A 178,912-nucleotide genomic window follows, 5' to 3' on the forward strand; every position below is an offset into this window, starting at 1 on the left:
TAATGCAGCAAAAGAAATTAAAACAGCTACTGCAATAGCAGATAAACCAACTACTAAATCCATGAAAAAATCCTCAAATGTTAGGTTAAATCAAAACTAAGAATCATCTAACCATTAGGTAATAATTAGACAATAAATACAATTAATGCTTTTCACTTGCCATACTTAAGTAAACGATGGTCAACATCATGAATACGAAGGCTTGAAGTGTAATTACAAGAATATGGAAAATTGCCCAAGGCACAGACAATGCCCATTGGATCCAGAACGGTAATAATGCGATTAAGATGAAGATTAACTCACCTGCATACATGTTACCAAACAGTCGTAGAGCCAATGAAACTGGACGTGCTAGGAAAGTAGCCAGCTCTAAAACTAAATTTACTGGAATTAGTAAAACTTTAAGAAACATATTACTTGGATTGAACGGGTTGAGTGCAAATTCACTCACAAAGCCGCCCACACCTTTTTCACGTACGCCGTAGAATAAGATCAAAGCAAATACAGATAACGACATACCTAAAGTAACGTTGATATCAGTAGATGGAACAACCTTAAAGTAAACGTGGTGAGGATCCATGCCAAATACGTTCGCACCAATCAATTGAGCTGTATATGGAATAAAGTCAACTGGGATTAAGTCCATCGCGTTCATGAGGAAAATCCACACGAAAATGGTCAATGCAAGTGGCGCAATTAAGCGTGATTTGCCATGGAAGGTGTCACGGACACTTGAGTCAACAAACTCGATAACCATTTCAATTACTGACTGGAATTTAGTTGGAACGCCAGCATTTGCCGCTTTCGCTACCATCCAGAACAAGAAACAGAAAAGAATACCAAGGCCAATTGACCAACCCATTGAATCCAAGTGAATAGCAGTGAACCCCATCTGTTGAGCTTCAGCACCGTTCTCAGCCAACTTCCATGTACCGTCCGGCATTTTGCCATAGGTCATATTGGTCAAGTGATGCTTGATGTACTCGGTCGAAGTAAGGGCATGTTCTTCAGCAGCCATAAATCACACCTGGTCAATGTCAAATACAAATATAGAGAAAGCGAACATCGCGTGCTGCTTGATATCTCGCTCAACTCCAAAAAACTTTTCAATTTTTGTTGTGATTAAACTCATTTTGATAGGCGTGACGACCAAAAAGGTGCGACCCACGACATGGTCTGAACGAGTATAAAACCACAAAACAATGCGACCGCTGACAACGGTTTAACATTGGTTAAAATCAAAATGAATCCAACAATCACAATTGCAAACTTACCGAGCATACCTCGATACATGTTCGACAGAACCTGTTTCGATGCTCTTGCACCTGCAGCTCGGAACGACTGCCATGAAAAATAACAACTGGCCAGCCAAGAAACGAGCGCACCAAGTGCGGCGCTTAAAGCTGCAGTCGAGTCTTTCAAGACCCACGCTATCAAGGCTGAAACAGGTATCATACATGCTTGCAAGATGACTAAAGCTTTCGCTAATCGTCGGTCAATCAAGCGACTAGTTCGGCTCATTTTTACTCACTTAAAGCATTCATGCTTGACAAGTTTGGCTGATGATTATTTTTAATCGCAGGCATTATAGAGTTACACCCCTGAACATGCAATCATTTCCCGACCTAAGTCGGGTATTTTTAAAACTTATAATGCCGTACATATATACAATTATCGCTTGTTTTTAAATCATTTACGGTCATTTTTGAGACAATTCTGGGTCTTTTGTGCCAAATTGCTCCATGCTGTTAAGAAATCAGTATGTTGTGCAAAACTTTCATCCACTGCCTCAAAGCTCACATTTCCGAGCTTTTTATACTGATTTGCACTGGCATTCGACTCTGCAAGCAGGCACATTTTGGCTTGTGGACGGTGATCATTGAGATATTTGATCTGCGCAATGGTCGGTGCCATATGTGGGTCATCAGTCAATGCACCGGCAAATTTCAAATGCAATGCGCCTTCCAAATACTGATAGGCATCATGGAAAGACCAGTACGGTTGTGCGACCGCATGACGGCGAAATTGATTTGAAGTGCTTAACATCTGTTGGGCAAAATGTTGGGCATTTTTAAAATACGCGGCTTTATGTTCAGGATGTTGTTGTGAACGAAGCGCTGCAATAAAAAAGCCAATGCGTACTGCATTGTTCGGATCAAGCCAAACATGGGTGTCGATGGTATTTTTCAGCGCCACGCCACGTGGATTACGCAATGGCAAAGTGTTTAACACGCCTGCATTTAATAAAGGCACAGCATAGGGATTTTGCTTTAACACATTGGTCAGTGGCGCTTCATGTGCTTGCCCTAACCAAATCACAAGAGATGACTCTTGAATCATTTTGCGGTGTGCTGGGGTCAGTTGGACATCATGCCCAGTTTGATGATCCAAAAGCAGTTTTGGCTCCTCTACCCCTCGTGTAATTTCTTTCGCAATCAAATAAATAGGATGTGTCGAAATGACCATAGGTGCTTGAGCCCAACTACTCAATGCAAATAGGGACAATAGACTGAAAGCGATCAGACGCAACATGGGAGAAAATACCACTGTGAATTTCATGTTATAATATAACAAAAGTTGAAAAATGCCTATGCCGTTCGTAAGTTGTTATGGCTTCATGCTATGATTTACGGCTATTTTCTTTGCGATAAAAACTCTTGAGGTCAGCAATGAGCGTCTGTTCACATGAACATCATGACACCTTACATGGCGTACATGATCACCCAAATGTAGAGATTCGTTTGGCTGAAGCTGAATCGATTTGTACCGCCGCAGGTGCACGTCTGACCCCACTGCGTAAAGAAGTTTTAGAACTGATTTTAAATGCCTCAGGGCCTGTCGGAGCCTATGACCTTTTGGCCAAGCTCAAGGGTAATGCTGACCGCCCTGCTGCCCCACCCACCGTGTATCGCACACTGGATTTTTTATTAGAAAAAGGCTTTATTCATCGTTTAACCTCGATTAATGCCTATATCCCCTGCTGTCATCCACGTGCCGGACACCAAGCGGCGTTCTTGATTTGCTCTGAATGTCATGCAGTAAAAGAAGCTTCAGCGTCAGGCTTGATCCATGAATTGGATGCTTTGGCGCATTCTGACCAATTTAAAGCCCATCACAGCATTATTGAAATTTCAGGAATCTGTCAGCAGTGTTCGAAGTAGTCCCTGCACCTGCGCTGATTGAACTTGCGCAAATCAATGTTCGCATCGATGAGCGAGACATTCTGAAAAATATTGATTTCGCTATTGGCGAGAAAGAGATTGTCACGCTGATTGGCCCCAATGGTGCAGGTAAATCGACCCTGATCAAGATTATTTTGGGCATTGTCAAACCCAATTCGGGTAAAATTCACAGTCAAAAACAATTAAAACTGGCTTACGTGCCACAGAAGTTTAATCCTTCGCATAGCTTACCGCTGCGTGTCAAAGATTTATTGGATCTAGAGCCCTGCCCTACTGCAATACGTGCTGAAATTATTCGTGATACCGGCATTGCCAAACTGCAACATTCTAAAGTACAGCAGTTGTCAGGTGGCGAGCGCCAACGCGTACTTCTAGCTCGTGCCTTATTACGTCAGCCAAATCTGTTAGTCCTTGATGAACCGATGCAAGGGTTGGACATTCAGTCTGAAGCTGAACTGTATGACTATGTGCGAAGCCTACCTGAACGTTATGGTTGTTCCATTTTGATCGTATCGCATGATTTGCAATGGGTCATGCAAGGCACACAACGTGTGGTGTGTTTAAACAAACATATCTGTTGTAGTGGTCTGCCAGATTCGATTCAACAGCACCCTGAGTATCAGGCCATCTTTGGTACCAACCGTGTGTTCTACCATCATCATCATGATCATTGTGGTCACGGTGATACCGCAACGCCTTGTCAGCATGATCCTCGCCCACACATTCACCCTGAACCGGAAGCTTAAGCCATGATGGAATGGTTACAAATTCTATTGCCTGCATGGACCATGGGAACGCTATTGGTATTTCTAACAGCTCCACTCGGCTGTTTGATGTTATGGCGCAGAATGTCATTTTTTGCTGATACCATGGCACACGGTACCTTACTTGGGGTTGCGATTGCAGGTGTTCTTGCCCTCCCCCTCTGGGTCGGTGTCACCTTTACAGCATTACTCTTGGTGGGTGTGCTTTGGGTCTTGCATGATCCTCGCTTACCCAATGATGCACTCCTTGCACTCTGTTCTGCGACCTTGCTTTGCTCAGGTCTATTGTTGATTCAGCATTTGCCTGCACTCCGTCCTGAACTTCTTAGCTATTTATTTGGCGATCTACTCACGATTTCATGGTCAGATTTGCCGATGTTTGTGTTGGTGATCATCGGTGCATTGGCGGTGCTATGGAAAAATTGGAAAGCACAGATTCATATTGCGATTGACCCTGATATTGCCGTGAGTGAGGGCATCAATGCCAAGTGGCAACGTTTGATCTTTATGATTTTGTTGGCACTGTTTACCGTACTTGCACTCAGAGCAGTCGGTTCATTATTGATGGGTGCCTTATTAGTCATTCCAGCCTTGACTGCACGCTTACTGGCACATTCTCCAAAACAGATGGTGATGTGGGCGTTCATCGTGGCGCAAGTGGGGGTTACAGTAGGCTTATGGTCGAGTGCAGGACTGAATATCGCAACCGGTTTAAGTATCGTGCTCACCATGTCGATACTGTTTGCACTGATTTTTATTGTGCAAAAAATCAAAAAAATAGCGTGATGCTGATAAAAAAAGAGCGACTCGATTGGGTCGCTTTTTTTACATCTATAACCATTGAGATAAAGAGCTATAAAGTCCATATATTGCAATGATCATCAGGATCAAACCACATAATCCCAAAACTTTGGAATAATGCTGGCTTTGCGAGAGTCGATTAAACATCAGATACACCACCGACAAGGTCATAAAATCGAGAATAATCCATGCCACCACTAAGATGGTTAAGCTGACATTAATATCTTGATGAATTCCAATAAACTGTGGGAAGAAAGAGGAGAAGAAAATAATATCTTTGGGATTCGATATACCGACCAAAAAGCCTTTCTTGAGTCCACCATCTACTGGCTTTAGGGTTTGAATGGCTTGATCTTGAGATTGAATAACTTCTTTTAAAATGTCATAGCCCAGATAGGCGATATACACACATCCCAATACTTTAATACCAATGAGTAAGCTTTCATTAACATTCAGCATGCCCTTTAAAATACAGATCGAGATTGCAATCAGAACTAGTGAGGCTAAATTGGTGCCTAAAATCGTTTCAAGCGCTTTTCGATAACCGCCTTTTAAGCCCGCACTCGCCACCAAAATCATTACAGGACCGGGGGTGGCGATCATAATCATCACGCTGATCACATACAGATAAAATTCAAAATAGTTCATGTATTATCACGATTTCTTAAACTCAAACCGCCCTTCCCTCGTATGTATTTTTATTTTGAACATTTAAAAGTTATTGGTGTACCAAACTCAGCAGACTTGCGGCACAAGCAAATAAAATCGCAAACATTCGATTCATATACTTTTGCTGTTTCGGTGATTTCAACAAGCGTAAAACTTTTGCTGCAAGTCCGGTATAACCTGCCATCACAATCAGATCAATGGTCATCATCGTCAATGCCATAATGATGTATTGAATCGGTTGCGGTTTAGATAAATCTAAGAACTGCGGTAAAACCGCCAACAAAAATACAATCGCTTTAGGATTGCTCATATTGACCAAAAAGCCATGAAAGACCAATTTGCCAATCGATTTCTGTTTCTGTTCTACTTGAATGTCAATCGACTGGCTTGGTGCAGTCCACTGTAAATAAGCTAAATACAAAAGGTAAAGTACCCCAAACCATTTCACAGCCAGAAAAGCCCAAGGTGATGTCGCAAATAAAACCCCGACCCCTGCGGCAACAATCGCAATTTGCACCAATAACGCCAGTTGCAAACCGAGCGCATTCCAATAGCCACGTTTAAAACCATAGTTGAGTCCACTCGACATGGAAGAAATCGCACCCGCACCCGGTGAAATACTAATGACCCAACATGCCAACATATAGGCAAACCACATTTGGTACGACATAACGATTTAAAAGCAATTTTGGAAAACGTATCGCATTATAAATGTTATAAAGATTGTGATTTAAACAATTTTGCGCTGAGCTAAGATCTAGATTACCCTAGATGTGATTTAGCTTAATCCGATATACATTCGAAACGAAGATAATAAATTGAGGAGCCATCTTTCACATGACAGCCCAATCCGTAATTTTACCGTTACCGTCTAATCATGCCCGTTTCATTGTGCTTCGTTTAAAAGATCTTTCGATTGATGGCTTAAAAGAACAATTAGCTGCGATGTTTACCACCCGTGATCGTTTGATTACCCAGCATCCTCAGTCTGAAATTAAAACAGCCGTCGCATTTGGCCCTGAACTTTGGGCAAAACTTTATGATCAAAGTCCTGAAGGCTTTAAACAGTTAGAGCCGATTCATGGTTCGTTTGAGATGCCTGTGGTTTCTGCAGATGTGCTCATTCATATTGCCTCTGCACGTACAGATATTTGCTTTGCCTTAAGCCAATCTTTCTTTGAAGGTATTCAAGATCAAGTTGAGGTTTTGGATGAGCGTGTCTGTTTCCGCAACTTTGATGGACGTGATTTGACAGGTTTTATTGATGGGACAGAAAACCCACAATTTCCAGATGACCGTGGCGAAACTGCATTGTTACCTGAGGAAACGGGTATTTTTGCCGATGGTTCTTTTGTATTTGCACAGCGTTATGCACATGACTTGGACAAATGGAAAAAACTGAAAGTCGATGCGCAAGAGCATGTCATGGGTCGCACCAAATTAGAAAGTATTGAACTTGATGATGATGTCAAACCTAACAATGCACATATTGCACGTACTGTCGTTGAAGATGATGAAGGTGAAGAGCTTGAAATCTTACGTCATTCACTGCCTTACGGTGATGGTCGCGGTGATCAAGGTTTATTCTTTATTGCCTACACCAAAGATTTAACACGTATAGATCAGATGTTAGTGCGTATGTTTGGTACAAGTGGTGATGGCATTCATGACCGTTTACTGCACTTTGTAACAGCGCTTGATGGTGCGTATTACTTTGCACCGAGTGAAGAGTTGTTGGAAGAAGTTTTGGAGGCATGAGTGGAGAAAGCCGACGAGAGTCGGCTTTATTAAGAATACTATGAAGAATTATGAACAACCTTCTTGGTGTTGTAATTTATCAAGTACACCATAAGTAACTTCAATTACTTTTTCATTGACCAAATAAAATTTAACACCATAACTTTCATCAATATTATGTTGTAAATAATAAGTATCTTCATCATATTCACTATTGATCATTTTTAAGTGCTTTATCTTTAATTTTAGATCCGACGAACTCATCCCCAAAAATGATGATTTCAAATATGTTGCTGTAGAAATTCTCTTATCAAAGACAAGATAATCAATATTTCCCGAAATATTTTCAGCATACATACAATTATCAATAATTTCTGTGTTATCTACTTGCTTAATTTCACCTTTTTTGGAAAATTGATCAAAATTACTATCAATATTCATTTTAGAAAATTCAGATAATATTATTTTATTTTCCTCATTATTATCATCACTCCTCGATTCAACTAATTCATTTGCATTACAAGCGGTTAAAATTAAAAAAAATGGCAAAAAAAATAACTTATACATATATTAAATATCCTGTATGTTGGGCACACAATTCCCTATATGGAGATGATGATAATGATTGGGAGCATAGCTTGTTCCAGATATTTTCGGCTTTTTGGTGTATCCATCTTGTGTATAAAATGCTGTAAAACCAAATTTTTTTAACTCTTGTACTAATTTTATATTTCTTTGAATGTCATAATTGTCATTTTGTGTCCAAATTGCATTCGTTCTATGAGCATTGTCTTTACCTAAATACCTAAAATCACAAGCTTCACCATTTCTATGTGTCTTACTTGGCCGTTGAGAACTTCCATCTTTTAAACTAGCACCTGAACTAGGATATTCTTCATAACCTAAATTCATAAAAGTACCCAAGATCGCAGCTATTGATATTCCATTTAGATAAAATCTTATATTTCCACCAGTTATAATCCACTTATACCCTAAGTTTCCTTTTTTATATAAACCATGTTTGGTAAAATCAATTAAATAACAATTTCCAGAAATAATTTCATTACCGGATTTACGTAATGGGGCTTTTATAAATTTCGATTTCCCTAAATTATGTGCTGTCCCATTAGCTTCATAATATATAAACTCAGCAAAGCCTGTAGCTGTTTTGTTCTCTCTCTTAATCTTGCCATCATGATAAATATGATAGCGCGTTGTATCACTTGTAGCTGGAGACTGATTACTAATTGTAGTTAAAGGCTTACCACCGTTTTCTGTATGTGTATCTTGTTGTATTGCTTTTGGAGGTTCTTGCTTAACTTCTGAAGCTTTAGCAGGAGTTGAAGACCCTGAATTAGTACTAGATGTTGGTGAAACAGCTTGTTGTTTATTTTCCAAAGCTTTCGATTGTTTAACAAATCCCTCATTAACTCTAAAAATTCTATATGGACTATTATTTATTACTCTCGCCTTAGTCAGAGATTTTGATCCTATACCAACACCGTATACAAACCCAACTAACATTTTTAAATTTATTTCACCTAATGCATTAGTTTTTTTAGGAATCTCCCGTGCTCTATAAAATAATGTTATTGGTAAATTTGGTACCAATTTATTATCTTTTTTCACAATTATCTTGAAACTTTGAACTGGTAATTTAATTTTAACTGTCTGATTAGATAAAGCTTTTTCGACTTTAAAATTATGTATTCTTTGATTTCCAACTTCACCTGAGACTGAAACTTCTATGTCTTGTCCAACTTCAGCATTAATTCCTACCTTGATACCTTGACCATTTGCTGTATGTTTTTTGATATTTCCTTTATAGGTAAGAAAGAAATTCATATTGGAGATTGGTTTCCCTGTATCACCCTCTACAATTTGGATATTGAAACTAATATCTTTTGTATTCTCAGCAGCTCCATCTTGTTTAGCCTGAGGTTGATTCTGCTCATTTCTTCTTTCTTGAGGAGTTTTATCTGGTTGAGGTTTAGGCTGAGGAGTACTATTTTGCTCTAAGGTTGCTGGAAATTTTGAAACTTCAAAATCCTTTAAAATTGCACGTTGTTTTTGGTCAGCTCTCTGAATAATAGGATTTGACTCTTTGCCATCAGCCACAATTTTAATTTCAGTTGATGGATGTCTAACAATGACAGGAAGATATCCATTTTCATCGCTTTTTATTTTAACTTTCGTCTCCCCAGAAAAAGTTTTTCCTGAGTATTTTGAAACAATTATAACTTCCTTGTTTACTAAGGCTTCTTCATTTTTTCCTTTCAAGTTTATATATATTTTTCGATCACAACATTGTTCTAAATCGAAACCACCAAAGTCTTGGATATATTTTTTTATATGTGTTCCATTACCATCTGTTTGTTTTTGACCAGAAAAATTTGAAACGCCTAAAAATGCTCCTAAACCTCCAATGCCTACCAAATGCATTCCAGCAATTGCTCCTGACTCATTGATCTCAACGCCTTGAATCGTCCTACCAAAATGCTCATTTAAATTATTATTTCTTATTTGCTTACATAAATAATTGATCCATTCTTTAATAATTTCATACTGGCTGTGAGGATTATTCAAAAAATCAGACTTAGAATTTATATTTCTTTTACCTGACCACTTACCTGACCAATTATTCGAGTCAAATTGACTCTTCCAACTATTATGCAGAGCAGACCCTCTCTTTGCACTTTTAATATCATTATAAGAAATTCCTTTATCTCCTAAATAATATCCTAATTCATAAAGCGCTGCCTCTCCCCATTGGAATAAACCCAAATATCCAGGTCCATTAACTGTCTTTGCACTTCTAGCATTTAATGGATGACTGAGTGATAAAGACAAGTCGGAGGAGGATTCTTTAAAGCTCACTGCCTGAATAAAACCTTCCAAATTGGTTTCAAAAGATCTTGTAGTACTATCTTTAAATGTTATTATTTTTTTCATTGTTATTATTCTTTATACCAATCATTTGCTTTATATTTTTGCATACTTACAGATGTATTATTTTTTAAATAACTATTGAGTATAAATTTCAAATTTGTGTCCGCCCCCTCTTGAGCACAACTCACCTCCACTGATTGATCTTTACTATTCACTTTTCTAAAATATGCAAAAGCATTTTTATCATCGTAAATTAGCCAAATATTGTGCCCATATTCTTTGTACTCTGAATTGTAAATATTAAACTGTTTTTTATTGTATGATACTTTTTGACACTGCCCTGTTGACATCCATTGCGTATTAGTTGTTTTAAGATTTAAATTATTTACTACTTTGAAGCGATTCAAACTATTTTTATTTTTACCAAAATCCCAGATATGATCACATTCTACTTCTTCTAATACCGTGATCTTTTTTATTGGTTGATTCCAATAATTCATACACTCTTTCGAACTTTCAGCATATAGTGTTGAGCTACTTAAGCACACGAACATAGTCATTATTTTTTTTAGTTTTTTCATAAATCTACCTTAAAGTCCAAAACTGTTGAAATCAGCTTCTAAATCACTTTCATCGTTAAATTCTTCATCATGATGGTCATGATCATCTTCATCATGCCCTCCACAACATGCTTCATCTGAACTATCACTTTTATCTTGAGTAAATTCTTCCTCAATTAGAAGCAACTTATCTGATTCATCCTCAGATTTACCCAATAGTACAATCTCGACACTATCTGGGTTGTCACTAAAGACCCTCTCTGTACGAGCATTTTCATCAAGAAAACCTATATATTCTGTATTCTTATCTTTGTTTATAACTTTATATTTAAAACCACTTTTCAGAAGTTCTGATGAAATTAAATCTTTAAAATCAAACCTTCGGCTAAATATTCCACTCTCAGGGATCTTCGGTAATTGAGCATTTACAGTTGCCCCACCCGTAAACACATGCTGCCCCGCCTTACTTTCAAACTTCCCACCCGTCGTACTAAATACACCACTGCCATTAATCTTGAGTTGAGAACCGCCTGCAGTGAGCACAATTTCTTTTGGACTAGTGATCTCAATTTTGTCTTCAGTTGAAATAAGCTTAATCACCTTCCGCGCAATCGCTTCAATTGCATCATCTTGCGCTTGTAATTCAACTTTGCCTTTTGCGGCAAAAGCTCTCAGCCCCTTTTGCGCTGCAAATAAGCTAATTTTATCTTGTGCATGTCCCACGATATTTTTCTGCGCACTTAAATTAATCGAACCCTGTGCACTTTCGGCAATATCTTGAGAGGCTTGTAAAATAATGTCTTCAGGTGTGGTCAATGCAATACCATTCGGAGAAGCCAATAACATTAAAGCTTGTCTAAACAGCTTCCCTTGTTCTTGCTTTTTCTGATCGGAGCTACTTTGTAAACCCTGTGTGTACCCTTCCATAAAACCTTGTAAAGAACTCAGCGCTTTCGATGGCGTAATTTTAGAAAGCCCTTGATCTCCACCAAAACCTGTACATGAAATCAGTAAGTCATCGGTAATATCGACACTCGAAATGGCTTTCCCAACCTCCTGAATGGCTTTAAGCGGATTGTCTTGGATGCCATTTTTGATACTTTCAAATTTGCCTTTCAGGACATCCGTGCCATGCTCCTGAATATTTTCAATAAACTCTTTAAGGTTCTCGACTGATTCTTTGGCATCACTAAAAAATGCATTGAACTCATCAACAATCCCTTTGGCTTTACCGCCAAATGAACCAATATCTTCGATAAATCCACCACAGTCTTTAAGTGCATTGAGTGGATCATTGGCCAAACCTTGTTTAAACAGATTCACCGTATACTGTAGGGCTTGAGCCGTATTTTTGATTTCTAAGGATTGGATAAATTTAGGCAACCGACTAATGACATTCAAGGCATCTGTTTGTTGTTTTACGGCCAATTGACTGAGCATTTTCATACTTTGTTCGCCCTGACTCAGAAGTGATTGAGCTTGTGCCGCTTCTAAATGATCTGCTAATGCATTTTCCTGTGCATAGGTTGAAATGAGCATACCCTTGCCTGCACGAACAGCGCCATAGGCATCGGTACGCAGTTCAAAGCCTTCACCACGACCATTACTGATTTCTTTATCTTTGGGATGACTTAAGTTACCCAGATTCAATTGCGTTGCTGCATGACTACTCTGTAATTGCGCACTGATTTGTCCGGTGGTGTCATCAAAACGGAGTTGATTAAATCCACCTCCCCCTACCTCTTGTGAGCGAATTCCACTGAGCTTTTTGGTATCTGGCAACTGACCTTTGACATCAAACATGGTTTGATGGCGTTCTGCCTCATGCAAACGCCCTATCACAAAAGGTCGATCCACATTGCCATCAAAGAAGTCAATCACCACGATTTCACCAATCCGTGGATGAAAGCGTGAACCATAGCCCTCACCTGCCCACGAAGTCAGTACATCCACCCAAGCCGAGTCCGTGTCATTGTCATTGGCACCTGCACCCCCATCATGTCCATGGTCATCGTTACGGGTAAACACAAAACGAACTTTAATTCGTCCCCATGGGTCGACATAAATGGTTTCACCTTCAGGACCGACCACTTTGGCGCGTTGCGGATAAGCCATCGGGCGATGCTTTAAAGGATCATATTCAGGCACCACCGCAACGCTACGGCGAATTAGAGTCAGTTCATTGGCTTGACGCTCATCATTTAAATGTGACCAACGACTTAAATCTAAAAGTGCAGCAACCTGATTGTTAAGATCTTTGGGTAAATTATTTTGACTATAAAAATGCTTGGCTAAAACCAAGAACTCGCGATCTGATCCACTGTGCTGATCGATTTCAGGGTGTCCAGTAAATTCAAACCAATACCCGACATGCGCATCCCGTACGCTACTGATTGCGGTGAAGTACTTGGATTGTAAATCTTGAAACTGACTTAATTGACTATTGAGCCTGGAAAGCTGTTGACTCCCCGATGCTGTGGTTTGGTCTTCGCCATTTAAGTCACTGATCCACGCCGGACTGATGGTCCATGCTTGCTCTAAGCTCAAGGTTTCATTGTCGTGTTGTTCACTATGCAGATGCGAACTTAGGCTCGAATCACCTTGATCTTGTGCCAAAGTATCGGACTGCCAACGTTGCACTTGGATCGCACAAGATTGTAAAGAGCGCTGTGCAATAAAACTGGAAATCGTATCGAATCGTTCTGTTGCATTACTTCGATGAAATCGTACTGAACGACGCTCAAGCGCTTCGAATTGACTGTTATGATCGATTAGACGCAGTGTTTGCGCCTGAATTTCAGTGGCTGATACTGCAACGCTATGCGCTTTTTCATCGACGAGCCAATTCAAGCCTTCACTGCGCCACAATCGGGTCAGAAACTCATAATCGGTTTCGTTGGCTTGCATCACAAAAGGACGCACATCATAGTTATTTTGCAGGTCTTTTAAGGACAGGCTTAAACTTGCACTAAACAACGGACTCTTGCTTTGCCATTCTTTAAACAGGATTTCCGTAATATCAAGAACGCTTTTATTCATAAACACGCGACTGTTACGGCGTTTATGCCAAAGCGATGTTGCATCTTCTAAAGTGAGTTTATACAGGGTCAGTGCGCCGTCACTTTGACCTTGGCTTGCACCTGTAATAATACCTGTGATCCGATCGAGCTTACCCATATCAGTCACTTGATCCACCGCCACTTGGCAACCAATAAATTGCTTGAGTTGTAAATGCGCATGGGTCGAAAGACACAAGATTTCAGCTTTCAAGCCTTGATTGATCTGATGCCGACCTTGTATGCGCTGAATAAAGACTTGGCTATTGAGTCCAGTATTTGAAAACTGAATATGTAACGCTCGTTTTTGTAAGCTTAGCCCTAAATTTTCTATCAAGGCATTTATATTATTGAGCATGAAGATTTAATCGTTTTGATTATTTTCAGCCGATTTTAAAACTCAAATTTAAAAAGCTTCATTGCAATTTTGTTAATTTTTTTTAAACAATAAAAAAGGAAGTTTGCTTAGAAACCTCCTTTTTCATGTTAACAATGACAATAAAAATTGAACTGGATTTAGAATGGAATCCGCTTGTAACGACGATACTCAGGTTTCCAGAAATTATCTTCAATACTCTTTAAAATCAAATCATCACTTAGCGCAACGGCGACCCCATCAGCAATGGCCGCTTGGGCAACTTTAAAGGCAATAATCTTCGATACTTTTTGCAATTCATTCAAATCTGGTAATAAATCTGCTTCGGGATTGATCAGTTTCGGTGAGCAGTCTGCTAATGCCATACTCGACGCCATCAGCATATTGTCGGTGACTCGTTTGGCTTGTACTGCAATCACGCCGAGTCCAATGCCTGGAAAAATATAAGAGTTATTACACTGGGAAATATTGTGAAGTTTCCCTTGATAATTGACCGGAAGAAATGGACTTCCTGTCGCAATCAGTGCTCGACCTTCAGTCCATTCAATAATATCGGCAGGCACCGCTTCTACCCGTGAAGTTGGATTGGAGAGCGGTAACACAATCGGACGCTCACAATGTGCAGCCATGGTCCGAATGACTTCTTCAGTGAACAGTCCCGGCTGACCTGAAACCCCGATCAATACCGTCGGTTTGGCATGCTTCACCACATCAAGCAGTGAGATCATGCCTTCTGCATCGGCCCAGCTCGATACCGCTTCAACTTTTTGAACCAGTTTGCTTTGGAAGTCGATTAAATTCGGTTGATTGTCGGTCAACAATCCAAAACGATCGACCATAAAGATACGAGCACGTGCTTCTGCATCCGTTAAACCTTCCGCCACCATTTGCGCCACGATTTGTTCTGCAATCCCGCAACCTGCAGAACCTGCGCCAAGGAATGTCACCACCTGATCTTTGAGTTGTTTGCCTGCGGCACGACTGGCTGCAATCAAGCTGCCGACCGATACTGCGGCTGTCCCTTGAATGTCATCATTAAAACAGCAGTATTGATCACGATATTTTTCGAGCAAAGGCATCGCATTTTTCTGGGCAAAGTCTTCAAACTGAATCAAGGCTTTGGGCCAACGACGTTTAATACCTGTGAGTACCGCATCGACAAAGTTGTAATACTCTTCACCACTGATCCGAGGCTGATTCCAACCGAGATAAATCGGATCGCTGAGAAGCTGTGGATTATTGGTACCCACATCAATCGTGATCGGTAAAGTGTAGGCCGGACTGATTCCGCCACATGCGGTGTATAAGGATAATTTTCCAATTGGAATCCCCATCCCGCCAATGCCTTGGTCGCCTAAGCCGAGAATTCGTTCACCATCGGTGATCACAATCACTTTGACGTTGTTCTTATTGACGTTTTGTAAAATGTCATCGATATATTCACGGTCTGGGTAGGAAATAAAAATCCCGCGATGACGGCGGTAAATATCCGAGAAACGCTGACAGGCCTCACCCACGGTTGGGGTATAAATAATCGGCATCATTTCCGACAAGTGATTTTCAATCAGGTGATAAAACAGGGTTTCATTGGTATCTTGGATATTTCGTAAATAAATATGCTTGTTGATGTCTTCATTGAAAGACACATACTGCTGATACGAGCGCTGATGTTGTTCTTCAATGGTTTCGATCACATGCGGAAGTAAACCGTGTAAATTAAAATTCGAACGTTCTTCTTCCGTGAAGGCCGATCCTTTATTGAGTAGCGGGAGTTCGAGCAAGGTAAAGCCCGCATAAGGGGTATAAAGAGGATGTTTTACTTTTAAATTGCTATCGGTCATTTGCTGTCTCTGGTCTTTGGCGTATCTCGCCAAGTTCTACTTCAGTTACATATTCACTTTTAAGGTCTAGCCTAGCTTAAGCCCATTTTCAGCTAAATGGGCATTTAGTAAATTGATATTCATATGGCTCATATTTTAAGAATTGATAGATGAGCGTTTTTGAAGTTCATTTGAGTAATGCCTATCCTAGCCTGAAATACTTCACATGATCACTCAAGGTATTTAAATGAATGCGATGGCACAAATCTAATGACATCATTTTGTGATTTTTTGCTACCTCAACTAGCCAGTGCCTGCTTTTTTTGAGATATTGCTTTGATCTTGCGATTTGAAATTCAATCTGTTTTGCATTGAACGGCTGTTCAAATCTGGCTACGTTTAAACCAACTATAAATAATATTTAGAATAGATCTTATGAAAAATAATCGTTTTAACGCGCTGCAACAATCTTCTTTTGTCTTAGCCATTTGTTGCTGCGTGAGCTTGACGGGCTGTCAAAGTATTTCCAAAACCACTTCAAACGTCACCAAAAAAGCGTTGTCGATGGTGGGCTTGGGAGATAAAGAAATGAAAACCCCTGACATTGACAAACAAGGTGTGGTGGATATCAGTAAAACCACCTTAGAACAAATTGAAAAACTGACCCAAAATATGCCGACAGGACAATGGGTGTATATCGAAAATGATCTGCAAGGGATTTACACCCTGCAAAACAAAGCAAGTGATGGTCATATGCTGTTTTTACGTTTAAATTGTAAAAATCCTGCTCAGCGCCCGGGCTTTATTATTCAAAATAAGGAGAGTCAGGACGTGCTAAAAAGTTATGATCCGCAGGCAGGCAGCATTCAGTTGTTATTGGACAATAAAAACTACGGCAACCCTTTTGATTTGGTCAATTTAAAGCATTATCCAAACTTTAAAACGGCCATTAAAAAAGCCAAAACCATTAAAATCTTTAATGCCTCTAAACTGTATACCTTCCAAAATGCTCAAGCAGATTTACTCGATAAACAAGTGACCTGTAAGGAATAATTCTGTTTCTAAAAATGCAGTCCACAGCGAGAAATCAACTCACCGTCAAGGCTGTGGGTTGATTTCCCGTATTTTTGAATCGGATCCCTCGCATTGGATACAAATGACTTCGCTAAATGGGCTGAAATTTGCTATATTTATCGTTTTTCTGCGACATTAATTTTTCGATAAATTATGAATACGGCAATACAAGCAGCTCTCGATCATGCAGTGCAATCTCTTCAAGCTGAAGGGGTACTTCCATCCGACTTTAACAACAGCGGAAACTTAACACGTACCAAAGACCGAAGCCACGGCGATTTTGCGTCTAATATTGCAATGATCGCATCTAAAGCTGCGGGTATGAAGCCACGTGATTTGGCTGAAAAAATCATGGCTGCGCTGCCTGAAGTTGCAGACATTAGCAAAGCAGAAATTGCAGGCCCCGGCTTTATCAACTTCTTTTTAAATGCTGACCAACGTTTTGCTGTGCTTGATCAAATCCAAGCGCAACAAGATCAGTTTGGTCGCACGCAAGCCAATGCAGCGAAAAAAATCCAAGTAGAATTTGTATCTGCCAACCCGACTTCAAGCCTCCACGTAGGTCACGGTCGTGGTGCAGCCTACGGGATGACTGTTGCCAACTTGCTTGAAGCGACAGGTGCTACCGTTGATCGTGAGTACTACGTGAATGATGCGGGTCGTCAAATGGACATCCTTGCGACATCAACTTATTTACGTTATTTGGAATTAACCGGTCAAACTTTAGTTTTCCCGAAAAATGCCTATCAAGGCGACTACGTTAAAGAAATCGCGCAAAGCATCATCGACCAAGATGGCGATGCTTATGTCCGCCCTGTTGCCGACATTTATAAAGATGTGCCTGAAGATGTTCAGTACGCTGAAGAATTGGATGTAGATGGCAACAAAGTCGTACTTTCAGGCGACAAAGAAAAACACATCGATGGTTTGATTTTCAATTCACAAACAGCTTTAAATGAAGGCTACCGTGTGTTCCATCAAGCGGCGCTCAAAGCGATTCTTGATGACATTAAAGATGACTTGGGTGAATTCGGTGTAACCTTCAATCAATGGTTCAGCGAAGCGTCTTTGACTGAAAAAATTGATGAAGCACTACAGACTTTAGATCAACGTGGTTTCCTATACGAAAAAGACGGCAACATTTGGTTTAAGTCGACTGAGTTTGGTGATGAAAAAGACCGTGTGGTGAAACGCCGTAATGGTCAAACCACTTACTTCGCCTCTGACATTGCGTATCACCTTAATAAATTACAACGTGGTTATACCGATATCGTGGATATCTGGGGTTCAGATCACCACGGTTATATCTCACGTGTCAAAGCGGCAATTGATGCTTTGGGTTATGACTCGAAAAAATTAACTGTATTGTTGGTTCAGTTCGTGAGCTTATGGCGTGGCGGTGAGATGGTTCAAATGTCATCTCGTTCAGGTCAATTCGTGACTTTACGTGACTTGCGTAAAGAAGTCGGTAACGATGCTGCGCGTTTCTACTACGTGATGCGTAAATCTGAACAACACATTGATTTCGACTTAGACTTGGCTGTGTCACAAAGTAAAGACAATGCGGTGTATTACATCCAATATGCACATGCGCGTATTTGTCGTATGCTTGAAAAAGCGGCTGCAACTGAGGTGAAATTCGATCTTGCAACAGCACGTGCTTTGGCTTCACGTTTAGACCTTGAAGCTGAAACAGAAATCTTGGCGAAACTTGCAGCTTACCCAGAAGTGATCGTTCGTGCTGCGAACAGCTTTGAACCACACCAAGTGGGTAATTACTTAAAAGAACTGGCAGCATTGTTCCATGGTTGGTACAACGAAAATAAAGTCTTGGGTGATGATGCAGATCTGACTCAAGCACGTTTATTACTTTCAAGCAATGTGAAACAAGTGTTAAAAAATGGTCTAGAGCTGTTAGGTGTATCTGCACCTGAAAGCATGTAACTCAATAATTAAAATAAGCTGACATGCCGATACCGATCGGCATGTCACAATGAAACTGTACAGAATAAGACTGAAGAGAGGTTTCCTCGTGTTTGGAAAAACGCAACGCGGTGTTTCGGAAAGACCGAATAAACCGAAAAAGCCTTTGATTCCTAAATGGTTAGGAATGTTAGTGCTGATTTTAATCGTGTTAAGTTTTGCAGTGGTACTGATGCTGTGGAAACCGTGGGAACCTGTCAAAAACAGAACCAATGATGTAACCTCTGAACATTATCAAGAAGATACCAACAAAGATTACCGTTTCTATGACCTGTTGCCACAGCAACAAGTCACGCCGATTCCTGAACAAGCTGTACCTGAAAATCAGCAAGTGGATACTACGCCAGTGATTGTAGAAGCGCCTGCGGTAACTGCCGAATCGACTGAAGATACCGGAATGGTTGAGTCTGCTGAGTCTGTGGCACCAAAGACCAGCTTTATTCTGCAAGTGCGTAGTTTCCCTGACCCAGACAGTGCCGATGCACGTCGTGCTGAAATCATTTTAAATGGTTTATCTGCCGATGTGATGAAAACCACGGAAGGCGGTCAAACATGGTATCGCGTAGTCTCAGGTCCTTATGATTCACAAGAAGCTGCGGTGCTTGCGCAACAAACTTTACAACATAGTGGCATCGATTCGATTGTGGTAAAGCGCTAATTTATTGCTGTTGGTCATCAGTTGAAATTCAAAAAAAGGATGCTTATGCATCCTTTTTTATTTCCTCTTTTTATTTCGACTTTTTTATTGCTTAATGCATCCAAATCACGATTTAAATTTCCGCTTTGGCTTTAGCACGACTGTACGCAGGACGTTGCGTTAATCGTTCAGCATAAGCATTGATTGCAGGGTATTGCCCTTTTAAGCGTTGTTGCATGGCCAAAATGGGAAAGCTCATTTGAATATCAGCAAAAGAAAATGCACCTGCCACATAGTCATGCTGTTTGAAATGCTGTTCCAAAAAGGCAATATGATCACTTAAACGCGGTTGAATAAAACCTGCCTGTACCCCTTGCGCAATTTTCTTGGCAATCGGTTTGACCAACAGTGGTGCTTGCTCAGAGACTTTCGACATCACCAAAGTCATCACCAACAATGGCATCAAAGACCCTTCGGCATAGTGCATCCAATAATTATATTGTAAAACGTCCTGAGGCTCGCTCGGCTTAAACTGTTGTTCTGTATCATATTGGCTTTGCAAATAATCTAAGATCACCGCTGATTCAGCAATGTTCAGATCTCCATCGCTCAACACTGGAGCTTTGCCCAAGGGATGCACTTTTTTTAATTCAGGTGGTGCAGAGAAATTGGGCAAGCGTTTATAGTATTTCAGATCATACTCTAGGCCTAACTCCTCCAAAGCCCAGATAATCCGAAGTGAACGTGACTGTTCTAAATGGTGCAATATCATCGTTATTATGCTCGGTTTATTTTCAATATTTGATCCCTCGACTATAGCCAAAAGCATGCTTTCGCCATAGCCTTTGTTACATAAGCACCATCAAGCCAAGTCCTATGCCGTTGGATTACTGCTAAACCAATGCCGTATTGATCTCGACACTGCGTAATAAGGTTTTGGTCACTGGGGTTTTCTGGCAAATATCCAAGACTTTTTGTTTGAGTTCATCCGAGAGTGGATTAGAAAAAGACACACGGCGTTCAATCCATTCTTTGCCCTCTTTATTGGCATTAAAATCCGCTTCGACACGAAACTCACCCAAATCTAAATTCTTATGCTGTGCATACATGCGTAAGGTAATCATGGTGCATGAAATTAGTCCTGAACAAATCAAATCATAAGGCGCTAAGCCTTGATCGCCTCCACCAAACGATTCGGGTTTATCGGTCAATAAACTATGCTTGCCACTACTGATTTCACCCAGCCAATGTTCCGGACGGGTGTGTACTGATGCTTTTGCGATGATCGCCATAGGATTGTCCTTATTTTTCTGTATGGTATTGTTTTTAAAATCATTCAAATGAAAACTCTATCCTAAGCTGAATTCACTCAGGATAGCTTGATCTCAATTCTTATTTAGAGGGGCGCATCCGATCAGGAAAAGCCGGTGCTTCCAAACGAGGGCCCTCATATTCAGGAATCGAACCAAAGCGTGCATCGCCATTGATCCACTGCTCACGTGCAATTTTTAACTCTTCTTGGGTACGCCCGACAAAGTTCCACCACAGCAAAATTGGACTTTCAAAGGGTTCTCCACCCAGCAGTAATATTCGGCTCTCTTGATGAACCGAAATTTCTACTTCCCTTAAACCCGGCTCTAACACCACCAAGTTATTTTCGTCCAGTTCATGTCCATTGATCACCACTGTACCTTCAAGTGCCATAAAGCCATATTCAAAAGCAGGATTGAGTTGAATACGTGTCGTGACATTGTCCTTAGCCGTTAAGTCCACCCCCAGCAAAGGCGTATGCACCTCAACAGGCGATGTAGTATTGAGAAATTCACCGACCAATACCGTGTATTCAATGCCGTCTTTTTCCACCACTGGCAATTCTGGATAATGATCAAAACGCGGTTCCATATTCAGCTTGTCATCCGGCAATGCAATCCAAAGCTGTGCGGCATGCATATGGGTTTCAGTATCGGGTGCCACTTCGGTATGTGAAATGCCTCGTCCTGCGGTCATTAAGTTGACCTGTTTCGGACGAATCAATTGTTTAGAGCCTAAACTGTCGTTGTGCATCATGGTGCCTTCAATCATCCAAGTGAAGGTCTGCAAACCAATATGTGGATGGGGCCCCACATCCAAACCATCGCCTTGCGGGAACACCACAGGACCGGCATGATCCAAGAAACACCACGCCCCAATTAAACGTTTTTGGCGACTCGGTAATGCGCGTTTGATGATTGTGCCTTTACCAATTTCAGCGGCACGAATCGGGAAATCTTGAATGAATTGATTGACGTATTTTTCACAGTCATCTGAGTGAGAAATTTCTGTCGCATTGCTATTGGTCATACATCTGTCCTTAACGTTTATTGGCGATCTGACTGAATGTTCTGATGTCGAGGTCTTAGTTGTTTATGTCTTAGTGTTTATGTCGCAGTGTTCATGTGTTGATGTTGCTGTCATCTCGATTTTAGTGACATTCAGCATCTGGGCTTCATCTTTATAATTTTATCGGCGATACCTCATTCATCCTAGCCTGAACTTAATATGCTGAATACTAGAAATAGGACAATCCTGTATCAAAATTTAAATCATGATTCAGCATATATAAATCAAATCCAAAGGTTTTTTAATTCCGACTCAAAAGTTTGGTTTATTTTGCTTGGCTGATTATTTTTTAGCAAAGCTGTTGTATAGTAGTTTTATAAAAGTGAGTTAATTCAGATAATTAATGTCGAATATTGCGCAATATGAATAATAAATTGTCTACCGATACCAGTAATTTTGAAATCTATACCGATAACTTGGATAGTATTTCACGGAATCGAGATTTGATTCGGCAATCCCTAATTGGTTTTCTTTCTCCTATTCCCAAAGAATTGTGGCAAGACTATTTAGATTTTCAGAAAAAGCGACAAAGGCGTTTTTTATATCAAATCAATATGCTGGCGTTGTTGGCTTATTTTTTATTTGGGATTGCGGACTATTATGTCGTCCCCGATATTGGCATGTTGTCACTAACGGTTCGTTTCTTTTCAGTGATTTTATTTACCCTGATCGCCCATGGTTTTTTTCAATATTGTCAGCGTATTGAATGGCTCGACTTATATCTGCCTTATACCACCATTATCGCCACGATCATTTGGTTTGCATTACTGTCGCAATCGAGTAGCCGAGATGTATTGACCTTCCAATATGGTTCAGTGATCTTTATTGTGCTCGCCAATATTGGCGTACAAGTGAGATTTTTGTCATCTATTATCCCCTCGTTATTGATTGCACTGTGTACCTGTATTGGTGTGTACATTGTGTCGGGATATAGCATGCATGAACTGTTTATTTTCTCGTTTGCCTATTTCCCGATTGCCTGTTTTAGCCTATACATTGGCTGGAACTCGACTTTAAAAAATCGCCAGAATTTCCTGCATTCCAAGCTTGATGAAAATAGCCGTAAAGCCCTCAATCAAATGGCACATACCGATGCTTTGACCTCCTTACATAACCGTCGTTACTTTGAACAATTGGCAACCGAGCATATCGCACGTAGTCGTCAGGCCAGTTATCCGCTGTGTTTATTGCTCCTCGATGTGGATCATTTTAAAAAGATTAATGACACTTATGGACATGATATTGGTGATGAAATTTTAAAAATGATGGGCAAAATTGCCAAAGATCAAATTCGTGATCATGATTTGTTGGCACGTTTTGGCGGTGAAGAATTTATTATTTTATTGACCGACACCCATATTAAGCAGGCACAAGCGATTGCGGATCGTATCTGTGACGTGATTAGTAAAACGCCCTATCGCTTGGATGCAGAACGTCAGATCAATTTCACCATTTCAATTGGGTTTGCACGGTTTTTACCGCACTGTCATGACTTACGTACATTGATTAAGAGTGCTGACCTTGCGCTTTATACCGCAAAGCAACAAGGGCGTAATCGTGTGGTGATGCATCATAATCCGACGTGATTTTAAGCTTGGAAAACTTCATCTCGATGAAATTCTAAATAGGGTAGATGCGCTTTTTCTAACTGAATAGCAATTCGATCTGGAATATTAAAAAATTCCCTTTCTGCCTGATGCAAGTGATTCGAAACAATGACCTCTCCGTTATGTTTAAAACCGATGAAGCCTCGATCAAATAAATGATCATAATTCGGGGTTAACAATAATCCATTGAATGGGTCTATACGCTCTTGATCATTAGATTTTGACCAAGGTTTGATATGGGAAGCGATTAGAAAAGAAGGATTACTCATGCTTGAAATAGCACAACGTGGAAAATAATCAAAAAGCCCTTTTCTAAATTTATTTTGAACCAATCTGGCCTTAATTCTTCTTTCTGCTTCAGAGGTAAATATTTTATTCTCTGTGAAGATTGTTGAATCAACAACATCATATTGTTTTAAATAGTGACCATAATGGTTGAGAGCCGAAGAATACATATTATTCCCAATCCGATTTCGCTCTTTATAAATATTCAAATCAAGAATCAAGCGTTTTAAAGCTTCAAATTCAATGCTATTGGCTGGACGTTCATAACTTGGCAACCATTCCGAAATTCTATTCTGAATAACCAAGTTATATTTTGATGCTGTTGCTTGAGATAATCCTTTTTCTTGAATAAGCCATTGATAAAAATCCATTATATCCCCCAATGATTTGATTTTGATCAATATACATAAAAAAAGAGCGCCTAAGCGCTCTTTTTTTATTAGAAGTTGTCCTTAATCAGACACTGCGGCGAGCATAGCTCTTGGCGTAATTCAGGCGGACAGCAGTGCTTCGTAAAAGCCCAACTGCCGCGGGCATAGCCCTTGGCGTAAAACTCGCACGAAGCAGTGCTTCGTGAAAGCCTAACTGCCGCGGGCATAGCCCTTGGCGTAATTCAGGCGGACAGCAGTGCTGTCCGAAATCCCTGAATTACTCCCATTCAATCGTAGCAGGTGGTTTAGACGAAACGTCATAAACAACACGAGACACATCTTTAATTTCATTCATGATGCGAGTCGAGATTTTATCGACAAGATCATAAGGAAGATGAGCAAAACGCGCTGTCATGAAGTCAACTGTTTCAACCGCACGAAGTGCAATCACCCATGCATAACGACGACCATCACCCACTACACCCACAGATTTAACCGGTTGAAATACAGCGAATGCTTGCGCAGTTTTGTCATACCAACCGCTTGCACGAAGTTCTTGCATGAAAATGTCATCTGCTAAACGAAGAATGTCAGCATATTCTTTTTTCACTTCACCCAAGATACGTACGCCCAAACCTGGACCTGGGAATGGATGACGGTAAAGCATTTCAAATGGAAGACCTAAAGTTGTCCCTAAACGGCGAACTTCGTCTTTAAACAAGTCACGGATTGGCTCAACCAATTCAAAGGCTAAATCTTCTGGTAAACCACCCACGTTATGGTGTGATTTAATCACATGCGCTTTACCATTTTTAGTTGCAGCAGATTCGATCACGTCAGGGTAAATCGTCCCTTGAGCCAAGAAGTTTACGCCATCCAGCTTACGCGCTTCTTCAGCAAATACTTCGATGAACTCACGACCGATGATTTTACGTTTTTTCTCAGGATCAACTTCACCTGCAAGTGCAGACAAGAAACGATCTTCAGCATCAGCACGAATCACACGGATCCCCATGTTTTTCGCAAACATGTCCATCACTTGCTCCCCTTCGTTCAAACGGAGTAAACCGTTATCCACGAATACGCAAGTCAATTGGTCGCCAATTGCGCGGTGTAAAAGCGCAGCAACCACAGATGAATCCACACCACCTGAAAGACCTAAAAGTACTTTTTGATCGCCAATTTGCGCGCGAAGTTGCTCAACACGTAAATCGATAATGTTTTCAGAGTTCCAAAGGCTACGGCAACCACAGATTCCATGAACGAAGTTGTCTAAAAGTTCTTTACCTTTCGCTGTATGCGTTACTTCTGGGTGGAACTGAATACCGTAGAAACGACGAGCTTCGTCAGATACCATTGCAAATGGGCAGCTCGGCGTGCTTGCTGTAACTTGGAAGCCTTCTGGAATCGCTGTTACTTTGTCGCCGTGGCTCATCCACACTTTTAATTGATTTGGATGATCTTCAAGATCGCCAATCAATTTGTCACGTACTTGAATGTCAACTTCTGCATAACCAAATTCATGAACTTCGCCTGGCTCTACTTTACCGCCAAGCTGCTCTGACATGGTTTGTAAACCGTAGCAGATACCAAGTACAGGCACGCCTAAGTTAAATACAACTTCAGGGGCACGTGGACTACCAGCTTCATAAACACTTTCTGGACCACCTGAAAGGATGATCCCGTTTGGGTTAAATGCACGAATGTCTTCTTCTGACATATCAAATGCGTACATTTCTGAATAAACGCCAGCTTCACGTACACGACGTGCAATCAACTGGCTATATTGAGAACCGAAATCCAAAATCAGGATACGGTCTTCAGTAATTTGGGTATTGGTAGTCATGGCAAACAACTATGCAGGCAACGAATATAAGCGCGTTATTCTAGCATTTTTAATGCGTCTTCGCACATGATTCGCACAAGTCACCTGAAAACAGATTAAATCAATGAATTCAATATCATTTTATTGAAAATGTCTGATTTTTTAAAACGTCTCTGCAGGCAAATGAAAATCCTCCTTTGACCTGCATCAGCGTATTTTAAATCAATCCCATTCTAAAATCAGACCTCAACTTATTTTTCAATCGCATGATCCAAGCTCAAACGCCCTGCGCCATGCAACATTAAAAACAATAGACCGCCACTGATCGCCAAGTTTTTCATCAGATTAATACTATCTTCTGCGCCACCATGGAAAATCAACGCGGTGATAATACTAAACACCGCCAGACCAAAAGCGGCAAAACGCGCTTGGAAACCAAAGAGCAGTGCCAAACCGCCGCCAAACTCAACCAAAATGGTCAATGGCAACATTGCACCCGGCACACCCATACTTTCCATATAGCCCACCGTTGCCGCATAATCGGTAATTTTCCCCCAACCTGCTACAAGGAAAATATACGCCAGTAAAATTCGGGCAACTAAGGAAATCACTGCATTAGCAGTCGGTTGGTTCACAATATTTTTAACAACAACATTTGGATTTAACATGAGCGTTCTACGTCTGTTTATTTTTGAAGATGTCGCCATGTTAGAAAAAAGTGGTTAAGCATTAAACACCATATATCGGACTCATCGTTGCAAATTTAAAACGTTTCCAGCAACTATTTTCGCTTTTTCATACTGACTTTAACTCGATAGACTGCTAGGATTTGATCACATTTTTGTGCAGTTTAGCCTTCATGGAATTACTCGATTTTATCTTACACGTAGATGAACACCTGCTTGAATTTATAAGAAATTATGGTGTCTGGGTTTACGGTATTTTGTTTCTGATTATTTTTGTAGAAACAGGTTTGGTGGTGATGCCCTTTTTACCGGGCGACAGCTTATTGTTTGCTGCTGGTGCATTGGCAGCATCAACCGGCGTTTTAGACCCGTGGCTGTTGGTGTTGCTATTATTTATTGCGGCAGTGTTGGGGGATACTTTAAATTACCATATTGGTAAATACATCGGTCCACGTGTATTTGAGATCGATTCTAAATTCATCAATAAAAAACATCTGGTCTATACCCAAAATTTCTTCGAAAAGCATGGCGGTAAAACCATTATTTTTGCGCGCTTTATTCCCTTTGCGCGTACCTTCGCACCTTTCGTTGCCGGTGCAGGCAGCATGAACTATAAATATTTCCTTAGCTATAACGCCATTGGTGCGATTTCATGGGTCGGTTCATTCATTGCTTTAGGTTATTTATTTGGCAATATGCCAATCGTGAAAGACAATTTCACCCATCTGATTTTCGGCATCATTATTGTCAGTGTATTACCGGGTATTATTGGTTTTATTCGTCACAAATTTTTCCCGAAAAAAAATCCTGAGGCTTAATCAAGCGTCAGGACGGTTTGCTCTATACATTGAAGATTTCAACTGTTCAGCTATACATGCTGAACACACGCTTAATTAAAGTCTAAAAAAGCTAATCACAATCGGCATCATACTCAGCATTAAGAGCATCGCCGACCCTTTATAAATACGGTCGGCGGTGGCGGTTTTAATCTCACCTGCCAAAATTTGTCGTCCGACATACATCCAAAATAACCCACATGGCATCAAGCATAGACAGAAGACCCCTAAGACCCATGCATAATGCTCAACACTTTCCCAGGTCCATGCCGGAAAAATCCCGGCAGCGAACAGTAAAGATTTTGGATTTTTTAAGGTGGATTTAAACAGTTCAGAACGGCTCAATTGCTGATGCTTCAAACTGTGCTGTTGTAAGCTGGTTTTTTTCCACAAATGAAAGGCGAGCCAAATCACATAGATCGCACTGACCGCATGTAAAATATGAATCAGATTGGGCCAGATCGGCATGCTTAAATGAATGATTAACGCCCATAGACTGATGCCATAAACATAGCCAAACAGCACCACAGGAATCGAAAAAAAGGTTTTGAAGCTACCATGAAGATGGGCTGAACTCGCCAATAAAGCATTGGTGGGGCCGGGAATTAAAAGTACTGCAATCACTGCAAAAACGAAGAGCCAACTTTCTAGCATAAACACTTAAATACGCAATTCGAATCGGCACACCTTAAACCAAAGGATTAAAACATAACAAGTTTTTCAGTAGCGATTTCTATGAATCCTGCGTCATTCTCAAACCAAAAACAACCTAACAACTTGATTTATTGTGACTATTTAGAAAATCCAATTTGATGTAACAAGCTGTTTGCAACATTCAGCCACAAACAGCACAGTTTTGCTTACTTTTTCTGCTCAGTTTGACGTTTAGGGACAAAGCCACAATTCTTAAATTGCGCCGCTTGGGTCAAGGCATCTTGTTGACCATATAAGCGCGATAGCTCAGTTTTCTTGGTGTCAGAAGACTGTCCCATATTCACTGAAATAGACGGCCCTAACCCCCAACCACCACGACTGCCCCATCCACCACCTAAGCCAACACCCACGCCCATTCCTGTGCGTTTGGGCGTTTGTACCCCGGCTTCGATATATTGTTGAATTCGGTTAAATTCAGCACTGATTTGTGCACAGTTTAAAGACTGATATTGGGTTGGAGAAACATAAGTCGGTTTGACCGTGGTGGCACAGGCTGTCAGTAAGCCCAAAGTCACTGCAACTAAACCATATTGGACAGTTTTTAAAGATAGAGATTTCATTTTTACACTCAGTTTTATTTTTTCTCAGTCTCATTGAACAATGTTTGATAGGTCTGCGTCAATTTATGATCTGTAGATCAACATTAGAACATCATGAGATATTTTGATGTGCATACTCATCATCAAAAGGCTTGAGCTAGATGAATGATCTAAAACTTAGACAAAGCGATACAGTGATCCACATATGTACTCATACCCTCATGCAAGTTGGGACAAAGATATATCTGAACTGGATCGACTGTTCGAGTCGCCCAACCTTCCACATTTATACATTCATCCAAATTGCTATGAACATTAATCAGATTTCAAACACCTATTGTCTCTTCATACATGAAATAATGCCCCGCTTAAAGCATTGAGGTCAGTTTAACTAAATACAGGTTTAATGATGACCAAACTGAATAAAGCAATCAGTGCCACAACACCAATAAACATCCCTGCACGTCGTTGCGCCAGCGCAATACTGGCGTCTTTTTTAAAGGCTTTGATTAAGGATGAAATCACCACCAAGAACAAAACCATTTTGGCATAGAACCAAGGTTTCACTTGGAATTCATTCATCACCAACAGCGACACACCAGTCAAAATAATCAACAGCAAGGATAAATGCTGCAAAGCCATAAACACTTTACGCAATTTCGGATTGGGCTGATTGTCCTGCGTACCGACATAGAGCGTCAACAAACCGATCACAATGGCAATGATCAGTAAGGTTGCACTCGACATATGTACAATTTTAACAGCTAAATGGGCATCCATAGCTTATGCCTCCTTCGGGGCATGCGCACATTCGGGACTTGCAGGTGCTGTTCCTGTCCATTCTGTGGGTAGATATGCATGTATAGCAAGTGCATGAATATTGCCAGCACCCAATAGATCACCTGCAGCCGCATAAACTTTTTGATGACGTTGAACCAAACGCAAACCTGCAAATGCATCACTAACAATGGTCACTTTAAAATGCGACTCTTTGCCTGGGTAATAGCCACCATGTCCCGCAGATTCATTTAAAACCTCTAAATGACTTGGGGAGAGTTGCTGTAACCGTTCAATCAGTTGTAATTCTAAGCTCATCCGAATGCTCCAGATTTCTAAAATAATATAAAGCAGTATAACGTGTTCATCATTAAAGCATGGCATCTAGATTTTCAAAGGTCTCATTTCCGTTTGAAGACCCCTAAACTGCTTATGTTGTTGATTATTTATGCTAAAAATCACGGAAAATAAAAAAATACGCTAAAGTTGTTTTTATTTTATGCAAACACACGTTTTTTTTGCATAAAGGTGTTGACCCATTTTTTGCATACTGTATTATACACGGCATGCGGGAATAGCTCAGTTGGTAGAGCATAACCTTGCCAAGGTTGGGGTCGGGAGTTCGAGTCTCCTTTCCCGCTCAAAATTTTTTAGTATCGTTTTTTATTTAAAAAACTATGCAGACTCCGCGGGAATAGCTCAGTTGGTAGAGCATAACCTTGCCAAGGTTGGGGTCGGGAGTTCGAGTCTCCTTTCCCGCTCCAGATTCTAAAAAATCCCTCATCGAAAGATGGGGGATTTTTTTTGACTCCAATAATTTAATGCATAAAAATCCCGCATATGGCAGGCTTTTTATGCATAGAAATCAACTTAATGTTTTTGGATGCTCAGTGTCGCTTATGATATTTTTAACGTGATCAGATCTCGAGGCTTGATGATCGTGCATCCATGGAGATTTACCATAATAAGAACCATTTAATTGTGAATACTGAATTAAATGCGACCTAAAATACTGATAATAAAGATCATCTACCTCACCTGGGTCTTTCCAGAACTTACACAGTGGATACTGATTGGTTAAACGTGGCAGATTATACATTGCATAACCCAATACCTTAACTGGAATATGATGATACAAGGCTTGGAGCACGGTTGTACTATTCACCGCGACCATCCCTAAACTATGTTTCAACAATGTTGGCAAATGAATATCACAAAAATAATGTAAGCGACCTTTCATACCATAACGTTTTGCAAGTTTATTAATCAGTTTTCGATAGTTTCGGTAACCGCGATCCATGGGATGATGCTTGAGCACCAAATGATGTGATGGATCGGCATTCAATACAAAACTCTCAATCACATGCTCAATATATTGTTCCATATTTTTAAATTCGCTATGAATTAAAATTTGCGAGTCATTATGAACCTGAAGAGCAAAAACATAATATTGCTTAGAATATTGCTTTATTAATTTTTTAAATGGCAAAGGCTCAGTTATATAATGCTGAATGCGCTTCAATACAGACCAAATCCAACTCCAGAACTCTTGTGAAGTGGTTAAATTACGATGGTGTTTATAATGGGGGAACGATTTTTCATAATATAAATTCAATACATAATAAATGATTGCACACCACACCATACGCCAATAGGAGTTCTGAGCATCTTCAATTGGCTCAATAGGAATAGCCTGTGGATTGAGATTTAATGACAACGTTTGTGTAAAGTTAGAATAAAAATTGACACCATCTTGTTCAAATGTAATGTAATTCGGTCGAATATAACCTTCTTCAAAAGCGAAGAACGTTATATTCAACTTATACGCGGCAATTTTTGCAATTCGATGTTGCGGCCGACAATCCCCAAAACAGACGATTGAATCAATCTGATGCTTTACAATAAATGCTTCAATATAATCATTAAATTCATTCATAGGTTGAATGAAATCATAACAATTTAGCTCACCATCAAAAAAGAAACGATCTCCCCCATTAAAATTTATCTTGTAGGTTTCAATTTGATATTGTTGCAACCAATGAGAAAATTGTTTAAAAAATTTCCCCATAGGCCCTTGTAAAAGTAATACTTTTTTTGACAACAACAATTGGTCTATATGAATAGACATATTACTTTTTCCAAAATCTTAAACACCGCAATGTCTTAGCGAATAAATTTCTAAACACATTTGAATGAGTTCTCACCTTAGAACGATGTTCATCAATATAGTGAATCACATCTTCAGGGTTCACCAACGGCACATCCATTTCAGTGGTCTGTGCCAAATTATAATTTGGATACTCAATTAAAGTGACATAAGTCAATTGTTTTAAATCTATTCTATTGTTACGGCGTTCGCATACATGACGATCTATTGTTAATCCCCACCCTGCATAGAATGGTAGCCCGTAACAATAAACTTTCAAACCTCTCACTAATGCTTCAAAGCCACTTAATGATGATATTGTGTGCAGCTCATCAACAATATTAAATAATCTTTGAATAGAAACAGTCCTTTCAATTTGGTTTGCATATAGAAGCATCATTTTGTTATCTATTTTACCCACACGTAAACCGGTTTCTACATCAGGATGAGGTTTATAAATAATATATGCATCAGGATGATCTGAACGCACCTGTTTTAATAATTGTAAATTGGTTTTAATATCTACCCCTCCTAACTGTATAGACATATCATCTTCAACTTGACCAACAACCAAAATAACTTTTTTATTGTTTACAGGTCGCTCTAAAAGCTGATCTTCTCCAACATTATATTTTGATATTTCTAACCGTTTCAGCTCAGACAAAATACGATCTATCCGTTTTTCCTGATCAACAGTTAATAATTGAATATGGTTTAACAAATTTTCTATACGTGAAGGACATGTTGCATCGTAATAAATACCCATATCATCAAATACCAAGGAACATGGTCGAATCAAATTTGCACCTAAACCCACAGAACGTATAAACCCATCCTCTACTGTAATTACCTTTTTATAGCCAGCTTGCTTTAATTGATATGCTTGTTTCCCCCATGCTAAAACATGAGTATCTTTCTTGGGTTTAGCGTACTTTTTAAAACTTAGCTCGGTATTAGGAAAAGCCAAATAATCTGAAATAAACTTCTTTTTCCAAGGACTAAATTTATAGGCAACCAATTGAGTCGGAAGTGATTGTTGAAATTGAATATTTGTAATCAAGATTTTTAGAATATCATCTAACTCACACACTTTATGGGTCACAGGCGATATATAGCGTGAGTATTGAAAGTAAGCACAAGCAAATAGATGCATCAAAGAGCGTTGCACGGTACGCCTCTGCTGTACAAGATGTTGAGGTGCATAGCGATCCTCAGTTATCCCCCATCCTGCATACCAAGGCATACCAAAACAATGCACTTTTTTACCCAACAATAATGCCTCAAATCCCATATGTGAACTGACCACATAAACTTCAGAGAAATGTTGCAGAAGTTCTAAGGGATTAACTTGAATGGTCATCACTTTGACATAAGGGTGTTGAAAATCTGCCGATGAGAAATGTCCCTGTGCTTTTCCTGCTATGACATCAGGATGCGTCTTGATCCAAATGGTGGCTTGAGGATGATCATGATGTGCGTGAGCCAACATCGTTTTAAAGGTATCCGCATTGGCACCAGAAAACCGAATAGACTGATCCCCGAGGGTTTGATCGACCAGTAAAATATGCTCACCCTTAGAGCGTTCAAACAAATCACTATCCGGTATAGGATTAAATCTTTGATTATATTTCGTGATTTTATGGTTAATAATGCTTTGAATGGCTGATGCAGCACGCCGATTCAGCGTTTCATTTTCTGACTGTAAGATAAGATTTTCTAAATCTGAAGAGTGTGTACAATCAAAATAAATGCCGCTTCGATCAAATACTATTGAAAGTGGAGGATATCCATGTTTACCTAATCCCAATGATCGAATAAAGCCATCTTCCAAGCAAACACATGGGACTTGTTGTTTTAAAGCATATTGTTGTGCTTTATAAAAACTGGCCTTTCTTCCCCAACCAAATGCTACGTCATGTTGAATACTATGCGTTAAATCAAATTGTTTAACTAGTTTTTTAATTGGCCTTGAACCAAAATAATTCATTTTTTTAACTTATCTAGATACTGCGAATTGCAATACAGGTTGACTCACACATTACTATCAATATTGCTCAAAACACTGACGTAATTTCTCATACTTCAACGCAGAACAATACGAACATAACCAACGAATACGATCAGCAAAATTCAAATGCTCTAACTTTGCATCATGATAACCAATAAAGTAATTTAATTTTCTTTCATTCACATGTGCTAAATGGGTATTGTCTTTCACATTTAGTGCTAGATCATGACCTTGAAAATCAAACACATAATCATGTTTTAAAAATTTGGGAATAAATAGATTTTGAATATTACGGTGACAAAACACACCCACAGGAATTTTTTTAGCATACAGTTGCACTTCCATGGCAGACAAATCCACCAAAGCAAAGCGTACCTTTTGTGATGAAGCATTTTTTAAATGAATATTTTTATTAAAAAACATCCATTTTTCTTTCCATGAGACATGTGATTTTTTAACATAGATGGTTAAGCCTGCTTTTTCTAAATTCAGCAACATATTTTGAAAAACAACCACATAAGATGAATCTCTATGCCCTAGATTAGGATGAGGTTGAATAATAATATTGTTGATCTGATGATCTCTTGCAATATTCGCAATGAGTTCTGCAGCGGCATAATCGACTGAACTATAATTTTCTTCAGGTACGCCCCCCTCCCAAGTCGGGGCATACAATAAGTAATTGGATGTCGCATCAAATTCATAATCATTTTGACCAATGAAAGTATTACCCATCAAAATGATTTTTGAATTTTCAACTTCCATTGGAGAAAAAATATTGGCTTTTAACAAACGATCGATCCCCACCTGCCCCGAACTAATAACAAAGTCGTAAATTCTTAGAATGGGTTTTACTGAAGCCAATTTATGGCTTTCACCATGGGTCACAAAAATATGCGTTAGCGCTCTTTGTGCAGTAACACCGCAATTGGATTGGGCATTAAAAAGATAAAAAACGACTTTGCCCTCGATCAAATTTAAATCGGAGCGTTTTTTTACCCACTTGAAAGGAATATTATGTTTTCGAAATAGTGATTCTGGATATTGATAGAAATCTGGATAGTACTTGCACAGAACATAAATGCAGTCATCTGCATTAAAAATATGCGTCTGGAAATAACTGACTAATTGCTGAATAGCACCCTTAATTTTGGTATCTATATAAATATAATATAAGTTATTTCCAGACATTGAATTAATTAACGACCATCTTTGCGTACGTCAACGATTATACCGGTATTTTGCGTACCTAAAACTTTTAAACTCGTTAGAGCAACATCTTTTGCAGAAAGGAGGAGCTCAGGCGGTTCAACACCAAAATTTGCAGTTCGCATTGGCGTTGCTGTACGTTCTGGGTTAATACACGTCACTCGGATCTGTTCTTCACTCCATTCTTCTGCTAATGCTTGGGTAAAGTTTACAATTGCAGCATTGGTTGAAGAATACAGTGCATACAATGCACGACCACGCGTATATGAACTTGAAGTAAAGTTCATTAACATACCTGAACTTTCTTTCAAGTATTTTTTAGCTGCAATCGCAACGTTTACAGCACCCGTATAATTAATCCCAATTAAGGCACTAATTTCTTCCAAGCTCAGCGTATCAATTGGTTTTTTAATCAATAAGCCTGCTGTATTGACAACATGGTCAATACGTCCAAGCTTTTGACGGACTGATTCCAAATACGTATTTACGCTTGCTAAATCACAAATATCAACGTTATTAAATGAACGGCTTGCCACTTCTACATTGGCACCAAAAAGGATAGCAATGTTTTTCATTTCTAAGCCAATCCCACTGGTTCCACCAAAGATAACGATATTCTTACCTTTTAGGAATTCAAAATTATCGCCTTCTTTAAACGGAATACCGTGCGCGGACTGTAAGAATTTTTCAGCAATGAATAAATCAACAGGTTGTGTCACTTTAATATTACGTTCACTGCCCGCCACAGTCGCAACACGCGTTTGAGGAAGCATTGCACGTATCACTCCACAATCACAGGTAAATACGTTACGATTTTGTTCAATGGCTTTTTTATAAGCTAATTGAATGGCACCAAGCTTAAACGCTTGAGGTGTTTGACCACGACGCATATGAGAACGTGGTGGAATGTTGGCAATACAACCATTGTCATACACTTCAACCAAAGTATCCGCTGAAGGAATAACAACATCAACTGCTTCAAAATCTTTAAGGGCTTCAACGCAGTTGGCAATAATATTTTCATCAACCAATGGACGAACCGCATCATGGAATAATACGTTACATTCATCCGCATATTCATTTAACGCTGTTAATGCTGAATAGGTAGAATCAAATCGTTCAGCACCACCTGTCACTACACCTTTAATTTTTGACCATTTGTTCTTTTTAATTAGATCCCAAGTGCGATTGATATGATGCGTTTGGGAGACAATAAAAATTTCATCAATATCGGTAGAATTTTGAAATACATCAATCGTATATTCAATAATTGCTTTACCCGCTAACTTTGTAAATTGTTTAGGTAATGCTCCGCCAAAACGTGAACCTGAACCACCTGATAAAATGACCGCAATATTTTTCATTAAACTACCAATTATGTTAAATATACAATATTTTTAGAAATCAAAGAGAGAGTATTAAATAGCCATCTTTTATTTTAAAAGATGGCTCAGATATATCTCTTTTTTGAGCTTCATTAAGGTAATCTAAAGGGTTAAAATAGTATTCATCACCATTAACGACCATTTTTACTGAAATCTTGTAATCTCCAGATGGGATACCATTTAAATTAATACCCTCATTTTTTAAGGTAGTAAATTTAGATTTATTATATGAGATATGGCGACCATCAAAAACTTTCTTCGTAATAAAAGGATCTGACATTTTCCCTAAATTAAAAACATACTCATCATCTGATGTCTTCAAAATTAAAGAATACTTATAAGCTTGATTATAATCATAACATTCAACACCAGTCATTAATGCATTACCACGAATAAACAGTAAACCAGCATTTAGACAAATGAAATCTAATGAAAAGTAAGGTTTATCAGTATCTAAAATAGGATAACTCTCGATATTAGAAAGAAGATAAGAACATCCATCACCTAAGAATATTGGTGATTTTAACTTAGTTTTATCCCAATATATTTTATCCTTTATACTGCTAGAATCTTTAAACTCTTCTCTAGCCCAAAGTACGTTTGGACGTTCCCATGAGATATTTTTTTTCGAAATTTTAGCAGGTGAACCTATAATTATTGAATTATTTGGAAATTTCCCTTTGACGAAAGAAGAATAACCCACTATAGAACCCATATTTATTTCAGTTCCACCAAAGATTACAGCATTGTATGAAACCCAAACATGTGCACCTATAGTTATATTTTTCGAATAATTTATACGATTTCCTGATTCAATATCATATATCGCATGAGCATCATCTGTTCTAATTTGGTTGTTAGTAGCAAACATACAATCATCGCCAATAGTAATCTGTGTAGTTTCAGCACAGGTAAAATATACTGGAGAGGTTGATGTTACTTTGTCACCAATTATTACTTTGGATTTATAACCCACACGAATTGTGCCAAATAAATTTGAGTCACCGATAAGCACAATCCCATCGTCTGTTGTGAATTCAATCGTTAAATTTTTAAGTTTTTTTGCATGTGGACTAATAACAACTAAATTATTTTTTCCGTAAAATCTAACTTTAATATTAATAAGTCCAGATGGAGCTATAATTCTATTGTCATACTTTAAATTAACCGAACCATCTACTAAAACTTCTTCCACTTATCAACCTCCACAACTTTCAAAAACATTATCCAACAAACGTTTTGTAGAATTTCCATCACAAGATGACATAAATGTATCTAAAAACGCTTGTCTTTTAATTAAAAAATCATTATATCTAAATCTAGATTTTTTAATTGCATTTACCAAATCATAAGTATTATAAACTATTTCACCATATGCATATTCCTCATAAGCATAGTAAAAACCACGTTCATCAAAATACTTATCAATATCTGGCGCAAATAATACAAGCGGCTTATTTAACAATGAATATTCAAATATCACAGAAGAATAATCAGTAATTAGACAATCGCAAAAAATCATTAAATCATCAATATTTTCATTAGACGGCATTAAAATTACTTTATCCTTAGCAAAATCTGGAATTGGTGGATAAACTTCCTTCACTACTGGATGCAATTTAACGATTAACTTATAATTATAAGGAAAACTTGCACAAAATTGTTTCCAATCTATGTCCAAGTGAAATTTCTGTCTTACAGAAGTACTACCTCTAAATGTAGGTGCATAAACAATATTAATACTATTTCTAAGATTAGGATATTTTTTTAATAATTTCTCCTTAATCTTTTCCATTTTCTCTACGTTATAGAAAAGATCAGTTCTCGGAATACCTAATGCTTTTACATTTTGTTGAGGCAAATTAAAGGCTTTAGCGTATAATGGAACTAATGTATCTGCACTTACACATACATCTGTATACATATTATGAGCTAACGTTTCAAATTCTTTAGTATTACTGTCATTACTATCTAAGGCAGAAAATGCAAATTTCTTGAATGCTCCGCAGGCATGCCAAAGTTGTACAACTTTAGTTTCTTTTCTAAAATTCAAACCATATATAGGCTTATAATAATCTTCCAAAAAAATAACGTCAGCAGTTGCTAAATGGTAATAACGCGTAGCAATAGTTTTTACACTATTTGTTTCTCCTAAAAATTTATATATTTTATAGTTCCCACCTTTTATAGCATTAGACACAGCTGAAAAGTTACTTGACATAGGCTTTTTGCGATTAGTTGCAAAAACAACTTTTCCTTTTTCAATAGGTAACTTAGATAAAAGTGGAAAATATTTTTCACGAATAAATTGTGGTTCATTTTTCATTTGGTTAAAAATAAACTTCTTATATTTCACTAAATTAAAATGAACAATTGCTTTATCAGTTCGATTTAAAGCTATTTTGTAACTATCAACCCATTTATCACCATAAACATTTTCTTTTGCACAAATATTCTTAACATCATTATTCAAGTTATTAAATAAATAAGACAACAATTGTCTATATGAGAAAAAATTCTTGAATGAAAGAAGATAAATTTTATCAACAAATATCTTAATCAAATAATATCTAAAAGTAGCTATTTCATTTAATTCATAATAGGAGTGTTTTTTTAAAAAATCTAAAAAAAACAATATGGCTGAATTAATGTTATTAATATCATTTTTCAAAACTTTAACAAATAACGGCCAAGCATCAAATGTAAATATTCTATTATAATAAGACTTTATTAAAATTTTTTTTTCATTATCGGATAAAATATCTGAAGAATAAACAGCATTCCTACATGTTAATAAGGTACTCAAAGAGTCTTTAAAAAAAATAAAAGCCTTTTTATCTTGTGATTGTGTAGCAGATGCTTCATTCAATAAAGTATCTCTTTCTCTATACAAATAAACAAGCTCACTTATTGTAAATATTTTATTCGCATTCAAACAAATTTGAAACATTACAACTTGATCTTCAGTATACTTAACACCTTTAGGAAATCTTAAATCTCCTAAAAGTCTTCTAGATATTAACTTACCAGCCACACCCAAGAAAAATAAAAGTTCGGTATTATTTACTAATTTTTTCTCCCCAAAAGAAAATAAATTATATTTTTCATAATTAGGGTTAGCCCACTGCCTAGTAGAATTGAATTTTCTAACTTTACCATATACAAAATCAGCATTTTCAGAATAAGCTGTTTTCAGCATATTATCTAATGCTCTATCAGGAACAATATCGTCTGAATCAATAAAAGTTATATATTTACCTTGTGCTAAATCTATTCCTAAATTTCTAGCTACAGAAACACCTTGATTAGGTTGCGAAATGACTTTAAATCTAGAATCTTTCTTACAGAATGATTCTGCTCTTTCTAGACTAGAATCTGTAGATCCATCATTAATAATTAATGCTTCAAAATTACACTCATTTTTAGCAATACTACTTAAAGTTTCTAGAATTAAATTTTCAACATTATACATAGGTATAATAATTGAAATTTCTACATTTTCTAAGGTCATTTCACAGCTCAGTAATTATAACTACTTAAAGATTTCTTTGAATTTCAGCAATACATTTCAATACTTGTAACTTATCAGCTCGTCTTAAAACGTTAGCTTTATTAGCCACAAAATTATATGAATTTAAATTCAAAGCCTTAATAACAGATTCTACATCTTTATCTCTAATAATTAAATCTAAGTTTATTAAAGAATTATCTTGATATATATCAAATCCTATTCGATTTTTTTCATTTGAAAAATCATAAATTAATTTATCTTTATAATATGACTTTCTGAAAAAATTTTTACAACTGAACAACTCCGAATCGAAAAAATTTTCCATTAATTGACTATCAGTCAAATCCTTATCAACTCTTTCACCCATGTTCAATATATGATCCAGCAAGTTAACCAATGGAATTTTTTGCTGCATAAACAACGTAGTATCTTTGATTTTTTTATATTCACTTGGTGTCCATGAATTATGTAGAGAAACCACTCCATATTTAATTAATTTATGGATTTCAGATGAATCCATAGTGAAAAATTTATTAAAGTAAAAATTTTGATAAAATTCTTTAGAATTTGCATAAGTTGCACCTAGCATAGCTGCAGACTCCAAAATATTACCACTCATAGTTCTATCTAAGATCAAGTGATAATCTTTGTATTTTTCACTTTTTAACAATGGATTTAGAATTGAGTTACCAAAAAAAGACCAATCATATTTATCTGGTATATTATTTAATCTTTCTTGTGCAGTTTTTCTCCACTCCCTTAATATTGGATTCCCCTTTTCTTTACTAAACAATACAGCTAAGTGCATCCCCACATTAGGATAACCAAATCCAATTAACTTTTTTTCTGATAAATTTTCAAATTTCGAGAATATATTTTCAGTGATCAAACAATCAAGATCCATAAACAAACCACCGAATTTTTCTAATACAGCAGCCGAAATAATATCTGATTGCATAGGAAATGAGATTTTTTTAAGTTTCTCTAAATCATATGTATCGCCAATATATTCATGTAAATTACTATGATTAATAATATGAATTTCCAAATTAGGTATATTCTTAATCCATGTAGCTTTACATAATTCCAAATATGCTGGAATTTTTTCATTAGACTCCCAAAATGCAAAAATTTTGTTCATAATTCCATCCTTATATTAAAAGTTAAATACTATTTTCGCAGCAATCGCGATTTGATATAGAATTTGAGTTAAACCACGTGTTAACTCTACCCCTTTAGTTTGCAGTTTTGGCAATACTAAAATTTCATCACCTTGCTGAATAATATGCGAACCTTTTACCAATTCAGATTCACCATTTTGATGAATCACAATTAACTTAGAACGATTGGATTTTTGAGTAAAACCGCCAACATCACCGATATAATCTTCAGCTTTCATGCCCTCTCGCCAAGCCACCCCATTCGGGAAGGTCACTTCACCATGCACCATAATCACAGAGGTACGCTCAGGGATCATTAAGATATCGCCCTGCTCTAAAATCACATCATCAAAGTGTTTTGGATCAAGTACTACCTGTCCTTTTGGTTCTACTTGCCGAGCTTTAGCAATAAACTGTTTCACTAACTCTGCGTCCTTAGCCCGCAAGTTGGCTTCTTCTTGGGTACTTGAACGCACGGAAAGGGTTGCCTCTTCCAACTTATCCAAAGATACATTAAGCATTTCTTTTTGGCGTTTCGCCACACTCGGACGGTACAACTGCAGTGATTGAACCTCTGCCAAAGCATTCGGTTGTAGCTGCTTCATGACTTCTGAAAGTTTTGAACCATAAGGTAACACCAAAGCGTGAGTACCGTTATGTGCACCTTCAATACGTACTTGAATGGTGCCTGCAAAACGGTCTGCAGTGACTGCAAGTAAATCACCATCTTGCAGCATCACATTCTGTGCATCCGCTAAAGTATGGTACTCACTGGTATACTGCGTACCCTGACGACGGCTCACACTGACATGGGTTGCACTTGGTTTGACGCGAGCTACCGTCAATGCCTGTGCAACACTCAAGGTTGGGTTATTAAATTCGAAATCATAAGCATTATAGACTTCGCCTTCTACAGAGAAGGTATGCTTACGTGGAGCAACCACAATCACATCGCCATCTTTAAAACTAAATGGCTTAATTTGCCCAGCAAGCAAGAAGTCATACAAATTGACGTATTTAATATGCTGACCGTTACGGATAATTTGTACATCGACATAACTGCCACGCTCAGGGTCAACCCCACCGGCACGGTCTAAATAGGCAAGCACCGTATCATTCGCTACACCACCATAATTACCCGGCTGATTGACAAATCCAGTCACCAATACTTTTACAGGTTGCGCCTGTTCTAATGCTGCATACACATTCACATTAGAGACATAAATTTTACGTACAGCTGCCGTGACAACAGATTGCAAACTACCATTGCTAATGCCTGCAACTTTTAGTGGACCAATATTGGGAATAAAAATGTTCCCTTGGGGATCCACTGTTTGTGTGCCAGTAAACTGATATGCACCCCACAAACGCAAATTAATGTTATCCCCCGGATTAATTACATAGCTGTTGTTAAAGGTACTGCCTGCCGTGGACGCAAATGCACCTTTAAATAACTGAGCACCAAACATTCTGTTTTTGGTTTGATACTTCATTGAACTGCTTGGTGACAAATCTACAATCGACTGTGAATTTAGAACTTTCTCTTCACCTGCACTAGCTTGCTGCAGCATAGCATTGGAACTCGATGTACCCATCAGTTCTTGTGGAACCACCATGCTTTCCAAACTTGTTGCAAAGGTCGTTGAAGCACTCAATAAAGATAAAGATGAAACTAAAATTAATTTTTTCATTATTTATTCCTTGTGCTCACGAACAATTGAGCGAATCAAAGCCCCAATACCAAATAGAATATTTAAGACAATAAATGAGGTGATGATGAGATACATTTTTCTAGGATAAAGCGCATCTTGAGCTAAACGCGGTGTGGAAATCACCACGAGTTTTTTCAATTTACGTGAGGCTTCTAAGCGCGACTTTTCCAATGATGCTAAAGACAGTTTATATAAATCCGTTGCAAAACCGACTTGTGCTTTTAGCTCTTCAAACTCTGAAACACTTTGGTTCAGCTTGGTATTACTCGGTGAAGTCAGCTTGGCATTTTCATTTTCAATTTGCTGTTCTACAGATTCAATCTGACTTTGCACGGCAATCACTTGGGGTGCGATCGGGTTCAAATAACTGAGTAAGGTACGCTCCTCAGTTTTCAATTGCGCCAAATTGTTTTGTAAGCTTGCAACGAGTGTCGCGACTGCTTGTGCTTGAAGTGCTGGATCAAAAATGTCATTTTCATTTTGATATTTCAGTAAAGTGTCACGCGCTTGCTTTAATTGATCAGTTGACTCTTGCAATTGTTGCTCTGCAAAATTTTGCTGCTCTTGCGCGATACTTTGCGAAATATCATTAATAAAATCTTCACTGTTCTTTAAAATCGAATTGTTCAGCTTGAGTGAATACTCTGGGGTAAAACCTTGTGCATTGACTTCAAGCATCATGGTTTTTTCATCAAGATTAACACTCACCACACGATTAAAATATTTGACCACATCTTCAATGGGTGCGTCTTCATCCAAGGCAAAAAGCGGATCTTTTTTAACCTGAAAGGCATTTCTCAGATTAATCTCACGGTCTAGTTTTTCCACCATATCACGTGAAGATATATAGGTTTTTAAAATATTGGCATCTTCACTACTCGTGTTTGAAGCACCTAGTAATGCGCCCAAGCCACTACTATCGGTAACTGCAGCTTCTCCCACTTGTTTCACCAATAAGGTTGAAGATGACGCATAGCGATCTTGTGCAAATAAGCTCAAATACATTAAAACAACGAACAAAGGTGCGAGTACAAAGCAGCTGTATGCAAGGATGAAATTTTTACTGAATTTTTTATTTTGCATATGCTTTATAAACCTCTACTGCTTCGAGTACATCTTCAAAATATTCTGCCTTTCCGTCTCGAACAAGAAAGGCGACATCACAATTACGTGTTAAATCATTTAGATCATGTGAGACCATAATGATATTTGAGCTTTCTTTTAGCTCATCGAGCAGCCTCTGACTTTTTTTCCGAAATGAAGCATCCCCCACTGCGCCAGCTTCATCCAAAAGATAATAATCAAAATTAAATGCCATACTCAGACCAAAACCAATACGGCTTCGCATACCGCTCGAATAACTTTTAATGGGCATATCAAAATATTTACCAATTTCAGCAAATTCCTCGACGAAATTGACTACGTACTCCACTTGCTCTTCATTTTCAACATATAGACGCGCAACAAATCGGACATTCTGCCGCGCAGTTAAACTGCCCTGAAAACCACCCGAGAGTGCCACTGGCCAAGAGATACTTTTGTTGGTAATCACTTTGCCTTGATCAGCATAGTCAATGCCCCCAATGATTCTGAGTAAGGTACTTTTACCTGCACCATTTTTACCCAGTAACGCCACACTTTTGTTTTCAGGCAAAATTGCATTAAGGTTTCTAAACACATAATGCCGTCCCTTCGGGGTCACAAATGATTTGGTTAAATTTTTAAGCTCAATCATTTGGTCTTCATCATATGTTTTTCAAATCGCTTATAGAGGAGTAATCCTATAAATAAACTCCCAACAATCCATAAAGCTACATAACTCAAACTAATACCTTGTACTAACGGATAATTTGGTGCGACTGCATGACGCATTAACTCAAAAACATGGATCAGGGGATTCCAAAGTAAATAATCTCTATATTCAATAGGTATCGTATTTATAGAAAATAAAACCCCAGATAAAAAATACAAAATTAGAAAAAAAACAGAAATAAACTTTTGAATCTCTTGACTAATATCACCCAAAATCATAAAAATCAAACTACATGAGGTAGTAAATAAAAAAATTAAAATCCAATAAAACAATAATTCAGGAATTTGCTGCAAACTAATGCTTAAACCACACCAAAGAAATGCGATTGAGAATCCAACATAAGTTACAAAACTTAGTAGCAGTTCAAGTAAATTACGTGCAATTAACGCATCAATCGGCTTAACGGGCTTGTAGCTAAATAACCCTCTATTCGATTGGACAGCGCTCATCGCCTGTGAAAGCCCTTTCCTAAACATTGTAAATGGAATAATGCCATTAATTAAAAAAACAACAAAATCCATTCCAGGCAAAACGCGTTGCATAATAGCGCCGAATAATATAACCATTAGGCCCAAGGTAAATAGTGGTTCCAAAAAAATCCATAAATACCCTAAACGATACTGACCAAAACGTGTCTGTAACTCACGTAATAGCAGCGCGCGAATAGAAGCTTTCATTACCTTTAAACCGCCACGAGGTTTCAGGCGTGGAAGTTTTTTCAATGGTATTGATTCATCAGTTGACATGTTATTCAATGACTCGATCGTCATCTTAAGTTATAGGCGTGCTCATATTAACCATAAATTCTTTTAGATTGAAGCCAAAATAAGAAATTAAAATAAATTTGAAATTTAAAGATTAATGATATGACTAGTTTTTCGATATAAACCTTTATTTATCATTGAAAAAATCTAAAGAATTACACCGAGTTATTTGATCACTCATTAATCAAACATCAAATAAAAAGAGAGCCGAAGCTCTCTTTTTTTATGCATTCATTACATCATCAGATTAGTAAATAAATTGATTGGTTTTTAACAATTCATCCAAGGTTGTATCGGTATTTTGTAATACCACCAATTCTTTAGAGGTATGCTGAGTACCTGCACCATCCAAATCGATCTTCACAACAGAATTGGTACCTTGTTTCTCGATTGAAACAAACTGACCAATATTCGATGCATTCACCCCTTTGTTGCTCAGTAATGACGACACATCAATTTTGTCACCTTGCGCTTTGGAGAAGTCCGTCCACACATCACCTTGGTCAACCAAGTTAAGCGCTGTGAATTTCACAGTATCCGCACCTGTACCCATTTGTAAGATATGCAGGATTTGATCTGAACCAAATGAGTCATTGGCAGCCGAACCTTTTACGGTGTACTCGTAGTTGATCTCTAAGTGCGCAGTTTGAGTTTCGCCATTGGCAGTGGTGACTTTATAAACAAAGTCATCTGTACCGACTGAACCTTTGTTTTGATTATACACGTAAGAGCCATCCGCTTTGATACTGAGCGAACCATATTGACCTTGGACACTCAAACCAGATGTTGAAACATCTTTAAAGGTCACACCGCCATCAGTTGAAATCGATAATTTACTGTTAATGCCCAGTGAATCTTTCGCCACAGTTTCAACACCGACTGCAGTGAAGATATTACCTTCGGCACTACCATAACTGTCTAAAGACCATTTGCTAGTATTCACAGTTTCAACAGACACATTGGTATCAAATGTTTCTGCATTCAACAAGTAATAACCGCCTGATGTCTTGAAGTTAACACGATATTGACCTGGGTCATTTACCGTTACAGTGCCATCAAATACTGTTGTACCATTTTTAACTTGATACACCACGCCATAAGTCTTAGAACCTGTTGCGCCTGACACATTTTCCCAAACGCCTTTGGCTGCATTGTATTTTTGCAACTGCCAAGTGAATGTAGTACGAGATGGATCCGCATAGAATACACAGTCAGCCGCTTTAAAGTTGACACTGATCTTCGCTTGGTCACCTTGACTCACGGTAAATGTATTTGAGTTTACAGTCGATGTTGAGCCATATTTCGCATAGACATCGCCTGAAGCCACATTGGTCACTTGTGAGAACTGACTCACGCTACCTTTAACAAAGTCAGAATCGTTATGCAAATCAAGTGATGTTGCTGGTTTAGATGGATCTTTCGCATCCCAATTCAATTTCACTTCATCAGCACCAATTTGTACATTCACTTTAGCTGTAGAAACTGCACCTGATTGGTCTTTAATGGTATATGTGAAGGTATCCACTTGCCCCACCACTTTGACATCTTTGTTTGGTGTGTACTTATAAGTACCATCCGCAGAGATCACCATGGTGCCGTATTTACCCACCAATGTTGCAGTACCTGTTGCTGGAACCTCTACAGATTTACCATCAGCAGTGGTCAATTTCACCAATTTAGTCGAAGCTGTGACCAAGTCATCCGCAAGTAAGTTGCCCGTAGTTGTATTGGCTTTCACCGCTTCTAATTCTGTCGAACTTGCATAAGTATTGTAGGTCACAGAAATGATATTCTTCGACAAAATACTGAACAAGCTCAAATCTTCAGCAATGATTTTGTAGTTACCTTGTGGCAAATCTTTGGCTTGAATTTTTGCTTGCTCTGGGAAGAACAAGAAGAATTTATTAAACAAGCCCATATCAGCATTAGAAACTACTTTACCCCATGACCCATCTGCATTTTGCTTGTAAAGCGTGACACGAATACCATCGAGTAATGTTGCAAAACCAAAATTAGTTGCCTTAATGTCTACAGACATCGTTTCACCCGCTTTTACGCTAAATGAAATGTCTGCACAGCTCGAACCTAGAATTGGAATGCCTAAGAATTTACCCAAAGATCCAAAGACTTTACTTTCAGTCACTGATGATTTGCATACTGATTTGTAAGCCAAATCAACATCAGCTTTGATTACGTCATCATTTGCTTGAAGTTTAGAATCCGCATAAATGATTTTCGGTTGACTTGTATTGCCTGCCGCATCCTTAGCGACTAAAGTGATTTCCTCACCTTGCACATAGGCTTTGTCCAAAGTAATTTTAAACTTACCATCAGCATCAGTAATACCACTACCAATTTCTTTATTATTTGCATCAAAAACAGTAACAGTCGCATTCGCTTCAGTTGCCACACCGCTGACTTCATTACCGACATCATTGAAATCTGCTTCATTGATTTCTGGTGCAATGGTATCTTTCAAACCTTTAACGTCTACAGGGCCAACAGTATTGCCCGCTGCGTCTGAAGCAGTGACTTTACCAATTGCATTGTCTGTTAGAGCCTTAGTTAATACCGCGGTATAGGTTCCATTTGCTAATGCGATGGTGTTACCAATCACGTTACCATCTTTGTCTTTCACAACAACTTTGGCACCCGCTTCAGTTTTACCTGTTACGATCGTACCATCGGCATTTAAGAATGCATCCAACTCTTGCGGTGGAAGCGTATCTTTATCACCCACAAGTTCCACTGGCGCACTTGGGTTGCCCGCAGCATCTCTAGCAATCACGTCAACGCTGTTGCCGTCTGTGATTGGATCTTTCAGTTCAATCGTGAAGTTACCGTTGCCATCTGCTGTTGCTGTGCCTACCACAGTGTCTCCGTCTTTGACTTCAACGGTTGCACCTGGTTCAGTTTTACCCGTTACTACAGTACCTTCGTCATTTAGTTCAGCTTCTAGATCTGGACCAATGGTGTCTTTGCTACCCGTCACTGTTAGTGGATCAGTGGTATTGCCTGCTGCGTCTGCTGCAGTCACGAAGCCTTGTGCACCATCTGTTAATGGCTCGCTCAAGTTCGCTGTGTAGTTACCATCAGCATCTGCAGTCGCTTCACCAATCACTTGACCATCTTTGTCTTTCACAACAACTTTGGCATCCGCTTCAGTTTTACCAGTGACAATTGTTCCGTCAGCATTGAGTTCTGCTGTCAGTTCAAGTGGCGCTGTGGTGTCTTTATCACCAGTTAACTGAACTGGCGCACTTGGGTTGCCCGCAGCATCTTTGGCAATCACGTCAACGCTGTTGCCGTCTGTGATTGGATCTTGCAGTTCAATCGTGAAGTTACCGTTAGCATCTGCTGTTGCTGTGCCAATCACTGTATCGCCATCTTTGACTTCAACGGTTGCACCTGGTTCAGTTTTACCCGTCACCACTGTACCGTCTGTATTCAGTTCTGCTTCTAGATCTGGACCGATGGTGTCTTTGCTACCGGTCACTGTTAATGGATCAGTGGTATTGCCTGCTGCGTCTGCTGCAGTCACGAAGCCTTGTGCACCATCTGTCAGTGGCTTGCTTAGGTTTGCTGTGTAGTTGCCATCAGCATCTGCAGTCGCTTCACCAATCACTTGACCATCTTTGTCTTTCACAACAACTTTGGCATCCGCTTCAGTTTTACCAGTGACAATTGTTCCGTCAGCATTGAGTTCTGCTGTCAGTTCAAGTGGCGCTGTGGTGTCTTTGTCACCAGTTAACTCAACTGGCGCACTTGGGTTGCCCGCAGCATCTTTGGCAATCACGTCAACGCTGTTGCCGTCTGTGATTGGATCTTGCAGTTCAATCGTGAAGTTACCGTTAGCATCTGCTGTTGCTGTGCCAATCACTGTATCGCCATCTTTGACTTCAACGGTTGCACCTGGTTCAGTTTTACCCGTCACCACTGTACCGTCTGTATTCAGTTCTGCTTCTAGATCTGGACCGATGGTGTCTTTGCTACCGGTCACTGTTAATGGATCAGTGGTATTGCCTGCTGCGTCTGCTGCAGTCACGAAGCCTTGTGCACCATCTGTCAGTGGCTTGCTTAGGTTTGCTGTGTAGTTGCCATCAGCATCTGCAGTCGCTTCACCAATCACTTGACCATCTTTGTCTTTCACAACAACTTTGGCATCCGCTTCAGTTTTACCAGTGACAATTGTTCCGTCAGCATTGAGTTCTGCTGTCAGTTCAAGTGGCGCTGTGGTGTCTTTGTCACCAGTTAACTCAACTGGCGCACTTGGGTTGCCCGCAGCATCTTTGGCAATCACGTCAACGCTGTTGCCGTCTGTGATTGGATCTTGCAGTTCAATCGTGAAGTTACCGTTAGCATCTGCTGTTGCTGTGCCAATCACTGTATCGCCATCTTTGACTTCAACGGTTGCACCTGGTTCAGTTTTACCCGTCACCACTGTACCGTCTGTATTCAGTTCTGCTTCTAGATCTGGACCAATGGTGTCTTTGCTACCCGTCACTGTCACAGGTTCAGTGGTATTGCCTGCTGCGTCTGCTGCAGTCACGAAGCCTTGTGCACCATCTGTTAATGGCTCGCTCAAGTTCGCTGTGTAGTTGCCATCAGCATCTGCAGTCGCTTCACCAATCACTTGACCATCTTTGTCTTTCACAACAACTTTAGCGCCCACTTCGGTTTTACCAGTGACAATTGTTCCGTCAGCATTCAGTTCTGCTGTCAGTTCAAGTGGTGCTGTGGTGTCTTTATCACCAGTTAACTCAACTGGCGCACTTGGGTTGCCCGCAGCATCTTTGGCAATCACATCAACGCTGTTGCCATCTGTGATTGGATCTTTCAGTTCAATCGTGAAGTTACCGTTAGCATCTGCTGTTGCTGTGCCTACCACGGTATCTCCGTCTTTGACTTCAACGGTTGCACCTGGTTCAGTTTTACCCGTAACCACTGTGCCTTCGTCATTTAGTTCAGCTTCTAGATCTGGACCAATGGTGTCTTTGCTACCCGTCACTGTTAGTGGATCAGTGGTATTGCCTGCTGCGTCTGCTGCAGTCACGAAGCCTTGTGCACCATCTGTCAGTGGCTTGCTTAGGTTTGCTGTGTAGTTACCGTTGGCATCTGCAGTCGCTTCACCAATCACTTGACCATCTTTGTCTTTCACAACAACTTTGGCATCCGCTTCAGTTTTACCAGTGACAATTGTTCCATCAGCATTCAGTTCTGCTGTCAGTTCAAGTGGAGCGGTGGTGTCTTTATCACCAGTTAACTCAACTGGCGCACTTGGGTTGCCCGCAGCATCTTTGGCAATCACGTCAACGCTGTTGCCGTCTGTGATTGGATCTTGCAGTTCAATCGTGAAGTTACCGTTAGCATCTGCTGTTGCTGTGCCAATCACTGTATCGCCATCTTTGACTTCAACGGTTGCACCTGGTTCAGTTTTACCCGTCACCACTGTACCGTCTGTATTCAGTTCTGCTTCTAGATCTGGACCAATGGTGTCTTTGCTACCCGTCACTGTCACAGGTTCAGTGGTATTGCCTGCTGCGTCTGCTGCAGTCACGAAGCCTTGTGCACCATCTGTTAATGGCTTGCTCAAGTTCGCTGTGTAGTTACCATCAGCATCTGCAGTCGCTTCACCAATCACTTGACCATCTTTGTCTTTCACAACAACTTTAGCGCCCACTTCAGTTTTACCAGTGACAATTGTTCCGTCAGCATTGAGTTCTGCTGTCAGTTCAAGTGGTGGTGTAATATCAGGTGCAGTCGCTGTACCAGGTTTAGATATATTACCCGCTGCATCGGTAGCTGTAAATTTAAGCTCTTCACCGTTTTTTTGTGCCGGATTTAAGTTAACTGTAAACTGACCATTTGCATCAGTTTGCACTTCACCCACAATCTTATTATCAGTATTTTTTACCTGAATTTTACTGTTTGGTTCAGCTTGACCTACCAGCAATAACCCATCTTGACTCACCTGACCTGTAGGTGCATCCGGTGCAATCTGTGGTCCAACAACAGGTTTTTGAATTGAATTCCCTACAGCATCGGATGCTGTGACAACAGCGGGTTCACCGTCTGTTAATGGACGATTCAAGTTAATGCTAAAATCACCATTTTGATCAGCGATATCTTCGCCTAGGACTTTCCCACTGGCATCCTTAACCACAACTTTTGCATTCGCTTCGGTAGAACCTGTGACCACTTCACCAGTCGCATTGATCGCCACATCTAAATGATCAGGAGCTTTAACATCTGGCCCCACTATTTGTTTTGGCTCAGAGCTATTCCCTGCCGCATCGGTTGCGACAACACTACCCACCTCATCATTTACCAATGGTGAAATCAATTTAATATCGAAGTGACCTTCAGCATCTGCAACACCTGAACCAATTACTTTACCAGAAGCATCTTTGACTTGTATTTTTGCATTGGCTTCAGTTTCACCAATTAAGATTGTACCTGATTGATTGAGATCAGCACTCAAAATCTCAGGATTAACATGTGGACCTGCAATTTGAGTATCAATCGAGTTATCAGCAGCGTCTGAAGCAGTCACTGTGACTTGCTCGCCATCGGTGATCGGACGATTTAAATCAATAACAAAAGCACCTTGTGCATCTGCTTGACCCTTACCGAGTACAGCACCACTTACATCCTTGATCACAATAAAGGCGAAAGCTTCAGTAGACCCTGTAACAATACTCCCATCTTCATTAAAATCCGCATCTACAAACTCGGGTGCTAAAGTGTCCTTGTGACCAATAACTTCGTCTGGCTCTGACACATTGCCACCCTTGTCTACCACTACAACATCTGCTTTTTCATCATTGAGCAAAGGTGGATAGATATCTACATTGAAATGACCTGATGAATCTACAGTTCCACTTCCTAAAACTTCACCACTTTTATCTTTAACAACTACGGTCGTTTCAGGCTCTGCAGTACCATACACTTTTGTGCCATCTTCATTCGATGTCGCATCCGGTCGATAGGGTATAATATTATCTGGAACAGTGGCATAACCTGGCTTAGAAATTTTGCCATGGACATCCTTAGCATACAGAACAATCTCTTCACCATTGTTTTGTGCTGGATATACACTTACAGCAAAATTACCCTCATCATCCGAAAAACCTTGGCCGATTAAATTTTCTTCACTGTCATAAATAGTCACTTCACAATTTTTTTCTGTTTTTCCCTCAATGACAAAACCTTCATTGCTTGAGTTGGTTACTTCAGGGGTCATTGGCGGGTATAAGTCAGGTGCTTGAGCAAAAATAGGCTGTGAGACAGCACCATCTAGATCATAAACAACCACTTTGACGATTTCAAAATTCACCAAAGCCGGTTGAAATTGAAACGTGAAACTACCGTTGGAATTCAGGGTTGCCGTTCCTAAAAGGGTATCTTCAGGGTAGTAGATTTCAACTTTTTGGTCTTTAACACCACCACTACCGGTAATTGTCGACCCTGATCTAGGAATAGTTAAGCTTAGCTTTGTTTCAAAGCTGGTCACCGCATTTAAATTTGTAGTTTGAGCATTTACACTGCTTAAATTTGCGGTGTTGGTTAAATTTTCATTTGTCATAATTATTACCTTATTTTATGCTGAATATTTCATTCTCGAAGAAAGGGAAATTTCGAACAAAAGTACAGTTTTGTTAATTTTATTGTGAACTGGTTAACATTTTTAACATTTAGATATGTTTAATTCAACTTTTTTTTGATTAATGCATAATATTTCCGATAATATGCATGATCCTGCCTAAATCAGGAAACTAGATACTTTTCAGCGCATTATAAATATGTATAAAAGGACGTTTGAGCACACAGAGTTTGCAACAAAATATTGCTTCATGTGACATCGCTTGAGTTTCAGTTCCAACAAATCCTATACGCAAATGTTTAAGAGAAATGACTCAATTCACACCTATGATCACTTCAGTAAAAATGTAATATCTAAGATATAATCAGGACACAACTGATCTGCATGAATTAGAACTTTATACTTATGAATAAACTTTCCTGCTTCAAAGCCTATGATATTCGTGGAAAACTCGGTACAGAGTTAGATAATGAGATTGCCTACAAGATTGGTCGCGCCTACGGACAAATTTACCAACCTAAAACAGTCGTGATTGGATGTGATATTCGCCTAACCAGTGAAGACCTCAAGCAAGCCACGATCCAAGGCTTAAATGATGCCGGGGTCAATGTACTTGATTTAGGCATGACAGGCACAGAAGAAGTGTATTTCGGCGCTTTTCATCTAGATGTACAAGGTGGGATTGAAATTACTGCCAGCCATAATCCGATGGATTATAACGGCATGAAATTGGTGCGTGAAAACGCACGCCCGATTGGTGCAGATTCAGGTTTAAAAGAAATTCAAGCATTGGCTGAATCTGAAGCTTTCCAAACTGTTGAAACCAAAGGAACAACAATTCCATATAATATTTTGCCTGAATATATCGACCATCTGATGACCTATATCAGCCCAAGCAAAATTCGACCTTTAAAATTGGTGATGAATGCGGGAAATGGTGCAGCAGGTCATGTGGTCGATGCAATTGAAGATAAATTCAAACAACTGAATATTCCTGTTGAATTCATTAAAATTCACAATGAACCAAATGGACATTTTCCAAATGGGATTCCCAACCCAATTTTAATTGAAAATCGTAGCAGTACCCGTGATGCTGTGCTCGTGCATGGTGCAGATATGGGGATTGCCTGGGATGGCGATTTCGATCGTTGCTTCTTATTTGATGAAAAAGGACAATTTATTGAAGGTTACTACATTGTCGGTTTACTCGCTCAAGCCTTTTTACTTAAACAAGCCGGTGAGAAAATTGTGCATGACCCACGTTTAGTATGGAATACCTTTGATATTGTAGAACAGTTCAAAGGTGAAGCAATTCAATCTCAATCAGGACATTCTTTTATTAAAGAAAAAATGCGTGAGCAGAATGCGGTGTATGGCGGCGAAATGAGTGCACACCATTATTTCCGCGATTTTGCCTATTGTGATAGCGGTATGATTCCATGGTTATTGGCAGTCTCAGTATTGTCTGAAACCCAAAAACCACTGTCTGCTCTCGTTGAAGAAATGATTGAAAAATTCCCTTGCTCAGGTGAAATTAACTTTAAGGTTCAAGACACACAAAGTACCATCCAAAAGATTTTTGATCACTTTGCCGATCAAAATCCATCCATTGACCGCACTGATGGAGTCAGTTTAGATTTTGGCGCTTGGCGTTTTAATGTACGCGAATCAAACACTGAACCTTTACTGCGCTTAAATATCGAAAGTCGCTTGGATCAGAATCCTAGACCGATGCAAGATTATGTCGATGAACTTACCAAACTTATCCAAAATTAAATTTAAGCCATAAAAAAAGAGCCTTATTGGCTCTTTTTTTATGGAATTTCGTATTAATCACGATATCCATTTGGATTTTGTTGTTGCCAACGCCAACTGTCTTTAAGCATATCTTCTAAGTTATATTTTGGTGTCCAGTTTAATTCTTCAATAGCACGTACATTATTGGCAAATGAAGTCGCGACATCGCCTTCACGGCGTGGTGAAATTTCAAAAGCAACTTTTACACCATTGACCTGCTCAAAGGTATTTTTCACCTGCAGCACAGATTTACCCTTTCCTGTACCAATATTCCATGCACGACAACCGTTATGATTTAAGCGATTTTGAAGTGCACACAGATGGGCATTCGCAAGATCTACCACGTGAATATAATCTCGTACTCCTGTACCATCTACAGTGTCATAATCATCACCGAAAATGGACAATTTTTCACGACGCCCGACAGCCACTTGGGTCACAAAAGGCATCAAATTATTCGGGATTCCTTGCGGATCTTCCCCAATTTGACCACTTTGATGTGCACCAACAGGGTTGAAATATCTCAGTAATGCGATAGACCAACGTTGATCCGAAAGCGATAACTTCTGTAGAAGCTGCTCTACAATCAACTTGGTATAGCCATAATTATTACTTGGCATGCCGGTAGGCATATCTTCATTTAAAGGAGAGACATTGGCTTCATCATAAACAGTGGCCGAGGAACTAAAAACAAGGTTAAAAACTTGAGCCCGTTGCATGGCTTGAACCAACTGAATTGAACCTGCAATATTATTATCAAAATACGTTAGTGGGACCTGTTGACTCTCACCGACCGCTTTTAATCCGGCAAAGTGAATCACTGCATCAATCTGATGTTCTGCAAAAACGCTATCTAAGGCAACACTATCTCGAATATCACCCTGAATAAAGGTCAGTTTTTTTCCGGTTAGTGATTCAACTCGATTTAAAGACTCTTGAGCGCTGTTTGATAGATTGTCATAGACGACAACATCATATCCAGCGTTTAATAATTCTAGACACGTATGTGAACCGATATACCCGGCGCCACCTGTCACTAAAATATTAGCCATCCAATTTTCCTAATAAAACTTTAATTAAACCTTGTGTAGACGCATCCAAATCTGAAATATTTTGCTGACTGCCATTTAAGATAGGAAGAATTTGATTGGCAATTTCTTTGCCTTTTTCAACGCCCCACTGATCAAATGGATTAATATTCCACAAAACAGACTGTACAAAGACTTTGTGTTCATACATCGCGATCAGCATGCCTAAACTATAGGGATTCAGCTCTTGCATCAAAATAGTGGTACTCGGCTGATTACCTTCATACTGCTTATATTTAGGTAAGCTCTCAACCTCATTCGGATCTAGAGCTTGATTACCAAAAGCGAGAAGTCTTGATTGCGCGAGACAATTGGAGAGTGCTAAATGATGCTGTTCAATTAGAGCATCGGCATTCTCGACATAGGTAAATTGCTTGGCATTATAGCGGTGAATCGGTGCAATAAAATCGCTACTGACTGACTGCGTGCCTTGATGAAGCAGTTGATAAAAGGCATGCTGTGCATTCGGTCCAATTTCGCCCCAAATAATCGGACAAGTATCCCAATTGACTTTTTCACCAGTGCGTTGAATGGATTTACCATTCGATTCCATTTCGAGCTGTTGCAAATACGGTGCAAAGTATTTCAGACGTCCATCATACGGCAACACAGCATGGGTTTGAATATCCAGAAAATTATTATTCCATGCACTTAATAGTCCCATGAGAACAGGGATATTTTGGTGAAATGGTGCCTGTTTAAAATGTTGGTCAATCTGATGAGCACCAGCCAATAACTGTCTAAAGCCATCCATACCTATACTTAAGGCAATTGGCAAACCGATACACGACCAGAGTGAATAACGTCCACCCACCCAATCCCAAAGCAAAAATTGATTTTCACCAGCAATGCCCCACTCTGTCATTTTCTCAGGTTTGGTCGATACTCCGATAAAATGGTGTTTCAATAATTGTGGATGTTGATTGAGTCGTTTCTCCAACCATAATCGAGCAGTTTGTGCATTGGATAAAGTATCAATCGTCCCGAAAGACTTAGAAGAAATAATAAATAATGTGGTTTCTGGACGAAGCCTATGCAACAACTCTGAGAGCTGACTGCCATCAATGGTCGATACAAAATGGACATTGAGGGGTTTTTCAGTCTGCTTTTTAAAATCAGACAAAGCATGTGTGACCATCAGTGGACCGAGGTCTGATCCCCCTACGCCGATATTGACCACATCTTGAATCACTTCACCCGTTACACCGCGATATTGCCCCTGATGAATTTTATTCACCAGAGCTTCCATGCGCTCAAGTTGCTGATGCACCAATGCAGCTAAATCAGGGTAGTGTTGATCTTGCTTAGGTAAGCGCAAAGCCCAATGCATCGCAGCACGGTCTTCAGTGTAATTCAAATGCTTTTGGGAAAAAAGCTGATGAATCCAAGGCTTCAAATCCTGTGCATATGCCCAACGAATCAAATGAGACAAAATCTCTGGATTGATACGATGTTTACTGTAATCAAAAATAATCGGATCTAAATGGATTGAACACGCTTCAAAACGCGATGCTGATTCCTGAAAAAATTCATTCAGATGTTTATGTTGATATTGATCTACCAGTTGTTTTAATTGATCAATCACAGCTGCGACATCTTCAACTGGATAGGGCTGAGCTGAATCTATCATTAGCGTCCTACTCCCATATACGCAAAGCCTTGAGATTTCACATATTGAGGATCATACATATTACGACCATCTAAAATCAGTGGATGCGCCATAGTTTGAACTAAAGTCTTGTAATTTGGACTGGCATATTGCTTCCACGCCGTCAGTACACATAGAGCGTGGGCATCTTTTACAGCATCCTCTTGATCAAGACAATAAATCAAATCATCGCGATGCCCGTAAATTTTCTCAATTTCAGGAAGCGCATGAGGATCGTGTAATTTCACTGTAACACCTTGCGCCCACAATGCTTTTAACATGATATGAATGGGAGAATGCTGAATCCGAGCCGTATTTTCTTTAAAAGATGCCCCCCAAATGGCTACGGTTTTACCCTTTAAGTTCCCATGGTAATAATTCCACAGCTTTCTAAACATCAATTCTTTTTGTTGCTCATTGATTTCCCAGACTTGGGACAACAATTGGCTCTTGACCCCTGTATCCGATACGGCATTGGATAAGGTTAAAATATCGTGTGAGAAATTTTCCCCACCAAAGCCAGCGCCTGGATATAAATAAGCACTGCCAATCCGTGAATCTGCTGCCATGCCTTGACGCACATACTCAATATCTATGCCAAGTTTTTCTGCCACGACAGCTAAGTCGTTAATATAGCTAATACGGGTCGCCAACATCCCAGAAATACTAAGTTTGGTAAACTCCGCATCCAAAATCGGCATAAATAAATATTGTTGTTGTCGTGGGAACAGTGGACGGAGCAATTCTCGAATCTGCTTTTCTGCATCATCCTGATCACAACCTACGATCAATTGATCTGCCTGAAGGACGCTTTGTAAGGCATTGCCTTCCTGAATGATATCGGGCAAATAGATCCAGCGATCTTCAGGCAAATAAGCTTGGAGTTTGGCTGTGCCATTTAAACCCAATGTGGATGCATTGATCATTAACTTTGGATGAATAATCGGTCTTAAACTGATTTCCTTTAAAATTTCAATGCCCATTTTTTCATCCGTGGCATTAAAACTAAAAAGATAAGCATCCATGTCATGATCAATGTCATTCAGATGGCAATATTTTAAAAACCCATTTTTATGCTGTTTTTCAAGCAAATGCTGAATCGCTTCATCCTGTGCATATGCATGTTCAATGCTCTGTTTTTTGAGATACTCGCACCAATAGACCTGATGCCCATACTCCGCCAACAATGCCGATAACACACCGGAATACAGGGTTCTTCCAAATATTGCAATCTTCATGATGCCGATACCCTATACATTCAACTCTTGAATCAATGATTTAAACTCTGCACCCAGTGTTGGATGGTCTAAACCATAATGCAATACGGCTTTCAAATAACCAATTTTACTACCACAGTCAAAGGTTTGACCTTTCATCCGATACGCTTCTACCGCTTCAGTTTGCTGTAACATTGCAATTGCATCGGTCAACTGAATCTCATTACCTGCACCACGTGGGGTGTTTTCAAGCAATTGCATAATCTGCGCAGGAAGCACATAACGACCAACAACTGACAGATTTGAGGGTGCATTGCCAACTGCAGGCTTTTCAACAATGCCTTGCATCACGATACTTTGACCTTCTACAGGCGACTCAGCAACATCTACAATACCGTATTGATCAACCATATGATCTGGAACAGCTTCTACCATAATTTGTGATGATTTTGATGCTTCAAAGCGTTTAATCATCAGACTCAAATCATTTTCTGTATCTGAATCTTTCACCAATACATCAGGCAACAACACAGCAAAAGGCTCATTACCCACAATGTTTTTTGCGCAGAGGACCGCGTGCCCTAAACCTAAAGGTTGAGGTTGACGTACACTCACAATACTAATATGTGCTGGCAGAATATCGGTAATTACTTTAAGTAGATCGAATTTTTTCTTTTGCTCAAGTGTCGTTTCAAGCTCAAAATTACGATCGAAATAATTTTCAATTGAGGCTTTAGATGAATGGGTCACTAAAATAATTTGTTCGATTCCCGCAGCAATCGCTTCTTTGACCACATATTCAATAGCAGGGCGGTCAACAACAGTGACCATTTCCTTTGGAATAGATTTACTAGCAGGTAAAAAACGCGTGCCTAGACCCGCAACTGGAAGAATGGCTTTTTTGATCATAAGAATGCGTAAAAATTATATGGATTAAAATGAGTAATATTATCTGATTTCATCTGAGCTTTGTTGTGGATTATTACCTTTGAACAATGAAGGTCCTACATGTCCTGGTGCATTAATCCCTTCTTTTTTTGTCATAACTAAGACTGTCTTTAACATAATTTTAAAATCAACGATCAAAGAGTGGTGATCGACATACCAAACATCACATTTAAAGCGTTCTTCATAGTCTAATTCATTACGACCACTGACCTGTGCTAATCCGGTCATCCCTGGGCGAACTTCTAAACGACGTGCCTGTTCAGGAGAGTACAATTCCATAAACTCCTTCAACATTGGTCGAGGACCTACAACACTCATATCACCTTTTAGTACGTTAACCAGTTGAGGCATTTCATCCAAACTGGTCGAACGCAACTTTTGCCCGAATGGCGTAATACGTTGGTCATCTGGTAGTGGGTTACCTTTTGCGTCAAAAGCATCTTTCATAGAACGAAACTTTATCATTTTAAATAACTTACCATTCTTTCCAGGTCGTTCTTGTAGAAAAAATATCGGTGATCCTAAGTTTTTACGTACTTTCAGTGCCACAATTAAGAACACCGGTGAAAGTAGTATAAGAGCAATCAACGATATGAAAATATCAACTAATCTCTTCATTTTCTGATACTAATCCAATAATTTTTAGAAGCTTTCTATTAATTTTTTCAGCATCAAACCGCTCTTGGGCAATTTTGAAGCTTTGTAATCCCATCTCATTAATCTTTTTGGGATGCTCAATAAAATAACACATTTTTTGAGCTAAGGCTTGAGGATTCCACTTAGGTATTAAGAAGCCATTTAAACCGTCAACCACTGTTTCACGACATCCGGGTACATCTGTCGTGATTACAGGACGTCCAATTGCCATAGCTTCTTGCGTACTTCTTGGAACCCCTTCTCTATAAGATGGCAGAACAAATACACTAGAATCAGTTATCCAATCTTTTATATTTGTTACATAACCTGGGTATTCAAATAGTTTTTCGTGTACTAACTCATTTAATTGTTGTTGCTTTAAAGCGCCTAGATTTTCCTTATCGATTTCGCCTAAAACAGTAAAATGTGCTTGAGGATATTGTGCTTTAACCAAACGCATTGCTTCAATGAGCTCATAAATTCCTTTCTCTTTTAATAGTCTTCCGATGAATAAAAATTTCACTGGATGTGTAGGCGCAGTTGAATAGGGATAATCTTTTAAACTTAAACCCGTGGCACCTAAGTTTTCGACGTCTTTGGCTTTTATTCGATACTTATTGATTAAATCTTGTGGGTCATCTGGATTTAGAAAAATAATTTTATCTAAACATGGAAAAGCCAAACGGTAGAGTAATACTTGAATGTTACGAATAATTTTAGTTTTAAAACTTTGCCCGTCAGGTTGTTCTGTAAAGGTATAGCCTAGTCCTTCCAACATACCGATCACTTGGGGCACTTTTGCAAGTTTTGCTGCAATACTGCCGTAGATCACAGGCTTCGAAGAATATGAAAAAACTAAATCTGGTTTGATTATTCTAATTTTTTCGACCAACTCCCTTACGGATTGAATATCTTCCAAAGGATTTAGTCCACCTCGACTTAAGTGATAAGTCACGACTTCAGCTCCTAATGATTGTATCCTAGCAATCCATTGGTCATTATATTCAGAAACAAAAGCATGCACTTGAATATTATTTTTTTGACATGAAGTAATTAAATCTTTTCTAAATAAAAATAAATTTGAAGCGGTTGTTCCGATGATAATAATTTTTTTATGACTCATATATTTCTATCCATTTTTTTACAATAACGTTTAAGTCAAAATTATTTATTACATAGTTAAGAGCGATTTGATTATTTTTGATCTTTTCATCTTTAGACAACGCTAGAGCATTAAGTAGTGCCTGAGATAAAGCTCGGCTATTTTTAGGAGGAACTAAAATACCTGTGCCTCCCATCACTTCTTTTACGCCCCCACAATCGGTTGCAACAACAAAGGTTTCACAGGCCATCGCTTCAGCAACCACTAAACCGAAGCCTTCAAATGAGGAGGAAAGGACAAAAAGATCTGCAATTGACATTAATTCGTGAATATCATCACGACGACCAAGTAGTTTGATATTGGCATTTAGCTTGTATTCACTAATTAATGATTCAATTTGTGGTCTTTGGTGACCTTCACCCGCAATCAATAACATAGGCTGTGCATCATGTTGAAACTGAATAAGCATATCTTTAAATGCAGAAATTAAATTTGGATAATCTTTAGCTTCATCAAGACGACCAACGGCCAATATAATTTTGCATTGGCTATAAGAGGGAAATTTATTCTCTTTTAGTTTTTTTATATTATGATTTTTTTGAAATCTTCCTAAATCTATACCATTATAGATTTTATGAATACCCCCCATAGGTACCGCGCCTAATCGTTCAAAGCTTTCACAGGCAGATTGGCTCACATTCGTCGTAAGATCGGCTAATGAATGCGTAATTCCATATGCCATCATTCTTAATTTTCCACCCTCATTATTGCTATGGGCTGTACAAATAAGCTTTGGTATAGAAAGAAATTTTCTAGTTAGTCGAGCAAATATATTTGCATGGACCATATGTGCATGAACGACATCAGGGTGATAAGTTGTAATAAGAGCTTTATATTTTTGATATGTGTCAAATAGATGAGAGAGTGTGTCTAAACCTAACCCGACTAATTCTATAGTTTTAGATGTAGGTCTAACGACAACCTGACCTTTCAAATATGCAATTTTAACTTCATGACCTAAATCAGTCATTCGATCTGCCAAGTCAACTACAACTTTTTCAGCACCACCACCGCCTAAACCAGTAATTAAATATAATATTTTCATGGTACAATATTCATTCTTATGTATTTAAATAAATGATGAAAATCAGTATTCATACTCATTCCCGACATTACCCCCTGAACATCCAAACAAAAAAATAAAATTAATAAAAAAAATATTAATATATTATTAGCCATGTTAAATTTTGAACACAATACAAAAATTATTGGAAGTATAAAAGTACTCATTAATCTACCAGCAGCAGGATTAATAAAATATAAACCTAAAAATAACGACAATCCTAATATTGAAAATTGGTAAATATTATTATTTTTTTCTTCTTTAATAAAAAACAAAAAGTAAATTAATATAATTAAAAAACATAGAAATGCTCCACCCCCAACACTTACAGCTGATAGAATATGATCTTCACTAGCTTGCCTAATACCTAAATAACCCCCAATTAATTTTATAAAGAGACCTAAAAAAGCAGAAGTCAGAAAAATAATTAATGATTTTATTTTCAAAGAATAAATAGGAATCGTATAGTATAAAATTAATAAAAAAGTTATTAAAAAGAATGATGAGTGGATAAACGAGCAAAAAAATGAAACCAAAATTATGTTCTTTTTATTATCGGTATAAGTCAAAAAAAATAAAAGGATAATAGTAGAAATAGATTGCCTTAAAACAACCAATTGTGAGTGAAATGCATAATGACAAAATAATATTAGAAACATACCCATTATAAAATTAAAAACATTCTTAGAATGCTTAAATAATAAAATTAAAGTACCCAATAAGCAAAAAAATAAAAAAATAAAAACAATATTGGAAGAAGATATAAAATTACTTAAAAAAATATTTAATTTTAGAAAAATAGGTTCATTTGCATATACAGTCATTCCACCATATGCATCATATAAATCTTGAGATTTCTCTGCATAGATTATATAAACATCCCTATCTCTAAAGAAACTATGAGGTATATTCATAAAAACATATAAATACAGGAATAATAAAACACAAAAAGTCATATAAAATATGACCTTATGAACTTGATTTTTAGTCAATTCCTTCTCCTAATAGATTTACCCATATATTAGAAATTTTATTTAAATTAAATTTAGATGAATTACTAAAAGATATTTCAACCATTTTTTGATAGTTACCATTAATCATCACTTTTATTTTTTCTGCAAAATCTTTAATATTTAATGGTTCGACTAAAAGCCCATTACTTCCATGATCTAAAATCTCACTAGGTCCCGTATCACAATCAAATGCAACTATTGGTAATCCATAACTTTGAGCTTCAAGTAATACCATTGGTAATCCCTCAAATCTTGAACTCATACAGAAAAAAGAAGCTTTTCGATAAAATTCATCCATATTTTTTTGTTGTCCAAGAAACAGAAAACTATCTGAAACTTTATATTCAATAGTTAACTCTTTTAGTTTTAATTCATCTTCACCACTACCAACTAATATAATCTTCCAGCCTGGTAATTCATGTGCAATTTGACTCCATGCTTCCACTAATAAATCAAATCCTTTTTGATACGTTAATCGTCCTACACATAAAATAGTTTTACTTTCTAATGATGGCTGATTATCCTGCAAACTATAAGGACTCGGATTTGGAATAGCGATCACTTTATTCTTTGTTTTTAGATTAAATTTTTCATCCCAAAAATTTTTATCTCTTTCCGTAAGTGTCACAATCTTGTCACACCAATGTGCAGCCATCCAACGTCCCAAATCCCTAAATTTAGAACCTAAATTAACCTTTAGATTAAAGTGTTCCCAACAAATATGTTGGATATTTAGCCCTATAGTTGCGGGTACAGTAAACACGCAACTAATACTATCTGCGACGATCAACGTATTAATTTTATTGCTTAACAAATATGCTCTAATCCTTTTTACACATTGGATAAAGTTTTTTCTCATCGATACATTAAAAGTGAATAAAGCACTTGTTTTTATTTGATGATTTAGTTCAAAGAAAGGGTTGTCACCATGACTTAAAGATAAAATATGAACTTTTGTCTCTTCTGAAACCAAGTTATTCGCAATTAGCGATGTTACTCTTTCCGTTCCACCAGAATGATTAATATCTCCAATTAAAAAACAAATATTTTTCATTTTAAATACCAAATTTAATTAATTTTGAAAAATAAGAAAGTAATGCATAAGTTAAATTGGTGTCCTTAATTCTAGTTCTTAAATTTACTTTCAAATAATCAGAGCATTGCCCATACCTAATAATGGTTTTTATAAGTGCAACAAAGTTTTTTAAAAAAATATTCCAAGGAATTAACTTAAGCATTACAGATCTAGAGACATAATGACCTTGTGCATTTTTTAAGATACTACTTTTACTTAAGCGATTTTCTGTATCATTATCAAAAAACAAACGTAATGGCTCTGGGATATAAGCAAATTTATAATCATCTGCTGAAACTTTGACATAAAACCAAATTTCTGGAATAAACTTAATCGACGGATTAACAGGATATAAATATTTTTTTAACAATTCTATTTTAAAAACATCAATTCTTTCACCAAAATTTCTACGATCCGAAAATTCCTCAAAATAGGATTGAATAAGAATTTCATCTGATATTTTACGACCATCAAATGTATTTTTTACATTTGAATAAGCTAAAAATCTTAAACCTATAATTTCTTTATCTTCCAATAAATATAGGTATTTATTAAAAATATTTTCTATATTATCTGCCTTTGCTAGTGCATCATCGGAATCAACACCACAGAAAAATTTTCCTTTTGCATTCATTACCGCATTGTTCCAAGCAGCTTGCTTTCCAGCATTTTCTTGTTTGATATATCGGATAGAGATAATATTATCTTTAATAAATTGATCGACAATTTCTTCAGTATTGTCGATAGATCCATCATCTATAATTAGCCATTCAAAATTTTTGAGTGTTTGAATTTTTAAGCTGCCATATAGTCTTTGCAACGTATTTGCACGATTATAGGTTGGCGTAAATATCGTTAATTCAACTTTATTCATGACTTATTAGCACCAATAATTTCATATATTACATTTTTTAATTTAGCGGGTTTAAATGAAAAATTTATTAAAAGTGAAATAAATTCAACAATCACCAACGACAATGCAGCACCTACGATGCTTATTTTTATAATTAAAACAAAAGAGATGAAGATATTTAACACCAACATAGAAATCGACTTAATGGCTAGAAATCGATAACCATTAAATTTAATAATAATTCTAGAAAAATAAAAATTTAAAACCCAAAGCAACTGAAAAAATATAAGAATATCGAATATTACAATCGAATTATAGTAACCAACCCCATATAACCATGTAATAAAATAGGATGAAGAGAAATAAAGGATACAGATAATTACCGATGATAATAAAAAAATATTCAGTAAAATTTTTGAAGCCATAGAGCAATATTCTAAATATTGATTGTTATTTATTTTATATATAGATGTCATATAGCTCATAATAAGTGTTGTTGGAACAATACACCATGCACCAGCCAAAATAAAAGCGACTGAAAATATACCAACACTCTTAGTATTTTCTAAATATCCTAATAAAAAATTTGAAATCTGCCCATTTACACTAGTAGTAATAATCGACAACATTAGAGGAAAACCAACACCCAAAAAATATGGGATATATTTTTTTACTTTTGAATTCTTTTCTACATTTATTTTATTTTTTTCTTTAAATTTCTTCCTATAGACAATAAGTTTTATTAAAAAAGGTATAAAAGTCATTAATACTATTGGAATTGTTAGATATATATAATCTAGCTGCTCAAAAACAATTATAAATCTCAAAAGTAATGAAGCCAAGAGACCAATTACATTTGAAACCACGTTAATTTTAGAGAGTAAAGCACCTTCATAAAATGCATTCAACAAATCAATAGAGTTGAAATAGTAAGCTATACATGTTGCCAATATAAAATAAAAGCCTGTGTATGATGCAAAAAAATAGGATAAAATTAAAACAAAAAAAGATAGAGAAATATAAACCAATGAAATTAATTGATTGGCTTTAATCAAAAATATCGAATGAAAGGGCTTACTTTGACTAACATACTTAAAATATATTTGATCTAAGCCAAACTGTGAAAGTGTTTTTAAAACAATAAAAATAGATGCCGCTAAAGAAATCTCACCATAAATCGAAGGCCCGGTATACTTTGCCACTGCAGAAATAATAAAAATTAGTCCAAAAATTGAAATTGATTTTTCTACTAGCATCCATAGTGAATTTCTAATTCTTGGATCTTTTTTGATCTTATTTAACATCATGTTCATGAATAATGTTTTCGACCTATTTTACATTTTTTAGTGAGTATTCGTAAAAATTAAAACCATGATTATTAATAATATTTTAAAAATCAGTCAAATATAGCAAAAATTGTTATAACTTACAGCTAATTATTACTATAAAAATTATATGATTTTTAACCTTTTAATTCAATAATTTAATTTTAACCAAAGCTTTTATCTGAATAACTATGATATCTAGATAACTTTTCTATTCAGCGCTACAGCATTTCGATCTTTATCATTCGTTTTAATCCTTTCAATTTCATGCAAGGGCCATTGTATATTTAATGTCTCATCATTCCAAGCAATTGTCATTTCACTGGCTTGATGGTAGTAGTTGGTGGTTTTATATAAAAACTGTGTTTGATCTTCGAGTGCGATAAAGCCATGAGCAAACCCTTCAGGAATCCAAAACTGTTTATGATTTTCGCCTGAAAGCTCTAAACCGAACCATTGACCATAAGTATCTGAACCTTCACGAATATCAACAGCTACATCCCATGCACGACCTTGAACAACGCGGACCAATTTTCCTTGCGCATAAGGGGCTTTCTGATAATGAAGCCCTCGGAGAACACCTTTATCAGAAAAAGAATGATTGTCTTGAACAAACTGAGGAGCCTTTAAACCACGTTCCATCAGAATCTGTTCAAATTTTTGTTGATTAAAACTTTCAGTAAACCAACCGCGTTCATCGCGGAATACTTTCGGTTCAATGATCAATAAACCCGATATATGTGTTTCAGTCACTTTCATCATCTAAGTATTCTTATTAGGTTATTTATTTGGATCTATTGTTCTTCACACAACTTCAAAAGATATTGACCATAACTGGTTTTTTTAAAATATTCCCCACGTTGTTTTAACTGTTTTTTATTGATCCAACCGTTGTTAAATGCAATTTCTTCAAGACTTGCAACTTTTAAGCCTTGGCGATTTTCTAAGGTTTGCACGAAATGACTGGCTTCTAACAAAGACTCATGCGTACCTGTGTCTAACCAAGCAAAGCCACGACCAAGCACTTCAACATGAAGTTGATCGTTATTTAAATATGCATTATTCACATCGGTAATTTCGAGCTCACCACGCTTTGAGGGAAGAATACTTTTCGCAATTTCAACGACTTTATTGTCATAAAAGTACAAGCCTGTCACCGCATAGTTTGACTTGGGTTTTTTAGGTTTTTCTTCAATACTCTGTGCCTTTCCATCAGCATCAAAATCTACAACACCAAAACGTTCAGGATCAGTGACATAATAACCAAATACCGTTGCCCCTTGTTGTTGTGCTGTGGCACGTTTTAATTGATCATCAAAGTGCTGACCATAGAAGATATTGTCACCTAAAATTAAGCAGACATTGTCATGTCCAATGAACTCTTCACCAATGATAAAAGCTTGCGCTAGGCCATCTGGAGAAGGTTGCACTTTATAAGACAGTTCAATCCCTAATTGTTCTCCTGTGCCCAATAATTTTTCAAAATTGGGTAAATCTTCAGGCGTTGTAATAATTAAAATTTCGCGAATCCCTGCCAACATCAATACTGAAAGCGGATAATAGATCATTGGCTTGTCATAGATCGGCAGTAATTGTTTTGAGGTGCCCATCGTAATTGGGTATAAACGTGTACCTGAACCACCCGCAAGAATAATCCCTTTACGCTGAGTCATTTGTTTCATTATATAAAATCTCTTCTAATACTTGTTCTACACCTACTTGCCAATGTGGCAGATGGATATCAAATGTGTGTTGTAACTTTGTGGTATTTAATCTTGAGTTCAAAGGTCGTTTAGCAGGTGTAGGGTATTGTTTTGTAATCATTGGATTCACTCTTTCTAAAGTGAGCACTTTGCCTTTTTTTCTAGCTTGATCAAACATAAAATTGGCGTAGTCATACCAAGAGGTCTCACCTAACGCAGCAAGGTGATAATGACCTATAAGTGTATGACGCTCATGTTTAGGTTTGAGCAAATAATATCTCAAGACTTGAGCTGTAACATCTGCGATTAAAGCAGCTCCTGTGGGTGCTCCAATTTGGTCAGAAATAACACTGATTTCACTTTTACTATGGGCCAAATTCAGCATGGTTTTAATAAAGTTATGACCTCGTGATGCATAGACCCATGAGGTTCTAAAATTAATAAAATCGATACCCGATTGCTCGAATGCTTGCTCACCCTTACGCTTAGTCTGCCCATAGACATTTTGTGGGTCACAATGATCATGCTCAGACCATGGCTGTATACCCTGTCCTGAAAATACATAATCCGTTGAATAATGAATCAACAAAGCATTAGATTGTTTGCACAATTCAGCTAAATGCTTGACTGCAAGATGATTGACTCGGTCAGCTTGTTCAATATCTGATTCAGCTCGATCAACCGCAGTATAGGCTGTAGCATTTACTATCATATTGGGCTGAATTGTTTCCATGACCTGTTGAAGTGAATCAAAATTACAGATATCACCACATAACCCCTGCTTATTCACTTGACGATCAAGTGCGATGACATGTCCTAATGGCTGTAAAGCACGTTGCAATTCCCAACCCACTTGCCCGTTTTTTCCCAATAACAGAATGGTCGTCACGATTAACCAACCTTTTCAATTGGGTATTGCTGCTGTAGCCAATTTTGGTACTCACCTGATTGAATATGTGCAACCCATTGCTGATTATCTAAATACCATTGCACTGTCTTTCTTAAGCCACTTTCAAAGCTTTCTTCAGGTACCCATCCTAAATCTTTTTGAATTTTTCTGGCATCAATCGCATAACGTAGGTCATGTCCTGGACGATCTTGTACATAGGTAATCAAATCTTGATAATGTTCTACGCCTTCGGGCTTTTCAGGTGCGAGCTCTTCTAATAATTGGCAAATGCTTTTTACAACATCAATATTTTTTTGCTCGTTATGTCCCCCAATATTATAGGTTTCACCGACTTTCGCTTCTGTCATCACTTTACATAAAGCACGTGCATGATCCTCCACATATAACCAATCACGAATCTGCTCACCATTGCCATATATTGGCAAAGGCTTACCCACTAAAGCGTTTAAGATCACTAAGGGAATCAATTTTTCTGGAAAATGATAGGGTCCATAATTATTTGAGCAATTGGTGATAATCGTTGGTAAACCATACGTACGTTGCCAAGCGCGGACCAAGTGATCTGAACTGGCTTTAGTTGCCGAATAAGGTGAACTCGGTGCATATGAGGTGGTTTCATTGAATAGCTCATCTATTCCCTTTAAATCCCCATAGACTTCATCTGTGGAAATATGATGAAACCTGAATGCTTGTTTTTTATCTTCAGATAAATGATTCCAATAGTATCTTGCCGCTTCTAATAACTGATAGGTTCCAATAATATTGGTTTCAATAAAAGCAGCTGAACCTTTTATAGAACGGTCAACATGAGACTCAGCAGCAAGATGCATAATCGCATCAGGTTGAAAGGCTTTAAAGAGCCAATCGAGTTCATTACGATCACAAATATCAGTTTGGGAAAATTGGTATCGCGAGTCATTTGAGACTTCAGCTAAAGACTTAAGATTTCCAGCATAGGTGAGCTTATCTAAATTCAAAATATAATGGTTGGTATTTTTTATTATATGGCGTATCACAGCTGATCCAATAAAGCCTGCACCGCCTGTCACAATAACATTCATATTATTCAACTTTTATTCATTTGCTATTCACCTAATTTGTTCAGATAAGAAAAGTATCTTCGATATTAAAGACCTCTAAATATCCAAATCGCAAATAGGCTCAAATATTGACAATTTAAAATATGAAATGGGCAAATCGTTTTTTTAATATGCTTTTTTATAAGACTTAAAGGCTATCTAATCCCATCATATTATTCGATATGACTCGCTTTAGACATATAACCTTCGACATATGAAATGAGTATATTACGCACCCGTTGAGTATCAGAACCACTTAGTGATAATGACTTAAGCTCATCAAAAACCGCCCGTATTTCATTGACGCTATAATATGCTTCAAATGATTTAAAAATACGTTCATGTTTTGTGGTACTTACGTTGTTTTGATTAATCAATAATTCTTCATACAGTTTTTCACCATCGCGTAGCCCTGTAAACTGAATTTCGATATCGCCATTGCCCTGTTCATCAACAGCTTTAAACCCACTTAAGCGTATCATTTGCTTAGCTAAGTCTTTAATTTTTATTGCTTCCCCCATATCTAATAAAAACACATCTCCACCAATTCCCATTGCCCCAGCTTGAATCACCAACTGTGCAGCTTCTGGAATCGTCATAAAGTAACGCGTTACTTCTGGATGGGTTACTGTCACAGGACCACCTTGCGCGATTTGTTTTTTAAACAAAGGGACGACAGAACCTGACGAACCTAAAACATTGCCAAAACGCACAATACTGATTTGGGTTGTAGGATTCGTGGAAGCAAGCCCCTGACAATATAACTCTGCCATACGCTTAGATGCACCCATGACATTGGTCGGACGTACCGCTTTGTCTGTTGAAATCAAAACAAATGTTTCAACCCCTTGTGCAACCGCAGCATCAACACTACGCTGCGTGCCAATCGAAGTATTGTAAATCCCCTCAAATGGATTGGCTTCGACCAATGGCACATGTTTATAAGCTGCTGCGTGGTATACCGTTTGAACGCTGTATTGCTTCAAAATACGTTCTAATTTGACTTGATTGGTCACAGAGCCTAAAACTGGAATGATCTGAACACCTGATGTTTGTAATTCCCGATCAATGGAATATAACGCAAACTCAGACATTTCAAATAGTACCAACATTTTCGGTTGATGCTTCACGATTTGACGGCACAGTTCAGAGCCAATCGATCCCCCTGCCCCAGTCACCATCACTACTTTATATTTAATATTCTTTTCTAATAGCTCAGGTTTCGGTGGAACCGGATCACGACCTAGCAGGTCAATAATATCCACTTCTCGAATGTCTGACACTTGCACCTGACCATCGACCAATTGGGTAACGCCTGGTAACTCCATGATTTTCACATCTGAAGTATCAAAAGTATCAATAATTGCTTTTTTACGTGCCCGCCCAACAGAAGGCATGGCAAGCAAAACTTCTTCAATGCCAAATTTGCCCAACTTTTGCTGTGCTCTTTGCGGCCCATAAATTTTTAAGCCACTCAAAGATTGTCCTTGTAAAGAACGTTTATCATCAATAAAACACACAGGCAGATAATTGTCTGAACGCTTTAAGGCTGCTGCAATTTGTTGTCCTGCTAGTCCTGCGCCATAGATTGCAACACGGCGTCTTCCCTGCTTAAGTGCAAAGGTTTTTAAAGTCAAATAGCGAATCAGTGCTCGACTCCACCACATGTACGAAAACAGCATAAAGCCGTACATCAGTGGAATACTCATGGGAATAAAGGCAATATTCAGCTTTTTAATGGTGTATAACGCCACAATCTGAATAAAGGTACCGATGGAAATACGGAGTAAATAGTCTTCATTGAATGATCTCACAATGGCGCTATATACACCGAGTAAAATAAACGCCCCAATGCCAAATACAGCAACATAGATATACCATGTCTCAAGACCTTGCATGATCTGTACATTGGGACGAGCCAAACGAATCGCATAAGCCAACCACATCATGATCGGTAAAGCACAGATGTCCATCATCACCAAAACTATTTGTTTTTGACGACGTGGTAATGAGGCAAGCGATCGGATGAGTTTTTTCACTTAAGGCCTATTTCCCAATATAAAGCTGATGCGTTTATGCATTAATATGTTTTAAATTTTACAGATTAAATTTTTGCAATCACGCTTTGAATCGCATCCACTGTTTTTTGCAGACTTTGCTCAGACAAGGTTGGATGCACCAGAAACATCAGACTACTTTCACCTAAAGCTTTGGCATTGGCTAAACGTGTCTCTGGACGCCACGATGTCTCATCAAAGGCCTTTTCTAAATACACTTCTGAACATGAACCACTAAAACATGGCACCGCTTGCGCACTAATTTCTGCCATGATGCGATCACGTGACCAGCCTTCAGGCAAAGCACCAATATTCACTTGTACATAACATTTATAAGCCGCATGCACATAATCAGTAGATGGTTTAGAAACGGTAAAATAAGGACAATTTTCAAAGACCGCTTGGATACGTGCCATATTAGCATTGCGTTTTGCTGTCCATTCAGGCATTTGTTTCAGTTGCAAACGACCAATCACCGCTTGCATTTCCATCATGCGCCAATTAGTACCAAATGAGTCATGCAACCAACGGAAACCCGGTGGATGTTGTTTGTTATAAACGCTATCAAAGTTTTTGCCATGGTCTTTGTACGACCACATTTTTTTCCAAAGACTTTCATCATTGGTGGTGACCATACCACCTTCACCGCCGGTGGTCATAATCTTGTCTTGGCAGAATGACCATGCGCCAATATGACCGATTGAACCTGCGGATTTGCCTTTGTACATCGCACCATGTGCTTGAGCACAATCCTCAATCACGAAAATGCCTTTTTCCTCAGCCAATTGCATGATTGGATCCATATCACACATCCAACCTGCCAAATGCACACAAATAATCGCTTTGGTATTCGGTGTGATCACCTCTTCAATAGTACGACTTGAGATGTTTTGCGAATCGAGTTCAACATCAGCAAAAATTGGATTGGCACCAGCCGTGACAATCGAGCTTGCTGAAGCCAAGAACGTGCGTGAAGTAACAATCACATCATCACCCGCACCGATGCCGAGGGCTTTCAGCGCTAAATCCAGTGCCACCGTACCATTCGCCACCGCAACGGCGTGTCGGGTTCCTACAAACTGTGCAAATTCCTTTTCAAATTCACGGCATTCCTGACCTGTCCAATAATTCACTTTATTTGACAAAAGGACTTTTGATACCGCATCGGCTTCTGCTTGGGTAAAGCTTGGCCAAGGCTCAAATGCACTGTTTAACATGGGATATTCCTAAAACTTATTGTTGTGAAGTCGTGACAATCCGCGCAGGATTACCCACTACTGTTGCACCTGCAGTGACACTTTTGGTGACCACGGCGCCCATGCCGACAATCGCACCTTTGCCAATCACTAAAGGCTGATCGGGGGTGCCCTGCTTAATCATGGCACCTGCACCAATATAGGCATGGTCGTGAATATGAATATTGCCATTGCATTTTACGCCTGGCGCAAAAGTAACGAAATCCCCAATCACACAATCATGCTCCACATAGCTATATAAATTGGCGTGGAAGCATTTGCCGATTGTAATATTGGAGGTAATGGTGACAAATGGACTGAGTGCTGAACCTTCCGCGATTTGAACTTCATCCATCAAAATGACGTTATCGGCAGAGATCGACCAAAGCTGAATGCCATCCGCTTCTAAACGTTGGGCGATTTTTTCTCGTACACGACTATTGGCAATCGCAATTTGCACGTATTTTGTCGATGCCGATTCATTTAAAAAAGATTGATAATTCATGGCACGATGACCGTTCACAGAATCAATTTCTGTTAAGGCATCATCTATAAAGACAATTTCAGATTGATCTTGTTCACGCGCCAATTGCTGACGTGACAGTTGTTGACGGGCAATCGGCATGAGACTACGCCCACAACCTGAAGCACCATAAATTGCATAAAGTGTTGTCATTTTTTTTGTTCCGGTGTGCCGGTAAATTTGCTCATAGTTGCCTCGCCTTCGGCACTGATATCCTCCTTGGCAATGACTTTTTTTATAGTTTTCAGCATGATTTTAAAGTCGAGCCACAGTGATTGGTTTTCAACATACCATGTATCGAGTTCGAATTTCTTTTCCCATGAAATCGCATTACGCCCATTCACTTGCGCATAGCCAGTGATGCCCGGACGTACATTGTGGCGTTTGGCTTGTTCCTCATTGTATAAAGGTAAATATTCCATGAGTAATGGACGTGGACCAACAATACTCATGTCGCCTTTAATCACATTCCATAGTTCAGGCATTTCATCGAGACTGGTGGCTCGAAGCATTTTGCCAAATGGGGTGAGACGCTCACTGTCGGGTAATGGATTGCCCTCAGCATCAAGCGCATCTTTCATGGTACGGAACTTGATCATTTCAAACGGTTTGCCGTGTAAACCCGGACGCACCTGACGAAACAACACAGGCGAACCCAAATTCTTTTTCACCTTGCGTGCCACAATGAAATACACTGGTGACAGCAAAATTAAAGCGGTCGATGCAATGGTGATATCTAAAATGCGTTTGATCATGCTGAAATTCCCATTTCACCCAGCATATGTTTATTCACCTGATGCACATCATATTTATTGAGGGCAATTTCACGTGAACGCTGCCCCATCAGTTCAATGAGTTTTGGGTCTTCAATAAAATATTGCATACTCTGCACCAAATCATCGACTGATTTTACCCCGACCAAATAGCCGTTTACTCCATGTGATACGGTTTCACGACAACCCGGTGCATCCGTAGTAATAATCGCACGACCCATCGCCATGGCTTCTAACACCGTGCGTGGTGTGCCTTCACGATAAGATGGCAACACATAGACCGAGCTTTCCGCAATGGCAGGACGCACATCAGTGAGTTTGCCCCAATATTTGAGTCGTCCATCAGCGATCCAACTATCGAGTTCAGCTTGCGAGATCGCTGATGGATTATCATCAATCCATCCGACCAAATGAAATTCTGCTTCAGGATGCTTTGCTTTAATAATGCGTGCCGATTCAGCATATTCACGTACGCCTTTGTCACCGAGTAATCGAGCAATCAGTAAGAAGGATGCTTTGACCTGCCCCTGTTGATTTTTTGGTAACGGCATCACATCAAAATCTTGTACATTTACGCCTGACCCATTCACCACCACAGTCCGCTTATCGGCTTCAAGCAAATGCATGTCTTGGAAGAGTTTTAAATCGTCTGGATTTTGGAAAAAGACTTTATCACTATGTTTTAAGGCTTGGGCATATAAGCCATGTACCATTTTTTGGAACACACTGCGTTTACCTGATTCGACATTTTGAAAGGCATAGCCTAGACCAGTAATCAACGCAAAACGATGTGGCACTTTGGCAAGCCATGACGCTAAGGTACCGTAAATGACCGGTTTAATGGTATAGGAAAGCACATAGTCCGGCTGAATCTGACGCATCTGCTGATACAGGTTTTTGAGGAGTTTTAAATCTGCCAATGGATTGGTACCCGTGCGTTGCATTGGGATTTCATGCAAGTGATAGCCAAGCACGTGTAGTTTTTGCAGTTCTTCGGGAAAACTTGCGAACTCAGGTGCCATGATGTGAATTTCATAGCCGTGGGAAGCAATGGCTTCCAATAATTTGCCACGAAAATTCAATACCGACGGCAAAAAACTACTGATCATTAAAAATTTCATGCCTGTTGGCTCCACACCTGCATATATTGGCGGCTGACGGTTGCAATACTGAAATTCTGCTCAACACGTTCACGCGTTGCTTGTTTTAAGGCTTGTTTTTCTGCCTCGGTTTTTTCTGTATAGGCCAAAATCGCATCTGCCAAGGCTTGGGCATTACGTGGCGGAACAATACTGCCTAAATCCTGCACAATATATTTGGCATCACCGACATCGGTACTGATACACGGTAAACCTGATGCCATGGCTTCGACTAAGACATTCGGGAAACCTTCGGTAATCGAAGTCATGAGGAATGCATCAATGGATTGATAAAAGGCTGGCATATCTGAGATTTGATCGAGTAAATGTACTTTTTCAGCATCTAACTGATACTGCTCAAACAAAGCTTTGACTTCGGGATTATCTAAGCTCGCACCTGAACCCGCAATTTTAAAGATAATGTTTTCATCTTTGAGCAAGCCCATGGTTTCAAACAAATACGGATAACCTTTGGCGCTGTGATAACGGCCTGCAAAACCAATTACGGTCGGTTGATGCAACTGAATATTCGGATGAAATTTATCAAGAAAGACCCCATTGGCAATCACATGCTGATGGGCGTTTTGAAAGCCAAAATCGGCATGTTGCTGTTTGGATGAATGCGCACAGTAAATAATGGCACTGGGCTGTTTCGATAAAACCTTACTTAAACCCAATGCGATTTTAGTACTGATCGATTCATCTTTTGGGGAAGCAAGCGAGTGATGGATCCCCCATACCACATTTGGTTTTTGGGCTAAACCCATCACACTTAAACTCGTCAAAGCATTGGCATGGTACATCCAACATTGCACAGTTTTGGGTTGTAGTTGTTTGAGTAAACTACGTAGTTTTTGAATTGTACCTAAGGTATTTAAACCATTCCAACCGAGCGCATAGTATGACTGGCAACGATCTAAAGTGCCTTGATACACTTTGGATGTTTTCATTAAAGCAATAATGACATGCTGATACTGATCTTCCGTATATTGAATCAGACGTGCCAATATCATCTCAGCACCACCGACGCCTGCAAAGTTAGTGATGACATGCACCATCAATGGCTTGCTCATGATGCAGACTCCATCATGCGCAAATACTGCTTCAACACGGTTTGTTTATGGAACTGCTGAATATGCGCATCAAAGTCGACATCAGAATAGTGTACATACTCCGCAAAAATCGCTTTTTGCATTGCTTGGGTCAGACCTGTTTGATCATTACATTCGACCAATAAACCAAACTTGGCGTGGTCTAAAATTTCCATTGGACCACTTGGGCAATCGGTACTGACCACTTTGACTTTGGATGCCAAGGCTTGAATCAGCACACCCGGTAAACCCTCCCAATTTGAACTTAAAACAAACAGCGATGCATATTTAAAATAGGCATAGGGATTGGCATCAAAACCGGGTAAATCTACGACATCATTTAAACCTAACTCAGCCACTAAGGCTTCAAACTCGCCACGTAGCTCACCTTCACCTAAAATAATCAGACGTGTATCTACATGCTGATCATGTAAGGCTTTAAATGAACGAATCAGGAAACCAAAGTTCTTAGCTTCGGTTAGACGCCCGACGGCCAAAATCACTTTATTGCTGTCATTAAAAAAATGATGTGTCACAGGCACTTTGAGTTTTTCGAAATAGGCATCATCTAAAACAGGATTATAAATGGTGCTGATGTTATTTTTCTTATAGCTATAATATTCACGAAAATCAGTTTCGACACCTTTAGAGACACAGACCACTTGCTGTGCCATCGGATACGTCCAATTCACCAAGGTTTTCAGTACAAATTTGGCGATGCCTTGCAACTTGATATTTTTTGACGGCGTCGACACTTCACGAAAGATCAAACGCGTGTTAACACCTGCTAATTTCTTGGCAAGGCCTGCAACAATATTGGTATGGGTTTGGGTGGCGACTAAGCAATCATAGTACTCGGTTTTCATTCTAATTTTTAACGCGCTGATGCTATTCATCACCCGACCACAATTGAAATTCACCAACTCAATTTTAGGGCTGACTTCTGGCAACAGCTTCCCTTTTTCACCATTTAGATCACATACGCCCAAATGGATCTTCAGCCCTTGTTCAGCAAAACTATTGGCGAGTTGAATGACTGTACGTTCTGCACCGCCACCACCCAAGCTTGGCAAAAAGAACATGACTTTATTCAACATATGCAGACCTAAATTTTAAAATGGGAGAATATTAATGTGAGCTTTTTGCGGCTTGAATTGCCATCGCACGTTCCACGCGTTCGCGGTAATCCGTAATCCCAACCAAGTCGCTATCACTGGCACAAGTGCTTTGTATTTTGGCTTGATAATCGGCAAAGCTAGAGACCACTTTGGCAGGGATACCAATTGAGACAGCATTATCAGGAATATCTTTGGTGACCACTGAACCTGCACCAATCACCACATTCGAGCCAATCGTCACGCCCGGCATAATAATGCTATTTACACCAATAAAGACATGCGAACCCACTTGAATCGGAGCAAAGCGTTGATAGCGTTTGCCTTGCGCGTCTTTGACCAAACAAGTACTACCATCATGGGTAATAAACTTCACGCCTGAAGTGACCGTAACATGATCGCCGATGGAGACTAAAAACGGTTCTGATCCCCAATTTTTAATATAAATTCGGCAGTTTTCGCCAACCTTTACTCCCTTTTTACGTGCATAAGCCACACTGCCTTTAGCCATAAAATAAGCCAAATCAAACAACTGTAGAAAAGCAGAAACAAGAAATGCCATACAGGTGACTCAAAAAAGAGAGAAAAACAATAGGATATTTTACGCTGAAAATAAACTTTAGGATATGAATCCAAAAGTTGCGGTGCGAAGCTCAGTTACAGCGCTTTGATTTTCTTGACGGGACTACCGACATAAACCCCAGCATCCTCAAGCGGTTTGGACACCAAACTACAAGCACCAATCACACTATTGCTTGGAATACTGACACCATCAAGCACCGTGACACGAGCACCCAGCCAAATATTTTCACCTAAACTGACACCGAGTTTGGTAATCGCATCTTTGACCAAAACATCAGGCTCACCAAACTTATGATTACTCGCAATAATGATGCTTTGTGTACCAATACGGGTGTTATCTCCAAGGGTCACACCGCCACAGCCATTGATATAAGATTTAGAATTGATGCTGACATCTTTGCCAATCCTAACCTTGCCACCAAAGCATTTGATGTAGCAGTTTTCACCAATAAAACTGTTGTCGGCAATCTCAAGCACTGCGCCATTTTCAACGATGAGACTGACATGATCGCCAATATAAACATTGTTGCCGATCTTTACTTTCCCACTGATATCGACCGTACAGCCTCGACCGAAATAGCGAAATTTGGTGCCAAAAGCCACATTATAAAATTGCTCACGACATTGTGCAGTGAACCAATTCATCAGTTTTAAAAGCTTAAAAAACATCAGTTTTTGTTTCTCCACACCACATATAAAATGGCAAAGTTATAAATGATCAGTGCGACAGGCACTGCCAATAGCATATAAATTTTATTCTCAAATAAAACATATAGTCCTGTAAATAATGCGAATTTAATGATCAGTTCAACGATTTGCAGTTTAAACAAGACTTGACTGTTGCGCTTAGCAATCAGAAAAGCCGAGCTAGGAGGATTACAGAAAATCGCCCAATAGCCCAAAGCTAGAATTTGAAAATATGCTGAGATGCCAACCCATTCACTACCAAAAATCCATAAATAGACAGATTCAGGCAAAATAAAGAAAATGGCAAATAACGGCAGTGATACCAAACTTAACAACACACTTGCCTTTAAAGCACTTTGATTGGATTCTGTGGTTTTGAACTTACGAATAAAAAACTGACGTAAGGTTTGTGAAATCAGATTGATTGGCACACGCAAAGTCCGCTCGACAATGGCGTAGAAACCCATCGCCTGTACACCCACAAAATGCGACACCACATAGTAAGGCAAGTTATGCGAAAAACTATTCAGCAAAGCATGTGGTGTATTGCTATAGATAAAGTCTTTATAGTTTTTAAAAGCCTGCCAACTCACTTGATAGAGCTGGTGTTTTAGTAAATAAATCAGTACCGCCACAATCATGATGATCGAACTGACGTTATAGCTATTGACCAAACTGATCTGCATCACCAATGGCAAAGACAGTTGCACCGCCACCACAATCGCACTTCTAAAAATATTTAAAGCTGCACAAAAATATTCTTTGTGCGCAGAAAATTGATAATTATACAGACTTTGAATCAGCGTATTGGCAAGTACGCCTGTAGCCACTGCACCTGCCATTTCAACATTTAAAATAAAGCTGATGATAATACCACTGACAATTGCAATCGCCGTTGAGAACACTGCTCCTTCAAAAATCAGGCTTTTTTTATCCTGTTCCTCAGCAACCAATAAAGCTTGATCTAAACGTAAATTGGCAACCGTGGATAAAATACTAACAATCGCTAAAGCAATCCCATAAGCCCCAAAGTCCGCAACAGAATATAGGCGCGTTAAAACAGGAAGTGCGATAAATGTCATTATCGCACCTGCCAGTAAACTTAAGGTAATCAGCCCAATCGACTGATACTTTGCGAAAAGTTTCGCAATCATCTGCTCAAGATCATTTTAAGTTGTTCACATACCAACGCATCGCGAGTTGAATGCCTTCAGCAATTTTAAACTCAGGTGCATAGCCCAAATGTTGCTGAATTTTGGCAATACTCGCTTGTGAATGACGCACATCGCCTGCACGGAAATCACGGTACACTGGATCACGCTCAAACTTCACATCATTGGTCGCAAGCGCCACTTGAATGGCACGGTACAATTCATTCAGCGTAGTACGGTCACCCACAGCCACGTTATAGACCTGATTCTTCGCTTCATCCGATGCAGTTGCCGCCAAAATATTGGCTTGAACCGTATTATCGATAAAACAGAAGTCACGACTAGTTTCACCATCACCATTAATGAAGACATCTTCACCATTGATCATCGATGCCGTCCATTTTGGAATCACCGCTGCATAGGCACCATTTGGATCTTGGCGTTGACCAAACACATTGAAGTAACGCAGACCAATGGCTTTAAAACTATAGGTTTTCGCAAATACATCGGCATACAGTTCATTGACATATTTGGTCACCGCATAAGGTGACAAGGGCTTACCGATATTTTCTTCGACTTTTGGCAATGCAGGATGGTCGCCATAGGTCGAGCTACTTGCTGCATAAGTAAAGCTTGCCACACCGGCATCTCGTGCTGCCGTCAGCATATTTAAAAAACCGCTGATATTGGTTTCATTGGTAGTAATCGGATCGGCAATCGAGCGTGGGACTGAACCGAGCGCTGCCTCATGCAATACATAATCCACACCTGCACAGGCTTTTTGGCAATCTGCAAACTGACGAATATCGCCTTCAATAAAGCGAAATTTTGCCCATTGCTCAGCAGTTACCGATGCTTGAACTTCATCGAGGTTATGCTGATGACCTGTCGCAAAGTTATCTAAACCAATGACAGTTTGATCAAGTTTCAGTAGTGTTTCTAAAAGGTTTGAGCCGATAAAGCCTGCAACACCAGTGACAAGCCATGTTTTAGGTACAGCTTTGAGGTTTTCACATACCTGTTGATATTGATTCATTATGGGTATGTCCTATTACAAACGAAGATCAGATTCTGATGGGGAAAGTACATATTTTAAATCATATAAAACATGCGCTGATTTACCTAAAGCACGGATCGCATCTGCACCCATGGCTTTAAATTGCTCATGAGCCACCGCTAAGATGACAGCATCATACTTGCCATTTTCTAAAGTCGAAATTGGGCTCAGACCATATTCATGTTCAGCCTCAGCAGCACTCACCCAAGGATCATACACATCCGGTTGAATGTCGTATTCTTTCAATTCATTCACGATATCAATGATACGGGTATTACGAATATCTGGACAGTTTTCTTTAAAGCTGAGACCCAAAATTAGGACTTTGGCATCTTCCACCTGAATACGTTTTTTCAGCATGGCTTTAACCAGTTGAGTCACGACATAAGCGCCCATACCATCATTGAGACGGCGACCTGCTAAAATAATTTCAGGATGATAACCAATCGCTTGTGCTTTATGGGTGAGATAATACGGATCCACCCCAATACAGTGACCACCAACAAGACCTGGACGGAAAGGCAAGAAGTTCCATTTCGTCCCTGCCGCTTGAAGCACCGCTTCGGTATCAATGCCCATTTTATTAAAGATCACCGCAAGCTCATTAATGAGTGCAATGTTGACATCACGTTGCGTATTTTCAATGACTTTGGCAGCTTCAGCGACTTTAATACTCGATGCCTTATGTGTACCGGCTTCAATCACGAGGTTATAGACCTCATCGACAAAATCAGCGACTTCAGGGGTAGAGCCTGAGGTAATTTTGAGAATATTGGTGACGCGGTGCAGTTTATCACCGGGGTTAATGCGCTCTGGGCTATAACCGGCATAAAAGTCTTGATTGAAAATCAGCCCTGAACCTTTTTCAAGTTCTGGAATACACACTTCTTCAGTCGCGCCTGGATAGACCGTCGACTCATACACCACGATATCGCCTTTCTTAAGCACTTGAGCAATACTTTGAGAGGCTTTCACTAAAGGAGTTAAATCTGGCTGTTTATATTGATCAATTGGGGTGGGCACTGTGACAATAAAAAAATTACAGTCTTTTAAATCGTGTAAATTTGCACTGTAGCTTAATTGTGTGGATTGTTTTAATTCTTCAGGAGATACTTCTAAAGTATGATCTTGGCCTGATTTCAATTCATCTATCCGTTTTTGATGGATATCAAAACCAATCACCGGTACTTTCTTACCAAACTCAACCGCTAAGGGTAAACCGACATAACCTAAGCCAATAATGGCCATTTTTAGCTCAGTGCGTTGCATCATTCCAACAAAACCTTTAGCAAATAGTTTGATTAAAAATTGATAAATAAAATCAACTGAAAATTATAACAGATTTATAAAAATAATGATTTTGATACAGTTCGAAAGACCATACCTGCAAAAATTCCACTTGAATGAGAGGATTTTGTAAGACTTCTAGATAAAAAGCATAATATCCATTCTTATTATTTAAAGTTGTGGTAAATTCGCTCAAACGGACAACTGCATATAAATACCAGCATTGACTCTATGTTTATTTGGTTTTCATAATATTATTTATTAAATCATAGTATTGCCTTTATCTAATAAATTAATCGTGTTTGAAAATCAAGCATAATCAAAAACGATATGGCATAATTATTGTTCGTTCATATAAATTGATCTAAAACCATTAGAATGTATATAGGATAGCGTGTGAGACAACTAAAATTATTAAGAGCCTTAACAATTTTATTGCCATTAACAGGATGTGCTATTGCACCCGGATTGCAAACCTATGATTTACCTGAATCAGGGGTACATAAAACGGATCAAGGTTCTGAACTAGCCGTTGTTCAACTAACGCAAGAAAATATTCCAGCCATTACAGCAACCGGATCACAGCATTTAAATTCAGTAGTGCATTTGTTTAACCGTGATCAGGGTACTTATCGACTCAGTGCCGGTGATGTTTTGTCGATTCAATTATGGGCCTACCCTGAAATTACCCCGCCGATCCAAGACATTTCCAACATTAAAGCTTCAGGCTATCCAATCGACTCCAGTGGAAACGTACAACTTCCTTTAATCGGTCAAGTGCGTATTGCAGGCAAAACCTTGGCTGAAACCAATCGATTTTTACGCAGTCAATTTGCCAAATACTTAAAACATCCTGATGTTGTGGTCCGTGTGCTGTCTTATGAAGGTCGCCGTTACTTCGTCAATGGTCAAGTCCTGAAAAGTGGTCAATATACTTTAAATGATCAGCCGATTAGTATTTACACTGCACTCGGTCAAGCGGGCGGGATCAACACAGAAACAGGTGACAACACCAATATTCAATTGATTCGACAAGGTCAAACCTATGACCTGAATGTCTTAGAACTCGAAAAACAAGGTCTGTCATTACACAATCTATTGATTCAACCGAATGACACTATTTTCGTCAATACCAAAGCCAATCAAAAGCTGTATGTCATGGGTGAATCAAGTAGAAGTCAAGCCATCGCACTGCGTGATCAAGGCATGACATTAAGCGATGTATTGGGTGAAAGTGAAGGGATTAACCCTTATTCGGCCAGTGCTGCCAAAATTTACGTGATGCGTACTGATTTAGCGACCAAGCAGTCTACGGTTTACCATTTGAATTTAAGCAGTTTTGGTAATTTAGGTTTGGCTAATCAATTTCAAATGAAGAAAAATGACATTGTTTATATTGATGCCACCGGCCTGACGCGTTGGCAACGTATTGTCAATCAAATCATCCCCTTCTCTAGCGCACTGTATAGCTTTGATCAGTTGGGTAAATAAAATATGGACATTCAAAATATCCTTGTGGTGTGTGTCGGAAATATCTGTCGTAGCCCAACCGCTGAATTTTTACTTAAGAAAAACCATCCAAATCTACATATTGAGTCGGCAGGTTTATCTGCTATGGTCGGGCATCCGGCGGATGATAAAGCCATTGCCTGTATGGATGCATTGAATATTGATATGCGTTCCCATGTGGCCAAGCAGATCACAGCTAAGCTCATCAAGAAATCAGATTTGATTTTGGTGATGAGTAGTAACCAACAAAAACATATTGAACAGACTTGGCCCTTTGCTAAAGGCAAAGTGTTCCGTTTAGGACATTGGCAAGGACAAAATGTGCCTGATCCTTATCAATTAGATCAAGCCTTTTTTGAGCAGACTTGTAAAAATATCGCCACTTATGTTGCTGATTGGCAATCACATATTTAAAACTTATTTTGTAGTGAACCCATGAATCAAAATTCGAATACCAATGACGATACCATTGACTTAAAAGAATTATTTTTTTCGCTCATTGCGCAATGGAAAGTGATTGCACTGTGCGTCATTCTGAGTCTCATTTGTGCCTTATTATATTTACGTGTCACCCCGCCAACGTATTCAAGCGATGCTTTGTTACAAGTAGAAGACAGTAAGGGTGCGGGGGCAGCGGCACTTTTAGGTGATCTTGGCTCTGCACTGCCTGGGGGCGTAGGCGGTAAATCGGCTGCCGATGCTGAAATTGAGATTCTCAACTCACGTATGGTACTTGGTAGAGCGATTCAAGATTTGAATTTGGATATTCAAATCAAAGATAACGCAAATACTCTGCTGAATCGCCTAATCTCAAAAGAGCATACACAACTCCAATATAAAAATAATTTGGTTCTGTTTAAAAATCAACATGCGCAGTTGGCAATTAAACAGTTTCAAGTGCCAGAATTCTATCTCGATAAACCTTTGACACTAAGCTTTAATGCGAGCAATCAACTTCAATTGAGCTATAAAGATCAAGTGGTATTTAAGGGTAAATCGAATGGCTTAAATACACTACGCGATGACAAAGGCTTATGGAAAGTTGAAATATTTCAACAGGTTAAGACAAATCAAAGCTTCAACATCACCAAACTGGCTCTACCGACTGCCGTTAAACAATTGCAAAGTAACTATGCTGTGGGTGAACGAGGAAAGCAATCGGGTGTGATTGGTCTGAACTATAACGGTCCAGATAAACAGCATATCACGCAAGTGTTGAATCGAATTCTGAGCATTTATCAAACACAAAATGTTGAACGTAAAAGTTTAGAATCAAAACAAACCTTAAGTTTCTTAGACAAGCAATTACCTGAACTTAAAAAACAACTTGAAGACTCTGAAATCAAGTTCAATGAATTCCGTGAAAAGTATCAGACCTTTGATGTGACGCAAGAAGCAGAATTAATGCTCAAGCAAAATGTCGAATTGGCGAAAATGAAGCTAGAATTACAACAACAACAGGCTGAACTATCTTCTAAATACACCAATGATCATCCACTGATGGCTGCCATCAATGCCCAATTGGCCGAGATCAATCAAAAAACCGGGCAAATGACCCAGACCATTAAACGGTTGCCTGAAACGCAGCGTTTATATTTACAGCTTTATCGTGATGTTAAAGTGAATACTGAACTGTATACCGCACTGCTTAACAGTTACCAACAGCTTAAAATTTCTAAAGCTGGTGAGATTGGGAATGTACGTATCATTGACCATGCGGTTGAACCTGTAAAACCAGTCAAACCAAAAAGCTTAATCGTATTAGTGTTATCACTGTTCGTTGGTGGTTTTATTGGGACTTTAATTGCGCTACTACGTAACTTATTACAATCAGGCATTAAAGACTCGACTCAAATTGAAAATGAACTCGATCTTCCAGTATATGCGACTGTACCGCGCTCTCCGATTCAGGAAAGTCGTATGAATGTACTCCGTAAAAAGAAAACGATTCCAATCTTAGCGGTTAAAAATAGTGAGGATGTGGCAATTGAAAGCCTACGAAGTATTCGTACCGCGATTCATTTTGCATTGGCAGATGCCAAGAACAATGTGATTGCGATTTCTGGACCGGCACCAGAAGTCGGAAAATCTTTTATCTCAATTAATTTAGCCACGATTTTTGCTCAAAGCAATAAACGCGTGTTATTACTCGATTTGGATTTAAGACGCGGTTATTTACACAAATATTTTGAGCGTGATGTTAGTCCAGGTTTAACAGAAATCTTAAGTGATAAGGCTTCTTTAAATACTGCAATTTTTGCAACAGGAGTGCCTAATTTAGACTTTATATCGCGCGGTAAGAGTCCAAATAATCCATCTGAAATGCTCAGTTCTCAAAAATTTAAAGATTTATTAGAGCAGCTTTCAAGTCAATATGATCATATTATTATGGACACACCTCCAGTCTTGGCTGTGACCGATGGCATTATTCTGGCTCAATATTCGGGTGTAAATTTAATTGTGGCGCGTTATGCCAAAACCCATATGAAAGAACTCGAACTGACTGTGGCGAAATTTGATCAGGCCGGCACTAAAGTGAATGGTATTATTCTCAATGATGTGAGATCAACACCAGGTGGTGGCGGTTATAACTATTCTTATGCCTATGGTTCACATAAAGATGATTAATTAAAATGACCTTGAAAAAGCCAGATTTCGTATCTGGCTTTTTGATTTTTAAGTATTGAAAGCCTGTTTAATTTTCGTTGAAATCATCGAATTTATATATCGTTTCCGAACAAGACGTTATATGCTTGAGTGAACAAGCTATAATAGAAATAGCATTTTAAAGATAAAAATTTGGAAATTCTCATGAGTAAAGCCTTACCCATCGCTGTTGCAGTTCTTTTAGGCGGCGCTGCACTTGTCCCTGTTTATTATGCAACTCAACACCCTGCTGATGCCTCTGCAAGCACAGTATCTCAATCATCAAAACCTGTTGAAAAAATCAGTTATGCACTCGGTTATGAAGTGGCAAGTCAAACCCCTGAAGAAGTCGATAGCAATGCCTTCATCAGCGGTATCCGTGATGCACGTGCCAAGAAAGAGCGTCAATTTACCGATGAAGAATTACAAGCCGCTTATGCTGATTTCCAAAAAGAAATGCAGAACAAACAAATCAATGATGCCAAAGCGGTAAAGCCTGAAGCACAGCCTGCTTCTGCAGCCAATAAAGATGTGAACTTCTTAGCAGAAAACGCTAAAAAAGACGGCGTTAAGACTACAGCATCAGGCTTACAGTACAAAATTACCCAGCAAGGTAAAGGGAAGCAACCGAATGCACAGTCTGTGGTGAAAGTACATTACACTGGCAAACTACTCGATGGTAAAGTGTTTGATAGCTCAGTTGAACGTGGTCAACCGGTTGAGTTCCCATTGAACCAAGTGATTCCAGGTTGGACTGAAGGTCTCCAACTTATGAAAGAAGGGTCTAAAGCAACGCTTTACATCCCTGCGCAGTTGGCTTATGGCGAACAAGGTGTTCCAGGGACGATTCCACCGAACAGTACTTTAATTTTCGATGTTGAATTAATTAAAGTAAATTAAGATAAAGTCAAAGGAGAGCCATTGCTCTCCTTTTTTTGGAATTCGATCATGAAAAAAATGGTACTTTGCTTCAGTTTGGCGGTTTTAATGACTCCGGCTTTCGCGGTTAGCATTAACAATAAAAGTTCACAACAGGATCAACTCGGTTATAGCTATGGTTATGTCATGGGACGCACCAATGCTGAAACCTTAAAAGAAGTTAATTTAGACGCTTTTATTCAAGGTTTAAGACAAGCTGCTTCAGGTCAAGCTTCAAGTTTGACCGATGAAGAAATGGCCAAAGCTTTAACTCAATATAAAAAGCAGAATGAATCAAAACAACTGCAACAATTTAAACAATTGGCGGACCAAAACCTCAAAGCGGGTGAAGCCTTTTTAGCGGACAATGCCAAAAAAGCTGGTGTGACCACGCGCCCAAGTGGTTTGCAATATCAAATCCTGAAATCAGGCACAGGGAAAACCCCAACAGCGTCCTCCAAAGTTAAAGTCGATTATGAAGGACGTTTGATCGATGGTACGGTGTTTGACAGTTCAATTGCACGTAATCAACCGGTTGAATTTCAAGCCAGCCAAGTGATTCCAGGTTGGACTGAAGGATTACAACTGATGAAAGAAGGCAGTAAATATCGCTTCTTTATTCCTGCAAAACTGGCCTACGGTGAAATTGGCTCAGGTGATTCGATTGAACCGAATAGCACCTTAATTTTTGATGTGGAGCTATTAAAAGTTTCACCTTAAATCTTGCACACGCCTTAAATAAAAAACATCGCCGCAGCGATGTTTTTTTTTGATGGATAATGCTGTGAATTTTAAATCTACTCGCGTTTAACCATGTCTTAAATCACGTGGTCGAAAACCTGTAATCAATAAGCCAACCAAATACGCCAACACACCGATCACACACAGTGCAAGCACTTCAACAATGCGCAACCATTGACTGAGTTCGCCGTTATACCAGGTTAAGGCATAAGCCAAGGCTGCAATCATGGCAATATTGGCTATCGTAAATTGCACAAATAATTTTTTCCAATGTGGCCCAAAACGGAAAATATCACGCTGATGTAAATAGAAATACAACATGCCGGCATTAACCAAAGCGGAACCTGAAGAAGCAATCGCCAAAGCCATATGTTGCTCTTCCCAACCAATGAAGCGGAAGAAAGCAATCAATACCACGTTAATAATTGCATTGGCAGCCACCGCCATCAATCCAACTCTTACAGGTGTCTTGGTGTCTTGAATGGCATAGAAACCCGGTGCAAAGACTTTAATCAGCATAAACGCCAACACTCCCCCACTCATACATTGCAGGGCCAAAGCGGTCATTTCAGTATCACGCACATCAAAGGCACCATGTTGAAATAAGGCTTGGATAATCGGCGTTGACAACATAAACAGCGCAATACTCGCAGGCACACCGACCATGACAATGACACGTGCCGCCCAGTCCAACATGGCTTTAAATTTGGTTTGATCATCTTCAGCTTTTCGAGCAGACAACGATGGCAAAATTACGGTACCAATTGCGACCCCAATAAGACCCAAAGGTAACTCAGTCATACGTTCCGCACTATACAACCACGACACCGAACCATCTTGCATGAAAGATGCCCAAATGGTGTTGAGTAGTAAGTTAATTTGAGTGACTGAAACACCAAATAAGGCTGGCAGCATCAATTTTAAAATGCGCTCTACACCTTCATGTTTAAAATCAACTTTCGGTGGAATCAAAAGTTTTTTACGCCATAGCTCGGGGATTTGTAGGGCCAACTGTAAAATCCCGGCAATCACCACCGCCCAACCGAGTGCCATAATTGGCTTTGCCATAAAGGGGGTTAACCATAACGCCCCGGCAATCATCGCAACATTGAGTAAAACAGGTGCAAATGCAGGCGTTGAGAATGAGCCATAGCTGTTTAAAATACTACTGGCAAATGCAGTCAGTGACATAAACATCAAATAGGGAATGGTCAGGCGAAATAAATCCACCGCCAAATCAAATTTAGCAGGGTCATCATGGAAACCGGGTGCATAGACATACAAAATGGCCGGCGCAATGATCATGCAAAACAAGGTTAAGACGCTCATCACCGAGAGTAAACAGCCGAAGACTCGACTAATCAGAATCTGAACTTCTGCATGTAATTTGGTGGTTTTATATTCGGTCAATACCGGAATAAAGGCTTGAGAAAATGCCCCTTCGGCAAACAATCGTCTAAAGAAGTTGGGAATACGAAAAGCCACCACGAAGGTATCGAAGTCTTTACCCGCTCCAAAGACGTTCATCAAGACCATATCACGTACCAGTCCCAAAACCCGGGACAGCATGGTCATTGCACTGACAATAAAGGTCGATCGCCAAAGCGCCATCGTATTCACCCACTCCAAAGAATGTCGTTATTGTAATGAAAATTAAACTAAATTTCGTTGTTTAATCATAAATGATGCGCTGATTTTTGATGCACACTTGCATGTTTATACATCAACATTCGACTTCGCTTGCTGCAACAACGCACGAAAATGCGACCATTGAAAATGCGGCCCTGGATCCGTTTTACGTCCGGGGGCAATATCGGAATGCCCGGCAATATGATGAGCAATTTTTGGATATGCCTGTTGTAAGGTTTTCACCACTTCAGCCAGCGTTTGATATTGAATCTCTTCAAAATCGGTATCGTCACTGCCTTCCAATTCAATCCCAATTGAATAATCGTTACATTCAGGCAACGCCATATAGCTTGAACGCCCAGCATGCCAAGCTCGATCTTTGAAATTGACAAATTGCAGCACTTCTCCGCTGCGTAGAATCAACAAATGCGTTGATACTTGCATACCTTCAATGGTTTTAAAATAAGGATGTGCATCCCAATCGAGTTGGTTTTGAAAAAATTGCTCAATATAACCGCCACCAAATTGCGAGGGTGGCAGGCTAATATTATGAATCACCACCAATTGAATGTCGCTGTGTTCGGGGCGCTGATTATAGTTGGGCGATGGGATCTGTGTTGCACGTTGCAAACAACCATCGATCACTTGAAACTGAGGCATCTGTGACATAACGCATTTCAAAGCATAAGAAGCGATACATTATTATGGTTTCATCCTTGGTGATCTACAACAGTCGATTGGCAAATAAAAAACTCAGATGAAAAAGCACATGATTACAACAAAAGCGATGCTAATATATTCAGCATTTTTCAGGGATTTAGAATCAGGACGTTATGCGCATACCTCAATCTTTACTCGAACAGACGATTCAACGCAATATTGAACAGGCCTTGGCTGAAGATATTGGCGAGGGCGATATCACTGCCCTACTGACTCCTGAACATGAAACTGCGCAAGCCACTGTGATTACACGTGAAGCCATGGTCTTGGCCGGTCAGCCTTGGGTCAATGCATTGATTCAACAATATGATGCGCAAGTCAAAATCACATGGTTAAAACAAGAAGGCGAATTGGTTCAAGCCAATGAAGCCTTTCTTCAATTGTCAGGTTCTGCACGGAGTTTGTTGACTGTTGAACGTCCTGCTTTGAACTTCATCCAAACCTTGTCTGCTGTTGCAACCAAAACTGCGCATTATGTCAAACACTTAGATGGTTTAAATACCAAACTGCTCGATACCCGTAAAACCTTACCGGGCTTACGTATTGCACAAAAATATGCAGTCGCAATCGGGGGTGGGCAAAATCATCGCTTAGGTTTATTCGATGCCTTTTTAATTAAAGAAAACCATATTATGGCAGCCGGTGGGATTGCTCAGGCCATTGCCAAAGCGCATCTAATTGCCCCCGGTAAACTGGTTGAAGTAGAAGTCGAAACATGGGATGAGCTGAATCAAGCGATTGAAGCCAAAGCAGATATTGTGATGCTGGATAATTTTAGTCATCAGCAGATGATCGATGCGGTTCAGCATGTGGCGGGGCGTTGTAAACTCGAAGCGTCAGGTAATATCACCCTTGAAAATTTACGTGAAGTGGCAAGCACAGGCGTCGATTACATTTCGATGGGCGTACTGACCAAAGATGTCAAAGCGATTGACTTATCGATGCGTTTTCACCAAGACCACTGATATGATTTATTGATTGGCATAGACCGATGATCAAGGAGGCGAATGCCTCCTTTTTAATGCTTAATCATCACGATCTTGCTTTTTCCGACGATCGTTGTCGTTGTCGTTGTCGTTGTCGTTGTCGTTGTCGTTGTCGTTGTCGTTGTCGTTGTCGTTGTCGTTGTCGTTGTCGTTGTCGTTGTCGTTGTCGTTGTCGTTGTCGTTGTCGTTGTCGTTGTCAGAAGTCTGCTTCATGATGGAAGAATTGTCTCGATCTTCTTGCTCTGAACGCGGACTACATGCAGTTAAAAAAAAGCTAAAAATCATACATGCGATGAGGATCAGTTTCATTGGATTACTCTTTAAACGGCTGTGTTTTCATCCTAAGCAATTCAAAAACGATGTTGTGTAATTTTTGATATAAAAAAAGCACATCCTTAGATGTGCTTTTTTTATTGGTTAAGCTAACAATTTACCAGCCTAATGCTTCTTGTTGTTTCTTCACCAATTCCGCAATGCCTTTTTCAGCCATTTCTAACATGGCATTCGATTGTGCACGGGTAAATGGTTTTTCTTCAGCGGTGCCTTGAATTTCAATGAACTCACCTGCTTGAGTCATCACTACATTTAAGTCAGTTTGACAGTTTGAATCTTCTTCATAGCACAGATCTAACAGCACTTCGTCTTGGAAAATACCCACAGAAATCGCAGCAACCAAACCTTTGAGTGGGTCTTGTTTGATTTTCTTTTTCTCAAGCAATACATTCATTGCATCAATCAAGGCAACTGCTGCACCAGTAATTGAAGCCGTACGTGTGCCGCCATCAGCTTGGATCACATCACAGTCGATGGTAATGGTATTTTCACCGAGTTTTTTCAAGTCAACCATGGCACGTAAGCTACGACCGATTAAACGTTGAATCTCTTGAGTACGACCACTTTGTTTACCACGTGCCGCTTCACGATCACTACGCGTATGAGTTGAACGTGGCAACATGCCGTATTCTGCTGTCACCCAGCCTTGACCTTTACCTTTTAAGAAACGTGGAACTGAATTATCAATGCTTGCAGTACAAAGTACTTTGGTATGACCAAACTCAACCAATACAGAACCTTCTGCATAACGTGTGTAGTTACGGGTGATTTTTACTTCACGAAGTTGGTCTAATGCTCGTTGGTCAATACGCATAACTCGTCCTAAATTTCACTAAAAATTAATTGCGCACATTATAGCAGATCCAATCTCGATGGTTTTGTTGCATGTAAATGTTTTAAAAATTGAAGAATCACCGCTGTATTGGTGAATAAACATTGATGATCATGATTAATAGACAAAAAAAAGCTCATCCGAGGGATGGATGAGCATTGAAAAAGCATACGAAACAACAATAAGGAGGAATAAATCAGAAACTACAGCCTAGTATCTGATGAAGAATAATACAGCTCAATTAATGTTCAATGAAGGACTTTGTTTCTATCTATTTATCGTCAAAATATATTAATGAGCATGGTCAATTTTTTACTCTGACTTTGTTGAATCAAAGCTTCTACATTCTGAAGCCCAAAACTTATTATCGTTATTAAATTTAATGATAGGCTGTTTTTAAGCTAGATATTGAATCATGAGAGCCGCAATCAGCAGGACTGAACCCATAAGCGTAAGATAGCGCTGTATTGGATGTGTCGACGTATCATCAACTTTAAAAAAGTGTTTGATCGATTGATTCCAAATTTGCATCTGTGTCCATGGATACCAAAAACACAAAAATCCCAAAAGCTGCATCACGCCAGTGCCACTCAGGTTTTTGCAGAGTGCCACTAAGCTTAGCACCACACAAATCAAACCTAAAAAAAATCCAAACCAAGATTTAATCACGCGATCATCTGCAGGCTGTATCGATGAATGATTCATACTCAATTACTCAAAAAATTATAAGCTTCTGATTTAAAGTTAACGACGGGGTTGATTTTTTTGTCTTTGGATATAGATCTAAGCACCAAGTATTAATAGCAAAAAAATAAGCTGCGTTTCGAAAGAAAATGATCAACCAACTTGAATGACTCCAGATCAGATCTGTGATCAGCAAGAATACAATTACACCAAGAGGTAAATATAAAGGCTTGGAATTGATGTGCCAACATGGTGAATGAAATTTTATCTAATGATTCCTTTTATAACGCTTAACTCACAATCAATGAGCATTCATTGACTATCAGATTTGAATGACTAAACAACCTGATACTCACCTCAGAATAGATCTTTTCTAAGAGTCAAAAAAAGCCGATGATCTCTAATCATCAGCTTATTAGCACTTTAATTTAAAGCGTTAGAATGAGGCAAGGTGAGCTCAATAGATGAATAAGCATTATGTAGCATGCAGCGATTAAGCAAATATTCCCTTTACCTTGTTTAAAGACCGAGTAATTTTAGCGCTCATGCCATTGGGCAAAGAACACTTCGCCAAACGCACCCAAACACTGGCGAATTGTTTTAAGAAGTCCGCTTCATTATAATTCACACCATATTCAGCACATAAAGCACGAAGCTGTGGCGCTGCTTGTGCATAACGATTGGCAGGCATATCAGGGAATAAATGATGCTCAATTTGATGACTCAAGTTCCCACTTAAAATATGCAGCCACTGCGTACCGGTAAAATTACTTGAACCTCGAATTTGTCTTAAATACCACTCCGCACGCGTTTCATTTTCTATATTGTCCGCTTCAAAGGTTTCGGCATCTTCAGTAAAGTGACCATTAAAAATCACTGCAGATGACCACAGACTCCGAATCACATTCGCCACAGCATTTCCTGCCAATACAGGAACTGCATTCGGCCCAGCAATAAGCGGAAAGAATACGTAATCTTTCACTACCTGACGGCAGGCTTTTTTACGAAATTTTGCAGCATCTGCCCACACCTGCTTCCACGTTTTGGTTTTATACACCAAAGCATCTTCCAAATGCAGATTTTGCACACCCACGTACCATTCAAAAAACACCATCAATTGCATCGCAAGCGGAATATTAAATAAGAATCGAGGTTCCCATTTTTGCGATTCACTGACACGCAGTAAACCGTAGCCGACATCATGATCCATGCCGACAATATTGGTATAGGTATGGTGAATATAATTATGCGTATATTTCCAATCATCCCCTGTAGAAATGGTATCCCAATCATAATTGGCACCATTCAAGCTCGGATCATTCAACCAATCAAACTGCCCATGCATCACATTGTGTCCAAGTTCCATATTCTCCACGATCTTGGACAGCCCCAATAGTCCCGTACCGAATAGCCATACCGGTGGCAACCAGCCACCGAACATGAGTAATGCTCGTGAACTGATTTCGCTATAGCGCACAAAGTTACGGATTTTATAAATGTATTTGGCATCAGCTTCACCAATATCCGCCATGATATTTTGACGAATTTCATCAACACGGCGACCAAATTCTTCAATCTGTTCAGGACTTAAATGTTTCGATTTACTGTTGAATGGAAAATTGAGCGACATATTCATTTTATTTTTCTCACTGTCTATATTTGGCTTTAGAGATTAATTACGACAGGGCTAATCGCTTGACTGACACACAATTTGATTTGGGTATTAGTGCCGTGGTCGATTTCACCAGTGATGATATTTTTGGTTGAGCCACTCACCTTGGTGCAACTACAGGTATTACAAATCCCAATACGACAGCCATGTGCAGGTCGTAATCCCGCTTGCTCAGCACTTTCCAATAAATTACGGTCTGCCTGAAACTGCTGCTGTGACCTTAAAAAAGTCACATCTTGCGCAGGCAAGTTTTCATCAACCTGAATGTGGAAATATTCCTGTTTTAATCGATCCTGAAGATTTAAATCTCTATAAATCTGATTCAGGCTGTACATCATCGGTTGAGCGCCACAGGCATAGGTGGTGGCGGTTTGAAAATGCGGTGTCATCTTTTTTAACAAAGCGAGATCGAGATGTTGCCGAGTTTGAGTCGTATCAATCAGATGATAGTGGAAATGAGGATAATGCTCAGCAAGCTGTGCTAGCTCCACGTGAAACGCACGGTCGCGGGTAAAATAAATCAGGTCCATCTGAGTGGGCGAGCCTGATTCATCTTGCGCTAAGGCTTGTTTTAATAATGAATAGATGGCGGTAATGCCACTCCCTGAAGCAATCAATAATCGCGATTGATCATTGGACTGTAAAAGAAACTCACCTTGTGGCTGAGAAAGTTCAACGACCTGATGAATTGGCATTTGAGTCAGGCATTTCGATACAATACCTTGCACGCGAACAGCAATGATGACATCACCATTCTTTAACTGTTCAATCACTGAATAACTGCGCTGTTGACGTACACCTTCAATGACAACAGTGACTAAAATACTCTGCCCTGCTTTCAAATCTCGCGCTTTAAAGTTGAGATTAGGGCGAAGTCGAATTTTGAAAAAGTCTTCACTCAACGCATCAATCGCAATTACAGCTGCTTTTGCTCGTTTCCATGCCCACATTGGATTGATTTTTTCAGCAATAAAATCCACAAAATCTTCGCGGATCCATTCAGGTTGGTAAGTCATGATACTGCTCATTCTCATTCCTCTTGTGGGTGGTGTGATTGTTATTTGAATTTTATTTGAGTGAACATGTGTTCATGTAGTGAACGGTTGTACACTAAACTTATTTTCAAAATGAGTCAACATGTGTTCACTGACATTCGTCGTTTAATTTTGTATTTTTTGTTTTGTATTTTTTGATAGACTCGTCTCGACCCAATCCTTTAGGTAAACCAATGTCTATACGTGATGAACGCAAACAACAGAGCCGTCAGGCTTTACTCGATGCGGCTTTAAAATTGAGCACATCGGGCCGTTCGTTTAGTAGCATTAGTTTGCGTGAAGTGGCCCGTGAAGTCGGTTTAGTCCCAACTGCATTTTATCGGCATTTTCAAGATATGGATGAATTGGGTCAGGAGTTGGTCGATCAAGTTGCGCTGTATCTGAAAAATGTTTTACATCAGTTAGGGCAAGGTTTGGCACAAATGGATGCCAAAACAGAAAGCTCGATGCAGCTGTTTTTTGAAGCGATCGATCAAAACCCGACCCCGTGGATTTTTATGATTGCGGAACGCTGGGGTGGCTCTGATAGCGTGCGTCGTGCGATTGCACGTGAAATCGATTTTTTGGTGGTCGATCTTGCCGATGATTTGGAAAAGTTTGAAATCGTGCAGAACTTTAACAATGCCAATGATTTAAAAGTGTTGTCCAATATTCTGATTAATCTATGCTTTACTTGGGCGATGTCTTGGATCAGTTTGGGTCGTCAATACAGTGGCATGGAACTCGAACTGCAAAAACTGGTATTAAAGAAACAATCCGTGACTCAAGTGCATTTGATTTTTAAAGGCATTTCCAATTGGAGCGGTCAAAGTCCTGCTTAAATGTGCCCTTAAATCTAAGCCATAAAAAAACCCGCACAGTGCGGGTTTTTTTATATTCATATTGCATGAATTATTTTGCTTTACGCTCTTTTTCAACCAAATAGCTGATCACTTGGGTGACTTTGGCATCTTCACCTTGCACGATGTATTTACCATTCACCACCACCGCAGGTACACCCGTTAACTGAAGTTGCGCTGCCAATTTATTCGACTGACTCACTTTTGCAGTGATCGCAAACGAATTGAACGTGCTGTTAAATTTCGCTTCTGGAATACCGTATTTGGTAAAGAATTGCGCCTGTGATTTTTGGTCAAAAATTTGTTTATTTCCTTCGTGAATCGCATGGAACAAAGGCAAATGGGTTTTACGACGTACGCCCAAAGCTTCAGATGTATAGTAACCACGTGCCCCCATTTCCCAAACCGGATTCATCGCCGCTGGGGTACGAAGGAAATTCACATCTTTTGGAATTTTCTTCAACCATGCCTGCATATGCGGTTCAAGTTTGAAACAGTGTGGGCAACCATACCAGAAGAATTCACGGACTTCGATTTTACCCGGTACATCAACTTTGATGGGATTGGCAACCACGGTGTAATCTTTTCCTGCAACAAAATTTGCTGCCATTGCTGCACTGGTGAAACTCATCACTGCAGCTGCTACACCGCTTAATATCAATTTTTTCATTGAGTTTTTTATCCTCAGTATCATTTTGTTTAGCTTATGAGCTCACTATAAATCAAATATGGGAAATTGGTTTTCCTTCTGTGAAGTTTTTTTGTTGATTTATCGCTTTTTTCCAAAGAAACGCTACACTAACAGGGCTATACTAATTTTTTAATCTTCTATACAACACACTTTACTGAGGTCGCTCTAATGTCGCAACTCAATGTTGATCCACAAGAAATTGCAAAATTTGAAGCATTCGCTGCGATCTGGTGGGATCAGAATTCTGAGTTCCGCCCCTTGCATCAAATCAACCCATTGCGTCTCAATTGGATTGATGAACATGCTGGTGGTTTAAGCGGCAAAAAGGTGCTTGATGTAGGCTGTGGTGGCGGTATTTTGGCTGAAAGCATGGCACGCCGTGGCGCAGAAGTTTTAGGTATCGATATGGGTGCAGCGCCACTGAATGTCGCGCGTTTACATGCAGAACAAGAAAATGTCACCAATATTGAGTACCTCCAAGTGCCTGTTGAGCAATTGGCAGAAGAACAAGCAGGTCAATATGACGTAGTCACTTGCATGGAAATGCTCGAACACGTGCCTGATCCTGCTTCAATTATTCAAGCCTGCCAAAAATTGGTCAAGCCCAACGGTCACGTGTTCTTCTCGACCATTAACCGCAATCCAAAATCATATTTATTTGCCATTGTCGGTGCCGAATACATTCTGCGTATGCTGAAAAAAGGTACACACGATTACAGTAAATTTATTAAGCCCTCAGAATTGGCACATGATATTCGTGGTGCAGGTCTAAAACTCAAAGACATGACGGGTTTACATTACAACCCATTGACCAAAAACTATTGGCTTGCACCTAATGTCGATGTGAACTACATGGTCTATACTCGCAATGAAGGGGCTGAGTAAGTTCGATGAAAGCGGTCTTATTTGACTTAGATGGGACGTTGATTGATACGGCGGCTGACTTCGTCCGTATCATTCAAAACATGTGCCGTGAAGAACAGCGTGATGTCGTGGAGGCTGCATTAATTCGTACTCAGGTATCGGAAGGTGCACGTGCGATGGTGAAGTTGGTCTATCCTGAATTGGATGTGACTGATCCTATTTTCTTGGCGCATCGACAACGTTTTCTCGATATTTATGGTGAAGATATTGCGGTCGATACCGATCTGTTCGAGGGCATGTATCCCCTGCTCGATGCTTTAGAAGCAAAACAGATTCCTTGGGGCATTGTCACCAACAAACCGCGTTGGCTGAGTGAGGCTTTACTCAAAGCCTTAAATCTGACTGAACGTTGTGCCGTTTTGGTGTGCCCTGAAGATGTCAGCAAAACCAAACCTGATCCTGAACCGATGTATTTGGCCGCGAAGCAAATCAATTTGCCTGCTGAAACCTGTATCTATGTGGGAGATCATCCCCGTGATATTGATGCCGGACGCAATGCTGGCATGTATACCATTTTGGCAGCCTATGGTTATTTACCGTTAGAACACAAAGATGACTTAACAGCATGGCAAGCGGACTGTATAGTGAATGATGTCGAAGAATTACAGCAGGCTGTATTTAAGCTGTTGGATCCGCATCAAAAAACGGCTTAATTGAACAATAAATACAGTTTTATACTTAACAATCAGAACATGTATAGGAGGTCGCCCATGAATTATTCAGAATATCAACCTCGTCCAGATTTACTCAAAGATAAGATTATTCTTATTACGGGTGCCGGAGATGGGATTGGTCGTGCTGCTGCCATTAGCTATGCCTTACATGGAGCAACCGTGGTTCTTCATGGACGAACCATCAATAAACTTGAAGTGATTTACGATGAAATTGAAGGCTTAGGCGCACCTCAACCTGCAATTCTGCCACTGCAACTGTCGACCGCAGGGGCGCATGATTATGAGTTGCTGTATGACACCTTGGCACAGCAGTTTGGTCGTCTTGATGGGATTTTGCACAATGCCGGGATTTTGGGTTCACGTACTGAATTGGCGCATTATCCGATTGATGAATGGGATGATGTGATGGCAGTGAATTTGCGCGCACCGTTTATTCTGACCCAAGAATTACTGCCATTATTAGAAAAATCTGACAATGCTTCAGTAATCTTCGCAAGTTCTGGGGTTGGACGTGAAGCACGTGCTACTTGGGGTGCTTATTCTGTATCGAAGATTGCCATTGAAGCGGTGAGTCAAATTTTTGCCAAAGAAAATGTACATCCGAACATTCGCTTTAACTGCATTAACCCAGGGGCGACGCGTACCGCGATGCGTGCCAAAGCCTATCCAGATGAAGATCCAAAAACCTTACCGACACCTGAACAGCTAATGCCTGCTTACCTTTATTTGATGGGGGAAGACAGTATTGGCCTGAATGGTCAAAGTATTGATGCCCAAAGTTAATATTTCTGATTAAAAAAAGGAGATCTTAAAGATCTCCTTTTATTTTCTTTTAAAAACTAAGTTTGAAGTTAGTCACATAAATCGATCAATTTTATTTAGATTTCTATCGATTTCTTATCATCTAATTCATCTAAATAATGATTTACACGTTGTCTAAATTCTAATGGTTTTGCAATGTAAGGAATTGGAGCATTTGAACCTCCTATTCCTTTCACAATAATAGATCCAAAATTAAAAATACGACCTAAAATTCCTTGATCTACTCCTAGACTTTCTACTCTAGTCACTTTTAATTCAATTGTATTTCTACGAATTAAACCTGTCTTCGCTATAATTCTTCTATTAGTTATAGCTAATTCTGTAGTCCAGACATTAATAAATGCGATCAGTAAAAAAACAATCCCTATAAGCATAGGCAAAGTTATGATACCTAAAACAATGTACCAAAATTGAGACAGCCAAGATATAGCTAAAAGTTTAAGATGAGCTACAATAGAAAAAACTTTAATCTTTAAGACCATGCCAAAAACATATTCTGTCGATTTACGCGAAAAAGCCATGCAGTTTTATAAACAGTCAAAGCATAAATCTAAGACGTGCGAAATATTTAATATTGCCAGAACCACGCTCGATGATTGGATCCTGATCGAACAGCAGACTGGTCAACTCAAACAACCTAAGTCTCCAAATGTAGGACGTCCCTCAAAGATTCTGGACCTGCAAGCTTTTGAAGCATTTGTAAAAACAACGCCATTTACCCAAGCTAAAGATCTTATTCCTTTGTTTGAACAGAAATTCGGTTATAGCGTTGGCTATCATGTCATTTTAAAAGCTCTAAATAAGATGGGTTGGACGCGTAAAAAAAGAGTTTTCTCTACAAACAAGCCTGCAAGTTAAGCCGTGCTGTATTTGAATGGTGTTTGCCTCAGTGGAAGCAGCAATATGGTGAAGATCACATTCTTTATATCGATGAATCAGGCATCAATACCAATGAAACCGCAGAATATGGTTGGTCTCCAAAAGGTCAACGTTGTCATGCATTTAAGTCAGGTGGGCATGGCACGAGACTCAGTATGATCAGTGCGGTCAGATCAAATGCACCATTCAAGTTTACTCAACCTTTAGTTTTTCACGGTTCGTGTGATCGGAATATTTTTGTCTGTTGGTTGGAATATTTGTTGCAGGATTTAAAGCAAAAGGATGATCAGACTAAGAGTTATTTGCTGATTCTAGATAATGCATCCATTCATAAAGGTCGAGTAATTGATGACTTGGCAGCACGATATCAGATAAGAATTGTTTATCTACCTGCATATAGTCCTGATCTAAATCCTATTGAGAGAGCATGGTCTGTCCTAAAAAGTAAAGTCAGACATATGGTTGCCCATAGCAATAAAACACTTCCCGACGCTTTGGATATTGCATTCAAGATGATGTAGCTTATATTCTATACTTAGCTATACGTGTGCTTTTTCTAAAATTTTTTCATCTCGGCCTAAATTTGACTCAATATAACTTCCCATAAATCCCTCTAAAATATATTTAATTTTCCAAGCAGTATAAATTATATCCAATTTTTTTGTGGTTTTATCTGATCATTTTTATTCAATTAATTTTAATTTATCCTCAAAAGCACAGATTAATAAAACAATTAAAGATTTAAAATAAAAAAAGCCCAACTCTGAGTTGGGCTTTTTTTAATTCAATATTATCAATCAAACAAACGATCGAAGAACGATTTTTTCTTCGGAGAAGATTTGCTGTCTTCACCATCCATTGTGTCTTGTAATTCTTTCAGCAATTCACGTTGACGTGCAGTCAAATGCACCGGTGTTTCCACCACAACACGGCAAAGCAAATCACCTTGCATGCTGCTACGTACAGGTTTCACACCCTTACCACGTAGGCGGAACATTTTGCCTGTTTGGGTACCCTCAGGCACTTTCAAATTGACACGACCTTCAAGGGTTGGGATTTCAATTTCTTTACCCAAAGCAGCATCAGCAATGCTGATTGGCACATCCATATACAGGTCTGCACCATCACGTTGGAAAATCTCATGCTCACGCACTTGAACTTCAACGTATAAGTCGCCTGATTGACCATCACGAATCGCTTCGCCTTTACCACTTAAACGAACGCGATCGCCATTGTCCACGCCAGCAGGAATCGTCACTTCTAAGGTTTGCTGACGATCTTTCACCCCTGAACCATGACAGGTGTTACATGGGTTCTTGATGATTTTCCCTTGACCACGACAGGTGCTACAGGTTTGCTGAACTGAGAAGAAACCTTGTTGCATGCGTACTTGACCCGCACCATGACAGGTTTTACAGGTTTCAACATCATTTGGATTTTTAGAGCCCTTACCGTCACATGTTTCACATGGGGCAGGTGCAGTAAAGGTAATGGTTTTTTTGACGCCTTTTACTGCTTCTTCTAGGGTCAATTCCATCACATAGCGTAAGTCTGAACCACGCTTCTGACGTTGTTGACCACCACGACCACCACCGCCAAACGCGCCACCGAAAATATCACCAAACTGGCTGAAAATGTCTTCTGCGCTAAAACCACCGCCGAAGCCGCCGCCACCGCCCATACCACCTTCAAACGCTTGATGTCCCATACGGTCATACATGCTACGTTTTTCGCTGTCTGATAAAACTTCATAAGCTTCAGCAGCTTCTTTGAATTTATCTTCCGCTTCAGCGTTGTCTGGGTTACGGTCTGGATGATACTTCATCGCCAACTTACGGTAGGCTTTTTTAATTTCATCATCACTAGCGGTTTTAGATACGCCTAAAACCTCATAATAATCACGTTTAGCCATGTCTGGCGATGCTCCACAAAAATTTGAGATTACTTCACTGCGAAGTATGTTGGGGTCATACTCCGAGATTACAAGTCAGATTAAAAATTATTTTAGAATGCGGCTTTTTTCTGCATGTATTTGCTAAAGCCTTTTAACCACGCATTTAAAAGATAAAGCCAAGCAATCGCACTAAAGACGACACCAGTGACCGCACAGGCTTTCACCCACAGCACGCTGTCCCAGTAAATAAAACAGGCAGGAATAAACCACAGTGCCGCAAACACCGCCAAGATGATAAATAAAATCACACTGCGCATGACCCAGAGCGATTGAGCATTCATCCAGACTTCAACACCTTCTGCCTGCACCACTTTACGCGCCAAGAAATACGCGATAACAGCAGTGACAACAGTAAATAATGCAAGAAACATAAAAATGTAAGACAGGGTCATGTAACGACGGTGTCTTTCTAGATTGTCTTGCCCCATGGATACTTTCGACCTCAACAGACCACATGCTCAATTATTTTTTATGTGGTCCATTCATTATGTTATTTTGTGTTAAAAACTAGCGCCTACTATATTGAATTTTTAAAAAAATCGCACCTAGTAAAGCGTATTTCTACGCATTTTTTGTATCTTTTTTTACTTTAAACCACGCTGCATACAATGCCGGTAAGAAAAACAAGGTCAACAAGGTTGCAATAATCAAGCCGCCCATAATCGCCACCGCCATTGGGCCGAAGAAAATACTGCGCGACAACGGAATCATGGCCAATACCGCCGCCAATGCAGTCAGAATAATCGGACGTGAACGGCGCACCGTGGCATCTAAAATCGCCTCCCACGCCGGATGCCCTGCGCGAATATCTTGCTCAATCTGATCAATTAAAATCAGTGAATTGCGCATGATCATGCCAGACAAGGCAATGGTGCCTAGCATCGCCACAAAACCAAAAGGCTTATTGAACAAAAGTAAAAACAGCACCACGCCAATTAAGCCCAAAGGCGCCGTCAAAAATACAATAAAAGCACGAGCAATACTTTTCAGCTGAATCATCAGCAAGGTGAACACTACGGCTAAAAACAGTGGCATTCCGGCATTGACTGAGTTCTGCCCGCGTGCTGATTCTTCAACCGTACCCCCGACTTCGATCAAATAGCCACTTGGTAAATCGGCACGCAGGGTTTCGATCTGATCTTTCAGTTGATTCACCACGGTTGCCGGTTGCAAGTCGCTGCGGATATCGGCGCGTACGGTAATGGTCGGTAAACGATTGCGGTGCCAAATCAGACCATCTTCAAACTGATAGTGAATATCGGCAATGTGCGCCAAAGGCACGGTTCCGCCGTTCGAAGTCGGAATCGCAAGACTGGACAATGACCCAACTTCCGCCCGCTCCGCTTGATCCCCGCGCAAACGAATATCAATCAACTCGCGTTTTTCACGGTACTGATTGATCACCGCACCGCTAATGGAACTGTTTAAAAAGTTCGCTAAATCTAAACTGCTAACGCCTAACTGTCGGGCACGGTCTTGATCAATCTGTAAAGAAATAATCTTGCTGGGTTCACCCCAATCCAAATGTACATTGCTGCTGTTCGGATTTTCTCCAATGACTTTTGCCACTTGCTGTGCACGTTGGCGTACGGTGTTCAGGTCTTCACCCGAAACACGGAACTGGATCGGGTAACCCACCGGCGGACCATTTTCCAATAGCGAAACGCGTGTTCTTACCTCAGGCAACAATTTTTTAATATTTTGACTGAGTTCTTTACGGAGTTCATCGCGATCATCGAGTGAGGATGCTAATACCACAAATTGAGCAAAACTGGCTTGAGGGAGTTGTTGATCGAGCGGTAAATAAAAACGTGGTGAACCAGTGCCGACATAGGCGACGTAGTTATCAATGCCCTGTTGCTTGGATAAAAATTGCTCTACTTTTTTCACTGCTTGTTCAGTTGCGGTCAGTGAAGCGCCTTCTTCCAATTTCAAATCCACCAAAATTTCAGCACGATTCGACGGTGGAAAGAACTGCTGCGGCACCAACTTAAACATTAAAATCGACAATACGAACAGCCCCACGGTCGCTGCAATCACGGTTTTACGATAGGTCAAACACGCATTCACCATGCTTCTAAATTTTTGATAAGCCTTGGTCTGATAAGGGTCATGATGTTCCCCTTGATGATGAATCACCGCGATAGGTTCAGGCTGTTTACGCAAACGCGCCCAGAGTCGTTGATACCACGGCGCTTTTTGCGGCTGCTGATTAAAATCAGGCAATAATTTATCACCCAAATATGGCACAAATAATACCGCTGCAAACCACGACACCACCAAAGCAATGGTCACCACTTGGAAAATGGAACGGGTATATTCGCCGGTACTCGAGGCTGCCGTCGCAATCGGTAAAAAGCCTGCTGCGGTAATTAAAGTCCCTGTCAGCATAGGGAATGCAGTCGATGTCCAAGCAAAGCCTGCAGCTTTGATTCGGCTATAGCCCTGCTCCATTTTGATCGCCATCATTTCCACCGCAATAATGGCATCATCGACCAATAGACCCAGTGCTAAAATCAGTGCACCCAATGAAATTTTATGCAGTCCGACATCAAATAAGTTCATGCCGGCGAAAGTCATTGCCAAGACCAAAGGAATGGAAAATGCCACCACCAAACCAGTACGAAACCCGAGTGAGAAGAAGCTGACCAATAAAACGATAATCACCGCTTCAGCCAAGACTTTAATAAATTCGTGGATACTGCGTTGCACCGCTACCGGCTGATCAGAGACTTTTTCAAGTTTCATGCCTAAAGGTAGCGATTGTTGTAATTGGCTAAATTGGCTTTCGAGATTTTTACCCAGTGCAATGATGTCACCGCCCTTACGCATGGATACCGCAATCCCAATCCCGTTCTGTCCCATAAAACGCATACGCGGTTGTGCCGGCTCACTAAAGCCACGATAGACCTCAGCCACATCGCCGAGTTGAATGGTTTTATTGCCCACCAATAACGGCATGGTTTTGAGCTGATCAACATTTTTCAGTTGTCCACTGACCCGCACTTGAATACGGTCGGTGCCTGTTTCAAAAAAACCTGCACTGGCAATGCTATTTTGTTTTTGTAAGGCTTCTTGAATGGCAGTTACAGGAATACCCATCTGTGCCGATTTAGTGTTGGAAATTTCAATCCAAATTTTTTGATCTTGCAGACCCACCAAATCGACTTTACCGACATCTTTGACTCGTTGCAGTTGCAACTGCAAGCGGTCGGCATATTCTTTGAGTACGCCATAGTCAAACTCAGCACCGATCAACACATAGATATTGCCAAAGGTGTCGCCAAATTCATCATTGAAAAAAGGACCTTGTACCCCGCTTGGCAGTTGATGTTTGATGTCCCCGATTTTCTTACGGGCTTGATACCACACATTCGGCAACTCTTTGGACTTGAGTGAGTCTTTGGCAATGAAAGTCACCATCGATTCGCCGGGTCTTGAATAGGCGGTAATGCGCTCATACAAACCGGTGCTCATCAATTCTTTTTCAATACGATCGGTGACCTGTAGTGACACCTCTTGCGCCGTTGCCCCCGGCCAATAGGTTTGAACTACCATGACTTTAAAACTAAAGGGTGGGTCTTCACTTTGCGACAGTTTTGAATAGGAATAGATTCCTACAATCCCCATCAAGATCATGAAGTACAGCACCAGTCCTTTATTGTTGAGTGCCCATTCCGATAGATTAAAATTCCAAGAAGCGCGCATTAGTTCACTCCTGCTTGAGCAGTGCTGAACGCATTGAGCTGTGGCTGATTCTGCGCTTGATTCTGAGTTTGAGGCTGCGCTTGAAGTTGAGCATTGGTTTGAGCTTGCTTCTGAGTTTGATCCCGAGTTTGAGGCTGCGCTTGAGTATTGCTCTGAGCCTGCGCTTGAATCTTGACGCTACGATTGTCACAATCAATCGGGTGAATTTTTTGTTGTTCACGCAGTAAATGGACCCCGCCGACCACCACCCAGTCTGATGCTGTTAAGCCCGATAAAATCGTTGCGCTGTCACGCCCATAAGCACCGACAGTCACCGCCACTTTTCGGATACTGTGATCGGGATTGACCACCCAAACATAAGCTTGATTGTCATTGGCTGAAATACTGGATAAAGGCACATTCAACTGCTGTTGAGTTTGATGAGAAAAGAACACCCGCGCACTTTGACCCAGCTGTATAGCCGACTGCCCTTGTTTGAGTGCCACTTTGACTGAAAAGGTCCGTGACTGATCCGCAGCAGGGGAAATTTCACGGACAAAGCCGGCAAATTTATCTTGTGGCTTAGACCACAAAGTGATCCACGCATTTTGACCGACTTTGATTTCATTAATCGCTTGTTCAGGCACGCCAATCACCACTTCACGATCGCCATCGATGGCCAGTTGATAGGCCATTTGTCCGGCAGCCACCACTTGCCCCACTTCAATCTCACGTGCGGTAATGACTCCGCTTTTATTGGCAATCAATTGGTTATACTGAGTTTGGTTGCGACTGGTTGAGTACGCTGACTCGGCTTGTTTGAGTGAAGACAGTGCGGCTTTATATTGATTTTCTGCCACGTCGTATTGTGAACGACTGACCGCATTGATCGGCAATAATTGCTGATGACGGCGAAACTCTTGTTCAGCTATTTTCAGTGCCGATTGGGCATTCTCCAACTGCGCTTGTGCGGCACTTAAATTCAATTGTGCATCTTTGACATCAAGCTTGGCCAAGACCTGCCCGACTTTAACCCGTTGACCGACATCGACAAAGCGTTCGGTAATTTGTCCCCCGACCCGAAAAGCCAATGCCGTTTGCTGACGTGCTTGTACATCGCCGGCATAGCTTTTAAGCTGATCATGCGCACTGCTCGGCTGCGTGACCATCACAAATGGATGGCTGTCCGCTTCAACGTATTTCTTTTCACAAGCAGTCAACAGCACGCTACAACTGAGCAGTACACTCATCAGGACAAATTTTAAAGGGCTCATGTCAATTGCTCTTATTGAATTATTGGGTGTTGCATTATTGGCAGTCGAATGATTAGAGATTGAATAATGCGACGATATTTTTTAAGTTTTGGTCATATTAAATTGTTTATTTTTTAATTAATATACCGCAAAGTACATTAATTAAAAAATAGCCACTAAGTAAATGACTCAATTGACCTTATTTTTGGATGAACGCGCAAATGAATGTCGGCAGACCGAAAGACCTCAGTAAACGTAAACAGATCTTAGAGGCTGCAAAAACCTTATTTTTAAGACATGGCTTTCATGGCTCGAGCATGAATCAGATTGCGCTTGAGGCAGGCGTGACTAAGCTGACCATTTATAATCATTTTCAGGACAAAACCACGTTATTTGCTTGTGCGATTGCAGAAACCTGTGAAGCCTCAATCAACACCCGTCCAATTCATTTGGACCAACATTCAGATTTTAGTGAGGTGTTGTATCAAGTCTGTGCCTTGGCGCTGAATATTGTGAATCTGCCCGAAGCGATTAAACTTGAGCATTTATTATTAGAACTTGCGGCGGAACAGAATCCTTTGGCGGAACCGTTTTACAATGCCTCGCATCGACGTTTATTTAGCGTCTGGACGGATTTTTTTCGCCAAGCGATTGAATTGAAGTTTATTCAAGAGGCCTCCGTTGAACAGCAAACCCAGTTACTGTTGTCCTTATTGCTCGGGCATCGGCATCATGAAGTGTTGTTGGGCGTCAGAGACGTGCCAACAGCCGAGCAAGCCGATCAGATTATTCGAGATGCGATGGAGATTTTTTTACTCAAATATCAATTGAATGTGGAATGATGCTTAAAGCTCATCTTGATTGATCTTTGCAGGATGTGACTGCATTTCCGTGCATTATTTAATCGTGTTTGTCATTTTCACACCTGTCTTGCCCTGTCTTTGAATTACTTCCTTTACTCCCTTTTCATGTCGTACAGCTTTAACTCTATTGCATTGATGATCACTGTTAAAACTGGCATAAAACTTTCTTTTGAACAGAATACCCCCGACTTTTGTATGGAGAGACTTGGCATGGCATGAAATCGGGGTATATTCAAATTAAGAACAACCGAGGGTATAAAATGATTCAACAAATTGATGCACCGTTGCGTGAGGATGTCCGCTTACTGGGGAATCTTTTAGGAGATACTTTAAAAGAACAAGCTGGACAAGATTTGTTTAATCAGGTAGAGCAAATTCGCGCATTGGCGAAAGGCGCTCGAGATGGTCAAGTTGAAGCAGAAAAACAACTCGAACAGCTTTTCCTCAGCTTAGAAGACCATGAGATTCTGCCGCTGACCCGTGCATTTTCGCACTTTTTAAATTTTGCCAATATTGCAGAGCAGTACCATGTAGTGCGTAGTCGTCGCCAAAATGAATGTGATGACAGCGCGCTTTCTCCCAATGTCCTCGATCCACTGTTTAAAAAATTCAAAGACCAAGACATCAGTGCTGAACAGCTTTATCAACAAATTTGTGAATTGAGCATTGAGTTGGTACTCACGGCGCATCCGACTGAAGTCAGTCGCCGTACCCTGATTCAAAAATATGATGGTATTAACAACTGCTTATCCACCTTTGATCAGCAAAAACTGACCCCGAAACAACGTACACAAGTGTTGGCGGAGCTTAAACAACTGATCTGCTCGGCTTGGCAAACCGATGAAATTCGTCAGCATCGCCCAACCCCAGTCGACGAAGCCAAATGGGGCTTTACCACCATTGAACAAACCTTATGGGATGCGATTCCCAAGTTTGTGCGTGAACTCGATGCTTTGGTGCAAAGCCATTGTGAAAAAGCGCTGCCGCTGAATATCAATCCGGTGCGCTTTGCCTCTTGGATGGGCGGTGACCGCGATGGCAACCCTAATGTGACGCATAACATTACCCAAGAGGTGTTGTGGTTATCGCGTTGGAAAGCCGCTGATTTGTATGTGCGCGATATTGAAGACCTGCGTTGGGAATTGTCGATTCAACATGCCAGTTTAGAACTGACCGAAGCTTTAGGAAAAGCACACCCTGAACCGTACCGTGAATATTTACGTGACACCCGTGAACGTCTCAAAATTACCCGTTCATGGTTATCGTCTAAACTGCAAGGTCAGCATTCCGATGTCGATCGCAGTCGTATCATTCACCACAAAGACGAATTACTGCAACCGCTGCTGCTCTGCTATCGTTCATTGATCGAGTGTGGTTTACCTGAAATTGCCAACGGCAAACTGCTCGACTTTATTTATCGGGTAAATTGCTTCGGCATCGAATTACTCAAACTCGATATTCGCCAAGAGTCGGGTCGTCATCGCCAAGCGATTTCTGCCATTACTGAATATTTGGGCTTAGGCAATTTTGAAACTTGGACTGAACAAGCCCGTCAAAATTTCTTGATTCAAGAACTACAAAGCAAACGTCCGCTTCTACCAAAACATCTCAATGTGCCAGAACAAAGTCTGATTCAGCATCCAGATGTGCAAGAGGTGTTTGCCACCATGCGCACATTGGCAGAACAGCCGAAAGAAAGTTTGGGTGCCTATATTATTTCAATGGCAGAATATCCAAGTGATGTTTTGGCAGTCCTGTTACTACAAAAAGAAGCTGGCATTGAGCATCCGCTACGTGTGGTGCCGTTATTTGAAACCTTAAAAGACTTGGACGGTGCTGCCGAGACCATGAATACCTTGTTTAGTATGCATTGGTATAAACAGCATATTCAGGCGAAACATGAAGTCATGATTGGTTATTCGGACTCTGCCAAAGATGCCGGCTTTATGTCTGCCAACTGGGCCCAGTACCGTGCGCAAGAAGAACTCACTGCGGTAGCAAAAAAACATGGCGTGCAACTGACCCTGTTCCACGGTCGTGGTGGTTCGATCAGTCGTGGTGGTGCACCGACTCAACAAGCATTGTTCTCACAACCGCCGGGTTCAATCTCGGGTGCGATTCGTGTCACTGAACAAGGCGAGATGATTCGCTTTAAGTTTGGGTTAGAGGAAATTGCGCTACAGAACCTTGAAATTTATACCGCTGCAACGCTCGAAGCGACGTTACTGCCACCACCGGTGCCAAAGCAAGAATGGCGTGATTTAATGCATCAAATGACGGATTTATCGGTACAGGTCTATCGTCAAACGGTGCGTGACAATCCACACTTTGTACAGTATCTCAGAACCGTGACCCCTGAACTCGAATTGCAAATGTTGCCGCTCGGTTCACGTCCAGCCAAACGTAAAGTTAGCGGCGGCATTGAATCGCTTCGTGCCATTCCTTGGGTGTTCGCTTGGACGCAAATTCGTTTGATGTTGCCGGCTTGGCTCGGCACAGGTGCTGCGATCAACCAAGTGATTGATCAAGGGCAAAAACCACTGTTGGATGAGATGCTTCAAGCATGGCCGTATTTCCAAACATTGATTGATATGTTGGAAATGGTGTTATCGAAAGCCGACAGCAACATTGCGCTGTATTACGAATCTCATTTGACTGAAGATGAACATTTAAAAGTCTTGGGTGCAGAACTTCGCCAACGTTTGCACGATGCAGTCCAAACCTTATTGGCAATGAAAGGTGAATCGAAACTGCTCAGCTCGAATGATGTCCTCGATCAATCGATGAAGATTCGTAAACCCTACTTGTTGCCTTTACATTTATTGCAAGCTGAGCTGATGAAACGTCGTCGTGAATATTTGGCTGAACGTCATGCTGAACATACCCCTGTCGATCATGCTTTGATGGTGAGTATTGCCGGAATTGCAGCTGGTCTACGCAATACGGGTTAAGCATTTTAACTCTTAAAATCCATAGGGAGCACTGCTCCCTATTTTTATATCTTGTTCATTTTTAAAATTTTATTTTATTGAATATCCGTTCATGCTGATGAAATGACTATCTAAGTTCGGTGGTTTTATTTATGCTAAGCAGTAACAATACATAAGCGTCCCTGCTCAATAAAATTCGGATCGGCATTTCAGAACAGGACCAACATGATGACAATATGCTACAAATAACACGGACATTTTTCAAACAACAACGACAAGCGTTTAAGCACAGCTACGTCAATTTGCTTGAAGTCAACAATATTCAAAAATCACGTGTGGTCAGTTGTGTACTGATCTTTTTTCATGCCTGCTTTTATTTTTCTATTTTTGCACATCACGATTTTGTACTGTTTAATCCTGAGCATATTCCACAAATCCTAAGCTGCTTTCAACTGTTTATTCTGATTTCAGTGCTGTTATTTGTCAGTAGTTATTGGCTTCAACCGACACGGCGCAGTGAGTTCATATTCCCTATCCTGTGTGTCGGTTTCTATAGTGGTTCTTTAATGATGGTTGGCTATATCGCTGGCATGATGACCATCTTGACCGGTGTATTTACCATGGGTTCGATCTTGGCAGGGCTATTGCTGTTTGAACGTAAAATCATGTTCTATGCCTCTTTGCCATGTATTGCGGTATTTTATGTGACTACTTTACTTACCGTAGTTAACACCCTGCCCTATGCGCCACTGTATCAAGCCCATAGCATGATGGTGGCAGAAACCCAGACCTATACCTTATTGGTCAATCTATTTGCCACCACCTTTATTGCTATCGTGCTGGTGACGCTGTTCAATTCATTTTTAGAGCGTTGGCGCGATCGGGAACGTAAACAACAACACTTGATGACCCTTGATCCTTTGACTCAGATTCTAAATCGACGCGGCATCTCAGAACAGTTTCAACGCATGCAGCAGCGCGATACAGCACAATGTAATCCGCTATGTGTCGCCATGATCGATATCGATTTTTTTAAAAAGATCAATGATCAATATGGGCATGATGCCGGTGACCACGTGTTAATCCGTGTGGCACAGATCCTTGGTTCAAATCTGCGTGAACAAGATCATTTGGGGCGTTTTGGTGGAGAAGAATTTATTGTGATATTTGAGCAGACTGATATTAAGCATGCCCAACAAATTTTAGAACGTTGCCGGAAAGCGATTGAAGAGCATGAGTGTATCTATCAAAAACACATCATTCGTTTCACTGCCAGTTTCGGATTGGTTCAAATCTCCTCTCAAGATTTGGATGAACAGCGCGTGATTTTCAGTGCAGATCAGCAACTTTATCGGGCAAAGCACAGTGGTCGTAATCGAATTTGTGTAGATCAAGTTTAAATAAAAAAAATCAAAGACTCAAAAATTAAGCAATCAGACTTTTGTATTAAACCAATATGATTTTTTAATTTGCTTGAATTTAATTCAATTTATTTAAAAGTAGCCTGCTTTGACCCTTGTTTTATATAAGATAAGTTTTTACCACTCGGTAAAAATATAATAAAAGTCATAGCATTAGTTTTAATGTTTTTTCAAATGAGGGATTTTTTCTGACAAAAACAGGCGTATGATGTGCACAATTTATCTATTGAGTGCTCATTTTATGTCCAATTGGTTTCCCGAATGGCGCCCTTACCAAGGTAACGCTGAGATACGTCCAATCGGTACAAATGAGTATTTACCGCCTGCACAGAGCGCTGTGTTGGGTGTGCAACATGTATTTGCGATGTTCGGTGCCACCGTCCTCGCGCCTTTCCTGATGGGATTCGATCCTAACCTGGCGATTTTTATGTCAGGGATCTGCACCATTTTATTTTTCTTGATCACTGGTGGTCGTGTTCCAAGTTATTTGGGTTCTAGCTTTGCCTTTATTGGCGTGGTGATTGCGGCTACCGGCTATACCGCCTCAGGTTCAGGTTTACCCAATGTCAACTTACCACTAGCTGCAGGGGGCATTATCGCCTGTGGCGTGCTGTATGCCCTGTTTGGCTTTATTGTCATGGCAACAGGAACACGCTGGATTGAAAAACTCATGCCACCTGTGGTGACCGGTGCGGTGGTGATGATCATTGGTCTAAACCTTGCCCCGGGAACAGTTAAAAATGTCGCGGGTAATTCATTCAATATGTGGATGTCTTTGGTCACAGTCTTGAGCATGGGCTGTGTAGCGGTGTTTAGTAAAGGTTTACTGCAACGCTTATTGTTGTTGGTCGGTTTATTGACGGCTTACCTGATCTACTATGTGGTCAGCAACGTGATGGGTTATGGTACGCCAATTGATTTTGCCTCAATACAAAATGCCGCATGGTTTGGTGTTCCTACTTTCCATTCACCTCAGTTTGATTTTAATGCCATGTTGATTATTGCGCCGATTGCGCTGATTTTATTGGCAGAAAATTTGGGTCATATTAAGGCCGTGGGTGCGATGACGGGTGAAAACCTCGATCCGCATATTGGCAAAGCCTTTGTGGCTGATGGTCTTGCAACCACTTTATCGGGCGGTGTCGGTGCACCCGGTATGACCACCTATGGTGAAAATATTGGTGTAATGGCCGTGACCCGTGTCTATTCCACGATTGTGTTTGCGATTGCTGGTGTGTTTGCAGTATTGCTCGGTTTATCGCCTAAATTTGGTGCGGTGATTCATACCATTCCTGTGGCGATCTTAACTGGGGCTTCAATTGTAGTGTTTGGTCTGATCACCATTGCTGGTGCCAAAATTTGGATTGAGAACAAAGTTGATTTTTCTCAAAACAAAAACCTGATGGTGGCTGCCGTGACCATTATTTTAGGCACTGGAGACTTCGCTATGGAATTTGGTAGCTTTAACTTGGGTGGGATTGGGACGGCAACGTTTGTGGCGCTGATTTTAAACTGGTTCTTTAGTTTAAGAGAAAAAAATGCCGATTAAGCATTTGAGTGCTTCCTAAATCGATGTTAAAAAGTAGCCTCAAGGCTACTTTTTTTATGCTCAATCATTTTGATATTTTGATCAACCTTTGATAATTTTTGCGCTAAATCTCGTTATGATAAGGTCACTTAATCGCCATTTTTTAGGAACATGGATGCGCCTGGATTTTTTTGATTTTCAGCTTTTTCTGAATGTGATGGAGTGTGGCAGTTTGACCAAAGGTGCAGAACAGAGTGCCATTTCCCTGCAAGCGGCCAGCGAACGCATCAAAAAAATCGAACAGCAATTCCAAGTCAGTTTATTTACTCGGCATGCTTCCGGGGTCAAGCTCACCCTTGCCGGGCAAAGTTTTGCCGAACATGCGCAACAACTGATGCAACAGTCACAACAGCTCGAACAGGCGATGCTGCCCTTTGCAACAGGCACACACTCCAGCATGACCCTATGGTGTAACTCATCGGCACAAAGTGAGTATTTACCGGCACTGTTGCCGCAATATTTGATGGAAAATCCGCAACTGCAGATTGAATTGAAAGAAGCGGAAAGTACCGATATCGTGCATGCCTTACAACAAGGCAGCGCCAAGTTGGGCTTGATTTCAAGTTTCTTTGATACGCAAAATTTAAAAAGCTTGGCCTTTGCTGACGACCCTTTGGTGCTGATTTGCCCGATCGATCATGCATTGACGCACAAACAAAGTCTGCATTTAAAAGACACGTTACAGTATGCCTTTGTCGGACTGATGCAATACCATTCCTTACAACAGTCGATTGAGTCCCAAGCCAAACTGTTAGGCTTTCCCATTCAATATCGCTTACGTTTACCCAACTTTTCAGCCATGGCACAGGTGGTGTCTAACGGCGTTGGGATTGCGATCATACCCAAGCGTGCAGCGCAACGTTTAGGGCCTCATTATGCTTTTCAACAGGTGGCATTATTCGGTGAATGGGCCAACCGACAACTGTTATTGGCAGCCAAAGATTTTGACCAACTGCCGCAAAGCTATCAGCATTTCAGTCAATTTTTAATTCAAAACAAAGCTCATGTCCTTTAAAACCGAGTACATCACTCATCATTTTTTGGCTTTAAGCTGAGGCATTACAGCCAGCCCAATTGATGCAACACCATATACAGACCAAAAATCACCAAGCCGGCAAAAAATACTTTACGAAATTTCTGTTCAGGAATGCGATAACGGATTTTGGTGCCCAGCCACATCCCGATTAAGGCCGGAAGCAAGGCAATCAACGACATTTGATAATCAATCGGGGTATCTTTGACTGGATGCAGATGTAAATACACTGCCAAGCATAAGGTGGACACAGTAAAAGCCAACCCCAAGGCTTGAACCAATTCATCGCGCTTTAAATGTAAAGATTGCAAATACGGCACCACCGGAATCACCACCACACCGGTGGCCACGGTCAATGCACCACCCAAATAGCCCATGATCGGAGATAACCAATGTTCATGTTTGGATACGTTCGGCATGCTTTTGGCAAATAAGCCATACACACCATAAAGTGCCAACATACCGCCCAATAAGGCTTCACTGTGAAAACTGCCATGCCCCAAAGTCGGGAAGACACTCCAAGCTGAACCCACGATAATCCCGAGCAATAAGGGCCAAAAACGTCGTATCAGTTTCAGCACCTGCCCTTCTGCAAACAACTGCCAGACATTGGTCACCATAGAGGGAATAATCAGTAAGGTCGCTGCTTGAAATGGACTGATGACTAAGCTCAATAGTCCCATCGATACCGCAGGTAAACCGAGGCCAAGGGTGCCTTTAATCATACCAGCAAGGGCAAATACAAAAATTACAAAGGCAAGCATAGGCTGTCCGCATCACAGAGAATGTTCATGCTATAAAAATGAAAGGACTTTTCCTATTCGTATTTTTTGAATTGAGCCTCAAGCAAAAATTGAGGCTACAGTTATTTGTACTGATTAAAATCTAGAAATAAAAAATGAGGCCCGACGGCCTCATGATTAAAACAATGGATAAGCTGAATAAAAATTGAAGCTTGAACTTAAATCCTTAGCTTAAGGACGAAACTCTTTCAGCTCACGTTGAATAAAATGCTGAATCAAATCGCGATAAATATTTTCCACTAAGTTTGGATCGACACTGTGTTCTTGCGCCAAATGTCGCACCTTTTGAATCACTTGTTCAGAACGTTCAGGCGATTGTACGTCTTGTTCTGAACGTTTAAAACGCACAGCTTGGTCCACATAATGCTGACGGCTCGCGATCAGCTCTACTATGGCTTGGTCAATTTGATCTATTTTTTCACGCGCTTGTGACAGCGACTGGCACTTTTCGTTATTCATCTTCACTTGATTCTGCATGTTTGTGCTCTAAGTCATTATCAGATTTGTACTTTTGTTCTAACACATTACTGAAAATACTTTCAATCATCCAGACACGATATAAGCTATTAAACACATAGCTTTTACCATCAAGACGCAATTCAATCACCGGAAAGTCCGGTTGTGACTTCATTTCACAGCTTAAATCATTGTCTTTAAGCTTTTTCTCAATATCGTCTTCAGTCAGTTGTTCGATATGGAGTTCACGTTGGATTTTGTGTACATGCGCCCGGAAAGACAAGTCTTTGCCTTTGGCCCACACTGATTCCAAAATTCGATACATCACGTCAGTGCGCTGCTCTTCTGGCACGCTATAAAACAACTTGGCAATGTTCAGGGTCGCAGGCTCAGTTGGACGACAGAACGGCGTGAATTGCACCCCTGTACGTTTCGATAAGCGTGTCGCTAAACTCCAATCAAACAAATCACGCCCTTTATAACTCAGCGGATAGATTTTGAGATCGATGTCATAGTAATCGGCGAGTTCTTCTTTGATATAGGCCAACAATAACCAACTGATCGGGTCTTCTAAGGCTACATATAAATCCAGCTCGGGATTCATTTCCTGAATTTCACTCAGCTCTTCTGCATCATTCATCAAATGCTCACGCCATTCGATATGATTGATCAAAAAGATCGGATTACCGGTGAGTAATTTTTGTTGTTTTAGACGGCGGGTTAAGCGCAGTAAATCATCCACTGCATGATATTTACGTCCGCCGATTTCAAAGTAACTGGCAAGCACGGGCGTATGTTCAAACTGACGTTCTTCAACCTGCTGTTCTTTTTGATGCTGACTCGCCATGACATACAAGGTACGTAATTTTCCATACTGTTGTTGCCACAACATGTGAAAGACATCTTCGAGTAAATATAAGAAATTTTGATCTTTCAACGGGGTGTTTCGAAGAATTTTTTCCGCTTGCGCCAAAGCCTCTGCACTGGGCAATTCAGGCTTTTCATTGTCAAAACCAAAACGATGTTGATACGCTAAAATTTGCGCATCACGCAAACTATAATCGCGCCACTCGTCTGCGGTCATGCCATTGGGAGCTTCGGCTGCGGTGTCTGAAATAATGATCTTTAAGGGCTTAATTTCTTCACTCAAAATCTCATTCAGCTGGATCAATTGCTGTACTGCAAGATAGCTATACACATCATCCAAACGTAAATAAATACGCAGTCCCTGAGCAGTGGACAATGCCTCTTGGCGAATCGGTTTTTGATAAAACCAACTCGATCGGAGGGGATCGAACCAACGGCGTAACAGTGACATGAGAGAAAGCCTCGAATTAATACCCGATAAAGATACGTCATGAAAATACGCATTTAATACAGCGTATGCTAAATTCACAGTGAGGGATGGGTTTCACTGTAAAATAAATGTAATTTGATCTAAAACTTATATCAATTCAAGCCCAAATGTTCAATGATCTGGTTTAAATTTAAATCAAAACATCTCGACCAGATTTGGCTATTCTCAACTGATTTAACGACAAATTTCTGTATACTGCATAAAAAAAGCACTCTTTAAAGAGTGCTTTTTTGACATAAAATCTAAAGCGACTTAGAGTTCACGCACTGCGCCTTTTGAAGCACTGGTGGTGTGCATCGCATAGGCTTTCAATGCTTTCGAAATTTTACGTGGACGCTGTTCAGCAGGCACCCAACCTTTGGCCTCTTGCGCTGCACGACGTTCAGCCATCACAGCATCATCGACCGCCAAGTGAATGCTACGGTTTGGAATATCAATTTCGATACGATCGCCATCTTCAACCAAACCAATCGCACCACCTTCCGCCGCTTCAGGCGACACGTGACCAATCGATAGACCTGATGAACCACCAGAGAAACGACCATCGGTCAGCAATGCACAATCTTTACCTAAACCTTTCGATTTTAAGTAACTGGTTGGATACAACATTTCTTGCATACCCGGTCCACCACGTGGACCTTCGTAACGAATCACCACCACATCACCTGCGGTGATTTTGCCACCCAAAATCGCTTCGACTGCTGAATCTTGGCTTTCAAACACGCGCGCTGTGCCGTTGAATTTCAAAATCGAATCATCCACACCAGCTGTTTTCACAATACAGCCTTCAAGTGCGATGTTGCCGTAAAGTACCGCCAAACCACCATCTTGTGAGAAGGCGTTTGCGACATTACGAATCACACCATTGTCACGGTCACCATCTAAACGTGAGTAGTAACGGTCTTGTGAGAATGCCGTTTGTGTTGGTACACCGCCCGGCGCTGATTTAAAGAAGGTATAGACCTCTTCGTCTTCAGTACGCATGATGTCCCATTTGTCTAAAGCATCTTTGAGGGTTTTTTCATGCACGGTTGGTACCGAGGTATCGAGTAATCCTGCACGATCTAGCTCACCCAAAATCGACATGATGCCACCGGCACGATGTACGTCTTCCATATGCACGTCTTGTTTTGCCGGTGCAACTTTACACAGTACCGGCACTTTACGTGACAAACGATCGATATCGGTCATGGTGAAGTCGACTTCTGCTTCATTGGCTGCTGCCAATAAGTGAAGTACGGTATTGGTTGAACCACCCATTGAAATATCTAGCGTCATGGCATTTTCAAAGGCGGCTTTGCTGGCAATTGAACGTGGCAACACGCTGTAATCATTTTGCTCATAATGACGTTTGGTGATCTCAACGATCAACTGACCTGCTTTTTCAAATAGCTTTTTACGGTTGGCATGCGTTGCAAGTGTTGAACCATTGCCCGGTAAAGATAAGCCTAAAGCTTCAGTCAAACAGTTCATTGAGTTTGCGGTAAACATGCCTGAACATGAACCACAAGTTGGACATGCTGAACGTTCATAGGCTGCCACTTCTTCATCTGTGAAGCTGTCATCGGCTGCCACGACCATTGCATCGACTAAGTCGATTGCATGTTCATTGCCACGGATTTTGACTTTACCCGCTTCCATTGGACCGCCTGACACAAACACTACTGGAATGTTCAGACGCATCGATGCCATCAACATCCCCGGGGTAATTTTGTCACAGTTCGAGATACAGACCATGGCATCGGCACAGTGTGCATTGACCATGTACTCCACCGAGTCCGCAATCAGGTCACGTGATGGTAATGAATACAGCATTCCGTCATGTCCCATCGCAATGCCGTCATCGACTGCAATGGTATTAAATTCTTTTGCCACACCGCCTGCTTGTTCAATTTGACGTGCCACCAATTGACCTAAGTCTTTTAAATGCACATGACCGGGTACAAACTGAGTGAAGGAGTTCACCACGGCAATAATCGGTTTGCCAAAATCTTCGTCTTTCATACCGGTTGCACGCCATAAGCCACGTGCGCCAGCCATATTTCTTCCGTGTGTCGATGTTTTTGAACGATAGTCAGGCATAGTTATTTCCAACAAGTTGTGCTCGAAATGAATTCTTTGATTCACTCTGGCTGAAGGGTACTTAATATAAAGCTAAATCAGTTGTTGCAAATAGACAGTTTACTACAGCTTAATGAGGAACAACTGATCGAAATATAAAAGCCACACAGGCTTTGTATTTCACTTATAAAGAATAGGAATTGGATAGAACTAATATAGCGCTATAGACTCAATTTAAATACAAAACTTTCATGAATCTTTTTTTAATTTTGTATAAGTAAAATTTATCAATAGTTATCTACTTCACTTCATGGATAGCTCACACTGATAATCGCTTGACTGTTGACTAGGCCTGCAAGTGTAGGATCACTCGACAATTTATAATAAGAAGCTCTAAAATTTTTGGTTATAAAAACATAGGTCTTAGAATTTGTTGTTGTACCAAAATTGAAACCAGCATTGTAATAGACGGGCCTATTTAAATCTGTATCCTGTACTTTTATACCGACGTTGCTTTCAGTATTGGTATTTTTCAATACGAAAGACGTATTATCCACTTGATTATTATCAATCATCATACCCGTGAGCGTGCGGGCCACGCCTTGAGGATTACACTTGGCAACCACACTAAATGCAGTTGCACCAGCTTCAGCCCCTGCACCATTTAAGGCAATATCGGGAATACTGGGTAAAGTGACCGTTTGATTGTCTATTTCACAGGTTTTAATCGGTGCTGGATTCACATTTAACCATATTTTTGTCTCCTGACTAATTGTAACTTCTGAACCGCCTAGGGCTGCTGTCCTATCTCGCATATTCACAGTTAATACACCGATATTAATTGGAATATTATGAATTGATGTTGTGGGAATATCCGTGAAATAGAACCTGACTTGGGTGATATTTAAATCTTGCCCAAAGTTAATAAGATTTGAGTTAATGATAAAGTCTTTTGTACCCAGCCAAGCTGTCAAGTCATCTTTAAACCAAAAGCTAATATAGGCATGATTATCTATAAATTCATTACCTGTATTTTTTATTTTAAAAAATAGATAACCAGTACCGTCAAAGCTTGTAGAACGACTACTATCGATATTACTGTTACCCGCAAATGCATTAAACTTTGAAATTTTCCCTACGCCTGTTGACACACCTAAATCGCTGGTACAATTGATTAAATTTTTACTTTTAATCTCATAACTATAAAAATCATAGATATTATGACTGTCCTTATAGTTCATATCCACACTGAACGTGTTATAAATATGAGGAGATCTGTCTGCATGCAAATAACTTGAAAGCTGGCCTTGACATGTGAGCTTTGCATGCGTTGTTGAACAAAAACTGAATATGATGAGAAAAAGGCTAAAACCCATATTAATTTTCATTTTTACACTCAACATCTAATATTAATAATTTTCTAATATTTTTTTGATTTTTTCTCATAGCATCAATTTTGCATAATTGAGGGGATTGTTCACCCCACTTTATAGTCCCTCCGGTAGTCACTATATCGATATTATTTAAGAAGATCTGATTAGACTGTCCAAAAACACCAATAATATGATCCTTTGAGTCTTTAACTTGAGTCCCAATCGGTACTTTATTGTTGTTAGAGAGTTGAATATTTAAAATAAGATTTGAAATTGCATTGGCTTTAAATTTAACCAAACTAGAACTATAACGTCTTGGAATAACTTCAGCTTGATTCGAGCTTAATTCAACATCTAGCGGCAAATGGTTGCTGTCTAAACCCACGTTATTTAAATCATAGGGCGTCAGACTCGAATAAATCGCATTGCCAAAACGATCTATTTTGGCTCCTTGGTTATTTTGAACATAGGCACCTTTAGCCCCTTTAGCATGGATAATTGCGAAAGTGTCTGAAAGCTGATTTGTCAAAGTTAACCCATGTCGATGCAATACAGCTGCGCCATTGAGATTGATACCGAGCTGTTGCTTCTGGCTATCGACCACTGTGGTATTTAAATTCAAATTTGCTTGAGTTCGATTGTAGTTTAAATTGGCTGCGATGGATGATTTGGATTGATGCTCGATGCGTGAATGATTGGCAGATACAGAATATCCAAATTGATTATGTTCCCCCCCGCTTCCAGACATCCCAATAAAACTATTGAGGGGATTTCCGGCAGTGTTGGCCTGTTGAGCAGTAGAGTAGACGTACAGCTTTCTTCTTTTTAAATCTAATGGAATATTTAAACTGGCGTTCCAACGTGTTTCATTTTGATCTGTAGAGACATTGGAATTTTGGCTTACACTCAATGAGTAATTGAGTTTGTTCCAAAAATTGGAGTAGCCCAAACTCAACTGATCATAACGATTGCCTGATTTCCAATAGTTATTTCTTGAAGTACTGAGATAAATAGAGCCGTATTTAGACTTTGAAAAATTTTTACTTAATGAAATATTAAATTGATTTTTTAATTGATCATTGTCTTGATAATCATCTATCTCAAATTGATTTAAATCTTGATAATTCAATTTGGAAAAAACTTGACTCAGTGTGGTAAATTTTTTGGATTGGTAAATTGAATTTAAACTCAAAAAACTGTTCAGCGGGAGATAATGGTATTGATAAGAAAGTCGATATTGTTGACCATGAATTTTCTGTTCAAATAAATTTTCTACTGAAAAATCTGTTTCTAATTTTATAGCGCCCATAAAAGTATTAACCCCTAGACCCAATGCATAGTCTTGGTAAGGCTCACTATAATTCGATCCGGCATTTAAAGTGAGATAGTTGGATAATCCATACTGCATACTGAATTGTCCAATGTATTGATCACTCGTGATTTGAGTTAAACGATATTTACCAATCGAGCTTGAATAATTAAACTGCCCGATGCGTACCAGGTTCATATTGCCCTGTAACGGCACCATGAAACTATGTTTTTCGCCGCCATTTTCAGTGACCTGAACCTTCAAATCACCATCACTCGACATCGCAACTAAGTCGTTAATTTCAAATGTACCAGCAGGTACACTGCGCTCAAAAATTTTATTCCCTCTTTGGAAAATACTGACCAATGCATTGGTATTGGCTATTCCTCGAATCACAGGGGTATATAAACGTAAAGAATTGGGTAGCATACTGACATCTGAAGCTAACTGAATCCCACGCATGGGTACAGTCTGATTCATATAATTCTGAGTCAGTAGATCGCCCAAAGTTAATCTTGATTTTAGCTTCAACAGATCCGTTGAAATGCTATGCGATGAAGCATGATAGCTTTTTAAATCATGATCTTGTGAATCAAAATAACCCGAGTGTCGATAGTTCCAGCCGAAGAGGTTGGCTCCTCCGTTGACACTGAGATAAGAACTGGACTGATTTTTAGCTTGATGATCGATACTCGAATAATGGGAATATTGATACGCTAAAAATGCTGAACTGACGCCTTTATCAAATTTATCCGGTGGGATATAGCCATGAGGACGCTGATTGATTAACACCAACGGCAAAGAGATCTGTAAAGATAAGTTACTTTGATCTAAATCATAATAGGCATCTGGGCTTAATTCCTTAATGGTTAAGCACTCTTTCTTTGGCAATTTTTCAATGATTTCTTTTTTTAAATCTAAATTTTTTAATAGGTTTTCATCAATACATAAAACGGCTGTGGACGATGAGTCTAAGTGTTTAAAACTGAGTAGCTGTTCACCAATAGCTTGCTGATTAATTTTAGTATTGAGTGAGTAGACACCCGTATTAACAGCATTAGCTTGCGCTATCTTGATGATATCACTGTCAAATTGTGCCCCCCCAAAAAAAGAGCGAGTGTCGTATGAATAAATTTTACTGCTGACTAAAAGTTCGATTTGTTTTTTTTCATCATCAGAAGACTTAGTTACTTGCGCATGTGAAATGCTTGCAATGGAAGTAAAAAATAATAATGAATAGAAACACTTAATCATGTTTTATTTATTCAATATTTTTTTCGAAATTTTGTACTGCGCCATAATCGTTAATTAGACCATACTCAATTTTTTTAGGCGTAAATTCAATTTTAGGACTTAATTCTTGAGTTTCGAAAGGTTGAATTAATATAGATTCAGGATATTCAGATTTTTTTTGATCAGCATTCAGTCTTAAATATTGAAAATTTAAGTAATAGGCTGAATTATTATTGATGACTATTTTCTTTTTTGATAGATCATAATTTACATTCGCAGATTTGAATGCTTTTTCTTGGGTTGTACTCAATTTAACGGGTCTATAGAAAAATTTTATTCTCGACCGGATGGAGATATTTAATTTATTTTGTGCTTTATCTGATTCTTCAACTGCTGGAATATCTAAGATATTAAACCAATACATGGTCTCACGATCTTGAGGAAGTTGTTCAGCCTTATGCGCAATCAGACGAATCATTTGACCTTTTTTAGGTAAGACTTGCGTGACCGGTGGCGTTAAAATAAATGGAATTTTTCCAGCTTCTGGAATAGATGATGGATTACCATCATCTAACCATGACTGAATCAGCGAGGGATGCTCACCCGGATTACTCAATTGAACCGTCACCGAGCTTTGGTTTGAAGGGTAAATGATCCGCGTGCCTGTAATTACAACACCCGCATGAATATTTTGTGAAATTAAATAGATTGCAAGAGAAATCCCTTGAATAAAATATTTCATTTATAACCCTTCAAAAATACAATAATAATTTAAGTTTTTATTTATAAATAATATTGTAGGTTACAGTCCCTCTCACTTCACCTTCGCCTGCCGTATTTGTAGCGAAATACTGTGCATAGTATTTATAACTTTCATTGTCTGCAGAAACTGATAATTGTTGTGCTGCTCCAACCAATTTAATGTCAATGACATCTTCTGTGCTATTGAGCAATTGAATATCGACATTGCTTGCACCGCCCGTTTGTAAGTTTTTCAAACGTCCATCTGTATTCACTTTACCTGTATCGTATTCAAAGTAAGGAACTGCAAATTTATTTGCACCCTCAACCACTTGAACACATTTGTTACCATTCCCGTCGGTTAAGTTAATGGTGAATTCTGTTTTTCCTGCAGTTGTATTTGCTGCAGCCAAATCAGATTTACTCACAACAGGCAATGTCACAGTATCGTTAGTAGAGCCTGAAGAACCGCCTGATACGCTTCCCGCACATGTTGTTGAATTCACAGCACCAGTAAAGTTGATGGTACCTGTGGCTGCAAAAGCTGATGATGAAATCCCGAGCACCATCACTAAAGATGCATTTATAATGTTTAAGTTCATTGTATTCCCCTATTTATTGAACTTATTAATATTTCCTTTGTATTGCATTTAAGATTTTATATATTGATATTTAAATAAGCAATAGTTTATATATTAATCAGAGTATTTTCGTCGGAATTAATTTTATTTAAAAAATTACTTCATATAACAATTAATCCTCCTTAACAATATTTTAAATTTATTAAATTCAAATATATTAAGGAGGATTATTATTAATGCGAGCTTAAGTGATTATTTAATTCTTAATTAAGTAAAGGCCTGTGCATTGCTTCGCTTCTGCATCCGTACATAGCTCTGCAGATTTTTTAGATACCCATTTTAAACCCAGACGAATATCTGCATCGGTATAATTAACTTTCTCATTACCGCAACCCGCTTGCTGGTTATCGGTTTTAATTTTCATTGCCAATACATCTAATAACTGAGGCTCTTTGCTTCTGAGTACAGCAAATTCACCTGTCATTTTCTTTTGTTTGGAAGAATAGGTGACTTGTCCAGGCTGCTTAAATTCATAGTTTTCAGTACATTGAGATTTAGCGTTAAAGACGGACCATTTTCCCCAAAAGTCTTTGTCCAAGTTGACCTGACTCTTTTCAAATGCTTGAGCATTCATCGCTAGAAATAAGCCTAAACTTGCCATGACTATTTTTTTCACGTTACATTTCCCCTATGTCGTTTTTTTAATGTTCAGGTCTTAAATAGACTGAACAATTTTTTCCTAAAGCATCATCACAAAAATAAATTTTTTGATCTGCGCCTTTTTTCAAGAAATTAGTCGTTGAGGTACCCGCTTGATTAACAGAACTGCCTGTACAATCCGGTTTTTGATTATCCGTTTCAAAATGAATCACCATAGCGGGCAATTGAAAATCGTTGGGTGAAATGATGTATTGATAAGTACCCGTAACTCGTTCTTGAAGACTTTGGATACTGACCTCACCATTGGGCTTAAACTGATACTGTTCAACACAGGCAATGCCCGGTTGGATCAGCCCCCAATGCTGATGTTGTTTTAAAGTCTCCACGACACTCAACTCTTGAGCCTGTGTTTGACTTGTGATGGCACATAGCGTACTCAAGAATAACGTTGCAATGACCTGAAAATTTCGCATAGCTGTCCTAATTTTAAGTTTCGACTTTATTACCATTCGATTTGAACACGTCGATTTGGTGCTAAGCACTCAATTAAGACCTGTTTTTGTTTGATCGCAGTACATTGGGCATATTGATTGGTCTGATTCTTCGCCTCAAACTTGATTTTCGCAGGATCAATGCCGCGTTCTTGTAGAAGGTTTACCACGGTTTTTGCCCGTTCTTGCGATAGCTTTTGGTTGTAGGTAAATGAACCTAAAGAATCTGTAAACCCGGTAATCAAGATGGTCGTATGGTTATCCGACTGTTTGATCATCTGCGCAATTTCATCAATTTTTTCTGGATTTTTAATGCCTGATGGTTGGCCTTGATCAAAGTTAAATAGCACACTCGCTGTTTTCTGTTGGGCACTATAGGTCGTTTGTTCTTGCTGTGACTGATTGTTCACCCCCCACGTCATTAGGCCTTGGCATTCTTCACCTTTCCAATAATAGTGTTGTGCTAACTTGTCCTGATTAAAATCAATCCTGAGTTGGCAACGTTTATACTGCTGTGTTTGGGGTTCACGAATATCAAGGACATAGTTCCATGTTTTTGTTCCCAATATCCCTTCGGAAAAATGAGGATTACCCAAAATAAAGCGAATTTGATCTTTATTTAAACCTTGATCCAGACGTGCAATATGGTCATATTCATAACGATGAACTTGTTTTAAATAGCTTTTTTTAATGTCTGTAAATTGAATGTCTGTTGGCGTTTGCTCAGATAGGTTTTCCGTGGCATTACTCACTGAGATCATGAGGCCACTGAACAAACTGAGTAACATTATTTTGTATGATGTTTTCATGTTTTTCTCTCATTATTTTATTAAAAGAAAGGAAGCTCAATCAGAGCTTCCTTTGGGCCTCATTAATCAATTACACCACTGATACCGATACGAACACTTGGATCACCCTCTGACGCAGCAGCAATACCTCCGGTCAATGACCAACGCCCGTTGTCTGCTGTTTTACGTAAAGTAACACCGACTGCATTCTCACCACCGTGATATGCAGCACCTGCCGAATACGTCAACTTGCCAGGGACATACGGTGCAGCTTCAAATGCAATAGCAGCTGCTATACCGGCATTGGCACGCTTTTCAACATCATTAATCCGTTGATTCGTAGATTTAAATGCTTGTTCTAGATTATTACTCACATTATCAATCTTACTATTGAGTACCTGATCCGCTTGGTTCAATGCATCAATAGCTGTACCAACTTTGTTATACGTTTGATCTCCTACCGTATAAGAAGGCGCATTAAAACTTCCCGTAATATTGTCATACGCTGCGCCGCCACCCAAATACTCCACCACCGCTTGGTTGGTGGTATTTAATTGACTGCCATTTACAGCATCAGTTGATGTCGCATTAACCGCCCCCGCTGCTACACCTGTTAAGACACGGTCACCATCAGTCCCTTTGATGTTGACTGATGTTCCACCGGTATCTTTACCTACAGTGATTTGAGCAGTGCTATTTTCTTGCTGTACCAATCCCGATTTACCGTTGTTGATATTTTGAATATCAGTTTGAATATTCGTAATATCATTGGTATTTCGATCTACCTGTTGCTGTACATTCCAAAGCTGGCCGCCATTCACAGCATCTTTCGAACCTTGGCTGACCTCACCGTCTTTAACGTTAGTCAAGGTTGTACCATTCGCTCCTGCAAGTGTGACTTTATCTTTACTCTCAGCATCATATTGAACAGCATTGTTCGCGATCTCATTAACTTTAGAGTCAAGGCCATTAATTGCAGAGTCGAGCTGTCCTTTGTTGACGGCATCTGTGTCATTTTTTGCATCAGCAACATTGGTGATTGTTTTGTTGCCTGCACTGATTCCCTCGATGGTGACACTTGGACCGCCAATGATATAAACCCCACCCGATGTGACAGATGTATTTCCTACCGTTAACCCTGCAGTATTTAACACGCTATCGCCAGCAGTAATTGAGTTTACATTCAGATCATCTGCAAGTTTGATCGCTAATTTGCCCTCTTTTACTTCAGTAGTAAGGTTGTTCTCATCACCAACCACCTCAACAGATTCACCCAGTTTTTTGTTAATGGTTTGACCATCTTCAGCAGTCAGTGCAAAGCCTTTAGTGGTTATACCTGTTGATGCATCAGCAATAAATTTTTCTACCTGATCTTTATTGACCGCATCTTTGCCATCAACTGCATCGGCAACATTATTGATGGTGTTACCCCCTACATCAACTTTGTTAGAAGACAAAATCACAGTTTGACCATTTGATCCATTAATAGTCGTTCCATTCGCTCCATATTCAGTACGATCACCAACTGTATTTATTACAGTGGTGCCTGTTGCTGTTTGAATTGACGTATTACCTGCACCATCTGTCGTCTCAACAGAGGTCAAACCTTTAAGGTCTTTATTTAGGCTAAAATCAATCTTATTATCCTTTTTAATCACAGTCAGATTTGTTTCATCCTCTGCTGTACCAATATCAACAGTATCTTCTGCTTTTATCGTTGTTTGGTCTGCGCCATTCGTATTTAAATTCCACCCTTTGTTTACAGTCGTATTGATAGATTGAATTGCATCATGAATATTAGTTGCACCTGTACCTCCAATATCTTTGATGATGCCTTCATTGCCAACTGCTGTATCAAATGCTCCATTACCAACTATATTTCGAATTTGATTGCCGTTGACTGCATCTGTAGATCCCATTGCTAATGAGCCTGCAGCTAAGCCACTGATGATATTAGTTTTGCTATCAATAATTATCGAATTTTGAGAACCAACTACAATCTTATCTGAACCAATAGTTGTCGTCCCATTACCTGATGTGACAGTAAGACCATCTTTGTTCAATACGGTTTTATCCGTTCCCGTACCTGCTGTAGCGCTGTCCAGATCAACCAAGTCTTTTGCCAGTTGTATCGTTAAGGTATCTGCACCATCAGCCACTACACCAATGTTGTTCGCAGACAGTTTGCTGGTATCTATTACTCCACCTACAAGCTTTGTGGTTTCACCTAACTTGCGCTGTACGTTTGTACCTGTATCACCTGCAAAACTTAAGCCTTTATTGGTCACATCCAGAACTGCATTGTTCAGGTCACCAGCATTTACAGCATTCAATGCATTCGCTGTGTCGGTGTAATCACCTGCACTCGCCACATTGGTCAGCTGTACTGGTGTGGTACTGCCCACACCACCCAATGTCACTTTGTCTTTGGTCGTGCTGTCATATTTAACTGCCAGCTCATCCAGTGTGCTTTGGTTGCTGTTCAGCGTGTTGATCGCTTCGTTGATGCTGGTTTCTACTTTGCTCGGATCCGTTTTGTCTTTCACCGTCAATGCAGTGTTGTCTACTTGCGCAACCGTATTCCCTGCGCCATCTACAACTTTAACCGTACCATCTGTTGCAACTCCGCCTGCCGTCGTTGTTGTCGTGTTCGTACCATCTTTAACTGACGTACCGCCCGCAGTTAATGTCGTTTCTTTTCCTGTGGCTTTACCATCTACATCAGTTTCAACAACTTTAACGCCACTATTGTCTACAACAGTGTCTCCCGCTGTCACACTGTCAAAGCTTGCATCTTTCGCTAAGCCCACTTTAACGGTGGTCTTACCATCTGCATTCTGGCTGACTTCTGTCGATAGGTTAGTCGCAACATAAGCTGTATCTTTCAGATCACCTGCAACGATATCTAATTGGTTACCCAGTTTGTGTGTTGGTGCTTTACCATCTGTAGTTGAAAGGACGTTCGCACCAACATCAAAGCCTGTATTGGTTAGATTGGTTTCCAATGCAGCAATTTGATCTTCTGTGGCAGCCTGACCACTGACTGGGCTTTGACCCGCTGTCCATGTGGTATTACTTAAACCATTTACTGTGCCTGCCGTACCATTCACTGTCACTGGGTTCGTACCACCTACAGTGATATTGTCACCTGTGATGTTGGTTGTCCCAGCAGCATCTTGAACAGTGATCGTACCTGCACCAATCGTCGCATTATTCCCAGCTTTGTCTGTGATCTCAGCACCTTTAGCACCATAGCTTGCATTGTTGCCCTCTTGATCCCTAACATCCGTACCCGTTGCACTTGCAATGGTTTGGTTGCCATCGATATCTTTGTATGTCGTGCTACCTGCAACAGATATCGTGGTGTTACCCGCTACATCTTCTAAGCTATTGCCCGTTGCTGTGCTGATGTTGCTGTTACCTGCTGTATCGGTTTGGCTGATGCTGTTGCCTTCAACTTTACTGATACTGCCTGTCGTTGGATCAGCCGCTGTTAAGCTTTCAACATTGATGTCTTTCGCTAGGTCATAAATAACATCATTATTCCCAGTCGTACTCACCACCAAGTTTTCATCGCTATTGGTGAAGTTGACTGTTTCACCCAGTTTGACTTTGTCTTTTTCTGTCGCTGTACCACCCACGTTTTGGGTGGTGATGTTGAAGCCTTTATCTGTCAAATCAGTGTTCAGGTCGTTAGCAACTTGCGCCACTTGGTCTTCTGTGGCCGCTTGACCACTGATAAAGTTCTCTGAATCAAATGTTTTATTGGTTAAGCCATTCACTGTGCCTGCCGCACCATTCACCGTCACTGGGTTCGTACCACCTACAGTGATATTGTCACCTGTGATGTTGGTTGTCCCAGCAGCATCTTGAACAGTGATCGTACCTGCACCAATCGTCGCATTATTCCCAGCTTTGTCTGTGATCTCAGCACCTTTAGCACCATAGCTTGCATTGTTGCCCTCTTGATCCCTAACATCCGTACCCGTTGCACTTGCAATGGTTTGGTTGCCGTCGACATCGCTATATGTACTGCTACCTGCAACAGATGTCGTGGTGTTACCCGCTACATCTTCTAAGCTATTGCCCGTTGCTGTGCTGATGTTGCTGTTACCTGCTGTATCGGTTTGGCTGATGCTGTTGCCTTCAACTTTACTGATACTGCCTGTCGTTGGATCAGCCGCTGTTAAGCTTTCAACATTGATGTCTTTCGCTAGGTCATAAATAACATCATTATTCCCAGTCGTACTCACCACCAAGTTTTCATCGGTATTAGTGAAGTTAACTGTTTCACCCAACTTCACTTTATCTTCTGCTGTCGCTGTACCACCCGCATTTTGTGTGGTGATGTTGAAGCCTGTGTCTGTCAAATCAGTGCTCAGGTCATTCGCAACTTGCGCCACTTGGTCTTCTGTGGCCGCTTGACCACTGACAAACTTCTCTGGATCAAATTTCGTGTTAGTTAAGCCATTTACTGTGCCTGCCTTACCATTCACCGTCACTGGGCTCGCACCACCTACAGTGATGTTGTCGCCTGTGATGTTGGTGGTACCCGCGGTATCTTGAACAGTAATGATACCTGCGCCAATGCTGGTGCTGTTGCCAGCTTTATCTGCGATCTCAGCACCTTTGGCACCATAGCTTGCATTGTTGCCCTCTTGATCCGTGACATCTGTACCCGTTGCACTTGCAATGGTTTCGTTGCCGTCGACATCGCTATATGTACTGCTACCTGCAACAGATGTCGTGGTGTTACCCGCTGTATCTTCTAAGCTATTGCCCGTCGCTGTGCTGGTGTTGCTGTTACCCAATGTATCGGTTTGGCTGATGCTGTTGCCATCTACTTTACTGATACTGCCTGTCGTTGGATCCGTCGCTGTTAAGCTTTCAACACTGATGTCTTTGGCTAAGTCATAGATGATTTGGTTATCGTCATGCGTTGCAACCAAATTACCATCGGTATTGGTTACCGTAATCGCCTCACCCAACGCAACTGTATCTTCTGCAGCTGTGCCATCTTTGCTGTTGAGCTTCAGACCTGAAGTGATCAATTCAGATACTTGACCTTGGGTCGCCGCTTGACCTGCTGCTGTTGGATCAGTGTCATCAATATCATCAAGTGTTGTATTGGTTAAGCCTGTAATCACTCCGTCTTGACCATTGATCACTACTGGATTTGAACCTGCACCCACGGTGATGGTATCCGCACCGACCGTCGTCGTTGACTTGCCATCAGTGATGCTGTTACTGCCAGCCGTGATCGTGTTGGTGTTCGTCCCATCTGTAACTGTGGTACCGCCCGCTGTCGTCGTCGTGGTATTCGTACCATCGCTGATTTCCGCTTTGTCTGCACCGTAATTTGCTACGTTACCATCAGCATCTTTAACTTCTGTACCCGTTGCTGTCAGCTGAATACCTTCAACCAGCTCACCTGTGTCCGGATCAACTGTTCCAGCCGTCACGCTCTCAACACTGATGTCTTTGGCTAAGTCATAGATGATTTGGTTATCGTCATGCGTTGCAACCAAATTACCATCGGTATTGGTTACCGTAATCGCCTCACCCAACGCAACTGTATCTTCTGCAGCTGTGCCATCTTTGCTGTTGAGCTTCAGACCTGAAGTGATCAATTCAGATACTTGACCTTGGGTCGCCGCTTGACCTGCTGCTGTTGGATCAGTGTCATCAATATCATCAAGTGTTGTTATTGGTTAAGCCTGTAATCACTCCGTCTTGACCATTGATCACTACTGGATTTGAACCTGCACCCACGGTGATGGTATCCGCACCGACCGTCGTCGTTGACTTGCCATCAGTGATGCTGTTACTGCCAGCCGTGATCGTGTTGGTGTTCGTCCCATCTGTAACTGTGGTACCGCCCGCTGTCGTCGTCGTGGTATTCGTACCATCGCTGATTTCCGCTTTGTCTGCACCGTAATTTGCTACGTTACCATCAGCATCTTTAACTTCTGTACCCGTTGCTGTCAGCTGAATACCTTCAACCAGCTCACCTGTGTCCGGATCAACTGTTCCAGCCGTCACGCTCTCAACACTGATGTCTTTGGCTAAGTCATAGATGATTTGGTTATCGTCATGCGTTGCAACCAAATTACCATCGGTATTGGTTACCGTAATCGCCTCACCCAACGCAACTGTATCTTCTGCAGCTGTGCCATCTTTGCTGTTGAGCTTCAGACCTGAAGTGATCAATTCAGATACTTGACCTTGGGTCGCCGCTTGACCTGCTGCTGTTGGATCAGTGTCATCAATATCATCAAGTGTTGTGTTGGTTAAGCCTGTAATCACTCCGTCTTGACCATTGATCACCACTGGTTTTGAGCCTGCACCTACAGTAATCGTATCCGCACCGACTGTCGTTGCTGACTTGCCGTCAGTAATGCTGTTACTGCCAGCCGTGATCGTGTTGGTATTGGTGCCATCTGTGATTTTTGTACCGCCCGCTGTCGTCGTCGTGGTATTCGTACCATCGCTGATTTCCGCTTTGTCTGCACCGTAATTTGCTACGTTACCATCAGCATCTTTAACTTCTGTACCCGTTGCTGTCAGCTGACTACCTTCAACCAGCTCACCTGTGTCCGGATCAACTGTTCCAGCCGTTACGCTCTCAACACTGATGTCTTTGGCTAAGTCATAGATGATTTGGTTATCGTCATGCGTTGCAACCAAATTACCATCGGTATTGGTTACCGTAATCGCCTCACCCAACGCAACTGTATCTTCTGCAGCTGTGCCATCTTTGCTGTTGAGCTTCAGACCTGAAGTGATCAATTCAGATACTTGACCTTGGGTCGCCGCTTGACCTGCTGCTGTTGGATCAGTGTCATCAATATCATCAAGTGTTGTATTGGTTAAGCCTGTAATCACTCCGTCTTGACCATTGATCACTACTGGATTTGAACCTGCACCCACGGTGATGGTATCCGCACCGACCGTCGTCGTTGACTTGCCATCAGTGATGCTGTTACTGCCAGCCGTGATCGTGTTGGTGTTCGTCCCATCTGTAACTGTGGTACCGCCCGCTGTCGTCGTCGTGGTATTCGTACCATCGCTGATTTCCGCTTTGTCTGCACCGTAATTTGCTACGTTACCATCAGCATCTTTAACTTCTGTACCCGTTGCTGTCAGCTGAATACCTTCAACCAGCTCACCTGTGTCCGGATCAACTGTTCCAGCTGTTACGCTCTCAACACTGATGTCTTTGGCTAAGTCATAGATGATTTGGTTATCGTCATGCGTTGCAACCAAATTACCATCGGTATTGGTTACCGTAATCGCCTCACCCAACGCAACTGTATCTTCTGCAGCTGTGCCATCTTTGCTGTTGAGCTTCAGACCTGAAGTGATCAATTCAGATACTTGACCTTGGGTCGCCGCTTGACCTGCTGCTGTTGGATCAGTGTCATCAATATCATCAAGTGTTGTATTGGTTAAGCCAGTAATCACTCCGTCTTGACCATTGATCACTACTGGATTTGAACCTGCACCCACGGTGATGGTATCCGCACCGACCGTCGTCGTTGACTTGCCATCAGTGATGCTGTTACTGCCAGCCGTGATCGTGTTGGTGTTCGTCCCATCTGTAACTGTGGTACCGCCCGCTGTCGTCGTCGTGGTATTCGTACCATCGCTGATTTCCGCTTTGTCTGCACCGTAATTTGCTACGTTACCATCAGCATCTTTAACTTCTGTACCCGTTGCTGTCAGCTGACTACCTTCAACCAGCTCACCTGTGTCCGGATCAACTGTTCCAGCCGTTACGCTCTCAACACTGATGTCTTTGGCTAAGTCATAGATGATTTGGTTATCGTCATGCGTTGCAACCAAATTACCATCGGTATTGGTTACCGTAATCGCCTCACCCAACGCAACTGTATCTTCTGCAGCTGTGCCATCTTTGCTGTTGAGCTTCAGACCTGAAGTGATCAATTCAGATACTTGACCTTGGGTCGCCGCTTGACCTGCTGCTGTTGGATCAGTGTCATCAATATCATCAAGTGTTGTATTGGTTAAGCCTGTAATCACTCCGTCTTGACCATTGATCACTACTGGATTTGAACCTGCACCCACGGTGATGGTATCCGCACCGACCGTCGTCGTTGACTTGCCATCAGTGATGCTGTTACTGCCAGCCGTGATCGTGTTGGTGTTCGTCCCATCTGTAACTGTGGTACCGCCCGCTGTCGTCGTCGTGGTATTCGTACCATCGCTGATTTCCGCTTTGTCTGCACCGTAATTTGCTACGTTACCATCAGCATCTTTAACTTCTGTACCCGTTGCTGTCAGCTGAATACCTTCAACCAGCTCACCTGTGTCCGGATCAACTGTTCCAGCCGTCACGCTCTCAACACTGATGTCTTTGGCTAAGTCATAGATGATTTGGTTATCGTCATGCGTTGCAACCAAATTACCATCGGTATTGGTTACCGTAATCGCCTCACCCAACGCAACTGTATCTTCTGCAGCTGTGCCATCTTTGCTGTTGAGCTTCAGACCTGAAGTGATCAATTCAGATACTTGACCTTGGGTCGCCGCTTGACCTGCTGCTGTTGGATCAGTGTCATCAATATCATCAAGTGTTGTATTGGTTAAGCCTGTAATCACTCCGTCTTGACCATTGATCACTACTGGATTTGAACCTGCACCCACGGTGATGGTATCCGCACCGACCGTCGTCGTTGACTTGCCATCAGTGATGCTGTTACTGCCAGCCGTGATCGTGTTGGTGTTCGTCCCATCTGTAACTGTGGTACCGCCCGCTGTCGTCGTCGTGGTATTCGTACCATCGCTGATTTCCGCTTTGTCTGCACCGTAATTTGCTACGTTACCATCAGCATCTTTAACTTCTGTACCCGTTGCTGTCAGCTGAATACCTTCAACCAGCTCACCTGTGTCCGGATCAACTGTTCCAGCCGTCACGCTCTCAACACTGATGTCTTTGGCTAAGTCATAGATGATTTGGTTATCGTCATGCGTTGCAACCAAATTACCATCGGTATTGGTTACCGTAATCGCCTCACCCAACGCAACTGTATCTTCTGCAGCTGTGCCATCTTTGCTGTTGAGCTTCAGACCTGAAGTGATCAATTCAGATACTTGACCTTGGGTCGCCGCTTGACCTGCTGCTGTTGGATCAGTGTCATCAATATCATCAAGTGTTGTGTTGGTTAAGCCTGTAATCACTCCGTCTTGACCATTGATCACCACTGGTTTTGAGCCTGCACCTACAGTAATCGTATCCGCACCGACTGTCGTTGCTGACTTGCCGTCAGTAATGCTGTTACTGCCAGCCGTGATCGTGTTGGTATTGGTGCCATCTGTGATTTTTGTACCGCCCGCTGTCGTCGTCGTGGTATTCGTACCATCGCTGATTTCCGCTTTGTCTGCACCGTAATTTGCTACGTTACCATCAGCATCTTTAACTTCTGTACCCGTTGCTGTCAGCTGACTACCTTCAACCAGCTCACCTGTGTCCGGATCAACTGTTCCAGCCGTTACGCTCTCAACACTGATGTCTTTGGCTAAGTCATAGATGATTTGGTTATCGTCATGCGTTGCAACCAAATTACCATCGGTATTGGTTACCGTAATCGCCTCACCCAACGCAACTGTATCTTCTGCAGCTGTGCCATCTTTGCTGTTGAGCTTCAGACCTGAAGTGATCAATTCAGATACTTGACCTTGGGTCGCCGCTTGACCTGCTGCTGTTGGATCAGTGTCATCAATATCATCAAGTGTTGTATTGGTTAAGCCAGTAATCACTCCGTCTTGACCATTGATCACTACTGGATTTGAACCTGCACCCACGGTGATGGTATCCGCACCGACCGTCGTCGTTGACTTGCCATCAGTGATGCTGTTACTGCCAGCCGTGATCGTGTTGGTGTTCGTCCCATCTGTAACTGTGGTACCGCCCGCTGTCGTCGTCGTGGTATTCGTACCATCGCTGATTTCCGCTTTGTCTGCACCGTAATTTGCTACGTTACCATCAGCATCTTTAACTTCTGTACCCGTTGCTGTCAGCTGACTACCTTCAACCAGCTCACCTGTGTCCGGATCAACTGTTCCAGCCGTTACGCTCTCAACACTGATGTCTTTGGCTAAGTCATAGATGATTTGGTTATCGTCATGCGTTGCAACCAAATTACCATCGGTATTGGTTACCGTAATCGCCTCACCCAACGCAACTGTATCTTCTGCAGCTGTGCCATCTTTGCTGTTGAGCTTCAGACCTGAAGTGATCAATTCAGATACTTGACCTTGGGTCGCCGCTTGACCTGCTGCTGTTGGATCAGTGTCATCAATATCATCAAGTGTTGTATTGGTTAAGCCAGTAATCACTCCGTCTTGACCATTGATCACTACTGGATTTGAACCTGCACCCACGGTGATGGTATCCGCACCGACCGTCGTCGTTGACTTGCCATCAGTGATGCTGTTACTGCTAGCCGTGATCGTGTTGGTATTGGTACCATCGCTCAATTCTGCTTCGTCAGCACCATAGGTCGCGGTGTTACCCGCTGCATCTTTGACTTCAGTACCTGCTGCTGTCAGCTGGCTACCTTCGATCAAGTCACCAGTAGTCGGATCAACTGTTCCAGCCGTCACGCTGTCCACAACCACATTTTTATTTAATGCAATCGCTGCCTGGCCCTGTGTCACCGTCGTGGTGATATTGCTATCACCGACAATCGAAAGTTCGCTACCCAATGGATTGGTTGATGTACCTGTACCTGCATCTTTGAAAGTCAGCGGTTTAGCAATTTCTGTATTTAAGTTTGTTAATGCAGCACTAACATTATTCACTGCAGCATAAGCTGAGCCGTCTGTTTTATTGATCACATAATTTGGGTCACTAATCGTTCCAGTTAAAGGGTCATACTTACTTCCACCACCAATAATGCTAGCAATACCACCACCTAAGGTATCAATGGTTGTATCTAAGCCTAAAGCAACAGCATATAACTGACTGCCATTGATTGCATCAGTACTGCTTGCTGAAACAGCACCTGCCGCTAAATTTTTAATTTGGGACTCATACCCTGTACTACCCACTGATACTTGGCTTCCTGCCGCAATATTGGTCGAACCAGTAAAGCCTGAATAGGTTACCCCATTAATACTTGCAGACGTTTCTTTTGTTGCATTGGTATCGGTTTTTGCACCTGCACCTAATGCAACAGCACCTGCTTTAGACGCTGTAGCACCTAAACCTAAAGCAACAGATTTATCTACTGAAGCGACCGATTGCCCCCCAATTGCAATTGCATTTGTCGCACTTGCTTTAGCACCTGCAGTGGCATTACCGCCTATTGCAACAGCGCCCTCTTTATTAGCCGTAGTCTTAGCACTCAATCCTCCATTACCACCACCACCAAGTGCAACAGCGTATTGAGCATCTGCATTGGTATTGTTACCTACAGCTACAGAGCTTTGACCATTTGCTACAGCAGCCATCCCTATAGCAACGGCATTTTGCGCTGAACTCACGCTACGCCCAATTGCAACGGCATCTTTCGCTGAAGCTGTCGCACCTGAACCTATTGCATTCGCACCATCTGCTGTTGCAATACTGCTATAACCAACAGCTGTAGCATTGTTGTCTGTGGCAATAGCAGAACCCATAGATAATGCTGTATAAACACTGTTTGCCTCATCAGCAGTTAAAGTTTTTGTACCTAATTTTCCAGCTGTAATTTTTCCCGTTTCGTCAACGTCAAATTCAAAAGCTGTAGATGCTAAACCATTATTGGTAAATGAACCCGATACTTTACTTGCTGTACCAGCTGTGTACTTAGCATCTACTTTGATAGCTCTAAAACCAATATTATCTGTCCCTAAAACTTTAAAATCTTTGATAGCAGCACCTGCACTCATTGCAGTTGAGCCTGTACCTAATGCTGATGTGCCTGCTCCAACAGCTGCAGATCCAGCCCCCAATGATGATGCATTAAAACCAATAGCAGTCGCCTGATTATTTGAAGTCTTAGCATTTGAACCAATCGCGGTTTGGTTTAGCCCTTTAGTATATGTGTTTGTCCCAATGGCTATTGAATTTCCATTGTCTGTAGTACCTGAGCCTACACCGACTTCTGCTTTGGCATTGGTACCAATTGCGATATTATCTTTTGAAATGGCGCTTGCATTAACACCAATTGCAATAGCATTGGCACCTTTTGCACCTTTGTTATCATAGTTCTGAGATGCTGTATCTGTATTATTAACACTAAAGAAATGAGTCGCTCCTGCCTTTAACTGTGCAACATTCACTGCATCTGTATCGTTCGTACCTGCCGCCAAGCCTGTTATTTGACGAGTGGTTGTTCCCCCACCTATCGCGACCGCACCTGATGTACTTGCCCATGTCGAACCTGTCAGGGTAGTTTCTTGTCCTGTTATCGGATCAATCCCTTTCTGACCAATAATACGGTCAGAGATTGAATTTTCACCCAAAGCAACGCCACCTTTTTCAGTTACGCTGGCTTTGTTACCTAAAGCGACTGCGCCACTTACATCCTTGGTATCGGCTCCACTATCATCTGTACCTAGATTAATATTATTACCTAAGGCAAATGCATTAGAAGTTGTAGATCCAATGGTATTGTTATTACCCACCGAATAAGAATTTTCGCCTTTGATAATACTCGGGTCACCAATCGCACCCGAATTTTTACCAGAAACTATATTGCCAGTACCAATACTGATCGCGTTTTCAGCCAATGCTTGCGCACCACTACCCAAAGCAATAGTGTTTAGCGCATTTGCCAAAGAGCTTGAACCTAAAACAATTGAGTTTTCACCTGAGCTTTCAGCCCCTTGCCCCATCACAATGGCTGCAATAGCTGCATCTAGCGCTTTAACCCCTTTACCAATGGCAATTGAATTATTGGCTGACGTACTCGCTTCATTACCAATAGCAATACTATCGTTTCCGTTAGTCACTTCAGCAAATTTGCCCAATGCTAAGTTGTTATTACCATTGCTTACAATTGCGCCATAACCAATCATGACATTGGTATCACCTGAACCACCACCTGTTCCAGCAAAGGTTCCGAGCATGACATTATCGTCACCTACATATGCAACACCTGCTTGGGAACCCAACATCATATTGCCAGAACCTTGAGATGCTAAACCGGCTGAGTTAGAACCGATCATCATGTTATTGGAACCCGCAGAATTTCGACCTGCTTCAGATCCTATATAAATGCCAAAAGTATCAGAATCATCTGTATTTTCTGATCCTGGTGCTTGAGTAAGAGTATTTGGAGTGGGACCTGCTCTTTCACCAATTGCAATCACATAAGGCGAATTCGCTATTGCAGAATCACCAATGGCAATCCCATTTTCTGCTTTGGCTTGCGCACGTACCCCTATGGCAATTGCATTTAGTCCTGTAGCCCCATTGTTATAATAATTATCAAGAGTCGAATCATTATTATTCACACTAAAGAAGTGTGTTAATCCGGAATTTAACGAAGAGATTGCTGCACTTAAGGTGGAAACTTCAGCACCATTAATGGTGAAGCTTGGGTCACTAATCGTTCCAGTTACAGGGTCATACTTACTTCCGCCACCAATAAGACTGGCAACTTTAGTCCCTAATGTATCTGTGACAGTATCTAAGCCCAGTGCAACGGCGTACAACTGACTCCCGTTGATTGCATCAGTGCTGCTTGCTGAAACGGCGCCTGCCGCAACGTTCTTAATTTGGGACTCATAGCCTGTACTACCCACTGATACCTGGCTTCCTTCAGCCAAATTGGTTGAACCAGTAAAGCCTGAATACGTTACCCCATTAATACTTGCAGACGTTTCTTTCGTTGCATTGGTATCAGTTTTTGCACCTGCACCTAAAGCAACTGCCCCGTCTTTAGAGGCTGTAGCACCTACACCCAAAGCAACAGAGGTAACACCTTTGGCGTTTGATCTTGTACCAAATGCTGTAGCTAAGTCACCAGCTGTTGCTTGAATACCAACAGCGACTGAGCCTTCTCCGGATACTGTAGCAACGTACAAATTATTTTTATCAACAAGGTTATCCCCTGTTAATGTTTTGTAGGTATTTGCAATAGTGGATGTATTGAGCTGAGTGTTTACATTATCTATGTAACCTGAAACAGCTAATAAATCATCCCCCCCTATGGAAATTGAAGAATTACCTTCAGCAATCGTATTCGCACCTATAGCAATAGATTGATCACCTATAACAGAAGTTGCGTAGCCAATTGAAATCGCTTGGTTAGATGTGCTTGAACTCGTTGCTTTTCCACCAATACTGACGCCTCTATTGTGCGCTAACGATTCTGCACCTAAAGCAATACCTGCTTCACCACTTATTGAAGATGAACCTGTTCCAATTGCAACAGATTTATTGGCTGAAGCGACCGATTGCCCCCCAATTGCAATTGCATTTGTCGCACTTGCTTTAGCACCTGCAGTGGCATTACCGCCTAGGGCTAGAGCACCATCTGCTGTTGCTTGAGTAACACTAGTACCACCCGAACCAATCGCAGTTGAGTAAGCACCCGAAGCTACGTTTCCAGAGCCAATCGCAGTTGCTTTCGTTTTTTGTGCTTTACTGACCGCACCAATCGCTACGCCACCCTCAGCGCTCTGAGTTGCGGTTCCAATGATGGCACCTCGGCCAAATGCAAAGCTGTCCGTAGAGTTTTGATTAATAACAATATCAGCACCAATCGCGACTGCATAACGTGAACCACCATTAATGGTTAAATTATCACCAATACCGACTGCATGTGAACTCGTTGTAGTTCCATACATTTTACCGCCGTCATTTAAGTCAGCTAAAGTACTCGGGTTGTTATTATTTAAAATACTAATCCGATTACCAATGGCAACCGAAGAGCCTGACACAACTTTATTTGTAGAACCCAATGAAGTTGAATAGCGAGCAACGACACTTCCATTATAACTTTCGCCTAAATCGCCAAAACTGATCGTTGTACCATCTGTACTTACACCGCCTAATGATATTGCGTTATTTCCAACAGCATTTGAGTTATTACCAAGCGCAATTGAGTTTTCACCGCTAGCTGCTGCTTTATTGCTAGTAGAGCTTCCTAGAGCAACGCCTGTTGCTGATGCTGTACCATATGCTGTACCAGTATTCGCACTGCCACTTATCCAAGCCGCACCCGCATCAGCACTAAAGGTCACCATCAAGCCAATACTTGCTGTGCCTACAATCGCTTTGACTTTAGAAGACTTTGTTTTACCTTTGGCTAACTCTGAAACAGCCACCCACGTTCCTAAAGCAGCGTTCCAAATCACTTTATAGATCTTGTTCATTTTTTTATTCCCATGGGTACTGTTTATTTGTTCACTTTTTTCAAATTTTGAATTGTTTAATTTTTAAAAAGTGTTTTAGATATTTCTTTGCTTAAAATTTAACATCAAACCAACACTATTTACAACAAAAAGCACACCACAGTTCACATTTTTTCATTATTTAATAATAACTTAATTATACCTTAATTAAAAATTAACCAATAACTTTCTTTATATATTACAAATAGTTAAATTTTTTTAATACATTCGTCACATTTATCTATTTTTTAAAATAATGAGAATTATTTAACAAAAATAGTTGACTATTATAGTTTTAAATTCACATGAAAAGATCGAGTTTAAATGGCCTGAGATAATCCTAGATTTAATTCACAGCACTTTTAAGGCTTTGCTATAATGTCAGCAGTTTTATATTGAGTTTGTCATATTGAAAATCATCTTTGCAGGTACGCCTGAATTTGCAGCAAGTGCTTTAGCCGCTTTACTAAACACTGAACACGACATTGTCGCTGTATATACTCAGCCTGACCGCAAAGCTGGACGTGGACAAAAGTTAACGGCATCTGCGGTAAAACAACTCGCACTCGAACACAATCTCCCTGTCTATCAACCGCTTCATTTCAAAGCCTCAACTGAAGAAGGTCTCGCTGCACAAAAAGAATTGGCAGATTTAAATGCAGACGTGATGGTGGTTGCCGCTTACGGCCTGATCTTGCCTCAAGCAGTACTAGATACACCTAAATACGGCTGTCTAAATATTCATGGTTCACTATTGCCACGTTGGCGTGGTGCTGCACCGATTCAACGTGCCATTAGCTCAGGCGATGCTGAGACGGGCGTGACCATTATGAAAATGGCAGCAGGACTCGACACCGGCGACATGATGTTGAAAACCCTCTGTCCAATTGAAGCGACCGATACCTCTGCAAGCTTGCATGATAAACTTGCTCAACAAGGTGCTGAGGCTCTGGTACAGGTTTTAGACACTGAAGCAACCTTGCAACATTATTTAGAAACACGTGAAGTCCAAGACGAAGCATTGACCGTCTATGCCCATAAGCTCAGCAAAGCCGAAGCACAAATTGACTGGACGCAAGCTGCTGAAGTTATTGACCGAAATATTCGTGCATTCAATCCTTGGCCAGTGGCATTTACCCCAATTGATGAGACCAATAACTTACGGGTTTGGAATTCATCCGTGTCTACGCACACCTCAGCAAGTGCTCAAGCCGGTGAAGTGATTGCGCTCGACAAAAACGGCGTACATGTCATGTGTGGAGATGGCAAAGCCGTCTGCATCACCAACTTACAATGGCCGGGTGGTAAAGCCTTAAATGCCGTACAAATTAATCAAACTCAAAAATTATCTCTAGGACATCTATTCGCATGAGCCAAATTCAATCTGCAAAACATCTGAATTTGCGTGCACAAGTCGTGAAGACGCTGATTGCTGTCCAAAATGGTCAGTCATTGGCTTCGGTTTTAAATCAGCACATTAGTATCGTGTCTGAACGTGACCGTGGTCTGTACCATGAATTAACGCTCGGTTGTTTACGCCAGTGGCATGCTTTAAAAGCCATTACTTTGCCACTTTTGACCAAACCATTAGACAATGAAGCGGTTGAAAGCTGTCTGTACTTAGGTTTGTATCAAATTTTATGTACCCGTGTGCCTGCCCATGCAGCCATTTCAGAAACCGTGACTGCAGCAAAGCAATTGGGCTATGAACCCTTAAGTGGTTTAGTCAATGCGATTCTGCGCCGTGTTTCACGTGAAACTGAAGATTTTATGGCGGGTTTAGAACAAGCGCACGGTTTACCCAGCTGGTTAGGCAAACGCTTAAAGAAAGATTGGCAAGATGATTTCGATACCATCGCGCATAATCTTAAACAAATTGCCCCACTCACTTTACGTGTAAACACCAATCAAGTCAGCCGTGCAGAATACTTCGAGATTTTGGAAGAAGATGGTTATGAAGCCCATCTGTGCGAATTATCTCAAGATGGAATCGTGCTCGATCAAAACGTACATATTCCAAACTTGCCCGGTTTTGAAGAAGGCGGTTTCTCGGTACAAGATGAACATGCCCAGCTCTGTGTCACCCTTCTACCAAATCTTGAAGATCAAGTGGTGGTGGATGCCTGTGCTGCACCGGGTGGAAAAACCGCGCATATTTTAGAGAAATACACGCCGAAAAAATTATACGCCATTGATCAAGATCAAAAGCGTTTACTCCGTGTCTCTGAAAACCTTGAGCGTCTTGCTTTAACCGGTTATGCCGATGTGGAAATTTTGGCTGCTGATGCCAGCACATGGACAGCACCTGAACCTGTCGATTGTATCGTCCTTGATGCACCATGTTCAGCAATTGGGGTACTGCGTCGTCATCCAGATATTCGTTTGCTTCGTCAATCGACGGACATTGCCAAAACCGTCGAATTGCAAAAGCAAATTTTAGACAATATGTGGAAGCAACTGAAAGTCGGTGGCACGTTGCTGTACATCACCTGTTCGATTTTAAAAGCAGAAAATGAACAACAAATGGTGAATTTCTTTGCTGAACATGCCGATGCCAAAGAATCTAAGATTGACGCAACATGGGGCATCGAACAGATTCATGGACGTCAATTGTTCCCTGAAAATGATCGTGGTGATGGCTTCTATTACTGCCGTATTGAAAAAATTTAAATTCTTCACTTAAATCGATTCAGTCAAAAAAAGGAACCTTCAAGGTTCCTTTTTTTTATGTTGAAAAGGTTTTAATCTTCAACTTCTTCTGGGTTTTTAGCCAAATGCATGATCGCTAAAATTAAGCCGCCCCATAACAAAGTGGTCGACAGAATTAACATGATTAGTGCTTGTGAGTTCATCTTATTTCTCCTGCTCTGAAGGTTCTTTATCTTTCAGCATGCTACAAATCACCGCACCCAAAATAAAGAAGGCCAAAGTGCCCCCACCGACCAACCATAAAGTACTTGCAGCATAGTCACCATAACCATCACGAATAATCGAATTGATGGTTAAACACAGTGCCACCAACAATGACAATGGTGTCACCACAGTCAACAAGAAGTTCCAACTTGCGCCTAATTTGATACTCGCATATTGGTTCACATGATCTTTGAGTTGTTGTAGCAATGGACGACGGAACCATGACAGCAAAATAATTGACAACAAACCACCACCGACAATGCCAATGTTATTGGCGAAGTAATCGATCACATCCACAAAGGTAATGGCACTATGGCTTGAGAATAGTAAAGTTGAAATAACCGCTGAACCACCTGCAATGATCGTCACAGATTTCTTCAGAGACCAACCTAATTTATCTTGGAATGCCGCAATCGGCACTTGCAAGATACTCACCATAGAGGTAATCCCTGCCACGGTTAAAGACGCAAAGAATAAGAAACCGAATAAGTCGCCCCCTGCCCCCATACTGGAAATAATTTTCGGGAAAGCAATAAAGGCAAGACCAATACCGCCTGATACCACATCTTCAACCGAAGACCCTGCGCTATACGCCATAAAGCCCAAGGCAGCAAATACCCCAATCCCGGCTAAAATTTCAAAAGATGAGTTTGCCAAAGCCACCACAATCCCAGAACCGGTCATATTGGTTTTTGGCTTGAGGTAGGATGCATAGGTCAGCATGATCCCGAAGCCTACAGACAACGAGAAGAAGATATGACCAAAGGCTGCCAACCACACTTTATAGTTGGTCATGGCTTCCCAATTCGGGGTAAAGAAAGCATTTAAGCCATCCACTGCACCCGGCAAACGCACCGCTTGAATCACTAAAATGGTAAACAAAATCACCAACAGCGGCATAAAGATTTTATTGGCCAATTCCACCCCACGACGTACCCCGCCATAGAGAATGAACATCACCACTGCCCAAACGATAACTAAACCAAAGAATAAGGTCGGGACAAAACCAAACTGTAAGCCCTCACCATTTTGTAAGTAGGTTTTAAAGAAAAAGTTCTGCGTATCTGTGCCCCACTTTTGACCGAAGGAGTAGAACATGTAGCTCCCCGCCCATGACAAAACACTGGCATAGTAAATCCCAATGATCAGGGTCACCATCACCTGCCACCAACCTAAGGATTCAGCGTTCATCAATTTTTTATAAGCGGTTGGTGGGGCTTTGCGGAACTTGTGTCCAACGGCATAGTCAAGAAACAGTAAAGGTAAACCTGCGGCAAAAATCGCAATCAAATACGGAATAAGAAATGCGCCTCCACCATTTTCATATGCAACGTAAGGAAAACGCCAAATATTACCCAAACCTACAGCGGAGCCAATTGCTGCAATAATAAAACCTGATCGCGCGGACCAATTTTCGCGTTTATCTGTCATAAAACACCCAATATGCCTTCGCATATTTCTGCCGCTTATTGTGTTTATATACTCACGAGCAAAAACTGCTTAAATTAATTTTGTTGTTTGAATAAGACATTGACCTTGTGGGTTCTTCATTCCAAGTTCAAACCAGTTTTTAGCCCTGCTCTACTTTAAAGAAACAGGGATAAAAAACTGTTTAATAAACTAACAATACCTGTTTTTGAATTTTAATTCTTTCTTTTTACTAATGAATAATTAAATAATTCATTCTAAATAGTTTTGTTTGATCGTTTTTTGACATGATTATTTAGTTTTATGGCATAGAGTGCAGCACAACATGGTTTAGATTCTGAGTTTTCCGGCAGAAATACGATAATGCCCAATGATTTTATAGGCCTGCAAAATGTCATTTTCCACAGTGCCATTGCCAATATTGTGAATAATCAATGGTGTTTTATTGCTGGCATTCTTCTTATTCGACACAATCCCAATATGGGTTAAACCATTGCCTAAATCCCATGCCACAATATCTCCTGCTAAGAACTTTGCATCCTTAACCTCATAACCCTGTCGTTTAAAGTAAGTCATGATATTCGGCACACGACGATGATCAATATTTGAATCAGGCGCTTTCAACCCCCACTTTTGTGGATAGCGCTTAAAATTCGCTTTCATATCTTCATGAATTTGCTGTTGTAGATCAATCCCCTGTAGGCGCAATGCACGCACAATCACATCGGTACAGACGCCTTTAATCAAGGGAACATCCCCTAGGGGATAACTCAATTCACTATACGCCGGATCATAAAACAGGGTCATGCCAATCTGCTTTCGTGCATCGGTCACCAATAGCGTCTGACTAAAGGCCAATGCCTTTAAGGGCACACACAGCACAGATAAAATAAAGATCAATCCAGCCCATCGGTTTGAAAAGATTTGCTTAATCATAACCACCTGATTCTCATTTTTTCTCAATCTTAACATTAAAAAAGGAGCCGAAGCTCCTTGATGATACCGATCAAATTGCAAGCATAACTTACTGCTTAATCGCCAATAAACGTTCTTCCTGCATATCTCGAATCGCAGATTGAATCCCCTCTCGACCCAATCCGGAATCTTTCACGCCACCATACGGCATATTGTCAACACGGAAAGAAGGAATGTCATTGATAATCACACCCCCGACTTGCAAATGCTCCCATGCATACAGCATTTTATTGAGGTTTTGGGTATACACACCTGCCTGTAAACCAAAGCGACTGCTGTTGATTTTCTGAATGCCTTTTTCAAAAGATGTGTATTTTTCTAAAATCGCCACAGGACCAAAGACTTCATCTTTATAGACTTCGAGTTCTTCTTTCACGCCTTCGACTAAAGTCGGCTCAAACAACACCCCTGAAACTTGCCCACCGGCTAAAACTTTAGTGCCCTTTTTGACTGCTTTATCGAGCCATTTTTTTAAACGCTGCGCTTCATCTTCTTTGATCATCGGCCCCACTAAAGTACTGGCTAAATCAGGATCAGAGGCTTTAAGTGACTTAAGTTTAGCAATCAGCTTTTTCTTCAACGCAGTATAAATATCGGCGTGCGCCAAGATGCGTTGCACACTAATACAGACTTGTCCTGCATGACCATAGGCACCACTAATCAAACGATCGACCAAGGCATCATTCATTTCAGTATCAGGCTCAATCAGTACCGCTGCGTTGCCACCGAGTTCTAAGGTCACTTTCTTACGCCCTGCACGGGCTTTCATATCCCAACCCACCACGTCTGAGCCAGTAAAGCTCAGCAACTTAAAGCGATCATCCGTGACCAAGATATCCGCTTGTTCACGAGGACATGGCAAAATTGAAAATGCGCCTTTGGGTAAATCGGTCTGCGCCAAGACTTCTGCAATTTTAAGTGCAGAAACAGGGGTCAAACTTGCCGGTTTCAAAACAAAAGGACAGCCTGCGGCAATGGCCGGTGCAATTTTATGTGCAGTTAAATTTAAGGGAAAGTTAAATGGACTGATCAATGACACAGCACCGATCGGCACATGTTTCACCATGCCTGTATAGGCTGATGCCGCTTGGGTCACTGCCAATGGAATCAAACGCCCATCATCCAGTTGGGTTACTGCATCGGCTGCAATTTGAAAGGTATTAATTAAACGCTCAACTTCAGCCGCGGCCGCAGTACGAGGTTTACCCCCTTCAGCAATGAGAATCTCGGTCAACTCTTCACGTTGCTGATTGAATTGAGCCACACAATCCAACAATATCTTTTGTTTTTGAAACGGTTTGAGCTGCGCCATCTCGTGTTCAGCGTTCACCGCAGATTGAATCGCTTGCTCTAAAATTTCATCATTGGCCAATGCCACTTGGGCATACACTTCACCACTATATTTGTGTTTGACCTCAAGCCATTTTCCCGAAAATATAGGCTTTCCCGCAACATATAGCGGAAACTCTAAAGTGTTTGCTTTAATCTCGGTATTCGAAGCTGTATGAGACGATTTTTGCACTTTTGGTTTTTTTTGCTTTAACTTTTCTACTGGTTTAGACGCTTTGGCCATGACTCAAACCCATCCTGATCAATTGAATTACCATGAGCCTATCATGCGCTGATATGAAAAAGAAATGGAATGGATTTCAGTAATTTTTGGTGTTATAAGAAAAAATGAATTAAACAATGAAGCTATATTTGTCAAATCTGACTGTTATTCAATCAACTTTTATCTAAGCAACTTTGATCAATCACCTATAACAATCTGTACAAATTAAACCCCATTACAATAACAAGCTCATCATAAGCACAGATATTGTTATTCAATAAATAAAATTTCAAAGAGTTAGCGATTTTTGTACGCTCTCACCTACATCAATCAACGTTTTTTTCGACTTTTTAATGCTCAGCGATTACCCTATTCTATCTTTATCAGGAGACAGGATGTTTCCCAAACCTAAAACAACAATCATAAGTTTGTGCATCAGGACGTGAGATCAAACAGGAGTCAGATCTAAACAACCTATATAAAAAAGCCCCAACAGGACGTTGGGGCTTTTTTAATGACTGTATTTGATATATTTCTGCGATTCGTACCGAAATTTTGCTTTTCAACTTTCTTTTCGGCATAAAAAAACACCCTGCTCGATAGAGTCAGGGTGTTTTTAGGAATAATGAGCTGGCGATGACTTACTCTCACATGGGTAACCCCACACTACCATCAGCGCTAAGAGGTTTCACTTCTGAGTTCGGGAAGGGATCAGGTGGTTCACTCTTGCTATTGTCGCCAGCACAACTGTTGTGACTTTGCATTTGGTCTTATATCGAAATCATCTCTCTTGCGAAACGATGTTTCTCATTGCCGTTGCTTGGTCAAAGAAGTTATTAACAGAAGTACTTGAGTTGAATTAAGTTTGCTTAGTTTAACTAGCTTGATCACTAAATCAAGGTGTTTTGTAGAATATCGAATCAACTGATGCTTTATACAACAACTGTTTGGGTGTTGTATAGTCAAGCCTCACGAGTAATTAGTATTGGTCAGCTTCACATATCACTATGCTTCCACATCCAACCTATCAACGTTGTAGTCTTCAACGGCTCTTTAGAGGACATATAGTCCTAGGGAAATCTAATCTTGAGGTAGGCTTCCCGCTTAGATGCTTTCAGCGGTTATCCCTTCCGAACATAGCTACCCGGCGATGCGACTGGCGTCACAACCGGTACACCAGAGGTTCGTCCACTCTGGTCCTCTCGTACTAGGAGCAGATCCTCTCAAATTTCCAACGCCCACGGTAGATAGGGACCGAACTGTCTCACGACGTTCTAAACCCAGCTCGCGTACCTCTTTAAATGGCGAACAGCCATACCCTTGGGACCTGCTTCAGCCCCAGGATGAGATGAGCCGACATCGAGGTGCCAAACACCGCCGTCGATATGAACTCTTGGGCGGTATCAGCCTGTTATCCCCAGAGTACCTTTTATCCGTTGAGCGATGGCCCTTCCATACAGAACCACCGGATCACTAAGACCTACTTTCGTACCTGCTCGACTTGTGGGTCTCGCAGTTAAGCGCGCTTTTGCCTTTATACTCTACGCGTGATTTCCGACCACGCTGAGCGCACCTTCGTACTCCTCCGTTACTCTTTAGGAGGAGACCGCCCCAGTCAAACTACCCACCAGACATGGTCCTCGCTCCAGATCATGGAGCAGAGTTAGAACCTCAATATTACCAGGGTGGTATTTCAAGATTGGCTCCACTAGAACTGGCGTCCTAGTTTCAAAGCCTCCCACCTATCCTACACAAGTAAGATCAAAGTTCAATGTCAAGCTGCAGTAAAGGTTCACGGGGTCTTTCCGTCTAGCCGCGGGTACACCGCATCTTCACGGCGAATTCGATTTCACTGAGTCTCTGCTGGAGACAGCGCCCCCATCATTATGCCATTCGTGCAGGTCGGAACTTACCCGACAAGGAATTTCGCTACCTTAGGACCGTTATAGTTACGGCCGCCGTTTACTGGGGCTTCGATCAAGAGCTTCGCTTACGCTAACCCCATCAATTAACCTTCCAGCACCGGGCAGGCATCACACCCTATACGTCCACTTTCGTGTTTGCAGAGTGCTATGTTTTTAATAAACAGTTGCAGGGGCCTGGTTTCTGTGGCTGTCAATAGCTCAGGAAGCAAGTTCCATCACCGTCGACAGCGTACCTTCTCCCGAAGTTACGGTACCATTTTGCCTAGTTCCTTCAGCAGAGTTCTCTCAAGCGCTTTGGTCTACTCGACCTGACCACCTGTGTCGGTTTCGGGTACGATTCCTGTGTAACTGAAGCTTAGAGACTTTTCCTGGAAGTATGGTATCAGCCACTTCGCTGTACAAGTACAGCTTGCTATCAACTCTCAGCATAGAGCACCCCGGATTTGCCTAAGATGCATGCCTACTGTCTTTCACCTGGACAACCAACGCCAGGCTGACTTAACCTTCTCCGTCCTCTCATCGCATTACACAGAAGTATTGGAATATTAACCAATTTCCCATCGACTACGCCTTTCGGCCTCGCCTTAGGGGTCGACTCACCCAGCCCGATTAACGTTGGACTGGAACCCTTGGTCTTTCAGCGAACGAGTTTTTCACTCGTTTTGTCGTTACTCACGTCAGCATTCGCACTTCTGATACCTCCAGCAGACTTCTCAATCCACCTTCATCGGCTTACAGAACGCTCCCCTACCACTTGCAATAAATTGCAAATCCGCAGCTTCGGCATGTAGTTTTAGCCCCGTTACATCTTCCGCGCAGGCCGACTCGACTAGTGAGCTATTACGCTTTCTTTAAAGGGTGGCTGCTTCTAAGCCAACCTCCTAGCTGTCTATGCCTTCCCACATCGTTTCCCACTTAACTACAATTTTGGGGCCTTAGCTGGCGGTCTGGATTGTTTTCCTCTTGACTACGGACGTTAGCACCCGCAGTCTGTCTCCCGGATAGTACTCATTGGTATTCGGAGTTTGCATCGGTTTGGTAAGTCGGGATGACCCCCTAGCCGAAACAGTGCTCTACCCCCAATGGTATTCGTCCGAGGCGCTACCTAAATAGCTTTCGGGAGAACCAGCTATCACCAGGCTTGATTAGCCTTTCACCCCTATCCACAAGTCATCCCCTGGCTTTTCAACGACAGTGGGTTCGGTCCTCCAGTTAGTGTTACCCAACCTTCAACCTGCTCATGGATAGATCGCCTGGTTTCGGGTCTACACCCAGCAACTAAACGCCCTATTAAGACTCGATTTCTCTACGGCTCCCCTATGCGGTTAACCTTGCTACTGAATGTAAGTCGCTGACCCATTATACAAAAGGTACGCAGTCACCGAACAAGTCGGCTCCCACTGCTTGTATGCATGCGGTTTCAGGATCTATTTCACTCCCCTCACAGGGGTTCTTTTCGCCTTTCCCTCACGGTACTGGTTCACTATCGGTCAGTCAGGAGTATTTAGCCTTGGAGGATGGTCCCCCCATATTCAGACAAGGTTTCACGTGCCTCGCCCTACTCGACATCATCATATCAGCCCTTTCGTGTACAGGACTATCACCCACTATGGTTGCACTTCCCAGAGCATTCCACTAAAACTGATATGACTTAATGGGCTTTTCCCGTTCGCTCGCCGCTACTAAGGGAATCTCAATTGATTTCTTTTCCTAAGGGTACTGAGATGTTTCACTTCCCCTCGTTCGCCTTGCAACACTATGTATTCATGTTGCAATACCTACCTTATGGTAAGTGGGTTTCCCCATTCAGAAATCTCCGGATCACAGGATATTTGCCGCCTCCCCGGAGCTTATCGCAGGCTATTACGTCTTTCATCGCCTCTGACTGCCAAGGCATCCACCACATGCACTTAATTACTTGACTATACAACCCCAAACAGTCGTTAACCCTTACAAGCGGGGTTAGCAACAGAACATGTCTTTCAACACGCTCATACAGTTGGCGTCTGTGCATTTAAGCACTGTACAGCTTCAATTAGATTCATATACCAAAACGCTTGATTCAGTTAATTTCGCTAGTTCTCATTTCAATCACTTCAACAATCAATCTTACGATTTCTTGTTTCCGCTTTTGGAATAAGTTAAACAATTAATTTCAACTCAAATATATTCTGTTAATGATTGTCTACGTCCTCATCGGAGCGTAGCAACTGTGATAAATCACAGAAGTTAACAAGACGCGCATTATACGCAGTTTCTTACTAATTTCTATAATCTAACCAACTGATCGCTTACTCAGTGCTCGAAGTATAACTTCTCGCTTAAATTTTAAGGAAAAGCAGTGCTTTTCTGATCTTAAAATTTGGTGGAGACTAGGAGAGTCGAACTCCTGACCTCCTGCGTGCAAAGCAGGCGCTCTACCAACTAAGCTAAGTCCCCAGCTTATCATATAGATTCGATATATCTTCTGTTCTGTTCGCTTCAGTATTTTCATACTGCGTTAGTCAGATAGTGGTGGGTCTGACAAGACTTGAACTTGTGACCCCACGCTTATCAAGCGTGTGCTCTAACCAACTGAGCTACAGACCCTCAGATACATCTTCATGAAGAACAACTTGTTGTGGATTCTTACCGATCGTCAATCTTTCGTTAAGGAGGTGATCCAGCCGCAGGTTCCCCTACGGCTACCTTGTTACGACTTCACCCCAGTCATCGGCCACACCGTGGTAAGCGTCCTCCTTGCGGTTAGACTACCTACTTCTGGTGCAACAAACTCCCATGGTGTGACGGGCGGTGTGTACAAGGCCCGGGAACGTATTCACCGCGGCATTCTGATCCGCGATTACTAGCGATTCCGACTTCATGGAGTCGAGTTGCAGACTCCAATCCGGACTACGATCGGCTTTTTGAGATTAGCATCCTATCGCTAGGTAGCAACCCTTTGTACCGACCATTGTAGCACGTGTGTAGCCCTGGTCGTAAGGGCCATGATGACTTGACGTCGTCCCCGCCTTCCTCCAGTTTGTCACTGGCAGTATCCTTAAAGTTCCCGGCTTAACCCGCTGGCAAATAAGGAAAAGGGTTGCGCTCGTTGCGGGACTTAACCCAACATCTCACGACACGAGCTGACGACAGCCATGCAGCACCTGTATCAGAGTTCCCGAAGGCACCAATCCATCTCTGGAAAGTTCTCTGTATGTCAAGACCAGGTAAGGTTCTTCGCGTTGCATCGAATTAAACCACATGCTCCACCGCTTGTGCGGGCCCCCGTCAATTCATTTGAGTTTTAGTCTTGCGACCGTACTCCCCAGGCGGTCTACTTATCGCGTTAGCTGCGCCACTAAAGTCTCAAAGACCCCAACGGCTAGTAGACATCGTTTACGGCATGGACTACCAGGGTATCTAATCCTGTTTGCTCCCCATGCTTTCGTACCTCAGTGTCAGTATTAGGCCAGATGGCTGCCTTCGCCATCGGTATTCCTCCAGATCTCTACGCATTTCACCGCTACACCTGGAATTCTACCATCCTCTCCCATACTCTAGCCAACCAGTATCGAATGCAATTCCCAAGTTAAGCTCGGGGATTTCACATTTGACTTAATTGGCCACCTACGCACGCTTTACGCCCAGTAAATCCGATTAACGCTCGCACCCTCTGTATTACCGCGGCTGCTGGCACAGAGTTAGCCGGTGCTTATTCTGCGAGTAACGTCCACTATCCTAGAGTATTAATCTAAGTAGCCTCCTCCTCGCTTAAAGTGCTTTACAACCAAAAGGCCTTCTTCACACACGCGGCATGGCTGGATCAGGGTTGCCCCCATTGTCCAATATTCCCCACTGCTGCCTCCCGTAGGAGTCTGGGCCGTGTCTCAGTCCCAGTGTGGCGGATCATCCTCTCAGACCCGCTACAGATCGTCGCCTTGGTAGGCCTTTACCCCACCAACTAGCTAATCCGACTTAGGCTCATCCATTAACGCAAGGTCCGAAGATCCCCTGCTTTCCCCCGTAGGGCGTATGCGGTATTAGCAGTCGTTTCCAACTGTTGTCCCCCATTAATGGGCAGATTCCTAAGCATTACTCACCCGTCCGCCGCTGAATCCAGTAGCAAGCTACTTTCATCCGCTCGACTTGCATGTGTTAAGCCTGCCGCCAGCGTTCAATCTGAGCCATGATCAAACTCTTCAGTTTAAAATCAGTAGTAGCTTAAAGGCTACCAATCTTGGCTCATCAATTTTCTGACAAATATTTCTCAAATAAACTTCGAGTAATTTCTACCATCAATCAATGAAAATAATTTCGATCAATCAACCAGTAAAAATCCACACAAGTTGTTCTTCATAATCTCTTAATGATCTTTCTAATACCTCGTCAGTATTAGAAGCTGGACTTCAATAAACTTAACAACTCAGCACTTCGTACTTCGTTCGTTTCCGTCTATCTCGTCGGTATGGGTGCATTCTAGAGGATTTCAGAATCATTGCAACCCTTATTTTCAATTAATTTGCACGGGTGTTTGTTTTTTCTACCAAAACCGCCAAAAAACAGTATTTTTATTCATTTTTTAGTCAATTTTAGTATTTTATTTTCATTATTTACTTATTTATCTCTATCTATTTTCACTTCATGGCCGTTAAAGCCTATTTTTTATCATAGCGTTATTAATCGTTATTAGGTCTTTATGGATGGCTCGGTTTAGTTATTTAAAACATTATTGCCTAAGAATTGCCTAAGATCACTTAAATCAGTCAATCATCTGTTAAGTTTCCCCATTTCACTCTCATCAAAAATCGAATTAGAGTTGCTGTATGCAAAAGATTGTCTATTTCAAATTTTGCGCTACATTAATCTGATTCAGTTTATGCATTGATAAGTTATGCGCTTTTTGATTCTTTTGGTTCTACTGGTGGTTTTAGGCTTTTTTGCCTCACAACGCATTTTCAACCCCCAACTGAATCACAACTCTGTCGCTGATCGTATTCAACATCCCTTTGACACGCGTTTACGTTATAAAATTGGGCACATCGATCCACGCTTTCATATCAGCGAAGCGCAACTCAAAAATATCGTACAACAAGCCACTGATATTTGGTTTACCGGCACAGCGCAACAATATTTTGTTTATGACCCGAACGCACAACTTAGTATTAATTTAATTTATGACCAACGCCAAGCAGAATCAGAAGCTCGTCGTGCTGAAATCGCGCGATTAGAAAGCACAAAAACTATGACCGATGCTGAACGGCAAAAGTTAAAACAGTCTCAATCAACATTAGACCTGCAACAACGTGAAGTCGAATTGCTTAAAGCTCATTATCAATCACGTTTAGAACATTACAATCAACAGGTGCAGAACTTTAATCAATCTTCAAATCAAAGCGCAGCTTATCGTGACTATTTAGAAAGCCTGAAACAACAACTGCAAAATGATCAAATCAATGTACAACAGCATATTGACCAGTTTAATGCCAATGTGCTCAGACTGAATCAACAGGTGAATAGCATCAACCACATGAATGCTCAATTCAACGCTTCAGTTGATCATTTTAATTCACGTTTTCAACCGCGCCAGTTTGATAAAGGTATTTTTAATGGTCGTGAAATTAACATTTATGAATTTCAAAATTTAGATGACCTAAGACTTACCTTAGCGCATGAATTGGGGCATGGTTTAGGCTTATTACATAGCGATGATCCTGAATCGCTAATGTATCCGATTTTAGAAAAGCAGAATTTTAAAGATTTTCATTTAAAAGCAGCGGATATTGCCCTACTCAACTCACGCAAATAGCCAATTTTAAAGTTGTATAGTTAAAAACCATATTTTTTATAGGTATTTATTGTAGACAACGCCCATTTCGAATGAATCATGCTATTGTGTTTGCACGCCATATGGAGGAGAAAGGACGTGAGTTATTATCATATTATCCTAGAAGTAAATGATCATATCAGCACGATTGAGCAAACTCGAGATATTGAGATTTTTGATATCGTAGAAATTCAGCCTTATCTTTTCTCTATTCTACAACCTTACTTTAATCAACAGCTGATTGAACTTGAAGATGAAAATATCAAATTCGAAGATGTGCTTCATTTGCAAGTGAAACAGACGTTATTGCCTATACAAGATTTAATTGTAGAAGAACAAAAACAATTGCCGAGCGATACAGATGTCACGATTACTGCATATGAAATCTTTAATAATCGTGAACTCAGCCAAGATGTGACTCATGTGATTTTTGATGTGCTTGATGCCGTTAAAATCGATCACTCGAATCTTTAAGATCATTCTGTAAAACCATCATTCACCAAAAGCTAAATTGTGCTTTCAAAATGGTTAGTATTCAAATCGTTATATAGTCATATTCACCCTGTAGATATGCCAGTATCAAAAAGGTCTGCAAATGCAGACCTTTTTGATAGATGATATTTTTTAAAATACACTAAATTTTATTTCATCAAGGTCTTAGCGGCTTCATTTCGAAAAGCGCGTAAAATTTGCTGGCCTGCACGTCCTGTCGGATTGAGTCCTAAACGGGTTTGTTCCTGACGAATCGCTTGACGGGTTTTGTCCCCAATCAATCCATCCGCCTCACCAATATCAAAACCACGTTGAATCAAGTAATTTTGAATTTCACGGCGTTCTGCACGTGAGGTGCCTGCATCTTCGGTTGGCCAAGCTTTGCTGAATACAGATTTGCCTTGCAAACGATCGGACAAATGCGCAATGGCTAAGGCATAACTTTCAGCTGCATTATAACTATATATAGCATCGAAATTTTTAAACACTAAGAAGGTCGGACCTGACGCACCTGCTGGCGCCAATAACCCTGCCGGGGTACTGTCTGAAAGTGAACCCTGCGCTAATGCTGAACCATCGACACGTACATAACCATTGTTGACCCAATAACTCAGTGGTTTTTTATTTTTCCGACTTTCACCTTGTATCGATACGCCATCCGGTACTTTAACTTCAAAGCCCCACGGTTGCCCAGTTTGCCAACCCCGTTTCTTTAAGAAATTTGCGGTCGATGCCAACGCATCTGAAGTACTCGACACCAAATCTCGTCGACCATCGCCATCGAAATCTACCGCCAATTCTTCATAGGTACTTGGCATAAATTGGGTATGTCCAAATGCCCCCGCCCAAGAGCCTTTGAGTTGACTTTCTTGCAAGTCACCCCGTTGCAAAATGCGCATAGTGGCAAAAAATTCAGATCTAAAATAGGTTTGACGTCGCCCTTCACAGCTCAATGTGCCTAAAGCTTGCAGTAAAGGATATTTCCCAGAAATATCACCAAAATTACTTTCAACTCCCCACACTGCAACCACTGTTTCAGCAGGTACACCATAGGCTTGAGCTACACGTTTCAATACATCTCGATGTTGACTGAGCTTTTGTTGCCCCACGGCAACACGTTCATCATCTACCAGCCCCGACAAGTAATCCCAAATCGGGGTTGAAAATTCAGGTTGGTAGTTCAGTTTTTCAATCACGGAATAATCTGGGCTTAAATTCTGCGTATAACGATCATAGCTTGCAGCACTCACACCTGAGCTCACAGCTTGAGAACGTAAATTGGCAAGACAACTTTTAAAACGGTCAACTTTAGATGCGGTTGAATATGCGTCATTGCCGTATGCATAGTTACTATTTTCAAAAATCACATTTTCAGCGCTAACACTCGGCGCAACGCTGGACACATTTTTTCCGTTAATCACCAACTCGGCATTGGCTTGTGATACAGCTAAAAAGATTGAAGTAAAGATGACTGAGGAGCGAATCATAATTTTCCAATTTTAGTTTTAAGTTCAAGTTATCCGCTTACCTTAGCATTCTATCGCCTGAATTAAACATCCAAATCGTAAATTTAAATTCATATTCCCTCCTTTAAATTCATTTCAGCCATTTAAATTCATTTGCCTACTTTTAAATTTAAATTCACTTTTTTAAATTTATTGTTTTTGAATTTAAATTTGAAGGAAATTAACCGGTGTGGATAAGTTTATTTTAAAAGTGGATAAGTGATACAAGCTATTGCATCAGCAGGGTTGGTGGGTTTTAAAGTGATGATTTTCACTGTTTGAATTTAAACCCGCTTGTTTAAATTCAAACCTCAATTTTCTAAATTTAATTTTTTGAATTTAAATTCAAAAGCCATCGATTTTTAAATTTATAATTTGAATTCAAAACCAAACTTTTTAAATTTAATCATTAAAGCTTTGAATTCAAATCCTGCAAACTTGAGCACTTTGATTGCTGCTTTTTTGAGTGGGTTATTTTTTCTTTTTTTTGCTAAAACAGAAGTCAAGATTCAACAAAATGAAATTAAATGTATCGTTTTTCGCTTTTTCTATATATCAGCGAATGATCATTTTAAAGACTTGATGTTTTTGAAAAATCCCGATAATCGCTGGCTTTTTCAAAGAGGCGCAATCATGCCTGAATCGCAGACAATAAAAAAGCGACCACTTTTGTGATCGCTTGATTTAACGCCAGTTTTTGCTTTAGATGGTCATATCTTGAGTCAATGCCAAAGGATTCGGCAAAATTGACGCCAATTGACGGCATAAAACAGTCAATTGCGTAGTGTCTGTCGGCATGAGGGTGATGTGACCAATCTTGCGACCAGCACGTTCAGTTTTGTTATAGAGGTGTAGATGCGCACCTTCTAAAGCCAAAACGTCTTCAGTTTTTGGATGTTGTCCAATGATATTCACCATTACCGTTGGACGAATCACCTCAGTTAAACCCAATGGCAAACCTGCAACTGCACGCACATGGTTCTCAAATTGAGAACACACCGCACCTTCAATCGACCAATGCCCTGAATTATGCACACGCGGTGCCATTTCATTGGCATACAAACCTTTGTCGGTTACAAACAGCTCAAGGGTTAATACACCGACATAGTTCAAATGATTGAGCAGGCGAGTGATGTAATCTTGCGCCACAGGCTGTAAATCTGCGCTGTTAGGTGCAGGGACAATTGAGTGCGATAAAATCCCATTGTGATGATGATTCTCTGCCAGTGGCCATGTTTTCACATCACCATTTTGACCACGTACCGCAATGATCGACACTTCACGTGAGAAAGTCACAAAGCTTTCTGCAATCAGTGAACCCGCAGGACCCAGCTCTTGCCAAGCTTGATCGATTTGATCTGCTGAACGCAGCACAAACTGACCCTTGCCATCATAACCGCCTGTTGCCGTTTTGAGCACGATGGGTAAACCTAAATCATTCACCGCAAGCGTTAAAGATTCAAGTGAATCGACTGCTTGATACGGCGCAACAGGAATCGCCAATTCATCAAATAATGCTTTTTCAGAAAGACGATTTTGTGCAATAGCTAAAGCTTGACGCGGTGGATGCAGGTCTTTTTTTTGAATCAGTACATCGACATCTTTCAGCGGTGTATTTTCAAACTCTAAACTAAAAACATCTGCACTTTGGATAAATTCAGCCAAGCCATGTTCAGCTTGGGTTGAGTAGACTTGACCCAAGGCAGCCGAAGGGCAATCTGTATGGGCTTCAAAGAAAGTACATTGAATGTTAAGCGGTAAAGCGGCTTGTGCCATCATGCGACCAAGTTGACCGCCGCCAAAAATACCGATGGTTTTATCCATGAGCTGTGTCCCTGATTAAGCTGAACTTTAGATTTGACCTGGAATGTTTTTGCTTGCCACTTTTTCAGTTTGTGCAGCACGAAAATCCGCAACATTTTTGGCAATATCAGGGCGGGTTAAACCTAAAATTTGTGCCGCCATGATTGCAGCATTGGTCGCACCGGCAGGCCCAATCGCAAGTGTACCGACCGCAATCCCTGCAGGCATTTGTACGATAGAAAGCAATGAATCGACACCGTTTAAAATCGATGATTTCACCGGTACACCGAGCACAGGCAAATCAGTTTTTGCCGCACACATGCCGGGTAAATGTGCTGCACCGCCTGCACCTGCAATAATCACTTGAATGCCACGATCTCGTGCAGTTTCAGCATATTCAAACAAACGGTCTGGGGTACGATGTGCAGACACCACTTCCGCTTCAAAAGGAACGCCAAGCTGAGTCAGCATATTGGCAGTATGTTCTAGTGTTGCCCAATCTGATTGAGAACCCATGATAATTCCAACGAGAGGTAAAGCATCTTGTGTTGCGGCCGCATTCATTGCTTATGTTCCAGAAACGAAAAGTAAGGAAGGTTAAATCTCAGCGTTAAGCCAAGCTTTAAATGAATCAGAAGAGCCACATTATAGACTGTTTTTACAGCGCACCAAAATTTAACAGTCAAAGCAAGGCTGTATTTTTATTGTTTTTTTCAGAAATTATTAAAAATTTAAACGAAATTTGCCGTCAAAATTTACCCAAGCAATTTTATTGATTGCGAAACACAAAATAGATGCAACCTAGCAGACAACAACCCGCCCACAAATAGTCGAGTTTAAATGGTTGTTTAAACAGAAAAATCATAAAAGGCACAAACACGATCAGGGTCACCACTTCTTGGGTGATCTTCATTTCACCAGTGCTCCAACCTTGTTGAGCCAACATACGGGTCGCTGGAATCATAAAACTATACTCCAGCAAGGCAATCGCCCAACCAAATAAAATGGCTTGCCAAACAGGAGCATTGTGTAAAAATTTAAGATGCCCATACCATGCCAAGGTCATAAAACAGTTTGAAATAATCAAAAAAATAAAGGGTAGGGACATGGCAAAATCGTGTCTTAGAGGATGTCGATATTTTACGTTGAATTGACGGGTTTTCACTGCCTCATGGGTTTATTTTTTACAAAAAAATTTCAGATCAAATCATTTATTTTCATGGCTTAAATTCAACTCAGAATATACAAGAATCACTATCTTTTCAGCAGAACCCTTGCTATCGTTGCCTTTAAATCAAATCAACCTTTTAAATCAAATTTATAATGACAACACCACAACAACAAAGTGATGTGTCTATAAAAGCAGTGGAGTGAGAACGAATGCATCTGCATATTTTAGGTATTTGCGGCACCTTTATGGGTTCATTGGCACTGTTAGCACGTGATCTGGGACATAAGGTGACCGGTTCAGATGCAAATGTTTATCCACCGATGTCGACCCAACTTGAAAATGCCGGTATTACTTTAATGCAGGGCTATGACCGGAGTCATTTGCAACCGACACCTGATTTGGTCATTGTCGGTAATGCCATGAAACGTGGCATTGATGCTGTGGAATATATGCTTGATCAAGGCATGCCGTATATTTCTGGACCTCAGTTCCTTGCCGATCATGTTTTACAAGGTAAGCATGTGCTCGGTGTTGCAGGCACACATGGTAAAACCACCACCACCACCATGCTCGCATGGGTCCTCGATCAAGCTGGTTTAGAACCGGGTTTCTTGATTGGTGGTGTACCTTTAGGCTTTAAAGAAAGTGCACGTTTAGGCGGTGGAAAATACTTCTGTGTTGAAGCCGATGAATACGATTCTGCGTTCTTCGATAAGCGTTCTAAGTTCGTACATTACCATCCGAAAACAGCGATTTTAAATAACCTTGAATTTGATCATGCTGACATCTTTGATGACTTAGCTGCCATTCAAAAACAATTCCACCATTTGGTGCGTACCATTCCAAGCCAAGGTCGCATTATTGCGCCGATCACTGAAACCAATATTGATGAAGTGCTAGAGATGGGCTGTTGGACGCCTGTGGTTCGCACCAGTCTAGATGCCAATGACCAATCTGAACTTTATGCAGAACAGTTATCTGCTGATGGTTCACACTTTAAAGTGCTTCAACACGGTGTGGTAAAAGGTGAAGTGAAATGGAATATGACCGGTCAACATAGTGTGGCGAATGCTTTGGCGACGATTGCTGCGGCTGAACATGTCGGTGTTTCGATTGAAACTGCCTGTGAAGCCTTATCGAATTTCGGCGGGGTAAAGCGTCGAATGGAATTGCTCAATACTGTCAAAGGGATTGAAGTATATGATGACTTTGCTCATCATCCAACAGCGATTGACACCACGCTTGAAGGGGCACGTAAACGCTTAGGCGAACGTAAACTTTGGGCGATCATTGAGCCGCGTTCAAATACCATGCGTATGGGCAGTCACAAAGATGGCTTAGCACATTCAGCTCGTTTGGCGGATGAAGTGATTTGGTATCAACCTGAAGGTTTAGATTGGGATTTGCAACCAGTGATTGATGCGTCTCCAAACAAAGCGGTGGTTGCGCGTAGCTTAGATGACATCATCAGCACTGTGGTTGCTGAGGCAGGTGAGGGCGATGCAGTGGTGATCATGTCCAATGGTGGTTTTGGTGGTTTACATCAAAAATTGATTGCTGCCTTAAAAGCTTAAATTTTGTTGTATTCAAGCCCGCAAAGCGGGCTTTTTTATTTTTAAGGCTTAGATCAATTCTTCATTCGATCTTTAAAAAAAATTCTGATACCCACGATGATTTAAGCCTTTTTTAGGATGTGATTTTTCATCGGCTTGTTGCATTTTCAAAAGCAGTTTTAAAAAATCATGTATGCCAGTCTCATCTAACTGATGCGGTAAAAAACGACTTAAACCCTGCTTTTCAAAGAACTGTCTGACTTTGCCATGTTGATTCACATATTTCATTGACCATTGTGAAAAATGAATCTGATCAATCATATGATCCTTAAAACGATGGATATCAGTATGTCGAGGGTCTTTTGCGATGTTGGCAAACAATGACTCTAAAGCGCTCTTCTCTCCCTCCAAACATTGGAAATACACCCCCTCAGCATAATACAGTACCCCATAAATCTGATGAGCTTCATTGAACGATCTGGCTTGAGCCAAAATATCACTCAAGTCTTGTAAAAGATCATAGTCACGTTCCACACGGCGACTGGCATAACAAAGTTGTATCAGCATAATTAATCCATTTTTTTCATTATTTCGATGCTTTAAATTGAAACTTTAAAACCATCATTATCGAATTTTATTGATTATTTTTTAATCAATCGTAATTTTCTGCTTACAGCGTGTTTTATCTTTAACGTCTGACTTTTTGGTGGTGAATAGCTGATAATGCTCGAACTTGAGCAGTAGCATCACGATTTAAAACAACAGCCACTCAAGTATTTCTAATGAATTAAAACCATCACCATAGCAAGTTGGGGCAAGCCTATGTTAAAGAACATGATGATCACCTTAATTCTTCTATGCGCCTATTTGAGCACGATGATTGTATTTAAACAATTCGGTCTAGAAGATGCTTTTAATCTGGTTTTATCATCGATGCTATTAGGTATGACCCTTAAAGCTTTGGTCAATCAGCCTGTATATTTGATCACTGTCATGCTGTTTCTCAGTGTTTTATTTAGCGTATTGCAAGATTTGATTTCTATTCCGATCATGATAAGCAGTGTGTTGTTTGGTCATATTGCGATTCATTTTTTGGAAGTTCAAAAACAGAAAAATCTGCGTGCACAGCGCCGTCCTAAAGATGAAAATCGCGAATTTTTAAATGAATAGTGACATTATTAATTTAAAGCAACGCTTTTATTTTAAGCCCATCGGTTTACTGGGCCTGAACATCAGCAAAGCTTTGATCTCGTTTAAACATGACATCGACATAAGAGCAGGTCGGGACAATCTTGACCTGTTTTTGACGTGCAAATTCCACCAAAACATCGAGCAATTGACGGGCAATGCCTTGTCCCCTTAAGGAATGATCTACCCAAGTATGATTGGCGATCATTTTGTCTTGTTGATCCCAGACATAACTGATTTCTGCGACACGTTGTCCTTTGCTGTCTAAAGCATAAAATTCGCCACGTTGGCCATTGTCTTGATGTTGGAAATCCATAGCTCATCTCAAAATAAATGGGTTTTAGGAAACTTAATTTAAAAAAAGGAATGCTTGGAAAAGCAAATCGTTAAAAAATGATTAGCCAAAAAGCACATCGTGAAGAGATGGATCTTTATTAAATTCTGATTTGGCAAAAGGGCAGAGCGGTAAAATTTTCACCTGTTTTTGACGTGCAAGCTCAACGGCATGATCCAGTAAATGTCGACCGACATGTTGACCGCGTAGTGAATCATCCACCCAAGTGTGATCGATAATAAATTTATCTTCACCCGCCCAAGAATAGCTCATCTCTGCCAAATGCTGCTCTGCTTCACCAATATAAAATTCGCCTTTGCTGCCATTATCCTGATGTTTAATTTCTAACATTGCTGTTCCTCAAAAGATGCTTTTTCAAATTAATTATGTTTTATTCCGATTTTTAAACTGCCATGAATCTGCACTCATTACTGTTAATTTTTATTATTCTTGTTTGAAATGATCAGCTTAATACAAGGCTTCAAAATCAAATCTTAACTTTATTGCATTCAGCACCTACACTAATACGACTTTATTTAAATCTCTTTTCGATGACTTCTTCAGTGACACAGCAAACTCCAAGTCCCTTACAACAATGGATCAGTGTGATTAGTTTGGCTTTCGCAGCCTTTATTTTTAATACCACCGAATTTATTCCTGTGGCCTTACTCAGTGATATCGGACAAAGTTTTGCCATGCCTGCCACCGATGTCGGCATCATGATTACCATTTATGCGTGGGTGGTGGCACCGATTTCACTGCCCATTATGCTCCTGACCAAAAATATTGAACGGCGCTTTTTACTGATTGCATTATTCGTGGTGTTTATTTTAAGCCATGCGCTGTCTTATATCGCTTGGGACTTTAATATTCTGCTTGCCAGTCGCATTGGCATTGCCTTTTCGCATGCGTTGTTTTGGTCGATCACCGCATCACTTGCAGTGCGCGTTGCACCCAAAGGCAAAGAATTCCAAGCCCTAGGACTGCTGGCAACAGGAACCGCTTTGGCGATGGTTTTGGGTATTCCGTTTGGACGTATGATTGGCGAAGCCTATGGTTGGCGCAATACCTTTGGATTGATTGCGCTGTGTGCTGCACTGATCTGTTTAATCTTGGCAAAAAGTTTACCCAAATTACCGAGTCTCAATTCAGGCTCACTCAGTAGTTTAAAAGCTTTTATCAAACGTCCAAGCTTAATGCTGGTTTTCGCACTCACAGTGATCATCATTACGGCGCAGTTTACCGCCTATAGTTATATCGAACCCTTTAGCCTGAATATTGCCCATTTCAGTTCAGCGCAAACCACAACCTTACTGTTGATTTATGGTGGGGCAGGGCTAATTGGCTCATTCTTATTTGGCAAATTGGGGGGTAAATTTCCCAAGTTATTTATTCCGTTAAGCTGTGCCATGCTCGCCGTGTCAATGCTGATGATTTTACCCTTAGCAGGATCTGTATGGAGTCTCACCAGTTTAAGTTTATTTTGGGGCATGAGCATTATTATTTTCAGTTTAGCCTTACAGGCCAAAACCCTGAATTTAGCTTCAGATGCCACCGATGTCGCGATGGCAATTTATTCAGGTCTTTATAATGTCGGCATTGGCGGTGGTGCGCTACTCGGCGGTTATGTGAGTTTACAGTTGGGTCTCAGTCAAATTGGTGTATTTGGCGGCATTTTGGCTGTGATCGGAACGCTTTTGGCATTGTTCTTGGTACAAAGAAAAGACTTTTTTCAATAAGTCATAGCATCTAAGTTATTCAATATTCGATTATTGTCTCTATATGGTGGGTGAGTGACCATTTAAATGATAAAAACATGACCTGTTTTCCAAAATTGCCATGATTTGTAAGATAGGCTACATCTTAGGTTCAATTGTTTTAAATTGAATTTTATTTAAGGTTTATAATACAAAGACTTGTCGTTTTATTTGGAAACTCCCACCATGGATCTTACGACTATCTTAATCATTTTTTTGATTATCATGGCTGCTTTATTAATTGCCTCTCTTATAAAAGACCGTATGAGAGACCCTTTTAAAAAGTAATACTGCTTGTAATTCTTTCTCTCTCATGCGATGATTTGTTCAAATTTACAGCGCGTTTGCTGTAATCCAAGATTTGAACAAGGGGAGTAGCCTCCTCCAAACGTTAGTATTAATGAACTTTTTTTTAATTCTAACGTGTCAGCATATCGTCATTACACTTTGAAAAAAGTCGGTATCTGAGCAGTTGAAGCTTTTTTTATAAAATTTTCAGCTGTAGGCAAGACCTTGATCATGTTGTTTCAGATGTTTTATTTCATCTGGCAACTGGTCAAGGTTTTTTTATGCCTAGACCCTTTGCCAGATATGGAGATGAGTATGGAATCCATTGGCAACTTAGGGTTGTATTTAGCATTTTTTGGCATCGTGTTGGTGATGTTGGTCATCGACTTTTTAGGGTTTAAACAAAAGCAAGGACAAGACGTTCAACTTAAAACAGCAGCCTATTGGAGTGTTGCATGGGTCACTGTGGCAAGCTTATTTGGGGGAGGATTATGGCTGTATTTACAACAAACTTCAGGTATTCAAATTGCCAATGTCAAGGTGATGGAATACTTTGCCGGTTATCTGCTTGAGAAATCTCTGGCAATTGACAATGTCTTTGTCTGGCTGATGATTTTCGCGGCCTTTGCTATCCCACCTGCGCTGCAACGTCAGTTACTGCTGTACGGCGTTTTAGGGGCGATTATTCTCAGAACCATCTTTATTTTTATTGGTGCGTGGTTCGTTCAAGAATTCTCTTGGGTGCTGTATATCTTCGGTGCTTTCTTGGTGTGGACAGGCTTTAAATTCCTCAAAGGGCAGGAAGAAGAACCCAATATTGAAGAAATGCCGATATTAAAATGGTTACGTAAGCACATGCGCATCACGCCAAGTATGCAAGGAAACAAATTTTTCGTACGAGAAAATGGTGCACTTTGGGCAACGCCGTTATTTTTAGTTTTAATTTTAGTCGAAGCTTCTGATGTGATTTTTGCCGTAGATTCGATCCCTGCAATTTTTGCTGTCACCTCAGACCCATTCATTGTCCTCACCGCAAATTTAATGGCAATTTTAGGTCTGCGTGCGATGTTCTTTTTACTCGCTGGTGCAGCGTCTAAAATGCATTATTTACCCTATGGTCTTGGGATTATTCTATTATTCATCGGTTTCAAGATGTTAATGCTCGATGTATTCCATATGCCGATTTGGGCGTCATTGGGCTTTATTATTGTGACCTTAGCTGTAACAGCATGGTTATCGATTCGCCATAGCAAGAAACATCACGACATCACCTTATAACAGCATCCTTAAAAAGATAAAAAAGGAATATATGAAAAAGCCTTTCTAGTGAAAGGCTTTTTTTATAAAGCATAAAGATATCATGATCATTTCAAGTGCCATGATTCATCATTTGCAACTTTGGCCAGCGCTGTAGAAATAGCTTTTCATCGCGTCTTTTAATGAATCCCGCATAACTGACTAAGGCAGGATTCCAACGTAATTTCAACTCAAATAAATCCGTTAAGCCAAACGGCGCAACGATGTCTAATTGATCTCCCACATTTAAACGTACAGCAACAGCTGTGGCTGTTTCAGGCCATAGCGAAAGCGCATGTTCAATCGATTTCAGCGGGGCAATGGATTCACCATTATCCTTTATATACCAGTGATGAACCGTCGCTTGGTTGGTAATATCCCATTGCATATTGGGATATAAACGGGTCATTTCTAAGCTCACTTGATGCGCTCGTACATTAGCTTCATCGGGATCATAGAAAATAACATCCACTTCAGTACCATTTAAATCATATTCAACGTCATGTAAATGCGCCCAAACCGTATTACGAATGATCCCTGCGGCAATATAGGCATTCGGCTCAACAGAATGTAAGGCCTTTAAAATCGACATGATCATACGGTTCTTTAAGATCAATGCTTCGAGCTGTTGTCGATAATGTTTTTCTAAAGATAAAGTCATAATTTAAGCCTTGAGCAATTAAAAATAAGCAACGAAAAGACAAGCTTCAAAAACATCATTCAAATCTGACATCAGCACTTAACCAAGCCATCAACAATCCATCAAAAAGACTGCAACAAGCCATCAATTTGGCAGGGAAATTGCTTGAATTAGCATATCTTATGCCAAACATTGTTGAAGCATTTCTTTGCTCTGCATGCAGACCATGACAACGTAAGATAAATCAACGCACTACATTTCTAGAACGTGTTTTACGTTACAATCAATCGAAAAAATCAACAACGCAGGTTAAAAATGTCTTCTGTTCCAATGACTGCCATTCGTGGCCGTTTCCTTGATATTCAGAATACAGTTGCCCAAGCGCGTGATATACACGACCAAGTGCGATATGTAGAAGATGGTCTACTTCTTACCGAAAACGGTAAAGTCAGCTGGTTTGGTGAATGGCAACAGGGTCAGCATTTAGTCCCTGAATACATTCAGGTTGAATATTATCCCGATCAACTGATCGTACCTGGTTTTATTGATACCCATATTCATTTTCCACAAACAGAAATGGTCGGTGCCTATGGTGAACAGCTTTTAGAATGGCTCGACACTTATACATTTCCCACTGAAATTCAATTTTCAGACAAAGCCTATGCCGACAAAATTGCACAGTTTTTTGTGCAAGAACTGCTCAAAAATGGCACCACCACCGCACTGGTTTTTTGTACTGTACATGCTGCATCCGTCAATGCCTTGTTTGAAGCGGCAGAACAGCATCACATGCGTTTAATCGCAGGCAAGGTGATGATGGATCGTCATGCACCTGACGCACTCTGTGATACAGCAGAAACCGCCTATCAAGACTCTAAAGCGTTAATTGAAAAATGGCATGGTAAAGGTCGTAACCTGTATGCGATCACACCACGTTTCGCACCAACGTCAACCCCTGAACAATTGGCAAAAGCAGGGCAACTCAAAGCCGAATATCCTGATGTGTATGTGCATACCCATCTAAGTGAAAATAAAAATGAAATCACATGGGTGAAAGAATTATTCCCTGAACAAAAGGGTTATTTGGACATTTATCATCACTACGGCTTAACCGGTTCAAAATCGGTGTTTGCGCATTGTGTGCATTTAGAGGAGGAGGAATGGGATTGTATGCACGATACCGATTCTGCGATTGCCTTTTGCCCAACCTCAAACTTGTTCCTTGGCAGTGGTTTATTTCCTTTGAACAAGACTTGGGAAAAACAAGTTAAAGTCGGTCTAGGGACTGATATTGGTGCAGGAACCTCGTTTAACCAACTTCAAACCTTGAATGAAGCCTATAAAGTTCAGCAACTGCAAGGGGACAAACTCTCGGCTTTTGAGTCGCTCTATCATGCCACTTTAGGCGGTGCCAAAGCCCTGAACTTAGAGAACATTTTAGGCAACTTTAATATCGGTAAAGAAGCAGATTTTGTGGTACTCAATTTGAAAGCAACAGCGTTACAGACACTGCGTCAAGAACGTGCTAAACATATTGAAGATGCCTTATTTGCCTTATTCACCATGGGCGATGATCGAAATATTGAAGCCACTTATATCTATGGACAGAAAGCCTATGCGCAAAACGTCTGAACAAAAACAGCAAAATCAGCAGAAAACCTCCAAGAAAAAGTATCTTTTGATGGGTGGAATATTTGTCCTGTGTGCCTTGATTCTGAAACGTGATGCGCACTAGACAGGCAATGTTTACATATTCAATTCCCAAAAAAGATGCATCTAGGCAGGATATGTTTTAAAATTAAGGCATATTTCAGGTGTTGCGAGTCAACACCTTTTTTAATTTCTGAATTGTTGTTTTAGGTATCTACCCATGACCGTTGAAATGAAAGTAATGATTTCTGCTGAAGAAATTCATGCAAAAGTCTTGGAACTCGGTAAACAAATTAATGACCATTACGCGAACAGCGACAAAGAGTTGGTATTGATCGGCTTACTGCGTGGTTCTGTTATTTTCATGGCAGATTTATGCCGTGCGATCAGCAAGCCACACGAACTCGACTTTATGACAGTTTCAAGCTATGGCGGTGGTACCACTTCATCTCGTGATGTCAAAATTCTGAAAGATTTAGATGGCGAAATTCGCGGTAAAGATGTGCTTGTGGTTGAAGATATTATTGACTCAGGCAACACCCTAAGCAAAGTGATGGAAATTTTGGAAACGCGTCAACCAAATTCAATCCAACTCTGTACTTTGGTCAGCAAACCTTCACGCCGTGAAGTTGAACTCGAGGTTCAATTCTTAGGTTTTGAAGTGGAAGATAAGTTCATTGTGGGTTACGGTCTCGATTACGATCAAAAATATCGTCATATTCCATTCATTGGTGAAATCGGTCTTTAAGATCAATCACCCAATGAGATACCTCAATAAGCACACAATCAAGCGACTCCGGTCGCTTTTTTTATGTTGGATTGCATCGATATATCAGTCCTTGTCCAAGCACATGACTGCACAAAACACCTACAATTATTAGCAATCTCAATCTAGGCATGCTAAGTTAAATCCTTGATTATAAAAATACCAATTCAATTTCCTGCACCTATTAAAATTGACAAAAAAGGGAGAATGTCTATGTGGTCATTGATTGTCGCTATTGTGATTGGCTTTATTGCCGGTCTGATTGCACGTGCGATTCATCCTGGAGATGACAAAGCAGGTTTCATTGTGACAACGTTACTCGGGATTGTGGGTTCTTTGCTTGCAACCTATGGTGGTCGTTTATTGGGTCTATACCCAGAAGGTTCTTCAGCAGGTTTTATCGCCTCTGTGATCGGTGCGATTGTGGTGTTGTTTATCTACAACTTGGTCGTGAAAAAAACCTAATCTAGATCATTTAAAATCAAAAAATAAAGCACCGATCTCGGTGCTTTATTGTTTCATAAAGTGTTCAAGAATCAATCATGAACTTTAACAAACCCACTTAAATCCCGAGTTCTTTCCAAATTTTCTCAATTTCAGCAGCAGGATAAGCCCCTGTCACTTTTAAACCATTAGAGAAAATAATCGCAGGCGTGCCTTGTACGCCCAATTGACGACCCAGTTGTAAATTACGTTCAATTGGATTGGCACAATCCGCTTTTACATTGGGTTGTTGACCTTCAATAATCAAACTTTTCCATGCATATTCTTTATTAAATGAACACCAGACTTTTTTAGATGGCTCAATCGATTGTGCTTTGATTGGGAACATAAACGTATAAATCGTCACGTCTTTCAGCTGACTTAAATTGCCTTCTAAAGTTTTGCAATACGGACAGTTTGGATCTGAAAAGATTGCAATTTTATGCTGTCCTGTACCACGAACCGTTTTAATCGCATCTTGCAAAGGTAATTGGCTAAAACTCGTTGAATTCTGACCCACCACCAAATCTTTGGTTAAATTCTTCTGATCTTTCAATCGAATCATTGAACCAAAAAATAAATGCTCGGCTGCTTCATCGACATACACCACTTGATTGTCTAATGTGCCGCTATAGACATTTTTCATTTCAGTAGCTTTTAAATTTTCGATTTTTACTTTCGGGTACTTTTGTGCCAACTTGTACTTCACTGTATCTACACTGGCAAATACAGGTGAACTCAATAAAGCTGTCAATGTGAAAGTAAGTGCGACAGGTTTAAGCATGGTTTTAAAAGACATGGGGCAGGGCGCTAAGATATCTACAAATGACTTCTTATTTTAAACCTTAATTTTTAAGACATGTACGCTTTATTGTATCTATAACATCGGATTACACGATATGTTTCACGTGGAACTTCATTATCCCCCATATCACCGCTTAATTTGATTATTTAAAAGTCGTTTTATTAATAATTTTTCAGCATTTTTTATCTATGAAGAAATCATATTATTTTAATTTTCAAGTGTATACGTAAAAAAACACTGTGTTGAATCTGAAAACAAATGAGTTCAATTGAGTACAACCCATATGGCTAATGGATTCAATGAAAGTCTTTAAATACATTTCATCAAACCCATCATCAAATTATTGTGAATCATTATTTACCGATACAGAACGACCCAAAGATTTTCCCAAGTAAATCATCTGCACTAAAGTCACCGGTAATTTCACCTAAGGCATTTTGTGCAAGTCGAAGGGACTCTGCTACCAGCTCTCCCGCTTGGAACACCACCAATTGTTCACGTGCCTCAGCCAAATAATGCTGAGTGCGCTTCATTGCATCTAAATGGCGTGTACGAGCAATAAAGGTATCTTCTTCAGGTTGGAAGCCTGCATGCGCTGTAATCGCGTCTATAAGCGCTTGAACACCTGTTTCTTGCTTCGCCGACACCGTAATATGTCTAAAACCATTTAAGTCGGTTAAAACGGCAGGCTGACTCGTTAAATCACATTTATTACCAATTAACATGAGACGTTTTGCATCAATATGTTCAGCAAAATAATGCTGTGCCAACTGTAAAGGATCTTCACCTTGGCTTAAGTCATAGACCAATAACAGCAAATCGGCATTTTCAATTTCTTTAATGGCACGGCGAATCCCTTCTTTTTCCACGATATCGCCTGTTTCACGCAAACCTGCTGTATCGGTCAAGGTCATTGGCATGCCATTAAGTGTGATCTTTTCATGCAAGACATCACGCGTAGTACCCGCAACATCGGTCACAATTGCACGTTCCACCCCTGCAAGTGCATTCAGTAATGATGATTTACCGGCATTCGGTTTACCTGCAATCACCACCTGTAAACCTTCACGTAACAACTGACCTTGGCGTGCAGATTGTTGAACGGCCGACACAGAGGAAGTCACGTCATCCAACAGATTTAAAATTTTACCATCTGCCAAAAAGTCGATTTCTTCTTCCGGGAAATCAATGGCCGCTTCAACATGCAGACGTAAATGTACCAATTTCTCAAGAACGGTATTGACCTTGGTTGAAAATGCACCTTGCAAAGAACGCACTGCTGAACGGGCAGCTGCTTGGGATGTTGCATCGATTAAATCGGCAATCGCTTCAGCTTGCACCAAATCCATTTTGCCATTTTCAAAGGCACGCATCGAAAACTCACCCGCTTTGGCAGCAATCGCTCCCAACTCAAAGAGTCGCGCTAACAATGCATTTTGAATGACAGGGCCACCATGACCTTGTAACTCCACCACATCCTCACCCGTGAATGAATGTGGATTTGGGAAGCAGATCACTAGACCCTCATCCATAATCTCACCATCTGCATCTAGAAAATGATGAAATGCAGCAAAACGTGCAGGAGGAAGTGGCTTTTGAATCAGTGCTTCAGCAATCGCATATGCCTTTGGACCTGACAGACGAATGACCCCCACGCCACCACGACCTGGCGGTGTAGCAATAGCAGCAATAGTGGTTAAATGTAGTGGGTTCGTCATGTAAATCTTCTCAAAATTAAGGCAATAAAAAATCCGCTTAAGAATACCATCTTAAGCGGATCGATTCAGCTATTCAGAGGACTAGTTCTCTGGATTTGCTTGCTTCAACGCGATTTCTTTATCAATGCTACGTTTGATCAAGGTCTGCTGAAGAATGGTAATACTGTTATTACAGATCCAGTACAACACCAAGCCCGCAGGGAAGAACAACATAAACACAGTGAAAATGATCGGCATAAATTTGAACACTTTCGCTTGCATTGGATCAGCAGGTTGTGGGTTCAACGCTTGTTGAACATACATGGTAATCCCCATTAACAATGGCAGAATAAACCATGGATCCATTGAAGATAAATCTTGAATCCAACCTAACCACGGTGCATGACGAAGTTCAACTGACTCCATCAATACCCAGTACAACGCAAGGAAGATCGGCATTTGCATTAACAAGGGTAAGCAACCTGACAATGGGTTGACTTGCTCACGTTTGTACAGTGCCATCATTTCTTGAGAGAAGCGCATACGGTCTTCACCGAACTCTTCTTTCATACGTTGCATTTCAGGAGCAATCACACGCATCTTCGCCATCGAACGATAGCTTTTTGCAGACAATGGCCAAAGAATTAATTTCACCAAGACCGTCAATAAGATAATTGACCAGCCCCAGTTGTTTACGATGCTATGGAAGAATTGCAGACCCAAGAACAAGAGTTTTGCAATCGGCCATAACCAACCATAATCAACCGTTTGGTTTAAACCTACCGCCAAATCTTTCAATTCAGATTGAATTTTTGGACCCGAATAGAACGTTGCATCAACGGTCATGCTTTTACCAGCAGGCACATTAATGGTTGGAGAAGTAAAGCCAATGATGTTCATGCCATCAGCAGATTTACGAGACTCTAACTTCGCTGTGTATTCTTGTGTACCAAAATGACCAGGAATCCACGCACTCACAAAGTAATGCTGAACCATAGCCACCCAACCGCCTTTGGCGTCGGTATTCAATTTTTCTTCAGAGAAGTTGGCAAATTTTAATTTGTTGTAATGGTCATCCGGTGTACCCCATGCGCCGCCTAAGAATGTACCAAGGGTGAAAATCCCTTGATCAGACTTACCTGGGTCTTCTGAGTTATCACGTTTGATTTGACCAAACATCTGACCTTGCCAGTTTTGTGCACTACGGTTCACCACCTGATAGCTGACATTAACTGGATATTCACCTTTTTTGAAAGTGAAGGTCTTAATAATTTCTACGCCATCAGCAGATTTGAGTACCATCGGAACCGATAAGACTTGTGCACTTTTACCGTCAACAGTCGCATTTTTCGCATCTGCTAAAGTATAGTTCGCCTTCTCAAATTCAAATGTTGGACGTCCAGCACGGTTGCTGTCAGGTCCATTCAAACCAATCAAACCAGACTGTGCCACGTAAGTACGTTTAGCATCATTTTCAAGCATCACAAACGATTCATCGCTGTTTTTGCTCTTGTCATGGTTGAGTAATTCAATACGAACAATATCGCCACCTTTAGGACTAATCCAAAGATGATAAAGGTCAGTTTGTACTGAAATAAGCTGTTGGTTTACAGCAGCAGTAGGTGCAGCTGTGGTGTGTTGTGCAGCAGCAATATTTGCTTGTGGCAAGTCTGAAGAGACCGCTGGTGCTTGGCTATTCGGCAAATCTGCAGATACATCATGCGCCACAACAGCAGCCGGAGTCGACTGAACTGCAGTTTCTGCATGACCATAATCTTTTTGCCAAGCTAAAATAAGCAAATATGCGGTGACGAACATGGCCCCGAGAATTGCAAACCTGGCCCATTGTTGCATATCGATTACCCCAAATGGTTAGAGTGATTTTGGTTCAAAAAACGCTCACGCAAGGGTACATGAACGTGAGTCATTTGAGAATCTATTTGCTGAAATGAAATAAAACGAATTGCTTTCTTGGGAACAGGATCATAACCACTTCCACCCCACGGGTGACAGCGACAGATACGTTTAGTCGCGAGCCACGCACCTCGAATTGAGCCATGCGTATGGATTGCTTCTAGCGAATATTGAGAACAGGTTGGGATGTAACGACAACGAGGTCCAAGGAGCGGACTAATCGCAATTTGATAGAAACGAATCAACCAATGCAATATACGAACCATTGGCCATCTCTAATTTTGAGGAGGGGATATAGCTATTTTATGATGTTTTTTAACGAGACGTTGAAGCTTCTGCCACGCAAACTGTAACTGCTTATGCAATTCGACATTGGGAATCGCTTCAATACCCACTTTAGGCATCACCACAATATCCAATAGGTCTAATTCCTGCTGATGTAAGCGAAAACTTTCACGTGCAATACGTTTTATTCGATTTCTTTCATGCGCACGGCGCACTTTTTTCTTAGCAACAACAATACCTAAACGGCTTTTCGGCTGTTCAGTACATTTTGCTAAAAAAAGGAAATGGGGTTGATGCACTTTAAAAAGCGCACCATCGAATACACTTTTATAATCTGCAGCACAGCGGATTCGTACCTCTGGACTGAAACTATAAAATGTCATACCACCCATTGTGTCGATGAGACTAACCGAATTAAACAGTTAGGCTATGACGACCTTTAGCACGACGACGCGCTAAAACTTGACGACCTGCTTTAGTTGCCATACGAGCGCGGAAACCGTGAACACGTTTACGCTTTAATTCAGATGGTTGAAAAGTACGTTTCATGTCGAAACTCCAAACTTGGTGTTCTATAAAGGTTCGCGATTGTATTGTGCATTGTTTGTGCTGTCAATCAATTACAGAGAATGTTACATAAATTCGACTTTCTAAATGGAAAATACGATTTTGCATTTCAGATTAAAAAATTGATCAAAATAACAGTTAACAACAACATAAGTCATTATTTTATAATGTTAATATAAGATATCCATACCAATATCCACAAAGTTATCCATAGTGTTATGAGCAATTTCTCAATCGGTTTTAAATTTGAATTTAAATTCGTAAATAATTCGTTTATCCACAGATTCTAGTTTTGTTATTATATAAATTCAAATTTATAAATTTAAATTTATTATTATTAGGGAGCTGTTTTTCTGTGGAAATCATAGTTTTAGTTTTTAAAAACAAAATCTTATGATGTGGATAACCCTGTTTTTATAGTTTTATTAATTTGGGGATAACTTTGACTTTTATTTTATCCACAGCTTGTGGAAAAGCTTATCCACATGCTGTTTTTAAATTTAAAAATCGATTGATTTGAATATTTTTACTGATATGGTCAAG

Annotated in this window: 140 protein-coding genes, 4 tRNA genes, 3 rRNA genes and 2 pseudogenes (1 of these 149 running past the window's edge); 40 read left to right on the top strand and 109 right to left on the bottom strand. The window is 40.5% G+C overall.

Annotated elements, in window-relative coordinates; translation table 11 throughout:
- The 4 genes from atpE to G8D99_RS14770 all read right to left on the bottom strand — a co-directional run.
- Positions 1-63: the 5' portion of a F0F1 ATP synthase subunit C gene (gene atpE, locus G8D99_RS14755; protein ID WP_166327176.1), read on the bottom strand. It extends 192 nt beyond the left edge of the window; 63 of the gene's 255 nt are visible here — the first part of the coding sequence; it begins with the start codon at positions 61-63; its stop codon lies beyond the left edge, outside the window.
- A gap of 79 nt (positions 64-142) precedes the next feature.
- A complete protein-coding gene (atpB, locus tag G8D99_RS14760; protein ID WP_166327178.1) occupies positions 143-1,018 on the bottom strand; it encodes a F0F1 ATP synthase subunit A in 876 nt (291 codons plus the stop codon).
- Between the two features lie 110 nt (positions 1,019-1,128).
- Positions 1,129-1,521 (bottom strand): ATP synthase subunit I, encoded by a 393-nt coding sequence (locus G8D99_RS14765; RefSeq protein WP_166327180.1) that lies wholly within the window; start codon positions 1,519-1,521, stop codon positions 1,129-1,131.
- Positions 1,522-1,689: 168 nt separating this feature from the next.
- Entirely contained in the window at positions 1,690-2,532 is an 843-nt protein-coding gene (locus G8D99_RS14770; RefSeq protein WP_166327182.1) for a metal ABC transporter solute-binding protein, Zn/Mn family, read from the bottom strand.
- Positions 2,533-2,669: 137 nt separating this feature from the next.
- Between G8D99_RS14770 and G8D99_RS14775 the strand changes: the two genes are divergently transcribed.
- The 3 genes from G8D99_RS14775 to znuB are packed head-to-tail and all read left to right on the top strand — an operon-like array spanning position 2,670 to position 4,732.
- On the top strand, positions 2,670-3,161 hold the full coding sequence (locus G8D99_RS14775; protein WP_166327184.1) for a transcriptional repressor: 492 nt from the start codon (positions 2,670-2,672) through the stop codon (positions 3,159-3,161).
- Entirely contained in the window at positions 3,149-3,928 is a 780-nt protein-coding gene (gene znuC, locus G8D99_RS14780; RefSeq protein ID WP_406741499.1) for a zinc ABC transporter ATP-binding protein ZnuC, read from the top strand. Before G8D99_RS14775 ends, znuC begins: the two co-directional genes overlap by 13 nt.
- A gap of 3 nt (positions 3,929-3,931) precedes the next feature.
- Entirely contained in the window at positions 3,932-4,732 is an 801-nt protein-coding gene (znuB, locus tag G8D99_RS14785) for a zinc ABC transporter permease subunit ZnuB (RefSeq protein ID WP_166327186.1), read from the top strand.
- 45 nt (positions 4,733-4,777) lie between these two features.
- On the opposite strand, the gene G8D99_RS14790 is transcribed toward znuB, so the two are convergent.
- Positions 4,778-5,395, bottom strand: a complete 618-nt coding sequence (locus tag G8D99_RS14790) for a LysE family translocator (RefSeq protein WP_166327188.1) — start codon at positions 5,393-5,395, stop codon at positions 4,778-4,780.
- 70 nt (positions 5,396-5,465) lie between these two features.
- Positions 5,466-6,086: a LysE family transporter gene (locus tag G8D99_RS14795; protein WP_166327190.1), complete on the bottom strand. Its 621-nt coding sequence runs from the start codon at positions 6,084-6,086 to the stop codon at positions 5,466-5,468.
- Between the two features lie 167 nt (positions 6,087-6,253).
- On the opposite strand from G8D99_RS14795, the gene G8D99_RS14800 reads away from it, so the two are divergent.
- Positions 6,254-7,174, top strand: coding sequence for a Dyp-type peroxidase (locus G8D99_RS14800; RefSeq protein WP_166327192.1), 921 nt, complete (start codon positions 6,254-6,256; stop codon positions 7,172-7,174).
- 48 nt (positions 7,175-7,222) lie between these two features.
- On the opposite strand, the gene G8D99_RS14805 is transcribed toward G8D99_RS14800, so the two are convergent.
- The 5 genes from G8D99_RS14805 to G8D99_RS14825 form a co-directional block, all read right to left on the bottom strand.
- Positions 7,223-7,720 (bottom strand): hypothetical protein, encoded by a 498-nt coding sequence (locus G8D99_RS14805; RefSeq protein ID WP_166327194.1) that lies wholly within the window; start codon positions 7,718-7,720, stop codon positions 7,223-7,225.
- 3 nt (positions 7,721-7,723) lie between these two features.
- Positions 7,724-10,105, bottom strand: coding sequence for a hypothetical protein (locus tag G8D99_RS14810; protein WP_166327195.1), 2,382 nt, complete (start codon positions 10,103-10,105; stop codon positions 7,724-7,726).
- A gap of 5 nt (positions 10,106-10,110) precedes the next feature.
- Positions 10,111-10,623: a hypothetical protein gene (locus tag G8D99_RS14815; protein WP_166327197.1), complete on the bottom strand. Its 513-nt coding sequence runs from the start codon at positions 10,621-10,623 to the stop codon at positions 10,111-10,113.
- A gap of 9 nt (positions 10,624-10,632) precedes the next feature.
- Complete coding sequence (locus G8D99_RS14820) at positions 10,633-14,016, bottom strand: type VI secretion system Vgr family protein (protein ID WP_166327199.1); 3,384 nt, start codon at positions 14,014-14,016, stop codon at positions 10,633-10,635.
- Positions 14,017-14,174: 158 nt separating this feature from the next.
- The gene (locus G8D99_RS14825; protein ID WP_166327201.1) at positions 14,175-15,875 is read right to left on the bottom strand and encodes an NAD-dependent malic enzyme; all 1,701 of its coding nucleotides are present in this window, start codon (positions 15,873-15,875) and stop codon (positions 14,175-14,177) included.
- A gap of 414 nt (positions 15,876-16,289) precedes the next feature.
- Between G8D99_RS14825 and G8D99_RS14830 the strand changes: the two genes are divergently transcribed.
- From G8D99_RS14830 to G8D99_RS14840, 3 genes are all read left to right on the top strand, one after another.
- Positions 16,290-16,907: a hypothetical protein gene (locus tag G8D99_RS14830; protein WP_227554336.1), complete on the top strand. Its 618-nt coding sequence runs from the start codon at positions 16,290-16,292 to the stop codon at positions 16,905-16,907.
- A 174-nt stretch (positions 16,908-17,081) separates the two neighbouring features.
- Positions 17,082-18,872 carry an arginine--tRNA ligase gene (argS, locus tag G8D99_RS14835; protein WP_166327203.1) on the top strand — a complete coding sequence of 597 codons (1,791 nt, stop codon included), beginning with the start codon at positions 17,082-17,084 and terminating at the stop codon, positions 18,870-18,872.
- A gap of 88 nt (positions 18,873-18,960) precedes the next feature.
- On the top strand, positions 18,961-19,569 hold the full coding sequence (locus tag G8D99_RS14840) for an SPOR domain-containing protein (protein WP_166327205.1): 609 nt from the start codon (positions 18,961-18,963) through the stop codon (positions 19,567-19,569).
- Positions 19,570-19,681: 112 nt separating this feature from the next.
- Here G8D99_RS14840 and G8D99_RS14845 read toward each other — a convergent pair whose 3' ends face one another.
- The 3 genes from G8D99_RS14845 to G8D99_RS14855 form a co-directional block, all read right to left on the bottom strand.
- Positions 19,682-20,320, bottom strand: a complete 639-nt coding sequence (locus G8D99_RS14845; protein ID WP_166327207.1) for a glutathione S-transferase — start codon at positions 20,318-20,320, stop codon at positions 19,682-19,684.
- A gap of 121 nt (positions 20,321-20,441) precedes the next feature.
- Positions 20,442-20,840 (bottom strand): OsmC family protein, encoded by a 399-nt coding sequence (locus tag G8D99_RS14850; protein WP_166327209.1) that lies wholly within the window; start codon positions 20,838-20,840, stop codon positions 20,442-20,444.
- A gap of 100 nt (positions 20,841-20,940) precedes the next feature.
- Positions 20,941-21,888: a pirin family protein gene (locus tag G8D99_RS14855; RefSeq protein WP_166327211.1), complete on the bottom strand. Its 948-nt coding sequence runs from the start codon at positions 21,886-21,888 to the stop codon at positions 20,941-20,943.
- A gap of 401 nt (positions 21,889-22,289) precedes the next feature.
- Here G8D99_RS14855 and G8D99_RS14860 point away from each other — a divergent pair, with 401 nt between their 5' ends.
- Positions 22,290-23,513 (top strand): GGDEF domain-containing protein, encoded by a 1,224-nt coding sequence (locus G8D99_RS14860; RefSeq protein ID WP_166327213.1) that lies wholly within the window; start codon positions 22,290-22,292, stop codon positions 23,511-23,513.
- Between the two features lie 2 nt (positions 23,514-23,515).
- Here G8D99_RS14860 and G8D99_RS14865 read toward each other — a convergent pair whose 3' ends face one another.
- From G8D99_RS14865 to G8D99_RS14875, 3 genes are all read right to left on the bottom strand, one after another.
- Positions 23,516-24,190: an HNH endonuclease gene (locus G8D99_RS14865; protein ID WP_166327215.1), complete on the bottom strand. Its 675-nt coding sequence runs from the start codon at positions 24,188-24,190 to the stop codon at positions 23,516-23,518.
- A gap of 277 nt (positions 24,191-24,467) precedes the next feature.
- On the bottom strand, positions 24,468-26,036 hold the full coding sequence (gene guaA / locus G8D99_RS14870) for a glutamine-hydrolyzing GMP synthase (protein WP_166327217.1): 1,569 nt from the start codon (positions 26,034-26,036) through the stop codon (positions 24,468-24,470).
- Between the two features lie 230 nt (positions 26,037-26,266).
- Positions 26,267-26,683, bottom strand: a complete 417-nt coding sequence (locus G8D99_RS14875; protein ID WP_166327219.1) for a DoxX family protein — start codon at positions 26,681-26,683, stop codon at positions 26,267-26,269.
- Positions 26,684-26,874: 191 nt separating this feature from the next.
- Between G8D99_RS14875 and G8D99_RS14880 the strand changes: the two genes are divergently transcribed.
- On the top strand, positions 26,875-27,519 hold the full coding sequence (locus G8D99_RS14880; RefSeq protein WP_166327221.1) for a DedA family protein: 645 nt from the start codon (positions 26,875-26,877) through the stop codon (positions 27,517-27,519).
- A 75-nt stretch (positions 27,520-27,594) separates the two neighbouring features.
- On the opposite strand, the gene G8D99_RS14885 is transcribed toward G8D99_RS14880, so the two are convergent.
- From G8D99_RS14885 to G8D99_RS14900, 4 genes are all read right to left on the bottom strand, one after another.
- Positions 27,595-28,191, bottom strand: coding sequence for a LysE family translocator (locus tag G8D99_RS14885; protein WP_166327223.1), 597 nt, complete (start codon positions 28,189-28,191; stop codon positions 27,595-27,597).
- A gap of 206 nt (positions 28,192-28,397) precedes the next feature.
- The gene (locus G8D99_RS14890) at positions 28,398-28,811 is read right to left on the bottom strand and encodes a hypothetical protein (RefSeq protein ID WP_166327225.1); all 414 of its coding nucleotides are present in this window, start codon (positions 28,809-28,811) and stop codon (positions 28,398-28,400) included.
- A gap of 366 nt (positions 28,812-29,177) precedes the next feature.
- Positions 29,178-29,570 carry a SirB2 family protein gene (locus G8D99_RS14895; RefSeq protein WP_166327227.1) on the bottom strand — a complete coding sequence of 131 codons (393 nt, stop codon included), beginning with the start codon at positions 29,568-29,570 and terminating at the stop codon, positions 29,178-29,180.
- Positions 29,571-29,573: 3 nt separating this feature from the next.
- The gene (locus G8D99_RS14900) at positions 29,574-29,885 is read right to left on the bottom strand and encodes a BolA family protein (RefSeq protein ID WP_166327230.1); all 312 of its coding nucleotides are present in this window, start codon (positions 29,883-29,885) and stop codon (positions 29,574-29,576) included.
- A 250-nt stretch (positions 29,886-30,135) separates the two neighbouring features.
- Between G8D99_RS14900 and G8D99_RS14905 the strand changes: the two genes are divergently transcribed.
- A tRNA-Gly gene (locus tag G8D99_RS14905) sits at positions 30,136-30,208 on the top strand.
- Positions 30,209-30,255: 47 nt separating this feature from the next.
- A tRNA-Gly gene (locus G8D99_RS14910) sits at positions 30,256-30,331 on the top strand.
- 101 nt (positions 30,332-30,432) lie between these two features.
- Here G8D99_RS14910 and G8D99_RS14915 read toward each other — a convergent pair.
- From G8D99_RS14915 to G8D99_RS14970, 12 genes are all read right to left on the bottom strand, one after another.
- Positions 30,433-31,695, bottom strand: coding sequence for a capsule biosynthesis protein (locus G8D99_RS14915; protein WP_166327232.1), 1,263 nt, complete (start codon positions 31,693-31,695; stop codon positions 30,433-30,435).
- Position 31,696: 1 nt separating this feature from the next.
- Positions 31,697-33,700, bottom strand: a complete 2,004-nt coding sequence (locus tag G8D99_RS14920; RefSeq protein ID WP_166327234.1) for a capsular polysaccharide biosynthesis protein — start codon at positions 33,698-33,700, stop codon at positions 31,697-31,699.
- Between the two features lie 57 nt (positions 33,701-33,757).
- On the bottom strand, positions 33,758-34,609 hold the full coding sequence (locus tag G8D99_RS14925) for a hypothetical protein (RefSeq protein WP_166327235.1): 852 nt from the start codon (positions 34,607-34,609) through the stop codon (positions 33,758-33,760).
- Between the two features lie 311 nt (positions 34,610-34,920).
- Complete coding sequence (locus G8D99_RS14930; protein WP_166327237.1) at positions 34,921-36,294, bottom strand: bifunctional cytidylyltransferase/SDR family oxidoreductase; 1,374 nt, start codon at positions 36,292-36,294, stop codon at positions 34,921-34,923.
- Between the two features lie 40 nt (positions 36,295-36,334).
- On the bottom strand, positions 36,335-37,510 hold the full coding sequence (locus G8D99_RS14935; protein WP_166327239.1) for an acyltransferase: 1,176 nt from the start codon (positions 37,508-37,510) through the stop codon (positions 36,335-36,337).
- Positions 37,511-37,513: 3 nt separating this feature from the next.
- Entirely contained in the window at positions 37,514-39,826 is a 2,313-nt protein-coding gene (locus G8D99_RS14940) for a bifunctional glycosyltransferase/CDP-glycerol:glycerophosphate glycerophosphotransferase (RefSeq protein WP_166327241.1), read from the bottom strand.
- Positions 39,827-39,851: 25 nt separating this feature from the next.
- Complete coding sequence (locus G8D99_RS14945; protein ID WP_166327243.1) at positions 39,852-40,967, bottom strand: capsular polysaccharide synthesis protein; 1,116 nt, start codon at positions 40,965-40,967, stop codon at positions 39,852-39,854.
- Positions 40,968-40,982: 15 nt separating this feature from the next.
- On the bottom strand, positions 40,983-42,677 hold the full coding sequence (locus G8D99_RS14950; RefSeq protein ID WP_166327245.1) for a polysaccharide biosynthesis/export family protein: 1,695 nt from the start codon (positions 42,675-42,677) through the stop codon (positions 40,983-40,985).
- Between the two features lie 3 nt (positions 42,678-42,680).
- Positions 42,681-43,781 carry a capsule biosynthesis protein gene (locus G8D99_RS14955; RefSeq protein WP_166327247.1) on the bottom strand — a complete coding sequence of 367 codons (1,101 nt, stop codon included), beginning with the start codon at positions 43,779-43,781 and terminating at the stop codon, positions 42,681-42,683.
- Positions 43,771-44,433 (bottom strand): ABC transporter ATP-binding protein, encoded by a 663-nt coding sequence (locus G8D99_RS14960; RefSeq protein ID WP_166327249.1) that lies wholly within the window; start codon positions 44,431-44,433, stop codon positions 43,771-43,773. Before G8D99_RS14960 ends, G8D99_RS14955 begins: the two co-directional genes overlap by 11 nt.
- A complete protein-coding gene (locus G8D99_RS14965; RefSeq protein ID WP_227554337.1) occupies positions 44,430-45,257 on the bottom strand; it encodes an ABC transporter permease in 828 nt (275 codons plus the stop codon). The genes G8D99_RS14960 and G8D99_RS14965 overlap by 4 nt, the downstream gene beginning before the upstream one ends.
- 265 nt (positions 45,258-45,522) lie before the next feature.
- The gene (locus G8D99_RS14970) at positions 45,523-52,860 is read right to left on the bottom strand and encodes a BapA/Bap/LapF family large adhesin (protein WP_166327251.1); all 7,338 of its coding nucleotides are present in this window, start codon (positions 52,858-52,860) and stop codon (positions 45,523-45,525) included.
- Positions 52,861-53,283: 423 nt separating this feature from the next.
- Here G8D99_RS14970 and G8D99_RS14975 point away from each other — a divergent pair, with 423 nt between their 5' ends.
- Entirely contained in the window at positions 53,284-54,654 is a 1,371-nt protein-coding gene (locus G8D99_RS14975; RefSeq protein ID WP_166327253.1) for a phosphohexomutase domain-containing protein, read from the top strand.
- 53 nt (positions 54,655-54,707) lie between these two features.
- Here G8D99_RS14975 and galE read toward each other — a convergent pair whose 3' ends face one another.
- The 27 genes from galE to tviB all read right to left on the bottom strand — a co-directional run bounded on the left by galE (position 54,708) and on the right by tviB (position 83,077).
- On the bottom strand, positions 54,708-55,727 hold the full coding sequence (gene galE, locus G8D99_RS14980) for a UDP-glucose 4-epimerase GalE (RefSeq protein ID WP_166327255.1): 1,020 nt from the start codon (positions 55,725-55,727) through the stop codon (positions 54,708-54,710).
- Positions 55,720-57,393 (bottom strand): glucose-6-phosphate isomerase, encoded by a 1,674-nt coding sequence (gene pgi, locus G8D99_RS14985; RefSeq protein WP_166327257.1) that lies wholly within the window; start codon positions 57,391-57,393, stop codon positions 55,720-55,722. The genes galE and pgi overlap by 8 nt, the downstream gene beginning before the upstream one ends.
- The gene (locus G8D99_RS14990; RefSeq protein WP_166327259.1) at positions 57,393-58,649 is read right to left on the bottom strand and encodes a nucleotide sugar dehydrogenase; all 1,257 of its coding nucleotides are present in this window, start codon (positions 58,647-58,649) and stop codon (positions 57,393-57,395) included. The genes pgi and G8D99_RS14990 overlap by 1 nt, the downstream gene beginning before the upstream one ends.
- A gap of 12 nt (positions 58,650-58,661) precedes the next feature.
- A complete protein-coding gene (galU, locus tag G8D99_RS14995; RefSeq protein WP_166327261.1) occupies positions 58,662-59,537 on the bottom strand; it encodes a UTP--glucose-1-phosphate uridylyltransferase GalU in 876 nt (291 codons plus the stop codon).
- Positions 59,538-59,576: 39 nt separating this feature from the next.
- Positions 59,577-60,194 carry a sugar transferase gene (locus G8D99_RS15000; protein WP_166327263.1) on the bottom strand — a complete coding sequence of 206 codons (618 nt, stop codon included), beginning with the start codon at positions 60,192-60,194 and terminating at the stop codon, positions 59,577-59,579.
- The gene (locus G8D99_RS15005) at positions 60,178-61,335 is read right to left on the bottom strand and encodes a glycosyltransferase family 4 protein (RefSeq protein ID WP_166327265.1); all 1,158 of its coding nucleotides are present in this window, start codon (positions 61,333-61,335) and stop codon (positions 60,178-60,180) included. Before G8D99_RS15005 ends, G8D99_RS15000 begins: the two co-directional genes overlap by 17 nt.
- A complete protein-coding gene (locus G8D99_RS15010; protein ID WP_166327267.1) occupies positions 61,325-62,419 on the bottom strand; it encodes a glycosyltransferase in 1,095 nt (364 codons plus the stop codon). Before G8D99_RS15010 ends, G8D99_RS15005 begins: the two co-directional genes overlap by 11 nt.
- The gene (locus tag G8D99_RS15015; protein ID WP_166327269.1) at positions 62,416-63,429 is read right to left on the bottom strand and encodes an EpsG family protein; all 1,014 of its coding nucleotides are present in this window, start codon (positions 63,427-63,429) and stop codon (positions 62,416-62,418) included. Before G8D99_RS15015 ends, G8D99_RS15010 begins: the two co-directional genes overlap by 4 nt.
- Positions 63,422-64,504 (bottom strand): glycosyltransferase family 4 protein, encoded by a 1,083-nt coding sequence (locus G8D99_RS15020; protein WP_166327271.1) that lies wholly within the window; start codon positions 64,502-64,504, stop codon positions 63,422-63,424. Before G8D99_RS15020 ends, G8D99_RS15015 begins: the two co-directional genes overlap by 8 nt.
- A 1-nt stretch (position 64,505) precedes the next feature.
- A complete protein-coding gene (locus tag G8D99_RS15025; RefSeq protein ID WP_166327273.1) occupies positions 64,506-65,399 on the bottom strand; it encodes a glycosyltransferase family 2 protein in 894 nt (297 codons plus the stop codon).
- Positions 65,396-66,691 carry an oligosaccharide flippase family protein gene (locus tag G8D99_RS15030; RefSeq protein ID WP_166327275.1) on the bottom strand — a complete coding sequence of 432 codons (1,296 nt, stop codon included), beginning with the start codon at positions 66,689-66,691 and terminating at the stop codon, positions 65,396-65,398. Before G8D99_RS15030 ends, G8D99_RS15025 begins: the two co-directional genes overlap by 4 nt.
- A 210-nt stretch (positions 66,692-66,901) precedes the next feature.
- The gene (gene rfbC / locus G8D99_RS15035; protein ID WP_166327828.1) at positions 66,902-67,462 is read right to left on the bottom strand and encodes a dTDP-4-dehydrorhamnose 3,5-epimerase; all 561 of its coding nucleotides are present in this window, start codon (positions 67,460-67,462) and stop codon (positions 66,902-66,904) included.
- A gap of 35 nt (positions 67,463-67,497) precedes the next feature.
- Positions 67,498-68,385, bottom strand: coding sequence for a glucose-1-phosphate thymidylyltransferase RfbA (gene rfbA, locus G8D99_RS15040; protein WP_166327277.1), 888 nt, complete (start codon positions 68,383-68,385; stop codon positions 67,498-67,500).
- Positions 68,363-69,295 (bottom strand): dTDP-4-dehydrorhamnose reductase, encoded by a 933-nt coding sequence (gene rfbD, locus G8D99_RS15045; protein ID WP_166327280.1) that lies wholly within the window; start codon positions 69,293-69,295, stop codon positions 68,363-68,365. Before rfbD ends, rfbA begins: the two co-directional genes overlap by 23 nt.
- 2 nt (positions 69,296-69,297) lie before the next feature.
- Positions 69,298-70,377, bottom strand: coding sequence for a dTDP-glucose 4,6-dehydratase (rfbB, locus tag G8D99_RS15050; RefSeq protein ID WP_166327282.1), 1,080 nt, complete (start codon positions 70,375-70,377; stop codon positions 69,298-69,300).
- 191 nt (positions 70,378-70,568) lie between these two features.
- Positions 70,569-72,434, bottom strand: a complete 1,866-nt coding sequence (locus tag G8D99_RS15055; protein WP_166327284.1) for a polysaccharide biosynthesis protein — start codon at positions 72,432-72,434, stop codon at positions 70,569-70,571.
- A gap of 65 nt (positions 72,435-72,499) precedes the next feature.
- Positions 72,500-73,669, bottom strand: coding sequence for a DegT/DnrJ/EryC1/StrS family aminotransferase (locus tag G8D99_RS15060; RefSeq protein ID WP_166327286.1), 1,170 nt, complete (start codon positions 73,667-73,669; stop codon positions 72,500-72,502).
- A gap of 16 nt (positions 73,670-73,685) precedes the next feature.
- Positions 73,686-74,363, bottom strand: a complete 678-nt coding sequence (locus G8D99_RS15065) for an acetyltransferase (RefSeq protein WP_166327288.1) — start codon at positions 74,361-74,363, stop codon at positions 73,686-73,688.
- Positions 74,360-74,965 carry a sugar transferase gene (locus G8D99_RS15070; RefSeq protein WP_166327290.1) on the bottom strand — a complete coding sequence of 202 codons (606 nt, stop codon included), beginning with the start codon at positions 74,963-74,965 and terminating at the stop codon, positions 74,360-74,362. Before G8D99_RS15070 ends, G8D99_RS15065 begins: the two co-directional genes overlap by 4 nt.
- Entirely contained in the window at positions 74,962-76,104 is a 1,143-nt protein-coding gene (locus tag G8D99_RS15075; RefSeq protein ID WP_166327291.1) for a glycosyltransferase family 4 protein, read from the bottom strand. Before G8D99_RS15075 ends, G8D99_RS15070 begins: the two co-directional genes overlap by 4 nt.
- Positions 76,101-77,195, bottom strand: a complete 1,095-nt coding sequence (locus G8D99_RS15080) for a glycosyltransferase (protein WP_166327292.1) — start codon at positions 77,193-77,195, stop codon at positions 76,101-76,103. The genes G8D99_RS15075 and G8D99_RS15080 overlap by 4 nt, the downstream gene beginning before the upstream one ends.
- Positions 77,192-78,310, bottom strand: a complete 1,119-nt coding sequence (locus G8D99_RS15085) for a glycosyltransferase (RefSeq protein ID WP_166327293.1) — start codon at positions 78,308-78,310, stop codon at positions 77,192-77,194. The genes G8D99_RS15080 and G8D99_RS15085 overlap by 4 nt, the downstream gene beginning before the upstream one ends.
- Positions 78,311-78,341: 31 nt before the next feature.
- Positions 78,342-78,890: an acyltransferase gene (locus tag G8D99_RS15090; protein ID WP_166327294.1), complete on the bottom strand. Its 549-nt coding sequence runs from the start codon at positions 78,888-78,890 to the stop codon at positions 78,342-78,344.
- 95 nt (positions 78,891-78,985) lie between these two features.
- On the bottom strand, positions 78,986-79,579 hold the full coding sequence (locus G8D99_RS15095; protein WP_166327295.1) for an acyltransferase: 594 nt from the start codon (positions 79,577-79,579) through the stop codon (positions 78,986-78,988).
- Positions 79,579-80,751 (bottom strand): oligosaccharide flippase family protein, encoded by a 1,173-nt coding sequence (locus tag G8D99_RS15100; RefSeq protein WP_166327296.1) that lies wholly within the window; start codon positions 80,749-80,751, stop codon positions 79,579-79,581. Before G8D99_RS15100 ends, G8D99_RS15095 begins: the two co-directional genes overlap by 1 nt.
- 10 nt (positions 80,752-80,761) lie before the next feature.
- Positions 80,762-81,784 (bottom strand): NAD-dependent epimerase/dehydratase family protein, encoded by a 1,023-nt coding sequence (locus tag G8D99_RS15105; protein WP_166327297.1) that lies wholly within the window; start codon positions 81,782-81,784, stop codon positions 80,762-80,764.
- A 15-nt stretch (positions 81,785-81,799) separates the two neighbouring features.
- Entirely contained in the window at positions 81,800-83,077 is a 1,278-nt protein-coding gene (gene tviB / locus G8D99_RS15110) for a Vi polysaccharide biosynthesis UDP-N-acetylglucosamine C-6 dehydrogenase TviB (protein ID WP_166327298.1), read from the bottom strand.
- A 411-nt stretch (positions 83,078-83,488) separates the two neighbouring features.
- Here tviB and G8D99_RS15115 point away from each other — a divergent pair, with 411 nt between their 5' ends.
- The 5 genes from G8D99_RS15115 (at position 83,489) to G8D99_RS15135 (ending at position 88,885) form a co-directional block, all read left to right on the top strand.
- Positions 83,489-84,583, top strand: coding sequence for a polysaccharide biosynthesis/export family protein (locus G8D99_RS15115; protein ID WP_196782890.1), 1,095 nt, complete (start codon positions 83,489-83,491; stop codon positions 84,581-84,583).
- Positions 84,584-84,586: 3 nt separating this feature from the next.
- Positions 84,587-85,015 (top strand): low molecular weight protein-tyrosine-phosphatase, encoded by a 429-nt coding sequence (locus G8D99_RS15120; RefSeq protein WP_166327299.1) that lies wholly within the window; start codon positions 84,587-84,589, stop codon positions 85,013-85,015.
- A gap of 21 nt (positions 85,016-85,036) precedes the next feature.
- The gene (locus G8D99_RS15125) at positions 85,037-87,229 is read left to right on the top strand and encodes a polysaccharide biosynthesis tyrosine autokinase (protein ID WP_166327300.1); all 2,193 of its coding nucleotides are present in this window, start codon (positions 85,037-85,039) and stop codon (positions 87,227-87,229) included.
- 183 nt (positions 87,230-87,412) lie between these two features.
- Positions 87,413-88,147, top strand: a complete 735-nt coding sequence (locus G8D99_RS15130; RefSeq protein ID WP_166327301.1) for an FKBP-type peptidyl-prolyl cis-trans isomerase — start codon at positions 87,413-87,415, stop codon at positions 88,145-88,147.
- Positions 88,148-88,195: 48 nt separating this feature from the next.
- Complete coding sequence (locus G8D99_RS15135) at positions 88,196-88,885, top strand: FKBP-type peptidyl-prolyl cis-trans isomerase (protein ID WP_166327302.1); 690 nt, start codon at positions 88,196-88,198, stop codon at positions 88,883-88,885.
- 87 nt (positions 88,886-88,972) lie between these two features.
- On the opposite strand, the gene murJ is transcribed toward G8D99_RS15135, so the two are convergent.
- Together murJ and ampD are read right to left on the bottom strand one after the other, a co-directional pair.
- Positions 88,973-90,526 carry a murein biosynthesis integral membrane protein MurJ gene (gene murJ, locus G8D99_RS15140; protein WP_171522769.1) on the bottom strand — a complete coding sequence of 518 codons (1,554 nt, stop codon included), beginning with the start codon at positions 90,524-90,526 and terminating at the stop codon, positions 88,973-88,975.
- A 96-nt stretch (positions 90,527-90,622) separates the two neighbouring features.
- Positions 90,623-91,204, bottom strand: a complete 582-nt coding sequence (ampD, locus tag G8D99_RS15145; RefSeq protein ID WP_166327304.1) for a 1,6-anhydro-N-acetylmuramyl-L-alanine amidase AmpD — start codon at positions 91,202-91,204, stop codon at positions 90,623-90,625.
- Between the two features lie 164 nt (positions 91,205-91,368).
- Between ampD and nadC the strand changes: the two genes are divergently transcribed.
- Positions 91,369-92,220 (top strand): carboxylating nicotinate-nucleotide diphosphorylase, encoded by an 852-nt coding sequence (gene nadC, locus G8D99_RS15150; RefSeq protein ID WP_166327305.1) that lies wholly within the window; start codon positions 91,369-91,371, stop codon positions 92,218-92,220.
- A 60-nt stretch (positions 92,221-92,280) separates the two neighbouring features.
- On the opposite strand, the gene G8D99_RS15155 is transcribed toward nadC, so the two are convergent.
- The 5 genes from G8D99_RS15155 to G8D99_RS15175 all read right to left on the bottom strand — a co-directional run bounded on the left by G8D99_RS15155 (position 92,281) and on the right by G8D99_RS15175 (position 96,790).
- Positions 92,281-92,550, bottom strand: a complete 270-nt coding sequence (locus tag G8D99_RS15155; RefSeq protein ID WP_166327306.1) for a hypothetical protein — start codon at positions 92,548-92,550, stop codon at positions 92,281-92,283.
- A gap of 121 nt (positions 92,551-92,671) precedes the next feature.
- Positions 92,672-93,388, bottom strand: coding sequence for a ribonuclease PH (gene rph / locus G8D99_RS15160; protein ID WP_166327307.1), 717 nt, complete (start codon positions 93,386-93,388; stop codon positions 92,672-92,674).
- Positions 93,389-93,802: 414 nt separating this feature from the next.
- Positions 93,803-94,111 carry a hypothetical protein gene (locus G8D99_RS15165; RefSeq protein WP_166327308.1) on the bottom strand — a complete coding sequence of 103 codons (309 nt, stop codon included), beginning with the start codon at positions 94,109-94,111 and terminating at the stop codon, positions 93,803-93,805.
- Positions 94,112-94,583: 472 nt separating this feature from the next.
- Positions 94,584-95,726 carry a fatty acid desaturase family protein gene (locus G8D99_RS15170; protein WP_166327309.1) on the bottom strand — a complete coding sequence of 381 codons (1,143 nt, stop codon included), beginning with the start codon at positions 95,724-95,726 and terminating at the stop codon, positions 94,584-94,586.
- 29 nt (positions 95,727-95,755) lie between these two features.
- Positions 95,756-96,790, bottom strand: coding sequence for a flavin reductase family protein (locus G8D99_RS15175; RefSeq protein WP_166327310.1), 1,035 nt, complete (start codon positions 96,788-96,790; stop codon positions 95,756-95,758).
- A 200-nt stretch (positions 96,791-96,990) separates the two neighbouring features.
- Between G8D99_RS15175 and G8D99_RS15180 the strand changes: the two genes are divergently transcribed.
- The gene (locus tag G8D99_RS15180) at positions 96,991-97,638 is read left to right on the top strand and encodes a TetR family transcriptional regulator (RefSeq protein WP_166327311.1); all 648 of its coding nucleotides are present in this window, start codon (positions 96,991-96,993) and stop codon (positions 97,636-97,638) included.
- Between the two features lie 70 nt (positions 97,639-97,708).
- Here the strand turns inward: G8D99_RS15180 and G8D99_RS15185 are convergent, their stop codons facing one another.
- Positions 97,709-98,326: a thiol:disulfide interchange protein DsbA/DsbL gene (locus G8D99_RS15185; RefSeq protein WP_166327312.1), complete on the bottom strand. Its 618-nt coding sequence runs from the start codon at positions 98,324-98,326 to the stop codon at positions 97,709-97,711.
- Positions 98,327-98,515: 189 nt separating this feature from the next.
- On the opposite strand from G8D99_RS15185, the gene ubiG reads away from it, so the two are divergent.
- The 3 genes from ubiG to G8D99_RS15200 are packed head-to-tail and all read left to right on the top strand — an operon-like array spanning position 98,516 to position 100,728.
- Entirely contained in the window at positions 98,516-99,232 is a 717-nt protein-coding gene (gene ubiG / locus G8D99_RS15190) for a bifunctional 2-polyprenyl-6-hydroxyphenol methylase/3-demethylubiquinol 3-O-methyltransferase UbiG (protein WP_166327313.1), read from the top strand.
- A gap of 5 nt (positions 99,233-99,237) precedes the next feature.
- On the top strand, positions 99,238-99,924 hold the full coding sequence (locus tag G8D99_RS15195; RefSeq protein WP_166327316.1) for an HAD family hydrolase: 687 nt from the start codon (positions 99,238-99,240) through the stop codon (positions 99,922-99,924).
- Positions 99,925-99,981: 57 nt separating this feature from the next.
- The gene (locus tag G8D99_RS15200; protein ID WP_166327318.1) at positions 99,982-100,728 is read left to right on the top strand and encodes a YciK family oxidoreductase; all 747 of its coding nucleotides are present in this window, start codon (positions 99,982-99,984) and stop codon (positions 100,726-100,728) included.
- Between the two features lie 95 nt (positions 100,729-100,823).
- Here G8D99_RS15200 and G8D99_RS15205 read toward each other — a convergent pair whose 3' ends face one another.
- Positions 100,824-101,249, bottom strand: a complete 426-nt coding sequence (locus G8D99_RS15205) for a PH domain-containing protein (protein WP_166327320.1) — start codon at positions 101,247-101,249, stop codon at positions 100,824-100,826.
- Between G8D99_RS15205 and G8D99_RS15210 the strand changes: the two genes are divergently transcribed.
- Positions 101,248-101,625, top strand: a complete 378-nt coding sequence (locus G8D99_RS15210; RefSeq protein WP_166324020.1) for an IS630 transposase-related protein — start codon at positions 101,248-101,250, stop codon at positions 101,623-101,625. The genes G8D99_RS15205 and G8D99_RS15210 overlap by 2 nt on opposite strands.
- A gap of 23 nt (positions 101,626-101,648) precedes the next feature.
- Entirely contained in the window at positions 101,649-102,167 is a 519-nt protein-coding gene (locus G8D99_RS15215; RefSeq protein ID WP_166323680.1) for an IS630 family transposase, read from the top strand.
- A 272-nt stretch (positions 102,168-102,439) separates the two neighbouring features.
- On the opposite strand, the gene dnaJ is transcribed toward G8D99_RS15215, so the two are convergent.
- The 4 genes and pseudogenes from dnaJ to G8D99_RS15235 all read right to left on the bottom strand — a co-directional run.
- Positions 102,440-103,558: a molecular chaperone DnaJ gene (gene dnaJ, locus G8D99_RS15220; RefSeq protein ID WP_166327322.1), complete on the bottom strand. Its 1,119-nt coding sequence runs from the start codon at positions 103,556-103,558 to the stop codon at positions 102,440-102,442.
- Positions 103,559-103,650: 92 nt separating this feature from the next.
- A complete protein-coding gene (locus G8D99_RS15225; RefSeq protein ID WP_166327324.1) occupies positions 103,651-104,028 on the bottom strand; it encodes a hypothetical protein in 378 nt (125 codons plus the stop codon).
- A gap of 133 nt (positions 104,029-104,161) precedes the next feature.
- Positions 104,162-107,308 carry an efflux RND transporter permease subunit gene (locus G8D99_RS15230; protein ID WP_166327326.1) on the bottom strand — a complete coding sequence of 1,049 codons (3,147 nt, stop codon included), beginning with the start codon at positions 107,306-107,308 and terminating at the stop codon, positions 104,162-104,164.
- Between the two features lie 155 nt (positions 107,309-107,463).
- A pseudogene (locus G8D99_RS15235) lies at positions 107,464-108,561 on the bottom strand (efflux RND transporter periplasmic adaptor subunit); the annotation flags it as partial.
- Between the two features lie 188 nt (positions 108,562-108,749).
- Between G8D99_RS15235 and G8D99_RS15240 the strand changes: the two are divergent.
- The 5 genes from G8D99_RS15240 (at position 108,750) to G8D99_RS15260 (ending at position 116,357) form a co-directional block, all read left to right on the top strand.
- Positions 108,750-109,382, top strand: coding sequence for a TetR/AcrR family transcriptional regulator (locus tag G8D99_RS15240; protein WP_227554338.1), 633 nt, complete (start codon positions 108,750-108,752; stop codon positions 109,380-109,382).
- A gap of 281 nt (positions 109,383-109,663) precedes the next feature.
- The gene (ppc, locus tag G8D99_RS15245; protein ID WP_166327330.1) at positions 109,664-112,354 is read left to right on the top strand and encodes a phosphoenolpyruvate carboxylase; all 2,691 of its coding nucleotides are present in this window, start codon (positions 109,664-109,666) and stop codon (positions 112,352-112,354) included.
- Between the two features lie 215 nt (positions 112,355-112,569).
- Complete coding sequence (locus tag G8D99_RS15250; protein ID WP_166327332.1) at positions 112,570-113,733, top strand: GGDEF domain-containing protein; 1,164 nt, start codon at positions 112,570-112,572, stop codon at positions 113,731-113,733.
- A gap of 262 nt (positions 113,734-113,995) precedes the next feature.
- Positions 113,996-115,303, top strand: a complete 1,308-nt coding sequence (locus G8D99_RS15255; RefSeq protein ID WP_166327334.1) for a solute carrier family 23 protein — start codon at positions 113,996-113,998, stop codon at positions 115,301-115,303.
- A gap of 154 nt (positions 115,304-115,457) precedes the next feature.
- Positions 115,458-116,357 (top strand): LysR family transcriptional regulator, encoded by a 900-nt coding sequence (locus tag G8D99_RS15260; RefSeq protein WP_166327336.1) that lies wholly within the window; start codon positions 115,458-115,460, stop codon positions 116,355-116,357.
- A gap of 44 nt (positions 116,358-116,401) precedes the next feature.
- Here the strand turns inward: G8D99_RS15260 and G8D99_RS15265 are convergent, their stop codons facing one another.
- From G8D99_RS15265 to G8D99_RS15325, 13 genes and pseudogenes are all read right to left on the bottom strand, one after another.
- Positions 116,402-117,139, bottom strand: coding sequence for a sulfite exporter TauE/SafE family protein (locus tag G8D99_RS15265; RefSeq protein ID WP_166327338.1), 738 nt, complete (start codon positions 117,137-117,139; stop codon positions 116,402-116,404).
- Between the two features lie 210 nt (positions 117,140-117,349).
- Complete coding sequence (locus G8D99_RS15270) at positions 117,350-117,637, bottom strand: chorismate mutase (RefSeq protein WP_166327340.1); 288 nt, start codon at positions 117,635-117,637, stop codon at positions 117,350-117,352.
- The gene (locus tag G8D99_RS15275; RefSeq protein WP_166327342.1) at positions 117,630-118,952 is read right to left on the bottom strand and encodes a hypothetical protein; all 1,323 of its coding nucleotides are present in this window, start codon (positions 118,950-118,952) and stop codon (positions 117,630-117,632) included. Before G8D99_RS15275 ends, G8D99_RS15270 begins: the two co-directional genes overlap by 8 nt.
- Positions 118,953-119,243: 291 nt before the next feature.
- Positions 119,244-121,073, bottom strand: a complete 1,830-nt coding sequence (ilvD, locus tag G8D99_RS15280) for a dihydroxy-acid dehydratase (protein ID WP_166327344.1) — start codon at positions 121,071-121,073, stop codon at positions 119,244-119,246.
- 287 nt (positions 121,074-121,360) lie between these two features.
- Positions 121,361-122,440 carry a fimbrial protein gene (locus tag G8D99_RS15285; RefSeq protein ID WP_166327346.1) on the bottom strand — a complete coding sequence of 360 codons (1,080 nt, stop codon included), beginning with the start codon at positions 122,438-122,440 and terminating at the stop codon, positions 121,361-121,363.
- A complete protein-coding gene (locus tag G8D99_RS15290) occupies positions 122,430-124,988 on the bottom strand; it encodes a fimbria/pilus outer membrane usher protein (RefSeq protein WP_166327348.1) in 2,559 nt (852 codons plus the stop codon). The genes G8D99_RS15285 and G8D99_RS15290 overlap by 11 nt, the downstream gene beginning before the upstream one ends.
- A gap of 7 nt (positions 124,989-124,995) precedes the next feature.
- Complete coding sequence (locus tag G8D99_RS15295) at positions 124,996-125,709, bottom strand: fimbrial biogenesis chaperone (protein WP_166327350.1); 714 nt, start codon at positions 125,707-125,709, stop codon at positions 124,996-124,998.
- A 37-nt stretch (positions 125,710-125,746) separates the two neighbouring features.
- Positions 125,747-126,310, bottom strand: coding sequence for a fimbrial protein (locus G8D99_RS15300; RefSeq protein ID WP_196782891.1), 564 nt, complete (start codon positions 126,308-126,310; stop codon positions 125,747-125,749).
- Positions 126,311-126,545: 235 nt separating this feature from the next.
- Entirely contained in the window at positions 126,546-126,965 is a 420-nt protein-coding gene (locus G8D99_RS15305) for a hypothetical protein (RefSeq protein ID WP_227554339.1), read from the bottom strand.
- Positions 126,966-126,990: 25 nt separating this feature from the next.
- The gene (locus G8D99_RS15310) at positions 126,991-127,422 is read right to left on the bottom strand and encodes a hypothetical protein (RefSeq protein WP_166327352.1); all 432 of its coding nucleotides are present in this window, start codon (positions 127,420-127,422) and stop codon (positions 126,991-126,993) included.
- A 29-nt stretch (positions 127,423-127,451) separates the two neighbouring features.
- Entirely contained in the window at positions 127,452-128,249 is a 798-nt protein-coding gene (gene tpgA / locus G8D99_RS15315; RefSeq protein WP_166327354.1) for a trimeric autotransporter adhesin/peptidogylcan-associated protein TpgA, read from the bottom strand.
- A gap of 62 nt (positions 128,250-128,311) precedes the next feature.
- Positions 128,312-130,171 (bottom strand): annotated as a pseudogene (locus tag G8D99_RS15940) (YadA-like family protein); the annotation flags it as partial.
- A gap of 3,751 nt (positions 130,172-133,922) precedes the next feature.
- Positions 133,923-143,558 (bottom strand): ESPR-type extended signal peptide-containing protein, encoded by a 9,636-nt coding sequence (locus G8D99_RS15325; RefSeq protein ID WP_166327358.1) that lies wholly within the window; start codon positions 143,556-143,558, stop codon positions 133,923-133,925.
- Between the two features lie 427 nt (positions 143,559-143,985).
- On the opposite strand from G8D99_RS15325, the gene fmt reads away from it, so the two are divergent.
- Together fmt and rsmB are read left to right on the top strand one after the other, a co-directional pair.
- On the top strand, positions 143,986-144,948 hold the full coding sequence (gene fmt / locus G8D99_RS15330) for a methionyl-tRNA formyltransferase (RefSeq protein WP_166327360.1): 963 nt from the start codon (positions 143,986-143,988) through the stop codon (positions 144,946-144,948).
- Positions 144,945-146,246 (top strand): 16S rRNA (cytosine(967)-C(5))-methyltransferase RsmB, encoded by a 1,302-nt coding sequence (rsmB, locus tag G8D99_RS15335; protein WP_166327362.1) that lies wholly within the window; start codon positions 144,945-144,947, stop codon positions 146,244-146,246. The genes fmt and rsmB overlap by 4 nt, the downstream gene beginning before the upstream one ends.
- Before the next feature lie 71 nt (positions 146,247-146,317).
- Here the strand turns inward: rsmB and G8D99_RS15340 are convergent, their stop codons facing one another.
- The 9 genes from G8D99_RS15340 to G8D99_RS15380 all read right to left on the bottom strand — a co-directional run bounded on the left by G8D99_RS15340 (position 146,318) and on the right by G8D99_RS15380 (position 156,557).
- The gene (locus G8D99_RS15340; protein WP_166327364.1) at positions 146,318-146,428 is read right to left on the bottom strand and encodes a methionine/alanine import family NSS transporter small subunit; all 111 of its coding nucleotides are present in this window, start codon (positions 146,426-146,428) and stop codon (positions 146,318-146,320) included.
- 1 nt (position 146,429) lies between these two features.
- The gene (locus G8D99_RS15345) at positions 146,430-147,920 is read right to left on the bottom strand and encodes a sodium-dependent transporter (RefSeq protein ID WP_166327366.1); all 1,491 of its coding nucleotides are present in this window, start codon (positions 147,918-147,920) and stop codon (positions 146,430-146,432) included.
- A 327-nt stretch (positions 147,921-148,247) separates the two neighbouring features.
- The gene (locus G8D99_RS15350; RefSeq protein WP_406741500.1) at positions 148,248-148,859 is read right to left on the bottom strand and encodes a DUF1287 domain-containing protein; all 612 of its coding nucleotides are present in this window, start codon (positions 148,857-148,859) and stop codon (positions 148,248-148,250) included.
- Between the two features lie 82 nt (positions 148,860-148,941).
- The gene (locus G8D99_RS15355; protein WP_166327370.1) at positions 148,942-150,465 is read right to left on the bottom strand and encodes an aldehyde dehydrogenase family protein; all 1,524 of its coding nucleotides are present in this window, start codon (positions 150,463-150,465) and stop codon (positions 148,942-148,944) included.
- Positions 150,466-151,072: 607 nt separating this feature from the next.
- Positions 151,073-151,187, bottom strand: a 5S ribosomal RNA gene (rrf, locus tag G8D99_RS15360).
- 215 nt (positions 151,188-151,402) lie between these two features.
- A 23S ribosomal RNA gene (locus G8D99_RS15365) occupies positions 151,403-154,293 on the bottom strand.
- A 439-nt stretch (positions 154,294-154,732) separates the two neighbouring features.
- A tRNA-Ala gene (locus G8D99_RS15370) sits at positions 154,733-154,808 on the bottom strand.
- A 73-nt stretch (positions 154,809-154,881) separates the two neighbouring features.
- A tRNA-Ile gene (locus G8D99_RS15375) sits at positions 154,882-154,958 on the bottom strand.
- A gap of 61 nt (positions 154,959-155,019) precedes the next feature.
- Positions 155,020-156,557, bottom strand: a 16S ribosomal RNA gene (locus G8D99_RS15380).
- The 16S, 23S and 5S rRNA genes sit together here with 2 tRNA genes alongside, the layout of an rRNA operon.
- Before the next feature lie 685 nt (positions 156,558-157,242).
- Here G8D99_RS15380 and G8D99_RS15385 point away from each other — a divergent pair.
- Together G8D99_RS15385 and G8D99_RS15390 are read left to right on the top strand one after the other, a co-directional pair.
- Complete coding sequence (locus G8D99_RS15385; RefSeq protein ID WP_166327372.1) at positions 157,243-158,157, top strand: matrixin family metalloprotease; 915 nt, start codon at positions 157,243-157,245, stop codon at positions 158,155-158,157.
- A 117-nt stretch (positions 158,158-158,274) separates the two neighbouring features.
- Positions 158,275-158,649: a hypothetical protein gene (locus tag G8D99_RS15390; protein ID WP_406741501.1), complete on the top strand. Its 375-nt coding sequence runs from the start codon at positions 158,275-158,277 to the stop codon at positions 158,647-158,649.
- 167 nt (positions 158,650-158,816) lie between these two features.
- On the opposite strand, the gene G8D99_RS15395 is transcribed toward G8D99_RS15390, so the two are convergent.
- The 4 genes from G8D99_RS15395 to G8D99_RS15410 form a co-directional block, all read right to left on the bottom strand.
- Positions 158,817-160,154, bottom strand: a complete 1,338-nt coding sequence (locus G8D99_RS15395; protein WP_166327376.1) for a lytic murein transglycosylase — start codon at positions 160,152-160,154, stop codon at positions 158,817-158,819.
- A 720-nt stretch (positions 160,155-160,874) separates the two neighbouring features.
- Positions 160,875-161,996, bottom strand: coding sequence for a 5-(carboxyamino)imidazole ribonucleotide synthase (locus tag G8D99_RS15400; protein ID WP_166327379.1), 1,122 nt, complete (start codon positions 161,994-161,996; stop codon positions 160,875-160,877).
- Positions 161,997-162,023: 27 nt separating this feature from the next.
- On the bottom strand, positions 162,024-162,539 hold the full coding sequence (gene purE, locus G8D99_RS15405) for a 5-(carboxyamino)imidazole ribonucleotide mutase (RefSeq protein WP_166327381.1): 516 nt from the start codon (positions 162,537-162,539) through the stop codon (positions 162,024-162,026).
- A gap of 205 nt (positions 162,540-162,744) precedes the next feature.
- Positions 162,745-163,083 (bottom strand): DMT family protein, encoded by a 339-nt coding sequence (locus G8D99_RS15410; RefSeq protein ID WP_166327383.1) that lies wholly within the window; start codon positions 163,081-163,083, stop codon positions 162,745-162,747.
- A 272-nt stretch (positions 163,084-163,355) separates the two neighbouring features.
- Here G8D99_RS15410 and mpl point away from each other — a divergent pair, with 272 nt between their 5' ends.
- Positions 163,356-164,720 carry a UDP-N-acetylmuramate:L-alanyl-gamma-D-glutamyl-meso-diaminopimelate ligase gene (gene mpl / locus G8D99_RS15415; protein ID WP_166327385.1) on the top strand — a complete coding sequence of 455 codons (1,365 nt, stop codon included), beginning with the start codon at positions 163,356-163,358 and terminating at the stop codon, positions 164,718-164,720.
- Positions 164,721-164,792: 72 nt separating this feature from the next.
- On the opposite strand, the gene G8D99_RS15420 is transcribed toward mpl, so the two are convergent.
- Positions 164,793-165,266 (bottom strand): BLUF domain-containing protein, encoded by a 474-nt coding sequence (locus G8D99_RS15420; protein ID WP_227554340.1) that lies wholly within the window; start codon positions 165,264-165,266, stop codon positions 164,793-164,795.
- Between the two features lie 255 nt (positions 165,267-165,521).
- Here G8D99_RS15420 and G8D99_RS15425 point away from each other — a divergent pair, with 255 nt between their 5' ends.
- On the top strand, positions 165,522-165,869 hold the full coding sequence (locus tag G8D99_RS15425; RefSeq protein ID WP_166327387.1) for a hypothetical protein: 348 nt from the start codon (positions 165,522-165,524) through the stop codon (positions 165,867-165,869).
- A 46-nt stretch (positions 165,870-165,915) separates the two neighbouring features.
- Here the strand turns inward: G8D99_RS15425 and G8D99_RS15430 are convergent, their stop codons facing one another.
- Both G8D99_RS15430 and G8D99_RS15435 read right to left on the bottom strand, forming a co-directional pair.
- A complete protein-coding gene (locus tag G8D99_RS15430; protein ID WP_166327389.1) occupies positions 165,916-166,203 on the bottom strand; it encodes a GNAT family N-acetyltransferase in 288 nt (95 codons plus the stop codon).
- A gap of 81 nt (positions 166,204-166,284) precedes the next feature.
- Positions 166,285-166,572: a GNAT family N-acetyltransferase gene (locus G8D99_RS15435; RefSeq protein WP_166327391.1), complete on the bottom strand. Its 288-nt coding sequence runs from the start codon at positions 166,570-166,572 to the stop codon at positions 166,285-166,287.
- A gap of 200 nt (positions 166,573-166,772) precedes the next feature.
- On the opposite strand from G8D99_RS15435, the gene G8D99_RS15440 reads away from it, so the two are divergent.
- Both G8D99_RS15440 and G8D99_RS15445 read left to right on the top strand, forming a co-directional pair.
- Positions 166,773-167,960, top strand: a complete 1,188-nt coding sequence (locus tag G8D99_RS15440) for a sugar transporter (protein WP_166327393.1) — start codon at positions 166,773-166,775, stop codon at positions 167,958-167,960.
- A gap of 621 nt (positions 167,961-168,581) precedes the next feature.
- On the top strand, positions 168,582-169,544 hold the full coding sequence (locus tag G8D99_RS15445; protein ID WP_166327395.1) for a TerC family protein: 963 nt from the start codon (positions 168,582-168,584) through the stop codon (positions 169,542-169,544).
- Positions 169,545-169,635: 91 nt separating this feature from the next.
- Here the strand turns inward: G8D99_RS15445 and G8D99_RS15450 are convergent, their stop codons facing one another.
- Positions 169,636-170,223, bottom strand: a complete 588-nt coding sequence (locus tag G8D99_RS15450) for a nucleotidyltransferase family protein (protein WP_166327397.1) — start codon at positions 170,221-170,223, stop codon at positions 169,636-169,638.
- 294 nt (positions 170,224-170,517) lie between these two features.
- Between G8D99_RS15450 and guaD the strand changes: the two genes are divergently transcribed.
- The 3 genes from guaD (at position 170,518) to G8D99_RS15465 (ending at position 173,083) form a co-directional block, all read left to right on the top strand.
- On the top strand, positions 170,518-171,834 hold the full coding sequence (gene guaD / locus G8D99_RS15455; protein WP_166327399.1) for a guanine deaminase: 1,317 nt from the start codon (positions 170,518-170,520) through the stop codon (positions 171,832-171,834).
- A 238-nt stretch (positions 171,835-172,072) separates the two neighbouring features.
- The gene (gene hpt / locus G8D99_RS15460; protein WP_166327401.1) at positions 172,073-172,600 is read left to right on the top strand and encodes a hypoxanthine phosphoribosyltransferase; all 528 of its coding nucleotides are present in this window, start codon (positions 172,073-172,075) and stop codon (positions 172,598-172,600) included.
- A gap of 231 nt (positions 172,601-172,831) precedes the next feature.
- A complete protein-coding gene (locus G8D99_RS15465; protein WP_166327403.1) occupies positions 172,832-173,083 on the top strand; it encodes a GlsB/YeaQ/YmgE family stress response membrane protein in 252 nt (83 codons plus the stop codon).
- A gap of 97 nt (positions 173,084-173,180) precedes the next feature.
- Here G8D99_RS15465 and G8D99_RS15470 read toward each other — a convergent pair whose 3' ends face one another.
- The 6 genes from G8D99_RS15470 to rpmH form a co-directional block, all read right to left on the bottom strand.
- Positions 173,181-173,885 carry a DsbC family protein gene (locus G8D99_RS15470; protein WP_166327840.1) on the bottom strand — a complete coding sequence of 235 codons (705 nt, stop codon included), beginning with the start codon at positions 173,883-173,885 and terminating at the stop codon, positions 173,181-173,183.
- Between the two features lie 374 nt (positions 173,886-174,259).
- Positions 174,260-175,624 (bottom strand): tRNA uridine-5-carboxymethylaminomethyl(34) synthesis GTPase MnmE, encoded by a 1,365-nt coding sequence (gene mnmE / locus G8D99_RS15475; RefSeq protein ID WP_166327405.1) that lies wholly within the window; start codon positions 175,622-175,624, stop codon positions 174,260-174,262.
- 81 nt (positions 175,625-175,705) lie between these two features.
- Positions 175,706-177,457: a membrane protein insertase YidC gene (yidC, locus tag G8D99_RS15480; RefSeq protein WP_166327407.1), complete on the bottom strand. Its 1,752-nt coding sequence runs from the start codon at positions 177,455-177,457 to the stop codon at positions 175,706-175,708.
- A gap of 5 nt (positions 177,458-177,462) precedes the next feature.
- Positions 177,463-177,783 carry a membrane protein insertion efficiency factor YidD gene (yidD, locus tag G8D99_RS15485; RefSeq protein ID WP_166327409.1) on the bottom strand — a complete coding sequence of 107 codons (321 nt, stop codon included), beginning with the start codon at positions 177,781-177,783 and terminating at the stop codon, positions 177,463-177,465.
- A 9-nt stretch (positions 177,784-177,792) separates the two neighbouring features.
- Positions 177,793-178,185: a ribonuclease P protein component gene (rnpA, locus tag G8D99_RS15490; protein ID WP_166327410.1), complete on the bottom strand. Its 393-nt coding sequence runs from the start codon at positions 178,183-178,185 to the stop codon at positions 177,793-177,795.
- 31 nt (positions 178,186-178,216) lie between these two features.
- Positions 178,217-178,351, bottom strand: a complete 135-nt coding sequence (gene rpmH / locus G8D99_RS15495) for a 50S ribosomal protein L34 (protein ID WP_000831329.1) — start codon at positions 178,349-178,351, stop codon at positions 178,217-178,219.
- Positions 178,352-178,912 lie beyond the last annotated feature (561 nt).

This window comes from Acinetobacter lanii (genome assembly GCF_011578285.1).
Classification (GTDB): domain Bacteria; phylum Pseudomonadota; class Gammaproteobacteria; order Pseudomonadales; family Moraxellaceae; genus Acinetobacter; species Acinetobacter lanii.

Bases quoted from the DNA above. Each gene is read 5' to 3' on its own strand.
- atpB (WP_166327178.1), bottom strand. From the start codon at position 1,018: ATGGCTGCTGAAGAACATGCCCTTACTTCGACCGAGTACATCAAGCAT.
- G8D99_RS14765 (WP_166327180.1), bottom strand. From the start codon at position 1,521: ATGAGCCGAACTAGTCGCTTGATTGACCGACGATTAGCGAAAGCTTTA.
- G8D99_RS14770 (WP_166327182.1), bottom strand. From the start codon at position 2,532: ATGTTGCGTCTGATCGCTTTCAGTCTATTGTCCCTATTTGCATTGAGT.
- G8D99_RS14775 (WP_166327184.1), top strand. From the start codon at position 2,670: ATGAGCGTCTGTTCACATGAACATCATGACACCTTACATGGCGTACAT.
- znuB (WP_166327186.1), top strand. From the start codon at position 3,932: ATGATGGAATGGTTACAAATTCTATTGCCTGCATGGACCATGGGAACG.
- G8D99_RS14790 (WP_166327188.1), bottom strand. From the start codon at position 5,395: ATGAACTATTTTGAATTTTATCTGTATGTGATCAGCGTGATGATTATG.
- G8D99_RS14795 (WP_166327190.1), bottom strand. From the start codon at position 6,086: ATGTCGTACCAAATGTGGTTTGCCTATATGTTGGCATGTTGGGTCATT.
- G8D99_RS14800 (WP_166327192.1), top strand. From the start codon at position 6,254: ATGACAGCCCAATCCGTAATTTTACCGTTACCGTCTAATCATGCCCGT.
- G8D99_RS14805 (WP_166327194.1), bottom strand. From the start codon at position 7,720: ATGTATAAGTTATTTTTTTTGCCATTTTTTTTAATTTTAACCGCTTGT.
- G8D99_RS14810 (WP_166327195.1), bottom strand. From the start codon at position 10,105: ATGAAAAAAATAATAACATTTAAAGATAGTACTACAAGATCTTTTGAA.
- G8D99_RS14815 (WP_166327197.1), bottom strand. From the start codon at position 10,623: ATGAAAAAACTAAAAAAAATAATGACTATGTTCGTGTGCTTAAGTAGC.
- G8D99_RS14820 (WP_166327199.1), bottom strand. From the start codon at position 14,016: ATGCTCAATAATATAAATGCCTTGATAGAAAATTTAGGGCTAAGCTTA.
- G8D99_RS14825 (WP_166327201.1), bottom strand. From the start codon at position 15,875: ATGACCGATAGCAATTTAAAAGTAAAACATCCTCTTTATACCCCTTAT.
- G8D99_RS14830 (WP_227554336.1), top strand. From the start codon at position 16,290: ATGAAAAATAATCGTTTTAACGCGCTGCAACAATCTTCTTTTGTCTTA.
- argS (WP_166327203.1), top strand. From the start codon at position 17,082: ATGAATACGGCAATACAAGCAGCTCTCGATCATGCAGTGCAATCTCTT.
- G8D99_RS14845 (WP_166327207.1), bottom strand. From the start codon at position 20,320: ATGATATTGCACCATTTAGAACAGTCACGTTCACTTCGGATTATCTGG.
- G8D99_RS14850 (WP_166327209.1), bottom strand. From the start codon at position 20,840: ATGGCGATCATCGCAAAAGCATCAGTACACACCCGTCCGGAACATTGG.
- G8D99_RS14855 (WP_166327211.1), bottom strand. From the start codon at position 21,888: ATGACCAATAGCAATGCGACAGAAATTTCTCACTCAGATGACTGTGAA.
- G8D99_RS14860 (WP_166327213.1), top strand. From the start codon at position 22,290: ATGAATAATAAATTGTCTACCGATACCAGTAATTTTGAAATCTATACC.
- G8D99_RS14865 (WP_166327215.1), bottom strand. From the start codon at position 24,190: ATGGATTTTTATCAATGGCTTATTCAAGAAAAAGGATTATCTCAAGCA.
- guaA (WP_166327217.1), bottom strand. From the start codon at position 26,036: ATGACTACCAATACCCAAATTACTGAAGACCGTATCCTGATTTTGGAT.
- G8D99_RS14875 (WP_166327219.1), bottom strand. From the start codon at position 26,683: ATGTTAAATCCAAATGTTGTTGTTAAAAATATTGTGAACCAACCGACT.
- G8D99_RS14880 (WP_166327221.1), top strand. From the start codon at position 26,875: ATGGAATTACTCGATTTTATCTTACACGTAGATGAACACCTGCTTGAA.
- G8D99_RS14885 (WP_166327223.1), bottom strand. From the start codon at position 28,191: ATGCTAGAAAGTTGGCTCTTCGTTTTTGCAGTGATTGCAGTACTTTTA.
- G8D99_RS14890 (WP_166327225.1), bottom strand. From the start codon at position 28,811: ATGAAATCTCTATCTTTAAAAACTGTCCAATATGGTTTAGTTGCAGTG.
- G8D99_RS14895 (WP_166327227.1), bottom strand. From the start codon at position 29,570: ATGGATGCCCATTTAGCTGTTAAAATTGTACATATGTCGAGTGCAACC.
- G8D99_RS14900 (WP_166327230.1), bottom strand. From the start codon at position 29,885: ATGAGCTTAGAATTACAACTGATTGAACGGTTACAGCAACTCTCCCCA.
- G8D99_RS14915 (WP_166327232.1), bottom strand. From the start codon at position 31,695: ATGTCTATTCATATAGACCAATTGTTGTTGTCAAAAAAAGTATTACTT.
- G8D99_RS14920 (WP_166327234.1), bottom strand. From the start codon at position 33,700: ATGAATTATTTTGGTTCAAGGCCAATTAAAAAACTAGTTAAACAATTT.
- G8D99_RS14930 (WP_166327237.1), bottom strand. From the start codon at position 36,294: ATGAAAAATATTGCGGTCATTTTATCAGGTGGTTCAGGTTCACGTTTT.
- G8D99_RS14940 (WP_166327241.1), bottom strand. From the start codon at position 39,826: ATGACCTTAGAAAATGTAGAAATTTCAATTATTATACCTATGTATAAT.
- G8D99_RS14945 (WP_166327243.1), bottom strand. From the start codon at position 40,967: ATGAACAAAATTTTTGCATTTTGGGAGTCTAATGAAAAAATTCCAGCA.
- G8D99_RS14950 (WP_166327245.1), bottom strand. From the start codon at position 42,677: ATGAAAAAATTAATTTTAGTTTCATCTTTATCTTTATTGAGTGCTTCA.
- G8D99_RS14955 (WP_166327247.1), bottom strand. From the start codon at position 43,781: ATGCAAAATAAAAAATTCAGTAAAAATTTCATCCTTGCATACAGCTGC.
- G8D99_RS14960 (WP_166327249.1), bottom strand. From the start codon at position 44,433: ATGATTGAGCTTAAAAATTTAACCAAATCATTTGTGACCCCGAAGGGA.
- G8D99_RS14965 (WP_227554337.1), bottom strand. From the start codon at position 45,257: ATGTCAACTGATGAATCAATACCATTGAAAAAACTTCCACGCCTGAAA.
- G8D99_RS14970 (WP_166327251.1), bottom strand. From the start codon at position 52,860: ATGACAAATGAAAATTTAACCAACACCGCAAATTTAAGCAGTGTAAAT.
- G8D99_RS14975 (WP_166327253.1), top strand. From the start codon at position 53,284: ATGAATAAACTTTCCTGCTTCAAAGCCTATGATATTCGTGGAAAACTC.
- galE (WP_166327255.1), bottom strand. From the start codon at position 55,727: ATGGCTAATATTTTAGTGACAGGTGGCGCCGGGTATATCGGTTCACAT.
- pgi (WP_166327257.1), bottom strand. From the start codon at position 57,393: ATGATAGATTCAGCTCAGCCCTATCCAGTTGAAGATGTCGCAGCTGTG.
- G8D99_RS14990 (WP_166327259.1), bottom strand. From the start codon at position 58,649: ATGAAGATTGCAATATTTGGAAGAACCCTGTATTCCGGTGTGTTATCG.
- galU (WP_166327261.1), bottom strand. From the start codon at position 59,537: ATGATCAAAAAAGCCATTCTTCCAGTTGCGGGTCTAGGCACGCGTTTT.
- G8D99_RS15000 (WP_166327263.1), bottom strand. From the start codon at position 60,194: ATGAAGAGATTAGTTGATATTTTCATATCGTTGATTGCTCTTATACTA.
- G8D99_RS15005 (WP_166327265.1), bottom strand. From the start codon at position 61,335: ATGAGTCATAAAAAAATTATTATCATCGGAACAACCGCTTCAAATTTA.
- G8D99_RS15010 (WP_166327267.1), bottom strand. From the start codon at position 62,419: ATGAAAATATTATATTTAATTACTGGTTTAGGCGGTGGTGGTGCTGAA.
- G8D99_RS15020 (WP_166327271.1), bottom strand. From the start codon at position 64,504: ATGAAAAATATTTGTTTTTTAATTGGAGATATTAATCATTCTGGTGGA.
- G8D99_RS15025 (WP_166327273.1), bottom strand. From the start codon at position 65,399: ATGAATAAAGTTGAATTAACGATATTTACGCCAACCTATAATCGTGCA.
- G8D99_RS15030 (WP_166327275.1), bottom strand. From the start codon at position 66,691: ATGAACATGATGTTAAATAAGATCAAAAAAGATCCAAGAATTAGAAAT.
- rfbC (WP_166327828.1), bottom strand. From the start codon at position 67,462: ATGAAAGTGACTGAAACACATATATCGGGTTTATTGATCATTGAACCG.
- rfbA (WP_166327277.1), bottom strand. From the start codon at position 68,385: ATGAAACAAATGACTCAGCGTAAAGGGATTATTCTTGCGGGTGGTTCA.
- rfbB (WP_166327282.1), bottom strand. From the start codon at position 70,377: ATGAATGTTATTGTGACAGGCGGTGCAGGCTTTATTGGATCAGCTGTG.
- G8D99_RS15060 (WP_166327286.1), bottom strand. From the start codon at position 73,669: ATGTTAAACAGTGCATTTGAGCCTTGGCCAAGCTTTACCCAAGCAGAA.
- G8D99_RS15065 (WP_166327288.1), bottom strand. From the start codon at position 74,363: ATGACAACACTTTATGCAATTTATGGTGCTTCAGGTTGTGGGCGTAGT.
- G8D99_RS15070 (WP_166327290.1), bottom strand. From the start codon at position 74,965: ATGATCAAACGCATTTTAGATATCACCATTGCATCGACCGCTTTAATT.
- G8D99_RS15075 (WP_166327291.1), bottom strand. From the start codon at position 76,104: ATGAAATTTTTAATGATCAGTAGTTTTTTGCCGTCGGTATTGAATTTT.
- G8D99_RS15080 (WP_166327292.1), bottom strand. From the start codon at position 77,195: ATGAGCAAGCCATTGATGGTGCATGTCATCACTAACTTTGCAGGCGTC.
- G8D99_RS15085 (WP_166327293.1), bottom strand. From the start codon at position 78,310: ATGTTGAATAAAGTCATGTTCTTTTTGCCAAGCTTGGGTGGTGGCGGT.
- G8D99_RS15090 (WP_166327294.1), bottom strand. From the start codon at position 78,890: ATGGCATTTCTTGTTTCTGCTTTTCTACAGTTGTTTGATTTGGCTTAT.
- G8D99_RS15095 (WP_166327295.1), bottom strand. From the start codon at position 79,579: ATGTTTTTTAAGCTTTTAAAACTGATGAATTGGTTCACTGCACAATGT.
- G8D99_RS15100 (WP_166327296.1), bottom strand. From the start codon at position 80,751: ATGATTGCGAAACTTTTCGCAAAGTATCAGTCGATTGGGCTGATTACC.
- G8D99_RS15105 (WP_166327297.1), bottom strand. From the start codon at position 81,784: ATGAATCAATATCAACAGGTATGTGAAAACCTCAAAGCTGTACCTAAA.
- tviB (WP_166327298.1), bottom strand. From the start codon at position 83,077: ATGATGCAACGCACTGAGCTAAAAATGGCCATTATTGGCTTAGGTTAT.
- G8D99_RS15120 (WP_166327299.1), top strand. From the start codon at position 84,587: ATGGACATTCAAAATATCCTTGTGGTGTGTGTCGGAAATATCTGTCGT.
- G8D99_RS15125 (WP_166327300.1), top strand. From the start codon at position 85,037: ATGAATCAAAATTCGAATACCAATGACGATACCATTGACTTAAAAGAA.
- G8D99_RS15130 (WP_166327301.1), top strand. From the start codon at position 87,413: ATGAGTAAAGCCTTACCCATCGCTGTTGCAGTTCTTTTAGGCGGCGCT.
- G8D99_RS15135 (WP_166327302.1), top strand. From the start codon at position 88,196: ATGAAAAAAATGGTACTTTGCTTCAGTTTGGCGGTTTTAATGACTCCG.
- ampD (WP_166327304.1), bottom strand. From the start codon at position 91,204: ATGTCACAGATGCCTCAGTTTCAAGTGATCGATGGTTGTTTGCAACGT.
- nadC (WP_166327305.1), top strand. From the start codon at position 91,369: ATGCGCATACCTCAATCTTTACTCGAACAGACGATTCAACGCAATATT.
- G8D99_RS15155 (WP_166327306.1), bottom strand. From the start codon at position 92,550: ATGAAACTGATCCTCATCGCATGTATGATTTTTAGCTTTTTTTTAACT.
- rph (WP_166327307.1), bottom strand. From the start codon at position 93,388: ATGCGTATTGACCAACGAGCATTAGACCAACTTCGTGAAGTAAAAATC.
- G8D99_RS15165 (WP_166327308.1), bottom strand. From the start codon at position 94,111: ATGAATCATTCATCGATACAGCCTGCAGATGATCGCGTGATTAAATCT.
- G8D99_RS15170 (WP_166327309.1), bottom strand. From the start codon at position 95,726: ATGAATATGTCGCTCAATTTTCCATTCAACAGTAAATCGAAACATTTA.
- G8D99_RS15175 (WP_166327310.1), bottom strand. From the start codon at position 96,790: ATGAGCAGTATCATGACTTACCAACCTGAATGGATCCGCGAAGATTTT.
- G8D99_RS15180 (WP_166327311.1), top strand. From the start codon at position 96,991: ATGTCTATACGTGATGAACGCAAACAACAGAGCCGTCAGGCTTTACTC.
- G8D99_RS15185 (WP_166327312.1), bottom strand. From the start codon at position 98,326: ATGAAAAAATTGATATTAAGCGGTGTAGCAGCTGCAGTGATGAGTTTC.
- ubiG (WP_166327313.1), top strand. From the start codon at position 98,516: ATGTCGCAACTCAATGTTGATCCACAAGAAATTGCAAAATTTGAAGCA.
- G8D99_RS15195 (WP_166327316.1), top strand. From the start codon at position 99,238: ATGAAAGCGGTCTTATTTGACTTAGATGGGACGTTGATTGATACGGCG.
- G8D99_RS15200 (WP_166327318.1), top strand. From the start codon at position 99,982: ATGAATTATTCAGAATATCAACCTCGTCCAGATTTACTCAAAGATAAG.
- G8D99_RS15210 (WP_166324020.1), top strand. From the start codon at position 101,248: ATGCCAAAAACATATTCTGTCGATTTACGCGAAAAAGCCATGCAGTTT.
- G8D99_RS15205 (WP_166327320.1), bottom strand. From the start codon at position 101,249: ATGGTCTTAAAGATTAAAGTTTTTTCTATTGTAGCTCATCTTAAACTT.
- dnaJ (WP_166327322.1), bottom strand. From the start codon at position 103,558: ATGGCTAAACGTGATTATTATGAGGTTTTAGGCGTATCTAAAACCGCT.
- G8D99_RS15225 (WP_166327324.1), bottom strand. From the start codon at position 104,028: ATGGGGCAAGACAATCTAGAAAGACACCGTCGTTACATGACCCTGTCT.
- G8D99_RS15230 (WP_166327326.1), bottom strand. From the start codon at position 107,308: ATGCGCGCTTCTTGGAATTTTAATCTATCGGAATGGGCACTCAACAAT.
- G8D99_RS15240 (WP_227554338.1), top strand. From the start codon at position 108,750: ATGAACGCGCAAATGAATGTCGGCAGACCGAAAGACCTCAGTAAACGT.
- ppc (WP_166327330.1), top strand. From the start codon at position 109,664: ATGATTCAACAAATTGATGCACCGTTGCGTGAGGATGTCCGCTTACTG.
- G8D99_RS15250 (WP_166327332.1), top strand. From the start codon at position 112,570: ATGCTACAAATAACACGGACATTTTTCAAACAACAACGACAAGCGTTT.
- G8D99_RS15255 (WP_166327334.1), top strand. From the start codon at position 113,996: ATGTCCAATTGGTTTCCCGAATGGCGCCCTTACCAAGGTAACGCTGAG.
- G8D99_RS15260 (WP_166327336.1), top strand. From the start codon at position 115,458: ATGCGCCTGGATTTTTTTGATTTTCAGCTTTTTCTGAATGTGATGGAG.
- G8D99_RS15265 (WP_166327338.1), bottom strand. From the start codon at position 117,139: ATGCTTGCCTTTGTAATTTTTGTATTTGCCCTTGCTGGTATGATTAAA.
- G8D99_RS15270 (WP_166327340.1), bottom strand. From the start codon at position 117,637: ATGAATAACGAAAAGTGCCAGTCGCTGTCACAAGCGCGTGAAAAAATA.
- G8D99_RS15275 (WP_166327342.1), bottom strand. From the start codon at position 118,952: ATGTCACTGTTACGCCGTTGGTTCGATCCCCTCCGATCGAGTTGGTTT.
- ilvD (WP_166327344.1), bottom strand. From the start codon at position 121,073: ATGCCTGACTATCGTTCAAAAACATCGACACACGGAAGAAATATGGCT.
- G8D99_RS15285 (WP_166327346.1), bottom strand. From the start codon at position 122,440: ATGAAAATTAATATGGGTTTTAGCCTTTTTCTCATCATATTCAGTTTT.
- G8D99_RS15290 (WP_166327348.1), bottom strand. From the start codon at position 124,988: ATGATTAAGTGTTTCTATTCATTATTATTTTTTACTTCCATTGCAAGC.
- G8D99_RS15295 (WP_166327350.1), bottom strand. From the start codon at position 125,709: ATGAAATATTTTATTCAAGGGATTTCTCTTGCAATCTATTTAATTTCA.
- G8D99_RS15300 (WP_196782891.1), bottom strand. From the start codon at position 126,310: ATGAACTTAAACATTATAAATGCATCTTTAGTGATGGTGCTCGGGATT.
- G8D99_RS15310 (WP_166327352.1), bottom strand. From the start codon at position 127,422: ATGCGAAATTTTCAGGTCATTGCAACGTTATTCTTGAGTACGCTATGT.
- tpgA (WP_166327354.1), bottom strand. From the start codon at position 128,249: ATGAAAACATCATACAAAATAATGTTACTCAGTTTGTTCAGTGGCCTC.
- G8D99_RS15325 (WP_166327358.1), bottom strand. From the start codon at position 143,558: ATGAACAAGATCTATAAAGTGATTTGGAACGCTGCTTTAGGAACGTGG.
- rsmB (WP_166327362.1), top strand. From the start codon at position 144,945: ATGAGCCAAATTCAATCTGCAAAACATCTGAATTTGCGTGCACAAGTC.
- G8D99_RS15340 (WP_166327364.1), bottom strand. From the start codon at position 146,428: ATGAACTCACAAGCACTAATCATGTTAATTCTGTCGACCACTTTGTTA.
- G8D99_RS15345 (WP_166327366.1), bottom strand. From the start codon at position 147,920: ATGACAGATAAACGCGAAAATTGGTCCGCGCGATCAGGTTTTATTATT.
- G8D99_RS15355 (WP_166327370.1), bottom strand. From the start codon at position 150,465: ATGGCCAAAGCGTCTAAACCAGTAGAAAAGTTAAAGCAAAAAAAACCA.
- G8D99_RS15385 (WP_166327372.1), top strand. From the start codon at position 157,243: ATGCGCTTTTTGATTCTTTTGGTTCTACTGGTGGTTTTAGGCTTTTTT.
- G8D99_RS15395 (WP_166327376.1), bottom strand. From the start codon at position 160,154: ATGATTCGCTCCTCAGTCATCTTTACTTCAATCTTTTTAGCTGTATCA.
- G8D99_RS15400 (WP_166327379.1), bottom strand. From the start codon at position 161,996: ATGGATAAAACCATCGGTATTTTTGGCGGCGGTCAACTTGGTCGCATG.
- purE (WP_166327381.1), bottom strand. From the start codon at position 162,539: ATGAATGCGGCCGCAACACAAGATGCTTTACCTCTCGTTGGAATTATC.
- G8D99_RS15410 (WP_166327383.1), bottom strand. From the start codon at position 163,083: ATGTCCCTACCCTTTATTTTTTTGATTATTTCAAACTGTTTTATGACC.
- mpl (WP_166327385.1), top strand. From the start codon at position 163,356: ATGCATCTGCATATTTTAGGTATTTGCGGCACCTTTATGGGTTCATTG.
- G8D99_RS15420 (WP_227554340.1), bottom strand. From the start codon at position 165,266: ATGCTGATACAACTTTGTTATGCCAGTCGCCGTGTGGAACGTGACTAT.
- G8D99_RS15425 (WP_166327387.1), top strand. From the start codon at position 165,522: ATGTTAAAGAACATGATGATCACCTTAATTCTTCTATGCGCCTATTTG.
- G8D99_RS15430 (WP_166327389.1), bottom strand. From the start codon at position 166,203: ATGGATTTCCAACATCAAGACAATGGCCAACGTGGCGAATTTTATGCT.
- G8D99_RS15435 (WP_166327391.1), bottom strand. From the start codon at position 166,572: ATGTTAGAAATTAAACATCAGGATAATGGCAGCAAAGGCGAATTTTAT.
- G8D99_RS15440 (WP_166327393.1), top strand. From the start codon at position 166,773: ATGACTTCTTCAGTGACACAGCAAACTCCAAGTCCCTTACAACAATGG.
- G8D99_RS15445 (WP_166327395.1), top strand. From the start codon at position 168,582: ATGGAATCCATTGGCAACTTAGGGTTGTATTTAGCATTTTTTGGCATC.
- G8D99_RS15450 (WP_166327397.1), bottom strand. From the start codon at position 170,223: ATGACTTTATCTTTAGAAAAACATTATCGACAACAGCTCGAAGCATTG.
- guaD (WP_166327399.1), top strand. From the start codon at position 170,518: ATGTCTTCTGTTCCAATGACTGCCATTCGTGGCCGTTTCCTTGATATT.
- hpt (WP_166327401.1), top strand. From the start codon at position 172,073: ATGACCGTTGAAATGAAAGTAATGATTTCTGCTGAAGAAATTCATGCA.
- G8D99_RS15465 (WP_166327403.1), top strand. From the start codon at position 172,832: ATGTGGTCATTGATTGTCGCTATTGTGATTGGCTTTATTGCCGGTCTG.
- G8D99_RS15470 (WP_166327840.1), bottom strand. From the start codon at position 173,885: ATGCTTAAACCTGTCGCACTTACTTTCACATTGACAGCTTTATTGAGT.
- mnmE (WP_166327405.1), bottom strand. From the start codon at position 175,624: ATGACGAACCCACTACATTTAACCACTATTGCTGCTATTGCTACACCG.
- yidC (WP_166327407.1), bottom strand. From the start codon at position 177,457: ATGCAACAATGGGCCAGGTTTGCAATTCTCGGGGCCATGTTCGTCACC.
- yidD (WP_166327409.1), bottom strand. From the start codon at position 177,783: ATGGTTCGTATATTGCATTGGTTGATTCGTTTCTATCAAATTGCGATT.
- rnpA (WP_166327410.1), bottom strand. From the start codon at position 178,185: ATGACATTTTATAGTTTCAGTCCAGAGGTACGAATCCGCTGTGCTGCA.
- rpmH (WP_000831329.1), bottom strand. From the start codon at position 178,351: ATGAAACGTACTTTTCAACCATCTGAATTAAAGCGTAAACGTGTTCAC.